Source organism: Mesorhizobium sp. P3_A2, assembly GCF_056403115.1.
On record NZ_JBFUGC010000001.1, the window covers coordinates 566188 to 793570 of the forward strand.

The 227383-nt window shown below is 62.7% G+C and carries 213 protein-coding genes and 2 pseudogenes (2 of these 215 running past the window's edge); 71 read left to right on the forward strand and 144 right to left on the reverse strand.

Annotated elements, in window-relative coordinates; translation table 11 throughout:
* On the forward strand, positions 1 to 6 hold the end of the coding sequence (locus AC1DXM_RS02660; protein WP_477231623.1) for a Gfo/Idh/MocA family protein. Its footprint begins 1101 nt before the window's first position; only the last 6 of its 1107 coding nucleotides appear in the window; the start codon falls outside the window, past its left edge; it ends in the stop codon at positions 4 to 6.
* Between the two features lie 149 nt (positions 7 to 155).
* On the opposite strand, the gene AC1DXM_RS02665 is transcribed toward AC1DXM_RS02660, so the two are convergent.
* A complete protein-coding gene (locus tag AC1DXM_RS02665) occupies positions 156 to 932 on the reverse strand; it encodes a FadR/GntR family transcriptional regulator (protein WP_477231624.1) in 777 nt (258 codons plus the stop codon).
* 119 nt (positions 933 to 1051) lie between these two features.
* On the reverse strand, positions 1052 to 1942 hold the full coding sequence (locus tag AC1DXM_RS02670) for an NAD-dependent epimerase/dehydratase family protein (protein WP_112560284.1): 891 nt from the start codon (positions 1940 to 1942) through the stop codon (positions 1052 to 1054).
* Positions 1943 to 2058: 116 nt separating this feature from the next.
* Here AC1DXM_RS02670 and AC1DXM_RS02675 point away from each other — a divergent pair, with 116 nt between their 5' ends.
* Positions 2059 to 2997, forward strand: a complete 939-nt coding sequence (locus AC1DXM_RS02675) for an NAD(P)-dependent oxidoreductase (RefSeq protein ID WP_477231625.1) — start codon at positions 2059 to 2061, stop codon at positions 2995 to 2997.
* Here AC1DXM_RS02675 and AC1DXM_RS02680 read toward each other — a convergent pair whose 3' ends face one another.
* A complete protein-coding gene (locus AC1DXM_RS02680) occupies positions 2998 to 3819 on the reverse strand; it encodes a FadR/GntR family transcriptional regulator (protein WP_477231957.1) in 822 nt (273 codons plus the stop codon). It abuts the gene before it with no gap.
* A 175-nt stretch (positions 3820 to 3994) separates the two neighbouring features.
* A complete protein-coding gene (locus AC1DXM_RS02685) occupies positions 3995 to 4984 on the reverse strand; it encodes a sugar-binding protein (protein ID WP_477231626.1) in 990 nt (329 codons plus the stop codon).
* Positions 4985 to 5401: 417 nt separating this feature from the next.
* Between AC1DXM_RS02685 and AC1DXM_RS02690 the strand changes: the two genes are divergently transcribed.
* The 12 genes from AC1DXM_RS02690 to AC1DXM_RS02745 all read left to right on the forward strand — a co-directional run bounded on the left by AC1DXM_RS02690 (position 5402) and on the right by AC1DXM_RS02745 (position 16301).
* Positions 5402 to 6142, forward strand: a complete 741-nt coding sequence (locus AC1DXM_RS02690) for an ATP-binding cassette domain-containing protein (RefSeq protein ID WP_112560281.1) — start codon at positions 5402 to 5404, stop codon at positions 6140 to 6142.
* Positions 6143 to 6162: 20 nt separating this feature from the next.
* Positions 6163 to 7161, forward strand: coding sequence for an ABC transporter permease (locus AC1DXM_RS02695; RefSeq protein WP_477231627.1), 999 nt, complete (start codon positions 6163 to 6165; stop codon positions 7159 to 7161).
* A 24-nt stretch (positions 7162 to 7185) separates the two neighbouring features.
* Entirely contained in the window at positions 7186 to 7956 is a 771-nt protein-coding gene (locus AC1DXM_RS02700; RefSeq protein WP_477231628.1) for an SDR family oxidoreductase, read from the forward strand.
* 179 nt (positions 7957 to 8135) lie between these two features.
* On the forward strand, positions 8136 to 8963 hold the full coding sequence (locus tag AC1DXM_RS02705; protein ID WP_477231629.1) for a helix-turn-helix domain-containing protein: 828 nt from the start codon (positions 8136 to 8138) through the stop codon (positions 8961 to 8963).
* Positions 8964 to 9075: 112 nt separating this feature from the next.
* Positions 9076 to 9519: an SRPBCC family protein gene (locus AC1DXM_RS02710; protein WP_477231630.1), complete on the forward strand. Its 444-nt coding sequence runs from the start codon at positions 9076 to 9078 to the stop codon at positions 9517 to 9519.
* Positions 9520 to 9534: 15 nt separating this feature from the next.
* Positions 9535 to 10329 carry an FAD binding domain-containing protein gene (locus AC1DXM_RS02715; RefSeq protein WP_477231631.1) on the forward strand — a complete coding sequence of 265 codons (795 nt, stop codon included), beginning with the start codon at positions 9535 to 9537 and terminating at the stop codon, positions 10327 to 10329.
* Between the two features lie 60 nt (positions 10330 to 10389).
* A complete protein-coding gene (locus AC1DXM_RS02720) occupies positions 10390 to 10872 on the forward strand; it encodes a (2Fe-2S)-binding protein (RefSeq protein ID WP_477231632.1) in 483 nt (160 codons plus the stop codon).
* Positions 10873 to 10885: 13 nt separating this feature from the next.
* Positions 10886 to 12253: a xanthine dehydrogenase family protein molybdopterin-binding subunit gene (locus tag AC1DXM_RS02725; RefSeq protein ID WP_477231633.1), complete on the forward strand. Its 1368-nt coding sequence runs from the start codon at positions 10886 to 10888 to the stop codon at positions 12251 to 12253.
* A 1-nt stretch (position 12254) separates the two neighbouring features.
* A complete protein-coding gene (locus AC1DXM_RS02730) occupies positions 12255 to 13259 on the forward strand; it encodes a xanthine dehydrogenase family protein molybdopterin-binding subunit (RefSeq protein WP_477231634.1) in 1005 nt (334 codons plus the stop codon).
* Between the two features lie 8 nt (positions 13260 to 13267).
* A complete protein-coding gene (locus AC1DXM_RS02735; RefSeq protein WP_477231635.1) occupies positions 13268 to 14149 on the forward strand; it encodes an AAA family ATPase in 882 nt (293 codons plus the stop codon).
* 146 nt (positions 14150 to 14295) lie between these two features.
* Complete coding sequence (locus AC1DXM_RS02740) at positions 14296 to 15414, forward strand: vWA domain-containing protein (protein WP_477231636.1); 1119 nt, start codon at positions 14296 to 14298, stop codon at positions 15412 to 15414.
* On the forward strand, positions 15414 to 16301 hold the full coding sequence (locus AC1DXM_RS02745) for an amidohydrolase family protein (RefSeq protein WP_477231958.1): 888 nt from the start codon (positions 15414 to 15416) through the stop codon (positions 16299 to 16301). Before AC1DXM_RS02740 ends, AC1DXM_RS02745 begins: the two co-directional genes overlap by 1 nt.
* Before the next feature lie 168 nt (positions 16302 to 16469).
* Here AC1DXM_RS02745 and AC1DXM_RS02750 read toward each other — a convergent pair whose 3' ends face one another.
* Both AC1DXM_RS02750 and AC1DXM_RS02755 read right to left on the reverse strand, forming a co-directional pair.
* Positions 16470 to 16877, reverse strand: a complete 408-nt coding sequence (locus AC1DXM_RS02750) for a carboxymuconolactone decarboxylase family protein (RefSeq protein ID WP_477231637.1) — start codon at positions 16875 to 16877, stop codon at positions 16470 to 16472.
* A 101-nt stretch (positions 16878 to 16978) separates the two neighbouring features.
* Positions 16979 to 18412 (reverse strand): DHA2 family efflux MFS transporter permease subunit, encoded by a 1434-nt coding sequence (locus AC1DXM_RS02755; RefSeq protein ID WP_477231638.1) that lies wholly within the window; start codon positions 18410 to 18412, stop codon positions 16979 to 16981.
* A gap of 112 nt (positions 18413 to 18524) precedes the next feature.
* Here AC1DXM_RS02755 and AC1DXM_RS02760 point away from each other — a divergent pair, with 112 nt between their 5' ends.
* Entirely contained in the window at positions 18525 to 19526 is a 1002-nt protein-coding gene (locus AC1DXM_RS02760; RefSeq protein WP_477231639.1) for an ornithine cyclodeaminase family protein, read from the forward strand.
* Positions 19523 to 21004: an HAL/PAL/TAL family ammonia-lyase gene (locus AC1DXM_RS02765; protein WP_477231640.1), complete on the forward strand. Its 1482-nt coding sequence runs from the start codon at positions 19523 to 19525 to the stop codon at positions 21002 to 21004. The genes AC1DXM_RS02760 and AC1DXM_RS02765 overlap by 4 nt, the downstream gene beginning before the upstream one ends.
* Positions 21005 to 21029: 25 nt before the next feature.
* On the opposite strand, the gene AC1DXM_RS02770 is transcribed toward AC1DXM_RS02765, so the two are convergent.
* The 12 genes from AC1DXM_RS02770 to AC1DXM_RS02825 all read right to left on the reverse strand — a co-directional run bounded on the left by AC1DXM_RS02770 (position 21030) and on the right by AC1DXM_RS02825 (position 32870).
* On the reverse strand, positions 21030 to 21833 hold the full coding sequence (locus AC1DXM_RS02770) for a 3-methyl-2-oxobutanoate hydroxymethyltransferase (RefSeq protein ID WP_477231641.1): 804 nt from the start codon (positions 21831 to 21833) through the stop codon (positions 21030 to 21032).
* Between the two features lie 84 nt (positions 21834 to 21917).
* Positions 21918 to 23003 (reverse strand): fatty acid desaturase family protein, encoded by a 1086-nt coding sequence (locus AC1DXM_RS02775; RefSeq protein ID WP_477231642.1) that lies wholly within the window; start codon positions 23001 to 23003, stop codon positions 21918 to 21920.
* Between the two features lie 20 nt (positions 23004 to 23023).
* Positions 23024 to 23938, reverse strand: a complete 915-nt coding sequence (locus AC1DXM_RS02780; protein ID WP_477231643.1) for a sugar phosphate isomerase/epimerase family protein — start codon at positions 23936 to 23938, stop codon at positions 23024 to 23026.
* Positions 23939 to 23996: 58 nt separating this feature from the next.
* Positions 23997 to 25085 (reverse strand): Gfo/Idh/MocA family protein, encoded by a 1089-nt coding sequence (locus tag AC1DXM_RS02785; RefSeq protein WP_477231644.1) that lies wholly within the window; start codon positions 25083 to 25085, stop codon positions 23997 to 23999.
* A gap of 90 nt (positions 25086 to 25175) precedes the next feature.
* Entirely contained in the window at positions 25176 to 26240 is a 1065-nt protein-coding gene (locus AC1DXM_RS02790) for an ABC transporter ATP-binding protein (RefSeq protein WP_477231645.1), read from the reverse strand.
* On the reverse strand, positions 26240 to 27028 hold the full coding sequence (locus AC1DXM_RS02795; RefSeq protein WP_477231646.1) for an ABC transporter permease: 789 nt from the start codon (positions 27026 to 27028) through the stop codon (positions 26240 to 26242). Before AC1DXM_RS02795 ends, AC1DXM_RS02790 begins: the two co-directional genes overlap by 1 nt.
* Positions 27029 to 27898 (reverse strand): ABC transporter permease, encoded by an 870-nt coding sequence (locus AC1DXM_RS02800; RefSeq protein ID WP_477231647.1) that lies wholly within the window; start codon positions 27896 to 27898, stop codon positions 27029 to 27031. It lies immediately after the preceding gene.
* Between the two features lie 64 nt (positions 27899 to 27962).
* Positions 27963 to 29024: an ABC transporter substrate-binding protein gene (locus AC1DXM_RS02805; RefSeq protein WP_477231648.1), complete on the reverse strand. Its 1062-nt coding sequence runs from the start codon at positions 29022 to 29024 to the stop codon at positions 27963 to 27965.
* 36 nt (positions 29025 to 29060) lie between these two features.
* Complete coding sequence (locus AC1DXM_RS02810; RefSeq protein ID WP_477231649.1) at positions 29061 to 30029, reverse strand: PfkB family carbohydrate kinase; 969 nt, start codon at positions 30027 to 30029, stop codon at positions 29061 to 29063.
* Positions 30026 to 31054: an ADP-ribosylglycohydrolase family protein gene (locus AC1DXM_RS02815; RefSeq protein ID WP_477231650.1), complete on the reverse strand. Its 1029-nt coding sequence runs from the start codon at positions 31052 to 31054 to the stop codon at positions 30026 to 30028. Before AC1DXM_RS02815 ends, AC1DXM_RS02810 begins: the two co-directional genes overlap by 4 nt.
* Before the next feature lie 3 nt (positions 31055 to 31057).
* Positions 31058 to 31783, reverse strand: a complete 726-nt coding sequence (locus tag AC1DXM_RS02820; protein WP_477231651.1) for a GntR family transcriptional regulator — start codon at positions 31781 to 31783, stop codon at positions 31058 to 31060.
* Between the two features lie 316 nt (positions 31784 to 32099).
* Positions 32100 to 32870 (reverse strand): IclR family transcriptional regulator domain-containing protein, encoded by a 771-nt coding sequence (locus AC1DXM_RS02825; RefSeq protein ID WP_477231652.1) that lies wholly within the window; start codon positions 32868 to 32870, stop codon positions 32100 to 32102.
* Positions 32871 to 32986: 116 nt separating this feature from the next.
* Between AC1DXM_RS02825 and AC1DXM_RS02830 the strand changes: the two genes are divergently transcribed.
* Genes AC1DXM_RS02830 through pcaF form a run of 3 tightly spaced genes read left to right on the forward strand, consistent with a single transcriptional unit; the run spans position 32987 to position 35836 of the window.
* Complete coding sequence (locus tag AC1DXM_RS02830) at positions 32987 to 33844, forward strand: CoA transferase subunit A (RefSeq protein WP_477231653.1); 858 nt, start codon at positions 32987 to 32989, stop codon at positions 33842 to 33844.
* Positions 33841 to 34629 (forward strand): CoA-transferase subunit beta, encoded by a 789-nt coding sequence (locus tag AC1DXM_RS02835; protein ID WP_477231654.1) that lies wholly within the window; start codon positions 33841 to 33843, stop codon positions 34627 to 34629. Before AC1DXM_RS02830 ends, AC1DXM_RS02835 begins: the two co-directional genes overlap by 4 nt.
* 1 nt (position 34630) lies before the next feature.
* Positions 34631 to 35836, forward strand: a complete 1206-nt coding sequence (gene pcaF, locus AC1DXM_RS02840; protein WP_477231959.1) for a 3-oxoadipyl-CoA thiolase — start codon at positions 34631 to 34633, stop codon at positions 35834 to 35836.
* 13 nt (positions 35837 to 35849) lie between these two features.
* Here the strand turns inward: pcaF and pobA are convergent, their stop codons facing one another.
* Genes pobA through pcaD form a run of 6 tightly spaced genes read right to left on the reverse strand, consistent with a single transcriptional unit; the run spans position 35850 to position 40661 of the window.
* Positions 35850 to 37022, reverse strand: a complete 1173-nt coding sequence (gene pobA / locus AC1DXM_RS02845; protein WP_477231655.1) for a 4-hydroxybenzoate 3-monooxygenase — start codon at positions 37020 to 37022, stop codon at positions 35850 to 35852.
* A complete protein-coding gene (locus AC1DXM_RS02850; RefSeq protein ID WP_477231656.1) occupies positions 37022 to 38074 on the reverse strand; it encodes a 3-carboxy-cis,cis-muconate cycloisomerase in 1053 nt (350 codons plus the stop codon). The genes pobA and AC1DXM_RS02850 overlap by 1 nt, the downstream gene beginning before the upstream one ends.
* A gap of 12 nt (positions 38075 to 38086) precedes the next feature.
* A complete protein-coding gene (pcaG, locus tag AC1DXM_RS02855) occupies positions 38087 to 38701 on the reverse strand; it encodes a protocatechuate 3,4-dioxygenase subunit alpha (RefSeq protein WP_477231657.1) in 615 nt (204 codons plus the stop codon).
* Complete coding sequence (pcaH, locus tag AC1DXM_RS02860) at positions 38701 to 39456, reverse strand: protocatechuate 3,4-dioxygenase subunit beta (RefSeq protein WP_477231658.1); 756 nt, start codon at positions 39454 to 39456, stop codon at positions 38701 to 38703. The genes pcaG and pcaH overlap by 1 nt, the downstream gene beginning before the upstream one ends.
* Positions 39446 to 39859: a 4-carboxymuconolactone decarboxylase gene (pcaC, locus tag AC1DXM_RS02865; RefSeq protein WP_477231659.1), complete on the reverse strand. Its 414-nt coding sequence runs from the start codon at positions 39857 to 39859 to the stop codon at positions 39446 to 39448. The genes pcaH and pcaC overlap by 11 nt, the downstream gene beginning before the upstream one ends.
* Complete coding sequence (pcaD, locus tag AC1DXM_RS02870; protein ID WP_477231660.1) at positions 39852 to 40661, reverse strand: 3-oxoadipate enol-lactonase; 810 nt, start codon at positions 40659 to 40661, stop codon at positions 39852 to 39854. Before pcaD ends, pcaC begins: the two co-directional genes overlap by 8 nt.
* A gap of 93 nt (positions 40662 to 40754) precedes the next feature.
* Here pcaD and pcaQ point away from each other — a divergent pair, with 93 nt between their 5' ends.
* The 8 genes from pcaQ to AC1DXM_RS02910 all read left to right on the forward strand — a co-directional run bounded on the left by pcaQ (position 40755) and on the right by AC1DXM_RS02910 (position 49041).
* Entirely contained in the window at positions 40755 to 41672 is a 918-nt protein-coding gene (gene pcaQ / locus AC1DXM_RS02875) for a pca operon transcription factor PcaQ (RefSeq protein ID WP_192259466.1), read from the forward strand.
* 299 nt (positions 41673 to 41971) lie between these two features.
* Positions 41972 to 43270, forward strand: coding sequence for an ABC transporter substrate-binding protein (locus AC1DXM_RS02880; RefSeq protein WP_477231661.1), 1299 nt, complete (start codon positions 41972 to 41974; stop codon positions 43268 to 43270).
* 86 nt (positions 43271 to 43356) lie between these two features.
* Entirely contained in the window at positions 43357 to 44031 is a 675-nt protein-coding gene (locus AC1DXM_RS02885; protein WP_477231960.1) for an ABC transporter ATP-binding protein, read from the forward strand.
* Positions 44028 to 44756 (forward strand): ABC transporter ATP-binding protein, encoded by a 729-nt coding sequence (locus tag AC1DXM_RS02890; RefSeq protein ID WP_477231662.1) that lies wholly within the window; start codon positions 44028 to 44030, stop codon positions 44754 to 44756. The genes AC1DXM_RS02885 and AC1DXM_RS02890 overlap by 4 nt, the downstream gene beginning before the upstream one ends.
* The gene (locus AC1DXM_RS02895; protein ID WP_477231663.1) at positions 44753 to 45649 is read left to right on the forward strand and encodes a branched-chain amino acid ABC transporter permease; all 897 of its coding nucleotides are present in this window, start codon (positions 44753 to 44755) and stop codon (positions 45647 to 45649) included. The genes AC1DXM_RS02890 and AC1DXM_RS02895 overlap by 4 nt, the downstream gene beginning before the upstream one ends.
* Positions 45646 to 46713 (forward strand): branched-chain amino acid ABC transporter permease, encoded by a 1068-nt coding sequence (locus AC1DXM_RS02900; protein WP_477231664.1) that lies wholly within the window; start codon positions 45646 to 45648, stop codon positions 46711 to 46713. Before AC1DXM_RS02895 ends, AC1DXM_RS02900 begins: the two co-directional genes overlap by 4 nt.
* A gap of 2 nt (positions 46714 to 46715) precedes the next feature.
* Entirely contained in the window at positions 46716 to 47501 is a 786-nt protein-coding gene (locus AC1DXM_RS02905; protein WP_477231665.1) for a coniferyl-alcohol dehydrogenase, read from the forward strand.
* A 94-nt stretch (positions 47502 to 47595) separates the two neighbouring features.
* Entirely contained in the window at positions 47596 to 49041 is a 1446-nt protein-coding gene (locus AC1DXM_RS02910) for an aldehyde dehydrogenase (RefSeq protein WP_477231666.1), read from the forward strand.
* Positions 49042 to 49135: 94 nt separating this feature from the next.
* Here AC1DXM_RS02910 and AC1DXM_RS02915 read toward each other — a convergent pair whose 3' ends face one another.
* The gene (locus AC1DXM_RS02915) at positions 49136 to 50197 is read right to left on the reverse strand and encodes a LacI family DNA-binding transcriptional regulator (protein ID WP_477231667.1); all 1062 of its coding nucleotides are present in this window, start codon (positions 50195 to 50197) and stop codon (positions 49136 to 49138) included.
* Positions 50198 to 50397: 200 nt separating this feature from the next.
* Here AC1DXM_RS02915 and AC1DXM_RS02920 point away from each other — a divergent pair, with 200 nt between their 5' ends.
* The 3 genes from AC1DXM_RS02920 (at position 50398) to AC1DXM_RS02930 (ending at position 52035) form a co-directional block, all read left to right on the forward strand.
* Positions 50398 to 51429, forward strand: a complete 1032-nt coding sequence (locus tag AC1DXM_RS02920; RefSeq protein WP_477231668.1) for a hydroxyacid dehydrogenase — start codon at positions 50398 to 50400, stop codon at positions 51427 to 51429.
* 201 nt (positions 51430 to 51630) lie between these two features.
* On the forward strand, positions 51631 to 51870 hold the full coding sequence (locus AC1DXM_RS02925) for an exopolysaccharide production repressor protein (protein WP_477231669.1): 240 nt from the start codon (positions 51631 to 51633) through the stop codon (positions 51868 to 51870).
* A 42-nt stretch (positions 51871 to 51912) separates the two neighbouring features.
* Positions 51913 to 52035, forward strand: a complete 123-nt coding sequence (locus AC1DXM_RS02930) for a hypothetical protein (protein ID WP_477231670.1) — start codon at positions 51913 to 51915, stop codon at positions 52033 to 52035.
* Here AC1DXM_RS02930 and AC1DXM_RS02935 read toward each other — a convergent pair whose 3' ends face one another.
* A complete protein-coding gene (locus AC1DXM_RS02935) occupies positions 52036 to 52365 on the reverse strand; it encodes a YciI family protein (RefSeq protein ID WP_477231671.1) in 330 nt (109 codons plus the stop codon). It abuts the gene before it with no gap.
* Positions 52366 to 52743: 378 nt separating this feature from the next.
* Entirely contained in the window at positions 52744 to 53304 is a 561-nt protein-coding gene (msuE, locus tag AC1DXM_RS02940; protein ID WP_477231672.1) for an FMN reductase, read from the reverse strand.
* A gap of 274 nt (positions 53305 to 53578) precedes the next feature.
* On the opposite strand from msuE, the gene AC1DXM_RS02945 reads away from it, so the two are divergent.
* Positions 53579 to 55225 (forward strand): acetolactate synthase large subunit, encoded by a 1647-nt coding sequence (locus AC1DXM_RS02945; protein WP_477231673.1) that lies wholly within the window; start codon positions 53579 to 53581, stop codon positions 55223 to 55225.
* Positions 55226 to 55257: 32 nt separating this feature from the next.
* On the opposite strand, the gene melA (AC1DXM_RS02950) is transcribed toward AC1DXM_RS02945, so the two are convergent.
* The 6 genes from melA (AC1DXM_RS02950) to melA (AC1DXM_RS02975) all read right to left on the reverse strand — a co-directional run bounded on the left by melA (AC1DXM_RS02950) (position 55258) and on the right by melA (AC1DXM_RS02975) (position 64243).
* A complete protein-coding gene (gene melA, locus AC1DXM_RS02950; protein ID WP_477231674.1) occupies positions 55258 to 56628 on the reverse strand; it encodes an alpha-galactosidase in 1371 nt (456 codons plus the stop codon).
* Positions 56629 to 56648: 20 nt separating this feature from the next.
* Complete coding sequence (locus AC1DXM_RS02955) at positions 56649 to 58316, reverse strand: ABC transporter ATP-binding protein (RefSeq protein WP_477231675.1); 1668 nt, start codon at positions 58314 to 58316, stop codon at positions 56649 to 56651.
* 10 nt (positions 58317 to 58326) lie between these two features.
* A complete protein-coding gene (locus AC1DXM_RS02960; RefSeq protein WP_477231676.1) occupies positions 58327 to 59460 on the reverse strand; it encodes an ABC transporter permease in 1134 nt (377 codons plus the stop codon).
* The gene (locus tag AC1DXM_RS02965; protein WP_477231677.1) at positions 59461 to 60468 is read right to left on the reverse strand and encodes an ABC transporter permease; all 1008 of its coding nucleotides are present in this window, start codon (positions 60466 to 60468) and stop codon (positions 59461 to 59463) included. It lies immediately after the preceding gene.
* A 102-nt stretch (positions 60469 to 60570) separates the two neighbouring features.
* A complete protein-coding gene (locus tag AC1DXM_RS02970) occupies positions 60571 to 62679 on the reverse strand; it encodes an ABC transporter substrate-binding protein (protein WP_477231678.1) in 2109 nt (702 codons plus the stop codon).
* Positions 62680 to 62776: 97 nt separating this feature from the next.
* The gene (gene melA / locus AC1DXM_RS02975) at positions 62777 to 64243 is read right to left on the reverse strand and encodes an alpha-galactosidase (RefSeq protein WP_477231679.1); all 1467 of its coding nucleotides are present in this window, start codon (positions 64241 to 64243) and stop codon (positions 62777 to 62779) included.
* A 248-nt stretch (positions 64244 to 64491) separates the two neighbouring features.
* On the opposite strand from melA (AC1DXM_RS02975), the gene AC1DXM_RS02980 reads away from it, so the two are divergent.
* Positions 64492 to 65334 (forward strand): AraC family ligand binding domain-containing protein, encoded by an 843-nt coding sequence (locus AC1DXM_RS02980; protein ID WP_477231961.1) that lies wholly within the window; start codon positions 64492 to 64494, stop codon positions 65332 to 65334.
* Positions 65335 to 65359: 25 nt separating this feature from the next.
* Here the strand turns inward: AC1DXM_RS02980 and AC1DXM_RS02985 are convergent, their stop codons facing one another.
* The 7 genes from AC1DXM_RS02985 to AC1DXM_RS03015 form a co-directional block, all read right to left on the reverse strand.
* Positions 65360 to 66427, reverse strand: coding sequence for an ABC transporter ATP-binding protein (locus AC1DXM_RS02985; protein WP_477231680.1), 1068 nt, complete (start codon positions 66425 to 66427; stop codon positions 65360 to 65362).
* A 3-nt stretch (positions 66428 to 66430) separates the two neighbouring features.
* Entirely contained in the window at positions 66431 to 67279 is an 849-nt protein-coding gene (locus tag AC1DXM_RS02990) for a carbohydrate ABC transporter permease (RefSeq protein ID WP_477231681.1), read from the reverse strand.
* The gene (locus AC1DXM_RS02995; protein ID WP_477231682.1) at positions 67279 to 68202 is read right to left on the reverse strand and encodes a carbohydrate ABC transporter permease; all 924 of its coding nucleotides are present in this window, start codon (positions 68200 to 68202) and stop codon (positions 67279 to 67281) included. Before AC1DXM_RS02995 ends, AC1DXM_RS02990 begins: the two co-directional genes overlap by 1 nt.
* 217 nt (positions 68203 to 68419) lie before the next feature.
* A complete protein-coding gene (locus AC1DXM_RS03000) occupies positions 68420 to 69697 on the reverse strand; it encodes an ABC transporter substrate-binding protein (RefSeq protein ID WP_477231683.1) in 1278 nt (425 codons plus the stop codon).
* Between the two features lie 26 nt (positions 69698 to 69723).
* Positions 69724 to 70920, reverse strand: coding sequence for a PLP-dependent transferase (locus tag AC1DXM_RS03005; protein WP_477231684.1), 1197 nt, complete (start codon positions 70918 to 70920; stop codon positions 69724 to 69726).
* Positions 70917 to 71651 (reverse strand): FadR/GntR family transcriptional regulator, encoded by a 735-nt coding sequence (locus tag AC1DXM_RS03010; protein ID WP_477231685.1) that lies wholly within the window; start codon positions 71649 to 71651, stop codon positions 70917 to 70919. The genes AC1DXM_RS03005 and AC1DXM_RS03010 overlap by 4 nt, the downstream gene beginning before the upstream one ends.
* Before the next feature lie 122 nt (positions 71652 to 71773).
* On the reverse strand, positions 71774 to 72481 hold the full coding sequence (locus AC1DXM_RS03015; RefSeq protein WP_477231686.1) for a DJ-1/PfpI family protein: 708 nt from the start codon (positions 72479 to 72481) through the stop codon (positions 71774 to 71776).
* Positions 72482 to 72568: 87 nt separating this feature from the next.
* Between AC1DXM_RS03015 and AC1DXM_RS03020 the strand changes: the two genes are divergently transcribed.
* Entirely contained in the window at positions 72569 to 73516 is a 948-nt protein-coding gene (locus AC1DXM_RS03020) for a GlxA family transcriptional regulator (RefSeq protein WP_477231687.1), read from the forward strand.
* A 50-nt stretch (positions 73517 to 73566) separates the two neighbouring features.
* Here AC1DXM_RS03020 and AC1DXM_RS03025 read toward each other — a convergent pair whose 3' ends face one another.
* From AC1DXM_RS03025 to AC1DXM_RS03040, 4 genes are all read right to left on the reverse strand, one after another.
* Entirely contained in the window at positions 73567 to 74346 is a 780-nt protein-coding gene (locus AC1DXM_RS03025) for an SDR family oxidoreductase (protein WP_477231688.1), read from the reverse strand.
* A 24-nt stretch (positions 74347 to 74370) separates the two neighbouring features.
* The gene (gene araH, locus AC1DXM_RS03030; protein ID WP_477231689.1) at positions 74371 to 75321 is read right to left on the reverse strand and encodes an L-arabinose ABC transporter permease AraH; all 951 of its coding nucleotides are present in this window, start codon (positions 75319 to 75321) and stop codon (positions 74371 to 74373) included.
* Positions 75322 to 75332: 11 nt separating this feature from the next.
* Positions 75333 to 76844, reverse strand: a complete 1512-nt coding sequence (gene araG, locus AC1DXM_RS03035) for an L-arabinose ABC transporter ATP-binding protein AraG (protein ID WP_477231690.1) — start codon at positions 76842 to 76844, stop codon at positions 75333 to 75335.
* A 70-nt stretch (positions 76845 to 76914) separates the two neighbouring features.
* On the reverse strand, positions 76915 to 77904 hold the full coding sequence (locus AC1DXM_RS03040) for an arabinose ABC transporter substrate-binding protein (RefSeq protein WP_477231691.1): 990 nt from the start codon (positions 77902 to 77904) through the stop codon (positions 76915 to 76917).
* Between the two features lie 259 nt (positions 77905 to 78163).
* Here AC1DXM_RS03040 and AC1DXM_RS03045 point away from each other — a divergent pair, with 259 nt between their 5' ends.
* A complete protein-coding gene (locus AC1DXM_RS03045; RefSeq protein WP_477231962.1) occupies positions 78164 to 78853 on the forward strand; it encodes a FadR/GntR family transcriptional regulator in 690 nt (229 codons plus the stop codon).
* An 11-nt stretch (positions 78854 to 78864) separates the two neighbouring features.
* The gene (gene dgoD, locus AC1DXM_RS03050; RefSeq protein ID WP_477231692.1) at positions 78865 to 80013 is read left to right on the forward strand and encodes a galactonate dehydratase; all 1149 of its coding nucleotides are present in this window, start codon (positions 78865 to 78867) and stop codon (positions 80011 to 80013) included.
* A gap of 39 nt (positions 80014 to 80052) precedes the next feature.
* Here the strand turns inward: dgoD and AC1DXM_RS03055 are convergent, their stop codons facing one another.
* Positions 80053 to 80859 carry a family 1 encapsulin nanocompartment shell protein gene (locus AC1DXM_RS03055; protein WP_477231693.1) on the reverse strand — a complete coding sequence of 269 codons (807 nt, stop codon included), beginning with the start codon at positions 80857 to 80859 and terminating at the stop codon, positions 80053 to 80055.
* Complete coding sequence (locus AC1DXM_RS03060) at positions 80856 to 81908, reverse strand: Dyp-type peroxidase (protein ID WP_477231963.1); 1053 nt, start codon at positions 81906 to 81908, stop codon at positions 80856 to 80858. Before AC1DXM_RS03060 ends, AC1DXM_RS03055 begins: the two co-directional genes overlap by 4 nt.
* Positions 81909 to 82545: 637 nt before the next feature.
* On the opposite strand from AC1DXM_RS03060, the gene AC1DXM_RS03065 reads away from it, so the two are divergent.
* Positions 82546 to 83571, forward strand: coding sequence for a WecB/TagA/CpsF family glycosyltransferase (locus tag AC1DXM_RS03065; RefSeq protein WP_477231694.1), 1026 nt, complete (start codon positions 82546 to 82548; stop codon positions 83569 to 83571).
* Positions 83568 to 84794, forward strand: coding sequence for an FAD-dependent oxidoreductase (locus AC1DXM_RS03070; RefSeq protein WP_477231695.1), 1227 nt, complete (start codon positions 83568 to 83570; stop codon positions 84792 to 84794). The genes AC1DXM_RS03065 and AC1DXM_RS03070 overlap by 4 nt, the downstream gene beginning before the upstream one ends.
* Positions 84795 to 84989: 195 nt before the next feature.
* Here the strand turns inward: AC1DXM_RS03070 and AC1DXM_RS03075 are convergent, their stop codons facing one another.
* On the reverse strand, positions 84990 to 86138 hold the full coding sequence (locus AC1DXM_RS03075) for a GNAT family N-acetyltransferase (RefSeq protein WP_477231696.1): 1149 nt from the start codon (positions 86136 to 86138) through the stop codon (positions 84990 to 84992).
* A gap of 259 nt (positions 86139 to 86397) precedes the next feature.
* On the opposite strand from AC1DXM_RS03075, the gene AC1DXM_RS03080 reads away from it, so the two are divergent.
* Positions 86398 to 87900 (forward strand): glucosamine inositolphosphorylceramide transferase family protein, encoded by a 1503-nt coding sequence (locus AC1DXM_RS03080; RefSeq protein WP_477231697.1) that lies wholly within the window; start codon positions 86398 to 86400, stop codon positions 87898 to 87900.
* Positions 87901 to 88012: 112 nt separating this feature from the next.
* On the opposite strand, the gene AC1DXM_RS03085 is transcribed toward AC1DXM_RS03080, so the two are convergent.
* Positions 88013 to 89107, reverse strand: coding sequence for a glycosyltransferase family 4 protein (locus tag AC1DXM_RS03085; RefSeq protein ID WP_477231698.1), 1095 nt, complete (start codon positions 89105 to 89107; stop codon positions 88013 to 88015).
* Positions 89104 to 90516: a lipopolysaccharide biosynthesis protein gene (locus AC1DXM_RS03090; protein WP_477231699.1), complete on the reverse strand. Its 1413-nt coding sequence runs from the start codon at positions 90514 to 90516 to the stop codon at positions 89104 to 89106. The genes AC1DXM_RS03085 and AC1DXM_RS03090 overlap by 4 nt, the downstream gene beginning before the upstream one ends.
* Before the next feature lie 233 nt (positions 90517 to 90749).
* On the opposite strand from AC1DXM_RS03090, the gene AC1DXM_RS03095 reads away from it, so the two are divergent.
* Genes AC1DXM_RS03095 through AC1DXM_RS03105 form a run of 3 tightly spaced genes read left to right on the forward strand, consistent with a single transcriptional unit; the run spans position 90750 to position 95551 of the window.
* Positions 90750 to 92894 carry a GumC family protein gene (locus AC1DXM_RS03095; RefSeq protein ID WP_477231700.1) on the forward strand — a complete coding sequence of 715 codons (2145 nt, stop codon included), beginning with the start codon at positions 90750 to 90752 and terminating at the stop codon, positions 92892 to 92894.
* Between the two features lie 3 nt (positions 92895 to 92897).
* Positions 92898 to 94025, forward strand: a complete 1128-nt coding sequence (locus AC1DXM_RS03100; protein WP_477231701.1) for a glycoside hydrolase family 5 protein — start codon at positions 92898 to 92900, stop codon at positions 94023 to 94025.
* Positions 94022 to 95551 carry a hypothetical protein gene (locus tag AC1DXM_RS03105; protein ID WP_477231702.1) on the forward strand — a complete coding sequence of 510 codons (1530 nt, stop codon included), beginning with the start codon at positions 94022 to 94024 and terminating at the stop codon, positions 95549 to 95551. Before AC1DXM_RS03100 ends, AC1DXM_RS03105 begins: the two co-directional genes overlap by 4 nt.
* 44 nt (positions 95552 to 95595) lie before the next feature.
* Here AC1DXM_RS03105 and AC1DXM_RS03110 read toward each other — a convergent pair whose 3' ends face one another.
* The 6 genes from AC1DXM_RS03110 to AC1DXM_RS03135 form a co-directional block, all read right to left on the reverse strand.
* Complete coding sequence (locus AC1DXM_RS03110) at positions 95596 to 96261, reverse strand: hypothetical protein (RefSeq protein WP_477231703.1); 666 nt, start codon at positions 96259 to 96261, stop codon at positions 95596 to 95598.
* 375 nt (positions 96262 to 96636) lie between these two features.
* A complete protein-coding gene (locus tag AC1DXM_RS03115; protein WP_477231704.1) occupies positions 96637 to 98289 on the reverse strand; it encodes an FAD-binding dehydrogenase in 1653 nt (550 codons plus the stop codon).
* Between the two features lie 61 nt (positions 98290 to 98350).
* On the reverse strand, positions 98351 to 99700 hold the full coding sequence (locus AC1DXM_RS03120; protein WP_477231705.1) for an aldehyde dehydrogenase family protein: 1350 nt from the start codon (positions 99698 to 99700) through the stop codon (positions 98351 to 98353).
* Complete coding sequence (locus AC1DXM_RS03125; RefSeq protein WP_477231706.1) at positions 99697 to 100062, reverse strand: hypothetical protein; 366 nt, start codon at positions 100060 to 100062, stop codon at positions 99697 to 99699. Before AC1DXM_RS03125 ends, AC1DXM_RS03120 begins: the two co-directional genes overlap by 4 nt.
* A gap of 22 nt (positions 100063 to 100084) precedes the next feature.
* Positions 100085 to 101257, reverse strand: coding sequence for an alanine racemase (locus tag AC1DXM_RS03130; RefSeq protein ID WP_477231707.1), 1173 nt, complete (start codon positions 101255 to 101257; stop codon positions 100085 to 100087).
* Positions 101254 to 102543, reverse strand: a complete 1290-nt coding sequence (locus AC1DXM_RS03135; RefSeq protein WP_477231708.1) for a D-arabinono-1,4-lactone oxidase — start codon at positions 102541 to 102543, stop codon at positions 101254 to 101256. The genes AC1DXM_RS03130 and AC1DXM_RS03135 overlap by 4 nt, the downstream gene beginning before the upstream one ends.
* Before the next feature lie 313 nt (positions 102544 to 102856).
* Between AC1DXM_RS03135 and AC1DXM_RS03140 the strand changes: the two genes are divergently transcribed.
* Positions 102857 to 104032 carry an alpha-D-ribose 1-methylphosphonate 5-triphosphate diphosphatase gene (locus AC1DXM_RS03140; protein WP_477231709.1) on the forward strand — a complete coding sequence of 392 codons (1176 nt, stop codon included), beginning with the start codon at positions 102857 to 102859 and terminating at the stop codon, positions 104030 to 104032.
* A gap of 12 nt (positions 104033 to 104044) precedes the next feature.
* Here the strand turns inward: AC1DXM_RS03140 and uxuA are convergent, their stop codons facing one another.
* The gene (gene uxuA, locus AC1DXM_RS03145; protein ID WP_477231710.1) at positions 104045 to 105229 is read right to left on the reverse strand and encodes a mannonate dehydratase; all 1185 of its coding nucleotides are present in this window, start codon (positions 105227 to 105229) and stop codon (positions 104045 to 104047) included.
* An 83-nt stretch (positions 105230 to 105312) separates the two neighbouring features.
* On the opposite strand from uxuA, the gene AC1DXM_RS03150 reads away from it, so the two are divergent.
* Positions 105313 to 106098, forward strand: a complete 786-nt coding sequence (locus tag AC1DXM_RS03150) for an SDR family NAD(P)-dependent oxidoreductase (protein WP_477231711.1) — start codon at positions 105313 to 105315, stop codon at positions 106096 to 106098.
* Between the two features lie 55 nt (positions 106099 to 106153).
* Here AC1DXM_RS03150 and AC1DXM_RS03155 read toward each other — a convergent pair whose 3' ends face one another.
* From AC1DXM_RS03155 to AC1DXM_RS03205, 11 genes are all read right to left on the reverse strand, one after another.
* On the reverse strand, positions 106154 to 106990 hold the full coding sequence (locus AC1DXM_RS03155; RefSeq protein ID WP_477231712.1) for an amidohydrolase family protein: 837 nt from the start codon (positions 106988 to 106990) through the stop codon (positions 106154 to 106156).
* A 51-nt stretch (positions 106991 to 107041) separates the two neighbouring features.
* Positions 107042 to 108571 carry an MDR family MFS transporter gene (locus tag AC1DXM_RS03160; protein ID WP_477231713.1) on the reverse strand — a complete coding sequence of 510 codons (1530 nt, stop codon included), beginning with the start codon at positions 108569 to 108571 and terminating at the stop codon, positions 107042 to 107044.
* 210 nt (positions 108572 to 108781) lie between these two features.
* Positions 108782 to 109627: an ABC transporter ATP-binding protein gene (locus AC1DXM_RS03165; protein ID WP_477231714.1), complete on the reverse strand. Its 846-nt coding sequence runs from the start codon at positions 109625 to 109627 to the stop codon at positions 108782 to 108784.
* A complete protein-coding gene (locus AC1DXM_RS03170; protein WP_477231715.1) occupies positions 109624 to 110547 on the reverse strand; it encodes an ABC transporter permease in 924 nt (307 codons plus the stop codon). The genes AC1DXM_RS03165 and AC1DXM_RS03170 overlap by 4 nt, the downstream gene beginning before the upstream one ends.
* 97 nt (positions 110548 to 110644) lie before the next feature.
* The gene (locus AC1DXM_RS03175; RefSeq protein WP_477231964.1) at positions 110645 to 111580 is read right to left on the reverse strand and encodes an ABC transporter substrate-binding protein; all 936 of its coding nucleotides are present in this window, start codon (positions 111578 to 111580) and stop codon (positions 110645 to 110647) included.
* 349 nt (positions 111581 to 111929) lie between these two features.
* A complete protein-coding gene (locus AC1DXM_RS03180; RefSeq protein ID WP_477231716.1) occupies positions 111930 to 113990 on the reverse strand; it encodes an SPFH domain-containing protein in 2061 nt (686 codons plus the stop codon).
* 398 nt (positions 113991 to 114388) lie between these two features.
* Entirely contained in the window at positions 114389 to 115585 is a 1197-nt protein-coding gene (locus tag AC1DXM_RS03185; RefSeq protein WP_477231717.1) for a mandelate racemase/muconate lactonizing enzyme family protein, read from the reverse strand.
* An 8-nt stretch (positions 115586 to 115593) separates the two neighbouring features.
* The gene (locus tag AC1DXM_RS03190; protein WP_477231718.1) at positions 115594 to 115920 is read right to left on the reverse strand and encodes an NIPSNAP family protein; all 327 of its coding nucleotides are present in this window, start codon (positions 115918 to 115920) and stop codon (positions 115594 to 115596) included.
* Positions 115921 to 116016: 96 nt separating this feature from the next.
* Positions 116017 to 117375 (reverse strand): mandelate racemase/muconate lactonizing enzyme family protein, encoded by a 1359-nt coding sequence (locus tag AC1DXM_RS03195; protein ID WP_477231719.1) that lies wholly within the window; start codon positions 117373 to 117375, stop codon positions 116017 to 116019.
* Positions 117376 to 117440: 65 nt separating this feature from the next.
* Complete coding sequence (locus AC1DXM_RS03200; protein ID WP_477231720.1) at positions 117441 to 118607, reverse strand: mandelate racemase/muconate lactonizing enzyme family protein; 1167 nt, start codon at positions 118605 to 118607, stop codon at positions 117441 to 117443.
* Positions 118608 to 118661: 54 nt separating this feature from the next.
* Positions 118662 to 119372 carry a GntR family transcriptional regulator gene (locus tag AC1DXM_RS03205; RefSeq protein ID WP_477231721.1) on the reverse strand — a complete coding sequence of 237 codons (711 nt, stop codon included), beginning with the start codon at positions 119370 to 119372 and terminating at the stop codon, positions 118662 to 118664.
* A gap of 207 nt (positions 119373 to 119579) precedes the next feature.
* Here AC1DXM_RS03205 and AC1DXM_RS03210 point away from each other — a divergent pair, with 207 nt between their 5' ends.
* The 6 genes from AC1DXM_RS03210 to AC1DXM_RS03235 all read left to right on the forward strand — a co-directional run bounded on the left by AC1DXM_RS03210 (position 119580) and on the right by AC1DXM_RS03235 (position 126051).
* On the forward strand, positions 119580 to 121058 hold the full coding sequence (locus tag AC1DXM_RS03210) for an ABC transporter substrate-binding protein (RefSeq protein ID WP_477231722.1): 1479 nt from the start codon (positions 119580 to 119582) through the stop codon (positions 121056 to 121058).
* 76 nt (positions 121059 to 121134) lie between these two features.
* On the forward strand, positions 121135 to 122094 hold the full coding sequence (locus tag AC1DXM_RS03215) for a carbohydrate ABC transporter permease (RefSeq protein ID WP_477231723.1): 960 nt from the start codon (positions 121135 to 121137) through the stop codon (positions 122092 to 122094).
* Positions 122091 to 122981, forward strand: coding sequence for a carbohydrate ABC transporter permease (locus tag AC1DXM_RS03220; protein WP_477231724.1), 891 nt, complete (start codon positions 122091 to 122093; stop codon positions 122979 to 122981). Before AC1DXM_RS03215 ends, AC1DXM_RS03220 begins: the two co-directional genes overlap by 4 nt.
* Before the next feature lie 10 nt (positions 122982 to 122991).
* Complete coding sequence (locus AC1DXM_RS03225) at positions 122992 to 124089, forward strand: ABC transporter ATP-binding protein (RefSeq protein WP_477231725.1); 1098 nt, start codon at positions 122992 to 122994, stop codon at positions 124087 to 124089.
* 31 nt (positions 124090 to 124120) lie between these two features.
* Positions 124121 to 125284: a mandelate racemase/muconate lactonizing enzyme family protein gene (locus tag AC1DXM_RS03230; RefSeq protein WP_477231726.1), complete on the forward strand. Its 1164-nt coding sequence runs from the start codon at positions 124121 to 124123 to the stop codon at positions 125282 to 125284.
* 23 nt (positions 125285 to 125307) lie between these two features.
* A complete protein-coding gene (locus AC1DXM_RS03235; RefSeq protein WP_477231727.1) occupies positions 125308 to 126051 on the forward strand; it encodes a ribonuclease activity regulator RraA in 744 nt (247 codons plus the stop codon).
* A gap of 132 nt (positions 126052 to 126183) precedes the next feature.
* Here AC1DXM_RS03235 and AC1DXM_RS03240 read toward each other — a convergent pair whose 3' ends face one another.
* Entirely contained in the window at positions 126184 to 127347 is a 1164-nt protein-coding gene (locus AC1DXM_RS03240; RefSeq protein ID WP_477231728.1) for a DUF930 domain-containing protein, read from the reverse strand.
* Positions 127348 to 127771: 424 nt separating this feature from the next.
* On the opposite strand from AC1DXM_RS03240, the gene ftsZ reads away from it, so the two are divergent.
* The 3 genes from ftsZ to AC1DXM_RS03255 all read left to right on the forward strand — a co-directional run bounded on the left by ftsZ (position 127772) and on the right by AC1DXM_RS03255 (position 133328).
* A complete protein-coding gene (ftsZ, locus tag AC1DXM_RS03245; protein WP_477231729.1) occupies positions 127772 to 128752 on the forward strand; it encodes a cell division protein FtsZ in 981 nt (326 codons plus the stop codon).
* 170 nt (positions 128753 to 128922) lie between these two features.
* Complete coding sequence (locus AC1DXM_RS03250) at positions 128923 to 130128, forward strand: efflux RND transporter periplasmic adaptor subunit (protein WP_246501929.1); 1206 nt, start codon at positions 128923 to 128925, stop codon at positions 130126 to 130128.
* A complete protein-coding gene (locus AC1DXM_RS03255) occupies positions 130125 to 133328 on the forward strand; it encodes an efflux RND transporter permease subunit (protein WP_477231730.1) in 3204 nt (1067 codons plus the stop codon). Before AC1DXM_RS03250 ends, AC1DXM_RS03255 begins: the two co-directional genes overlap by 4 nt.
* Before the next feature lie 2 nt (positions 133329 to 133330).
* On the opposite strand, the gene AC1DXM_RS03260 is transcribed toward AC1DXM_RS03255, so the two are convergent.
* Positions 133331 to 133603 (reverse strand): DUF1127 domain-containing protein, encoded by a 273-nt coding sequence (locus tag AC1DXM_RS03260; RefSeq protein WP_477231731.1) that lies wholly within the window; start codon positions 133601 to 133603, stop codon positions 133331 to 133333.
* Between the two features lie 232 nt (positions 133604 to 133835).
* On the opposite strand from AC1DXM_RS03260, the gene AC1DXM_RS03265 reads away from it, so the two are divergent.
* Positions 133836 to 134705 carry a LysR family transcriptional regulator gene (locus AC1DXM_RS03265; protein ID WP_477231732.1) on the forward strand — a complete coding sequence of 290 codons (870 nt, stop codon included), beginning with the start codon at positions 133836 to 133838 and terminating at the stop codon, positions 134703 to 134705.
* Between the two features lie 301 nt (positions 134706 to 135006).
* Here AC1DXM_RS03265 and AC1DXM_RS03270 read toward each other — a convergent pair whose 3' ends face one another.
* The 8 genes from AC1DXM_RS03270 to AC1DXM_RS03305 all read right to left on the reverse strand — a co-directional run bounded on the left by AC1DXM_RS03270 (position 135007) and on the right by AC1DXM_RS03305 (position 145725).
* Positions 135007 to 137688, reverse strand: coding sequence for a nitrate reductase (locus AC1DXM_RS03270; protein ID WP_477231733.1), 2682 nt, complete (start codon positions 137686 to 137688; stop codon positions 135007 to 135009).
* A 3-nt stretch (positions 137689 to 137691) separates the two neighbouring features.
* Positions 137692 to 138021, reverse strand: a complete 330-nt coding sequence (gene nirD, locus AC1DXM_RS03275) for a nitrite reductase small subunit NirD (protein ID WP_112562149.1) — start codon at positions 138019 to 138021, stop codon at positions 137692 to 137694.
* A gap of 5 nt (positions 138022 to 138026) precedes the next feature.
* Positions 138027 to 140477, reverse strand: coding sequence for a nitrite reductase large subunit NirB (gene nirB, locus AC1DXM_RS03280; RefSeq protein ID WP_477231734.1), 2451 nt, complete (start codon positions 140475 to 140477; stop codon positions 138027 to 138029).
* Positions 140478 to 140481: 4 nt separating this feature from the next.
* Positions 140482 to 141279 carry an ABC transporter ATP-binding protein gene (locus AC1DXM_RS03285; RefSeq protein WP_112562110.1) on the reverse strand — a complete coding sequence of 266 codons (798 nt, stop codon included), beginning with the start codon at positions 141277 to 141279 and terminating at the stop codon, positions 140482 to 140484.
* A gap of 10 nt (positions 141280 to 141289) precedes the next feature.
* Positions 141290 to 142180, reverse strand: a complete 891-nt coding sequence (ntrB, locus tag AC1DXM_RS03290) for a nitrate ABC transporter permease (protein WP_477231735.1) — start codon at positions 142178 to 142180, stop codon at positions 141290 to 141292.
* Between the two features lie 37 nt (positions 142181 to 142217).
* Entirely contained in the window at positions 142218 to 143546 is a 1329-nt protein-coding gene (locus AC1DXM_RS03295) for a CmpA/NrtA family ABC transporter substrate-binding protein (RefSeq protein WP_477231736.1), read from the reverse strand.
* Positions 143547 to 143881: 335 nt separating this feature from the next.
* Complete coding sequence (locus AC1DXM_RS03300) at positions 143882 to 145120, reverse strand: CmpA/NrtA family ABC transporter substrate-binding protein (RefSeq protein WP_477231965.1); 1239 nt, start codon at positions 145118 to 145120, stop codon at positions 143882 to 143884.
* Between the two features lie 2 nt (positions 145121 to 145122).
* Positions 145123 to 145725, reverse strand: coding sequence for an ANTAR domain-containing response regulator (locus AC1DXM_RS03305; RefSeq protein ID WP_477231737.1), 603 nt, complete (start codon positions 145723 to 145725; stop codon positions 145123 to 145125).
* 674 nt (positions 145726 to 146399) lie between these two features.
* On the opposite strand from AC1DXM_RS03305, the gene AC1DXM_RS03310 reads away from it, so the two are divergent.
* On the forward strand, positions 146400 to 146690 hold the full coding sequence (locus AC1DXM_RS03310) for a hypothetical protein (RefSeq protein WP_477231966.1): 291 nt from the start codon (positions 146400 to 146402) through the stop codon (positions 146688 to 146690).
* A 65-nt stretch (positions 146691 to 146755) separates the two neighbouring features.
* Here AC1DXM_RS03310 and AC1DXM_RS03315 read toward each other — a convergent pair whose 3' ends face one another.
* The 24 genes from AC1DXM_RS03315 to AC1DXM_RS03430 form a co-directional block, all read right to left on the reverse strand.
* Positions 146756 to 148072 (reverse strand): hypothetical protein, encoded by a 1317-nt coding sequence (locus tag AC1DXM_RS03315; RefSeq protein WP_477231738.1) that lies wholly within the window; start codon positions 148070 to 148072, stop codon positions 146756 to 146758.
* A gap of 263 nt (positions 148073 to 148335) precedes the next feature.
* Positions 148336 to 149346 (reverse strand): Lnb N-terminal periplasmic domain-containing protein, encoded by a 1011-nt coding sequence (locus tag AC1DXM_RS03320; RefSeq protein ID WP_477231967.1) that lies wholly within the window; start codon positions 149344 to 149346, stop codon positions 148336 to 148338.
* Between the two features lie 120 nt (positions 149347 to 149466).
* On the reverse strand, positions 149467 to 150744 hold the full coding sequence (locus AC1DXM_RS03325; RefSeq protein WP_477231739.1) for an alpha/beta hydrolase: 1278 nt from the start codon (positions 150742 to 150744) through the stop codon (positions 149467 to 149469).
* Between the two features lie 282 nt (positions 150745 to 151026).
* The gene (locus AC1DXM_RS03330; RefSeq protein WP_477231968.1) at positions 151027 to 151290 is read right to left on the reverse strand and encodes a hypothetical protein; all 264 of its coding nucleotides are present in this window, start codon (positions 151288 to 151290) and stop codon (positions 151027 to 151029) included.
* 147 nt (positions 151291 to 151437) lie between these two features.
* The gene (locus tag AC1DXM_RS03335) at positions 151438 to 152394 is read right to left on the reverse strand and encodes a DUF2950 domain-containing protein (RefSeq protein WP_477231740.1); all 957 of its coding nucleotides are present in this window, start codon (positions 152392 to 152394) and stop codon (positions 151438 to 151440) included.
* A 24-nt stretch (positions 152395 to 152418) separates the two neighbouring features.
* Entirely contained in the window at positions 152419 to 153756 is a 1338-nt protein-coding gene (locus AC1DXM_RS03340) for a DUF3300 domain-containing protein (protein ID WP_477231741.1), read from the reverse strand.
* A 408-nt stretch (positions 153757 to 154164) separates the two neighbouring features.
* Positions 154165 to 155199, reverse strand: coding sequence for a DUF2955 domain-containing protein (locus AC1DXM_RS03345; RefSeq protein WP_477231742.1), 1035 nt, complete (start codon positions 155197 to 155199; stop codon positions 154165 to 154167).
* Entirely contained in the window at positions 155189 to 156313 is a 1125-nt protein-coding gene (locus AC1DXM_RS03350; RefSeq protein ID WP_477231743.1) for an HlyD family secretion protein, read from the reverse strand. The genes AC1DXM_RS03345 and AC1DXM_RS03350 overlap by 11 nt, the downstream gene beginning before the upstream one ends.
* Before the next feature lie 362 nt (positions 156314 to 156675).
* On the reverse strand, positions 156676 to 157131 hold the full coding sequence (locus tag AC1DXM_RS03355) for a potassium channel family protein (protein ID WP_477231744.1): 456 nt from the start codon (positions 157129 to 157131) through the stop codon (positions 156676 to 156678).
* Positions 157128 to 158234 carry an AI-2E family transporter gene (locus AC1DXM_RS03360; protein ID WP_477231745.1) on the reverse strand — a complete coding sequence of 369 codons (1107 nt, stop codon included), beginning with the start codon at positions 158232 to 158234 and terminating at the stop codon, positions 157128 to 157130. The genes AC1DXM_RS03355 and AC1DXM_RS03360 overlap by 4 nt, the downstream gene beginning before the upstream one ends.
* 84 nt (positions 158235 to 158318) lie before the next feature.
* Entirely contained in the window at positions 158319 to 158537 is a 219-nt protein-coding gene (locus AC1DXM_RS03365; protein WP_477231746.1) for a hypothetical protein, read from the reverse strand.
* A 133-nt stretch (positions 158538 to 158670) separates the two neighbouring features.
* Entirely contained in the window at positions 158671 to 159384 is a 714-nt protein-coding gene (locus AC1DXM_RS03370) for a L,D-transpeptidase (protein ID WP_477231747.1), read from the reverse strand.
* A gap of 14 nt (positions 159385 to 159398) precedes the next feature.
* Positions 159399 to 160367, reverse strand: coding sequence for an ABC transporter substrate-binding protein (locus AC1DXM_RS03375; protein WP_477231748.1), 969 nt, complete (start codon positions 160365 to 160367; stop codon positions 159399 to 159401).
* Between the two features lie 340 nt (positions 160368 to 160707).
* Positions 160708 to 161310 carry a hypothetical protein gene (locus tag AC1DXM_RS03380; protein ID WP_477231749.1) on the reverse strand — a complete coding sequence of 201 codons (603 nt, stop codon included), beginning with the start codon at positions 161308 to 161310 and terminating at the stop codon, positions 160708 to 160710.
* A 30-nt stretch (positions 161311 to 161340) separates the two neighbouring features.
* Positions 161341 to 161817 (reverse strand): hypothetical protein, encoded by a 477-nt coding sequence (locus AC1DXM_RS03385; protein ID WP_477231750.1) that lies wholly within the window; start codon positions 161815 to 161817, stop codon positions 161341 to 161343.
* Positions 161814 to 161951, reverse strand: coding sequence for a hypothetical protein (locus tag AC1DXM_RS03390; RefSeq protein WP_477231751.1), 138 nt, complete (start codon positions 161949 to 161951; stop codon positions 161814 to 161816). The genes AC1DXM_RS03385 and AC1DXM_RS03390 overlap by 4 nt, the downstream gene beginning before the upstream one ends.
* Before the next feature lie 11 nt (positions 161952 to 161962).
* On the reverse strand, positions 161963 to 163897 hold the full coding sequence (locus AC1DXM_RS03395) for a DUF3604 domain-containing protein (protein ID WP_477231752.1): 1935 nt from the start codon (positions 163895 to 163897) through the stop codon (positions 161963 to 161965).
* A complete protein-coding gene (locus AC1DXM_RS03400) occupies positions 163894 to 164679 on the reverse strand; it encodes a hypothetical protein (protein WP_477231753.1) in 786 nt (261 codons plus the stop codon). The genes AC1DXM_RS03395 and AC1DXM_RS03400 overlap by 4 nt, the downstream gene beginning before the upstream one ends.
* Before the next feature lie 9 nt (positions 164680 to 164688).
* Positions 164689 to 165735: a HupE/UreJ family protein gene (locus tag AC1DXM_RS03405; RefSeq protein WP_477231754.1), complete on the reverse strand. Its 1047-nt coding sequence runs from the start codon at positions 165733 to 165735 to the stop codon at positions 164689 to 164691.
* On the reverse strand, positions 165732 to 166583 hold the full coding sequence (locus AC1DXM_RS03410) for a peptidyl-prolyl cis-trans isomerase (RefSeq protein WP_477231755.1): 852 nt from the start codon (positions 166581 to 166583) through the stop codon (positions 165732 to 165734). Before AC1DXM_RS03410 ends, AC1DXM_RS03405 begins: the two co-directional genes overlap by 4 nt.
* Before the next feature lie 219 nt (positions 166584 to 166802).
* The gene (locus AC1DXM_RS03415) at positions 166803 to 167201 is read right to left on the reverse strand and encodes a hypothetical protein (protein WP_477231756.1); all 399 of its coding nucleotides are present in this window, start codon (positions 167199 to 167201) and stop codon (positions 166803 to 166805) included.
* A gap of 143 nt (positions 167202 to 167344) precedes the next feature.
* Positions 167345 to 167671, reverse strand: a complete 327-nt coding sequence (locus AC1DXM_RS03420; protein WP_477231757.1) for a hypothetical protein — start codon at positions 167669 to 167671, stop codon at positions 167345 to 167347.
* Positions 167672 to 167712: 41 nt separating this feature from the next.
* Positions 167713 to 168513, reverse strand: coding sequence for a hypothetical protein (locus AC1DXM_RS03425; RefSeq protein WP_477231758.1), 801 nt, complete (start codon positions 168511 to 168513; stop codon positions 167713 to 167715).
* Between the two features lie 129 nt (positions 168514 to 168642).
* On the reverse strand, positions 168643 to 168948 hold the full coding sequence (locus AC1DXM_RS03430; protein WP_477231759.1) for a hypothetical protein: 306 nt from the start codon (positions 168946 to 168948) through the stop codon (positions 168643 to 168645).
* 123 nt (positions 168949 to 169071) lie between these two features.
* Here AC1DXM_RS03430 and AC1DXM_RS03435 point away from each other — a divergent pair, with 123 nt between their 5' ends.
* Both AC1DXM_RS03435 and AC1DXM_RS03440 read left to right on the forward strand, forming a co-directional pair.
* Positions 169072 to 170784, forward strand: a complete 1713-nt coding sequence (locus AC1DXM_RS03435; protein WP_477231760.1) for a hypothetical protein — start codon at positions 169072 to 169074, stop codon at positions 170782 to 170784.
* Between the two features lie 276 nt (positions 170785 to 171060).
* Positions 171061 to 171522 (forward strand): hypothetical protein, encoded by a 462-nt coding sequence (locus AC1DXM_RS03440; RefSeq protein WP_477231761.1) that lies wholly within the window; start codon positions 171061 to 171063, stop codon positions 171520 to 171522.
* Between the two features lie 151 nt (positions 171523 to 171673).
* Here the strand turns inward: AC1DXM_RS03440 and AC1DXM_RS03445 are convergent, their stop codons facing one another.
* The 9 genes from AC1DXM_RS03445 to AC1DXM_RS03485 all read right to left on the reverse strand — a co-directional run bounded on the left by AC1DXM_RS03445 (position 171674) and on the right by AC1DXM_RS03485 (position 182113).
* Positions 171674 to 173515 carry a mechanosensitive ion channel domain-containing protein gene (locus tag AC1DXM_RS03445; protein ID WP_477231762.1) on the reverse strand — a complete coding sequence of 614 codons (1842 nt, stop codon included), beginning with the start codon at positions 173513 to 173515 and terminating at the stop codon, positions 171674 to 171676.
* A gap of 313 nt (positions 173516 to 173828) precedes the next feature.
* Entirely contained in the window at positions 173829 to 175631 is a 1803-nt protein-coding gene (gene atzF / locus AC1DXM_RS03450) for an allophanate hydrolase (protein WP_477231763.1), read from the reverse strand.
* Positions 175628 to 175978, reverse strand: coding sequence for a cupin domain-containing protein (locus AC1DXM_RS03455; protein WP_477231764.1), 351 nt, complete (start codon positions 175976 to 175978; stop codon positions 175628 to 175630). The genes atzF and AC1DXM_RS03455 overlap by 4 nt, the downstream gene beginning before the upstream one ends.
* Complete coding sequence (locus AC1DXM_RS03460) at positions 175971 to 176639, reverse strand: cysteine hydrolase family protein (RefSeq protein WP_477231765.1); 669 nt, start codon at positions 176637 to 176639, stop codon at positions 175971 to 175973. Before AC1DXM_RS03460 ends, AC1DXM_RS03455 begins: the two co-directional genes overlap by 8 nt.
* Positions 176639 to 178171: an ABC transporter ATP-binding protein gene (locus AC1DXM_RS03465; RefSeq protein WP_477231766.1), complete on the reverse strand. Its 1533-nt coding sequence runs from the start codon at positions 178169 to 178171 to the stop codon at positions 176639 to 176641. Before AC1DXM_RS03465 ends, AC1DXM_RS03460 begins: the two co-directional genes overlap by 1 nt.
* A 10-nt stretch (positions 178172 to 178181) precedes the next feature.
* Complete coding sequence (gene biuH, locus AC1DXM_RS03470) at positions 178182 to 178883, reverse strand: biuret amidohydrolase (protein ID WP_477231767.1); 702 nt, start codon at positions 178881 to 178883, stop codon at positions 178182 to 178184.
* A 28-nt stretch (positions 178884 to 178911) separates the two neighbouring features.
* Complete coding sequence (locus tag AC1DXM_RS03475; RefSeq protein WP_477231768.1) at positions 178912 to 179838, reverse strand: ABC transporter permease; 927 nt, start codon at positions 179836 to 179838, stop codon at positions 178912 to 178914.
* A complete protein-coding gene (locus tag AC1DXM_RS03480) occupies positions 179838 to 180926 on the reverse strand; it encodes an ABC transporter permease (protein ID WP_477231969.1) in 1089 nt (362 codons plus the stop codon). Before AC1DXM_RS03480 ends, AC1DXM_RS03475 begins: the two co-directional genes overlap by 1 nt.
* A 59-nt stretch (positions 180927 to 180985) precedes the next feature.
* A complete protein-coding gene (locus AC1DXM_RS03485; RefSeq protein ID WP_477231769.1) occupies positions 180986 to 182113 on the reverse strand; it encodes a BMP family ABC transporter substrate-binding protein in 1128 nt (375 codons plus the stop codon).
* 292 nt (positions 182114 to 182405) lie between these two features.
* On the opposite strand from AC1DXM_RS03485, the gene AC1DXM_RS03490 reads away from it, so the two are divergent.
* Positions 182406 to 183080: a GntR family transcriptional regulator gene (locus AC1DXM_RS03490; RefSeq protein ID WP_192259606.1), complete on the forward strand. Its 675-nt coding sequence runs from the start codon at positions 182406 to 182408 to the stop codon at positions 183078 to 183080.
* A 119-nt stretch (positions 183081 to 183199) separates the two neighbouring features.
* On the opposite strand, the gene AC1DXM_RS03495 is transcribed toward AC1DXM_RS03490, so the two are convergent.
* Positions 183200 to 183775: a TetR/AcrR family transcriptional regulator gene (locus AC1DXM_RS03495; protein WP_477231770.1), complete on the reverse strand. Its 576-nt coding sequence runs from the start codon at positions 183773 to 183775 to the stop codon at positions 183200 to 183202.
* 104 nt (positions 183776 to 183879) lie between these two features.
* Here AC1DXM_RS03495 and AC1DXM_RS03500 point away from each other — a divergent pair, with 104 nt between their 5' ends.
* Positions 183880 to 184566: a glutathione S-transferase family protein gene (locus tag AC1DXM_RS03500; RefSeq protein ID WP_477231771.1), complete on the forward strand. Its 687-nt coding sequence runs from the start codon at positions 183880 to 183882 to the stop codon at positions 184564 to 184566.
* A gap of 96 nt (positions 184567 to 184662) precedes the next feature.
* A pseudogene (locus tag AC1DXM_RS03505) lies at positions 184663 to 185635 on the forward strand (alpha/beta fold hydrolase).
* Positions 185636 to 185712: 77 nt separating this feature from the next.
* Here AC1DXM_RS03505 and AC1DXM_RS03510 read toward each other — a convergent pair.
* From AC1DXM_RS03510 to AC1DXM_RS03540, 7 genes are all read right to left on the reverse strand, one after another.
* Positions 185713 to 185883: a hypothetical protein gene (locus AC1DXM_RS03510; RefSeq protein ID WP_477231772.1), complete on the reverse strand. Its 171-nt coding sequence runs from the start codon at positions 185881 to 185883 to the stop codon at positions 185713 to 185715.
* Between the two features lie 244 nt (positions 185884 to 186127).
* Positions 186128 to 186427, reverse strand: coding sequence for a DUF982 domain-containing protein (locus AC1DXM_RS03515; protein WP_477231773.1), 300 nt, complete (start codon positions 186425 to 186427; stop codon positions 186128 to 186130).
* Between the two features lie 143 nt (positions 186428 to 186570).
* Positions 186571 to 187080 carry an Hsp20/alpha crystallin family protein gene (locus AC1DXM_RS03520; RefSeq protein ID WP_477231774.1) on the reverse strand — a complete coding sequence of 170 codons (510 nt, stop codon included), beginning with the start codon at positions 187078 to 187080 and terminating at the stop codon, positions 186571 to 186573.
* An 85-nt stretch (positions 187081 to 187165) separates the two neighbouring features.
* Positions 187166 to 187633, reverse strand: a complete 468-nt coding sequence (locus tag AC1DXM_RS03525; protein ID WP_477231775.1) for an Hsp20 family protein — start codon at positions 187631 to 187633, stop codon at positions 187166 to 187168.
* 407 nt (positions 187634 to 188040) lie between these two features.
* Positions 188041 to 188340: a DUF982 domain-containing protein gene (locus AC1DXM_RS03530; RefSeq protein WP_477231776.1), complete on the reverse strand. Its 300-nt coding sequence runs from the start codon at positions 188338 to 188340 to the stop codon at positions 188041 to 188043.
* A gap of 198 nt (positions 188341 to 188538) precedes the next feature.
* The gene (locus tag AC1DXM_RS03535) at positions 188539 to 188808 is read right to left on the reverse strand and encodes an usg protein (RefSeq protein ID WP_352561483.1); all 270 of its coding nucleotides are present in this window, start codon (positions 188806 to 188808) and stop codon (positions 188539 to 188541) included.
* 22 nt (positions 188809 to 188830) lie between these two features.
* Entirely contained in the window at positions 188831 to 189331 is a 501-nt protein-coding gene (locus AC1DXM_RS03540; protein WP_477231777.1) for a hypothetical protein, read from the reverse strand.
* Between the two features lie 184 nt (positions 189332 to 189515).
* Here AC1DXM_RS03540 and groES point away from each other — a divergent pair, with 184 nt between their 5' ends.
* The 5 genes from groES (at position 189516) to AC1DXM_RS03565 (ending at position 192486) form a co-directional block, all read left to right on the forward strand.
* Positions 189516 to 189830 (forward strand): co-chaperone GroES, encoded by a 315-nt coding sequence (gene groES / locus AC1DXM_RS03545; RefSeq protein WP_477226520.1) that lies wholly within the window; start codon positions 189516 to 189518, stop codon positions 189828 to 189830.
* A 59-nt stretch (positions 189831 to 189889) separates the two neighbouring features.
* Complete coding sequence (gene groL / locus AC1DXM_RS03550) at positions 189890 to 191518, forward strand: chaperonin GroEL (protein WP_477231778.1); 1629 nt, start codon at positions 189890 to 189892, stop codon at positions 191516 to 191518.
* A gap of 58 nt (positions 191519 to 191576) precedes the next feature.
* The gene (locus AC1DXM_RS03555; protein ID WP_477231779.1) at positions 191577 to 191807 is read left to right on the forward strand and encodes a hypothetical protein; all 231 of its coding nucleotides are present in this window, start codon (positions 191577 to 191579) and stop codon (positions 191805 to 191807) included.
* Positions 191808 to 191891: 84 nt separating this feature from the next.
* The gene (locus AC1DXM_RS03560; RefSeq protein ID WP_477231780.1) at positions 191892 to 192212 is read left to right on the forward strand and encodes a DUF982 domain-containing protein; all 321 of its coding nucleotides are present in this window, start codon (positions 191892 to 191894) and stop codon (positions 192210 to 192212) included.
* A 25-nt stretch (positions 192213 to 192237) separates the two neighbouring features.
* Positions 192238 to 192486 carry a DUF982 domain-containing protein gene (locus tag AC1DXM_RS03565; RefSeq protein WP_477231781.1) on the forward strand — a complete coding sequence of 83 codons (249 nt, stop codon included), beginning with the start codon at positions 192238 to 192240 and terminating at the stop codon, positions 192484 to 192486.
* A 203-nt stretch (positions 192487 to 192689) separates the two neighbouring features.
* Here AC1DXM_RS03565 and AC1DXM_RS03570 read toward each other — a convergent pair whose 3' ends face one another.
* Positions 192690 to 193130 carry an NAD(P)-binding protein gene (locus AC1DXM_RS03570; RefSeq protein WP_477231782.1) on the reverse strand — a complete coding sequence of 147 codons (441 nt, stop codon included), beginning with the start codon at positions 193128 to 193130 and terminating at the stop codon, positions 192690 to 192692.
* 157 nt (positions 193131 to 193287) lie between these two features.
* Here AC1DXM_RS03570 and AC1DXM_RS03575 point away from each other — a divergent pair, with 157 nt between their 5' ends.
* Both AC1DXM_RS03575 and dhaL read left to right on the forward strand, forming a co-directional pair.
* Positions 193288 to 194295, forward strand: coding sequence for a dihydroxyacetone kinase subunit DhaK (locus AC1DXM_RS03575; RefSeq protein ID WP_477231783.1), 1008 nt, complete (start codon positions 193288 to 193290; stop codon positions 194293 to 194295).
* A gap of 30 nt (positions 194296 to 194325) precedes the next feature.
* Positions 194326 to 194967 carry a dihydroxyacetone kinase subunit DhaL gene (gene dhaL / locus AC1DXM_RS03580; protein ID WP_477231784.1) on the forward strand — a complete coding sequence of 214 codons (642 nt, stop codon included), beginning with the start codon at positions 194326 to 194328 and terminating at the stop codon, positions 194965 to 194967.
* A gap of 72 nt (positions 194968 to 195039) precedes the next feature.
* Here the strand turns inward: dhaL and derI are convergent, their stop codons facing one another.
* The 15 genes from derI to oiaX all read right to left on the reverse strand — a co-directional run bounded on the left by derI (position 195040) and on the right by oiaX (position 213129).
* The gene (gene derI / locus AC1DXM_RS03585; RefSeq protein WP_477231785.1) at positions 195040 to 195477 is read right to left on the reverse strand and encodes a D-erythrulose-4-phosphate isomerase; all 438 of its coding nucleotides are present in this window, start codon (positions 195475 to 195477) and stop codon (positions 195040 to 195042) included.
* A 25-nt stretch (positions 195478 to 195502) separates the two neighbouring features.
* Positions 195503 to 196270: a triose-phosphate isomerase gene (locus tag AC1DXM_RS03590; protein WP_477231786.1), complete on the reverse strand. Its 768-nt coding sequence runs from the start codon at positions 196268 to 196270 to the stop codon at positions 195503 to 195505.
* 83 nt (positions 196271 to 196353) lie between these two features.
* On the reverse strand, positions 196354 to 197292 hold the full coding sequence (locus AC1DXM_RS03595; protein WP_477231787.1) for a sugar phosphate isomerase/epimerase family protein: 939 nt from the start codon (positions 197290 to 197292) through the stop codon (positions 196354 to 196356).
* On the reverse strand, positions 197292 to 198800 hold the full coding sequence (locus AC1DXM_RS03600) for a glycerol-3-phosphate dehydrogenase (protein WP_477231970.1): 1509 nt from the start codon (positions 198798 to 198800) through the stop codon (positions 197292 to 197294). Before AC1DXM_RS03600 ends, AC1DXM_RS03595 begins: the two co-directional genes overlap by 1 nt.
* A gap of 5 nt (positions 198801 to 198805) precedes the next feature.
* Positions 198806 to 200365, reverse strand: a complete 1560-nt coding sequence (locus tag AC1DXM_RS03605) for an FGGY family carbohydrate kinase (protein ID WP_477231788.1) — start codon at positions 200363 to 200365, stop codon at positions 198806 to 198808.
* 107 nt (positions 200366 to 200472) lie between these two features.
* The gene (locus AC1DXM_RS03610; RefSeq protein ID WP_081726801.1) at positions 200473 to 201414 is read right to left on the reverse strand and encodes a D-ribose ABC transporter substrate-binding protein; all 942 of its coding nucleotides are present in this window, start codon (positions 201412 to 201414) and stop codon (positions 200473 to 200475) included.
* Positions 201415 to 201452: 38 nt separating this feature from the next.
* Positions 201453 to 202586 (reverse strand): ABC transporter permease, encoded by a 1134-nt coding sequence (locus tag AC1DXM_RS03615; protein WP_477231789.1) that lies wholly within the window; start codon positions 202584 to 202586, stop codon positions 201453 to 201455.
* Positions 202587 to 202610: 24 nt separating this feature from the next.
* Positions 202611 to 204152: a sugar ABC transporter ATP-binding protein gene (locus AC1DXM_RS03620; RefSeq protein WP_477231790.1), complete on the reverse strand. Its 1542-nt coding sequence runs from the start codon at positions 204150 to 204152 to the stop codon at positions 202611 to 202613.
* Positions 204149 to 204805, reverse strand: coding sequence for a DUF2291 family protein (locus AC1DXM_RS03625; protein ID WP_142866846.1), 657 nt, complete (start codon positions 204803 to 204805; stop codon positions 204149 to 204151). Before AC1DXM_RS03625 ends, AC1DXM_RS03620 begins: the two co-directional genes overlap by 4 nt.
* A 33-nt stretch (positions 204806 to 204838) precedes the next feature.
* Positions 204839 to 205861: a sugar-binding transcriptional regulator gene (locus tag AC1DXM_RS03630; protein ID WP_477231791.1), complete on the reverse strand. Its 1023-nt coding sequence runs from the start codon at positions 205859 to 205861 to the stop codon at positions 204839 to 204841.
* A gap of 379 nt (positions 205862 to 206240) precedes the next feature.
* Positions 206241 to 207953, reverse strand: a complete 1713-nt coding sequence (locus AC1DXM_RS03635) for a glycerol-3-phosphate dehydrogenase/oxidase (RefSeq protein ID WP_142866848.1) — start codon at positions 207951 to 207953, stop codon at positions 206241 to 206243.
* Positions 207950 to 208726, reverse strand: a complete 777-nt coding sequence (locus tag AC1DXM_RS03640; RefSeq protein WP_142866849.1) for a DeoR/GlpR family DNA-binding transcription regulator — start codon at positions 208724 to 208726, stop codon at positions 207950 to 207952. Before AC1DXM_RS03640 ends, AC1DXM_RS03635 begins: the two co-directional genes overlap by 4 nt.
* Complete coding sequence (locus AC1DXM_RS03645; protein ID WP_477231792.1) at positions 208723 to 210252, reverse strand: FGGY-family carbohydrate kinase; 1530 nt, start codon at positions 210250 to 210252, stop codon at positions 208723 to 208725. The genes AC1DXM_RS03640 and AC1DXM_RS03645 overlap by 4 nt, the downstream gene beginning before the upstream one ends.
* A 287-nt stretch (positions 210253 to 210539) precedes the next feature.
* Positions 210540 to 211874: a four-carbon acid sugar kinase family protein gene (locus tag AC1DXM_RS03650; protein ID WP_477231793.1), complete on the reverse strand. Its 1335-nt coding sequence runs from the start codon at positions 211872 to 211874 to the stop codon at positions 210540 to 210542.
* Positions 211875 to 211878: 4 nt separating this feature from the next.
* Entirely contained in the window at positions 211879 to 213129 is a 1251-nt protein-coding gene (gene oiaX / locus AC1DXM_RS03655) for a 3-oxo-isoapionate-4-phosphate decarboxylase OiaX (protein WP_477231794.1), read from the reverse strand.
* A 187-nt stretch (positions 213130 to 213316) separates the two neighbouring features.
* On the opposite strand from oiaX, the gene AC1DXM_RS03660 reads away from it, so the two are divergent.
* A complete protein-coding gene (locus AC1DXM_RS03660) occupies positions 213317 to 214030 on the forward strand; it encodes a transcriptional regulator NanR (protein WP_142866853.1) in 714 nt (237 codons plus the stop codon).
* Here AC1DXM_RS03660 and apnL read toward each other — a convergent pair.
* The 7 genes and pseudogenes from apnL to AC1DXM_RS03695 form a co-directional block, all read right to left on the reverse strand.
* A pseudogene (gene apnL / locus AC1DXM_RS03665) lies at positions 214006 to 215867 on the reverse strand (D-apionate lactonase). The gene AC1DXM_RS03660 and the pseudogene apnL overlap by 25 nt on opposite strands.
* The gene (locus AC1DXM_RS03670; protein WP_477231795.1) at positions 215864 to 216898 is read right to left on the reverse strand and encodes a Gfo/Idh/MocA family protein; all 1035 of its coding nucleotides are present in this window, start codon (positions 216896 to 216898) and stop codon (positions 215864 to 215866) included. The pseudogene apnL and the gene AC1DXM_RS03670 overlap by 4 nt, the downstream one beginning before the upstream one ends.
* Positions 216899 to 216900: 2 nt before the next feature.
* Positions 216901 to 217959, reverse strand: a complete 1059-nt coding sequence (locus AC1DXM_RS03675) for an ABC transporter permease (RefSeq protein WP_112563082.1) — start codon at positions 217957 to 217959, stop codon at positions 216901 to 216903.
* On the reverse strand, positions 217956 to 219503 hold the full coding sequence (locus AC1DXM_RS03680; RefSeq protein ID WP_477231796.1) for a sugar ABC transporter ATP-binding protein: 1548 nt from the start codon (positions 219501 to 219503) through the stop codon (positions 217956 to 217958). The genes AC1DXM_RS03675 and AC1DXM_RS03680 overlap by 4 nt, the downstream gene beginning before the upstream one ends.
* Positions 219500 to 220144, reverse strand: coding sequence for a DUF2291 family protein (locus AC1DXM_RS03685; RefSeq protein WP_477231797.1), 645 nt, complete (start codon positions 220142 to 220144; stop codon positions 219500 to 219502). The genes AC1DXM_RS03680 and AC1DXM_RS03685 overlap by 4 nt, the downstream gene beginning before the upstream one ends.
* Before the next feature lie 95 nt (positions 220145 to 220239).
* Positions 220240 to 221181, reverse strand: coding sequence for a D-ribose ABC transporter substrate-binding protein (locus tag AC1DXM_RS03690; RefSeq protein WP_112563086.1), 942 nt, complete (start codon positions 221179 to 221181; stop codon positions 220240 to 220242).
* 333 nt (positions 221182 to 221514) lie between these two features.
* Positions 221515 to 222342 carry a phosphogluconate dehydrogenase C-terminal domain-containing protein gene (locus tag AC1DXM_RS03695; RefSeq protein WP_352583436.1) on the reverse strand — a complete coding sequence of 276 codons (828 nt, stop codon included), beginning with the start codon at positions 222340 to 222342 and terminating at the stop codon, positions 221515 to 221517.
* Positions 222343 to 222386: 44 nt separating this feature from the next.
* On the opposite strand from AC1DXM_RS03695, the gene AC1DXM_RS03700 reads away from it, so the two are divergent.
* Positions 222387 to 222704 (forward strand): SPW repeat protein, encoded by a 318-nt coding sequence (locus AC1DXM_RS03700; RefSeq protein ID WP_477231798.1) that lies wholly within the window; start codon positions 222387 to 222389, stop codon positions 222702 to 222704.
* Positions 222705 to 222938: 234 nt separating this feature from the next.
* On the opposite strand, the gene AC1DXM_RS03705 is transcribed toward AC1DXM_RS03700, so the two are convergent.
* On the reverse strand, positions 222939 to 223634 hold the full coding sequence (locus tag AC1DXM_RS03705; RefSeq protein ID WP_477231799.1) for a VIT1/CCC1 transporter family protein: 696 nt from the start codon (positions 223632 to 223634) through the stop codon (positions 222939 to 222941).
* A gap of 4 nt (positions 223635 to 223638) precedes the next feature.
* Positions 223639 to 224157 carry a cytochrome b gene (locus AC1DXM_RS03710; protein ID WP_477231800.1) on the reverse strand — a complete coding sequence of 173 codons (519 nt, stop codon included), beginning with the start codon at positions 224155 to 224157 and terminating at the stop codon, positions 223639 to 223641.
* A gap of 211 nt (positions 224158 to 224368) precedes the next feature.
* Here AC1DXM_RS03710 and AC1DXM_RS03715 point away from each other — a divergent pair, with 211 nt between their 5' ends.
* Genes AC1DXM_RS03715 through AC1DXM_RS03725 form a run of 3 tightly spaced genes read left to right on the forward strand, consistent with a single transcriptional unit; the run spans position 224369 to position 227371 of the window.
* Positions 224369 to 225115, forward strand: coding sequence for an FMN-binding protein (locus AC1DXM_RS03715; RefSeq protein ID WP_477231801.1), 747 nt, complete (start codon positions 224369 to 224371; stop codon positions 225113 to 225115).
* Between the two features lie 25 nt (positions 225116 to 225140).
* Positions 225141 to 225863: an FAD:protein FMN transferase gene (locus tag AC1DXM_RS03720; RefSeq protein WP_477231802.1), complete on the forward strand. Its 723-nt coding sequence runs from the start codon at positions 225141 to 225143 to the stop codon at positions 225861 to 225863.
* Complete coding sequence (locus AC1DXM_RS03725; protein WP_477231803.1) at positions 225860 to 227371, forward strand: RnfABCDGE type electron transport complex subunit D; 1512 nt, start codon at positions 225860 to 225862, stop codon at positions 227369 to 227371. The genes AC1DXM_RS03720 and AC1DXM_RS03725 overlap by 4 nt, the downstream gene beginning before the upstream one ends.
* A gap of 7 nt (positions 227372 to 227378) precedes the next feature.
* Here AC1DXM_RS03725 and AC1DXM_RS03730 read toward each other — a convergent pair whose 3' ends face one another.
* Positions 227379 to 227383: the 3' end of an ATP-binding protein gene (locus tag AC1DXM_RS03730; protein ID WP_477231804.1), read on the reverse strand. 1339 nt of this gene lie beyond the right edge of the window; the window shows 5 of its 1344 coding nt (coding positions 1340–1344); its start codon lies off the right edge, out of view — the gene reads right to left on this strand; it ends in the stop codon at positions 227379 to 227381.

Consider the following 227383-nt stretch of genomic DNA (forward strand, 5'->3'; position numbering starts at 1 on the left):
GACTGAGCACTCGAAGGATGTGTTGAGATTCAGGTCAGGCCGAGTCGAAAACGTTGGATTTCGAGAACCGGAGCGGAGCGTACTGAAGTACGTGAGCACCGGAAGCGCAGAAAGCCGGCGTTTGCAGGCCGGCCTCACCTGAATATCAGCACATCCTACCTGGTGTTGATGACGCCGTCGGTATTGGCGAGCAGCTTGCGCACGGCATTGCGGGCCGCCTCCGGCCGCTGCAGCCGGATGGCCTTCTCGATCGCCTCGTGCAGCTGCTGTGCGTGCTGCAGATCATCGAGTTCGCGCGTCGTAAAAGTGAACAGGTTATCGAAAGCGGATTCGATCAGCACGCCGAGCGGCACCAGCAGATCGTTGCCGGAGGCACGCAATATGGCGAGATGGAAGCGCGTGTCGGCGCGCGTGCGCTCCTGCAGGCTGGTCGCTTCGCCCATCTCGCGGCAGGCCTGGCTGATCTCGGCCATCTGCTCCTCGGTGCGCCGCATGGCGGCAAAGGCGGTCGCTTCCGGCTCGATGATGTGGCGGAATTCCTGCACCGTTTTCAGGAACACTTCGCGGTCGGGCGAGGTCGCGTACCAGGCGAGCACATCGCGATCGAGCAGGTTCCAGCGCTCCCTGGGTTCAACCCAGCTGCCGATCTTGGGGCGTGATGCCAAAAGGCTCTTGGCCATCAGCATCTTGATCGCTTCGCGCACAGCCGAGCGGCTGACGTTGAAGGTTTCCGACCACTTGGCTTCGTTGGGCAGGATGGTGCCCGGCGGATAATCGCCGCGCACGATCCGAAGCCCGATTTCGCTGGCCAGCGAGGCATGCACGCTAGAGCCAGGCACTCGGGCTGCGTCGGCCCGACGAAGCACCGCCGGGCGTTCGGCCGCCGCCGTCTTGTTGGGCTTCTTTCCCTTATTCGGCTTTCCGTCCCTCATGCGTCCACAAAGTCCGGATTTTTGAAGCTGTCAAGCAAAGGAAAGGGCGTTGGCGGCAAAGCCTGCGGCTGTGCACAGATCAGCTTACAACCTTGCCCCCAAAGCCCTATTTGCCAGCCCTATTTGACGTACTTGCGCCAGCTGTGCTCGGGACGGAAGCCGAGCATGTCCCTGGCCTTGCGGTTGGAGAGCAGCGTCTCATATTCGCCGAGCTCCGCTTTGACCGGCACATTGGGGTAAAACCGCTTCAACAGCTCGGCCGTCGGCAGGTCGGAAGAGGTGTCGTCATTGGCGGCATTGAACACCTGAAAGCCGAGACCGTCCTTTTCCACCGCACGCAACGTGATTTGGCCGAGGTCGCGGGCATCGACATAGCTCCAGGCGATACGCTTGCGGAAGCCCGGATCGGCAAACCACTTCGGAAACAGCGAATATTCGTGCGGTTCGATGACATTGCCGATGCGCAGCGCATAGATGTCGGTGCCGTTGCGCTGCGCAAAGGCACGCGCCGTGTGTTCGTTGACGACCTTGGACAGCGCATAGCTGTCCATCGGATCGACGTCGTATTCTTCGTCGAGCGGGAAATATTTGGGGTCGCGCGGTTCGTTGGCGAACACCACGCCATAAGTCGTCTCGCTGGATGCGATCACCACCTTCTTGATGCCGAGCTTCACTGCCGCTTCGATGACATTGTAGGTGCCCATCGCATTGATGCGGAACACCTCATTGTCGGGCGTGATCATGATGCGCGGGATGGCGGCGAAATGCACAACGGCATCGACCGGCTGCGAGCGCAGCGACGGGTCGAATTCATGCAGGCCCATATAGCTCGTCAGCGCGTTGAACACCTGGCCGCTGTCGGTAATGTCGGTGATCAGCGTGCGCACCTTTGGATTGTCGAGCGGTTTGGTGTCGATGTTCAGCACCTGGCAGCCCTGTTCGACCAGATATTGCACGACATGGCGCCCGGCCTTGCCGCTGCCGCCGGTGAACATGATCCGCTTCGTCATTTTCGCCTCCAATACCTAGGATTCCTGTGTATTGTCAGACAATATGGCATTCCGCAACCACCCTCGCCGGCAAACGGCGGCGCCAGGTATCAATCATTGCAACAGGACTTCAAGACATGACCACGACCGCCGCGAGCGAAAAGATCGGCTTCATCGGCCTTGGCCTGATGGGGCACGGCATCGCCAAGAACATCGTCGACAAGGGCTACGGCCTGACCTTCCTCGGCCGCAAGAACCGCAAGCCTGCGGAAGACCTGATCGGCCGAGGCGCCAAGGAAGCGGCAACTTCGCGCGAGGTGGCGGCGGCTTCCGATATCGTCTTCATCTGCGTCACCGGTTCGCGCGAGGTCGAAGCCATCATCCGCGGCCCCGGCGGCCTCAAGGAGGGCTTGAAGAAGGGCTCCGTCGTCGTCGACTGCTCGACCTCCGATCCGGTCTCGACCGTGGCGCTGGCGGCGGAACTCAAGGAGATCGGCGTCGACTTTGTCGATGCGCCGCTGAGCCGCACTCCGAAGGAAGCCTGGGAAGGTACGCTCGACGCCATGGTCGGCGCGCCCGACGCGCTCTTTGCGCGCGTGAAGCCCGTCATCGAAACCTGGGCGGGGCGCATCGTCCATATCGGCGATACCGGCGACGGCCACCGTATGAAATTGCTCAACAACTTCATCTCGCTGGGCTATGCCGCGATCTATTCCGAGGCGCTGGCGCTGGCTGAGAAGGTCGGCATCTCGCCGCCGCGCTTCGACAGCGTCATCCGCAACGGCCGCATGGATTGCGGCTTCTACCAGACCTTCATGCGCTGGACGCTGGAGGGTGACCGCGACGCGCATAAATTCACCATTGCCAACGCCTTCAAGGACCTGACCTATCTGGAATCGATGGCGGGTGCGGCCGGCATCGCCAACCCGCTGGGCAACGCCACCAAGAATTCCTTCGCCGGCGCCCATGCCACCGGCCCGGCCGAGCAGTTCGTGCCGATGCTGGCGACGCATATTGCCAAAGTGAACGGCGTCGATCTCATGCCAAGCAAGGACGGCAAGAAGCAGACGATCTGATCAGCCGATCTCCCCCCGTGTGGTGGAGATTGCGCTGGCTCCCCGCCGCGCCTTGCCGATCCCCTCATCCGTATTGGCCAGCAACTTTCGCACCGCATTGCGCGCTGCGTCCGGCCGCTGCAGGCGGATGGCCTTCTCGATCGCTTCGTGCAGCTTCTGGGCGTGCTGCTGGTCGGCAACCTGTATGGTCGTGAAGACGAAGAGATGGTCGAGCGCCGATTCGATCAGCACGCCGAGCGGCACCAAAAGATCGTTGCCGGAGGCGCGTAGGATCGTGAGATGAAAGCGCGTATCGGCGCGGATACGCTGCTGCAGGCTCAGCGCCTCGCCCATTTCCCGGCAGGCCTGGCTGATCTCGGCCATCTGCTCGTCGCTGCGCCGCATCGCGGCAAAGGCGCTGGCCTCCGGTTCGATGATGTGACGGAACTCCTGCACCGTGCGCAGGAACGCCTCCCGGTCCGGGCCGGTCGCATACCAGGCTAGCACATCGCGGTCGAGCAGGTTCCAGCGTTCCCTCGGCTCGACCCAGCTGCCGATCTTGGGCCGTGAAGCCAGCAGGCTTTTGGCCATCAGCATTTTGATGGCTTCGCGCACCGCCGAGCGGCTGACGTTGAACATCTCCGCCCATTTGGCTTCGTTTGGCAGGATGGCGCCCGGCGGATAGTCGCCACGCACGATTCTGAGGCCGATTTCGCTGGCCAGCGATCCATGCACGCTCGATCCGGGGCTCCACGCCATATCCGGCCGTCGAACAGTTGCGGCCACCGGACTGGCCGGCACATCGGTCCTGGCGGATTGCCTTCTTGGTCTGTCGTCCGGCATCTTGGGCATCGGCAATCTGTCGCAGGGAAACCGTCCGGAATTGTCCGTGCCCTTCGCCGAAAGCAAGACGCATGAGCCCGTCAAAGCCGGAGCCTGCCGCCCCGACAATGTTGCCAGTCCTTGTCCCTGAGGGAAGTGACGGGGCGCCCTCGAAAGGACGCCCCGGTATCGCAAATTACTTCTGGATGCAGGTGTCGACCGTATCCTTGGTGCATTCGTCGAGGCCGGTGAACACCGGATCGTCGACCTTCTTGCCTTCGATCAGGTCGATCATCACCGACGGCGCCTTGTAGCCCATTTCGAACGGCCGCTGGCCAACCAGTGCGGTGACGAGGCCGTCCTTGGCGATCGCCACTTCGTCGCCGATCGTGTCGGCGGCGCCGATGACGAAATCATTGCTGGCGATGCGGTCCTTGAGCGGCCCGAACAGGTCGCGATAGGGCTGCGGGGCGCCGAACAGCGGCCAGCCGCCCATGATGCCGAACGCATCGAGCTTCGGGTTGGCGGCGAGGATGTCGGTCATCGCCTGCACGCCCTTGGCACCGTCATCATTGGTGAACACCGGGCAGCCGGCGACTTCAGTCCAGCCGCCTTCGCCGGCCAGTGCCGCCAGGCCTTCCTTGCCCGACAACGCGTCGCGCATGCCTTGCGCGCGGCGCAGGATGTTGTCGGCCGCAGGATTGCCTTCGATGGTGCAGATCGTGCCGCCGTTCGGCTTGCCCTTCTTGATGTACTCACCGATCTTCTTGCCCATCAGGTAGTTGTCGGTGCCGAGATAGGTCTTGCGAAGTGCTGCATCTTCCTTGGCCAGGTCGGCGTCCACGGTCATGATCGGGATCGTCGGATTGGCGGTCTTGATCGTCTGCGCGATCAGCGGCGCGTTGGACGGCGAAATCGCCATCGCCACCGTGTCGGCCTTGCTCAGCATGTCCTGCACGATCTGCGCCTCGCCGGCCTCGTCGGAAGTCGACGCCGGGCCGGTGTAGAAGCATTCATATTCCGAACTGGCGTTTTCCTTGTTCCACTTCTCGCAGCCCTGGTGGATTGCCTCGAAGAACGGATTGTCGAGACCTTTCACCACGATGACGAGCTGCTTCTTGGCCAAAGCCGGCCCGGCGCCCAGCGCCATGGCGGCGACGGCGGCGAGCAAAACTGTTTTCCTCATATCAGTCCTCCCTTGGAAACAGACGGACACGGCGTGCCCGCCACACAAACCAACCCGGATGCGGTGACAGAGGATCGTTATGCGAACGCTCGTGTCGGCAGGCCAGGTCGATAAGCATTTTCATTTCGGTCAGCCGGATTCGAAAAGGCCGGCAAGCACCGATGCGTTCCCTGCTGATCCCATAGGCAAACCGGATGGGGCCGGCAGGTTACTCCTCCGCCATCCAGCTAATATCGGCTTGTGGCCAACGTCAATGGTATTTGTCCTACAAAACGGATTTTTAGATTCCGCCTGCCGATTGACGCCCGTGCAGTCATTTGCGTAAATGGAATTCAACATCGCTGTCCCGGGAGGAGCTGGGCAAGCGTGGGCCGCGGGCGGAACCGATGGCCAAAGCACGGGGAGGCAAGAAGGCTGGTGGCGGTTCTCGAACTCACCAACATCTCGAAACATTTCGGCGCCATCCAGGCGGTCAACGACGTCTCGTTGTCCATCGAGCCGGGACAGGTCGTCGGCCTGATGGGCGACAACGGCGCCGGCAAGTCGACGCTGGTCAAGATGATCGCCGGCAATTTCCGCCCGAGCCACGGCTCGATGCAGATGGATGGCAAGGAGCTGATCCTGCACAAGCCGGTGGAGGCGCGCCAGCACGGCATCGAGATCGTCCACCAGGATCTGGCGCTGTGCAACAATCTGACCGCTGCCGCAAACGTCTATCTCGGCCGCGAATTGCGCCGGGGCGTCGGCCCGTTCCGCATCCTCGATTATGCCGCCATGTACAAGCGCGCCGGGCAGATTTTTGCCGAACTGAAATCGGAGACGCGGCCGCGCGACCTGGTCAAGCAGATGTCGGGCGGCCAGCGCCAGGCGGTGGCCATCGCCCGCACCATGTTGTCGCAGGCCAAGATCGTGCTGATGGATGAGCCGACGGCGGCGATTTCGGTCCGCCAGGTCGCCGAAGTGCTGAACCTGATCCGCCATCTGCGCGACCAGGGCATCGCTGTGGTGCTGATCAGCCACCGCATGCCTGACGTCTTCGACGTCGCCGACCGCGTCATCGTCATGCGGCGCGGCAGGAAAGTCGCCGACAAGAGGATCGCATCCAGCTCGCCCGAGGAAGTCACCGGGCTGATCACCGGCGCCATCGAACAGGTCTGATTAGGGGATAAAGGTCGACAATGGCAGTCACGCTTGACCAGACGATCGCGCAGAAACAGCACAGCTTCTTCTCGCGCATATTCGCCAGCCAGACCTTCTGGGTGGTGATTGCCGTCATCCTCGCCTGCATTTTCCTGTCGTTTGCCACCGACGCCTTCGCCACTCAGAAAAACCTCTATAACATCACCCGCAACATCACTTTCGTCGCCATTATCGCGCTCGGCATGACCTTCGTCATCATCACCGGCGGCATCGACCTGTCAGTCGGCTCGGTGCTGTGCCTGTCGTCGATGGTGCTGGCCGTCACCATGCATGCGGGCTACTCGATCGAGGTCGGCATCCTGGCCTCGATCGCCACCGCGCTGGCCATCGGCGCCTTCAATGGCATATTGATCGCCTACCTCGGCTTTCCACCCTTTGTGGTGACGCTCGGCATGCTGTCGATCGCCCGCAGCCTTGCCATGGTCGCCTCCAACAACACCGTCGTCTTCCAGTTCGGCCCGGATCACGACAAGCTTTTGGCGCTGGGCGGCGGCGCCTGGGTGTTCGGCATCGCCAATCCCGTGCTCTACATGATCCTTCTGGCGCTGATCACCGGATTCACGCTGCGCTGGACCAAGTTCGGCCGGCACATCTTCGCCATTGGCGGCAATGAACATGCGGCGACGCTGACCGGCGTTCCCGTCAAGCAGATCAAGGTCGCCGTCTATATGATCTCGGCGCTGGCGGCCGGCATTGCTGGCATCGTCCAGACCGGATGGCTGGGTGCGGTCACCACCAATCTCGGCACCGGCATGGAGCTGCAGGTGATCGCCGCCACCGTCATCGGCGGCGCCAATCTCGCCGGTGGCGTCGGCACCGCCTTCGGCGCCATCGTCGGTGCCGCGCTCATAGAAGTGATCCGCAACAGCCTCGGTCTGCTCGGCATCAATGCCTTCTGGCAAGGCGTGTTCATCGGCGGCGCCATCCTGCTTGCGGTGTTGTTCGACCGCATCCGCAACTTCAGGCGCAATGACTGAAACCTTCGGCTGGAAACCATTGCTTTGACATCGAAATCGCTGTTCGACCTTAGCGGCCGGCTGGCGCTTATCACCGGCTCCGGCCAAGGCATCGGCCTCGCATTGGGGCGCGGCCTTGCCGAGCATGGTGCCAGTGTAGTGCTCAACGGCCGCGATGCCGGCAAGGTCGCGAACGCAGTAACAGGTTTGCGCGATGCCGGCTTCACGGCGCACGCCTCGACCTTCGACGTGACGGACTTTCGCGCCGTCGATGCGGATGTTGCCCGCATCGAGGCCGAGATCGGTCCGATCGACATCCTGATCAACAATGCCGGCATCCAGTTTCGCGCCCCGCTCGAGGATTTTCCCGAGGAGCAGTGGGAGCGGCTGTTCAAGACCAATGTCTCCGGCGCCTTCCATGCCGGCAAGGCGGTCGCCCGCAACATGATCGGGCGCGGAAAAGGCAAGATCATCAACATCGGCTCGGTGCAGAGCGAACTCGCCCGACCCAACATCGCGCCCTATACGGCAACCAAGGGAGCGATCCGCAACCTGACCCGGGGCATGTGCACAGACTGGGCGAAATACGGCTTGCAGATCAACGCCATCGCCCCCGGCTACTTCCGCACCGAAATGAACCAGGCGCTGGTCGACAACCAGGAATTCTCCGCCTGGCTGGAAAAGCGCACGCCCGCCGGCCGCTGGGGCTATGTCGACGAGCTGATCGGCGCCGCCGTGTTCCTGGCGTCGGACGCATCGTCCTTCGTGAACGGCCACACGCTCTATGTCGACGGCGGCATGACGGCTTCGGTTTGATGGTTCTTCCCTTCTCCCTTGTGGGAGAAGGCAAAACCCTATCGCTCAGTCTGAAAATCCGCTGCCGCGCATGGCAGCACACGGCTGCTTTCGCCCTGCGCCTTGACGGGAGCCCGAACTCAGCCGCACAATCCCAATGCAGGCGAAGGGAGGCAAGTCGTCTGCGGGAGGATATACCCATGACGGACGCGATCAGGCTCTATTGGGGCCGGTTCGGACATGTTTCTGTCCTGAATGTCGCCAGCGACTTCGTCACCCATGCTCATGTCGAGGCCCACATCATCATCTGGCTGGAAGGCACGGCCGGCGAGATGACCATCGGCCGCGAGACGGTGCGGCTGGGTCCAGGCACCGCCGCCGGCATCAACTCCTTTCAGCCGCACAGCCATGTCCTGTCGCAAAACGGCAGGCCGGGCCTGTTCCTGGCCTTCTACATCGACCCGGACTGGGCGCGCCGGCGCCGCGACCTGCCTTCGTCAGCGCCGCTGTTCGCGCAGGCCGCGATCACGCTCGAACCCTGGCTGCACCAGGCCGCCGCCAATCTGCTCGACCATCTGAGCGACAATGAAAGCATCGACGACGTCGCCAATTACGAGATCGAGCGCTTCATCGATTCCGTGCTCGACGCCGCCGATGCCTCGGCGCCGCAGGAGGCACGCATCCGCATCCACACCATGCAGGATTTCCGCGTCCGCAAGGCAATCCAGCTGATGAAGGCCAATGTCTGCGAACGTATTTCGTTCGACGATGTCGCCCGCAGCGTCGGCCTGTCGCGGCCGCATTTCTTCGCTTTGTTCAAGGAACAGACCAATCTGACGCCCAATGTCTACTGGAACACGCTGCGCATGGAGGAAGCCGTGCGGCAATTGCAGTGGTCGCAGGAGCCGCTGATCGCGGTCGCCTGCAATCTCGGCTTCACCACCCAGGGCAATTTCTCGCGCTTCTTCCGCGACCATGTCGGCGTGCCGCCGACGCTTTACCGCGAGGCGGCGCGGGCCATGGCCTGAGCGAAACGGCTGTTTTTCAGACTCCTTGATACGGACGCGAGACGCATTGATAAGCGCCGCGCCAGCTGCCGCCCTACCCTCGCCACATGTTGGATTTGTAGGGGAAGAGCATATGGTTGATGTCACCATCTCCAGCGTCATCGACGCGCCGGTCGAAAAGGTCTGGGCGCGCATACGCGACTTCAACGGCCTGCCGGGCTGGCACCCACGCATGGTCGAAAGCCATATCGAGGACGGCAAGGACGCCGGCACCATCGGCTGCGTGCGCAATTTCGAGCTCGCCAGCGGCGCCCGCATTCGTGAAAAGCTGCTCGATTTCTCCGACGAGAATTTCCTCGTCAGCTATTCCATCCTCGAAACGCCGCAGCCGCTGACCAACCACACGGCGACGCTGCAATTGCGCCGGGTGACCGACGGCGACCGCACCTATGCCGAATGGACAGCGAGCTTCGACGCCGCGCCCGAAGAGGCCGACAAGATTGCCGCCGGCATGGGCGCCAATGTCTTCCAGGGCGGCTTCAATGCGCTGAAAAGCCATTTCGCCGGCCAAAGCTGAACCTGGGAGCCTGCCATGGCACTTGCCCTCCAGACTTTTTCGACCGTTCGGGATGCCAATGCGGCGCTAAAAGCTGCCGGCACCCGTTATCTCGGCGGCGGCACGCTGGTCGTACGCGCCGCCAATGAAGGCGACATTTCGGTCTCCAGTCTTGTTCGCTCGACCGATCCGGCGCTTTCGGCCATCAAGGTCACGGACGGCAAGGCCCGCATCGGTGCGTCGGTGACGATGGCGGCCGTCGCCCGCCATCCCGAGTTAGCCACGCTCACCAAGGCCGCACGCGCCGTCGGCGGCCCGGCGATCCGCAACATGGCGACCGTCGGAGGCAATTTGTTTGCATCCGCGCCCTATGGCGATTTCGCGGTCGCGCTGCTGGCGCTCGATGCGACGGTCGGTACCGATGACGGGGAATTGCCGATTGGGGATTTCTTGGCCATGCGGGACGACAACCACGCCATCGTCACCTCAGTCAGCTTCGCGCTGCCGAAGGCCGAGGGCTTCCGCTTCCTGAAAGTGTCGCGCGTGAAGCCCAAGGGCGTCTCGGTGCTGAGCATCGCCGCCGCGCTCGAACAGGCCGGCGACGGCGCCATATCCTCGGCGCGGATAGCGCTCGGCTGCATGGCAGACCGGCCGATGCGCGCCAGGGCGGCGGAAAAGGCGCTGATCGGCAAGCGGCTTGACCGGGACGGCATCGCAGCAGCGCTGGCTGCGGCAGGCGAAGGCACTTCGCCAATCACCGATCCGATCGCTAGCGCCTGGTATCGCGCCGAGGTTCTGCCGGTCTATCTCGGCCGTCTGCTGCTTACTTAACCACCGCTAGGGGGGCGCGCGTCTGTCCGATCAATCGGGCAGGCGCGCTGGGAGGAAAACATGGCAAAGGTTCCGGTTCAGTTCACGCTCAACGGCAGCGAGAAGGCCGAATTCGTCGAGGGCGGCACGACGCTGCTCCATGCGCTGCGCGACAAGATCGGCGACACCTCGCCAAAAGGCGGCTGCCATCAGGGCACGTGCGGCGCCTGTTCGGTCGTCATCGACGGCGAGCTCCGGCTCTCTTGCCTGACATTGGCCGAAACCTGCAATGGGGCGGCCATCACCACGACATCTGGCCTCGCCGAAGCCGGCGTTTTGCATCCGCTGCAGCGCGCCTTCCTCGACGCCTTCGCCACGCAATGCGGCTTCTGCACGCCGGGCATGATCATGGCGGCCAAGGTGCTGCTCGACCACACGCCCAACCCCAGCCGCGACGACGTCGTCGAGGCGCTGTCCGGCAACATCTGCCGCTGCACCGGCTACGAACCGATCATCCAGGCGGTGCTGACAGCGGCGCGCGCCAATTCGCAGAACGCGGCCTGAGGGGACCAAAAGAATGGAACTGCGCAAGAGCTATTTCGCCGACCAGCGCAAGGACGGCCTGCACGAGATCGGCCAGCCCAGGCCTCGGCTGGATTCGCCGGGGCATGTCACGGGCAAGACCGCCTATTTCGCCGACCGCAATTTCCCCGGCATGCTGCACCTGAAAATGGTGCGCAGCCCACACCATCATGCCCGCATCCGCTCCATCGACACCTCCGAGGCAGAGAAGCATCCGGGCGTGGTGAAAATCCTCACGGCCAAGGACGTGCCGCACAATGTCTACACCATCCTGATCCTGATCCAGATCGGGCCGGAGGACGAGACGGTTCTGGCCGACGGCAAGGTACGCTGGAAGGGCGAGGCCGTGGTGGCGGTGCTGGCCGAGACGGATCGTGCGGCGCAAGAGGCCGCAGCGAAGGTCAAGGTCGACTACGAAGTGCTGCCGGCCGTCTTCGATATGGAGGAGGCGCTGAAGCCCGGCGCGCCTCTCGTCAACGAGTATCACGGTCAGAACTATTATCTCTACGACAGCGGCAAATGCCGCAAGGTGCGCTTCGGCGATGTCGAGGCAGGCTTTGCCGAGGCCGACCATATCCTCGAGCAGAGCTACCAGTCCTCGCCGATCGAGCATGCGCCGACCGAGACCACCGGCTGTATCGTCGCGCCCGAGGGCAATGACCGCTTCACCTGCTACACCAACACGCAGGCGATGTTCTTCACCCTCGACAACGCCTCGATCATCCTGCAGATGCCGGGCTCGAAGCTGCATTTCGTCGGCGGCACGGTCGGCGGCGGCTTTGGCGGCAAGGTCGATGTCATCGTGGAGCCGATTGCCATCCTCGGCGCCAAACTAACCGGGCGACCGGTCTGTTTTATCTACAGCCGCGAGGAGGAAATGCAGATCTCGTCCCCGCGGGCAGCCGAAAAGGTCGTCATCAAGGACGGCGTGATGAAGGATGGCCGCATCGTCGCGCGCAAAGTGACGGGTTACACCGATGCCGGCGCCTATTCGCGCCACTCGCCCTATGGCGCGCAGAAGGGGGCGGCGCACTATCCCGGGCCCTATACGATCCCCAATGTCTGGATCGACACCTACTGCGTCTACACCAACCGCACGCCCTCGTCGGCCATGCGCGGCTTCGGCGTCACCATTGGCGACTTTGCGCTGGAGGTGCAGATGGACAAGTTGGCGCGGCTGATCGGCATGGATCCGCTCGAATTCCGCTTCATCAACGCCTACCGCGACGGTGACATGAAGGCGCATCGCCAGCCGACCGAAGGCGCAGCCCTGATCGAGTGCATGCAGGAGGCCTCGCGCGCCGCCAACTGGCCGGTGGCGGAGAAATTCATGGCGATGTCTTCTTATACGAAGGGAGCTTGAGATGGCGATCCGGCGCGGACGCGGCGTCGCCGCGATCAACTACCCCACCGGCATGAATCTCGGCGGCGACCCGACCCAGGCGCTGGTGCATTCGACACCGACCGGCAATTTCATGGTCACGCTCTCGTCCGTCGATCTCGGCCAGGGCCTGAAGCAGATCATGGCGCAGATCTGCGCCGAGACCATCGGCGTGCCGACCGACCGGGTCATCATCGACACCGCCGACACCGACACCGGTCCGCACTGCATGGGCACCTTCGCCTCGCGCGGCACCCACCGCGCCGGCAATGCCGTCATCCAGGCGGCCAAGGAAGCCCGCCAGGTGATGCTGGAAGTGGCAGCGGAGGAACTGGAGGTCAATGCATCCGACCTCGAGACGGATGGCGAAGGCAACATCCTGGTCAAGGGCGCACCGCAAAAGTCGATTTCGATCTTCGATGTCGCGCTGTCGGCGCATTTCAAGCGCGGCCGTTCCATCTCCGGACGCGGTATGTTCCTGATCCCGCGCTCCTATCCCGAGAAGGAGACCGGCGCGATGAAGCCGTCGACCTGCTACGCCCACGCCTGCACGGTGGCCGAAGTCGAGGTCGACGACGAGACCGGTGAGGTGACGGTGCTGACGGTGAAGAACATTTTCGAGATCGGCCGTGCGCTGAACCCGAAAATGGTCGAGCAGCAACTGGTCGGCGGGTCCTGGATGGGCATCAGCCATGCCCTCTACGAGACCACCGAGCCCTATTATCCCAACCGCGACCATGGCGGCACCGACTTCAACCAGTATCTGATGCCGGGCCCCGGCGATCTCGCCCAGACCGAGATCATCGTGCTGGAGCGGCCGTCGGCGGATGGCCCCTATGGCGCCAAGGGTCCAGGCGAAATGTGCGCCAACCCGCAAATTCCGGCCGTCGCCAATGCCGTTTTCGACGCCGTCGGCGTGCGCATCGACGCGCTGCCGATCACGCCGGAACGGATCTTGCGGGCGCTGAAGGCGCAAGCGGCAAACTGAGGACCGAGATGCCCGAGCAGACAGCCGAGACCATCGCGACCTCGCCGGAGGCGGTGGCGTCGCAGCTCGCTGCCTCGCGCTATCTCGCAGATGACAGCCTCGCGACCGCCATCTTCCTTGCCATCCGGCTGGGCAAACCACTGCTGCTCGAAGGCGCGCCCGGTGTCGGCAAGACCGAAGCGGCGAAGGCGATTGCGCAGATACTCGGACGCGAGTTGGTGCGGCTGCAATGCTATGAAGGCATCGACGCCGCGCATGCGCTCTACGAATGGAACTACCAGCGCCAACTGCTCGCCATCCGCCATGCCGGCGAGCACGAAATCGACATTTATAACGACCGTTTCCTGATCGCGCGGCCGCTGCTGCAGGTGCTGCGGGCGCCCGAGCATCGCGTGCTTCTCGTCGACGAGATCGACCGCTCGGATCATGAATTTGAAGCGCTGCTTCTGGAGTTTCTCTCTGACTTCCAGATCAGCATTCCAGAACGCGGCACCATTCGCGCCGAGGCGCAGCCGATCGTTATCCTGACCTCTAACCGCACCCGCGAGCTGGCGGAAGCGCTCAGGCGGCGCTGCGTCTATCATTGGATCGGCTATCCCGACGCAAAGCGCCAAGCCGAGATCATCATGCTGCGCGCCGGCGATGTCGCCGAAGCAACGGCTCACGCCGTGGCCGCCGCCGTACAGACCATCCGCGCCCGGCCGCTCGCCAAGCCGCCCGGCATCTCAGAAGCGCTCGAATGGGCCAACGCCGCCACCATATTGGAGAAGGGCGGCAGCCCGTGGCCGCAAGCCTTCCGCCGCGCCATTGGCGTGCTGATCAAGGACGAGGAGGATTTGTCCGCGATCGCGCCGGAGCTTGGCCGGATTGTCGAGGAGGCGCTGGCGTGAGCCGGGACTTCGACAACACCTTCTCCCCGTTCACGGGGAGAAGGTGCCCCGAAGGGGCGGATGAGGGGCGGCGCGAACCTCGAACGTCAGCGCTGCCCCTCACCTGCCTGCCGGCATCCTCTCCCCGTAAACGGGGCGAGGAGAGCTTGCCTCGCGCCGCAGCGCCTTTTCTCAGCTTCGCCCGCTTGCTACGCCGCCACGCCTTTGCCATCGCCCCCGAACAGGTCACCAGCTTCATGCAGGCGGTCACCCTGCTCGGCCCGCGCTCGATGGCCGACATCCGCGAGGCGGCGCTCGCGACGCTCGCGCCCTCGCCCGACCGTCGCAGCGAATTCGAAGCGCATTTCCGCAGCCATTTCTATGGCGACGCCAAACCCTCGATCGAAGGCGAAGAGGACGAGGAAACGCGCATCAAGGACGATCACGGCACCCGCGAGGAAGAGAGCCAGACCACGCGCCGGGAGAAAGGCGGCGAGCTGTCGTCGGCGATCGAACAACTGAGCAGCCGCGATTTCCAGCGCGACGACGATGGCCTTGGGTCCTTCCGCCGCAAACTCGCTTCCGCTTTGCCCGCCCGCCGCTCTTTCCGCACAGTACGCACGCGTTCGCACGGCACGCTCGACCTCAGACGTTCGCTCAGCGAAATCGTCAGCGCCGATGGCGACATCCCCTCGCCGCAGCTTCGCCGCCGCCAGACCGTGCCGCGCAAGCTGCTGCTCCTGATCGACGTCTCCGGCTCGATGAAATTGCACACGGCCGACTACCTCAAACTTGCGCACGCCGCCGTGCAAAGCGCCGACCGCGCGGAAATCTTCACCTTCGGAACGAGGCTGACCCGCATCACCTCGGCACTGCGCATCCGTGATCGTGACCAGGCGCTGGCGCGCGCCGCTGCACTGGTCGACGACTGGGATGGCGGCACGCGCATGGGACCGACGCTGCTCGCCTTTCTCTCGGTGCCGCGCTTCTCGGCCTTCGCGCGCGGTGCTGCAGTCGTCATCCTGTCGGATGCGCTGGAACGCGGCGACCATGCCGATCTCGAAACCGCGATACGCCGCCTGAGCGCCCGTGCCTTCCGGCTCTCGCTGGCGACACCGCTCGCCGGCGATCCACGGTTCCACCCGGCAACGGCGGCGCTACGCGCCATCCTGCCTGACCTCGACGATCTCATCGACGGCTCGTCGCTCAGCAGCCTCACCGATTTCATCCTGTCGCTTGCCCGCTCCGCTCCGGCCGCGGCGGCAATCTGGAAGAGGGTCTCGTGATGCAGAAAGCCATCGACGCGCATTTCCACATCTGGCGCCAAAAGGACCAGCCCTGGCTTGTCGGCCCGATGGTGCCGCGCATCTTCGGGCCGTACGAGCCGATCCGCCGCGACTATCCGATCACCGAATTCCTCGAAGACCAGAAAGGCGCCGGGGTCGAGAAAGCCGTCTATGTCCAGACCAACTGGGCCAAGGAGGATTTCGAGAAAGAAGTCGCCTTCCTGCAGAAGACCGCTGATGAAACCGGCTGGCCGCACGCCATCGTCGGCTATACCGACATGACGGTCGACGATGTCAGACCGCAGATCGATCGGTTGAAAAAGTATCCGCTGCTGCGCGGCGTGCGCATGCAGCTGCACTGGCATGAGACGCCGGCCTTCCGCTTCGCCGCCTCGGCCGACCAGGTCATCGACCCCAAGATCCGCGCCAATGTCGCGCGGCTGAAGGATTATGGTCTGTCTTTCGACCTGCAGCTTTTCCCCGCCCAGATGAAGGACGGGCTGACGCTGGTCGGCGAGAACCCGCAGACCAATTTCATCCTCACCCATGCCGGCATGCTGACCGGCATGGAGCCGGAGACGACCGAGGCCTGGAAAGCTGGCCTGCGCACGCTGTCAGCCGCGCCGAATTTTTACGCCAAGCTGTCGGGACTCGGCACCTTCGTGCACCGCAACGACCCGGATCTGATCGCCTACATCGTCGACAATACGATCGACATTCTGGGTAGCGACCACCTGATGTTCGGCTCGAACTTCCCGATCGAGAAACTCTGGACCAGCCACGCCGAGCTGATCCAGGCGCACCGCGCGGCAGTGGCGAAGCACGGGGCGGCGGCTGAGGGGGATATTTTCTGGAACACGGCCGAGAAGGTTTATCGGCCGGTATAGCGCGGCGCTGCCCTTGCCTTCCCCCCTTGTGGGGGAAGGTGGATCGGCGCGCAGCGCCGAGACGGATGAGGGGTGTTCCAGCGGAGTGAAACGTTGGCGTTCCCTGGAGCACCCCTCATCCGTCGCCTTCGGCGACACCTTCTCCCACAGGGGGAGAAGGTGAAGAGCCTACTTCACCTCAAACTCCGGATCGACCGGAATCTGCATCGCCGTCACCAGATGGTTGGTCTGCCCGGCAAGCCCGATGATCGACACCAGCTCCCCGTGCTGCGCATCGGTCATGCCCTTGGCGCGAGCGGCGGCCGTATGCGAATGGACGCAGTAGGAGCAACCATTGGCGGTCGACACGGCGATGTAGATCATCTCCTTGGTCAGCGGATCGATGGCGCTCTCCGTGGCCATCACCACCTTCACCTGTTCCCAGGTCCGTTTCAGCAAGGGTGGATCATTGGCCAGCCCGCGCCAGAAATTGTTGACGAAATCGGACTTGCGGGTGGCGCGGATGTCGTCGAACACTGCCTTCACCGCTGGGATCTTCTCCACCTCGGCATCGCTGAGAAGTCTTGTGGCGGCCATGACGTTTCCTTTCGTTTGGATCATTCTGCAAGCGGGGATGAATCAAGGCGTGAGCAAACACGGCTAATCCCTTTGCCACACTTTGAATTTTTGGGTGAACGTCAACCCTGCGTCGAGTGGCCGGAAACCTCGGCGCCCGCACCAGGCGGCAGCACGAGGAACCGCAACGCCGCCACCAGCCCGATGGTGCCGATCACAACAAAGGCGATGCGAAAATCAACGAGGTCGAGCGCCGGCCGGTCCCTCATGATCTGCGACAGGTTGAGGATCGCCGCCGCCACCGCGACGCCGAACAGCATCGCTATCTGCTGCAGCATCGACGACAGCGTCGCCGCCGAGCTGCGCTGCGTCGCGTCGATGTCGGCGAAGGCCAGCGTGTTCAGCGCGGTGAACTGCATCGAGCGCGACAGGCCGGCGACCAGCATCAGCGCCACGACCAGCGCCTGCGGCGTCTCAGGCGAGATCGCCGCGCAGGCCATGATCGAGGCCGAGGCGATCAGGCCGTTGACGACCATAACTGAGCGGAAACCGAAACGCCTGAGCGTCGGCGTCGTCACCGTCTTCATGCCGAGATTGCCGAGGAAATAGGCCAGGATCATCAACCCGGCATCGACGGGCGAAAGCCCGAAGCCGACCTGGAACAGCAATGGCAGCAGGAACGGCGTGGCGTTGATCGCCACCCGAAAAATGGTGCCGGCGGCGAGCGTCGAGATGGCGAAGGTCAGCACATTGAATGCGCTGAGATCGAGCAGCGGATGCGGTGCGCGCCGGAGATGCCGCGCCGCGAGCCAGCCGATGATGATCCCGGCCGCGATCAACAGCACGGTCGGCAAGGCGCCGTCTTCCGGATGCGCAATGCGTTCGAGGCCATAGAGCAGAAGGGCAAGTCCCAGCGATGTCAGGAAAAATCCCGGCCAATCCAGCGGCTTGGGGTCGGCCTCGCGGTCGCCGGGAATGAAGCGGGCGACCAGCGTCAGTCCGATCAGCCCAAGCGGGATGTTGATGAAGAAATTCCAGTGCCAGGAGAGATAGGTGGTGATGAAGCCGCCAAGCACCGGCCCGACGACAGGCGCGAACAGCGCCGGCCAGGTGATCAGCGCCGTGGCATTGAGCAGCTCCGACTTCGGCGCATTGCGCAAAACGAGAATGCGCCCGACCGGCGTCATCAGCGCACTGCCCAGGCCCTGCACGACGCGGGCGGCGACGAATTGAGGGAGACTTTGCGAGAAGCCGCAGACGAGCGAGGCCAGCGTGAACAGCACGATCGCCAGCAGGAAGATGTTGCGCGCCCCGAAGCGGTCGGCAAGCCAGCCCGACAGCGGTACGAACACCGCCATGGTCAGCATATAGACGGTGATGCCGATGCTCATCGCCACCGCCGGCACGCCGAAGGATTGGCCCATCTGCGGCAGCGAGGTCGAGATGATCGTCGAATCCAGCAACTGCATGAAAAACGCGATGGCGACGATCAGCGCCACGCGCCGCGCATTGCTGGCGGTCTCAGTGGAGGCTTCGGTGTCGGGAACGGCAGTCATGACGAACCGCGTTGAACAGCATATGGCTGGCCCAGTCCAGAGCCTAGCCAACAAACTTCCGTGTCGGCGCGCGGCCTGTTATGGATTAGCGCCTTAGCGGCAAGGAACCTGCATGAAGCCGATCTATATCGACTACCTCAATGCCCTCGATATCGAAGCCCTTGAGATGACCGACGGCGAAATCATCGCCGCCGTCGAGGCCGGACTGGTCGCGCAAGGCAATGGCCAGACGGTGATCGAGCCGCGCGTCCATCTCGAGCCTGATCCCTCCTTCCACGGCCATTTCAACGTGCTGCGTGGCTACGTCGCGCCGCTCGATGCGGCCGGCGTGAAAATCGTCGGCGACTATGTCGACAATTATCTGCACGGCCTGCCCTCGGAATTCGGCATTTTGAACCTGTTCGATCCGCGCACCGGCACGCCGCGCGCCATCCTCGACGCCACCGTCATCACCGACATGCGCACCGGCGCCGTCACCGCCATCGGCGCCAAGCATCTGGCGCGCAAGAACTCGAAGGTGCTTGCCCATATCGGCGCGCGCGGCACCGCCTACTGGAATGTGCGCCTGCTCGATCATCTCTTCGATTTCGACGAGATCCGCGTCCATTCGCGCCGGCCGGAAAGCCGCGACGGCTTTGCGGCCAAACTTTCAGCCGATCTCGGCAAGAAGGTCACCGCGGTCGCTGACTGGGAGAGCTGCGTGAAAGGCGCCGACATCGTCGTCGAGGCCTCGCGGCTTTCGGAGCCGCAGCCGCTGCTCAAGACCGAGTGGATCAAGCCCGGCGCTTTCGTCGTGCCCTATGGTACGATGAGCGCGGTGGAGCTGTCGCTGACCGACATCATGCAGAAAATGGTCGTCGACGATTGGGGCCAGTGCAAGGGCGGCAAGTTCGGTTCGCTGCGCGCCCATGTCGAGACCGGGCGGCTGAGCGAAAAGACGCTGCATGCCGAACTCGGCCAGATCGCTGCCGGCCTGAAAGCCGGGCGCGAAAGCGACGACGAGACGATCCTGTTCTGGCATCGCGGCCTGTCGCTGTCCGACATTGCGCTGGGCAAGGCAATGCTGGCCAAGGCCGCAGACAAGGGCATTGGCCAGAGGCTGCGCTTCGCATGAGCGCGCTCGTCCTCAGCGGCGCCGGCATCAGCGTCGAGGATGTCGCGGCCGTCGCCCGTGGCGGCCGCAAGGTCGAGGTCGGGCCTGCGGTCATCGAGAGGCTCGACAAAGCTCGCAAAGTGCTTGACCAGGCCGCCGCGTCCGGCCAGCAGATTTACGGCCTCAACACCGGGCTCGGCGCCAATCTCGGCACCACGGTCGAAGGCGATGCCAGTGCCTTCCAGCGCCAGCTGCTGGAAGGCCGCAGCGGCGCTGTCGGCGAGCCGCTGCCGCAAGAGGCGGTGCGGGCGACCATGCTGGCGCGTGCCGCGATGTTCTCGGTTGGCGGTTCGGGTATTTCGCCGGCTGTTTTGACCGCCCTTGTCGACGCGCTCAATGCGGGCGTTCATCCTGTGATGCCGTCTCTAGGTTCAATCGGCGCCGGCGACCTGCTGCTGATGACCGCGATAGCCCGCACGCTGATTGCGGAGGGCGAGGCTGACTACCAAGGCCGGCGCATGCCTTCCGCAAAGGCGTTGATGATGGCGCGGCTGGCGCCGGTCAGCCTGGCGCCCAAAGACGGACTGTCGTTGATCAATGCTTCGGCGGTCTCGACGGGCGCCGGCGCGCTGGCGCTCGCTGATGCCCTCTCAGCCTTTGAACAACAGCAGCAAGCCGGCGCACTGACGATGGAGGCACTTGGCGCCAACCGCACCATTCTCGATCCGCGCCTGCATCTGGCGCGTCCGGCGGCCTGCCAGCAGCTTGCGGCAAAGGAGCTACGTGATCTGCTCGCCCGCGACGAGCAACCGCCGCCCACCACCTTGCAGGATCCGCTTTCGGTCCGCTGCATGCCGTCGATACACGGCGCGCTGATCCAGGCGATCGACAATGCAAGGCTTGCGGTAGAAATCGAGCTCAACGCCGCCGCCGACAATCCGCTGGTACTCGGAGAGGACAATCTGGTCTTGTCGACAGGCAATTTCCACACCGCCTCGATGGCACTCGCTTTCGAGACGCTTGGCCTCGCCATCGCGCAGGCCTCAGCCGCAACGGCCGCACGCTTCGTCCAACTCACCGGCTCCGGCCGCAACGGCCTGCCCAAATATTTGTCGCCAATCGGCGGCGCGTCCGCCGGCTTCGTGCCGCTGCAAAAGACAGTCACGGCGATCCTCGCCGCCATCCGCCACAAGGCCAATCCCGTGATGCTCGACTTCCTGCCGGTCTCGGAAGGCGTCGAGGACCATGCAACGCAGACGCTGCTCGCTGTTACGAAATGCGCCGGCATGATCGGCCTGTGGAGACGGTTGATCGCCTTTGAGCTGATGGCGGCAGCACAGGCGGTCGATTTGCGCGAAGGCCTGACGCTGGCGCCGGCGACAGGAGTCATCCATGCGGCGGTGCGCGCGCACGTGGCAAGCCTCAGGGAAGACAGGCCGCTCGGCCCGGACGCCGAGCCGCTTTACGCCTCGCTCGCCAACGGCGGTTGGCGGGCGTAACAGCGACCAGGCCAGATCGGCGAGTTCAGGCCTTTTCATCCACCCTTTTCATGAACTGGCTGAGCTCGGTCGGGTCCATGCGCACCACATGCTTGTCTTCCGGATAAGCGCCGCTGTTGACGTCGGCGACATATTCGGAAAACGCCGCCACCCGCTCCGCTTGCAAGCGGTCATATTCGGCTGCGAAATTGCGATAGACCTTGGAATGGCGCGGCATGTGGCCCCTGTTCTGGCCGAGTATGTCGTCGGCGAACAGGTATTGCGCATCGCAGCCGGTGCCCGCTCCCATCGACAGCATGATCAGCGAGGTGCGCTCCGAGATCGCCTTCGCCACCTCGACCGGCACCACTTCGATCTCGGCGCCGAGCGCGCCGACTGCTTCATATTGTTTCACCGCCTCGAAGATCTGCATGGCAGTGTCGGCGGTCTTGCCGACCGCCTTGAAGCCGCCGGTCCAGGTCGCACGCGACGGAATGAGGCCGACATGGCCGATGACGGGGATGGCATCGTCGGCGAGCCGCTTCACGGTGGCGAAGCCGGCGCTGCAATAGACCGCGTCGGCGCCCGCCTTGTAGAGCCTGAACGCCCAGCGCAGGAAATCGTCCGCCGTGCCGATCTCGTAAAAGTTCTCGCCCGGCATGGTGAACAGGCTGGGCGCGGCATCGCGGTATTGCGGGTTGAGCACCAGCTCCGGCGGCACCGAGACGATGTCTACCCCTGCCCGCTCGGCGGCCTCGGCCTCATCCATGGTCAGCACGCGCAGCATGGTTAGCTGGCGCTTGCCCTTCATGGCGCGTAAATCGGCCACCGTCGGTCTCTTTCGGCTCATCTAATGTCCCTGTTGCTGGAATTGATTTTCCCGATCACCTTACCGGCCACGAGGCAGGCCGGATAGCTGGGTTCATAGGCACGACTACTCCGCCGCCGACATATCGACCTCGTGAAACTCGCCCCGATAGGGCCGCGCCGTCGGCGGCAATTCGCGCTTGAGGAAATAATCCTCGTATCTCAGCTGCTTCAAAAGCACCGGCCAGACTTCGCGATAGGCATGCCACATCGACGGGTTCGCCACCGGCAGATCGTGCTTGATCAGTTCGTGCAGCCTCGGCAGCGCATGATAGGGCACCATCGGGAACATGTGATGTTCGACGTGATAATTCATGTTCCAGTAGATGAAGCGGCTGACCGGGTTCATGTAGACGGTGCGGGTGTTCAGCCGATGGTCGACGACATTGTCGGCCAGCCCGATATGCTGCAGCAGTCCGGTCAGCACCATGTGCCAGCTGCCATAGAGGCGTGGCAGGCCGATCAACACCAACGGCAGCCATGATTTTAGCGCGATCGCGGCGGCAATCGCCGCCGCATAGATGGCCACATGCCAGCGCGCCGCCATGATGGCCTTGCCCTGTTCGCTTTCCGGAATGTAGCTCTTTTCATCGTCAGACAGCTTGCCGAACGCCTGGCGCACCAGGATCGGCAGCGAATAGCGGAAATCGAGAATGCCGGTGAAGGCGAGCGCCGCCTTGATCAGGTTTGGCGGCCGCATGACGGCGATCTCGGCATCGCGCCCGACGATGACGGTATCGGTGTGATGCCGGGCATGGCTCCAGCGCCATTGCACCGGGTTGCGCACCACCATGAAGCTGGCAATCTCGTAAACGACATCGTTCATCCAGCGCGTGCGGAAAGCCGTGCCATGGCCGCATTCATGCCAGCGCGAATCGCTCGACGAACCATAGAGCACGCCATAGACAAGCAGGAATGGCACCACCCACCACGTCCCCCAGAACCAGACGATGCCGGTGGCCGAGCCCAGGATCGCAGCGATCCAGATGATGGTATCGCGGATCGCCGGCCCGTCGGAGCGCTGCATCAGCTCCTTCATCGCCTTGCGCGGCACGTCGGTATGATACCACTCGGCCGAAGCAAGCCCGGTCTCGATGGCCCGGCGGGTGCTCTCGCCGACCAGGCTGTAATCGCGCTTTGTCTTGGCCGCCATCGTCACCTCCCGCCCGGGCCTCAGAGACCGTTGGCGCGGAATTTCCCGTCGAGAAATGTTTTCGCGCGCGGCACGTCGTCCTCGGTCAGATGCTCGATGATAACAGGAATGTTCGGGTGCTTTTCGCTGAGCCGCTTGAGATAAAGATCATAGTTCAGTGAGCCCAAGCCGGGCGCCGGCAATTCGATCTCGCCGACGCCACGGAAGGTCAGCCCCTCATGCGCGTCCGCGTCACCGATATCGGCATGCTTCTCCGTCTTGTCACTGCCGGAGCGCTTCACATCCTTGGCATGCGCGATCCGGATCTTGTCGGTCAGCGTGTCGAACACCTGGTTCAGCACCTGATCCATGCGGTCGATGTTGTGCGCCTCGAAATAGTTGGTCGGATCCATCAAAAGGCCAAGGCCGGGGTGGTCGACCTGCGCGAACATTTTCACCGTCTCCTCGACCGAGCCGACGACATTGTTGACATAGGTTTCGAGCAGGAACACTGCGCCATGGTCATAGGCGGTCTGGGCAAGATCCGAGATCACCTTGCGGCATTCCTCGAACCCCTCCTCGGTCTTGTTCCTGGGGTGATGCACCCAGTCGGATTCTGTGTTGTAGGTGCCGGTCTCGGAGATCACATAGGGCGAGCCGAAGTCGCGCGCGTTGCGGATAATCTCCTTGAGGTAGCCGACGCGCTTCTCGCGCTCGGCTTTATCCGGGTGGATGATGTTGGTGTAGCCCGAGATACAGCAGACCGGCAGATTGTGGTCGCGGAACGTGTCGCGCACCGTCCTTGCTTTGTCTTTCGTGATCTGCCCGGCCGTGAGATCAATATCCCTGAAATGCAAATCGAGCTGCACCGTGTTGAAGCCGAGCGCGCGGATGCGCCGGGCGGACTCCGCGAGCTCATAGGGGAAATAGCCGGTGAAGATCCCTGCCTGCATCATGATGTGAGCTCCTCCCGGTAAGCGATTCAGCCGCCACGCTATTTGGGCGGCAACATGTTCAGTCAATCGAAATCTCGGACAGCTTGACGGTGCGGCCCTCCGCCATCGAGCGGTAGCCCGCCTCGACCAGCGCCATCGTCTTGACGTTGGCGGCGACCGACAGCGCGGGCGGCGTGCCGGTCTTCACCGCATGCTGCAATTGTTCCATCACGCCGATGAAAGCATGCGGGAACCACATCGTCTCCCAGCTCGGGGTAACCCACTTGCCGCCGGTCGTCTCGGTCGAAGCATAGGTCAGTGTCGAGGCCACGCCCTTCGGCCAGCCGATGGTGCCCTTGGCAACGCCCTTGGTGCCATCGACGCGCCAGGTGATGTGCTGGTCGTCCTCGTATCCTTGCTGGCGCGGTCCGGACCAGACATCCTCCAGCGACACCGCGAGCACACCGGAGGGAAAGCGCAGCGTCGAAACCGTGATGCCGTCTGAGTGGTCGAATGTCGTGCGCGGGTCCTTGCGCGTCAGCGTGGTGATCTCCGAGGGATCGCCGAACAGGAAGCGCAGCACATCGAGATGGTGCACGCTCATATTGGCAAGCGTCAGCCGGTCGTAGTCCGCGAGGAAAGTCTGCCAATGCGGGATTGCATGCATGTCGATCTGAGCAAAGACGATCTCGCCCAGCGCGCCGCTGTCGATGATCTGCTTCAAGACGCGCATCGACTGGTCGTAGCGCATGTTCTGGTTAACCGAGAGGATCTTGCCGGACCTGGCCGCCTCGTCGCGAAGCTTCACCGCTTCCTCGACCGACAAAGCCAGTGGCTTCTGCGCCAGGATCGCCTTGATGTGCTTCTGCTTCAGCGCATGGCGGATCAGCGCCGGCTGCTGGTCGGGTGGAAAGGCAAGGTCGACGATCTCGACCCGCTCGTCCTCGATCAGTTGCTCGGGCGTGTCGTGAACGCTCGCAATGTTCCAGCGCGTCGCCACCTTCTCGGCGCTGGCCTTGGTCCGCGAGGCGATTGCCACCACGGGAAATCCGGCCTGCGCATAGGCGGCGAGATGGCATTCGGCCATGATCATGCCGGCGCCGATGCAGCCGATCCGGTACTCGCTGGTGCGAACTTTCACATCCGGCGCGAAACCCTGGCCTGCCATCCGTTCCTCCTCGAGGACAGGATATAACGCCACGGCCGGTCCTTCAGCCAAGGTCCGCTCCATCAATTCCCATCAGAACCGCTGAAGCGGTCAACTGGCGGCGATCACAACCGTGCTTTCCGGCGACCAGCTGAGCATCACATCCTGGCCCTCGGCCAGCCGGTCATTGCCGGTATTCTGAACGATCACCTTCAGCGTCTGGCCGGCGCGTTCGACGAAATAGGTGCTGTTGTTGCCGGCGAAGATGCGCTTGGAGACCTGCCCCTTCAGCGTGTTGGCATTGCCGCTCGAAGCTCCGGCATCGGTGGCGATACGGATGCGCTCGGGCCGCACGGCGCAACTGGCCTTGGCGCCGGCGGCAACCCTGTCGCCGATGCCGGCGGCGATCGTTGTGCCGTCCGGCAGGCGGATACCATTGCCGATCGCATCGCCACGAAAAATGTTGGCGTCGCCGAGGAAGGTGGCGGCGAACTCGCTCTTCGGCTTGTCGTAGATCTCTTCGGGCGGTCCCTCCTGGACCAGCCTGCCGTCGCGCAAAATGCCGATGCGGTCGCTCATCGTCAGCGCCTCTTCCTGGTCGTGGGTGACGAAGATGGTGGTGATGCCGATCTCGCGCTGGATGCGCTTGAGCTCGATCTGCATGTCGACACGCAGCGCCTTGTCGAGAGCGCCGAGCGGCTCGTCGAGCAGCAGCACGCGCGGCTTGGTGACGATGGCGCGCGCCAGAGCCACGCGCTGGCGCTGACCGCCGGAGAGCTGGTGCGGCTTGCGTTCGCCAAGCTTGCCGAGCTGCACGAGGTCGAGCGCGCGCTGCACTTCCGTGGCGATCATGGCCTTGGCCTCGCCGCGCACCGACAGGCCGAAGGCGACGTTGTCGGCGACGCTCATGTTGGGAAACAGCGCATAGTTCTGGAACACCATGCCGATGCGCCGCTTCTCGACCGGCACGCGCTCCACGCTTTCGCCACCGATGGAAATGCGGCCAGAGTCTGGAAAGTCGAAGCCGGCGATTTGCCGAAGCAGCGTGGTCTTGCCGCTGCCCGACGGTCCGAGCAGCGCATAGAAACCGCCATCGGCGAAATCGATGGAGACATCATCCAGCGCCTTGTGTGCGCCGAAATTGCGGGAGACGTTTGATACCTGCACGCCGGCCATTATTTCTCTCCGCCGAATTTGAAGAAGCGCGCCGTGAGCAGCATCAGCGCCATCGACACGACAATGATAATGGTCGAGACCGCGTTGATCTCGGGCGTAAAACCTTTGCGGATCGCGGCGTAGATTTCGACCGGCAGCGTCGTCTGCCCCGGCGTCGCCAGGAAGTAGGAGACGACGAACTGGTCGAACGACACGGCGAAGGCAAACAGCCCGCCGGCGATGACGCCGGGCATGATCCAGGGCAGTGTGACGCGCGCTGTCACCTGCCACTGGTTGGCGCCGAGCGAGCGCGCCGCCTCTTCCAGCTCCGGCGCAAACGTCTGCAGCCGGGCCGAGACGACGACGATGACATAGGGCAGCGCCAGCGCCACATGGCCGAGCAGGATGGCGAACAGGCCGCGGCCGATGCCGACGCCGAAGAAGAAGATCAGCATCGCCGTGCCGGTGATCAGCCACGGAATGGCGATCGGCGGAAACAGCAGCGCCTGCAAAAACTTCTTGCCGCGGAAATCATAGCGGTAGAGCGCCAGCGACGCCGCCGTGCCCAGCACCACGGAGATGAGCGTGGTGATGACTGCAATCTCGAGGCTATTCCATGTCGCCGCGATCAGCTGGTCGTTTTGCCACAGCGATTGATACCATTCCGTCGTCCACTCGAATGGCAATTGGTAGAAGGGCGAGACGTTGAACGACATCAGCGCCATGATTATGATCGGCAGATAGAGGAAGGCGAGCAGCAGGAAGATGTAGAACCGGCCGAGGCCTTCGAGGATGCGGGTGGTCTTCATCTAGGCAGCCCTCCTCAGCACCGGCGACGCCACCGCCAGGATGACCAGCACGACGGCGAGCAAGATGAAGGACAAAGCGGCACCGAGTGGCCAGTTGAACACGGCCACGAATTGGTCCTCGATCACCGTGCCGTAGAAGGTACCGGTGCGCCCGCCGAGAATGCGCGGCTCCATGAACGAACCGACGACGGGCACGAAGATGAGTGCCGCGCCGGCCACAAGGCCGGGCATCGACAGCGGAATGATCACCCGCTTCAGCACCTGCAGCCGCGAGGCGCCGAGCGAGCGCCCGGCCTCGATCAGCGAGTCGTCGATCGCCTGCAAAGTGAGGTAGCAGGTCAGCACCATGTAAGGCACGTAGGAGTGCACTAGGCCGATGATGACGGCCGGATAGGAATACATCAGATCGATGTTGATCTTGAACGGCAGCACGGCATTGAGCGCCGTATCGAGAATGCCGCCTTCGCGCAAAACCATCGCCCAGGAGAAGATGCGCACCAGCCCGTTCGACCAGAACGGCAGAATGACCAGCAGGAAGATTGCCTCGCGGCTGCGCCCCTTCAGCACCTTGGCCAGCACGTAAGCCGCGGGATAGCCGATGACGACGCACCACAGCGTCACTTCGAGGCCGAGCCGCAACGAAGCCAGCAGCAGCGTGAGATAAAGGCTCTGCGAGAAGAAGGCAGCGTAGTTGCCGAGGGTAAAGGCCCATGATTTACCCGACAGTGGAAGGTCGGTCATGAAGGAGAAGAAGACCATGGCCGAGAGCGGCAGGAAGATCGCCACCGTCAGCCAGAGATAGGCTGGCGCCAGCAGCGGCAGGGCCGATCTCAGCCCGCTGCGCGACGCGACCGCACTCTGTACTGCCATGATACCTCCTCCCCAGGATTGAAGGACCAGCCGGCGCGAACCGCCGGCTGGTCCGGACGCGAACTTACTTCACGTCGACCTTGAGCTGCTGCCACAGCGCCAGATAAGCCTCGCGCTGCGCGTCGGTGATCGGCGCCTGGAACTGGATGCGCTTGGCGACATCGAGGCTGCCCATCACCTTGCGGTTGAAGGAGTCTTCAGGCAGCGCGTCCACCGCCTTGGTGTTGGCCGAAACCGGCGCGCCGACCTTGGTGACCCATTCGACGTAGAATTTCGGATCGATCATCCAGTTGATGAAGGCCTGTGCCCCCTCGACGTTCTTCGAACCTACTGGAATAGAGAACGCATCGAGCCAGGCGACGGCGCCTTCCTGCGGCACGACCAGCGAGACCGGCAGCTTGAAATGCGTCTTGGCGCGGTCGGCCGAGCCGCTCCAATAGGTGCCAATGTCGATCTGGTTGGAAGCGACCATCTGGTTCCAGTCGTTCTCCGAACTCCAGAACGTCTTGATCTGCGGCATCAGCGAGGTGAGCTTGGTCTTGACCGCGTCCATATCCTTGATGTCGTTGATGTTCTGGCCTGTGGCGATGGCGCCGAACTGCACCGCTTCGACGGCATCGTCACGAATGACAACGCGGCCCTTATGCGCGGGGTCCCACATCTCGGCGATCGAGGTCGGCGCCTTGTCGAAGGACTTTTCGTTGATGGCGAGCGCCGTCAGGCCCCACACCCACGGCACGCCATAGACCTTGCCGTCATGGGCGAGCATCGGCGAGCTCGCCTTGTCCTTGCTGATGTCGGCATAGTTCGGCAGCTTGGAGGTATCGATCGGCTGGATCAGCTTTTCGGCCATCGCCTGGTCATTGAAGGCGGCGTTGATCATGACCACGTCGTAGAGGCCGGGATTGGTCCGGATCTTGGTCAGCATTTCCTGTTCGGAATTGAAGAAGTCGTTGACGACCTTGTTGCCGGTCGCCTTCTCGAACGCTTCGACGGCCCACGGCTCGTCGGCGCCGTAGCCTTTCCAGTTGAGCACATGCACTTCGGCGGCGCTCGCCGCCAGCGTGAGCGCGGTGGTGAAGACGGCGGTCGCCGTCAAGAGGGCAGTCAGTCTTGGCATGCGCATATCGGTTCCTCTCTTTGTGGTTGCCCGCTTGGCGGGTCAGGCTGTCTGATGGGCCTTGTGGTTCTGGCCAGGCGTGCGCGCCTGGCTCAGGAAAGTCTGGATCTCGCTGTCGGTCGGCGCGGACGACCCGCCATGCCGGGTGACCGAAAGGGCAGCCGCCGCATTCGCGTAGCGCGCCGCCTCGAAGGGATGCACGCCGCGCGCCAACGCACTGACGAAAGCGCCGATATGCGTGTCGCCGGCGCCATTGGTGTCGATGGCATCGACCTTGAAGCCGGCAATGGTCTGGGTCTCGCCGCTGGCCAGCCGCACGAAACAACCCTTGGCGCCGGCGCGGATGACGACGCCTGCGGCTTTCCGACAATGGTCGGCGAGCACCCGCCCGGCCAGTGTCTCGACATCGCCCTGCCCGGCAATCTCGGCCGCTTCCGTCGTGTTGCAGCTCAGCCATGTCGTGCGGGCAAGCACGCGCGCCAGGATGGGGCGCACAATGTCGGCGATGACAGGCGTCGGATCGAAGACAAAGGGAATGTCTACCGGCAGCGATTCGATCCAGTCGGTCAGCGCGTCGCGGCTGCCGGGATAGCTCAGCGTGTAGCCGGAGGTGAACACCCAGTCGCCGGACGCAACGGCCACGGGCGCCATCATATCCAGGCTAACCACGCTCTCGGCGCCCGGCCATGAGACGAAAGTGCGCTCGGCATCCCCAGAGATCATGGCGACGCAATTGCCGGTGTCCATGACCGGCGATGGCGGCGTCAGCGTTTCGATGCCCTCGGTGGCGAAGGCTGCACGCAGAAAATCGCCATTTGGCCCTCTGCCGAGCTGGCCGCCGAACACCACAATCATGCCGGTGCGGCGGGCCGCCACCATCATGTTGAAGCCGCCGCCGGCGACCTGCGCAAAGCTCGACGCCGTCTTCTCGCTGCCCGGCGCCGGCAAGGCGTCGATGCGGTAGACATAGTCGACCACCGCGCTGCCGATATGAACCAGACGCCCGCTCATGCCGCGGCGTCCTTGCTGGCCTTCGCCGACCGCGCCGCGACGAGATCTTCGGCAAGCGCGCGCACCTCGGCGATGTGGATGCCAACGAGCCTGGCGACGTGTTTTGGCGGCAGTTGGGAAAAGCCGACGCAGGCGCCGGCCATCCCCGAAGCAATCGCGCCGATCGTATCGGTGTCGCCGCCGAGATTGGCGCTGATGATCGCGGCCTTCCAGGGATCGCCATTGGCGACTTCCAGCACGGCAAAGGCCGCGGGAACCGATTCCTGGCTGGCGACGCCGGTGCCGACGAGATCGGTGATGAACCCGATCGCATCCCGCATCGCCTTGCCGCGCACTAGGTCCTGTGCCCAGACGATGCGCGCGGCGATGTCGCCGCCGGTCACCCAGTGGCCGTGCTTGGCCCCGCGCCGCGCCGCTGCAACGGCACTGTCGGACGCAGCACGCCAGTCGCCGCCGGCAAGGCCGCGGCTGACGGCGGCGGCAACGGCGGAAGCCGAGGCAATGGCGATCGACGTGTTGTGCGTGGCCCGGCAAGTCTCGGCCACCTTGGCGACAAAAACATCGAGCGGCTCCAGCGGCATCATGATGCCGACCGGCGCGATGCGCATGGCCGCGCCATTTGTGTCGCCGCGGCTTCCCGCCTCTTCCGCCGGCACGCCTTCGTTGATGGCGTCGATGGCCCGCTTGGTCGATGGCCCCAGAAGATCATAGCTACCGCGCGCCTTGACCTCGCGCTCCCAGTCGAGCAGCGCATTGACCCAGCGCGCATGGTCGAAGCGGTCGCCGGACTCGACCAGGATGCGGCCGAGCAGCAGCGCCTGTTCGGTATCGTCGGTGATGGTGCCGGCCACCAGCCCCTTCGACACCGGATGGTCGGCAAAGGGTGCCACGAAATCCTCGACATGGCCGTAGAGTTCGGCAATGCGGGCCGGCGACAGAAGCTGCGTCGGCATGCCAAGCGCATCGCCCAGTGCCCCGCCGACAAGTGCGCCCATGGCGCGATCGAGAATGGCGTTTTCCGGCATCGCTCAAAACCTCATATGCAGCGCGAAATGCGCCGGGTTGAGCAGGCTGGTGACATATTCGATCGGCCGCTCGTCGGCCGCGCGCGTCAGCCGGCGGCCGCGCAGGAAGGGCGTGCCCTGCGGGCAGCCGAGTATTGCGGCATCCTCGGCGTTGAGCATTTCGATATCGACCCATTCCTCGCCATGGTCGGGAATGAGTCCGGCGCCGCGCAGCGTCTGGTGCAGCGAGCCTTCGCGAAGACCGCGCAACGGCACATCCTCGAGTTCCGGCGACAGCGGCAGGCGGCTGCGCTCGATCGAAATCGCATGGCCGTCACTGGCATTGGTGCGCACGCGGTCGACAGCGATGAAGAATGGGCTTTCAATCTCAAGCAGCGCGGCGAGCTCGGTGTCTTCGATCACTTCCAGCCGCAGCGTCCGCGTCTCGGCATTGGCGCCGGCATCGGCCAGCGCCCGTGACCAGCCGATGGCGTCATCGACCGGCTTGCCATCGAAGGTAACGAAGGAGCCGATGCCGACCTTGGTGGTGATCAGCCCACGGCTGGACAGTTCCTCGAGGCCCTTGCGGACGGTGTTGCGGCTGACGGAAAAGCGCTGGACGAGTTCGTTCTCGCTTTGCAGGCGGTCGCCGAAGCCGAGCACGCCGGAGCGGATTTCATGTTCAAGAACAGTGGCGATCTGCTCGGGCTTGCCCGTGCCGGGAGACAGTTGAACCGATCGCCGTGCCATATATGCACCTGTTCAATGAACCTGTATAATCCTGTTCAATATTGGATTTTTTGCTATCGGTCAACGGTATATTTTGCTTTGCGCATATGCACCGCGCTTCACCTATCGTCGGAACAATCGCATAGGGCGTTCCCCACTCCGTCTCGGACTTCGCCGAGCCACCTCTACCCCCACATTCGTGGGGGAGAGGAAATGCTAATCTCGGAGGGCGCGGCTTTGAAAGGCTTGGGTTTCCTCTCCCCCATGGACATGGGGGAGAGGTGGCCGCGAAGCGGCCGGAGTGGGGTTGGCGCTGCCATTGCGATTGCCCGCCACCTCAAACGAAGAAAAATTCCTCGACGCGCTGCTTGGCCTTCCGCAGCACCGGCAGGATATCCCGCTCCATCTCTGCAACCGAAAACCGCGCCGACTGGGTCGACATGTTGATTGCCGCCACCGTCCGCCCGGATCGGTCAGCAATCGGCACGGCGATCGAGCGCAGGCCGAGCTCCAGTTCCTCATCGACGATGGCAAAGCCACCCGCCCTCGCGGCGTCGATCGCCTTGCTGAGGGCTGCGCGGCTGGTGGTCGTCTTCGGCGTCCGCCGCTCGATCCTTGCTTCGGCAAGGAAGGCCTTCAGCTCGTCCGGCGCGAGCCCCGCAAGCAGAACCCGTCCCATCGAGGTGCAATACGCCGGCAGCCTGGTGCCGACATCGAGCGACACGCTGAGGATGCGCCGGCCGGGTATGCGCGCGACATAGACGACATCCTCGCCCGACAGCACCGCCGCATTGCAGGCCTCGTTGAACTTACCTGCCACCTCTCGCAGGATCGGCGCCGCGAAGCTCCACAGCGAAGCGCCGCCGAGCCAGGTTCGCACGACGGTGAGCAGGCGCGGCGAAAGCGAAAACTGTCGGCCGGATTGCGTTGCATAGCCGGTCGCGGTCAGCGTCAGCAGGAAGCGGCGTGCGCCGGCGCGGGTCAGCCCCGCCTCTTCCGCCATTTCGGTCAGCGTCATGCCTGCCGGATGCCGGGCCAGGATCTCCATGACCGCAAGCCCGCGCTCCAGCGCGCCGACATGGTCGCGCGTCGTTGCCTCGTCGTCCATGCGGCCTCCGCGAAAAAATGCGTCGCCTTGACTCATCGCGACGATACAATGTAAAAGTATCTCATACAAAACAATTGTTCGCAATACGAACTTTTTTCGTCCCCGGAGTTCCTGCGATGGTCAAGTTTCTGCCGCTCAAACAGGCCGTGGCCGAAAACCTGCATGATGGCGATGCGGTTGCCTTCGAGGGCTTCACCCATCTCATCCCGACGGCGGCGGCGCATGAGGCGATCCGTCAGGGCTTTCGCGATCTCACGCTGATCCGCATGACCCCCGACCTGATCTACGACCAGATGATCGGCATGGGCATGGCGAAGAAGATCATCTTCTCCTATGTCGGCAATCCCGGCGTCGGCCTGCTGCGGCGCGCCCGCGACGCCATCGAGAACGGCTTTCCCCGGGCGATCGAGATCGAGGAGCACAGCCATGCCGGCATGGCCAACGCCTATGAGGCGGGGGCAGCCGGCCTGCCCTGCGCCGTCTTCCGCGGCTATCGTGGCGCCGGGCTTGTGGCCGTCAATCCAAACATCAAATCGGTCACTTGTCCGTTCACAGGCGAGGTGCTGGCCGCCGTTCCTTCGATCCGCCCCGACGTCACCTTCATCCACGCCCAGAAGGCCGACAGACAAGGCAATGTGCTGGTCGAGGGCATTGTCGGCATCCAGAAGGAAGCGGTGCTCGCGGCCAAACGCGCCGTGGTGACGGTCGAGGAAGTGGTCGACAATTTCGACGATCTGCACCCCAACCTGACGGTGCTGCCGCGGTGGACCATCGCTGCGATATCGGCGGTGCCCGGCGGCTCGCATCCCTCCTACACGCACGGCTATTATGCGCGTGACAACGCCGCCTATCTCGAATGGGACGAGATCGCCGCCGACCGTGACAAATTCCAGGCCTGGATGCAGGCCAATGTCATTGAGAAGAGCGCCGGCGATTTCGCCGGCCGCGTCGAGCATCTGAGGAGCGCGGCATGAGCGGCTTCACCCCCAACGAGATGATGACGATTGCCGCCAGCCGCGCCTTGAAGAACGACGATGTCTGCTTCGTCGGCATCGGCGCGCCGTCGGCCGCCTGCAATGTCGCGCGGCTGACGCATGCGCCCGACATCACGCTGATCTATGAAAGCGGCACCATCGGCACGGCGCCTGATGTTTTGCCGTTGTCGATCGGCGACGGCGAACTTTGCGACACCGCCGTCACCACCGTCTCGGTGCCGGAGATGTTCCGCTACTGGCTGCAGGGCGGGCGCATTTCGATCGGCTTCCTGGGTGCGGCGCAGCTCGACAAGTTCGGCAACATCAACACCACCGTCATCGGCGACTATGCGCGCCCCAAGACCCGCCTGCCCGGCGGCGGCGGCGCGCCGGAGATCGCCACCTCGTCGAAGGAGATCTACATCACCATGGCGCAATCGAAGCGCGGCATGGTCGAAAAGATCGACTTCTTCACCTCCTTCGGCCATGGCGACGGCGGCGATCATCGCCAGCGCCTCGGCATCGATACCGCTGGCCCGACGCTGCTGATCACCGATCTCGCCATCTGGAAGCCGGATCCGGCGACCAAGGAGTTCACCGTCGTCTCGTTGCATCCCGGCGTGACGCGCCAGCAGGTGCAGGAGACCTGTGGCTGGGTGGTGAAATTCGCCGATGCGCTTGAAGAGACGCCGGCGCCGACAACGCTCGAACTGACGACATTGCGCGACCTGCAGGCCCGCACCAAGGCGGCGCATGAGGGAAGCGGAAAACAAAAGGCTGCATGACATGGCCGAGGCCTTCATCTGTGATTACATCCGCACCCCGATTGGCCGTTTCGGCGGTTCGCTGTCCTCGGTGCGCGCCGACGATCTTGGCGCGATCCCGCTGAAGGCGCTGATCGAGCGCAATGCCGGCATCGACTGGCAGGCGGTGGACGACGTTGTCTATGGCTGCGCCAACCAGGCCGGCGAAGACAATCGCAACGTGGCGCGCATGTCGCTGCTGCTCGCCGGACTGCCGAAGGAAGTGTCCGGCTCGACCGTCAACCGGCTCTGTGGTTCCGGCATGGATGCCGTCACCATCGCCGCCCGCGCCATCAAATCAGGCGAAGCCGAACTGATGATCGCCGGCGGCGTCGAATCGATGAGCCGCGCCCCCTTCGTCATGCCCAAGGCCGAGACCGCCTTTTCGCGCCATGCCGAGATTTACGACACCACCATCGGCTGGCGCTTCATCAACCCGCTGATGAAGAAACAGTACGGCGTCGATTCCATGCCCGAGACCGGCGAGAACGTCGCCGAGGATTTTTCGGTGTCGCGCGCCGATCAGGATGCCTTTGCCGTGCGCAGCCAGGACAAGGCCGTCGCAGCGCAAGCCAATGGCCGGCTGGCGAAGGAGATCACCCCGGTGACGATCCCGCAGAAGAAGGGCGATGCGATCGTCGTCTCTAAGGATGAGCATCCCCGTGCAGGCACCACAGTCGAGTCCTTGGCCAAGCTGCCGACACCGTTCCGCCAAGGCGGGACGGTCACCGCCGGCAATGCGTCCGGCGTCAACGATGGCGCCGCGGCGCTGGTCATCGCGTCGGAAGCGGCTGCGAAAAAATACGGACTGACGCCGATCGCCCGGATCCTCGGCGGCGCCGCCGCCGGCGTGGCGCCGCGCATCATGGGCATCGGCCCGGCGCCGGCGACGAAAAAGCTCTGTGCCCGTCTCGGCCTGACGCCGCAACAATTCGATGTCATCGAACTCAACGAAGCTTTCGCCTCGCAAGGTATCGCCGTGCTGCGCCAACTCGGCATCGGCGAGGACGCGGACTACGTCAATCCCAATGGCGGCGCCATCGCGCTTGGCCACCCGCTCGGCATGTCGGGCGCGCGCATCACCGGTACCGCGGCGCTGGAGCTGCGCGAGCGCGGCGGCCGTTATGCGCTGGCCACCATGTGCATCGGCGTCGGCCAGGGCATCGCAGTGGCGCTCGAGCGCGTTTGAGATCTCACCGCCCTCAATACGGTAAACCGACATAGTTCTCGGCCAGCGCGGTCGACGCCGCCTGCGAATGCACGAGATAGTCGAGTTCGGCCTCCTGGATGCGCTGGCCGAACTCGCCGGTGTCGGGAAAGCGGTGCAGCATCGTCGTCATCCACCAGGAGAAGCGCACCGCCTTCCACACCCGCGCCAGCGCCTTGGCCGAATAGGCGTCGAGCCCGCCCAGTGATTTGTCCAGGTAGAATTCGCGAAGTCCGGCAAAGAGATAGCGCACGTCGCTGGCAGCGAGGTTGAGCCCCTTGGCGCCGGTCGGCGGCACGATGTGGGCGGCGTCGCCGACCAGGAACAGCCGGCCGAAGCGCAGCGGCTCGGCAACGAAGGAGCGCAGCGGCGCAATCGACTTTTCGAAAGACGGGCCGGTAACGACCGCGGCTGCGGTCTGTTCCGGCAGGCGGCGGCGCAACTCATCCCAGAAGCGGTCGTCGCTCCACGCCTCGACCCGCTCATTCGCCGGGACCTGCACATAATAGCGGCTGCGATGGGTCGAGCGCATCGAGCACAGCGCAAAGCCGCGCTCGTGATTGGCGTAGACCAGTTCGTGATCGGCCGGCGGCACCTCGGCCAGTACGCCCAGCCAGCCGAACGGATAAGTCCGCTCGAAAGTCTTCAGCGCCCGTTCTGGCGCCGATTTGCGGCTGACACCGTGATAGCCGTCGCAGCCGGCGATGAAGTCGCAGTCGATGCGGTGGCTGACGCCATCCTTTTCATAGGTGACGAAGGGCGCTTCGCCGTCGAAACCGTGCAGCGCGACATTGGACGCCTCGTAGACAGTGGTCAGGCCAGCCGCCTCGCGCTTGTCCATCAGATCGTGCGTCACCTCGGTCTGGCCATAGACGGTAACGTGTTTCCCGCCGGTCAGCGCAGTGAGATCAAGCCTGTGCAGGCCGCCGCCGAAAGCGAGCGAGATGCCGGAATGCGGCAGGCCCTCGGCATGCAGCCTTGCCGCGGCGCCCGCTTCCTCCAGCAACTCGACGGTGCCTTGTTCGAGCACGCCTGCCCGCACGCGGCCAAGCACATGCTCCCGGCTCGAACGCTCGAGGATCACCGTCTCGACGCCGATGCCGCTGAGCAGTTGGCCGAGCAGTAGGCCGGACGGCCCGGAGCCGACAATGACGATCTTTGTACGCATCAGTGTCCCAGGCTTTCGATCTCTCCGGCGAGCTCCGCGGCGAGCCGTAGTGCAGCCGCGGTCGCAACCGCCATTTGCGGCAGAAGCAGCCATTCCAGCGTCCACGCCGCGCCGGAGCGCTCCTGCTCATGCACCAGCGCTTGGTGCATGCCGGAAAGCTGCGTGGCGTTGAAGCGCGCCAGCGCCACCAGCGCTTCGGCCTTCACCGGGTTCTGCTTGTGCGGCATGGCCGACGAGCCGCCGCCGCCGGACAGTGTGATCTCAGAGCCGGCCTGCGCCATCAGCGCAACGTCCTGACCGAACTTGCCGAGGCTGCCGGTGATGAGCGACAGCAAGCTGGCGAATTCGGCCAACGCATCGCGCTGGCTGTGCCATTGCGGCGCATCGCCAAGGCCGAGCTTTGCGGCAAGTGCTGCGCGCACCGCAGGGCCCTTGTCGCCGAGCTTTTCCAGCGTGCCGGCAGCGCCGCCAAATTGCACTACGAGCAAACGTGGCGACTGTTGCGACAATCTCTGCTGATGCCGCTGTAGCGGTGCCCGCCACGCTGCGACGCGGTCCGAGACATTTATTAGGATCGCCGCCTGCATCCGTGTCATCCCGGTCAATGTCCTGCCCCCGAAACGTTCTTCCAACGCCGTAAGCCGCACAATGTTTTCAATCAGCAAGAGATCGAGATGGTCGATCACGCGGCGCAGCCGAAGCACCAGGCCAGTGTCGATGACATCCTGGCTGGTTGCGCCGAAATGCACGCTGGCCTCGTGCGGCGCACCGACCGCTGCCTTCAACTGGCGCACCAGCTCAGGCACGATAACGCCGTCTTTTGCCACACCGACGCGCAGCCGCGCGGTATCCGGCTTGTAGGACAACAGAACAGCGACAATTGCGGCTGCGGCGTCCTTGCCGATGATCGCGCTTTCGGCTTGCGCTTCCGCCAACGCGCGCTCGAAATCGAGCATGGCGGCGATTTCCGCGTCGGCGGAAAAATACCGCGCCGCCTCCTCGTCGCCGAGAAGGCCGGACAGCAGCGGATGGTCGAAGGGCGATACGGTCATGCGAGGGGTCTCCTAGCTGTCGAAGAAGACCGTTTCCTTCTCCCCCTGGAGATGGACGTCGAAACTATAGATATTGCCTTGCCGCTCGGCGATCAGCGTCGGCACGCGCACCCTGTGCTCGATGCGGGCGAGGATCGGGTCTTCGGCATTGGCCTTCTGCTCGTCGGAGAAATAGAGCCGCGTATGAAGGCCTATATTGATACCGCGGGCGACGATCCACAGGCTGATATGCGGCGCCATCAGCCGGCCGTCGCCGAACGGCACGCGTCCCGGCTTGATCGTCTCAAAGCTGCACAGGCCGGTTTCCATGTCGGTCGGCTGACGGCCCCAGCCCTGAAAATCCGGATCGGCATCGCCGCGTAACTCGGCCGGCGAACTGTAGAAACCGTCAGCGTCCGCCTGCCAGATCTCGATCAGCGCGTCCCGGAGCGGCGTGCCGGTGCCGTCGAGCACGCGGATGCGCAAACCAATACGCTCGCCCTTGGTCTTGTCGTTGATCATGGTCGCGCCGAGGTCGCTGGCATAGACGCCACCGATGCCGCCGAAATTCGGCGTCAGCCCGATATGCACATAGGGCCCCGCTGTCTGCGACGGGCTCTCCTTCAGCCGGCTGAGAGCCTGCGCCATCAATTGCCCTCCGGCCGATTTTCGAACAGCGAGGCGCGGCGTCCGCGCAGCACGATGTCGAACTTGTAGGCGCGCGCGTCGAAGGGGATCGTTGCCTGCATGTCGAGTGCCGCGATCAGCGTCTCGACGGCCGCCTTGTCGCGGATGCCGCGCACGATCGGGCACCGCCAGATCAGCGGGTCGCCCTCGAAATACATCTGCGTGATCAGCCGCTGCGCAAAGCCGTGGCCGAACACCGAGAAATGGATGTGCGAGGGACGCCAGTCATTCGGCCCGTTCGGCCAGGGATAGGGACCGGGTTTCACCGAGCGAAAGGCATAGCCGCCATCGGCGTCGGTAATGGTGCGGCCGCAGCCGCCGAAATTCGGATCGAGCGGCGCCAGATAGCCGTCCTTCTTGTGGCGGTAGCGGCCACCGGCATTGGCCTGCCAGAATTCGAGCAGCGCGCCCGAGACGCCAACGCCGCGCTCGTCGAGGACACGGCCATAGACGATGATGCGCTCGCCGATGGCGCTCTCGCCCGGCTTCGCAAAATTGTGGATCAGGTCATCGTCGAGTTCGCCCAGCATAGCGTGGCCGAACACGGGACCAGTGATTTCCGACAGCGTGTTGTCGAAGGCCAGCAGCGCCTTCTGCGGCGAGCGCAGTACCGATGTCTTGTAGTCCGGCGTCAGCGCCGGCGGATGCCAGTTGCGGTCGCGCTGGAAGAAGGCGCCGGTCTCGGGCCTGCGGTTCGAGCCGGGATCAGCTGGCATGGCCATTCCTGCTTCCGTCCATGTCCGAAAACACCTCCTTGGCGATCCTGAAGGCGCGGTTGGCCGCCGGCACGCCGGCGTAGATCGCCACATGCAGGAACGCTTCGCAGATGTCGTCACGCGAGGCGCCGGTGTTGGCGGTGGCGCGCACATGCATGGCGACCTCTTCATCATGGCCGAGTGCGGCGAGCAGGGCCAGCGTCACGATCGAGCGCTCGCGCTTGCTGAAACCCGGCCGCGCCCACACCGTCCCCCAGGCTGCCTCGGTGATCAGCTCCTGGAACGGCCGGTCGAAATCGGTGACGGCATCCTCGCTGCGGTCGACATGCGGGTCGCCGAGCACCGAGCGCCGCACCGTCAGCCCGGCCCGGTATCTGGTCGTGGTCTTGGACACTTCATCCATGGATCTGCTTTCTCTGAGGAAGCGACGCGAGAAATTCTCGGATCAGGGCGGTCAGCGCACCGGGCTGCTCGACGCAAGGAATGTGGCCGGCATCCCGGATGATCTCGAAGCGCGCGCCGGGAATGAGTTCGGCCAGCCAGCGAACCAGGTCCGGCGGCGTCGAGCCGTCCTGGTCGCCGACGACACAAAGCGTGGGCACCGCGATATGCTGAGCGACCTCGGTGAAATCGGCGTCGCGCACGGCGGCGCACGTGCCGACATAACCGGCGACGGCTTGCCGGGTCATCATGTTCCAGTAGCCGTCAAGCTCGGCGATACGGTCCGTGTGGAAGGCCGGGGTAAACCACAGTTTAAGCACTGCGTCGGCGATGGCCTGGATGCCTTTGCTTTCGACGGTTGCTATGCGGGTGTTCCAGCTGTCGGCGGTGCCGATCTTGTGCGCCGTGTCGCACAGGATGAGTCCTTCTACGAGTTCGGGCCGTCGCGCGTAAAACCCTTGCGCGACTAGGCCGCCGACCGAAAGGCCGCAAAGCACGACATTGGTCAGCTCGAAATGATCGATGAGGCCCGAGAGATCATCGACATGATCGTCAATCGAGGAGATGCCGCCAATATCGGAGAGCCCGTGGCCGCGCTTGTCGTAAACCAGCAAGGGCATCTCAGCGTTCAAATCAGACACCACTTCGTCCCAGATGCGGAAGTCGGTACCGAGCGAATTGATAAACACGACTGGCCGCGCGTCCCCATTCGCCTTGAAGTTGCGATGGTGGAGCGTGATGCCGCCAATGTTGACGAATGGCACGATTTCGATCCTCCGTGTTCACATTGCACAAGGCATTTGGTTTGGTAAAATGATATTTTGCGCCGTTTCATTAACTGGGAGGTTACGAGAACCATGTCCGAAAGCCGCATAAGGTTCCGTCACCTGCAGGCATTCCTTGAGGTAGCGCGGCAAGGCAGCGTGGCGAGGGCGGCCGACTTTCTTCACGTCAGTCCGCCGGCGGTGACCAAGACGCTGCGCGAGCTGGAAGAGGCGCTTGGCATCGCAGTCGTCGAACGCGACGGCCGCGGCATAAGGGTGACACGGCTCGGCGAAATCTTCCTCGGTCATGCCGGCACGGCGATCACAGCCTTGAAGCGTGGCGTCGATTCTGTCCGCCAGGACGGCGCCATCAACCGCCATCCGATCCGCATCGGCGCGCTGCCCACAGTGTCGGCCAGGGTCATGCCGCTCGCCATGAGCCTGTTCCTGAGTGAAAATACGGGAGCGGCGATCAAGATCGTCACCGGCGAGAATGCCGTGCTGCTCGAACAGTTGCGCGTCGGCGCGCTCGATCTTGTTGTCGGCCGGCTGGCGGCACCGGAAAACATGACCGGCTTCTTCTTCGAGCATCTCTATTCCGAACAGGTTCTGTTCGTGGTGCGGGCCGGCCACCCCTTGGCGCAGCCGGGCCAGGACATCTTCGCCCGCCTCGATGAGTTTCCGGTGCTGATGCCGACCCGGGAATCGGTCATCCGCCCATTCGTCGACCGCCTGTTCATCACCAACGGCATGACCGCGCCGGCGACCGAAATCGAGACCGTGTCGGATTCCTTCGGCCGCGCCTTCCTGCGGCAAAGCGATGCCGTCTGGATCATCTCGACCGGCGTCGTCGCCAATGAAATCTCCAGCGGCGCCTTCGTCGCACTGCCGGTCAACACCGAAGAGACCAAGGGACCTGTCGGGCTGACGATGCGGACCGACACGGCCCCCTCGCCGGCCTTCGCCATCCTGCTGAAAACCATCCGCGAGGCAGCCAGCCGAGGCGGCTGAGGCAGTCGTCCTTCGCGCCGGCACAGCAAACAGTCAGTTTCGGCGACGCGGTTCCCAGGCGTGCAATTCTCGTAACCCCCGGGTTAACGAAACACCGCAAAATATCATTTTACCAAACCAAACACCTAGGGCACTGTGACGATGGGAGGATCGAAATCGTGCCGTTATCGGCATTGGCGGCGTTCCGCTGCCGCTTTAGAGCCAGCCGGGGCGATATCCGATCTGAATAAGGGCGGCACCGATTTTGAGCAGGCCGGCGGTCGCCTCCAGGCACCGTCAGGAAAGGGAGGAATATCAGCATGACCTCAAGCAAATCCGGCGTCTCGCGGCGCCAGTTCATCGCCACTTCGCTCGCCGGCGGCGCAGCCCTTGCGCTCAGCCGCGGCAAAGCTTTCGCGCAAGCTGCCGACACGCTGAAGATCGGCTTTGTCAGCCCACGCACCGGCCCGCTCGCCGGCTTCGGCCAGACCGACGGCTATGTGCTCGACCTCGCCCGCAAGGCGCTCGCTGGCGGCCTCGATGTCGGCGGCAAGAAGTACAGTGTGGAAATCCTCGATCAGGATACGCAATCGGATCCCTCCCGCGCGGGCCAGCTCGCCAAGGACCTGATCAACAACCAGGCCATTGACCTGATGCTCGCCGTCTCCACGCCCGAGGTGATCAACCCGGTCGCCGACGCCTGCGAAGCCGCCGGTGTGCCTTGCCTCTCCACCGTCATGCCGTGGGAAGCCTGGTATTTCGGCCGTGGCGCCAAGCCCGACGCCCCCTCGCCGTTCAAGTGGACCTATCATTTCGGCTTCGGCGTCGACGAGTTCTTCCGGACCTATGTTTCGCAGTGGAACCTGATCGAGACCAACAAGAAGGTCGGCGTCATGTATCCCAACGATGCCGACGGCAACGCCATCCGCGCCCATCTGGCGCCGCTGCTGGCCAAGCAGGGTTTCACCATCGTCGATCCCGGCGCCTACGAGACCGGCACCACCGACTATTCCTCGCAGATCGCGCTGTTCAAGCAGGAAGGTGTCGAGATTTTCAACTCCTTCCCGATCCCGCCGGACTTCGCCGCCTTCTGGCGTCAGGCCGCACAGCAGGGCCTGATCAAGCAGATCAAGATCTGCCAGGTCGCCAAGACCGGGCTGTTCCCGTCGGACATCGAGGCGCTTGGCGATCTCGGCAACAAGATTTCGAGCGCCGCCTACTGGCACAAGGCCTTCCCCTACAAATCGCCGCTGACCGGTGTTTCGGGAGCCGAACTCGCCGACGGCTATGAAGCCGCCAGCGGCAAGCAGTGGACGCAGCAGCTTGGCGCCTCGATGTCGCTGCTCGACGCCGGCTTCGAGGCGCTGAAGGTGAGCACCGACGCCAAGGACAAGGCAGCGGTCGCCAAGGCGCTGAGCACGCTCAACACCGAGACCATGATCGGCAAGGTCGACTTCACCAGCGGCCCGGTCGCCAATGTCTCGCCCGGCCCGATCATCGGCACACAATGGGTAGCCGCCAAGGAAGGCAGCAAATTCCCGCTCGACTATGTCGTGACCGAGAACGCCACCGACCCGAAGGTTCCGGTCGAGGCCAAGCTCCAGCCTTATAACGGCTGAGCGACGGTTACGGGGATCGCATCGTGAACGGTTCCGCAAACGCGATCCTCAGCGCCGCCGGCATCCACAAACGCTTCGGCGCGCTGGTGGTGCTGGACGATATCGACTTTGCCATGACGGCCGACGAGGCGGTCGGCATTGTCGGCCCGAACGGCGCCGGCAAGACAACGTTGCTCAGCGTGCTGTCAGGCGCCTTTCCGCCGAGTGCCGGCACCGTCGCCTTCAGGGGTGGCGACGTGACGGCACTGCCGGCCGCGGCCCGCTGTCGTCTCGGCCTGGTGCGCACGCACCAGGTGCCGAAGCCGTTCGGCGGCATGACCACCTTCGAGAACGTCTTCGTCGCCGCGTCGCATGGCGCCGGGCTTGCCCGCGACGCAGCCTATGAGGAGGCGCTGGCTTCGCTGAAACTGTGCGGCATGCTGGGCGTCGCCAACCGGCGCGCCGAGACGCTCGGCCTGCTCGACCGCAAGCGGCTGGAACTGGCCCGCGCGCTTGCGGCGAGACCGACGCTTCTTCTGCTCGACGAGATCGGCGGCGGACTGACCGATGGCGAGGCGAGCGAACTTGTCGATACGATCAAGGAATTGCGCCGGCGCAAGATCGGCATCGTCTGGATCGAGCACATCGTCCACATCCTGCTGCAGGTGGCCGAGCGGCTGATCTGCATGGATGCCGGCAAGATCATCGCCGACGGCGAGCCGCAGGCGGTGATGGCCGATCCGGAAGTCGTGCGCGCCTATCTCGGTGGAGGCCCGAAATGAGCCTGCTCGCAGTCGAGAACCTGGTTGTCCGCCACGGCTTGCTGCAGGCAGTGCGTGGCGTGAGCTTTGCGATCGAGCGCGGCGAAACGCTGGCACTGGTCGGCGCAAATGGCGCCGGCAAGACGACGCTGCTGAGAGCGATCGCCGGCGCGCATCAGCCGACAGCCGGCCGTGTGCTGCTGGATGGCGCCGATATCACCGGCGTGCCGTCGCACAAGCGGGTCGGCATGGGCGTCGCGCTGGTGCCGGAAGGGCGAAAGCTGTTCGTGCAGATGACGGTCGAGGAGAACCTCCTGCTCGGCAAGACCGCCGGACGCCCCGGCGACTGGAGCGTGGAACGCGTGCTCGACACCTTTCCCAACCTGAAGCCACGCCGCCATGCCAAGACCGGCCATCTCTCCGGTGGCGAGCAGCAGGCCACGGCCATCGGCCGCGCCCTGATGAGCAATCCGGAACTGCTGCTGCTCGACGAGGTCTCGCTCGGCCTGTCGCCGCTGGTGGTCGACCGCGTCTACGCTTCGCTGCAAGGCCTGATCAATTCCGGCACGACGATCATCCTGGTCGAACAGGATCTTAACCGCGCGCTCTCGGTCTCGGACAAGGTCATCTGCATGCTCGAAGGACGCGTGGCGCTCGAGGGTTCGAGCAAGGGCATCTCGCGCGACGAGGTGACGAAGGCCTATTTCGGCCTGCACCGGAAAAGCGCCGGGAGTGTGCCGGCATGAGCAACCAGATCGTCCAGGGCATCCTGCTTGGCGGCTACTACGCACTGATCGCCTGCGGCCTCTCCTTCATGTTTTCGGTGATGCGCATTATCAACCTCGCGCATGGCAGCTTGGCCGTGTTTTCCGCCTATGCGCTGTGGTGGCTCGCCTCGCAATTCCACATCTCGCCTTTCGTCGGCCTGCTCATCGTCCTGCCGCTGATGGCGGCGATCGGCTGGGTGCTGCAGCGCTTCCTGCTCGAGCGCAGCGCTCGCAGCGGCGCGCTGCTGCCGATCCTCACCACCTTTGGCCTCGCCATCGTCATCGACAATGCGCTGTTCGAGCAGTTCGGCGCCGACACACGGTCGCTGGCGCCCTATATCGGCAGCCTGTCCTACGATTCCTGGGAATGGCCGGGCAGCATTTATGTCGGTAAGCTTGCCGTCATCATGTTCGCCGCCGCCGTCATCCTGCTCGGCGGGCTGCAGCTGTTCCTCACCCGCACCAGGCTCGGCCGCTCGATCCGCGCCACCTCGGAAGATCCCGATACGGCCGGTCTCATCGGCGTCGACGCGCGCCGCGCCAACGCCCTTGCCGCGGCCATCGCCATGGTCACTGTCGGTCTTGCCGGCGCCTTTCTCGGCATGCGCGCCACCTTCGATCCCTATACCGGCGCACCGCAATTGTTGTTCGCTTTCGAAGCGGCCGTCATCGGCGGCGCCGGCTCGCTGTGGGGCACGCTCATCGGCGGCATCGTGCTGGCGCTCGCCCAGACGCTCGGCGCACAGGTGCATCCGCAAGGCTTCCTCATCGGCGGCCATGTCGCCTTCCTGATCGTGTTGTTCATCCGGCTCTCCACGTCCGGCCTCGGCCTGCGCGGCCTGCTGCGCCTGCCCGCGAGGAAGACGACATGAGCGCCGTTTCGACCTCCCCGGTCATCGAGCGCGGCACCCCGGCCTCGCGCATCTCGGCGATCGCGGTCGTCGTGATCATCGTGCTGCTCGCCGTTGCGCCGCATTTCCTGTCAGCCGGGGCCGTCGACCGCATGACGGCCTTGTTCATCTATGTGATCCTGGCGGCGATGTGGAATGCGCTGGCGGGCTTCGGCGGCCTGGTCTCCGTGGGACAACAAGTGTTCTTCGGCCTCGGCGCCTATTTCGCCATTCGCCTGGCCGATGCCGGCCTCAACCCGTTCGCCTCGCTGTTCGTCTCGGCGATCATCGTCGGCGCGATCTCCTGGCCAATGTCGCTGTTCATGCTGCGGCTCAGGAACGGCGAGTTCGCCATCGGCATGTGGGTGATCGCGGCGCTTACCCATCTCCTGGTCAATCTCGACCGGCTGGTGCAAGGCGAAACCGGAACGTCGCTGATTTCGCTCAACGTCTACGACGCAGGCGCCAGGCGGGAGATGATCTACTGGCTGGCACTGGCCTCGATGACGGCGCTGCTTGCCATCCTGTTTGGCCTGCTGCGCGGCAGCGCGGGCGCCGCCATCCGCGCCATCAGGGACAATGAGGATGCGGCCGCTTCCGTAGGGGTGCGCGTCACCGGCACCAAGCGGCTGCTGTTCGTGCTCGCCGCCTTCGGCATCGGCATTGCCGGCGCGCTGTGGCTGGCGACCTCGATCACCTTCCAGCCGAAAACCTATTTCAACGTCCAGTGGACCGCCTACATGATCTTCATGGTGCTGGTCGGCGGCATCGGCACCTTCGAGGGCGCTATTCTCGGCGCGCTGCTGTTCTTCCTCATCGAAACCTGGTTCGGCGGCACCGGGGTCTGGTATCTGATCGGCCTTGGCGCTACCGCCGTGCTGTTCTCGCTGTTCCTGCCGCGCGGTCTATGGGGAACGCTGGAGGAGCGCTTCGGCATACGCCTGCTGCCGGTCGGCTATCGCGTCAGGCTTGCCGCCAACGCAGCGGACACAGTCAGCGAAGACGCGCAACCGCAGCAGGGTGCAACGCACCGGGAGAAAGCCTGATCATGCTGTTCGGCAAAACCATCCTCATCACCGGTGTCGCCTCCGGCATCGGCGCGCGTACGGCGGAGCTCGCCTGCCAACTTGGCGCGGACGTGATCGGCGTCGACGTGCGCGAGCCGGCTGCACCGGTCGGCGGCTTCGTCAAGGCCGACATCTCGTCCAAGGCCGGCGTCGATGATCTCGTCGCATCCGTGCCGCAGCGCATCGACGCGCTCTGCAACGTCGCCGGCCTCTCCGGCAACACCGGCGCGGCGTCGACACTGGCTGTCAACTTCTATGGTCTGCGCGCGCTCTCGGAAGGCCTCGCGCCACGACTTCGCGAAGGCGGCGCCATCGTCAACGTCGCCTCGATCGCCGGCTATGGCTGGCGCGCCAACCTCAACCGTGCCGCGTCGATGGTCGGCATCGAAGGTTTTCCCGATGTCGCCAAAGCGGTCGCCGACCATCAGGTGAAGAACGAGGAAGGCTACCCGGTATCCAAAGAACTGCTGCTGCTGTGGACCCAGCGCGCCGCGCATCAGGAGCTGTTCAGGAGCCGCGGCATCCGCGTCAATGCGGTCAGCCCGGGACCCGTGGAGACGCCGATCCTGAAACAGTTCCGCAATGTGCTCGGCGACGCTCGCGTCGACAGCGATATTGCCCGTGTCGGACGCGCCGGCACCTCGGGCGACATCGCGCCTGTCGTGCTGTTCCTGTGCTCGGACGGCGCGCGCTGGGTCAACGGCGCCAATGTGCCGGTTGACGGCGGCCTCGAAGCATCGATCAACGCCGAAGTGCTCGGCTTCTAGACCATGATCCCGAAAAGTGGGAACCGGTTTTCGGATAAGATCATGGTCAATAACAAGATAGAAAGACGCTCGACGGCGAGCGAGGGAGAAAACAATGGACATCGGACTTCTGATCGACGGTGACAAACGGGACGCGTCGGGTGCTGCCTCTTACGAGCGCATGGACCCGTTCACCGGCAAGTTGGCGACGCGCGCTGCCGCAGCCAGCATCGCCGACGCCAATGCCGCCGTCGAAGCCGCAGCCGCCGCCTTCACCAGCTGGTCAAAGACTGGACCTGGCGAGCGCCGCGCCTTGCTGTCCAAGGCCGCCGATGTGATGGATTCCAAGGTCGGCGAATTCACCAAACTGATGATGGAAGAGACCGGCGCGACCGGCCCCTGGGCCGGCTTCAACGTCATGCTGGCCGCCAAGATGCTGCGCGAGGCGGCCGCCATGACGACGCAGATTTCGGGCGAGGTCATCCCCTCCGACAAGCCCGGCACGCTGGCCATGGCGATCCGCCAGCCGGCCGGCGTGTGTCTCGGCATCGCACCCTGGAATGCCCCGGTCATTCTCGGCACCCGTGCCATAGCCATGCCGATCGCCTGCGGCAACACCGTGGTGCTGAAGGCTTCGGAGATGTGCCCCGGCACCCACAGGCTGATCGGCCAGGTGCTGGTCGAGGCCGGCCTGCCCAAGGGCGTCATCAACGTCGTCACCAATGACCCAAAGGATGCGGCGGCAATCGTAGAGGCGTTGGTCGCGCATCCTGCGGTCAGGCGCGTCAATTTCACCGGCTCGACCAAGGTCGGCAGGATCATCGCAGAACTTGCCGGCAAGCACCTGAAGCCAGCCCTGCTTGAGCTCGGCGGCAAGGCGCCGCTCGTCGTGCTCGACGATGCCGACATCGACGCCGCGGTCAATGCGGCTGCCTTTGGCGCCTACATGCATCAGGGACAGATCTGCATGTCGACCGAGCGCCTGGTCGTCGATGAAAAGATCGCCGACGAATTCGTCGCCAAGCTCGCCGCCCGCGCCGCTGCATTGCCGGCTGGAGACCCGCGCGGCCATGTCGTGCTGGGCTCGCTGATCAGTAGCCAGGCCGCCGACAAGATGGAAGAACTGGTTGCCGATGCCGTCGCCAAGGGCGCGAAGCTGGTGGCCGGCGGCAAGCGCACCGGAACCGTGGTCGAAGCGACGCTGCTCGACCATGTCACGCCGGCGATGCGCGTCTATGCCGAAGAATCCTTCGGGCCGGTCAAGCCGGTGATCCGCGTCAACGGCGAGGACGAAGCCGTGCGCGTCGCCAACGACACCGAATACGGCCTGTCCTCGGCCGTGTTCAGCCGCGACATCCGCCGCGCTTTTGCGGTTGCCGCGCGCATCGAGGCCGGCATCTGCCACATCAACGGCCCGACCGTCGGCGACGAAGCGCAAATGCCGTTCGGCGGCGTCAAGGGCTCGGGCTATGGCCGCTTCGGCGGCAAGGCCTCGATCGCCGAGTTCACCGACCTGCGCTGGCTGACCATCGAGGATCCGAACCAGCACTATCCGTTCTGATTCTTTCTTCCTTCTCCCTTGTGGGAGAAGGCGAAGAACCGGTTGGTGCCGCGAGCCTAGGCCAGGTGCAGCTTCTGGGTGTCGACAATGGGGGCTATTGTCGGTGTCCTCCCCCGGAATGCGGGTCGCTGCCTGGCGAGCCAACGGATTCCCGCATCAAAACCCGGCAAGGCTCGAGCCGCGCGATCGGCGGTCCCTCCCCACCTTCAATCCTGGCGAACAGCGCTTCCATGGCATGGCCGGCGATCTGGCGCACCGGCTGCACAACGGCGGCGATGGCCGGCCATGTCACCTGCATCCATTCGGCATCGTCGAAGCCGACCAGCGAAATGTCGTTCGGACAATGCCAGCCGCGCCGGCGGAACTCGGACAGCGCCACCAGCGTGCCCTTGAGGAACAGCGAATAGACCGCCGTCGGCCGGTCGCCTTTCGCGAAATACTCGCGCAACTGCGCTCGCAGCGGCTCCACGTCGGTTTCGGCCAGTACGACATCGATGCGCACATCCGGCGCCAGTTTGAGTGCAGTAGTGCGAAACCCATCGAGACGGGCGCGCATCGTGGCCGCCTGTTCGCCGAGGCCGACGACCAGTATATGGCGATGACCCTTGGCGATCAGTTCGCGCGCTACTTCGGCGCTGGCTGCGGCGCTATCGGCCGACACCGTGTCGAAGGCGTCGTCGGAGAGCACACGGTCGATCAGCACGCCGGTCATGCCATTGGCCTTCATGAAGTCGGCTGCCGGGCCATGTTCGTTGCGCACCGGCGCCAGCACCACGCCGGCGACGCGCCAGTCATGCATGCGGGCGAGGATCTCTTTTTCGCGCGCTTCCGATTCACGGCTCGACGCCGCCACCAGCGTGTAGCCGCGCTGCTCGGCGAGGCCCTCGAGCTGGGTGACCATCTGGCCAAAGAATTCGCTTTCGAATTCGGGCATGATGGCGCCGATAATGCGGCGCTTGGCCCGGCGCATGTCGGAGGCGAGCGGATCAATGCGGTAGCCCAGCTGCTCGACCGCATCGAAGACGCGCTGCGCATTTTCGGGCTTCACCGTGGTGACGCCGGCCATGACCTTGGAGACGGTGGCGGCGGACACGCCGGCGCGCCTTGCCACGTCGTGGATCGACGCACGCCGCTGCTGGTCCTGCCTGTGCGCCATTGGTCCTCCTCCCGAGGCGCGGACCGAGGCATTCCGTCCGCTGGAGAAATGAGTAAATCGATTTTTCTGAGTTGTAAATCGTTTAATCGTGGGTATTTTACCCGTCGAGCGCATGTCGCCCCAAAGTGTGATGCGGTTTTGGGATAACGACAAGTGCGAAGCAAAAATACGCGATGCGGATCGCGCCGGGAGGAATCGTCATGCCAGACAAGGCCTTGCCGCTGGTCATCAGCGCGCCGGAACCACGCACGCTCGAGCTGATCTTCACCCCGCCACAGCTGGCGCGCCTCAAGGCGCACTACCGCATTGTAGAGACGACGGCCGACGGCGTGGCGAAACTGCCGGCCGATGTGCTGGCCGAAGCCCGCTATATCATCGGCCAGCCACCAATCTCGCCTGAGACGCTGGAAGCTATGAAGGCGCTGCGCTGCGTCTTCAATGTCGAGACCAACCTCGTCAACAACATGCCCTACGAGACGCTGTTTGCGCGCGGCATCCATGTCGTCACCACCGGCCTGGTCTTTGCCGAGCCGGTGGCCGAGCTCGGGCTTGCCATGGCGCTCAATCTCGCCCGCAACATCGTCGATGCCGACCTCGCCTTCCGCAAAGGCGAGGAGCTGTGGGGCGGCGACGGCAACCTCACCGCGCGGCTACTGTCGGGCGCCGATGTCGGCATCATCGGCTTCGGCGATCTCGGCCGGGCGCTGAACCGCCTGCTGTCGGGTTTCCGCACCCGCACCAAGGTGTTCGATCCCTGGCTGCCGCCGTCGATCCTGATCGACAGTGGCGTCGAGCCGGCCTCGCTCGACGATGTCCTGACATCGAGCGACTTTGTCTTCGTCGTCGCTTCGGTGACCTCGGAGAACCAGGGTTTCCTCGGCGCCGATGCTTTTGCCAGCATGCGCAAGGGTGCGGCCTTCATCCTGCTCAGCCGCGCCGGTGTCGTCGACTTCCCTGCTCTGATGGCAGCGGTAAAGAGCGGCCACATCGTCGCCGCCAGCGATGTCTTCCCGGAAGAGCCGCTGGCGCAGGATCACCCGGTCCGCACCATCCCCGGCTTCCTGCGCTCCGCCCACCGCGCCGGCGCCCTCGACATCGCCTTCAAGCGCATGGGCGACATGGTGCTGGAAGACATGGACCTGATCAACCGCGGCCTGCCGCCGCTGCGCTCCAAGCGCGCCGAGCGCGAGACGGTGTCGAGGATGCGCTCGAAGCCGGCGGATCGGAATTGATGGCAGGCGGGGGACCGTTTCGCTGATTTGTCCGTGGTTTGAGAAACACCGCGCGCCGTACACAAGCTCAAACCCGCTATGACCGCGCCATGACCGTGCTCTCCGCAGGCGATTGCAATATTACTAATTTAGTGACAACTTAATTAAGGATGCTGGCAACAGATCCCAGCCCACGGGTTGGAAATGGGGGTGGAAAGAGACATGTACTTTCCGCAATTTCTGGTCGGGATGTCTGCAACGACAATCGGCGTTGCAATCTGGGCCTATCTGGAGACCGGGTCGATCTGGGCGACCCTTGGCTGGTCAGTGCTGACACTGGTAATCCTGCAGGTCGGTTACTTCGGCCTGGTCGTTCACCTGGTGTTTAGGCGATCATCGGAACCATCGGACGCACGCTCGGCGGCGGATCCGACAAGCCCGCTTTTATTCCAGACTTTCTGAACGGGCGAGATCGAAAGCCACGTCGGCGATAGCCCCAGGCGCATGGACGACATGCTGCCAGAGGCCATGGGCCCGATCGACCACGGCCCGCCGCCGTTGCCCTCCAAGCGCACCGAACGCAAGACGGTGTCGCGCATCCGCTCGAAGCCGGCGGACAGGAACTAGTTACCGCTCGTTGAACGGCCAGATCTCGATCACCCCATGGGCCACCGCACAAGGCGATTTCGAGGCTAGCGCGATCGCCTCGTCCATGTCGCTGGCTTCCATGATCGAAAAGCCGGCGATGGGCAGGTCCGACGAGAGATAGGGCCCGGTTTCGGTCAGCACGCCGCTGGCGTCCGGATTTCGCACCTGCACCGGTGTTTCGGCGATGCCCATCACCACGCCGCGCTGCTTGAGCGATGCATCGTGTTCATGGGCTGCCTGCCTGACATCCTGCGGCGTCCGGTCATATCCGGCCCGGTCGCCATAGCCGATGGTGATATACTTGGGCATGATTGGTTCCTCCATGTTCGAGGACAATGGCTGGGCAGCCGTGGTGGTTCCGGCAAAGCCAGCCGGCACGCTCTGCTGAAGCCCGGTCGGCGCGGGAACCTTTGTCCGGTGCTGGCGTTTTCTAGCCGGATCGTTCCCATTCGATCCAGACCCTCCAAACAATGCCCCGCCAGGCCTAGCCGGCGGGGTATTGATTTTGGCTATGACATGAGGACTTGCAGGAATCTCGCGGAACCATCCTTCCGCCGGATAGTTCTCAAGGCAGCCGGGCGGTGGGAAGCCCGGCGTACTCCACGGAGGCCCGTCACGATTCGCGTCGGTGGCGGGCCTTTTTTTCACTCCCGGGCCGTTAGGGCTGGAGGCGGCCCGCTCGCCGCGCTATCCGGCAGCGACGCCGGCAGCCGAGCGATTGGCCAGCACCAGCCCGACCTCGCCGACAACCTGCTCGACGCGCTTCAGGATGGGTTCGGCCTTCAGCACGCCGTCGGAAAAATCCTTGTCCGTGGCGTAGACCCCTGTCGGCAGCGTCAGCGCCTCGAAGAAGCCGAACAGCGGCCGCAACTGGTGCTCGACGATCAGCGCATGGCGATCGTTGCCGCCGGTGGCGAGCAGCACCACCGGCTTGCCGCGCAAGGACGCCGGGTCGAACAGATCGAAGAAGTGCTTGAACAGGCCGGTGTAGCTGCCCTTGTAGGTCGGTGATCCCACCACCAGGACATCGGCATTGACGACGCTGTCGAAAATCGTCCGCGCCTGGCCGTCGAGATCGCGCGCCCATTTGGCGGCGCCCAGCGAGGGGCCGAGGTCTTCAATGTCATAGGTGCTCGCGGACAGGCCATGCTGGCGCGCAATATCCCTGACGACCTGGTCGACGAAGCCACGCGTCTTGGACGGTCGGGTGAAATTGCCGGAAAATCCGACGACGGTTGGATTGGGCATGTTCTCTCACCTCTCGCGCGCGGGCAGGCCCGCTTCATATCGCATATTTACAGGCGTGCGCCTGCCGCAAGAAGCAAGGATAGGCCCTCCAGCGCCACTCCTAGGGAATTTTTTTCCGTTTGCCCGAAACGCTCGCTGGTCCGTAAGAAAACAGAACGGTCTGTAAGCGCAAAACGACGTTGGCGGCGGCCGTGCCTCGCGCTAGGGCTTTTTCAGGACTATGTCTGACCATATCCCGACGCGGTTCGCCGCCACTTCGCCCAGGAGATGCTTCGTGCCCAAAGGTTCAGACCTGCTTGTAGCCGCTCTTGAGAATGAGGGCGTCGATCGCATCTTCGGCATTCCGGGCGAAGAGAATCTCGACGTCGTGGAATCCATCCGCAAATCCTCGATCCAGCTCATCCTGACCCGCCATGAGCAGGCAGCCGCCTTCATGGCCGCCACCCATGGCAGGCTCACCGGCAAGCCTGGTGTGTGCATCACCACGCTCGGGCCCGGTGCCTTGAACCTGACGACCGGCGCTGCCTATGCGTTGCTCGGAGCGATGCCGATGATCATGATCACCGGGCAGAAGGGCATCCGGTCGTCGCGCCAGGCCCGCTTCCAGATTGTCGACATCGTTGCGGCGATGAAGCCGCTGACCAAGCTGTCGCGCCAGATCATCTCGCCGAGGACAATTCCCGCCGTGGTGCGGGAAGCCTTTCGCATTGCCGAGGAGGAACGGCCGGGACCGGTGCATCTGGAACTGCCCGAAGACATCGCGGCCGAGGAATGCGACGACGTCGCGCTGATCCCGCCACATCCGGTCGAGCTGCCGCTGGCGAGCCCGCTCGCGCTCGATCGCGCCGCTGAGATGATCATCAAGGCACAGCGTCCGCTGGCGATGCTCGGTGCCGCCGCATCGCGGCCGCGCTCGACCTCGGATCTCGCCCAGTTCGTGATCAGGACCGGCATTCCCTATTTCACCACGCAGATGGGCAAGGGCACGGTGCCCGGCGGCACCGAGCTTTACATGGGCACGGCCGCACTCTCCGAGCGCGACTATGTGCATGAGGCCATAGAGCAGGCCGACCTCATCATCACCATCGGCCACGACACGATCGAGAAGCCGCCCTTCATCATGGGCGACAAGGGACCGAAAGTGATCCATGTCGGCTACCAGCCAGCCAATGTCGAGCAGGTCTATTTCCCGCAGACCGAAGTCATCGGCGACATCGGCGCCTCGCTCAGGCTGCTTGCCGATCGCATCGAGGGCAAGATCCCCAACGCACAGGCGCTGCTGCCGCTGCGCGAAGGGATATTGAACCGTATTGCCGCGCGCGCCACCGAAGACCGTTTCACGCCGCAGCGCCTCGTCCATGATATCCGCGCGGTGATGCCGGCTGACGGCATCCTGGCGCTCGACAACGGCATGTACAAGATCTGGTTTGCGCGCAACTACCGCACGCGTGTCGCCAACACGCTGCTGCTCGACAATGCTCTGGCCACGATGGGCGCCGGCCTGCCGTCGGCGATGACGGCGGCGATGCTCTACCCCGGCCGCCGCGTCATGGCGATCTGCGGCGATGGCGGCTTCATGATGAACAGCCAGGAGCTGGAAACCGCCGTCAGGCTGAAGCTCAACCTGGTCGTGCTGATCATCGAGGACCATGCGTTCGGCATGATCCGCTGGAAGCAGGCGGTCGACGCCTTTCCCGATTTCGGCATGACCTTCGGCAACCCTGATTTCGTCAAATATGCAGAATCCTACGGCGCCAAGGGCACCAGGGTCAGCGCCATCGGCGACCTCAAGTCGACCCTAGAGACGGCTTTCACCGGCGGTGGCGTCCATCTCGTCGTCGTGCCAATCGACTATTCGGAGAACGAGCGCGTCCTGGTCGAGGAACTGCGCCACCGGCTGCCGGCGCCGCCGGAGGCTTGACGACGCGGTGGGAGCCGCCGCTGCAGCGGCGATCAGGCCGCCCGGACTTTGGCACTTCCACGCGCCCAGGCCGGCAGCCAGTCGCCATGCGTCGCCAGCAGCTCATCGACCAGCGCCCAGATCTGGTCGAGGTCGAGTTCGGCCGCCGTATGCGGGTCCATCATCGCCGCGTGGTAGATGTGCTCGCGGTTCTCGGTCATCAGCGCCTGCACCGTCAGTTCCTGCACGTTGATGTTGGTACGGATCAGCGCTGTGAGCTGCGGCGGCAGCTCGCCTATATAGGTCGGCTGGATGCCTGAGGCGTCGACCAGGCACGGCACCTCGGCGGCGCAATTGTCCGGTAGCGAGGTGATGCAGCCATTGTTGCGGACATTGCCATAGATCACCGACGGCTCGCCGGTCCACACCGAATTCATGATCGAGGAGGCGTATTCCTTCGACTGCTCGACCTCGATGCGGTCGGCCGACCGATAGGCCTCGGCCTGTCCCTTCCAGCGCTCGATCTGCTCGATGCAGCGCTTGGGATATTCGTCGAGCGGAATGCCAAATTTCTCGATCAGGTCGGGGCGCCCTTCCTTGATGAAATAGGGCGTATATTCGGCAAAATGCTCCGAGCTTTCGGTGACGAAATAGCCCAGCCGCGTCAGCATCTCGTAGCGCACCTTGTTGGGGCAGCGTGGGTTCCAGCCGGGCTTCGGCGCCCTGCCCTCGCGATAGGCGCGGACGAGGTCCGGATAGAGGTTGCGGTAGGAGCCGTCCGGCTGGCGATGCTCGAATTTGAGGTAGAAGGCCATGTGGTTGATGCCGGCCGAGCGGTAGCGGATTTCCTCGTAGGGAATGTCGAGATCGTGCGCCAGCTCCATCGCCGTTCCTTGCACCGAATGGCAGAGGCCGACCTGCTTAATGGCTGGGTATTTCTCCGAGATCGCCCAGGTGTTGATCGCCATCGGGTTGACGTATTGCAGCATGATCGCTTCGGGACAGACAGCCAGCATGTCTTCGCAGATCTTCCACAAATGCGGCACGGTCCTGAGGCCCCGCATGATGCCGCCGACGCCGAGCGTATCGGCGATGGTCTGGCGCAGGCCGTACTTCTTCGGCACCTCGAAATCGGTGACGGTGCACGGCTCGTAGCCGCCGATCTGGAAGGCGACGACGACGAAGTCGGCGCCGGCGAGCGCCTTCTTCTGGTCGGAATAGGTCTCCGCCTTCGCCTTCACGCCGAGCGTCGCGATCAGCTTGTTGACGACGATGGCGCTCTCTTCCAGCCGCTGCGGATTGATGTCCATCAGCGCGATCGTAGCATTCGATAGCGACGGCCGCTGCAGCACGTCGCCGACAATGTTCTTCATGAACACGGTCGAGCCGGCGCCGATGAAGGTGATCCTGGGATGTCTTGCCACGTTAAACCTCCGGCACTTTGCTACGCCACATCGAACGCGGCTCTGACAAGCCGTTCGGTGTAGGCGGTCTTGGGATGGGTGAGGACCTCGTCGACGGGTCCCTGCTCGACGATCTTGCCGTTCTGCATGACGATGACGCGATGGCAGAGCGCACGCACCACTTTGAGGTCGTGCGAAATGAAGAGATAGCTCAGGCCGCGTTCGTCCTGCAGCTTGCGCAACAGGTCGATGATCTGCGCCTGCACCGAGAGATCGAGCGCCGATGTCGGCTCGTCGAGCAGGATGAATTCGGGCTCCAGCGCGATGGCCCGCGCGATCGCGATGCGCTGCCGTTGGCCGCCGGAAAATTCGTGCGGAAAGCGCGAAAGAATATCGCCGGGCATGCCGGCGCTGACCAGGGCGTCGCGCACCCGCTCGACCCGCTCGCGCCGTGTCGCGCCCAACCTGTTGACGACCAGCCCTTCCTCGATGATCTGGCCGATCGTCATGCGCGGATTGAGCGAGGAGAACGGATCCTGGAAGACGACCTGCATGCGTGAGCGCAGCGGCCGCATCTCGGCGCGCGACAGGCCTTGGATCGGCTGGCCGTCGAAGCTGATCTCGCCGCGCTTGGCGTCGGTGAGCTTGAGCAGAGCGAGACCGAACGTGGTCTTGCCGGAGCCGGATTCACCAACCAGCCCAAGTGTTTCGTGGCGGCAAAGTTTCAGGCCGAGATCGTCGACGGCGACCAGTTCGCGCCAGTCCGGCTTCAGGAACGAGCCATGGCGCAGCATGAAGCAGACGCGCATGTCGCGTGCCTCGAGGATGGTGCCGCTGTTCTGAGGCAGCGGCTGTGGCTTGCCGTGCGGCTCGGAGGCGAGCAACCGTTTGGTGTAGGGATGCTGCGGGTCGGCGAACAGCCGCTCGGTCACGTTGTGCTCGCACATCTCGCCATACTGCATGACATAGACATAGTCGGAGAATTTCCGCACCACGGTAAGGTCGTGGGTGATCAGGATGACCGCCATCCTGAGCTCTTTTTGCAGATTGCGGATCAGGTTCAGGATCTGCGCCTGGACCGTGACGTCGAGCGCGGTCGTCGGCTCGTCGGCGATCAGCACATCGGGATCGTTGGCGAGCGCCATGGCGATCATCACACGCTGGCGCTGCCCGCCCGACATCTGGTGCGGATACTGCTTGATGCGCGCTTCCGGCTCGGGGATCTGGACATGCCGCAGCAGCTCGAGCGCCCGCGCCCAGGCTTGCTTGCGGCTCACCTTGCGGTGCACCCGGATTGCTTCGACGATCTGGCTGCCGACCGTATAGATCGGGTTGAGCGAGCTCATCGGCTCCTGGAAGATCATCGAGATGCGGTTGCCGCGCAGCTTGCGCCGTGCGCTCTCCGGAAATTTCAGTATGTCCTGCCCGCAATAGTCGACGGTTGATTTCGCAGAGACGGTGGCCCGCTTTGACAGCAACCCCATGACGGTGCGCGCCGTCACCGACTTTCCCGAGCCGGACTCGCCGACGATAGCGATCGTCTCGCCGCGATAAAGCTGGAACGAGACGTCCTTCACCGCCTCGACGACGCCGTGCTCGACCTTGAAGGCGACCTCGACGTTGCGGGCATCGATGATCGGTTGGTCGTGGCGGCCGGCATGGTCGAGCCGGACGGCGGGTGCGAAGGTGGCTGCGAGCGCGACGGTCATCCTGGTCACCTCAATAGGGATCGACGGCATCGCGCAGGCCGTCGCCCAGCGCGTTGAAGGCAAAGACGGTGATCAGCACGAAGCCGACCGGCGACAGGATCCACGGATAGGTGCCGATGACCGAATAGGTCGCGGTGTCCTGCAGCATCAGACCCCACGAGATCAGCGGCGGTTTCACCGCGAAGCCGAGGAAGCCGAGGAAGGCTTCGAGCAGCACCACCGTCGGGATCGCGATGGTCACGGCAACGATGACGTGGCTCATCACATTGGGAAAAATATGCTGCATGATGATGCGCATGTCGGTGGCGCCGACCGCCATGGCGGCGCGCACATAGTCGATCCGCGCCAGCGCCAGCGTCTTGCCGCGCACCTCGCGCGACATCTGCGCCCAGCCCAGCGCCGACATGACGATGATGACGAAGGCGAGGAAGACATTGGTCGGCGCGGTCACCGGGATCAGCGTCGTCAGCGCCAGATAAAGCGGCAGTTGCGGGAAGGCGAGCACCAGTTCGACGAAGCGCTGCACCCAGACGTCGAACCGGCCGCCGAAATAGCCCGAGACCATGCCGACCGTGGTGCCGATGACGGTGATGATGAACACTACCGTCAGCGCGATCATCAGCGAAACGCGCGAACCCTGGATAGCCCGCGACAGCACATCCCGGCCGAATTTGTCGGTGCCGAGGAAATGCACCGGCAGGCCGTCGGTCGAGGCGAAGAGATGGCGGTTGGCGGGGATCAGCCCAAGCAGCCGGTACTCGGCACCCCTAACGAAGAAGCCGAGCAGGCGCGGATGCTCGTAGTCCGGCCCGACGACCGGTTGGAAGGTGACCGGGTCGAGGTCAGCCGAATCCCCCAGCGCATAGACCCGCGGCTGGAGCACGAAATTACCGTCCTTGTCGTGAAAACTCATCACTTGCGGCGGAGCGAAAGCGACATCAGTCGCCTTGGGGTCCATCGGCGCGAAGAAATCGGCAAACAGCGCCATCAGCACAAGAAGCATGACAAGGATCAGCCCGGCCATGCCGGTCCAGGAGCGCCGCAGCCGGCGCCAGACCAGCGCCATGTAGCTTTCATTGCCGCGCGGTGTCGGAATCGCTGTTGCTTCGGCCGGCGGCGGCGGGGATGGGTCGCGTGCCAACATCTAGCTCTCTCCGAACTGGCGCACGCGCGGGTCGAGCAGCGCAAGCAGCATGTCGGCGATGATGTTGCCGACGATCAGCGTCGCCGAAAGCACCATCATGAACGTCGCCGTGACATAGACGTCGCCAACCGCCATCGAACCGACAATCGCCGGCCCGACCGTCGGCAGCGCGAAGATGATCGCCGTCTCGATCTCGCCGGTCAGCATGTAGGGCAGCACCACGCCCTGATACATGATGAGCGGGTGTAACGCGTTGGGTACGGCATGGCGCATGACGACGGCGCCGCCGGTAAGCCCCTTGGCCTTGGCCGTCTCGACATACTGGGCGTTGAGCGTATCGAGCAGATTGCCGCGCATGACGCGCATATTGTAGGCGAGCCCGCCAAAGGTGGCGATCGCCACCACCGGCCAGACATGTTTGACGAGGTCGGCGAACTTCGCCCACGACCACGGCGCGCCGCCATATTGCGGTGAGAAGAAACTGCCGATCTCCGACACATTGAACTGGAAGACCATCAGATAGACGATGATCAGCGCCATCAGGAAGCGCGGCACGGTCATGCCGAGGAAGGAGATGGCCGACAGCGTCGAGTCGATCCAGGTGTATTGCCGGGTGGCCGCCCAGATGCCGAAGGTGATGCCGAGCACCGAAGCCAGCAGATGGCAGACCAGCGCCAGCAGCAGTGTGCGCGGCAGCCGCTCGCCGACCACGGCGGCGACCGGCTTGTTGTAGTAGAGGCTGTAGCCGAAATCGCCGCGGGTGACGATGCCGGCGATCCAGTTGAGGTACTGGACCGGCAGCGGTCTATCGAGGCCGTGCTCGACGCGGTAGGCTTGCGCCTGCGCGTCGGCTTCGGCAAAAGACGCGCCGCCCTGGTTGATGAGCTGCGAGCGGATATAGTCGGCATAGTCGCCCGGCGGCGCCTGGATGATGGCGAAGGTGACCAGGCTCAGGATGACCATAACCGGTAACGCCGATGCTATGCGCATGGCCAGGAATCGCAGCACCGTCTCGCCTCCTCGTTGCAGGTTTCGGGATTCTCTGCCGCTGACCTTACTCCGTCCCGGCCGCGCGTGCAGCGCGGCCGGGCGTCAGCCAGGGGAGGTAACTCAGTTTGTCGGACCCTTGTCGCCAGGTTTGCCAGGAAGCTGCTCGGGAAAGAGTTCGTATTTCTGCTGCTTGTCGGCGGCGACGAACACCCGTTCGCGCACGATCGAATCCTCGGCCCAGTTGAACATGAAGATCGGCGTTCCCTGCGGAATGTTGGAGAAGCGCTTGTTGATGATCAAGGCGCCGGGATATTCGGTCAGCCCGACATTGTAGACGTGCTCGGTCGAGATTTTCTGGAACTCCTTCATCAGGCTGGCGCGCTCGTCATTGTCCTGGCTGGAAACGAACTTGTTGACGATGTCGACAAGGTCCTTTTCGAACGGCATCAGGTCGACCACTCCGCTTTCCGGCGCGCGGTGATCCCAACTGGTCTTGGGGCCGACGGGAGCGAGTTGCACAGTATTCTGCACGACGGAGGTCAGCTCCTGCTCGTTGCGCCGGATCAGCCAGTCGAAGCGGCCGGAATATTGCGTGGCATCGCGCTGGGTGCCATTGAGGCCGTTGAGCACGACCCTCAAGCCCAGCTTCTCCATCTGCGCGACGACACCTTCCGCAAGGCTCTTGTCGGTGGTGTAGTCGTTGTTGACCAGCATCACGATCTCGACATCCTTGCCGCCGGCGGTGCCGGCTGGGAAGTTCACGATACCGTCGCCGTCCGTATCCTTGAGGCCAGCCTTTGCGAGCTCCGCCTTGGCGCCTTCAAGATCGAAGGGGTAGTAGACGGTCGAGTTACGGTCATAGAACGAGGTGCCGGAGGAAAAGCCGCCGGGGTAGATGGCGGTGAACGGACCCTTGACCAGCGAGTCGCCGAGCGCCTTGCGGTCGAGCGCCATGGTGATGCCCTTGCGGAAGTCCTCATTGCGGTTGAGCTCGCGGATCGCCTGGCCGCGTTCGTCCGGATTGCCCCAGCCATTGGCGGAAAAATTCATGCGCAGATTGTAGCCGATCAGGCGCGGGCCGAAGGCGAGCCGGGCCGGTGCGTCCTTGTCCGCCGCGCGCTTCAGCGAAGCGACGAAGTTTTCCGGCTGCTCGAGATTGGAGAAATCGGCGGCTCCGGCAACAGCCTGGACATCGCGGTCGGCCCAGGTCGACAGCTTGTAGTGCAGCTCGTTGAGATAGGGCAGCTGGTTACCCTTCTCGTCGACCTTCCAGTAGTAGGGATTGCGGCGGAGGACGATGATGTCATCGGGCCGATACTCCACCGGCACCCAGGCGCCCATCACCGGCATATTCATATATTCCGGCGGGAAGGCATTCTTGAACCGATCGTAGGTGTTCTTCGAATATTTCGGATGCTGCGGTTTCAATATATGCGCGGGGCCGGGGCAGAACGTGCCATAGGCCATGGCGTAGAGATACTGCTTGGGAAAGGCGTCCTTGAACGTCCATTCGACGGTATAGTCGTCAATCTTCTTCAGCGTCGTGCCGACACCGAAGGTTTCCGCTGTGGCGCCGTTTAGCGGCGAGACATTGGGATCGACCACTTCGTCGTCCCAGTAGAACATGACATCGTCGGCATTGAACGCAACGCCGTCAGACCATTTGGCGCCTTCGACCAGGTGCATCGTCAGCGTGTGGCCGTCCTTCGACCAGTCCCAGCTTTTGGCAAGGTTCGGCAGCGGTTCGGTGTCCTTGGCCTCGACCTGGAACAAGGGCGCGGTGCGCGTCAGGCATTCGGAGAGGCCGATGTCGATGCCGCCCCATCCTTGCGTCTGGCCGGCGCCATAGTTCCAGCCCTCCGGCCGGCCGCCAATGACGTGGCGCATGGTGTCGCCATAGACGCCGATGCCGTCCGGCATGTTGCTGGTCTTGAACACCAGCGGCTCCTTCGGCAGGCGATCCTTGACCGGTGGCAGCTTGCCGGTCTTGACGTATTTTTCGGTGACCCAGTCGGGCTCGTGATATTCGGGCAGCGCCTTGAATTCCAGGATGGAATCGCGGGCGACGTATTTGATCTTTCCCTCGGCGGGAAACTGCGCCGGTACCGGCGGCGTGGTCGGCTCGGATGCGTATGCGCTGAACGCCAATGCCGAGACGCTGAACGTCAGGCCGGCGAGAATGCAAATTCTGCGCCCGGCGAGAATGCCAATTCTGCGAAAGTTCCTCATCGTGTCCTCCCAGATGTTTCGACGTCTGCTGCTGCCTGCATCACTTCACGACGGCTGATTGGCGAACCGGCCTCCCGCGGTCCGCCTGCAAGCATTCTCAGCCGGCCTGTTTCAGTGCCGTTTTCTCGGCGCGCAGCTCCTCGATCGAGCGTACATTGCGCCGCGCCGCTCCCGCCCAGTCGCGGGTCTTCACCTTCGATTTCGAAAGCCGCTCCTTGGCCGCCGGCACGGCATCTGCATATTGCGGCAGCCAGCGCGCCTGGGCGACGACCATCTCGTCGACCATCTGCCACACCTCTTCCGGCGTCGAAACAGCACCGACCAGCGGATCGTGCAGCACGGCGAGCTTCAACAGGTCGATGTCGCCCGATATCGCAGCGTGCACCGACATGCGCTGGACGTTGATCGAGGCCATGCAGGTGGCCGCGCAGGCTTCCGGCAGCGTAATCCCGGAAGCCATGTTGATGCCGAAGCGATCGACGAAGCCAGGCGACTCGATGATGGCGTCCTGCGGCAGATTGGTGATGATGCCAGTGTTCTTGACGTTGAAGTGGCCGCGATAGACGCGGTTGGTCTCCAGCGCTTCGAGGATGCGGCTGGCGTGCTCGTTGGAACGCTTGGCCGGATCGATCGGCTGCGACGCCGCTTCGAGGAATTGCGGATATTCGGTCTCAAACCAGTTGCGCGTTTCGGTGGAATAGCGGAGGTAGCCGCCGGTCTCGCCGTGGATCCAGTCGGACATGTCGATCCAGCGGGTGATTTCGTCCGGCCGCTTGCGATACCAGGGCAGATATTCGGAAAGATGGCCGTTGCTTTCGGTTGAGTAGACACCGAAGCGCTTCAGCACGTCGATACGCAGTTTCTCCTGCTGCGAGTACACCGGATGCGCCTCGAAGGCGGCGATCAGTTCGTCCTTGCCTATTCTGCGGCCGTTGAGGCGCAGATCGATGAACCAGGTCTGGTGGTTGATGCCAGAGCAGACATAGTCGAGCTCGCCGTGCGACTTGGCGCCGAGCACTTCGGCGATCTGTGCAGCGCCGTGCTGGACGCCATGGCAGAGACCGACCGTATCGACCTTGCCATATTCGATCGCCGCCCAGGTGTTCATCGCCATGGGGTTGGCATAGTTGAGGAATTTGGCGCCCGGCTCGGCGACCTCCAATATGTCCTGGCAGAAGTCGAGGATGACAGGAATGTTGCGCTGGCCGTAGAGGATGCCGCCGGCGCAGATCGTGTCGCCGACGCACTGGTCGATGCCGTATTTCAGAGGAATGCGGATGTCGTCGGCATAGGCTTCGAGCCCGCCGACCCGCACACAGCTGATGACATAGCGCGCGCCTTCCAGCGCCTTGCGACGGTCGGTGGTGGCTGTGACTTTTGTCGGCAGTCTGTTGGCCTCGACGATGCGGTCGAGGATCGCCTTGATCATCCCGAGATTGTGCTCGCTGAGATCGGTCAGCGCGAATTCGATGTCGGCGAATTCCGGAACGCACAAAATGTCGGTGAACAGTTTTTTGGTGAAGCCAACACTGCCGGCGCCGATAATAGCGATTTTGAAACTCATCACCTTCACCTCGATCCAATCGAATGCCGGGCAAGGAGCAATGGAGGAGCGCATGGCGGCGCGCCCATGGCGCGCATGCCATTCGAGCCGGAATTCCGGCTCTTTCTCCTCCCCGCCCGCTCCTCGACCGCGGGTCTTTCGCGTTCTCAGGATTTGGATTATGCCTTTATTCCAGGGCGCGGCCAGAGAACGATTATGCTTTCGAGGGTAATTTTGTGCTGCGTGACCTGATCGCCAACGGACAATTGATGCGCACCATATCGCTGCCGCGCGGCCGTCAGCGCCTGCATGCCATGCCGACCAGCACCGGCTATGAGGTGCGCGAGGGTGTCACCTACGACTGGGATGGGCGAAAGCGCGGCCAGACACCATTTACCGTGCTGCAGCACACGATCAGCGGCACTGGCCAGCTGCGCTACGAAAACCGCAACTACCGCCTGCAGGCCAACGATACGCTGCTAGTGCTGGTGCCGCACAATCACCGCTACTGGCTGGAGAAAGGCGACCACTGGGAATATTTCTGGATCTCGATGAATGGCGAAGAGGCGCTGCGCATCCACAAATCCATTCTCAGCGTCTCCGGCCCGGTGTTCCGGCTGCAGCCGGAGACGATCGATCATCTCGCCGATTGCAGCCTGCGCCTGATCAAGGGCGGCGCTTCGCCGGGCGCTGCTTCGGCGATCGCCTACGAGGCGGCGATGGCGCTTTACGACGATGTCTTCGGCTCGCACGCCTTCACCGAGAAACAGAGCGCCATGCAGCCGGTGATCGACCATATCAACGCCAATCTCGACAAGCCCTTGCCGGTGGCCGATCTCGTTCAAATCAGCGGCCTCAGCCGCGCGCATTTCTCGCGCTGCTTCGCCGAAAGCGAAGGCATTCCGCCGGCCGAATTCGTGCTGCAGCAGCGGCTGCAGCGGGCGGCGAAACTTCTGACGAGGGCCGATTTCCTGCCTGTCAAGGAGGTCGCCATATTGTGCGGCTTCGAGGACGCCAACTATTTTTCAAAAGTCTTTCGCCGGCTCTACGGCATCAACCCGACGCAGTTCCGCACCACCGGCATGTATGCCAGCCTGGGCAACCATCGGTAGGAGGGACTGCCGGCTTCAGGCACTCTCACCCAATGCGGGTGCCGCTTTCCGGATCGAACAGATGTAGCGCCGCCGGATCGGCGGACAGCCGCACCGTGTCGCCCGGCCGGATAGTGCTGCGCCCCATGACGAAGACGCAAACCAGCTGCCCCGCGAACCTGACATAGAACTGCGTCGACAGGCCGAGCGGCTCGACCACCTCGACCTCGGCCTTGAGCGCTCCATCGTCCACGAGTTGGATGTGTTCCGGCCGCAACCCGACGGTGAGCTTGTCGCCATCCCTGAGCGGCAGACCATCGGGCAATCTCAGCTTCTGGCCGTCGGCCAGCACCGCATCCACCTTGCCAGCCTTGGCGACGGTCGCCGGCAAAAAGTTCATGCCGGGCGAGCCGATGAAACCGGCAACGAAGGTGTTGACCGGCCGGTCGTAAAGTTCGAGCGGATGGCCGACCTGTTGGACATAGCCGTCATGCATGACGACGATGCGGTCGGCCATGGTCATGGCTTCGATCTGGTCGTGCGTGACATAGACCGAAGTGGTTTTCAGTTGCTGGTGCAGCGCCTTGATCTCGGCGCGCATATGCACCCGCAGCTTGGCGTCGAGATTGCTGAGCGGTTCGTCGAAGAGGAACACTTTGGGATCGCGCACGATGGCGCGGCCCATGGCCACGCGCTGGCGTTGGCCCCCGGACAATTGCCGCGGCAGCCTGCCGAGGAAACTGTCGAGGCCGAGCCGCTTGGCGGCGGCCCCTACCCTGCCGTCGATCGTCGTCTTCTCCGCCTTCTTGAGCAGCAGGCTGAAGCCCATATTCGACGACACATCCATATGCGGGTAGAGCGCGTAGGACTGGAACACCATGGCGATATCGCGGTCCTTCGGCGCGACATCGTTGACCAGCCGCTCGCCGATGCGGATCTCGCCGCCAGACACTTCCTCCAGCCCGGCGATCATGCGCAACAGAGTCGACTTGCCGCAGCCGGACGGGCCAACCAGCACGACGAATTCGCCATCGGCGATTTCGAGATCGACGCCGTGCAGGATGCGCAGCGAACCGTAGTCCTTCTCGACGTTTTGCAGCGTGACGGAAGCCATCGATTATCCTTTGACCGCGCCGGCGGTGAGGCCGGTGACGAGATAGCGTTGCAGGAAGGCGAAGAAGATGCAGACCGGGATCAGCGCCAGGATCGACGCCGCCATCATCTGCCCCCAGTCGACGGCGAACTTGCCGATATAGGTGAGCAGCCCGACAGCAAACGTCTTCTGGTCGTCGCTGGAGATCAGCATCAGCGCGAACAGCAATTCGCTCCAGGCGGCGGTGAAGACGAAGCCGAGCGTTGCGCCCATGCCGGGCAAGGTCAGCGGCACGATCACCTTGCGCATTGCCTGCGCACGGGTGCAGCCGTCGATCATCGCCGCTTCTTCCAAGTCCTTCGGAATGCCGTCGAAGAAGGACTGCATCAGGAAGGTGGCAAAGGCAGTGTTGAAGGCGGTGTAGATGATGATCAGCCCGACCAGGCTGTTGGTCAAGCCAAGCTCGCCCATGACGCGGTAGATCGGCGGGATGACCATCACCAGCGGGAAGGTTTGCGTCAGCAAAAGCATGATCGCCAATGTCGCCTTGCCGCGGAAGGTGAAGCGCGACATGGCGTAGCCGGCGAGCGTGGCGATGACGGTGACGAAGGCTGCCGTCGACACCGAGACGATGACGCTGTTGAGGAAATAGCGCGGGAAATCAGAGGCTTCGAGCACGGTGATGAAGTTGTGGAATGTCGTTTCCGAGGGCCACAAAGTGATGCCTTCGGAATAGAGCAGCCGCTCCGGCGTCACAGAAATCTTCAGCGTCCAGAAAATCGGGAACAGCGCGAAGATCATATAGGCGGCAATCGCGGCGTAGAGGCCGATGCCGCTGAAGATGCGCGAGGAGGTGGAGCGTCCGGCGATCATCAGACGTGCCTCACCAGCAAGCGGCGGATGGCGATCAGCGCGATCGCATAGGCGATGAGCAGGACCAGCAGCAGCACCGCCACCGCCGAGGCATAGCCCTTGTCCAGCGACTTGAAGGCGCTGACATAGATGTAGACCGGCACCGTGCTGGTCGAGCCCGCTGGCCCACCTTCGGTCATGACGAAGATCAAATCGGCGAAGGTGGCGATCCAGATCGTGCGCAGCATGACGGTGATGACGATGGTCGGCGCCAGGAAAGGCAGCGTCACCTTGGTGAAGCGCTGCCAGGGCGAAGCGCCATCGATGGCCGCCGCCTCATGCAATTCCGAAGGGATCGACTTCAGCGCCGCCAGCAGCGTGATGGCGAAGAATGGGATGCCGAACCAGATGTTGGCGATGATCGGCCCCCACATGGCGGTGGCCGGATCGGACAGCACATTGGTCGGCTCGGCCTTCAGCCCAAGCGCGAAGAGCCAGTGCGGCAGCGGTCCGATGATCGGGTTGAACAGCCACGCCCAGGTCAACCCCGACAGGAAGGACGGCACCGCCCAGGGCAGGAACACAACCGCCTGCACGAACTTGCGGCCGATGAACGGCTTGTCGAGCAGCAACGCGAGGCCGAGACCGAGGAAGAACTGGAAGAACAGGCTGGCGACGGTCCACCACAGCGTGTTGACCAGCGCCTGCCCCAGCACCTGGTCGGTCAGCATCGCCTGATACTGCCCGAGACCGACATATTCGGATTTGAACGCGGAGAATTTGCGGAAGGAATAGCTGATGCCGATGATCAACGGCACCAACAGCACCACGACGAGCAGAACGATCGCCGGGCTGAGATAAAGCCAGGGTTCGATGGCGGCATGCGTCAGCCGCTTCTTTCGCGGCCGGCCGGCGGATCGTATTTCGGACACGGCATAGGTCATCGGGTGCTAAATCGTCTCCTGGAGGAGCGCCGGAATTGGCGAACAAGCGTCGTCCCCACTTACGGGGAAAGATGTCGGTCCACCCTCCGAAGCTGCAGCGCAGCTGCGGCGGAGGACGGGCAGGCAGATGAGGGGCAGCGCCAGCCTTGGGGTGCTTGCACAGCCCCTCATCCCGCCTTCTCCCTGTAAACGGGGAGAAGGAAGAAGAAGGCGGCGCCTACTTTTTATTCTTGGCCAGCCAGTCCTGCTGTTCCTTGGTCAGGAACGCAGCCCATTGATCGGCAACGTCCTTGGCCGACTTCTGGCCGAGCAGCACTTCCTGGAAATTCTTGATCGCCACCTGGTCGACGAAGTTGCCGAGGTTCTCCAGATGCGTCGGCGGAGTCACCATTTCATATTTGGAAGTGTCGCTGAGCTCGGTGAACCAGCCCTTGAACTGCTCGGTCTTGAAATGGGCGTCCTGGTCGGCGCCGTTGTGGATCGGCACGACGCCGACTTCCTTGGCCCATTCCAGATTGTCCTTGGGCGACAACAGCGTCGCCATCAGTTTCCAGGCATCGTCCTTGTGCTGCGAATTGGCAAACATCGCCCAGCCGGCATAGCCCAGCGTCGGATAGGACTTGCCGCTCGGTCCGACCGGCAGCGGCGCCACGGCAAAATCGTCGGCGCTCATCTTGTCGGCAATGCCGATCAGCGCATCCGGATCCTGGTTGAGCATGGCGCAGGTGCCGGAATAGAAGCCGGTGACCGTTTCGTTGAAGCCCCAGCTCACCGCATCCTTCGGCGCCAGCCCATCCTTGTACATGTCGGCCAGCATCTGCAGGCCCTTGACCGAGCCTTCCTCATTGATGGTCGAGGTGCCGTCCTCGTTGAAGTAGCCGCCCTTGCCCTGAGCGATGTTCATGAACATGTGCATGCCGTTGAAGGCGCCCGGGCCGCCGCGCAAGCAATAGCCGTACTTGCCCGGAATGGCGGAGATCTTCTTGGAGTCGGCGATGAATTCGTCGAGCGTCGCCGGCGGGCCGTCGAGGCCGGCTTCCTTGAACAGCTTCTTGTTCCAGAACAGCGCGTTCACATAGTAGCCGTAGGGGATCATGAACTGGGTGTTGTTGACGGTCGAGCCGAACTGCTTGGCGCGGTCGCCGAGCGTCTTGGCGTCGTCCCATTTGGCCATGTAGGGGCCGAGGTCCTCGAGCTGGCCGTTGGTGGCGTAGAGGCCCATCCAGCGCTCCGGCATCTCGACGATGTCGGGGGTATCGCCGGCCTGCACCATGGTGAGGAATTTCTCGAACGCCTGGCCCCAGGGCAGCGAGACCACCTCAACCTTGACGCCCGCATTGGCGGCCTCGAACTCGGCGATCTGCTTCTTCAGGAATTCGGTGCGCTGCGGGCTGGTGATGACCTCGACCAGCTTGAGTGTGGTGTCGGCCAGCGCGCCGCTGGCGGAAATTGCCAGCCCGGCAGCTGTGGCAAGCATGACTGTCAGTCTTTTCATGTTCAGAACTCCCATTTTGAACCCAGCTATTTTTTTGCTTTGTCGAAGGCCTGGGCGATGTCGGCCCAGAGGTCCTCGACGCTTTCCAATCCGACATTGAAGCGGATGGTTCGGGGGCTGACGCCGAAGCGCGCCATCGAATTCAGACCCGGCGTCTGCTCGAGCGAGGCCTTTGCCGGCACGACCAGGCTTTCATGGCCGCCCCAGCTGACGCCGATGCGGAAGAATTTCAGCGCATCGACGAAAACCGGAATGTCGACATCCTCCGTCACCTCGAAGGAGAACAGCCCGGCATAGCCTGCAAGCGTCTTCTTGCCGGGATGGTTGGAATAGGCGGGATGATTGACCCGCTCGACCTTGTCATGCGCCTTCAGTCGCTCGGCAATGGTGAGCCCGCCCTTCATGTGATGCGGCAGCCTCAACGGCAGCGTGCGCAGGCCGCGCAGCAGAAGCCAGCCCTCGAAGGGCGACAGCTTGGCGCCGAGTTGGGAATAGGTCTGGTCGTTGATGTGCTTGATGTGGGCGGCCGAGCCCGCCACCACGCCGGCGACGGTGTCGCTGTGGCCGCCGAGATATTTGGAGGCCGAGTGTAGCACCAGGTCGACGCCGTGCAGGATCGGTTTCTGGAACACCGGCGTCGCCCAGGAATTGTCGATGGTGGTGACGATGCCCTGTTCTTTCGCCAGCCGCGCCAGATGCGTGATGTCCTGCAGCTCGAACATCATCGAGGTCGGGCTTTCCAGATAAAGCAGTTTCGCGCCGGGAAGTGCTGCCGCGACCGCATCCGGATCGGAACCGTCGACATAGTCGACCTTGATGTTCAGGCGCGGGAACAGCCGCTCGAACAGCCGGTAGGCGTCGCCATAGCAGTTGCGCACGGCGACGATGCGCTCGCCGGCGCCGACGAAGGCAAGCAGCGTGGAGCTGATTGCCGCCATGCCGCTGGAGAACCCGCGCGCGGCTTCCGCACCTTCAAGGGCTGCAACGCGTGACTCGAACTCCATCACCGTCGGATTGTCGCCGCGGGAATAGATCGGCTGCTTGCGGCGGCCGGCAAAGGTGTCGGCCATCTCGGCATAGCTGCCGAAGGTGAACAGCGAGGTCTGGTAGATCGGCGGCACCACGGCATTGCCGGGAAACGGATCGTCATGCGCCAGGAGCGTCGCCGCCTCGGCGAGATAGTCGCTGCCGGAAATGCCTGGGTCGAAGCTGTGCTCGTTCATTTGCGGTCCGCAAGTTTGAGGTTGGCCGCGCCGCGCTTCAGGTCGTCCTCGACGGTAGCGATCAGCTTCAGCGCCTCGGCCCGGGCGCCTTCCGGATCGTGCGCGGCGATGCAGTTGAACATGGTGCGGTGGTAGGGAAAGCTGGCATGGCCGAAATCGCGCACGCCGAGCGGATGTTCCCAGAAGCGGTGGAACAGCTCGTGCATGGCGGCGATGATCTGCTCGAACAGCGGATTGCCGCAGGCGCGGTAGATCGCCTGATGGAATTCCCAGTCCTCTTCCGACGACATGCCGGCCCGGTTGAGAAACTCCTCCTCCATGATGTCGAGCTTGCGCTCGATCTCGGCGAGATCGTCCTCGTCGGCACGGACGGCGCAAAGCGCGGCGGCTTCCGCTTCGAGCGCGCGGCGGATTTCCAGCGTGCGCATCAGGCCGGTGAAGTCATTGCCGCCGGCGAGTGTCAGCGGCATGTGCAGCATGTCGAGCGAGACGGCGGCCTTGAGATAGGTGCCCGAGCCCTGCCGGCGCTCGACCAGGCCAAGCCCTTCCCAGCGCGTCAGCGCCTCGCGCACGGTGTTGCGGCTGACCTTGAGGCGCTCAGCGAGGATGCGTTCGGTCGGCAGTTTTTCACCGGGTTCCAGCTTTTCGCGCATGACAAAGCCGGCCAACGCCTTCAGCACCGCATCGTCGCGGGCCGTCGTCTGGATCGGCGGAAGGCTGAATTCGGTCACGCCTGTGCAAACTCAAAGTGGTTCAATGGTCCAACCAATTTCTGCACAGACGAAGAGACGTGTCAACCGTTGAAACGCAGTCGGGCCGAAGGCCAGAGATATGCGCCTTCGGCCCTGCCGCTTCAGCCGTGGATGCGCGCCGGCGCAGCGGCCGCGCGAGCCTTGCGCCAACGAGCGAACATTTCCTCGCGAACCCGTCTCGAACCGGAGAGGCGCTCCTTTGCCTGCGCCAGCACTGCAGGTGAAGCCTCGGCAGGTGTGCCCGAGCGGAAAGGAGGCGCCGGCGCATATTCGAGCGAAAGCTGCACGATCTCGGCCTCCTCCTGCCCGAGCAGTCTCGCAACCAGCGCCAGCCCGAAATCGATCCCGGAAGTAACGCCTCCGGCGGTGATGAGCTTGCCGTCCTCCACGATACGCTCGTCAACGGGGATCGCCCCGAACTCCTCAAGGAAATCATGCGCGTACCAGTGCGTGGTCGCCCGCTTGCCCCTGAGCAGCCCGGCCGCGCCGAGCACCAGGGCGCCGCTGCACACCGAGGTGATGTAGCGCACCTGCGCCGCGCGCTCCCACACGAAATCGAGGACTGTCTGGTCCTCCAACAGCGCGTTGACGCCGCCTCCGCCTGGAATGCACAGCACGTCGAGCGGCGGGCAATCGTCGAAGGTCGCCGTTGGCGTAAGGGACAGCCGTGTCGAGGACATCACCGGGTTGCGATCCTTCCAGATCAATTCCACTTCCGCGCCCTTGGCCGTTGCCAGGACTTCGTAGGGACCGGTGAGGTCGAGCTGCTGGACGTTGGGGAATACGAGGATGCCGAAACGCAGGGGCATGGAAATCTCCGTGGGTTGACTTCAGGCAATTTACGGCATCATGCTTTGGCACGATTGCCATTCATCCCTCGTTTCAGGCCAAACCCGATGCGCCGTATCGAAGTGCTTGCTTATCCCGACATCCAGCTCCTCGATGTCAGTGGACCGCTTCAGGTCTTTGCCAGCGCCAACGACTTCAAGAGGCAGGCCGGCGAACCGATGCCCTACGAGGTCGTGGTCGTCGCAGCCTCGCGGCGGATCCGAACATCGGCCGGGCTCGTGCTGGAGACCGCGGCGCTGCCGACACACGGAGGTGAGATCGATACGTTGATCGTGCCCGGTGGATGGGGCGTCAACGCGGCCTGCGACGATCCCGTGCTGGTCCAGTGGATCGCCGGCCGCTCACGCGATGCCATGCGAACCGCCTCGGTCTGCAGCGGCGCCATGCTGCTGGCGCAGGCGGGCCTCCTCGACGGCCGTCGCGCCGTGACCCACTGGGGACGTTGCGCGGAGTTCGCCCGGCGCTTTCCGGCAGTCCGCCTCGAACCCGATCCGATCTTCATCCGCGACGGCAATGTCTGGACATCGGCTGGCGTAACGGCGGGGATCGATCTCGCCCTCTCCCTCGTCGAGGCAGACCTTGGCCGGCATACAGCGCTTGCGGTGGCGCGCGAGTTGGTGGTCTTCCTGAAACGCCCCGGCGGCCAGGCGCAATTCAGCCAGACCCTCAAGCTGCAGCAAGGCGATGGGCGCTTCGACCGGCTGCATGGCTGGATCCTCGAAAACCTGGCCGGCGACCTGTCGCTGGCGCAGTTGGCCGACCACGCCAATATGAGCCCGCGCAGTTTCTCGCGGCGCTATCGCGAGGCCACCGGCCGGACACCCGCCCGCGCGATCGAGGAAATCCGCATCGAGGCGGCGCGACGGATGCTGGAGCGGGGCCAACCCGTCAACCAGACGGCACGCCGCTGCGGTTTCGGCTCGGAAGAAACGATGCGGCGCGGTTTCCTGCGCGTGCTGGGCACCAACCCGCGCGCCTATCGCGAGCGTTTCTGATCGCAATTGCTCGCGCCATCTGCGATCGTCTCTTGGTTATTTCCCAGCGTTCAGGCGGGATGCTGCAGCTGGCTGAGCCCGCCATCGACGACGAGGGTCGCCGCGTTCATGAACGGGCACTCGTCGGAAATCATGAACACAGCGGCCAGCGCGATTTCGCGCGCCGAGGCGATGCGGCCGCCGGGATGCAGCGCCAACGTTCTGGCGCGCGCCGCCGCCGGGTCGGCGAAGCTGTTCCAATAGTCGGTCGCCTTCTGCGTCTCGACATAGCCCGGCGCCAGCGCATTCACGCGCACGCCCTGCGCCGCATATTCGAGCGCCAGCGATTTGGTCAGCCCAAGCAGCGCGTGCTTGGCGACGGGATAGGGAAACGTGTGCGGAATGATGGTGAAGCTGTGCGTCGAGGCGATGTTGAGGATCGCGCCGCCACCGCCTGCGATCATCCCCGGCAGCACCGCCTTGGCGCAGTTCCATGCTCCTTTGACGTTGACGTCGAAATTGCGGTTCCACTCCTCCTCAGTCGCCTCGAGCGGCGTCGAGAACACATTCATCCCGGCATTGTTGATCAGCGCGTTGATCGGCCCGATTGCATCGACTGCTTGTCTAACCGCTGCGGCAATCGCGGCCCCGTCGCTGATGTCAGCTGCAACGTGCCCGACATGCCCCCGGGGCGCGGCAAGACCGGCGACCGTCTTGTTGAGCAGCGCACCGTCGCGGTCGACCAGGAACAGCTTTGCTCCCTCGGCCAGGCAGGCTTGTGCAATGGCAAGCCCGATGCCTTGCGCGGCGCCGGTCAGGAAGATGCGTTTGCCGGACAGGCGCTCAGCCATCGCTGTCACTCCCCTGGAAGATGGTCAGCGCCGGCCCAGTGCCGACGAACGCAGATTGTCGAGCAGCACGGCGAGCAGCAGGATCACGCCTCGCACAATGTACTGGTAGAAGGCCGGGATGTTGAGCAGGTTCATGGCGTTCTCTGCAATGCCCATGATCAGCACGCCGACGATGACGCCCGACATGGTGGCGCGGCCGCCGGCGAGCGAGACGCCGCCGAGCACGCAGGCCGAAATGACCGAAAGCTCGAGCCCGACCGCCGCATTGGGCTGGCCCGAGGTGATGCGCGAGGCCAGAAGGATGCCGGCAATACCGCAGACCACGCCCTGCAGCGCAAAAATCCAGATGCGCGTCCAGTCGACATTGACGCCGGCAAGGCGCGAGGCCTCGGGATTGCCGCCAATGGCCAACGTGTTCTTGCCGAAAACGGTGCGGTTGAGCACGAAGCCGAAGACGCAGAACAGCACGGCCAATACCCAGACCGGAGTCGGAATGCCGAGCAGCTTCGAGAGTGCCAGCTGGTAGAAATCCGGGCTGTTGATGCCGACGGCGCGGCCGTCGGATGCAATCAGCGCGAAGCCGCGCACGATCTGCATGGTGGCAAGCGTCGTGATCAGCGCGTTGATGCGGAATTTGGCGATGACGACGCCATTGATGAAGCCGACAAAGGCACCGCAGGCGATCGCCGCCAGCAAGCCGAGCAGGATCGAGCCGGTATAATTCGACGCCATCACCGCGACCATGCCGGCAAAGGCGACGATGGAGCCGACCGACAGGTCGAAGTCGCGCGCTGCGAGGCAGAACATCATGGTGCAGGCGACGATGCCGACGGTGACCACCGACTGCAGCAGGCCGAGCATGTTGCGGTCGGTGAGAAAGTTGGGCACCAGCAGCGACACCAGCGCGAAAGCGACGATGAAGATGACGACGAGGCCCTGTTCGCCGAGCAGGATTTTCTTCAACTGATCGGTCATGGCAAATGTCCTCAGGACGCGATCGCGTCGGGTGTTTTCTGATCGGGAAGAGCGGCGGCCAGGATCGCCTTTTCGGCGAACTGGTCGCGCGTAAGTTCGGCGCTGATGCGTCCGCCGCACATCACCAGGATGTGGTCGCAAATGCCCATCACCTCGGGCAGTTCGGACGAGACCACGACGATCGCCATGCCGTCCTCGGCAAGCTGGTAGAGCAGCTCATAGATTTCTGCTTTGGCGCCGACATCGATGCCGCGCGTCGGCTCATCGACGATGAGCACCCGCACACCCTGCTCCGATAGCCAGCGACCCAGGATGACCTTCTGTTGGTTGCCGCCGGACAGGTTGATGATGTCCTGCTTGCGCGACGGCGTGCGCACCTTGAGCTTCTTGATAAAAGTCTCGGCGGTGGCGATCTCGCTGGCGCGGTTCAGCACACCGAAACGCGTGTGATGGCGCCGCGACGAGATGTTGATGTTCTCCTCGATCGAGCGGCCCTGGATGATGCCGTCATGCTTGCGGTCTTCCGAGCACAGCACGATGCCGGCGCGGATCGCGTCATGCGGATCGGCGGCATGGACGATTTTGCCGTCGACACTGATGGTGCCGCCCGAGCGCGGGTCGGCGCCAAACACCAGCCGCATCAGCTCAGAGCGCCCCGCCCCGATCAGGCCGAAGAAACCGACGATCTCGCCGGCCCGCGCCTCGAAGCTTGCCGGCGTCTTCAGTTTTGAACCGGAGAGAGCGTCGACCTTCAGCCGAACATTGCCGGATGCGCGCGGACGAAAACCCCAGATATCAGAAATTTCGCGGCCGACCATTTCGGCGACGACCTGGTCGCGCGTGACATCCTTCAGCGATGCGTGATGCGCCGCAAGCTTGCCGTCGCGCAGCACAGTCAGGCTGTCGCAGAGGCGGAACACTTCGTCCAGCCGATGCGAGACATAGATGATGACCTTGCCCTCGCCGCGCAGCCGGTCGATCAGGGCAAACAGGATTTCGCTTTCGCGCGACGACAGCGACGAGGTCGGCTCGTCCAGCGCGATGACACGCGCATCGAGCATGATCGCCTTGGCGATCTCGACCATCTGGCGCTCGCCGATCGACAGCGTCTTGACCTTGCGGCTGATGTCGATGTCGATGCCCGCCGATTTCAGCTTGGCGCCGACATCGTCTCGCATCCTGGCGCGGGCGATGATGCCGGCGCTGGCGGGAAAACGGCCGAGGCTGAGATTTTCGGCAACGGTGAGTTCCGGCACCAGCTGCAATTCCTGGTGGATGACGATGACGCCATTGTCGAAGGCGTCCCTTGTCGATGAATAGGCCTGGACCTTGCCGTCGATGCGGATTTCGCCCTCGTCGGCATGCTGATCGCCGGACAGGATCTTGATCAGCGTGGATTTGCCGGCACCGTTCTCACCCATCAGGCCATGCACGGCGCCCTTGTCGACGCCGAACGAGACGTCCGACAGCGCCTTGACGCCCGGATAGGTCTTGGTGATGTGCAAGAAATCGAGAAAGGACACTGGCGTCGATCCTTCTGCGTGATGCCAAACAGGCGGCGGGATGAGCCGCCGCCTGTTTGTACAGGGAGGATTATTCGATGCCGAGACCCTGGCGGACCTTCTGGTAGTCGTCGCGCTTGGCGAGCGCACCGGCGGTCAGGATCAGCTTCTCCGGTTCCTTGTTGTTGGCGACCCAGTCATACATGTTGAGCGCCGTCTCGTAGCCATGCCGCTTCGGCGAGATGATCACCGTGCCGACAAAGCCGGTGGCGGTCGGCTTCTTGAACTCATTGATCGCCGAATCCGCGCCACCGATGCCGACGCCGATCATGCCGTCAGCCGGAATGCCGACGCTTTCGGAGGCACGCACGGCGCCCAGCACCGCTTCGTCGTTGAGGCCGAAGGAGACCCACTTCTTGATGTCGGCATGGGCATTGAGCACCACCGTTGCAGCATTGAGCGCTGCCTCGGTGTCTGTCTTGGCCTGCGGCGCATCAAAGATATTCTCGGCCTTGAAGCCGTTCGCCTTGAGCACCGAGATGGCGCCTTCGACACGGTCGACGGCGGTCGGCAGCTGGTCATAGGAGACGCGGATGGCGCCGACCTCATCGGCCTTCCAGCCGCGCGCCTTCATTTCGTCGACGATCGCCTGGCCGACGGCCTCGCCGATCTTGGTCGCCGAAATGCCCATATGCGGCACGTCTTCCAGCGCCTTGCCATCGGCGCCGACCAGGCGGTCATCGACGGTCATCAGCTTGAGATTGTTGGCGGCCGCTTTGGCGACGATGCCGGGGCCGAGCTTCACGTCCGGTGTGCAGACGATGAACCCCTGCGCGCCCTGCGCGCCGAGATTGTCGATCGCCGACATCAGCTTCTCACCGTCCTCGGCGCCGATCTTGACCAAGGTAAAACCCTTTTCCTTGGCAGCCTGGTCAGCGAATTTCCATTCGTCCTGGAACCACGGCTCTTCCGGCTGTTTGACGATGAAACCGATCTTGGTGTCCTGAGCATATGCAGCGATTGTCGTGACGGACAGCACGGCAAGGGCGCCCGCGACGAGCGCGGTCTTTAAAAGTCGCATGATTACCTCCCAGCGATAGGCCGGGCGCTCAGGCCCGGGTGCTGGAGTCTCTAATTGTTTTTATCATACTCGTCAATTGATCTGGTATGATAATTAAGCTACATGCTCAGACAAGGGATCGCTGGCGCAAATCATCCGCATCCGGTAAGGCCGGACCGGTTGTGCGAGATCAGCGGTTTCGCCGCCTTGGAGGAGGGCTGAGGTGACCGAGACGTCTAAAAAGCTACAGGGCGACACGCCCACCCGCCGTCCGCGCGTTATGCCCGATGTGACCAAGGCGCTTGCCTCCGACATCTTTTCCGGGCGCTATCCAGCCGGCTCGTCCCTACCGACCGAAAACGAACTCGGCGTCGAATACGGCGTCAGCCGCACCGTCATCCGCGAGGCGCTGAAGGTCCTGGCCGCCAAGGGGCTGGTGCTGTCGCGGCCGCGCATCGGCACAGTTGTATGTGAACAGGACAACTGGAACATCATCGACCCGCAAGTGCTGGCCTGGCACGCGCCGCATGCGCTGGACGACAAGCTGTTCGACGCAATCCTGGAAACCCGCCGCGCAATCGAACCGCTGGTCGCCGAACTCGCCGCCACGCGCGCGACGCTGCAGGAGATCGCAGACCTCGAAGCGGCATGGCGCGGCATGGCCGATGCCGGCGAGGACCCCGCCACCTTCTCGCGCTCCGACGTTGTCTTCCATCAGATCGTCTATGCCGCGAGCCACAACCCGATCTTCCGCCAGATCGGAAATCTGATCGACACCGGCCTGAAATTCTCGCTGGAGGCGTCGGCGACGATTTCGCTCGAACGGCGCATGGAAGCGGTTGCGGCGCATCGCGAAGTCGTCGAGGCGCTGCGCATGCGCGATGCCCCTGCGGCGCGCGCCGCGGCAAGCAAAATCCTCGACCTTGCGGCGCGCGACCTCACCAGCGCCAAGAAACTCAAGAACAACTGAGACGTATCAGCATGAAAATCATCTCGCTCACCACCTACATCGTTCCGCCGCGCTGGCTGTTCCTGAAGATCGAGACCGATGCCGGCGTCACCGGTTGGGGCGAGCCGGTCGTCGAAGGCCGGGCGCTGACCGTCGAGGCAGCGGTCAAGGAGCTTGGCGACTACCTCATCGGCAAGGACCCACGCCTGATCGAGGACCATTGGACGGTGATGCATCGCGGCGGCTTCTACCGTGGCGGGCCGATCCTGATGAGCGCCATTGCCGGCATCGATCAGGCGCTGTGGGACATCAAGGGCAAGGCGCTCGGCGTTCCCGTGCATGAACTGCTCGGCGGCAAATTGCGCGACAGCATCAAGGTCTATTCCTGGATCGGTGGCGACCGGCCGGCGGAAGTGGCTGATGGCGCCAGGGAAGTCGTTTCACGAGGCTTCCTGGCGCTGAAGATGAACGGCACCGAGGAACTGCAGATCGTCGACAGCCACGACAAGATCGATGCAGCCGTCGAACGTGTCGCCATGGTGCGCGAAGCGGTCGGCCCCAACATCGGCATCGCCGTCGATTTCCACGGCCGCGTCCACCGGCCGATGGCGCGCATGCTGGTCAAGGAGTTGGAGCCGTACCGGCTGATGTTCATCGAGGAACCGGTGCTCAGCGAAAACCGCGATGCCCTGAAGGAGATCGCCGCACTCGGCTCGACGCCGATCGCGCTCGGCGAGCGGCTCTACAGCCGCTGGGACTTCAAGTCGGTGTTCGAGCAAGGCGCCGTCGACATCATCCAGCCCGACCTGTCGCATGCCGGCGGCATCACTGAATGCCGCAAGATCGCGGCGATGGCCGAAGCCTATGACATTGCGGTCGCGCCGCACTGTCCACTTGGGCCGATCGCGCTCGCCGCCTGCCTGCAGCTCGATGCCGTCAGCTACAACTGTTTCATCCAGGAGCAGAGCCTCGGCATCCACTATAACGCCGCCAACGACCTGCTCGACTATGCCGCCAACAAGGACGTCTTCCGCTACGAGGACGGCTATGTCGCCATCCCCGATGGGCCCGGCCTCGGGGTCGAAATCGACGAGGAGTATGTCAAGGAGCGGGCCAAGGAAGGCCACCGCTGGCGCAACCCGATCTGGCGCCACAAGGACGGCTCCTTCGCCGAGTGGTAGCCCGGCCGCTCTTGCGGTCAAGCCGTTACGACTTCGCGTTCACTTTCGCGGCGGTGCCAGCGTGACGCAGGCCTCTGAGGTGAGCAGCCGGAAGGTGAATGTCTCCTGCAGATAAAGCTCGACGCTCGTGCTGGAATGCGAGAGGTAGCCGATCGACAAGTCCTGGCCGATATCGAGCTCGAAATCGCCGCCGCGCGTCGAGAGCACGAACCCACCTTCAATGGCTGGCGCCCAGATGATGCCGCCATCGACCATGCGCTCGATATGATGGAAGACCGGGTAACCCTCGTCGCTGCCGCCGCTGACGGCCGTGTAGGCCGCAGCACCCAGCACCAGCGCATAGGGACCGTTGACGCCGGCGAGCCGCAACTGGCTGACCGCCTGGGCAACTGCTTCCGGATAGGCCATCACATTGGCCGGCAGCGCCACCACCGGATTGCTGGTGCCTTCCCGAATGCCCTGGATACCGGCGGCGGCGTAGCCGTCGAACACCGAGCGATCCTCGGCAAAAGCGATCTTGCGCGCCGCTTCCTTCACCGCGGACCAATCTGAATCCGTGGCGCCTCGGTCGACATCGTCGATCGCCTGGCGTGTCAGTTCGAAGGGAACCCGCAACTCGACCAGCGCCTTGACCTCGCGCTGTGTCGATTGAACCCCCTCGCCTGGCGTCGCGATCGGCTTGGTATGGCCGGTGCCAACGGACGAAAGCTCAAAACCCTTCGGGCCGACGACATCGACGACGCGCCGCGCCGCCAGATGTCGCTTGAGGGTGCGCGATGCCTCGTCCTCGATCTGCGCCCAAGCGCCGTCGGAAATGGGAGCGAGTTCCCGATAAAGAGTGTTCATGTCTGCCTCACATCCTTGAGAGATCCGATACCGAGTGAACCATCGCGCGGGCGCGACTGGGTTTGATCCGTCGCCTCGGTTTGGGCCGCGGGCGGAGCGGTAGCCGCATCCGCCGCAACACCGTCAAGAAAAGTCGCCGACGGCACGAAAAACAGTGTGCCCGTCACCGCGCGGCTGAAGTCGAGCAGCCGGTCGTAATTGCCCGGCGGCCGGCCGATGAACATGTTCTCCAGCATCTGTTCGATGCGCCGCGGCGAGCGGGCATAACCGATGAAATAGGTGCCGAACTCGCCCTTGCCGGCATCGCCGAACGGCATGTTGTCGCGCAGGATTTCCAGCTCCTCGCCATCCTCGGTGATCGACGTCAGCGCATTGTGTGCCGATGCCGGCTTCACCGCATCGTCCAGTTCGATGTCGGAAAGCTTGGTTCGGCCGATGATCTTCTCCTGCTCCGCCACCGGCACCTCGTTCCAGCGCACCAGATCGTGCAGGTATTTCTGCACGATGACGTAGCTGCCGCCGGCAAAACCAGGATCCTCGTCGCCGATGATGGTGGCGTCGATCGCGCCCTGATCCACCGGGTTCTCGGTGCCATCTACGAAACCGATCAGATCGCGGTTGTCGAAATAGTTGAAGCCCTGCACCTCGTCCGTCGTGGCGACGGCGCTACCAAGCCGCGCCATGATCTGCGTCGCCAGTTCGAAGCAGAGGTCCATTCGCGCCGCACGGATATGAAACAGCATGTCGCCCGGCGTCGAAACAGCATGATGCTGGCCGCGGATCTCGCGGAACGGATGCAGATCCCTAGGCTTTGGGGTTGCGAACAACCGGTCCCACGCGTCGGAGCCAATTGCCATCACACAGGACAACCCGCCCTCGAGGCCGCGAAAACCGACCGCTCGCTTGAGCGCGGATAGATCGGCACACAGGCCGCGTGCGGTCGCGTCGTGTTCGGGGCCGGGTTTGAGCGTAACGACAAGAAAAATCGCGGCCCGCGTCAAGAGGGCGACGACCGGTTGCGAAACAACGGCTGGCAAACTGAACTCCATGCTTGATCCGTTCGGTATCCTCTGACGCGGTGCCTGAATCAAGCAGCATCTTACCCAGGTTGGTTCACAGGATTTGGCGCTTGCGCCTGCCCTCGACGATACGGTATTCCCGCCGCAATGGGCATCCCTCCAAGCGATAGGTCGGAAGGATTTTTGATCCGACTGCCTCACGATGCGCCTGCCCTTCGATTACCGGTACCGCGGGCAGGTCCGACAGGGCGAAGCGGGTTATGAAAAGCAGCGGCGTCGAATTGTCGACGCATGGCACGAGAACGATGCCTGCAAGTAAATGCAACCAGAACAACCTAGTTTTACTAGAAGCGGTTGCTTGAAAACATCGGATCGGTTGATGCTTTTGACATCCAATCCAAAGCAATCGCTATCAATGGAACATGACGGAAATCCGGTTCTCATCGACCTTTTCTTGGCGCAGGCCGCGTCGACATTTCCATGTCGTCCGGCGGCCGCGCAGGCGTTCGCAACGCCAAACTTCCCGCCACCCTGCAATCGAATTATGCAGGCCGACAAAATGCAAAGATCGCGTTGATCCAATTGGATTTTTTGCTGCAGGTCCAAAAAACAAACTCGACCTGAAATGGTTCGTTCTTCGCGATTTTGACAACGCTTCGCTGCGGCGATGCAACACATTGATTTATCTGTCAATTTTATGAAAAGTTTACCCGTTAACTACCTATTAACGTATCGCTTAACTTTCCCCTCGTTTTACTTAGAATACTTCGAAATGGGTACTTCCACGATGCGCGACGTTTCAAAAAAGTCTCAAGAGGGTAAGAGCGCGATCCGCGAAGCGGATGCGCGGCGCCCCGAGGCGTCCGCAGCAGGTGAGGCTTCCCATCCCCGCTCGCTTGGCGAGACCCCATCCGCAGGCGTGACAACCGGCGCGCAGCTTCCCACCTTGCCGACGGTTGTGCTTGGCGGCTTGCCGATCACCGTGATCGACCGGCAAGACGCCGCCCGGCTGATGATCGCGTCGGCGCGCGGGCATCTGCCCAACACCCGTCCCTATTATTTCACCTCCGCCAATGGCGATGTCATCGCCCAGGTGGGGCAGAACACGGAGGTCGCCGGGCTATTTCGCCAGGCCGACCAGATCTTCGCCGATGGCCAGCCGCTGGTTTTCGCCTCGCGCCTGCTGTGCAGCGTGCAGCTGCCCGAGCGGGTCGCCACCACTGACCTGTTCCATGATGTGGCCAAGCTCGCCGAACAGGAAGGCACGACGTTCTACCTGCTGGGTGCGACGGAGGCGGAGAACAACAAGGCTGTCGCTCGCATCAGCGCCAAATACCCTCGCCTGCGCATCGCCGGCAATTGTCACGGCTTTCTCGCCGGCCAGGCGCTTGAAAGGAAACTCGACGAGATCAACGCGCTTGCGCCCGACATATTGTGGCTGGGCCTCGGCGTGCCGCGCGAGCAGATCTTTATCCGCGATTATGCATCGCGGCTCCACAATGTCGGCCTGATCAAGACGTCGGGCGGGCTTTTCGACCATATCGCCGGCAAGGTCCGGCGCGCCCCGCTATGGGTGCAGAAGGCTGGCTTCGAATGGCTCTGGCGTGTGATGATGGAGCCGCGCCGGCTTTTCTGGCGCTACTTCACCACCAGTCCCCGCGCCGTCTACGCCCTATTGAGGTATTCCAAATGACTGCCGAGCACCGCCACAGTCCGCTGCCCGAAGGGACCGATGCCGAGATCGCCATCGTCGGCGCCGGACTTTCCGGCACCATTGCGGCGAATGTGCTCGCACGGGCCGGTTACAGCGTCATCCTGATCGATCGCCATTCGGTCTTTCCCAGGGAATTCCGTGTCGAGAAAGTCGCCGGCGACCAGATTGAAAAACTGCGCCGGCTTGGCCTTCTGGACAGGCTTTCGACCGCGGCCGTGGCCTTCGACGACATCGTCAACATTCGCAGGGGGCGTGTCCTCGACCGCACGCATGCGCGCCACTACGGCATTTTCTACGATGACCTCGTAGCTGCCATGCGGGCCGAACTGCCCGAAAACGTTCGCTTCATCTCCGGCCGCGTCAACGGGCTGGAGACAGGAGCGGAACGCCAGCGCGTGTCGATCCTCGATCATCACGACGTGACGGCGCGGCTGCTCGTACTGGCCACCGGCATGGGCGACATTCTGAAGCGTGACGTCGGCATCGAGCGCCACTTCGTTCACCAGAAGCAGTCGCTGACCTTCGGCTTCAATCTGCGCCCGGTGGGAATAAGCGCCTTCAAGCACGCGGCCGTCACCTACTACGGCGAGCGGGTCTCCGACGGCATCGACTACCTGACCCTGTTTCCCGCCGCCGACGTCACGCGCGCCAATCTGTTCGTCTTCCGCGATCACCGTGATCCCTGGGTGAAGGCGCTGCGCGAACGTCCACGGGAAACGCTCATCGAAACACTGCCGGGGCTGGTTAAGACATTCGGCGATTTCGAAGTCATCAACCGTGTCGACAGCTGGCTCACCGACATCACCGTGGCGCAGAACTGTGTGCGCGACGGTATCGTTTTGATCGGCGATGCCTACCAGACCTCTTGTCCGGCCGCCGGAACCGGCGTCAGCCGGCTGCTCACCGATGTCGAACGGTTGTGCACGGTGCATGTACCGCAGTGGATGGCTTCGCCCGGCATGACCGCGGCCAAGATCACAACATTCTACGACGATCCGGTAAAGCAGGCGATGGACGAACACGGCCTGCATATGGCTGATTTTCGCCGCAGCCTGACCATCGACACGGACCTGCGCTGGCGCGCACGCCGACAGCTTCATTTCAGCCGCCGCCGCGTCATGCAGAGGATCGACACTCTAAGCCCCGCTTTCGCCGCCAGGCTGCGGAGTTTCAGAAAGCCAGGCATAGAAGCCACGACCTGAAACGGCTCTATCTTTGTTTTTACGCGATTCCGCGGCGAAAGCGCTAACGCGCTTTCCCGCGAAAAACCGCTTCACCCTTTTCCTGTAATTGTTCTAGAGCAATTCCAGGAAAAGTGTGAGCGGGTTTTCCGTCCGGAATTGCGTAAAAACAAAGACATAGAGCGGTTCGCCGTTTCCGTGAAACGGCGAAACGCTCTAGGAGCCGGCCGCCTCGTCGCTGGGCGCCTGCGGCAGCACGGTACGGCCGGACTTGGGCTTCTTGCCATGCGACCCGACCAGCCGCCGCGCCAGCACCTTGGCCGCCGGTAGTTTCTCGACGGTCATGTGCGCGGCATAGCCGAGCGGACTGCCGGCCCTGAAAATCTGCCACATCGGCGATGGCCGGCCACCAAAGGTAATCTTGTAGGGTTCGTCGCCAATCGTGAAGTCGAGCGAATGGTCGCCACGCTCGATGCAGTCGCGGGCGATCTGTTCGAACATCAGGCTGCCGATCGACTGCTTCCTGTAACCCGCCTCGTCAAAGCCGCCGAGAATGACCAGCAGCGAGCCACGATGTGCGAGACCGAGCGCGCCGGCGATCGCCCGATCGTCCATCCAGAACGTGTAGGTACGGGCAAAACCGCCACATCCCTCGGCCGCCACGGCCATATAGAACTCGAAATAGGACGGCGACTGCAACAGGTCGGCCGGGCCGTCGCTGCCGTCGAAACGTTTGCCGCGGTATAATTTGAGCGCATCGAATGTCGTCCGGATGGCGTCGATACTATCCGAACATTCAAAACGCGCCTGGCCCATCCGGCCGAGTTGCCGCGACTTCTTGTCGAGCTCCTTGCGATAGGAATTGTCGAGCTGATGTTCGCGCCACGCCGCGAATGTCGTCTCGAGCTTGCTGGAATAGGCGCTCATGCCCATGCTTTCACGCTTGTCGATGCCAAACAGGCGCTCGATTGGCAGCGAGCGGTCGGCCAACTTGCCGATGCGCAGCAGATCATAGGGCTTCAGATGTTTTTGGATAGCGGCCACAGTTCGGCCGTCTGACACGATACGCGAAAACGTCTCCTCGTCGGCGACCGGCGATATGTAGTCGGAAACACGCATGTCGGCGAATTCCACGACCTTCAGCAGCGTGTAGCGACGCCTGACCAACGGCAGGACCATCGCCAGTCTTCCGCCTGTGCGCACGACAATGATCAGCGGCGTGGCCGCACCATGCCCGACGATCTTCTCGTACAGCAAGGCGAGCCAAATGGGGTGCTGAAAAGCGGTCGCGGCCGAGTTGGCGAAAAGCTCGGCATATTCCTTCGAACGAAAATCGAACGAATCCTCGACTGTGACTTCAAACATGTATGGTCCGAACCGGCTGGGCATGGTCTATCGACGCTGTCTTGCGTTCCACGTCAAGGTCAACCACATGGAATGTTCGAAACTTGGTATATGCGGGGCCTCAAACGCTGATTGCATATCTGCCGTCAATCCAGCATTGCGCGGCTGCCCGGCAGGATTGGTCAAGTTCTTCCCGTAAAGCGAATGGCCAGACTTGCAAGTAACCGCAAGGTAAGTTTTTTCAGTCAGTCATTTGTTTGTACCGGTCATTTCTCTTCAAATGTCCAGGCCGGGTCCCGATACAATCGCGAACTGGTACGACATGCTGGCGATCGACGTCATTGTTCCGCAATCTACCCCGCGCCTGTGGCAGAAGATTGTCATCGAGCAACTGCGATTGGACGGCCACGATGTCGCCGTGCTGCAGCAGCCGGGAACGGCAGGCTGGCCAGGGTCGGCCAAAGCCGCTTTTGCTTTCGAACAGCGCCTGTTTCGGCGCCGCCGTCCCAATCTGGCCACGGCGCTGAACGAGATTCCGGTCCAGCCGGCCGGCCGGCCCGCAGCACTCAGACTGGACCTTGCCGGCAATGCGCCGCGATCCGATGTCCCAACCATTGGCATCCTGTTCGACGGATCTCGGTCCGATCTTGCAGTGGCGACAGTGCTCGCGGCCGGAAAGTTGCCTGTGATCGATGCCGTCCTTGATGGAAAAGTGGTCGGCCGGGCGCGGCCGATGGTGGACAAGCGGGAATCGGTGGCGCTCGGAACGGAAGATGTGCTTGCACGCGCCATTACCCTGATCGTCTCGATCGCCAAGGCTTTTGCCGACGACCGGCCCTTGCAGAACGAACCGTCGTCTGAAGCCCGCAGCGGTCCGGCAATGCAATTCCTGCCCGCCTATCTCGGTTCGGCGCTGCCGCGGCTTGGCCGTGAAATCATCCGGCGCGTCAGCTATCGCCACGCGCATTGGCGGGTCGGCTACCGCTTTGCCGATAGCCCCGGCGTCGTGGAAACCGGCAGGCTGGGCAGCGGCTGGTCGGTGCTGTCCGACCCCGGCGACCATTTCTACGCCGATCCGTTCCCGTTCGAATGGCAGGGCCAGTCGTTCCTGTTCGTCGAGGACTATCCCCATGCCACCGGCAAGGCTGTCATCTCGGTCGTTGCGTTCGGTGCCAACGGCGTTCCGGAGGCGCCGCGGGTGGTTCTGGAGGAACCGCACCACCTCTCCTATCCCCAGGTGTTCGAGCGTGATGGGGCAGTCTGGATGCTTCCCGAAGCCAGCGCCAGCGGCAAGCTCACCCTCTATCGCGCGTCAGCTTTCCCGGATCGCTGGACCGCCGAGACCGTTTTGGTCGAGGGCGAGATTTCCGACGCAACGCTGCTCGAACATGACGGGCAGCTCTGGCTGTTCGCCACCGACCGCGACGGCTACGGCAGCACCTCCGACACGCTGGTGGTGTTTTCGGCTCCTGCCCTCACCGGCCCCTGGACGCCACATGCCGGCAACCCGATCCTGATCGACCATCGCATGGCGCGTCCGGGTGGCGCTTTCGTACACAGCCGCGACGGCCGTATCGTTCTTCCCGTACAGGACGGAACGCTCGGCTATGGCGGTGGCCTCGGCCTGTCCGAACTGTTGCAACTCGACCGGCAGACGGTGCGGCTTTCAGCACCCCGGCCGATCGTCGCCGATGGCGACTGGCCATACCCGAAGATCCACACTTTCAACCGGGCCGGCAGGCTGGAAGTGATTGACGGGATCGCGGCGGTGCGGAGGCGCTAAAGCAATTCCAGGAAAAGTGTGAGCGGTTTTTCCGGGAAAAGCGCGCAGCGCTTTCCCTTGGGAATTGCGCAAAGAAAAGACAAAGAGCGATTCACCGTTTCCGTGAACCGCTCTAGGGAAGCAGTAGCGCCTCGTAGCCGGCACACATCTGGGCCGGCGAGTACTTGTCCTTGAGCCGCCGTCCGGCCGCCGAAAGCCTGGTCATGAGCTCCGGCCTTGCGATCATCTCGGCAAGCCCCGTGGCCATGCCGGCGGCGTCGGCCTCGACGAAGATCGCAGCCGGTTCGCCGTCCTGCGCGGTCAGCACCTCGCGCATCACCGCAAGATTGTTCGCCACCACCGGCAACCCGGAAATCGCCGCTTCGACACAGGCAAGACCGAAGGTCTCGCTCGTCGACGGAAAGGCGTAGACATCGCCTGCCGCCAGGAATTCGAAAATCTGTGCCGGCGGAACTTCGCCGACCAGATGCAACCGGTCCGCCACGCCCCGCTCCCTGGCAAAGGTGACAAGCGTCTCGAGTTCCGGTCCGACGCCGGCCAGCGCCACATGGATGTCGGACAACCGTGCAAGTGCCCCGACCAGCGCGATCTGGTTCTTCGTCCGCGTCAGGCGTCCGGACGAGACGGCAAGCCACGCATTGCCTGGCAAGCCGAAGCGGGCACGCGCAGCAGCCTTGTCGAATTGCTCACGCGGCGCCGATACACCGTGATCGATGCGATGGAGGCGGCGCCGGTAGGCTTGCGGATAGTGATCGAATTGCGCTTCGGTCCAGGCCGAGTTGACGATGTTTGCGTGATAAAAGCCGGTCACGCCCATCAGCTTGTCGATCCGGGAGAGCAGGCCCATGGTGCCCTTGGTATGCGGTGCGCCGCTCTGGTTGGCGACGATCTGCCTGACCCCGGCCAGTCGCGCGCCGATCGTGCCGAAGATATTGCCATAATGCTGATAGGTGATGACGGCATCCGGCCGCGCCTTGCGCAGATAGCTCACCAGTCCGATGGTCGCCCGGATCTGTCCCGGCAAGCCTTTTGGCGGCTCGGTAAGGATGAAATCGGCGCTGGCGTCGTGGTCGAATGCGTCGGTCTTCCGGTACATGAAGACGGTGCGGACATCATGGCCACGCACCCGCAATCCTTCACCCACCATGTCGGAAACGCGTTGCGCACCGGCCGCCTCCGCCTGAGTCTGGACCTGCACGATCTTCACGTGCGGTCTCTAAGCACAGGACGGGAAACGGCTGCCGCCTTGCCCATCGCGAGGCCGAAGATGGACGGGTTTATGCCTATTCGGCGCCGTGCGATCGACACCGCAATGGCAGTCCAGGCAATCACCGTTCCGGCGATAGTAACCGCCGCGCCGACCGGCCCGAAATAGTAGGTCGTCGCGGCCGTCGCGGCGAGCCCCAGCACGTTGACGATGATCAGCACCTTGAACAGTGCATGCTGCAGGCCGGTCAGTTGCAGCAGTATCTCGATAGGGCCGCAAGCGGTGGCGAAAGTCGCGCCGATGCCGAAGATGACGAGCGTCGTACGCATGGTCGGCGTGTCATAGGCCGGATTGAAAATGGACAGGATGAAGCCGCCGAAAAGCCAGAACGCCGCCAGCACGCAGAGCGCAATGGCGAAGCTGCCGAGTGCCGCAAGGCTGGTGATGCGCTGCACATGCGCCCTGTCGCCGCTGTAGAAGGCGCTCGAAATCTGCGGCGCCAGCGCCTGGTTGATGCCGTTGAGCGCCAGTGCCACGAAACGGGTTGTCCGGTCGGCCACGAAGATGGCGCCGGCCGGCACCGGCCCCAGGATCATGGCCACCAGCAAGGTGCTGACCTGGCCGAGCGCCGGCGGCAGCGAGGTGACGCCCCACAGGCCAAGTGTCACCGTCTTGAATTCCTGCTTTTGCGCTGGGCTGAGCGGGCCGCGCTCGGCGCGCGCGGTTTCGCGCAGCAGAAGCACCGTCTGTGGCACGACCGAAAGGATGAGCAGCCCGGCGGTCAGAAAGGTCGCTGCGACCGCACCCATCTCGATATGCAGGAAGCGGCACCCGAGCATGGCGGCAATGGTCGCCGCCCGCCATATGATATCGCGCGGCAACAGGCCGTAAATGAGTGCATGCTTGGCGCGGAAGGCGCCGGAGGTGAATTCCGACCAGCCGAGCGAGAATGACAGCACCGCGGCAGCCAGGCACAGTGATAGCCATTCGGGCGTGCCGCCGCCGACGAACGGCAAAAACCCCGCCACCAGGATGAGCAGGCTGGAGACGACAAGCCCGAGCAGCGCCACCAATATGGCGCGCGCCATCATGCCATGCGCCGAATTGAGGTCGCCGAGGCCGGCATATTGCGGCCAGAACCTGAGCACGGTGCTCTGCTGGCCAACCGATGCAAAGAAAGAAACCAGGCTGGCGCCGGCGTATGTGGCGCTGTAGAGGCCGAACTGCCGCTCGTCCATCACCATCGCCACGGCCACGAACATCAGGAACGACAGGCCGGCACTGGCGAGCTTGATCACACCCGCGACCGCCCCGCTCCTGGCGAGCGCGGGGATGGACATGCGCATGTCGGCTGCCGGATTGCCGCTCCCAGCCATTGCGGCTTTGTTGTCGCTTATGTTGTCATCCAAGATCGGCTCCTGTGACGACCGGCAATGGCCTTGCCCCCGCGGCAGCCGAACCGACCCTGAAACCTGTCCCTGAATAGAACAAAAACTCCCGCAAGCGCCAGCCCGAACGCGACGAATGGTTACTGGCGCGCCTGCATACAAAGGTGAAACGCTTTGGTAACCTTAACGAAGGGCTAACGATAATGGGAAATAGTGCGGGGTGTAGAGTGACGTGACTCTGCAGAGGAAAAATGATGAGTCCTGCCAGCATCGACGATCGCACGCTTCCACCGCTGTTTGATATCGCGGCGCTCTGGGCGATTCTTTGGGGCCGTCGCCTGATGATTTTTGTCATTACAGGTGCCGTACTGCTGCTGACGGTGCTCTATCTCTTGGTGACCAGCCCGAGCTACACGGCAACAGCCTCGATCCTGATCGACCCGCGCGATTCGCGTTCCACCAATTTCAACAATGTTCTTCCCGGCATCGGCTCCGACAGCGCCGCCATTGCCAGCCAGGTCTTCGTCATCGAATCGCAGGATCTGCTGGGAGACGTATTCGACGGTCAGAAGGTGGAGAACGATCCCGAATTCTCGGGCCGTGGCCTGGTATCGCGGCTGTTTTCCATATTCGGATCGGACAAGAAAGCCACGCGCGACGCGACCTTCAAGCGCTTTCAAAAAGCGGTGACTGTGGAGCGCGAAGGGCTCACCTATGTCATCAATGTCAGCTTCACCTCGAAATCGCCGGAGACGGCCGCGCGCATCGCCAACGCCATCGTCGAGCGCTACCGGACCGGTCTTGCCGGAGAGCGCGAAGGCGCCAACAGCGATGTGAACTCCCTCCTCAACGACCGGATCAAGGGCCTGCAGAAGGACGTCAGCGACGCCGAACGCGCGGTCGAGGATTTCAAGACGACGCACAGAATCGTCGATCCGACCGATGGCGGTACGCTGCAATTCCAGCTCGACCAGCTGACGACGCAGCTGATCACCGCCCAGGGCGACGCCGACCAGGCAAGGGACCGCTACAATCAGGCGCTTGCCGTGGGCAGCTCGCCTGCGGGTCTGGCCAGGCTGGCGGAAATCCTGTCCTCCAATTCGGCCATCAAATTGCGCGACGACTATAACCAGCGCGCCGCCGAACTTGCCAATCTCGAAACCATGTATGGGCCGCGCCATCCGGCGATCGCACGGTTGCGGTCCGAGCTCGAACGGATGAACCGGCTCATGGGTGCCGAGGCCGACCGTATCAGGCAGCAGTTGAAGGCCAGCTACGATCTCGCAGCGCAAAATGTCGGAAAGTTGCAGGCCAAGCTCGAAGCCTTGCGCCAGCAGTCTTCCGACTCGAGCCTTGCCCAGGTGCAGCTGCGGCAGCTCGACTCCAAGGCCCAGGCCGCACGCGGCGTCCTCGACGACTATCTGAAGCGCGCCAAGGAAACCTCGCAGATGGAGGGCGTCCAAACCTCCGAGGCGCGCACGATCGCCAAGGCTTCGCCGCCACTGCAGCCGACATGGCCGAAGCCGACCCTGCTCCTGCCGGTGAGCGCGGTTCTCGGACTTCTCGCCGGATGCGGTCTCGCTCTGGCGTTCGGCCCGGTCCGCCGGCCCGAAGACGAACCGCAGGCGCCCGAGGAAGAAGTGGTGCCGGCGGCCCAGCCGAGGCAGGACGCACCGCGTACCGCTACCCAGCCGGCTCCGCAGCCGCTGCCGGCCAGTCTGGGCGAATACCGCGTGCCGGCCAGCGGCACGGCGCTTTCAGGCATCAAGGCAATCAGGGCCTCACTGTTCCAGGACGGCGACGAGGCGCTTTCGCGCGACGTGCTGAAGCTGATGCGGCAGATCATCCTGCGCCTGCACGACCATCCCAAACCCTTTGTGCTGGCCGTGTCCTCGACGCGCGGCAGCCTCGAGGCAAGGCTTGCCGGCGCATTGATCGGGATCAGCCTGCAGCGGGTCGAGCAGAACGTGCTGGTTGTTGAAATCGAAGGCCAGCCATCGGCTTCGGCGGACCACGGCCCCGGCATATTCGTCGACAGCGCCAGCGGCCTGCGAACCGCCATCTGCAGCCCGCAGGGGCAAAAAGGCGGCCGGACCTTGGGCGACGTTCTGACCGAGGCTGGAAACGCCTTCGACTTCATCCTCGTCAGCGCCCCGGCCTTCAGCGAAAAGGCCTGGTCCCCGGAGTTTTTCACGCGGGCTGATCTGACACTTCTGGCGCTGACCCCGTCGGAGCAGGCAGCCGACGCTGCCGCCCTGTTGGCGCGACGGCTGGGCGTCGCCCAGATCGGACGCAGCGCCACACTGGTGATCGCACCGCAGACCGCGCAGCCGGCCGCGCGCACGCCTGTGCCGCCGTCCGGCGCCGATTGGCGCCGCAGTTTGGCTGCGAGGAGCTGATCCGTGCCGGCGGATCTGACATCGCTGCCGGTGATGTCACGGCGGCAAGCGCTCGCGCTGGCCGGCGGGGCTGTGCTTGCCACCTTCCCCTTTCCGGCCTCCGCCACGACGACCGCGCGCAGCGTTCCATCGCGCGGCTTCAACCTTCCGGGATGGCTCGATCGCGAGGCAGGGACTGCTCCCGCCACTGCGACGCTGGAAAAGCTGCGCCAGTTGGGGTTCGAAACCATCCGCTTGCCGGTGAACAGCGATCTTATCTCGACCGGCGACACGGTCGGGCTCCGCCGCATCCGTGACGGCGTCACCGACCTTGCCGGGCTGGACTTTGCTGTTCTCGTCGACATGCACCCGTCCGCCGACCTTCACGCCGCTTTCGAGCGCGATCCGGCAGGCGCAAGCGAACAGGTGGTGCAGGCGTGGACGGCCTTGCGTCCCGTCATCGCCGATCTGCCGGCGGCCTCGGTCTATCCGGAGCTGCTGAACGAGCCGCCGATGGAGCGCGCCGTCTGGCTGGCGCTGCGCGACAGGCTTGCCGAGACGCTGCGCGCAACGTGTCCGCGCCACACACTGGTCTGGGGCCCGGCACGCTTCCAGGGCATATGGGAAATAGCCGATACGCCGCCTCTGGCCGACGACAACCAGATCGCCGCCATCCATTTCTACGCACCTATGGCGTTCACTCATCAATGCGAGAACTGGGATACGTCGCCGCTCGCCCGCATGGCCAACCTGCCTTTTCCCGCGACAAGGGAGACCCCTGCGGTCCGCGACCTCATCGCAAGACTGCGCACTGCCGGCGACGAAGAAGCCGCTTCCCTGCTCGAGAAAGAACTTTCGAACCCATGGACGGCGGCCGCGATTGCTTCGAACTTTGCCGAGGCCGCACGCTGGTCGGCGGCTCATGACTGTCCGCTGATGCTGAACGAATTCGGCGTGCTCAATTTCTGCGTCGATGCGCAAAGCCGCGCCGCCTGGATCCGCGCCGTGCGCGAGGCCGCCGAAGCCAACCATATCGGCTGGACCTATTGGGAGCTCGACCAGGGCTTTGGCTTCATCCCCAGCAGGCAGAGCACGGAAGGCTTCGACGCCTCGATGATGGCTGCCCTCCTGGGCGAGGCGGGCCAGCTATGAGCGTCACCGGAGCCTATCCGCCAGTCGGCCTGCGCGCGCAAAGCCTGGCAGCCCCGCGCGACGCACTGCTGCATGTCTGCGTGTCGCTGATCGTTGTCGTCTTGACGGTTTCGGCCTTTGCGGTCTGGACCCCGTTCGGCATTGCCGCGACCTTCCTCCTGACGCTAATCGTGTCCAACGCCCTGCCCGCGGGCGTTCCCGTCCTGATCATCTGCGCCTTCCTCTACCAGAACCTCGTGGTCACCTGGTACACCCCTTACATCCCAGACAACGATACGTTCGATTCGCTGCGCGGTACCAATTTCGTCATCCTGATGAGCGCCTTCGGCATTTTCCTTGCCGCGTCGTTCCAGCACCGCGTGCGCGCCCTGATCGAATTGCGCTTCTGGCTGCTGCTCAGCCTCGTGCTCTGTGGAACCATCACCTTCTATCTCGCCCTGGGGGTCGTGCACGGCCAGCCCAAGGACGCGGTCGTCTATTTCCGCAACACGATCACGCCGCTTGCCTGCTTCCACATCGCCGTGCTCGCCGCCAGCCTCTATCCGGTCGACCTGCGCAAGAGCATGTTGTGGCTCGGTGCCGGCGCGGTCGTCTACGGATATCTGGAATTGATCTTCACGATGAATTTCCTCAGCCTCTTCCATGGCGACCTCTACATCGAACGCAGCATATCGCGGCAGATCGAGACCGGCGTCTGGGAGAAGGCGCTACAGGAGACCGGCTTCGTTTTCCGTGGGCTTGAGGACGTGATGACCACGACCTTCTTCAACACGCCGTTCTTCAACGACATCCTGCCCAGAGTCTTTCGTGTCGGCGGCCCGAATTTTCATCCGATCAGCTATGCCTATGCCCTCAGCATCATATCGGCCTGGCTGCTGTTCAAGGGACGCTGGCTGCTGCCCATTGCGGCCTTGCCGCTGCTGCTCGTCATCGGCTCCAAGGGCGCGACGTTCCTGCTGCTCATCGCGCTCGCCACGCGCCTGATCTACAGCCCCTCCCGTGCCGGCTTTACGCTCACCGCCGTCATAGTCCTGGCTTTAGCCTGGACGACCGCGGCAATCGGCTATGGCGCAACGCATGGGGACTATCACGTGCTTGGCTTGACGGCCGGCCTGCGCGACTTCCTGGCCAACCCGCTTGGACAGGGACTGGGCTTTGGCGGCAATTTGTCGAGCACCAGCCTCAATCTCAGCTGGGCCAACGCCCAGGCGGAAGGTGTCGCCTCCGTTCCCGTCGAAAGCGCCGTCGGCGTCATGCTCTATCAGATGGGCATAGGCAGCTTTGTCTTCTTCGGCTTCCTGGCGGCGCTCGCCATGGCGGCGCGGCGTCAACTGATCGAAACCCGCGACCCGGATTTCCTGTTCGGTTTCGTCGTCATCGTCACCATCTCGGCCAATGCCGTGCTGCAGGAAGAAGCCTTCTACTCGCCGCTTGCACTCGGCTTCTGCCTGCTGCTCGTCGGCGTGTCGCTGGGCACGCGCTGGCGCGAACTGGCGATGCAAAGAGCAATTCCAGGAAAAGTGTAAAACGGTTTTCCGTCCGGAATTGCGTTAAAACAAAGAGAGTGCGATCACGGGCCGAACACCACAAGCTCGGTGAAGGTCAGGTCGCCAGGCGCCGGCGGCTTCGGACCCTTGAAGTATTTTATCCCCCGGTTGGCGAAGTAACGGCCGAACAGGCCAGGGATGGGCTCCTTGGCGTCGACAAGGCAAAGCAGGATCCCCCTTCGCAAGACAAAGCGCCCCAAGGCGCCGGCACATCGGCTCAGATCCGCCGGGGAGCGGCAATAGACGATCTGGGCGCAGGGGATGAGACCATGCAGTATTCGGCGCGGCATCAACACCAGCGGAGACGCCACCCCGTCACAAATACAGACCAGAGAGATGCAGCCCAGCGCGGCGTGTTCCAGGACGATGTATCTTTCGCCGTCGGAGAGCATCGCCAATTCGGCAAGATCGGGACGAACCTCAAGCACCCGGCACGACCGCACCGAACTCAAGGCGGGTAGGAAGGCAAACTGTCCATTGGAAAAAAGCTGAAAGCCGAGTGCCTTGTTGGCCTTCAATGTCGAGGGCGCCGGCGAAATGTTGGTGAAGGTCACGTCCCTCCGCCTGAGGATCGCCCAAATCAACTTCATGGCCTGGGGACGGTACCCTTCGTCCACCGTCCAACTGGAAATGTTGCAGCGGATTTCATCGCCTTCACGGCCAGGGAAGCGGGCGTAGAGCGTCAGCACAACGCCAACGATCCGGCCGGCATTCTCCAAGGCAAAACCGTATTGGGGAAAATCGGCGACGACGGGACGCTGCGACAAACGGGCAAGCGCCCGCATCCAGTAGTTGCGGCTGCGTTCTGGAAAGCCCCGGAGCAGGCAATCGGCTACGCCGTCCCAATCAGCCTGGTGAATTGGCCGGCAGTTGAGATCGGGAGGGAGGGTACCAAGTACTGCCATAGTCGACCCGCGAACACGATCAAATTACCAGATCCATTCACCCCCAGGTTCCCAATAACGCAGGACGATTAACAATCTCCTCTGCGGTCGGGAAATATCCCCGCTATGGCACCCGATGATGGCCTGTCTCGGCGTCGATGGCAGGGTTGGCCAGGGTTGTCACCTGCCCGCGGCGTGCCGGCCTGCATTCCTGCCGGAAAAGATGCAGCTGCCGAGAAATGTCCCTTCCAGCGCATTGTAGCCGTGATAGCCGCCGCCACCGCCGCCAGCCACTTCGCCCGCCGCATAGAGTCCGGCAATGGGCTCGCCATTGCCGTCGAGAACCTGCGAATTGAGGTTGGTGTGCAGGCCGCCCAGCGTCTTGCGCGTCAGGATGTTGAGGCGCACCGCAATCAGCGGCCCGTGCTTGGGGTCGAGTATCTTGTGCGGTTTGGTCACCCGGAAAATCTTGTCGCCGATGTAGTTGCGGGCGCCGCGGATGGCCGTGACCTGCGCATCCTTGGTGTAGGCATGCTCGACCTCGCGGTCGCGCGCCACGATCTGCGCCTTGAGCCGGTCGTAGTCGAGCAGATTGTCGCCTGACAACGCGTTCATCCCGGCGACCAGGTCGGCCAGATTGTCGCGGACGACGAAGTCCTCGCCCTTTTCCAGAAACGCCGCCACCGATGGCGGCGCCTTGCCGCCGCGCCGGTTCTTCAGCACGGCCCGCCAATCCTTGCCGGTGAAGTCGAGATTCTGCTCCGAGCCCGACAGCACGAACTCCTTCGAGGCGATCGTCTTGGTCAGCACAAACCAGGAATAATCGTGCCCGGTCGACAGGATGCGCTTCAGCGTGCCGAGCGAATCGAAGCTCGGAAAGAACGGCGCCTCCATGCGTTGTCCGAGCGCGTCGAACCATAGCGGCGACGGCGCCGACAGGATGCGGATGCCATGGTTCGGCCAGATCGGATTCCAGTTCTTGAGCCCCTCGACATAGTGCCACATGCGGTCGGCGTTGATCACGGCGCCGCCGGCGTCCTGCGTGATCGCCACCATGCGGCCATCGACATGGTGCGGCACACCGGCGACCATCCGCTTCGGCGCCGGCCCGAGCCGATCGACCGGCCAGACCTTGCGCACCAGCTCATGATTGCCGCCGATGCCGCCAGAGGTAACGATCACGGCGCCGGCCGAGAGTTCGAAGTCACCAACGACCGTGCGGTTCGACTGCTTGCCGCGCTCGACGTTGGACGCCTCCAGGATTTCGCCAGCGACACCGGTGACCGCGCCGTTGGTCTTGATCAGCCGGCTGGCCTGATGGCGGAATTTCAAAGTGATCAGCCCCTTGGCGACGTGATCGCGCACGCGCCTTCCGAACGGCGCGACCACGCCCGGCCCAGTGCCCCAGGTCAGATGGAAGCGCGGCACCGAATTGCCGTGGCCATTGGCCAGCGCGCCACCGCGCTCGGCCCAGCCCACCACCGGCCACCAACGCATGCCCATGCCGTGCAGCCAGGGCCGCATCTCGCCTGCGGCGAAATCGACATAGGCTTCCGCCACTTTCCTTGGCCAGTGATCCTCGGGCCGGTCGAACTGGGCTGAGCCCAACCAGTCCTGCCAGGCGAGGTCGCGGCTGTCCCTGATGCGCAAGCGGCGCTGCTCGGGCGTGTTGACCAGAAACAGGCCGCCGAGCGACCAGAACGCCTGACCGCCGAGAAAACCGCCGCCTTCCTGCTCGACGATGATCACGCGCTTGCCGGCATCGCCGAGTTCCGCGGCGGCGGCCAGGCCGGCCAGCCCGCCGCCAACGATGATTGCATCCGCGTCAGCCATTGTCGTAGCTCCTGTCTCGCCTTTGCGATGCTGCCTTGGGATCGTTGCTTGCCACTCGGCACTATCCCAGCAGCGCGTTCCAGATGATACGCGGCAGTTTCAGGACGCTCGGCCGGTAGTGAAACTCGGTGATCAGCCGGCCGACGATGTGCGCCCTTTTATGTGTCAGAAACCACGCCGGTTTCGGCATGATGCGGAACGGCGCTTCGAGCACGCTGCGCTCGGGCTTGTCGAACAGGTAGGTGTTGTGGACGACGCCGATGCCGCTCTGCACGTCGTCGAGCGTGTGACCGGGGAAAGCGCCCCAGGTCGGCCGCAGCAGCGCAAACAGAACGCCGCTCCAGGAATTGATGCCGATGCCGCCATAGCGCAATTCGGCAACGATCTCCTCGAAGCGCGGCCGGCCGATCTCGGCAATCGTCTTGGGATGGATGAGAATGTTGGCGGCCAGCGTGCCGTGCAGCTTTTCATTGGCGTAGGCGATCGCGCCGCGCAGATAGGATTCGGCGTTGCCTGCCGGCAGTCGCAAGACGCTGAGCGCCGGCGCGAACACTTCGGCGTTTTCGAGATAGGCGTCGGTGCCCGGCCGGAACGGCACCACCACGCAGGCTGGCCCGCCGGGCCGCCCGAATTTCTGCACGCTATCGGCATGCGCCTCGAACGCGGCGAGGCGCTCGGTGGCACCTGGATAATAGGCCGGCCGCGACGGCGCCTTCTGCATCACCTTTTCGAGTGCTGCCAGCAGCGCATCGGATTTGTTCCAGCTCTCCGGCAGCACCAGCATCTGGCAGGCGATGCAGTTGAAGCCGGAATTGTTGAGCTTCTGGGTTGCGATCAATTCGGCGTGGTAGGCGATGTCGGCATCCGACCATGGGCCGGGCACCACGATGGTCGGCGCCACCCCGCCGAGTTCCGAGGTGATGCGCCTTCTGTTCCTTGGCGTGCCCGCCGCCTTGTTCTTGCGGCCCTCCTCGCCCGGTCCCCAGACGATCGCATCATGCGAGGCGGCGGCACCGGTGATGTGGATGTTGTCGACCAGATCGTGGTTGCACAGATAGGCACCGACATCGGCACCGCCGCGCACGATGCGCAGCGCGCCGAACTCGATCAGCGGCCGCAGCGCCGGCCGCAGGAAATCGATGAGATAGTCGTTGACCGGGTTCATCTTGAGCAGAACGACCTGGTGTTCGACCAAGAGCTTGTGCAGGCAGTCGAGCGGTGCGATTGAGGCGACATTGCCGGCACCGAGCACCAGCCCGATCTTGCCCTTGCGGCTCGTCGGCGGCGCGTCATAGGCCGATGCGGTGTTCTCGGCCAGGTTGGCTTTGGTCACACCCGGCTGCATCCAGATCTCGGCCTTCAGCCCGGTGAACAGCACCTTGTCCCAGACCGAGTTCGGAACCACCGTCACTGCCAACTGTCCACTGGGCAGAGTGCGGACCGGCAGCCTGTCGAGAACGCCTTGCCCTCCATCAGGCTCAGCGTGTGGATGAACTGGTTGCAGCCATCCATCAGGGCCGCCGGGCCGGCCAGCCATTCCTCGCCTTCCAGCGGCGAGCCGGTCGGGATGCCCTTCTTGCGGGTGGCGGTCTTGACCCATGCCTCCGCGACCTCGCGTATATGGTCCTTGACCTGCCGCAGCAGCGCAACGCGCTCGCTGTTCGAGGTTCGCGCCCAGTCGTCCTTCCTGGCATTGAGATCGGCCAGAGCCAAATCGAGTTCGGCTGCCCATTCAGGCTGCATGGGCTGGGTTTTGACTGCCTTTGCGACCATCGTGTCCTCCTCCATCTCGATTTTACGAAAACGGCAGCGCGGCCCATTGCGCGGCGATCTTCCCGCCGGAATAAACCTGGATCGAACCGAATTGCTGTAGCACGAATTCGCTCTGCGTCGGACGCAGGAAGGCGTAGTCATCGGGTCCGACATTGGCATCGTCGGGCAGCGCCATGAATTGCTGATTGGTCGAAAAGCCGAACGTCTTGTCGGTCTTCATCCCCACGGGATGGACGGGCTTGGCCATCCATTTGCCGCCATAGAGAAAACAGCCGCGCCGTGGCAGCAGCCCGAGCTTCTGCAGCAGCCAGGAGCGCTGATCGAGGCCCGGCACCTGGACACCGACCACCTTCAGGATCGGCGCCGCGATGAAAGCGGCAGGCTGCAATTGGCTGAGGCTGGGGACATCGAAATCGGTCGGCAGCATGAAGGCCGATCCGATGGACAATTCATTGGCGCCGACCCAGCTGTCGTAAAGCAATGCGGTGCTGCTGCCGCCGAGATTGAGGATCCTGCGCTGGTCGGGGCCAAAGCAGGCAACGTACTGACGAAACAGGCTGACCGCCTTGGCGCGCGCCTTGGCCGGTCCGCCCAGCAGTTTGGGGATGTGGCCGATATGCGCCTCATAGGCCATGACGCCTTCGCATTTCAGCCGCGGATAGTTCGCCAATGTGGCCACCGCCCGCGCCAGTGCGTCGGGATTGCCGATACCGCCGCGGTGCAGCCCGACATCGACCTCGAAGCAGATGCGCAGCTCGCGGTCGAGCTCAGCGGCAAGCGCGCCATAGGCGGCCAGCCGCTCCTCGGTGTCGATCAGCCAGACGATGCGCGACGTCGCTTCGCCAAGACCGGCGAGAACACCCTTGGTCAGCGCGTGCCTGGCGCCGGCGACTGGCATCGGCTTTCCAAGCAGGAGATCGACATCGGGAAAGGCTTTCAGCATTTCGGCGCTGATCGGCAGATGAAACGTCATCAGCCTGTCGGTCGCGAATGCCGCGCGGATGTGCGCGATGAGCGGCAGGCAAGGCAGCGACTTGTCGACGAGGCGCAGGTCTAGGCCCGTGGCGAACTTCGCCTTGATCGCGGCGATGTTGTGATCGAGCCGGTCGAGATCGAGCACCAGGCAAGGCTGAAAGATCCCGGCCGCCTTGAGCGCACCCGACAGTTCGGCGAAATAGGTGTCGGTCAGGCTCATGCCGCAACGCCGAGCAGCCTGGCCATGTAGGGCGTCACGAAACGGTTGTTCGGGTCCATCTCCCGGCGCACTGCCATGGCATCGTTCCAGCGTGGATAGAGCGTGCTCAGCTCTTTGGCGGTGAGGCTGTGCATCTTGCCCCAGTGCGGGCGGCCGCCGCGCTTGCGGAAGATCGGCTCGGCGGCGTTGAAATACGCCATCGGATCGCGCTCGGCGCCGTGATGGATGGCGATGGAACAGGTCGGGCGCTTGTAGAACGGGCTCAGCCAGATGTTGTCGGGCGCGACGACGCGAACTTCGATCGGAAAGTAGACCTCCGGAAACCGCGTCTCGAGCATCGCGATGATTTCGCCGAGCGCCGCCGCCCCCTCCTCGAACGGAAGGTGGTACTCCATCTCGTTGAACTTGACGTTGCGCTCGGAGGTGAAGACCTTCAGCCAGTCCTCGACATAGTCCTCGGCCGGCACCCTGGCGAAGGCCGAGCCGATGAGACGGCGGCGCAGCCACGGGAACCAGCTGAGATAATCGCGCAGTTTCCTCAGCGTGGTGACGGCATCGTCGTCTTCCGTCGGCGGGCGCACCGTCGACGGCGCTTCGGTGATGTCGCTGGCGATCAGCAGCGCCTGGCCGGAAAACGGCACGTAGTAGAACTCGGCCGAGCGATGCGCCGTCATGGTGCTTTCGAATTGCGCAAGCACGTCGGCGATCGGCGCTGTCCAGCGGCGGTGCCGCATGCGATAGCTCGCCATGTTGCGGATCGTCACTTCGGTGACGGCGCCGAAGGCGCCGAGCGAGGCGCCCATGGCTTCGATCATGTCGGCGTTTTGGGCACGGTCGAACTCCTTCACAGCGCCACGCCCGTCGACGATCTGCATCGCCTCGAGCTGGGTATGATAGGCGCCGAGCGTGATGCCCGAACCATGCGTGGCTGTGCCGAGCGCCCCGCCAAACGCCTGCTTGTCGATGTCGCCCATATTCGGCAGCGCCTGGCCGACGCCGTGCAGCAGCTTGGCCATCGTGCCGATCTTGGTGCCGGCGCCGACCCGCGCCGTCAGTCTTTCGGGATCGTGCGCCTTCAGGCCCTCGAAGCGGTCGAGCGACAGGATGGTTCCGTCATTTTTGACCAATGGCGTGAAGGAGTGGCCGGTGCCGACGAAGCGGACTGGACCGGCCGAGTTGCGAAGAGCAACGCTCAACGCATCGAGAGTCCGCGGTTCGGCAAAAGCCTGCGGCGTGGCCGTGACATAGCCCGACCAATTGCTCCACTGGCTGGTAGCCTCTCCCACAATCGCCTCCCTGGGACGGCCGGTTTGACCGGTCTTGATCGCTGCATGGAATAATATGATACATAGTCAGCTTTCTGAATATGATACATTGTCAGCTTTCTGTCAAGCTGGCAATCGAGCGGCAAGCGGTCTGAAGCCGGCTTGGAAAGAAAAGCGGCCGTCGGCTTCATGCCTCACGACTTTTCGCGTCAATCACCAAGCATATCATCGACTGTCATTTTTCGGGGGTAAGCAGCTGTTACGGGACGGCTGTCCCTCGGTCTTGCCGACTGGGAACCCGTCCTGAACCGCCTGTCCCCCGAAGAGAAATTGCATGTGGCTAAGTGAATTCGAAATTGTCCTGCGCGACCGCATCATCCCGAGCGGTGCCATCCGCATCGAAAACGGCCGGATTGCTGAGATCCGGAACGAGCCGGTCGAAAATGCCGACATCTCAGGCGGTGGCCGCCTGCTCCTGCCCGGCTTCATCGACATGCATGGCGACATGGTGGAAAAGGAAGTCGAGCCGCGGCTCGGCGTGCATGTGCCGATGAAGATCGGCATTGCCGAACTCGACAAGAAGCTCGCCTCCTGCGGCATCACCACCGCCTATGCCGCGCTCTCCTTCATCGGCGCCAGCATCACCAGCGGCGTGGCGCGCTCGGAAGAGCATACATCGGCGATCATCGACACCATTGCCGGCATGAAGGACCACCTGCTGGTCGATCACCGCATCCATGCGCGCTTCGAAGTCACCTTCACCCCGGCCATTGCCATGCTGCAGAAGCTGATGGACGCCGGCAGGCTGCATCTGATCTCGCTGATGGATCACACGCCCGGACAGGGCCAGTATCGCGATGTCGAGCTTTACATCGCCCGCATCGCCAAGGAGCGCGGCATGTCGGTTGCCCAGGCGTCCGAGGTCGTCGGCCATCGCATCGCCGGCCGCGAAGGCCAGGGCGATGTGCTCAACGCACTGCAAGACCTGTCGGCGCGTGCGCAGGCCAACGGCGTCGCGCTTGCATCGCACGACGATGACACGCTGGAGAAGGTGGAACTGGTTCACGGTCTTGGCGCCACGCTGAGCGAATTCCCGGTGACCCTGGAAGCGGCGCAGGAAGCCAGGAGGCTGGCAATGCACACAGTGATGGGAGCGCCCAATGCGCTGCGCGGCCAGTCCTATTCCGGCAATCTTTCGGCACGCCAGGCTTATGAGGCCGGGCTGCTCGACATGCTGGCCAGCGACTATCATCCGGCCTCGATCCTGCCCGCCGTGCTCGGCCTGGCGGAACTGCGCGAAGGCAGTCTTGTGGCGGCGGCAGCGCTGACGAGTGCCAATCCGGCCACGGCACTCGGGCTTACCGATCGTGGCGCCATCGAGACGGGACTGCTGGCCGATCTCGTCGTCGCCGATAGCCAGCCGGTGGCGCGGGTGCGAGCGACATTCCGCGCCGGCCGCATGATCTACAGCGACGGAACGCTGGGTCGGAGCCGGGATGACGAGGCATAAAGTCCAGCCCTGTCACGCCAGCCCGAACGTCTCCACGGCGCGCATGATGCCGCGCAGTTCTGCGAGGCCCTTCAGCCGGCCGATCAGCGAGTAGCCGGGATTGATCCTTGTCTTGCCGATATCGTCGGCAAGCAGATGGCCATGGTCCGGCCGCATCGGGATTTGCCAGTCGGCGCGCCCTTCCCTGTGGCGGCGCGCCTCTTCCTGCATTAGCGCCAGGATGACATGCGCCATGTCGGTGCCACCCTCGAGATGCTCGGCCTCGTAGAACGAGCCGTCCTTCTCGATGGTGATGTTGCGCAGATGGGCGAAATGGATGCGGTCGGCAAATTCCCTGACCATGGCGACAATGTCGTTGTCGGCGCGCGTGCCGTAGGAGCCGGTGCAGAACGTCAGCCCATTGGCCTGGCTGTCGACAGTACTCAAGATGAAGCGCGCATCCTCGGCGGTCGAAACAACGCGCGGCAGGCCGTAGAGCGAGAAGGGCGGGTCGTCGGGATGGATGCACATGCGCACCCCCTCCTCTTCCGCCACCGGAATAATCTCGCGCAGGAACCAGGCGAGGTTGTCGCGCAACTCCTTCGGCCCGATCCCCTCATAGTCGGCAAGCGCCTCTCGAAAACTGTCGCGGTCATATTTGCGCTCTGTCGCCGGCAGGCCGGCGATGAGGTTGCGCTCGATCTGATCGATCTTCTCGGGCGGCAATTCCTTGAGCCGCTTCTCCGCCTGCGCAATGCGCGCCGGCGTGTAGCTTGCCGCACCGTTCTTGCGCTTCAGCACGAACAGATCGTAGGCGGCGAAATCGATCGCATCGAAACGCAGGGCGTAGCCCGTCGTCGGCAGCCGGTAGGCGAGATCGGTGCGGGTCCAGTCGACCACAGGCATGAAATTGTAGCAGATCGTGGCGATGCCGGCCTTGGCCAGCGCGCGGATGCTATCGCGATAGTAGCCGGCATAGCGCTCGCGTTCCGGCGCGCCGATCTTGAAGGAATTGTGGACCGGGATGCTCTCGACGACCGACCAGGTCAGTCCGGCTTCCTCGATGATGTGCTTGCGCTCCAGCACGTCGGCTTCAGGCCACGCCCTGCCGTCGTAGATATGGTGAAGCGCCGAGACCACGCCGGTGGCGCCAGCCTGCTTGACATGATCGAGTGTCACCGGATCGTCAGGTCCATACCAGCGCCAACATTGTTCCATTTTCGGCTTTCCTTCTGCGAGAGGTTGGCAACTTATTGTTGGACCGCGACGGGAGTCGATAGAAAAGGAAGGAGTTTTCGAAAATGACGGATTTCGAGGGCAAGGTGGCCCTGGTGACGGGGACGACCGGCATTGGCCTGGCGACCGCTAGGCGCCTTGCGGCCGGCGCCGCCGCAATCATCGCCTGCGGCATCGACCGCGTCGCCAACGCAGCGATGAAAGCCGAGCTGGAAAGCGCTGGAGCAGCAGTGCTGGTCATCGACACCGACGTCTCCGTCTCCGACCATGTGCGCGACGCGGTGGCGGCCGGCGTCGCGAAATTCGGCGGCCTCGACGTCATCGTCAATTCGGCGGCGGTGCACCCCTATGGAACCGCGACGACGACCGACTGGGAAACCTGGAACCGGGCAATGACAGTCAATGTCGGTTCGATCTATCTGACGGCGCATTTCGGCATTCCGGAAATGATCAAGCGCGGCGGCGGCGCCATCGTCAACGTCGCCTCCGTGCAGGGCTTCGCCTGCCAGCAGAACGTCGCCGCCTACGCCACCACCAAGGGCGCCATTCACACGCTGACGCGCTCGCTGGCGCTCGACTATGCGGCGGCTGGCATCCGCGTCAATTCGGTGAGCCCCGGCTCGATCCGCACGCCGATCCTGGAAAAGGCCGCGCGTGGCGAGAGCGGCAGCGATGCCGATGTCGAAGAGGCCTACAAGCGCTTCGGCGCGGCGCATCCGCTCGGCCGCATCGGCGAACCGGAGGAAGTGGCCGAGCTCATCGCCTTCCTGTGCTCGTCAAAAGCCGGTTTCTGCACCGGCGCCGACTACAGGATTGATGGCGGCCTGACGGCAGGCATTGGCGTGAAGTAAGGCTGTGATGGCGTTCTGCACGCTTGCCGGCAATCGCGAACCTTGTCCGATCGCCCTATAGCTTCCACATCCGCCTGGCATTGCCCGACAGCAATTTCATCCTCTCCTCGGGGCTGGCGCCCGCGATCAGCGCGTGCGTCGCCGCCACCCAGGTCGCGAGCCCTCCGCCAAGCGTGCACACCGGCCAGTCGCTGCCCCAGACGACGCGATCCCAGCCGAAAGACCCGATCGTGTGTTCGACATAGGGACGCAAGTTCTCGACACTCCACGAGCTGGGGTCCGCATAGGCCACGACGCCCGAAATCTTGCCAATGACATTGGGGCGCCGCGCGATCTCGGCCATGTGCTCGCGCCATGGGTGCTCGGCGCGGCCTTTGATATCGGGCACGCCGCAATGGTCGAGAACGAACTGGACGTCCGGCGCGAGATCGGCGAGCGCAATCGCGCGTGGAATCTGATGCGGCAGGACCACAAGATCGAAGGTCAGCCCGCTGCCGGAAAGCCGTTTGATGTTGTCGCGAAACAGCGCACTGTCCGAAAGCTCGTCCGGCATGACATGCAGCACGCGGCGGAACCCCTTGATGAAGGGATCGGCATGTTGGCGTTCGAGATAGGCGGCAAAGCCGCCCTCCTCTGGACGACAAGCGGCAATCGCGCCGCGCAAAAGACTGCCCGCCTGCCGCGACAGCGCCTTGACATGGCTGGTCTCGGCCTCGATGTCGGCTTGATCGACATCGACCTCCATATGCAATGCCGCCTCGATGCCGGCGCGGCGGGCCTGGGTCGCATACTCCTCATGCGGGAAATCGCGATTGAGCGCCGGTGCGCCGCCAAGCCAGGGATAGCGCAGCGCCGACAGATCGATCAGGTGCAGATGGGTGTCGATGATCATGCTTTCCCCGCGGCTCGATTTCGTATCGTCGCCAAATGGTCCAGGCCTGGTTCAATGCCGCTTCGGGATCTCTTTATCCTCGAGCAGCAGGGTCAGGCCCATGGCGACGAAGTAGAGCGCCGCCACCCAGATGAACATCACGTTGAACCCGCTGGAGTAATGGTCGAGCACCACTTCGCGGATCGCGTCCGGCAGGCTCGACGCAAGATGCGGGGTCAACCCGTTCAGGCCTTGCGGCAGCAGGGCAGCAGCATCGGCGGGGAGCTCTGACGTCTGCCGGTTCAGCGCCCAGATCATCACCGCGCCGTTCAGCGCCAGTCCCAGTGATGCTCCCAAGGTCCGCGCCTGGGTGATCAGCGACGTCACCGCGCCGATATCCTGCAGGGGTGCCGCCGCCTGGATCGCCACGATCAGCACCTGGAACTGCAGGCCCATGCTGATGCCGAACACAGCCATCATCGTCGCCAGCACCCAGATAGGCGTGTGCTGGTTGGTGACGACAAAGCCCAGCATCAGGAACCCGCCAATAGCCATCGCGACCACCGGCATCCATTTGTAGCGCCCGGTTGCGGCAATCACGCGACCGGCGACGATCGAGATGACCATCGACGTCAGCGACGCCGGCAGGAACAGGAAGCCGACTTCGGCCGGGCTTAGACCCGTCAGCGTCTGCATGTAGAGCGCGAAATAGAAGAACATGCCCAGCGTCACCGTTCCGGCGACCAGCGACACGCCGGAGACGATGCTGACCGTCGAATTGCCGAACAGCCGCAACGGCACGATCGGTTCTTCCGCCCGGCGCTCGACCATGATGAACAGGACGATGGCGACCAGTGCGAGAAGCGGCAGCACGAAGGTGATGAGGTCCGGCCCGGTGGGGTCGAGCACATGATAGCCCCAATAGACGATGGCCGTCGTACCGATGGCGAGCAGCGCGCCGCCGAGATAGTCGATGTGGTGCTTTCTCTCGTTGAACCGGCTGCGCATGGCGAAGGCCAGCACCGCCATCACGATAATGCCGATCGGCAGGTTGACCAGGAACACCCAGCGCCAGCCAAACAGACTGGTGATATAGCCGCCGGCCAGCGGACCGAGCACCGACGACAGCGCAAACACCGCCGAACTGTAGCCCTGGTATTTGGCGCGGTCGCGCGGCCCGAACAACTCGCCGATCATGGCGAAGGCCGAGACCATCAGCCCGCCGCCGCCAATGCCTTGCAGCACGCGCGCGGCGATCAGGCTCTCCATCGACCATGCCATGCCGCAGACCAGCGACCCTACGAGAAACAGGCCGATCGCCGTCAACACGACATTCTTGCGGCCATACATATCGCCGAGCTTGCCGTAGAAAGGCGAGACTGCGGCGGTCGACAGCAGATAGGCGGCACCCACCCAGCCGAACAGATGCAGATTGCCGAGTTCACCGGCAATGGTGGGCAAGGCGGTGACGACGATCTGCATGTCGATGGTCGCCATGAACATGGCGATCAACGCACCGAAATAGACGACCAGTGTCGTCAGATCGGGCCTGGCTTCGGCCTCCACGGGCGCCGCATCTGGCAGCGTCTGGTCGACAGTCATCGGGGTCTCCGTAACTTGGGGCGCGATTTATGTGCCCACAGCCAAGAGGTGTCAAATAGGCGATGACGCCATGCCTGGACGCAGTCCGTCCGGCTAACAGGAAGAGCCCCAGCGCCGGAAGCGCCCTCTCCTCCTCCCGCCCCGGCTCCTGCCGGAGGATGTCGACGTGCGGAAGCCTGACCGGAGGCATTGTTCACAGAGACGTTGAGATCAACTCGACGCCGTCTTGCCCACCCTTATCGCTGCTGCCTGCTTCGCTCCCATTCCGAGCAGCAGATTGTCGTCGGAGAGTTCGTCCCCTCTCGCCTGCCGGAACAGGTTCAGCATATCGGGAACGTCGAGGCTTTTGCGCTGGTCACCGGCAATATCGAAGACGATGGTGCCTTCATGCAGCATGACGGTGCGGGTGCCGTGGTCGAGCGCATCGCGCATCGAATGCGTCACCATCAGCGCCGTCAGTCTCTGCTCCTCGACAATCCTGCGTGTGAGTTCCAGAACGAAGGCCGCCGTACGCGGGTCGAGTGCGGCGGTGTGTTCGTCCAGCAGCAATATCTTCATGCCCGTCAGCGTCGACATCAGCAAACTGACCGCCTGGCGCTGGCCGCCTGACAACAGGCCCATGGAATCGCCGAGCCGATTCTCCAGGCCGAGACCCAGCATCGACAGTTTTTCGCGAAACAGCGCGCGGCGGGAGGCATCGAGCGCGCGGCCGAAGCTCCGCACGCTGCCGCGCGAAAAGGCGAGCGCCATGTTTTCTTCGATCGACAGCCGCTCGCATGTGCCGGCCATCGGATCCTGGAACACGCGTGCGATCAGCTTCGCCCGCTTCGGTGCCGACCAGCGGGTGACGTCCGTGCCATCGACGATGATCGAGCCTCGCTCCGGCCTTGCCGTGCCGCTGAGTACATTGAGCAGCGTCGACTTGCCGGCGCCGTTCGAGCCGATGACGGTGACGAACTCGCCTTCGGGGATGGTGAGGTCGAGGCCACGCAGCGCGCGATGCTCGAGCGGCGTGCCGCGGCCGAAGGTGACGTGAACGTCGCTGAGGCTGATCATGTCGCGCTCCTTTCCAGGAGACTGCGCATCGGATTGGCGACCTTGGGCAGGATCAGCGCCATCGCCACCAGAACCGCGGTGACCAGATTGAGGTCGGAGGACTGCAGGCCGAGCCAGCCGGTGTTCAGCGCCAGCGCAATGGCGATGCGATAGGCGATGGCGCCGAAGACGCAGGAGAAGATCGCAATCACGATCGACTTCGTCCGGAATATCGTTTCGCCCAGGATCACGGCGGCAAGGCCGGCGATCGCCGTGCCGGTGCCGACGGTGACATCGGCAAAGCCGGCGGTCTGCGCAAACAGCGCGCCCGCCAGCGCCACCAGCCCATTGGCCATTGCGACGCCGATATAGGTGTGCATCTCGGTTGGAATGCCTTGCGCCTGCGCCATGCGCGGATTGGCGCCGGTGGCGCGCATCGCCAGGCCGAATTCCGAGGTCAGGAAGCGGGCAAGCAACGCGCCGACAACACTGACGATGATCAGCAGCGCCAGCACCTTGAGCGTCGGCCGTCCTGGCAGTCCGGAAGCCTCGACCAGCGGCCGCAACCACGCAAACAGGTCGATGACCGTCGGCTGGTTCATCAGCGGAATGTTGGGCCTACCCATGATGCGCAGATTGACCGAAAACAGCGCGGTCATGGTGAGAATGCCGGCGAGCAAGTGCAAGATGCCGAAGCGGATGTTCAGCCAGGCGGTGACGATGCCCGCAAGGCAGCCGGCGACGATCGCCGCAAGCGTGCCGGTGATGGGATTGATGCCGCCCGAGATCATCGCCGCGGCGACGGCAGCACCCAGCGGAAACGAGCCGTCGACCGTCAGGTCGGGAAAGTCGAGGACGCGAAACGAAATGTAGACGCCGAGTGCCACGAGCGCGAAGACAAGCCCGATCTCGACAGCGCCGATCAGGGAAATCAGGTTCATGAACCGCTCCGTTGGTCCTAACAGATCAGGCGAGGCGCTTGCGCGCCACGCCTGATCCTTCTGTGCTGCAGGGCGCTTTCGCGCCCGCGCGGTTGTCCTATTCGATGACCTGCTTGGCGCGGTCGCGCACGCTTTTCGGGATCGTCACGCCCATGGCCTCGGCTGCCTTGGCGTTGACCATCAGGTCGGTGCCGGTGGCGTTGCGCACCGCAATGTCGCCCGGCTTCTCGCCCTTCAGCACACGCACCACGATCGCGCCAGTCTCGAGGCCGACCTGGTAGTAGTCGAAGCCGACGGACGCGATCGCCCCGCGCTTGACGGTGTCGTTCTCGGCCGAGAACACCGGCAGTTTGTTCTCGGCGCCGACGGCCAGGATCGTCTCCAGCGCCGAGATGATCGTGTTGTCGGTCGGAAGATAGATGACATCGACCTTGCCGACCAGGTTCTGCGCCGCACCGGCGACATCGGCCGACTTGGACGCCGGCGCCTCGACGATCTCAAAACCCTTGGCCTTGCCCAGTTCCTTCAGCGCCGCAAGCAACGCGATGCTGTTCGATTCCGCCGGATTGAAGGGCACGCCGATCTTGGCGGCGGACGGCAGGAATTCCCGGATCAGGTCGAGCTGCTGCTCAAGCGGCGAGAAGTCGGAAATGCCGGTGACGTTGCCGCCGGGATGATCGCGGTCGGTGACGATCTGCGCCGAGACCGGATCGGTCACCGCGGTGAAGACCACGGGGATGTCCTGCGTCGCCGACACCACAGCCTGCGCCGACGGCGTAGCGATGGCGACGATGACGTTCGGCTTCTCGCCGGCGAATTTCTGCGCGATCTGCGCGGCGGTGGCCGGCTGTCCCTGCGCCGACTCGAACTCGAAGGTCAGATTGTCGCCTTCCTTGTAGCCGGCATCCTCTAGGGCCTTCTTGACGCCGGCGCGCGCAGCGTCCAGCGACGGATGCTCGACGATCGCGGTAACCGCAACGGTGACCTTGTCGGCCGCCAACGCACTCGCGCAGCCCAAAATCGCCAGCGCCATGACGCCTGCGGCGAGACTTGAGATGAAACCCTTCAATTCTTCCTCCCACTGCTTCTGCTGGACGTCGCCTGACGTTCAGTTGCCAATCGCGAATCTATCGCTTTCCCGGCCGCAAAGCGACCGGAAGCCTTTCGAAATCCTGCTGTCGATGCCCGACAGCAGCGCCGCCAGGATCGAACGGCGCCGCCGCCCGTCTGATAGCAGGCAGACCGGCTTGCTTGCTAGTTTGATGCTTTATGCCACCCATTTGGGCAGGCGCCTTGCCCTCGAGCATCCCTTGGAAACCACATCGCGGTATCTTTCGGCAGGGCGCAAAAAAATGGGCCGGTACAAACCGGCCCATTTTCAATCAATCCTGCTCAACGGATTCCTCCTCAACGGGTGCCGGGGTCGTATCCGGCAGGTTCCGCTGTCCAACCCGGTCGGCAACGAGCATCGAAAGCATCATCTCGACAAGGCCATTGGCGGCCCCCCTCTCGCCACCGGTGGCGCCGATCTGGATCTGCGGCACGAGCGGTAACCTGCCATTCTCGATCGCCTCGGCGAAGCGCATGAGAACCTGCGAGTTGAGCTGATAGTCCGGGCCACCGAAGGCCGCGACCTTCTTCTCGGTGGCCTCGGCCTCCGCCAGACCGAGAGCGCGCACCTTCTCGGCTTCCGCAAAACCGGTCGCCTTGATGCGCTCGGCATCGGCAAGCGCGACAGCCTTGATCATGTCGGCCTCGCCCTGGCCGCCGAGGCGCACCTTCTCGGCCTCTGCCTTGGCAGTGACCTGAATGGTTTCCGCCTCCTGGCGGGTGCGGGCGAGTTGCGCCTTGCCCTCGTTCTCACTGATCTCGATGGTAAGTGCCGACGTCGTGATCTTGGCTTGCTGTTCGGCGAGCGCCTCCTTCTCACGCAAGGTGCGTTCCTGAATGGCCGCCTTCTCCTGCAATTTATAGGTCTCGACCTTTTCGACTGCGATCTGGCGCTCGCGCAGCTGGATCAGGATCTGCTCTATGCTGTTCTGGCCATTGGCAGCACGGGGCGTACCAATCAGCACTTCCTGCAGCTCGAGGCTGTAGGTATTGAATTTTTCGCGCATCTCCTCGCCCGATTTGCGCTGGATATCGCTGCGCTCCTGCAAAAGCTGGATCAGCGTCTTTGTCTGGGCGATATTCTTGAAGTAGGCAGAAACCATCGGGTCGAGCGTTTGTTCGACCAGCCGCTTGATGTCACCGAAACGCTGCACCACGAGCGGCGCCTTCATATAGTCGATATGCACGACGACGGAGAGCGGCAGCACAGGCTCGAACGCATCCTTGGTGATCAACGATACTTCAGACAGGTTCTCGTCCAGCCTGTGTTCGCCAAACTGCTCCTTCGTCCATTTGAGCACGAAGTTGGTGGTCGGCACGGTGATGATTTTGCCGGCATAGGTATTGAACGCATACTTGCCTGGCAGCAGCGGCGTTGACCAGACACCGCGTGCACCGATTTCGACCAACTCGCCGTGACGGTATGCCTGCCCGGATATATCCGTGCCGTGGCGGCCGTTATAGGAGACGACGACACCCACCGTGCCAACGTCGATGATCGTCTTCTCGACCAGTTCGACGGTCGCGAAAATGCGATTGAGGAAGTAGCTGCCGTCGGCCAGCACCTGCAACTGCCGGCCACGGTAGCCACCGGCATTGAGAAACTTCTCCGGGTCCTGAAAATTGTTGTGGAAGTTCGGGTCGTTCGGATCGTTGGCGACGGTCGGCGCGATGATCTCGCCGTCCGGCAGGGCCGGACCGTCATGGATGGTGACGACGCCGATCATGTCATCGGCATTGTGGATGACGACCGGCTCAAAACCGCCCCGCTCCGAGATCATGCTGGACATGTTGGAAAAAAGGCTTTGTTCCGACGAACTCAGATTGACGGCATAGATCGACTGGGCGGTCAGCACGATGAATTGTGCGAGATTGATGGCATAGGTGCCTTCACGCAAGATCTTGCGTTGCGGTCCTTTCTGTCCGCCTTTTTCGAGAAAGCCGCGCACATCCTGGAAATCATCGGCGTCGGTGTTGCTAGCAAGTGTTTGCGTCGGAGGCAGCGGTTTGCCATCACGGGCAAAGACATAGCCGATCTGACCCTGCGGGATGGTGACAAGATTGGCGCGATGCATCAAATATTGGAACGGCATGAAGAAATGCAGGCCACCGCGCACGACTTCCGGCTGGTAGCCCGCCTCACGGTTGAGCGCGATGAAGCCATTGCTGATGGAACCGCGAAAACTCCATAGCTTTTCCAGAATGCCGAGCCTGTCGTTTGGAATGTAGCGGACCACGCCGCTCCACCAGAACAGGATTGCCAGCACGACGACTGTTACGGCTACCTCGATTGCCGTCCATTCGATCGGGTCGAGATATTGCAGGGCTTCCATCTCTTCTCTCCTATAGGGCGCACGGGTTCGTTCACCCGAGGGCCACTCAGTTGGTGTTGATTGATGAAGCGGGGAGATTGCGCACCGGCGCGCCCGACGCACCAAGGGCGTGTCGAACGTTTGGGCTGCTCATTGTGTGGAAAAATGACCGCGCGTCCCGAGTCCCCAGTGGGGGCGGCGTGGCCGTGAGTTATCTCACATCGGTGTTGCCTTGATAGACACTACACCAAATGACGTAGGCATAGCGCCAACGGGTTTAAAGATACTTCGCGCGAAAACCGAATAATTATTTCCAATGCTATTTCGAATAGGGTGGCGGTTGGCTTTTATAATTGGCAAGAGCGCGAAACGGCGCTCCCTGACGGGTTAGAACCGTCGGCCGCCCATGGCCGCACACGCTAGTCGAAGAAACCGGCGTCCTCTTCCGCGAGATATTTTTTCGCTCCCGCTGCATCGATGTCGAGGCCCAGCCCCGGTGCTTCGAGCAGGTCGACCATCGAATCCTTCACGATCTGCTTTGGCAGGCCGATGACGATGTCCTCCCACCACGGGTCCGAGGCGCTGGGATATTCGAAGGCGATGTAGTTGGCCGGCAGCGTGGCGCAGACATTGATCAGCGCGCCGAGGCCGAGCAGGCCGTTGGCCGTGCCGTGCGGCGCCATCATGATCGAATGCATATAGGCGTGTTCGGCCACCCATTTGAGCTCGGCGATGCCGCCGATGTCGGCGGGGTCCGGGCCGATGACGCGGACCGCCTGGGTTTCGATCAGTTCCTTGAAGTTGTGCCGCAGATAGATCTGCTCGCCTGTATGGATGGGTGTGGACGTCGATGTCGTGAGTTCGCGGTAGGCCTGCGGATTGACCCATGGCACGTAATCGCCGGTCAGCATGTCCTCCAGCCACATCAGATTGTATTTCTCGACGGCCTGCGCAAAGCGGATAGCGTCGGGCAGGAACCAGCCGGGACCGCAATCAAGGGCCAGCGAAACCTTGTCGCCGAGCACCTCCTTCATGGCGATGACGCAGTCGATCATATGCGCCATGCCGCGCTCGCTGATCTGCCCCTGGTCCATCGCGCCGTGATAGGTCGGCGGCTGGCGTACGCCATAATGGAAGTCGGGCACTGATGTCTTCATGTTGGAGTGAAAGCTGATGCCTTGCTTGACCATGAAGAAGTTTTCCGGCCGCTCCATCATCCATTTGACGTCGGCCGCGTAGTCCTCGGGCTTGTCGCCGGTGCGCTTCTTGCGGATCGAGCCGTTATAGACCCGCACCTGGTCGCGGACCTTGCCGCCGAGCAGCTTGTAGACCGGAACGCCAGCGGCCTTGCCGGCGATGTCCCACAGCGCGTGCTCGATGGCGCTGACGGCGGCGCCATAGGGCTTGAACGAGCCCCGCTGGCGGATCTTCAGCATGCAGCGTTCGACATCCGTCGGGTCCTCGCCGATCAGTGCCTCGCGAAAATGCAGGACCCAGGGTTTCAGATAAGGCTTGGTGTACTCGACCTCGCCGAGGCCATAGAGACCTTCGTCAGTGACGATGCGCACGATGGGGTGCTTGCCGATGACGGCGCACCGGAGATCGGTGATTTTCATGATGTCCTCTATTTCACCGACGAGAAGGCGGTTGGCGCGAGAAACTGGCTGGAAATATTGGCCACGATCGGGCCGTCGCGCTCGGACTCGTCGCGGACCTTGAGCCATGCCGGATCGGTGGTGAAGGCCTTCCATTTCACTTCGCGCTCGGCAAGGGATTCCCAGGCGACGAAATAGGTCAGTCGATTGCTGTTTTCGCCGACCACCGTGGTGAAGAACCCGGCCTGGCGGATGCCGTGCCCCTCCCAGATGGCCAGCGTTTGCTCGGAAAAGCGCTTGAGCAAAGCCGGCAGCCTGCCCGGCAGGCAGTCATAGATACGCAATTCATAGATCATGGTTTCGTCCGTTTCTTTCTTTGCCTCTCCCTAGGGAGAGGTCGACACGAATGGTCGGTCGTTGGCCCTGTGAGGAATGAGCGCAGGGAGTCTGGGCTAACTCCAGGTCCGGTCCCAGCTATATTCATTGTCCCAATGCTCGGTGGATCGCCATATCCCCGTGGCACCGGGCTGCAAATGCTGGCTGATCACTTCGTCGACGACGTCGTCGATGCCCAGGCCCGGCTTGTCGGGGACGGTGATGAAGCCGTCCTTGACCAGGGGCTTGGGCAGACCGGTGACGATGTCGTCCCACCAGTCAACTTCGACGCTGTGATATTCGAGCGCCATGAAGTTTTCCGTGGCCACCGCGACATGCGCGGCGGCCATCGCGGCGATCGGGCTTTCGGCCATGTGAATGGCCATGGCAACCCCATGCTCCTGCGCCGCGTCGCCGATCTTCTTGGTCTCGAGAATGCCTCCGGTGGTGAGCAAATCCGGGTGGATGACCGAGATGCCCGCGTTGAGCAGCGGCTCGAATGCTTGCCTGAGGTAAATGTCCTCGCCTGTGCAGATCGGCACCGACGTAGCCTGCTGCAACTGCCGATACTGTTCGGTGTACTGCCAGGGGATCACATCCTCGAGCCAGGCCGGTGCGTATTTCTCGATCCGCCGGGCGAGACGAATGCCATCCTGCAGCGAGATGTGGCCGACATGGTCGATGGCGAGCGGAACCTCGTAGCCGATCACCTCGCGGACTTCGTGGATATATTGATCGAGCAGGTCGATGCCCTTTTCGGTGAAGTGGAGACCGGTGAAGGGATGCGGCACGTTCTGCGCATCATAGGCGGCATTGCGCGCCCGCCGCTCGTCCAGCGTGCGCGCCGGACCACGGGCGGCATGGCTGCGGAAACCGTCCAGCACGCCGGCCGGCGCCACCACCGCGCCCGGTATGTGCGAGATCTGCGCCAGCCCGAGGTCCATCTTGAGGAAGGTGAAGCCGAGATCCATCCGCGCCTTGAGCCGCTTGCCGGTCTCGGTGCCACTGGGCTTGTCCGCATCGGTGTCGCAATAGACCCGCACCTTGTCGCGGAACCGTCCGCCAAGCATCTGGTAGATCGGCACGCCATAGGCCTTGCCGGCGAGGTCCCACAGCGCGATCTCGATTGCCGAGACACCGCCACCTTGCCGCCCATGGCCGCCAAATTGCTTGACGCGCCGGAACAGCCTGTCGACGTCACAGGGATTCTCGCCCAGCAACCGGCTCTTGAGCATCAGCGCATAGGTCGCGCTGGCGCCGTCGCGCACCTCGCCCAGGCCGACAATGCCCTGGTTGGTGTAGATCTTGACAAGCGCCGAGGTGAACGGCGCGCCGACGATCTCGGCGACGCGCAGGTCGGTGATGCGCAAATCGCTCGGTTTGGAGTTCGTGTTCACGCGATTGAGCGCCTCGCCGGCGCTATCCGTCTTTGGCATGATCTGTCCTCGTTCTGGTTGGCTGCGCTTGGCCGGCCTGCACGCTGCGCCGGGGCAGAGCATTGCTAGCCCAGCTCAATCTCGTGGGCCTGCAGGTACTCGCGGTTCATCTCAACACCCAGACCGGGTTTCGACGTCAGCTTGAGGTTGCCGTTTGACACGTCGAGGGGTCTGTCGATGAGGTGATCGTATTTGCCAAGGTTCCACTCCGACGTCTCGAGCTTGTAGAAGTTGGGAACGGTCATCATCACCTGCGCTCCCGCAACCACGTTGATCGGTCCCGCCGCGTCATGCGGCGACACCGGGATGTAGTAGGCTTCGCAGAGGGCGGAAATCTTCTTGAGCTCGGTGATGCCGCCGGTCCAGGTCACGTCCGGCATGATGTAATCCGCGAGCTTGTTCTCGAGCACCGGCACGAAATCCCACTTCGTGTGACCGCGCTCGCCCCACGAGATAGGGGCGCTGACTTTCTCGCGCACCTGTTTGAGGGCGTTGAGGCTCTCGGGTGGACAAGGCTCCTCGAACCAGTCGATCTGGCCGGCTTCCTCGAGGCTCCGACAGAGGCGAATGGCGGTGGGAACGTCGAAGCGACCATGCGCATCGATGAGAATGTCGACATCGGGCCCCGCCGTTTCGCGGATCAAAGCCGTGAGTTCGGCTGCTTCGCGCTCGTCCTTGCGGGTCATGCTGCCATCGAGGTAGCCGTCCCGCTGCTCGCGCGATTGCCCATCGGCGGTGCGGCCCTGATGCGGGAAAGGATCGAACTTCAGCCCCGTGTGTCCGGACTCGACGATGTCTCGAATTTCGCGAACCACAGCCTCCTTGCTGGTAAACTTGCGTTGATCAGGATGGGTATAGAGCGCGACCTCATCGCGTACCGGTCCGCCCAGCAGCTCGTAGATCGGCTTGCCAAGGACTTTGCCGCGGATGTCCCAGAGAGCTATGTCGATGGCGCTCACGCATTCGACGGCGGCGCCGCGACTGCCCATATAGGTGAAGCTGCGGAATATCTTGTGCCACAGGTACTCGATACGCGCCGGGTCCTCGCCTGTCACGGCGGCACCGATCTGCCGCAGGATCGTGCAGAGCGCGCGGTTGGCGAGCCTTGTGGTGGTGGTGATCTCTCCCCAGCCGCTCACCCCCTCGTCGGTCGTCACTTCGACGAACAGGAACTCTCCCCAATAAGAAGCACCGGACTTGATCAGCCACGGCCGAACGCTCGTGATTTTCATCTCAACTGCCTTATGCGAAGTGGATCGGGATAACGGCGTACCGGACCGGATATTCTATCCTGCCCGAGCGGCGCTGCGTGCGCGCATGTGTTCGAGGACATGCCGGCCAGAGCCTTCGACATGGCGCGCAATCAATTCGGCTGCCTCGTCGGCATTTCCCGCTTTTACATGCGCGATGAGCTCGCGGTGCTCGCGAAGGATCGCGGCACGCCGGGCGAGCGTGAAATTGAAACGCCGGCTCACAGCCCGCAGCACTTCGCGATGCTTCCACCAAAGCTCGGCGGCATGCCGGTTGTAGTGCCTTTGGTACATCACGGTGTGAAAGGCGGTATCCAGCTCGCTGTGCCTGAACGTGTCGGCAAAGTTGTTCTCTTCAATCAGGCCTTGGATACGTTCGAGTTCGGCAATGTCCTCGACGGTAGCCATATTCACAAACCATCGCGTCAGCGCTGGCTCGATCAGGACTCCGATCTCGTAGATATCCCGGACAAAATCCTGGTCTATAGGCCGGACGCGCGCCCCACGGTTGGCAACAAAGGTGACGAAGCCCTCGCCGCGCAGAAGCTGCAGAGCCTCGCGCACGGGGTTGGTCGAGGTACCGTGACGCCGGGCGAGATCGGTGACCACAAGCCGTTCGTTGGCAGCGAGCCGCCCCTCGATGATGTCTTCCCTGATCAGTTGATAAAGCGAGGCGCCCTCGCTGGAGGCTCCGATAGGGTCGATCCCTTCGGGTGGCTCTGCTTTGAAATCGCTTGCTTTGGCCAAGGCTGCCCCCAATCAATACACGCTTTAATCGATATCACGCACGGTTTCCATAAACAATGTACGATTTGGCGCGTTGACAGACAATCCACGATCTGAAAACGTATGAAGCGCTCGAAGGGATACATCGAATGGTACATTCGCCACCGACGAGCAGGACCGCTCGCCTCGACGCAGAGCGGCGTGGGAGAGAAACCTGGAGGATACCCTATGACGAGGATTTCACTCGGCGGTGCCGTCCTGCGCGGCACTGTCTCCACTGCTTTGATGGTATCGTTGATGTCCGCATCGGCGCTGGGTGCGGCGCCGGTGGACTTGAGCAAGTGGTCGCCGGAATATGTGCGCTCCATTGCGGGCACGCAGGATTTCGACACGGCCGCCGATTGCGGCAAGGTCACCCCTCTCGACTACAAGGGGCGACTGACTTTCTGGTATCAGGGCGTGTTCGAGGGCGACCCCGATCTCCTGCGCCAGTATTACAAGGAGTTCTTCGAGACCTTCCGCAAGACCTATCCGAACATCCAGCTCGAGGAACAGGCGCTCACCTACAACGACCTTCTCGACAAGTTCCGCACGGCGCTCCTGGGCAATGCCGCGCCGATGGCGGTGCGCCTGCAAATCCTGGGTGGTACCGAGTTCGCCTCAAAGGGTTATCTGCAGCCGCTGAAGCCCGAGGACGTGGGGTATTCGACCGAGGACTTCTGGCCCGGCGCCTTGAAAGCGGTGACCTGGGACGGGGTGAGCTACGGCATTCCGACCAACAACGAGACGATGGCGTTCATCTGGAATGCCGACATCTTCAAGCGCGCGGGCCTCGACCCGGACAAGGCTCCGGCAACCTGGGACGACGTCGTCAAATATTCCAAGCAGATCCACGACAAGCTCGGCATTGCCGGTTACGGCCTCGTGGCTCGCAAGAATGCCGGCAATACGCCGTACCGTTTCATGCCGCAGCTGTGGGCCTATGGCGGCGGCGTCTTCGACGAAGCCTCGGCAAACCCGACCTACAAGGAGATCGAACTCAACAGCCCGCAAAGCAAGGCGGCGCTGCAGGCATCCTACGACATGTATGTTCGGGACAAGTCGGTTCCGGTTTCGGCACTCACCAACCAGCAGGCCGATAACCAGCCGCTGTTCCTGGCTGGCCAGCTTGGCATGATGATCTCGCACCCGTCCGACTACAACGTCATGCTCGACCTGCAGAAGAAGGCAACGGGCACCGACAAGGACAAGGCGCAGACCGTCATCGACAACATGCGCTACGGGCTGATTCCGACCGGGCCCGACGGCAAACGCGCCGTCGTCTTCGGCGGCTCGAACATTCACATCCTCAAGCCCGAATATGTCGAGGGCGGCAAGGTGGACGAGCCGGCTGCGAAGGCCATCATCTGCATGTGGACGAGCCCTGAATGGTCGCTGAAAATGGCCTACGCCGGCTCGAACCCGGGCAACCTCAACGGCTTCAAGACCAAGTGGATGAAGGAACGTCTGGACAACATCAAGTTCCTTGATGTCACGACCTCGATGCTGCCTTACGGCATCCCGTTCCCAGCGCTGCCGCAGTCTCCCGAGATCATGAACATCATCATCCCGGACATGCTGCAGAATGCCCTGACCGGAGCGATGACCGTCGATCAGGCAGCGGACGACGCGGCCCAGAAGGTAAAAGACCTGATGGGCGGACTCTAGTCCGAACCGGACCACGATCTGACCGGCTGCGCCGATGGTGCGGCCGGTTCGTTCCGAAGAACAAGGGCACGCCACAGTGACGATCGTGACCGGCAAGACCGAGGCTCGCCGAAGACTGCAACCCGGTAGGTCCGGCGTGCTGCGGAATATCTGGGAGCATCGCGCTGACTACGCGTATGTGCTCCCCGCGATCGCCATTATGCTCGTCGTGATCGCCTATCCGATCTACTACACGATCGAGCTGTCGTTCTTCAGTACGCCGCCCGGCCTGCAGCTCCGCGACAAGACCTTCATCGGCTTCGACAACTACACGGCCATCCTCACCAGCGCGGTGTTCTGGAAGGTCACCTGGAACACCCTGATCTGGACGGTGGGATCCACCTTGATCTCCTTTGTCCTGGGGTTTGCCTCCGCGCTGGCGCTCCACCGCGACTTTTTCGGCCGTGGTGTCCTGCGCGCCATCCTGATCATTCCCTGGGTCATCAGTGCGGTCGCCGCCTCCTATATCTGGAAGTGGATCTACCATTCGGATTTCGGCATCATCGGCGCTGTGCTGGTCGGCCTCGGATTGACCGACCGGCCGCCGAATTTCATCGACAGCGTCTCAACGGTGCTGCCCTCCCTGATCGTCGTCAACATCTGGCGCGAATTTCCGTTTGCCATGATCATGATGATGGCGGGACTGCAGACGGTTCCCGACCAGTTGCTGCGCGCCGCCAAAGTCGACGGGGCCAATGCGTGGCAGCGCTTCTGGCACGTCACCTTCCCGCATTTGAGCAATGTCTCGACAGTGACGATCTTGCTGCTGGCAGTCGCCAACTTCAACTCCTTCATCATTCCCTGGATCATGACCGGCGGCGGGCCGTCGAACGCATCGCATATCTGGATCACCCACATCTATGAGCTCGCCTTCGGCCGGCAGCGCTGGGGGGTGGCATCGGCCTATTCGGTGCTGCTGTTCCTCATGCTGATGACGCTGGGCTACTTCTACGTCCGCGCGCTAAGCGGCAACGACCGGAAGGACGGGAGCGCATGAGCACGATTGCCGAGACTCCTCCTCGAGGCCAGACCCGTCGCCGCATGCGCATAGACGGATGGCGGTGGGGCGGGCGCATCTTCCTCGTGTTCATGCTGCTTTACACCGCGTTGCCGATGGCCTGGATGCTGATCACCTCGATCAAGTCCGGCTTCGCCGCGATGCAATTCCCGCCGCAGTGGTGGCCTGACCAGCCGACCCTCGCCAGCTACCAGAAGCTGCTCGATCCGCAGAACAGCGTCGGCCAGGACTTCCTCCGCTTCTTCTGGAACAGCCTTTTCGTGTCGACCGCCACGACAATCCTTTCGGTGATCGTGGCTGTCCCTGCGGCCTACGCGTTTTCGCGCTTCCGTTTCCCCGGCCGGAACTTCCTGTTCTTCACCGTGCTGCTGCGCAACATGTTTCCGGCGGTGATCTTTCTGGTGCCGCTCTTCATCCTGATGCGCATGCTCGGGCTGGTGAACACGCACGGATCGCTCATCCTCACCTACCTCACATTCGGCTTGCCGCTGGCGATCTGGCTGCTCAAGGGCTTCTACGACAACATTCCGGTGCAACTCGAACAGGCGGCGCGCATCGACGGGGCAACGCGGTTCCAGGCCTTTATCCTGATCGTGATGCCGCTCTCGACGCCGGGGATCATCGCAACGGCGATCTATTCCTTTATCGGCGCGTGGAACGAGTACATCTACGCCTACACCTTCCTCTCCAAGAACGAACAGCTGACGCTGCCGGTCGGTATCCAGCGCTTCTTCTCGGAAAACACGACGGACTTTCCAGGCCTGATGGCCGCCAGCTTCATGATGAGCGTGCCCGTCGTGGTGCTGTTCCTCGTCCTGCAACGATACTTCGTACGCGCCCTTACAGAAGGCGCGGTCAAGCACTAGGGAGCTGCCGATGGCCCACGTGGTCCTCAAAGATCTGGTCAAGACCTATGGCGGCTTCAAAGCCGTCAACGAGGTTTCGTTGACTGTCAATGACGGCGAGTTCGTCGCGCTCGTCGGCCCCTCGGGCTGCGGCAAGACGACGACGCTCAATCTCATCGCGGGGCTGATCCCGATAACGTCGGGCGATATCTTCATCGGCGACCGGGTGGTCAACGACCTCGACCCCAAGGACCGGGACATCGCAATGGTGTTCCAGAACTACGCGCTCTATCCGCAAAAGTCGGTCTATATGAACCTCGCCTTCCCGCTGCAAATGCGCAAGCTGCCCAAGGACGAGATCGACAAGAAGGTCAGGGAAGCGGCGAAGGTGCTCGACATGACGCAGTTGCTTGAGCGCAAGCCACGCGAACTCTCGGGCGGGCAACAGCAGCGCGTGGCCCTGGGTCGCGCCCTCGTTCGAGATCCGGCGGTATTCCTGATGGACGAACCGCTCTCCAATCTCGACGCAAAGCTGCGCGTGCAGATGCGGTCCGAAATCAAGCGGTTCCACCAGGACCTCAAGGCAACGATCGTCTATGTGACGCACGACCAGCTCGAGGCCGTGACGATGGCCGACAGGATGGCTGTGATGAACGGCGGCTTCCTGCAGCAATACGATTCGCCGGCGCAAGTTTTCGCCCATCCCGCCAACATGTTCGTCGCGAGCTTCGTCGGCAGCCCGGCGATGAGCCTTATTCCGCTGGAGGCATCGACCGCAAACGGCGGCACCGTTCTGACAAGCGCCGAAGGCTGGAGCCTGCCGCTGTCGCAACTCAACGCGCGCAAGGTTCTGGGAGCAACCACGAGGAAGGTCGTGCTCGGCGCGCGACATTCGACGATCAAGCTGCACAAGAGCGCTGCCCCCGGCACCATTCCGGCCAAGGCCTATACGGTGGAGCCAACCGGAGACGTCACCTTCGTGCAAGCGTTCCTCTCCGGCGCGATCGTCAACATCAGTGTGGCTCCCAACATCGCCGTCACACCCGACGAGCACATCTGGCTCGAGTTCGATCAGGAACGCATCCATCTGTTCGACGGCGAAACGGAGATGGCCCTCCAGGCCGATTGAGACAGGGGAATGCGTGGGGGAATGCGTGTGAATGACCACGAAACTTAAGATCACGGCGATCAAGCCTTATCCGGTGTGGGTGGGAACGCGCAATCAGATGCTCGTCAAGGTCGAGACCGACCAGGGCATATACGGCTGGGGCGAGAGCGGCTTGAGCGGTCGCGAAAAGGCCGTGGCCGGCGCCCTCGAGCACTATCGCGAATTTCTCATCGGCCGCGACCCGATGCAGATCGGGCGGATCTGGCAAGAGGTCTATCGCAGCCAATATTTTGAAGGCGGACGCGTTCTGCAGGCGGCGATTTCCGCCATCGACATTGCCCTTCACGACATCAAGGGCAAGGCGCTGGGGGTGCCGGTCTATCAGTTGCTCGGCGGCAAACAGCGCGACCGCATCCCCACCTTCGCCTCGACCGGAGACGAGGCCGAGGGCGATGTTGCCATCGAGCGAGCCCGGGAACTGTGCGCGCAAGGGTGGCAGGCGATCCGCTTCTTCCCAATCGGGCAAAGCAGCAAGGACATCTTCGAGCCGCGCGAGCCGATTGGCGCTACCGCGAGGATGCTAAACAAGGCACGCGAGGCGCTGGGCGACGAGGTGGTCCTTGGTATCGACTATCATCATCGGCTGTCGGTGGCCGAGGCGGCGAGTTTCTGCAACAAGCTCGGCCGTGGCGTGCTCGATTTCCTCGAGGAGCCGATACGCGACGAGACCCCGGAGGCCTACGAATCCCTGCGCACGATGACCGACATCCCGTTCGCCATCGGTGAGGAATTTGCCAGCAAGTGGCAATTCCTGCCCTACATCGAGCGCGGCATCCATCAGTTCAACCGGATAGATGTTTGCAATGTCGGCGGGCTCACCGAGGCGATGAAGGTCGCTGGCTGGAGCGAGGCCCACTATGTGGACCTGATGCCGCACAATCCCCTTGGCCCAGTCTGCACGGCCGCAACCATCCATCTCGCCGCGGCGGTGCCGAATTTCGCGTGGCTCGAGACCAGGGCGCCGGAAAGGAAGCTGGGCTTCGACAATTCCGAGTTCTTTCCCGTGCAACCACGACTTGACGGCCCCGACTATCCGGTCAGCGATTTGCCGGGACTGGGCGTCGAGATCAACGAGGCGGCGATCCAGGCGCAGAGCTTCCGCTTCTGGGAAGCGCCTCACCTCAAGCGCCGCGATGGTTCAGTTACGAACTGGTAGTTCAATTTCAACCGGAGTCCACAATGACGCATGTTCCCGATATCACGCGGCCGCCAAAAGACCTGATCGACGCGCTAAGGGAGATCGGCGCCGCGACGGTTGCCGGCACGCTCGGCCATATGGGCTTCCGCAATCCGCACATGGTCGGCCCGGTGGCGCAGAACCACGGCAAGTCGATCGTCGGGCCGGCGCTGACGCTGCAATTCCTGCCGCAGCGGCCCGACCTCTTCAACGAGGGAGAATATGCCGATCCGGAGACGCAATTGCACCGCCACGTGCTCTATCACGCGCAGGAAGGCGACGTGGTCGTGGTCGACGCGCGCGGCGACATGAGCTCCGGCGTCTTCGGCGATATGATGTCGACGTATTTCAAGGGCAGAGGTGGCGCGGGCATCGTCATCGACGGGTGCATGCGCGACCGGCCCAATGTCGAGAAGCTCGACCTCCCCCTTTGGCTGCGCGGCTGGACACCAAACTATCATGTGCAGACCAGCATCTACCCCAATGCCGTCAACGTGCCGATCGCCTGCGGCGGTGTCACGGTGATCCCCGGCGACATCATCGTGGCCGACGACGACGGGGTGGTGGTGCTTCCGCTCGCAATGGCAGCAAAAGTGATTGAAGAATCACAGAAGCATCACGAGTGGGAGGAGTTCTCCCGCATGAAGCTGATGCAGGGCGCGCCGCTGCAGCGCTACTATCCGCTGCATGACGATGCCCGCGGCGAATATGAGGAGTGGCGCAAAGCCAATCGCCCGGTGGATTGAAGCAGGCAACTCAGACGATCCATGTGTGCCGTAGTGCCGGCTCTCCGCTCACCGTGGCGAATCGCGTCCGGGATGAGTACGTGGCTGTGCCGGATATCGCTTGCGGGGAGAAATTTGATATGCTTGCTGCAGCTACTGAGCCGCTACAGCCGGACCGCGCCGCCGATGAGCATCCCGCTCCAGAAAGGCGCTTTCTTCGGGCGTGGCGGCGGCTCCGACACGGAAGGCGAAGGATGTAACCCGCGTCGCATTGGTGTCGATTCCGCATCGGAAGCTCAGATGGTACCATGCCGTTGTCGAGCGGAAAGCGGTGTCGGGGGCGTCAAGAACATTGCCGACCTTCAGCGGAATGCTTGGGATCAATTGCGGAGAATAAGAGGCATCGCTCAACTCCTGCTCCAGAACGCTGGCGCAAAGTCTGGCTGCCCGTTGATCGCGAGGCACGTCGGCCATCGAGTTCGTTGCGAACATATCGCCGGTAGCGCCCTGCGAGAAGAGCTTGCGGACGCCCGGAAGGCTCGAATAGGCCTGTGATGTAGCCGCTGCCACGTCTCTGGAACGTGGCTCTCCGGCGATTGCGCCTCCTGGCTTCGCGACTTTCGCAGGGCTGGATTTCGGAACATTTTCGGGCCTGGCGCGCGGCGCCTGAGCCGATGCCGGAAGCTCGATCTCACCGTCGTCACCGGGGGTTGCCAAAGGCATTGCCGCAGCGGATGCCTGTTTGTCAGCGTCTGGGGCCTCCTGTTTATCTGCTTCCGGCTTGCTCGTGTCCTGCGTCGCCTGCTTCTCCTCGGAGGGCTCGGTCTCCTTCGCCGCGGTTACCGGCTTCTCGTCAATCTTGGTTGGCTCTGCCGGCTGCACGGGGTCTATCGTCGGAGCGGGCTTGCTCTCCGCATCCTTTGGCGTGGGCTTTGAATCGTTGCCCTTGGACGGTGCGTTGTCTTGCGCGCTGCCTCCATCCAGGGACTTCCGGGGGCCGGTATCCTTGTCACCGAACTGGAAAACGGGCTTCAGCACGTCGATTGGCGGCAGCTTTTCAGGCACCGGCTTTTCAACCTTCTGTTCAGGAGGCTTTTCCGCCTCGGGTTTCGGTGCAGGCGGTTTGGAAGGAGATTTCGGCTTTGGCGGATCGGGCGGAGGCACGAGCGCGACGTTGACCGGTTGCTCCTCCTGCGGCGGTTCCGGAGGCGTGGGCAGGCCGTAAATCAGGAACGCGGCGATGAGCGCGTGCAGGATCAGCGATGCGGGCAAGGCCCACAGCAAAGTCCGACGCCGCTCAAATGTCTCGTCCTTCATGTCTCACGATGTGGAGCGAAACTGCGGCCGCATCAAGCATTGCCGCCGCATTGGCGCATTTTAGCCGCAGCCCCACCGCGCTCGTGCTGGGGGCGAGGCCGTTCCGCACCTTTGAGCGCCGAGGCGCTTCGGAATCTTATCATGACGCCGCGTGGCAAGTGCGCGCACCTGCTGGGTTGCTGTCAAAAGACACCACGACCACACGACCAGCATTGCTACCATGGCGCCAATCCCAAAAGATTGGGCTGAGACTCGTTCAGGAGTTGCTGGCGCATAGGAACGAGCGCCACATCTTGTCTTGCCGCAAAGTTCACCCTCTGATTCCCTGCGCCAAGGCTGTAGAAGCTGATTCTTGCTCCTGGCGTGTTCAAACGGCGCGTTCCGGGATGAATCTTTTGTCGATCAATTCCAAGGAGACAAGACGATGAGCACAGCGGCAAGGCCCGTCATCTCTGAAATGCGGCCGAAGATAACCGTTGTCGGCGTCGGCGGTGGTGGCGGCAACGCGGTCAACAACATGATTGCGGAAAATCTGCAGGGGGCGGAATTCATTGTCGCCAACACCGATGCCCAGGCTCTCACCATGTCGAAGGCATCGCGGCTGATCCAGTTGGGAGCCCATGTCACGGAAGGCCTGGGCGCCGGATCCCTGCCCGCGGTCGGCCGTGCGGCCGCCGAGGAGTCGATCGACGAGATCAGGGACCACCTTGCGGGAACCCATATGTGCTTCGTGACCGCCGGCATGGGAGGCGGAACTGGAACCGGTGCCGCGCCCGTCATAGCGCACGCTGCGCGGACAGCTGGCATCCTGACCGTGGCGGTCGTCACCAAGCCATTCACCTTCGAAGGAAAACGCCGCATGCAAGCCGCCGAAGAGGGCATCGACCGGCTTCGCGAATGCGCCGATACCGTGATCGTTATTCCGAACCAGAACCTGTTCAGGATCGCCGACGCGAAGACGACTTTCGCGGACGCCTTCGCCATGGCCGATCGCGTCCTTTATTCCGGCGTCGGCTGCATTACGGACCTCATCGTCAAGGAGGGGCTGATCAATCTCGACTTCGCCGATGTGAAGTCGGTGATGCGCGACATGGGCCGCGCGATGATGGGTACCGGGGAAGCCACGGGTGAGGACCGCGCCAAGAAGGCCGCCGAAGCGGCTATCGCGAACCCGCTTCTCGACGAAGCCTCGATGATCGGCGCCAAGGGCGTCCTGGTCTCGATCTCGGGTGGCATGGACATGACGCTGTTCGAAGTCGATGAGGCCGCCTCCCGCATCCGCGAGGAGGTCGACGCCGACGCCGACATCATCGTCGGCGCCATATTCGACCGGGCACTTGCCGGAAAATTCAGGGTCTCAGTCGTCGCGACAGGATTGCGGCCGGGACTTGAGATGCCACAGTAAAATCGCGACTGGCCTAGCCAGGTGGCGGGGCAGCCACAGGGTGGACATTTCAGCTCACATGGAAAATGATTATGTTGCCATGCACAATACCGTAGGGCTCTGATCTCGACGACAAGCCTGAGCGTAGAAGCGGATCAACCGACCTCCGGGTCCAGCGAGCGGGGACGCAAATGGACAATGGGCAATTGCATCGCGACGCGGGCGGGCGGCCCCGTCCATCGGCCGGCTGGCTTGCCCGCGCCGCCGCGTCGGCGGCATTCCTGCTCGGGGTGGCTTTCAGCAGCACTGCGTTTGCGCAGGACCAGCAGCTTCCCGTCGTGACGGCGGCCAAGCCGGTGGTCCGTGAAATCGTCGAAGATGACGAGTTCGTCGGGCGCTTCGAAGCCGTCGACCAGGTCGCCGTCCGTTCGCGGGTCAGCGGCTATCTGGACAAGGTCAGCTTCCAGGACGGCGCACTGGTCAACAAGGGCGACCTGCTCTTCACCATCGACCAGCGTCCGTACCAGGCGGCTTACGATGCCGCCAAATCGCAAGTGGACGTCGCCAAGAGTCTGCTCGAATTCTCCAAGATGCAGCTGGATCGCGCCGACGAACTCGCCAAGACCGGCAATATCCCGGCCGCGACGGTCGACGATCGCCGGCGGGAATACCTTTCGGCACAGGCGCAGATGCAGGGCGCTACGGCTGCGCTGACGTCGGCCAGCCTGAATCTGGAATTCACCGAGATCAAGGCGCCCTTGTCCGGCCGCATCGACCGCCGGCTGGTGTCGGTCGGCAACCTTGTACAGCCGGATTCCACCTTGCTGACGACCATCGTTACGCGCGATCCGATCGACTTCTATTTCGACGTCGATGAGCGCCTGTATTTCAGCTACGCCCGCGACGCGAAGGAGCGCGGCGGCTCGATGCAGGAAGGCGCTGGCGGCCTTGAAGTGGTGGTTCGCGTCGCCGACCGCGCGGAGGCGGTCTTTAAGGGCAAGCTCGATTTTGCCGAGAACCGCATCGACAACGCGACCGGCACCATGCGGGTGCGTGCAACGTTTCCCAACGCCGACGGCGTTCTCCAGCCAGGCATGTTCGGGCGCATCAACGTGCCGGGGTCGCTGCCGCATAGCGGCGTGCTGGTGCCCGACGAGGCGATCGGCGCCGATCAGGATCGCCGCATCGTCTTCCTGGTCGATGAGGCCGGGATGGTGTCGGCGAAGCCCGTGCGCACCGGCCCGCTTCTCGACGGCTACCGGGTGATCCGCTCGGGCCTGACCGGCAACGAGACGATCATCGTCAACGGGCTGATGCATGCCAGGCCCGGCACCAAGGTGAAGGTCGAGATGGTGACGTTGCCACCCAAGGTCGAAACCGCCGGGTTGCAGCAATGAGGTTCGCCCATTTCTTCGTCGACCGTCCGATCTTCGCATCGGTCGTTTCGATCGTTCTGCTGATTCTCGGCGGGATTGCTTATACCCAACTGCCGGTCGCGCAATATCCCGAGATCGCGCCGCCGACCATCGTCGTTCGCGCGCAGTATCCGGGCGCCGACGCCGAGACGGTCGCAGCGACGGTGGCAACGCCGATCGAGCAGGAGATCAACGGCGTGGAGGGCATGCTCTACATGTCGTCCTATTCGTCGGGCGACGGGGCGATGGCGCTGACCATCACCTTCAAGCTGGGCACCGATCTCGACCAGGCGCAGGTGCTGGTGCAGAACCGCGTGTCGGTCGCCGAGCCGCGCCTGCCCGAAGAAGTCCGCCGCCTCGGCATCACCACCACCAAGAGCTCGCCCGACCTGATGATGGTCGTGCACATGCTGTCGCCCGACAATACCTACGACCAGCTCTACGTCTCGAACTACGCCCGCTCGCGGGTGCGCGACATACTGCTCAGGTTGGACGGCGTCGGCGACCTCATCATCTTCGGCGAACGCGAATATTCGCTGCGCATCTGGCTCGATCCGGAAAAACTGTCCGCCCTGGGGATGACCTCGGGCGATGTGGTGCAGGCGCTGCGCGACCAGAACGTCCAGGTGTCCGGCGGCTCGATCGGCGCGCCGCCGACCAACATGGGCACGGCGTTCCAGTACACGGTCACCACGCAGGGCCGTTTCAACGACGCGCGCGACTTCCGATACGTGATCGTCAAATCTGCCGAAGACGGCCGCCTGATCCAGCTGCAGGACGTGGCGCGCATCGAGCTCGGCGCCAAGGATTACGTCACCAACTCCTATCTCAACGGCAAACCGGCGGTGGCGCTCGCCATCTTCCAGCGGCCGGGCACCAATGCGCTCGCCGCAGCCGCGGAGATCCAGGACAAGATGAAGGAGCTGTCCCGCGACTTCCCGAAGGGGTTGAGCTACGACATCGTCTACAATCCGACCGAGTTCGTCGCCGAGTCGATCCAGGAGGTCTACAAAACGATTCTCGAGGCAATGGTGCTGGTCATCATCGTCATCATCGTCTTCCTGCAATCGTGGCGCATGGCGATCGTGCCGATCGTGGCGATCCCAGTGTCGCTGATCGGCACGCTGGCGGTGCTTTACGCTGCCGGCTTCTCGCTCAACATGCTGACGCTGTTCGGCCTCGTTCTAGCGATCGGCATCGTCGTCGACGATGCGATCGTCGTGGTTGAAAACGTCGAGCGCAATATCGCCAGAGGGCTGGCGCCCAATCCGGCGTCGCACCTGACCATGGACGAAGTCGGAACGGCGGTCATCGCGATTTCGCTGGTGCTGATAGCCGTGTTCGTACCGACAGCCTTCATCCCCGGCATTTCCGGGCAGTTCTACCTGCAGTTTGCGATCACCATCGCGGTGTCGACGGCGATCTCGGCTTTCAATTCGCTGACGCTTTCGCCGGCGCTGGCCGCACTGCTGTTCAAGCCGCACCACACTGCTGCGGCGCCGCCGCGCTTTTTCCTGGCGCGGTTCGGACAGGCGCTCGCCGACGGCTTCAATCGCGGCTTCGACAGGCTCGCCCATTGGTATTCGAGCATCGTCCGCGTGCTGGTCGGCTCGCGGATAGCGATCGCCGCCATGCTGGCCGTTTTTGCGGCCCTCATCTACGCCACGGTCTACATGGTGCAGACGGTGCCGCGCGGTTTCATTCCGTCGCTCGACCAGGGCTATGCGATTGTCGTCGTCCAGCTGCCGGATGGCGCCTCGCTGTCGAGGACCGATGCGGTCATCCAGCAGGCGTCGCAGATCATCCAGAAAACGCCAGGCGTCGACTACGCCGTCGCCTTCGCCGGCTTCTCCGGCGCAACCTTCACCAACGCCAGCAACGCGGGCGTGATCTTCGCCAGGTTCAAGCCGTTTGACGAGCGACTGAAAGAAGGCCAGTCGGCGACCAAGGTCATCGGCAATCTGTTCGGCAGCCTGCAAAGCATCAAGGAAGCCTTCATTATCGCACTGCCGCCGCCGCCGATCCGCGGTGTCGGCAATGCCGGCGGCTTCAAGCTGCAGATCCAGGAGCGCAACAGCGCCGACATGCGGCAGATCCTGGCGCTTGCCTACGAAATCGCCGGCAAGGCCAACAAGACGCCGGGGCTGACGGGCGTGTTCACCACGTTCTCCGCGTCGAGCCCGCAATTCTTCCTGGCGATCGATCGCGACAAGGCGCGCATCCTGAACGTGCCGATCCCCAACATCTTCGAGACGCTGTCGATCAATTTGGGCACCGCCTACGTCAACGACTTCAACGCTTTCGGGCGCGTCTACCAGGTGCGGGCGCAGGCCGACCAGGCGTTCCGCCTCGACCGCGCCGACATCTTGAAACTGAAGGTGCGCTCGGCGACCGGCGCGCTGGTTCCGCTCGGCACGTTGATCGAGATCCGCGACGTCACCGGCCCGGCGCTGGTCCAGCGCTACAACATGTACGTTTCGGTGCCGCTGCAGGGCAACGCCGCGCCCGGCGTTTCCACCGGCGATGCGCTTGCCAAGATGGAAGCGATCACGGCAAAGACGCTCCCGGCCGGTACCTCCTATGAATGGACCGAGCTCGCCTATCAGGAGCGCAACACCGGCAATGCCGCTGTCTATATCTTCGGACTGTCGGTGCTGTTCGTGTTCCTGGCGCTGGCGGCGCAATATGAAAGCTGGGTGCTGCCGTTCGCCATTGTGCTGGTGGTGCCGCTGGGCGTGCTCGCGGCGTTGCTCGGCGTGTCGTTCCGAGGGCTGGACAACAACATCCTCGTGCAGATCGGCCTCATCGTGCTGATCGGGCTCGCCGCCAAGAACGCCATCCTGATCGTTGAATTCGCGCGGCAGGCACAGGAACGCGGCCTGTCGGTCGCCGAGGCTGCCGTCGAAGCCTGCCGGCTCAGGCTGCGACCGATCCTGATGACCGCCTTCGCGTTCATCCTCGGCGTCGTGCCGCTGATGATTGCAACGGGCCCGGGCGCAGAAATGCGCCAGTCGCTCGGCACCGCGGTGTTCTCCGGCATGCTCGGCGTCACCTTCGTCGGCCTGTTCCTGACGCCGGTGTTCTACGTCACGCTCAGGTCGCTGTTTTCACGGCGCAAGCCGCGTGCCGAGGCCGAACCTTCGGCGCCGGCAGAGGCGCCATCGGAGACGGCGGCCGAATAGGGTTACGAATTCCCCGCGTCGGGCGCGGCTTGTCGCTCTAGAAAATCGGCGTGACGCGGCAACGGCAACGATCTGAGTGATCTCGGCGTCGAGGTGCGGCGGAGATCCTGCTCGGCGAGACGATGCCGGGCGGCGGCATAACGGGCACGCTCGCGGATGTCTTCGCGAGAAATGCCGGCATCCGCCAGTGTGCGGTCCGGGACTCGCCTCAAGCTCGCAAGCGTCTGGCGATAGGCAAGCCAGCGCGCGAAACGCTGTCGAAGTTCATAGAACATAATCGTCTCCTTTGGCGGGCGGAACGCCCGCGCCTGAATTAATCGAATGCGCAAAGCATCGGTTCAAAGCATACTCGATCGAAGGGATTACACCGGCTTCCTGGCCTGCCGAGGCGCTTGTCGCCGCCCCGCAAGGCGGGATTTGTCCAACATTTCCAAGGCTCGCATACTTGCGCGTGGTGCCCGCTTCGCGCTACAGCCACGGCCGCAACGATTTTTTCATTTCTGCAATATGGATATCGACTGGGACGATCTGAGGTTGTTTCTCGACGTTGCGCGGCTGGGTGGCTTGAGCGCTGCGACGGGAACCACGCGCCTAAGCGCGGCCACCCTTGGGCGACGCGTCACCGCGCTTGAAAAGCAGATCGGCGAACCGCTGTTCGTGCGTCAGCAGACAGGCTACCGGCTGACGCCGGTCGGTGACGAACTGCTGCGGCGTGCCGAAGATGTCGAGGCCGCAATGCAGTCGCTGACCCGCTGGCGCGAGGGCAGCCTGCCCGACCGCATTGTCCGCGTCTCGGCCGGGCCATGGACCTCGGCCTTCGTTTCCGCCCATATCGGCGAAATCTGGACGGTCGATGACGGCATAAGGGTGGAACTGATCACCACTACCGACCGGGTCGACATCGGCCGCCGTGCCGCCGACATCGGCATTCGCGGCGAGCGCCCGACCGAACAGTGGCTGGCCGGCCGTCAGAGCGGCAAGGTTGCACATGCCATTTATTCCGGACGCCACCTGATCAACGGCATCGCCGCCGGGTTGTTCGTCGGTGTCACTGGCGAAGGCGCAAACGTTGCCTCGGCGCGCTGGCTGCAAGCTCATCACGGCGACCGCATCGCGGTGCGGGGCAACAACACCCATTCGGTGCGTGAACTGGTGGCCGCCGGCGCCGGCCTTTCGATCTTCCCATGCTTCGTCGGTGACAGCGACCCGCGGCTGGTTCGCGTCGCTCAGCCCATTCCAGAACTCGAAACCGACCAATGGATCGTCACCCATCACGAGGAACGTCACTCCCCGCCGGTACGAAAAGTCGCCGACCGGATCGCGGCCTTGATGCGGGCGCACCAGCCGCTGTTTCGCGGCGAGACGCCTATCCGGTAAGCCTCAGTCGATCGCCCGCCAGCCGAGCGCATGCTGGCGCTCGTTCCTGGCCGCCACTGAAGCCGGGGACAAAGAGGCGGTTGTCGACACAGTTACGGCCAAGCGCGCGGTGGAGCGTTAGCGTCTGACCGCCGACTCCGACAGAAAAGTTCCTACTCGAAATCCGAAACCGATGCCATTTGACTGCTGTGAGCCGCCAATGTCGCTGCTCCGTTGCGAGCTGTCCATAGCGCCGCGAGCGGTGGCGTCTCTGCCGTGTCGGCTCGGATAGGCGATCTGGAACGAACGCCACCGGCCGCATCTACTCCGCGGCCTGAAACCGATTGACCTGGATAATCGCCCTGATCTCGGCCCGGCAGGAGCCGCAATTGGTGCCGGCCTTCAGGGCGGCGCCGATGGCATCGACGGTCGCGCAGCCGGCCGTCACTGCCGACACGATCTGGTTGACCCCGACGCCGAAACAGGAACAGACGATCGCTCCTGCATCTGGCCGTTCGGCTCCAGCGCGGCCGGCGACGATGCGGAAGCGTTCGCGCTGGCTGGCGTGCACCTCCTCGAGCTGTTGCGCTGCCCAGCCGCGTGATACCGCGACCGGGCCGGACGCAACGAACAAGGCCCCGGCGAGGTGCTTGTCATCGAAGGCGGCGATACGGTGCTGGCCCGCGTCGCGGTCGTGATAGGCGAGCATTTCGGTTTCCGGCGGCGCGCCGAACAGGAACTGGGCAAAGCCTGTCCAGTCGATCTCCGCCTCGGCGAAAGCGAGTTCGATGCGCCAGCCACCCCTGCAGCGGGCTGCTGCCCAGTAGTCGGCGTCGATCGCCTCGGGACGTCGCCGCGTCACGGCGAAGCCAAAAGCTTTTGCTGCGAATTTCTCAAGCCGAACCGCGACGTGTTTCAAGGCGGGCTGACCGGAAACGGGGTCGGTGAGCGACGCGGTCAACGCGTCGAGCCGGCCCTTGGCGGCGAACTGGTCGGTCCAATGCATCGGTGCAAACAGACTGCCACGGCGCTGGCGGGGCGTGATCATTGCGCGCACGAGCACCTCGCCGCGCGGGCTGGAGATACGCACGATGTCGGCATCGCCGATGCCGTAGCGCTGCGCATCCGCCGGGTGAATCTCGACGAAGGGCTCCGCGATGTGCTGGGACAGACGGGGGCTTTTGCCGGTCCGCGTCATGGTGTGCCAGTGGTCGCGGACCCGGCCGGTGTTGAGGATGAGCGGATAGTCCGGATTGGTGCGGCTTTCCGTGGCGGCCCGAATGGCGACGAACCGCGCCTTGCGGTCGGCTGTGTAGAAATTGCCGTCGGCGAAGAAACGGATGATGGAGGGACCAGATGCGGTCTTCTGGGAGCTCGACGCTGGCCACTGGAAAGGCGCCAGCGCGTGATAGTCTTCTTCATCGACACCTGAATAGGCACCGATATCGAAATCGCGCGCGCCGTTATTCTCGAAGCCCGACAGCGCGGCATGTTCGGCGAAGATTTTCGGCAGCGACGAATAGGAAAATGCTTCGCCAAAACCCATCCGCTTGCCAACCTCGGCGACAATCCACCAGTCGGGTCGCGCCTCGCCGGGTGCTGGCAGAAAGGAGCGCTGGCGCGAGATCCGGCGCTCTGAATTGGTGACGGTGCCGTCCTTCTCGCCCCATGCGGCGGCGGGCAACTGGACATGGGCGTGGCGGACCGTGTCGGTCTTGGCCAATACGTCCGACACCACGACGAAGGGACAGGCCTTGATTGCTGCTTCAACGGCGTCGGCATCCGGCATGGAATCGACCGGGTTGGTGGCCATGATCCACAGCGCCTTGATGCGCCCGTCGGCCAGCGCCTGAAACATCTCCACCGCCTTTAGGCCGGGCTTTTGCGCAACGGCCGGCGCGTTCCAGAAGCGCTGCAGGCGGTCGCGATGCTCAGGGTTTTCGATCTCCATATGGGCGGCCAACATATTGGCCATGCCGCCGACCTCGCGGCCACCCATGGCGTTTGGCTGGCCGGTCACCGAAAACGGCCCTGCCCCGGGTTTGCCGATCCGGCCAGTGGCGAGATGGCAGTTGATGATGGCATTGACCTTGTCGGTGCCCGACGAAGACTGATTCACGCCCTGGCTATAGACAGTGACGGTCTTCGCGGTGGCCACGAACAGGCTGTAGAACCGGGTGAGCTCATCCTCGCTGAGGTCGGTTGCGGCTGCGACACCGGCAAGATCGAGTTTCGAGGCGGCAAAAAGGGCCTGGCCGAAACCCGCGGTGTGCGCAGAGATGTAGCCGCGGTCGAGCGCGTTGTGCTGGCCGAGATAAGCGAGCAGCCCCGTGAACAAAGCAACGTCGCCATCCGGCGCGATCGCCAGATGCATGTCGGCGATGTCAGCAGTCATGGTCCGCCGCGGGTCGACCAGCACGACCTTCATGTCGGGCCGCTTTTCGCGGGCCGCGGCGATGCGCTGGTAGAGCACGGGGTGGCACCAGGCGAGGTTGGAGCCGACCAGCACGATCAAGTCGGCGAGCTCGAGATCCTCATAGGTGCCCGGCACGGTGTCGGAGCCGAAGGCGCGTCGGTGGCCGGCCACCGATGAGGCCATGCAGAGGCGGGAATTAGTGTCGATGTTGGCCGAGCCGACAAAACCTTTCATCAGCTTGTTGGCGACATAGTAATCTTCGGTCAGCAACTGTCCGGAAACATAGAAGGCGACCGAGTCCGGACCGTGCTCAGCAATGGTCCGCGAAAAGGTCGTGGCGACGCGGTCGAGCGCCTCGTCCCAGCCGGCTCGGCGCCCGTCGATTTCGGGGTGGAGCAGCCTGCCGTCGAGGTCGATGGTTTCGGCCAGGGCCGAGCCCTTGGAGCAAAGCCGGCCGAAATTGGCAGGATGGTCGGGATCGCCGCGGACCGACACTTGCCCGTCCGCGGCGACCTTCGCCAGCACGCCGCAACCTACCCCGCAATAGGGGCAGGTGGTCCTCACCTCGCGCGCTGCGTCGATTTCCATGATTCAGGCCGCGCGGCTGGCCAGCGCTTCCAGCGCGATGAACAGGTGCTCGCCATCGATGCGCACCGGAATGGTGCGCACCACACCCTCATCGGCGCCGAGCGCCTTGCCCGTCTCCAGCGAGATCACCCAATTGTGCAAGGGACAGGTCACCGCCGTGCCATGGACAATGCCTTGGCTCAGCGGTCCGCCTCTGTGCGGGCAGTGGTCGTCGATTGCATAGACCTGATCGTCCTGGGTGCGGAAAACCGCGACCTTGCCTTCCGGCGTGGCGACGCAGCGCGCGCCACGGCGGGGGATGTCGGACAGGGAGCCGATGGCTATCCAGTTCATCATGGTCACTCCGCCGCCTGCGCAAACCCGACCGAAGCCATCGGCCTGAACTCGTGCTTGTCCTTGCCGGAGACGCGCTCCGACCACGGGTCGACCTGGGCGAATTTCTGGCTGAAGACAAAGCGGTCGTAGTAGGCCTTGCGCTTGTCGCCATCGTCCATGATCTGGCGCTTGATCTCGGCAATGCCGATGCGCTTGGCCCATTTGTAGATGCGTTCGAGATAGCGGCCCTGCTCGCGATACATCTGCGTCAACGCCACGATATGTTCGAGCGCCTCATCCTCGGTCCTAACCAGGCCGAGCACCTCGGTGCCCTTGATGTCGAGGCCGGCGGCACCGGCGAAATGGATCTCATAGCCACTATCGACGCAGATCACGCCAACATCCTTGCAGGTTGCCTCGGCGCAATTCCGGGGGCAGCCCGACACCGCCATCTTGACCTTGGCCGGTGTCCACGAACCCCACATGAATTTCTCGATGCGGATGCCGAGGCCGGTCGAATCCTGCGTGCCGAAACGGCACCAGTCCGAACCGACGCAGGTCTTCACTGTGCGCAGGCCCTTGGCGTAGGCATGCCCTGAAACGAAGCCGGCCTGGCCGAGATCGGCCCACACCGCCGGCAGGTCTTCCTTGCGGATACCGAGCATATCGATGCGCTGGCCGCCGGTGACCTTGACCATCGGTATCTCGAACTTGTCGACGACATCGGCGATGGCGCGGAGTTCCGCGGCATTTGTCACGCCGCCCCACATGCGCGGCACCACCGAATAGGTGCCGTCCTTCTGGATGTTGGCGTGAACGCGCTCGTTGATGAAACGCGACTGATAGTCGTCGGCATAGTCGTTCGGCCAGTCGCAGACGAGATAGTAGTTGAGCGCCGGCCGGCATTTGGCGCAGCCGCAGGAGGTCGTCCATTCCAGTTCCTGCATGACGGCCGGAATGGTCTTCAGGCTCTTGGCGATGATCAGCCGGCGGACCTCGTCATGGCCGAGCGTGGTGCAGCCGCACATCGGCTGTACGGCGGCCGGATTGTACTTGTCGCCAATGGTCAGCACCATCAGCTTCTCGACCAGCCCGGTGCAAGAGCCGCAGGAGGCCGACGCCTTGGTGTGGGCGCGCACGTCGTCGAGCGAGGTCAGGGCCTTGGCCGTGATCGCGCCTGTGATCTTGCCCTTGCAAACGCCGTTGCAGCCGCAGATTTCCGCATCATCCGGCAAGGCTGCAACGGCCGCCATAGGGTCCAGCGGGGCACCCCCCTGGTACGACTGGCCGAAGATCAGTGTGTCGCGCATCTCCGATATGTCGGTCTGCTTCTTCTTGAGATCGTTGAACCAGGCGCCGTCCGCCGTCTCGCCATAGAGCACGGTGCCGATGATGCGGTCGTCCTTCAGCACCAGGCGCTTGTAGACGCCGGCGGCGGCATCGCGCAGCACGATCTCCTGGCGGTCCTCGCCCTCGGCGAAGTCGCCGAGCGAGAACAGGTCGATGCCGGTGACCTTGAGCTTGGTCGGCGTGTCCATATGGACGAAAGCGGCTGCCTCGTCGCCGGCAAGCTGGCGTGCCGCAACGCGCGCCATCTCGTAGAGCGGCGCCACCAGGCCATAGACCTGTCCGTTGACCTCGGCGCATTCACCGAGTGCGTAGATATCGGGATCGTTGCTGCGCATGCCGGCATCAACGACGATGCCGCGGTTGACGGCGATGCCAGCCTCTTTGGCCAACGCCGAGTTCGGCCTGATACCGACGGCCATCACCACCAGCGTCGCCGGAATGACGGTGCCATCGGCAAGTTCGACCTGCCCGACCTTGCCGTTGCCTGTGATCGCCTTTGTGTTGGCCTTGGTGATGACCTTGATGCCGCGCTGTTCGACGGCGCGCTGCAGGAGATAGCCGGCGGCGGGATCGAGCTGGCGCTCCATCAGCGTCGGCATGACATGCAGCACGGTGACGTCCATGCCTTGGGCGTTCAAACCTGCTGCCGCCTCGAGCCCGAGCAGGCCGCCGCCGATGACCACGGCTTTGGCCCGCGACTGGGCGGCAAGCATCATCGCCTGCACGTCGTCGAGGTCGCGATAGGTCAGCACGCCCGGCAGATCATGGCCGGGCACCGGAATGATGAACGGCACCGAGCCGGTGGCGATGACGAGCTTGTCGTAAGGCTCGGTGACGCCATGATCGGACGTGACGGTCTTCGCCGTCCGGTCGATCGCGATGATCTTGTGACCCTTGTAGAGAGTGATGTTGTTGGCGATGTACCAGCCGTCGCCGTGGATGATGATTTCCTCATAGGCCTTTTCGCCCGACAGAACCGGCGACAGCATGATGCGGTCGTAGTTCACGCGCGGCTCGGCGTTGAAGATGGTGACGGTGTAGCGACCAGGAGCTTGCTCAAGCAGATGCTCAAGCATGCGCCCGGGGGCCATGCCATTGCCGATGATGACGAGTTTTTCGCTCATGGCGTTACTCCGCGGCTTCGACAAAGCGGTGGCGTTCGTAGAGGAACTTCAGCACCGCCTCGCGGCAGCGCAGGAAGGTGCGGTCCGAAGAGAGTTCGATGCGCCGGCGCGGACGCGCCAGCGGCACCGCAAGCACCTCGCCGATGGTCGCCGCCGGGCCGTTGGTCATCATGACGATACGATCGGACAACAGCACGGCCTCGTCGACATCGTGGGTGATCATGATCGTCGTCGAGCCGAGCCTGGAATGGATGTCCATCACCGCGTCCTGCAGATGGGCGCGCGTCAGCGCGTCGAGTGCACCGAACGGCTCGTCGAGCAGCAGGATTTTTGGCTCCATGGCCAGTGCCCTGGCGATCCCGACGCGTTGCTTCATGCCGCCTGATATTTCCGCCGGCCGCTTGTCCTTGGCATGCGCCATCTGCACCAGGTCGAGATTGCGCATGATCCAGTCATGCCTCTCGGCCCTGCTCTTCGAACGTCCGAGGACTTTCGATACCGCCAGGTTGATGTTTTCGTAGACGGTGAGCCACGGCAGCAGCGAATGGTTCTGGAACACCACGGCGCGTTCGGGTCCGGGGCTGTCGACTTCCTTGTCTTCGAGCAGCACGGCACCGGCGGAAACCTTGGTCAGTCCGGCGATCAGGTTGAGCAAGGTCGACTTGCCGCAGCCGGAATGACCGATGATCGAGACGAACTCGCCCTTGTCGATGGTCAGCCTGATGTCCTTCAGCACCTCGCTGACCTGATTGCCGCGGGCAAAGGATTTGTCGATATGATCGAGTTTCAGATAGGCTTTCATCACCCTCTCCTCACTTTGCCGTTGTGCCGCGGGTGACGAAGGCGCCGACCGCCGCGACCAGACGGTCGAGGCAGAAGCCGGTGACGCCGATATAGGCGAGCGCGACGATGATGTCGGGCAGCCGCGACGAGTTCCAGGCATCCCAGATGAAGAAGCCGATGCCGACGCCGCCGGTCAGCATTTCGGCGGCGACGATGGCGAGCCAGGACAGGCCGATGCCGATCCTCAAGCCGGTGAAGATGTAGGGGGCCGCGGCCGGCACCATGATCTTGACGAAGAACTCGAACTGGTTGAGCCGCAGGATGCGCGAGACGTTGCGGTAGTCCTCGGGGATGTTGCGCACGCCGACGGCGGTGTTGATGATGATCGGCCAGATCGAGGTGATGAAGATGACGAAGATCGCCGACGGGCTGGAATCGCGGAACGCAGCCAGTGACAGCGGCAGCCAGGCCAGCGGCGGCACGGTGCGCAGGATCTGGAACACCGGATCGAGACCGCGCATTGCCCAGATCGACTGGCCGACCAGCGCGCCGAGCGCGACGCCGACGATCGCCGCCAGGCCAAAGCCGATGGCGACGCGCTGCAGCGAAATCAGCACCCGCCAGGCCAGCCCGATATCTTGCGGACCGTTGTTGAAGAACGGATGGGCGATCAGGTCATAGGCCTCGTTCCAGACCTGGCTCGGCGGCGGCAGGCTGGCGGTCGGCGACGAGCAGGCGATCTGCCAGACGACCAACATCAGGGCGATGACGATCGCTGGCGGCACCAGCGCACTGGCCAGTTTGCCGGCGATCACGATCGGATCGATGCGGCGCCGCGCCTTGGCGGTGAACGCGATGACCTCCGCCGGCTTCGCGGGGAACGCCTTCACCGTTGTGTCCTCGATAGTCTGAATCGACATGTCTGGGAAAAACTCCTTGGGGCACTGGCGCCGGCGACTAGGCGGATGCCTTGATCTTCAGGCTGTCGAGATAAGCCGATGGGTTGGCCGGATCGAAAATCTTGCCGTCGAAGAAGGTCTCGACGCCGCGTGATGGAGACGTCGGAATATCCGCCGCCGCAACGCCGAGATCCTTCGCCGCCTCGCGCCACAGGTCCTCGCGGTTGACCTGATCGACCAGTGCCTTGATGTCGGTGGTCGGCGCGAATTTTCCCCAACGGATGTTTTCTGCGAGGAACCAGCTGTCGTGGCTCTTGAAGGGATAGGAGACGCCGCCGTTCCAGAATTTCATGTAGAGATCGGTACCGGAGGCGACGCGGCCATTGCCGTAGTTGATGTCGCCCTTGAGGCGGCCAATGATGTCGGCGACAGGCACGTTCATCCATTGCCGCTTGCCGATGATGGCGGCCATCTCGTCCTTGTTCTCCTTGGCCTCGCACCATTGCTGCGCTTCCATGACGGCCATCACGATCGCCTTGGTGGCGTTCGGGTGCTTGTCGATGAATTCGGCGCGCAGGCCGAGTGCCTTTTCGGGATGGCCCTTCCACAGTTCGCCGGTGGTGGCGGCAGTGAAACCGACACCCTGATGGACGAGCTGTTCGTTCCACGGCTCGCCGACGCAGAAGACATCCATATTGCCGACCTTCATGTTGGCGACCATCTGCGGCGGCGGCACGACGATGGTCGAAACATCCTTGTCGGGATCGATGCCGCCGGCGGCGAGCCAATAGCGCAGCCAGAGGTCATGGGTGCCGCCCGGGAAAGTCATGGCGGCCTTGATCTCCTTGCCAGCTGCCTTCTTGGCGGCGAAGGCGTCCTTCAGCTTCGAAGCATCGAGGCCGACGCCGGTGGCGGCATATTCCTGCGCCACCGAAATGCCCTGGCAGTCGTAATTGAGCCGCGCCACGATCGCCATCGGCATCGGCTGGTTGTTCTGCGTCACCTTGCCGGTGTGCATCAGGTAAGGCAGCGGCGTCAGGATGTGGGCTCCGTCGATGCCGTTGGCTTCGCCGCCGAGCATCAGATTGTCACGCGTCGCGCCCCAGGAGGCCTGCTTCAGCACCTCGACATCGGGCATGCCGTATTTGGCGAACAGCCCCTTCTCCTTGGCGATCATCAGCGGTGCCGCATCGGTCAGCGCGATGAAGCCGAGCTTGGCGCCGGTGACTTCCGGAGCAGTCGTGGCGGCATAGGCGCCCGAGGGGAAGAGCTTGCGAGCCGCTATGAACAGACCTGCGGTCATGGCACTGCTGACAAGAAAATCGCGACGCGTCACATCCTTGAGCGACGTGCCTGTCCCGATCCATTGCTTCATCGTCTTCTTCATCGTCGTCTCCGGTTGAACGCGAGGGCGTTGGCCCAAAACAAAAAAGCCGCCGTCCAGGCCTCGCGCGTCCGTACATCCGGGATCGCGTCTTGACCTGAGCGGCAGCTTTGCCTGTGGCGCCCGCCATTGGACGCCTGTTCCGTGGCCCGCGAAGGGCCTAATTACTACAAAGCAGGAACCGTGCCAGTTTTGGATTGAAGGAAAAACATCAATGAAATCAGCAATCCGATGCAATTCCCATTGAGCCGGCACATAGGCTGGGAGGCCAAAGATTGTTCATTAGAGCAATTGCACGCACAATTTTTGTGCAATGCACAAGAATGGCGCGGAATTGATCAGGCTCGGAGCAGGCCTGATTTCTGACTGGCGATATAGGCGTCGATCTCGTCGGGATCGAATATCTGGCCGTCGAAGAAGCCGTCCGGACCGAGCACAAGGCTGGCACCCGCCGAACCGACAGGAGTCGCAGCCTTCAGCGCACCTTCGACCTTGGCGTTGGCGCCGGGCAGCGCCACGCCGAGCGGCTTCAGCGCCGCGCGGTAGAGGTCGGGCCGGTAGCAATCCCTGGCGATGGCGAGGTTTTCCGGCGTGTGCGCGACGTCGCCCCAGCGCACCATTTGCGTGTAGAACCACAGCGCATGGCTCTTCCACGGAAAGTTCGCCGCCTTGTCGAACGCGAGGAAGAAATCGTCGACATCCAGCTCGGCGCCGCCGCCCAGTTGGAGATGGCCGGTCAGGATCGGCATCTGGACAGCTGGTGGCAGGCCGAGGAAGCCAGCTTGAGCCATCACATCAGCCAATTCGGCGTGGTTCGCCGGATCCTGGCACCAGCGCGCCGAGTGATGCAGTGCGCGCAAGAGCGCCGCCAGCGCCTCGGGGGACTGCTCTGCCCAGGCCTTGCGCGCGCCGATCACCTTCTCCGGACTGTTGCGCCACAACAACGCCTTGACGGTGACAATATGGCCGGTGCCGGCGGCAACCGCAGCGCTGTTCCAGGGCTCGCCGACGCAGTAGCCGTCGATCCGCCCGGCGGCCAGCGCATCGGCCATGAAGGGCGGTGGCACGATGACGATCTCGATCTCGCGCCCTGGTTCGATGCCGCAGGCAGCGAGCCAGTAGCGCAGTTCGTAGCTGTGCCCTGAGTGTGGGTGCACCACGGCAAAGCGCAGCGGGTCGTGGCCGGCAGCAGCGCGCTCGCGGATAAGCGCGCTAAGTGCGGCACCGGCGCGCGCTGGGTCGAGGTCGGCCTTGGCGCCAAGCGCCGCCATCCCGGCCCACACAGTGTTGGAGATGGTGACGCAATTGCCGCCGAGGCCGAGCGAGAACGGCACGATGGTTTCCGAGGCGAGCGGCGTCAGCCCAAGATTGCAGGCGAGCGGCATCGGTCCCAGCATATGCGCGAGATGGAAGTGGCCGATGGCGATGCGGTCGCGGATGTTGGCCCAGGAGGTCTCGCGGTGCAGCGTGAGATCGATGCCTTCGCGTGTAGCGAACCCAAGCTCGCCGGCCGCAACCAGCACGGCACTGTCGAACAGCGGCATAAAGCCGGCGGTGATCTGGTGCTCGGCGTCCATGCTCATTCGTCCTCCGACGGCCCTAGCAGCCCGGCGGCGGTCACCAGACTCTGGGCGATGTCGCTGATCTTCCGGTTCTGGTTCATCGCCGTCTTGCGCAGCAGCGTGTAGGCGGCCTCTTCCGTCAGGCCGCGCGACTTCATCAATATGCCTTTGGCGCGATCGATCACCTTGCGGTTCTCGAGCTCACCGCGAACCTCTTCCAGTTCGCGCGCCATGCGCGAGAAGGCGTTGAAGCGACTGACTGCCATGTCGAGGATCGGCTTGACGCGCTCCTGCCTGAGACCATCGACGACATAGGCCGAGACGCCGGCATCGACTGCTGCCTCGATAGAGGCCTGGTCCGAGCGGTCGACGAACATGGCGATCGGCCGCTTCACCGCGCGCGACAGCTGGAACATGCTTTCCAGCATGTCGCGATTCGGATTTTCGAGGTCGATGACGATGACGTCCGGCTCGATCTCGGCAATGCGGCGTGCGATGCCGATCACGTCATGAATGATAGTGACCCGCTCATGCCCGGCCTCGCGTAAGCCTGCCTCGATGATCGAGGCACGGATGCGATTTTCGTCGATCACCAGGACGGCGAGTGGGGAGCGGACCATGCCTGCATTGTGACCAAGCGAAAGAATTGTGCAATGCGGGATCACCGACCGGTCACAGGCCGATTCCCTGGTGCGTCGAGCCAAAATCAGAAATCCCGTATCGTTCCATATGGTTCCGCGACAGCCAAACAGTCGAACATGGCGACCTATGCCTCGTTCGCGCCAACGGGTCGGTCGAGTTTCCAAAGTGATCGCCGCTTGCCTGTATGTCCTTCCCGCAGGATAAATATCGGCCCCGGCAAGCTTGTCTTTGTTTGGGTCTGCAGCCCGTTCTCCGGACACGACTATGGGGGAAATCCTGCAGAAGGGAATGCGCAAACCAGCCTTTGATCCTATGTCGACCGGACGTCGTGTTTTTGAGTCCGGGACAGTTACCGATCGGCGGATTGACTGCAAAATTGGCGCTGTCCAGCGGATTGAGCGCGACGACGTCTCGAGTGTCGTAAGCATTGAACCAACTGGAAACAGTCTTTGGGAAGACGATCGGGCTAAGTGGTGTTCGAACCGCCCTTATTCCTAGCGGACAGCCAATCGTTACACGGCCTGGACTTTCAAAGAGCCATTCTGCTTGGCGCGAGTCTTACCCAGCCCGCGATTTTTCGCCGGCTGAAATATCCTTGCTGTTTTCCAGGACCGGTCCATGTTCATCGATCGGGAGTTCCGTTGTGTTGGCCATGAAAAGTCTGTCGATCGCCTTTCTTGCCGGGGTGGCAGTTTGTGTCACGAGCGTCGCCCATGCGCGACCGGACACACGGGCGATGACCTGCGAACAGACGCATGCTCTGATCAAAAGCCATCGCTCGGCGGTTCTGACCACCGGCCGCAACACCTACGATCGATACGTCCGCCAGTTCGGCAACGAATGCGACTGGCCGGACGTTCCGACCGCCGCCTCGGTCCCGACACGCGACGGTCAATGCCGCGTTTATCGGTGTGCGGAACCGAGCTTCAATCGATCTCCTTGAGGATCATTTCACGCCCTCGTGCATGGGAGCGGCGAGTGTTGAGAAGTTTGCATGACTTACCATCGCTAGCTGGCAGGTATGGCAACCAGGAAGCCGCTGGCCAGCAGATATTCATAAAGATGCAGTAGAGGGGGTGCGGGGCGCAACTGATCGGCAGTTATCCATTGCCGGCCATCGTCGACCTCCCATCCGCGTCCCAGCTCAGTCTCCAGCAGGGGACGCAACTCCTCGCGATGGCATGGATAGGCCAGTACACGTACGTTGGAGCCGAAAAGCCGCGCGATACCCTCAAGCAGGCGGCCTTCCAGGTGCTGGTATCTCACATCGTCTAGAACCCGTATCAACGCAGGCAGCGGCACGGCAAAACGCAAAGGCGCCTGTGTGTATCGACGCACGAATGCGGTGGCGCGGTACAACTGGCGGTGCCGCATCATCATCGCCGCGCCCTCGCCAACTGCAGGCAGCGGGGTATCAGAATCGACGACCATCAGGCGCACATCGATGACATCCTTCACCTCAGGATTCCCAGCGACCTCGCGTCGGAGCGTTGCCAGGCACGCCGCAATCGCTTCAGGTGACAGGTCGTCGCGCGGGTCGCTCGCCAACGGTACGATGGCCACAGACTTCTTGTAGAGGAACTCGTTCGCAGCGACGGCCACGCCATCACTGTTCAGCGTCACCGCCTCAGCCCTGCCGTCGCGTGCCAAGGCCTTGTGCAGTTCGCGCATGTCGCAATCCGCGAACGCACGGCCTCGCATCACGATCTGATCAATTTCGAGGCGATCATTTGCAAGGCTGTCGAACATCCTCGCGGGCAAATCGCCGGGGGCTGCCCGCTCATTCAGCAGCGCATGCAGCAGGTTCACACCGAGAATGCCCACCGCCTCCTGCTGAAGCAGGTTGGCATTATCGCGAAGGTTTACGTGCAGCAGAATGTCGCTCGCCTCAGCCTGCGGGTGATCCTGAAAGCGGACGCCGATCCAGCCGTGGCAATCGTTGGTGCCGGCAAAGTTGCGGGCGGCGATAGTATCGGCGAAAGCAAACAAGCGCGTATCTTTGCCGCGCGTGTCACCGATCTGTTGCACAAGCGATTTCCATTCATGATCGAGCATGGTTTCAAGCCGCGGCCTGGACACGTAGCGTGTTCCGGAGCCGTAAAGGTCGTCGCTCACTTCCTTGTCGTAGGCTGAGACAGTCTTGGCCACCGTGCCGGACGCGGCACCAACGCGCAGAAACCATCGCGCCACTTCTTGACCCGCGCCGATCTCGGCAAACGAGCCGAAACTCGTCGGGTCGAGATTGACCTCCAGCGCCTTCCGATGCGTGTCGGCAGAGCCGTTATCCGATCGGCCAGTCGCATCGGTGGTGGCAGTATCATTCATGGCGGGGTCTCTGTGTTGGACTGCGGTTGACTCTCGATACTGCCCCCCGGCGCTAGCTGCAAAGTTGATCCGCTGCGCGAGTTGTTCGCTCTAAACGAGCCGCGCCCAATGCGCATTCACCTGTCGCTATTGAACCGCGCGAAGATCGCCGCTGCTATGAGGTCGACAGAATTTGCAATAAGCATAACGAGTCCGCTTTAGGGCGGCTAGCAGTGTTGCTACGCCAGTTGGCGCTTCGACCCACCAGCGACGCCCCTGCGAGATCAATAGCCTAGGTGGGGAGACGGCACACCAACCCGGATCAATCTCGAAAAATCCGGCGAAAGGCCCGACTTCCGCGCACGGTCGTCTATGTGGGCCAACTCCCTCAAGGTCGACATTGGCAAGCGAGTGTCGAGTGCACCCCGGTCGTACGCATATTCGGGAAGGTAGCCGTTGACGATGAGGCGCCAGTCGAAAGGAATTGGGTCACCGACCGCGCGCATCATCTTGACGATCGTTGTCGTGCAGTTCGTCGTGATGGAATTGTAGAATGCAGGACTCGCGGCAAGCGCATTTGCATCCGAGACGTATTCCAGCAGAAGCGCGCGGGCCGCGTCCGGCGACGCTCTCAGGCGATAGATCTGGACATCCTCTCCCCGAACATTTGACCTGACGCCGACCACGTCTCGCTCGTCGGCCGCGATAATGACCAGGGGATTGCTCTTGAACAGGTCCGCTATGGGCGAAAACTCGCCACCGACGCGACGCCGCACCTCGATGGACCAGGCAAGATGCTCACCCCCGGAAAAACCAAAGCTCATGATGACATGGGCGATTTTCGGCCCAGCCCAATAGGACATGAAGAGGTCGGCGGTCTGAACGGTGGAAAGGTCGTAGGTCCGGCTTGTCCAGCGTTCGGTGAAATCGGTGCCGCTGCGCCATTCGAAGTCGCGCACGTCTTTCAGCGTCAACAGATTTCCGTCGCGGGTGCCGGTTACCTGACGGGCCACATCTGGCGCCCAGTCGGCGACGCCCAAAGGCTTGATGGTGCTCCACCAACCCAGAACTGCAGCAAACGCGGCCACAAACAGGACAAACGTCGGGATACGAAACCGGCTGAAGAGCGCGATGATGGTGCCGAGGCCGAACAAAACGAAAAGGGCGCAGGCCACAGCCCGACTAGGTTCTCCCCCAGGCAGCCGATACCACATGGCAAATCCGGCCCAGGCAGTCAAAATTGCAACAGCCAGTGACAGGATGATGGCGAGCGCTATCCGAGCGGTGCGATGCATCATCCCCCTTCCAGCCATGCAGGACCCGCAGAGGCGCCGCTTCGGGTGCGGCTGGGCCCGCTCGTTGCCATCTGAAATGCCATTCTCACGGAACGTGAGAAGCAATTTCGAGATTGGGCATCAATAAGCTTCGCTGCCGCCCTGGCCCCGTTGAGTCATTACTTTCTTGCAGCCCTTCGTGGAGGTCGCGCAACCCTTGTTGGCCTGGCTGCTTGGAGAACCAGTTAAACTCTCGACCTCATTGCCGTAGTTTTCCCTGGTGTTCTGATCGACCACTGCAACGGGTGCCGAAATCACCAACCCTGCAGCACTGCCAGCCGCCGCCGCCGCACCGGTCGTCGCTTGCACGATCGTATCGCCAAGGCCCACCCTGCTGTCGCTCAGGGTCTGGCCGCCGGCCATGCGCGTCCCGATCAGCTGCACGATCTGCGGCGATGAGGCGAATTTGCCGTGATTCAGACTGTCGCCGGATTTAACTTTCGTCAGGTCGATGACGACCACATTGTTGCTCGCGAGCTCTTCCTTGTACGGAGCTTGCTGCGGATCAATCGAACCGAGCCGCGGGATATTGCCCCACACCCGTCGCGAAACCTTGAGCGCGCGATCGTCCTGCGAGACAAAAAGGGTGAACTGTGGGTGCTGTTTGCCCATATCGGCAATCTGGGTGCGAAACACGTCGACATCGACGTCCGGCGCAGCCAACATTACGTTCTTGAATTTCGCCGGCAGTCCGCCGTTGCGGATGGCCATCTGGCGCAAGGATTCCAAGGCAAGCCAGTTGCCCATCGAATGGGCGAGGATCGAGACCTCCTTTATGTCAGGATCGCGGGCGAGATACTGGAACAGCAGCTCGAGTACATCGCGGGTATAATTGGTGCTTTCGCGATCGTAGCCATAGGCCAGCGTACTGCCTCGGGAAGGCCATGTGACCAGGATCGGAGCGCTGTCCGTACCGGTATCCTTAGCGATTTGCGCAAAGCGATACAGGGAGTCCTCGAAGCGGTTGTTGAAGCCATGGATGAAAACCAGAACGCTGTGGTCCGGGCTCTTCCTGACGGAGGCGTGCAGCCATGCCTTCGCGCCATCCCGTGTTAGTTCTTCGGCTTTCACCACTGCGAAATCGGTTGCAGGGTTTGACGGCAGCTTCTTAGGCCAGGCGACCTCGCCGACCTTGCGCACCGACGCTGGCGGGATAGACACCGTAACGTCCGCAAACGAGGGAGCGCTTCCGCGTTCGCCCGTATACATCTCAGCAGGATTGGTCGAACGGGCGCGCGTCGTAGTCACCAGCATATCCACCTTGCTGGATGACGGGGACGTATCGGCCACCGGCAACAAGACATTCTTCGGGCGGGACGCGCAGCCTAAGAGCAGGCCGACCAATGCAAATGCCAGCAATGCGTTGGTGGCCCGCCGGACTTTCAATCTACTTATAACGCCGGTTCTCAAAACGCCCCCCAAGTGTGCAACCTCGACAAGGTGGCTGATACCGTTGTCGCCAACCGATCAGTCGATGCAGATTGCCACGATAGTGGCCCCCGAGGACTGATAGCATGCCGCTCCACACTGCTAATTGAAGTATCGAAGTCCTCTGTTTTGCGCAACTGCTGGCATGTCCCGTAAAGTTTCGCATCGAAGCGCGGCGAGGAACTGGAAAACGAATACCTCATGCCGCCGACTTTACTTGATACGAGCGACGCCACCCGAAATCTCGATCGTTTCCGACCCGGTCAGGGGCTCGAGGTCACCATTGGGCCAGGTGACGAAACAGCCTTTCGGGCAGAATTCCACGGTCTCGCCGGCATGCAGTACAAGCTTCGTCTTGTCGCCGCCTTCCGTCACTACAAGCGTACGGATCTCGCCATCCTTGTTAACCACGACGGCCGCCAAAGCCGAACCACCCATGGCAAGAACAGCAATGGCGGCGGCGAGCGACTTCAACACGTCGCACTTTATCTGCCGATTTAGCGGCGGGCTGTATTTGAACTGCTTGGTTAGCAGGGTTGTGAGCCACCAGTTCTGATTGATCATGAAGTGGCCTCTGGCAGCAGGGCCGGAATTGGTGGCAAGAGCAACCATTTCAAACTGAAGCTAATCACCGGTCACCTGCCATTTGTCACCGGGATTGAATTGCTTTATCGCGCCAGCCACAGCCTCCGTTTTCGGACCCAGGTCTGCCTCATAGACAATGCCTTGCTGATTGACCGCGAAGGTTTTGACACCCGTTTCCGCATATTTCACAGGCCAGGCCAGAAGCGCGAAACCGGCGATCATGTTGCCGTTGATGACATAGTCGTAAGCGCCCCCGGCGATGTTCTTGCCTTGGCCCGTCAGTATGCGGAACCGATAGCCAAAATAGCCATTGCCTTTCTTCGCCTTGTCGAGAGCAGCCTGGTTGATGAAGTCGCCTGCCGGACTGACGCCATGGGCTTCATCGGACGGCCAATACAGTCCGTCGGCCTGGCCCTCGCTGCTGATCAGCTTCTGGGCGTATTCGAGCACGCCATCGCCATCGCGGTCTTCTGCCGCGTAATCACGTTGGGCGTCCACGTAGGCGCGAACCGTTTCGATTGCCGCGATCTCATTTTCGCCGACGCGCCGGTTGATGATCTCTTCGATGCCAGCCTGGGTGTCGAAAGCCCATTTGCCGTCCTTACCCTTGGTGATCGGGAATGGCAGCGTCCATAGCTTATCGCCAATATTGAGTTCCTTGCGATCGCCAAGATCGTGCACGATCACCGTCTTCGCAGCGCCTTGCCGGATCTGCGCGTAGGTATCCATCACGCCTTCGCTTGTCCGCAGCTTCGTGGCATCCAGCCCAAGCAGTCCGGCCAGTCCATCGAAATCATCCTTCGCCAAGGCCGACTTGAACGCTTCCACCGCCGCTGAGGGATTATCGAAAGGCGGCGGGCCTTTCTTGGCCACGTAATCCGAGAGGCTGTGCACCTCCTGCGCGCCGGCAAAATTTGCGGAACCCGCGCCAATGCTCAAGATCATTCCGGCACCGAGCAGCGAGCGTAGAACAAGACTCCGGACAGACGTTTTCATGTCGGTTTTCCTCTCGCCAAAGTTTTAACGCCTGCGCCCGCCACCGCCGCGCCCGCCACCGCCCTGCCTGCCACCACCCTGCCTGATCATCTTGTGGCCGCCGCTGCTGCGAATGCCGCCTCCCATGCTCCTCGCACCGCGGTTGGAGGCTATCTGCTGACGTTTTCCGGAGCTGACGTTGCCAAGACCCGAAGGATTCCTCGGTCTGTTGTCTGCCCTCATTGCGGGCTTCGGTTTTCCAACCGGTCGAGTGATTTTCCCTGGTTGGTCAATTTTTCCAGCCGAAGCATTCGGGTTGGTTGGCCTCTTGAGATCCGGCCTTGTTTCTGGCCTGGCTTTCAGACCTTGTCTGATTTCGCGTTGGCGGATGTCTTTCACCTTCGCCGAATTCCCAGGCAGCGCGCTGATCTGGCCTCTCCTTAATTCGGATGCCTTGTCGCGCATATTGTTGCGATCGTTCGTTTTGACGCGATTGCCGATGCTCGTGTTATCGATCTTGGCGAATTGGTTTTTGTCGAAATTTATCTTGGAACGGTCGACGTTTTTCCAGTCGACGTCGTTGAAATTGACCTTGCCGTTTATGTTGTTGAAGCAATTGTTGCAGTCGATATCGATATCGTTGCCGTTCCAGGGCCCTCCCCATACACCCCCACCATTCCAATCCACCGCCGCTGCCCAGACGGCACCGGTCACGAAGGCCGCGAAATAGGGCGCGGTGGGATAATAGTAACTTGGGTAGGGGTCTGGATAATAGGAAATCGGAGCAACCGGATAGTCGGTGGCATAGAGCATTTCAGGCTCGTACCGTGGAACATAGACCTTGTCCGCACTGGCGGACCGGATGACGACATTGTCGTTCTCCTCGACAACCTTGATCTTGTCATCGGACTTGATCACGCCTTTGGCGACAGCCTTGTCGCGCAACTGTTGGATGGCGACCAGAACGTCTTTTTGCTGATAGGTCAGCGCGTTGCCAAGCGTCTGGGTCCACTCCAGATCGTCACTCATCATCTTGACGATGTCGGGATAGTTGAGCAGCGAGATGACGCTGCCGTCCCAGCCTTCCTTCGGTTTCAGGCCTGGCTTCTTGGCGACCTGATCTAAAAATCGGCTCGCTTCCACGATCTGCAATGGATAAAGCGACGCTTCGGAAATCACCGCGACAAGTTCATCGGGGTAGAGCGCAATTCGCGCTACCAGGATTTCGAGTTCATCCTCGTCGAGCGGTTCGGGGGTGGCCGCTGCGGCAGCCGTGGCAGCGGCTTGATCCTGAGCAATCGCGAAAGAGGCAGGACCGGAGCACATCAAGAACGCCATTATGGCCACAGCGCCAAAAGGCCAGCGCGGAAACTTGATCCCCATTGTCGTCCCTCCAAGGTATGTGAACCTGGTGGTCAGCGATGTTCTATCGCCGAGTCCGGGCGAAGGTTCTTGCCTTGGGGCTACGTTGGCGCATTGCCTGCCGATGCGGAAGGTAAGTAACTGTATGCTACGTGCAGAACTGAGAGACCCTGCCAGCAGATCAGTCGATGTCGGGGCCATCTTTCGGATCGAATGTACCCGTCAAGCAGCAGTGTTCGAGGGCGTGGCGCAGATGGCCGCCGGATCCGAACCATGAGATGTTCTTGGGCGTCGAAGCAAGCATCCGGCCGGCGATTTCGAGGGCGATCGGCTAGGTCTTTGCTCGGCGGCTTCGGCAAAACGGAATACCGCTGAGACGAGGCCTGGATGAAACGGAAAGGACGCAAAGCCCGAGCGGTCACAAGCGCTTCATGACGGCACCCTGTCTGCAGCGCTGCGCCTCGGTCCTGGCCAAAGCAACGCCGTCATGAAGATCGTATAGGCGATCGCTATCAATATGTAGTTGACCCGCGTGGCAAAGGATTCCGCCGCTGATCCCGGCAAGGGCGAGACGCCCGTTCCAAACAGGATGAGGAAGATTGTCAACGCACCCGCGTAGAGCTTGGCGGCAGGATTGCTCAGCGCGGCGCGGCCGCCAAACACCAGGCCGGCAAGCAGCACCAGGACGAACAGCGTGGGGGTAGTGGGACGAACCTGCAGAAATGCGAACGCAACGGATGCGGCCGCGCCTCCGAGGAGATTGACCAGGACAAGGCCGAAGGCTGCCCTTGCGCTTGCGATGACATCGAGTTGCGACAACAGCGATGCGACGGTGACCGGAATGACGATCGCCGTGGCGAGGCCGTCCCGTGTCAGGCAAGCGAGCACGGCGATCAGCAGAATGATGGCATTGGCGGCGGCATAGCGCGCAGCGCGCGGGTTTGCAGCAGGAGCCGGGGCCTGAAAATCGGCGCTGCCTCGGTCGGGTATGACCGCATGGGCAATCCACATCAGGATCGCTCCACTGACCACGCCCTGCACAAGGATCGACAGGATGGAATCGCCGAGATCGCGGTTGAGGACTGTCAGCAGCGGCACCATCACGGCGACCACCAGGACAAGAAAGATCGCCCCGCCGCCCTTGCCGTTCGCCTGCAGGTAGAAACAAACGAAATAGAGAAGCCCGAGCAGCAGCAGCAGGACCGGCGGCCGATCACCTGTCAGTATCGCGACGGCCTGCAGAAGTACGCCGGCGACAACAATGAGGATCGCCATCCCCAGGGCCTGTTTCAGCTGCAGTGGGCGGGAACTGGCGATCAGGAACTGCGCTGCGAACAATGGTCCCAGAAAGGGGATGATGGCCCCTGACAGAACCGACCACGTGAAGCCGACGGCTACGGCCAGCGCGATGCGCAGACCCTTGCGCCTGGCATTGGCGTGCGCAAGGTCGCCATCAGCTGACATAGGTCAGGACCGACAACACGCGCATCCAGATGCGGCCGATCGCATTGGTCACCGGATTGTCGCCGGTATAGATCACCACGTTCGCCTGCGACCCGTAGCGCACGCCCTTGGGCCTGCCCTCGTCGAGGATCAGGCGGACCGGAAAACTCTGTGGCGTTCTCACCCATCCGCTTTCGGTGGAAATCTTCGGCAGCCCCGTCTTGGGGTCGACACTTCCCTGAGCCACGCCCATCCCGACGCTCTCGACCGTCGCGCCAAAAACCTGGCCGGGCAAGAGATCGAACAACACGTCCGCGCGGTTGCCGGGGGCGACGTTCTCGAGGCTGTTTTCCTTGAATGCCGCGGTGATCCATACCGTGCCGACATCGATGAAGGTCATCGCGCTCTGGCCGGCGCCGACAACGCCTCCGACGGAGAGCTGGAGGTTGGTGACCACGCCCTGCGCCGGCGCCAGGACCGTGGTGCGCAAGAGATCAAGCTGTGCGCGTTCAAGCGCCGCGAGCGACTCCTTCAGCTGCGGATTGTCGGCGCCGGATGGCCCAAGCTCCTCCTGCGCCCGCTTGAGGTCCGCTTCAGCGGCGACGACGGAGGCATTTGCCTGGTCCACCGCCGCCTTCGCCTCGTCATACTTCGCCTTGGAATAGACGCCGCGCTTGACGAGCTCCATGGCCCGGTTGGCCTGTTCCTGGACGTTGTCGCGAACTGCTTTTGCTTCCACAAGACGTGCCTGGACGGCATCGACGGAGGCTGTCGAAGCGCCGATCGACTGGCCGACTCGGGCAAGCTTTGCTTCCGCCTCATTGACGGCCAACTGGTATTGCTGCGGATCGATACGAAACAGCATCTGTCCAGGCTTCACGCCGCTGTTGTCGGTCACACCCACTTCGATGACCCGGCCGGTGACCTCCGGCGCGATGCCGACGACATACGCACTGACCGTCGCCTGCGATGAAGAAGGCGTGCGCCTTTCCATGAAGACCGCAAGCACGAACAAGAGGCAAGCCAGCAGCAGCACGACAAGGGCGACCCGGCGCAGCGGATTCCTCTTCGTCGCTTGTGTATCGGCGCCGTGAGCAGAGGTGTCTTGAGAGGTCCCGGTTGCGTCGGACGCCATGGCATCTTCTCCCTGTCAGATTAGGCGGGCATCACGCCGCGGACGGATGCCTGCTTTCTTGTCAACTTCGGCCCAGGCAAACCGGCATGGATAACCCGGCGCCCAGGCACGAGTAATCACGACCCACACCGCGCATCTGGTTTTCATTGTCGTAAGCGACCCCTGACCGTCTCTACACTATACACCGTCTTTTGACGGTTCCAGCCAACCGGGACTTTATTTACGTGGCAACAACCGCGAATGTCGCACATTGATTTACCTGCTCGCGCCATCGGATGTCCACGCGGATACACTATAGGTTGGCGGCTTGTTCGATCTCTCCAAAGCCTCGGCCGCTGAAGCGCGTCCTCGGCAGGTAGACTTCAACCGGCATCCTTCGCGCGGGCCGGATGCGCCGCGGTCCACTTGGCCGTGGCATGCTGGACAGCGGCGATGAAGAGGGCAGTGGTAACCCCAAACATCATCAGCCCATTGGCGGCCTGAAGTGGCGCAAGTAGCCGCATGCGGCCGCTGAGAACCACGTCGCCATAACCAAGCGAGGTAAAGGTGACGCCCGAAAAATATACCGCCGTTTCAAAGTCCTCAAAAGCACCTAGCGACCTGTAGAGCAGCGCCCAGAACGCGACCTGCACGATGTTGCCGATCATGAGCACGATCATCAGTATCGAGAATTGCAGGAAGATCGACCTCCACGGCTTGGGACCCAGCGGTCGTTTGGTGGCCCAGGCGAAATAGCGCGCGGCCAGCATCGATGCCAGAGCCTGCAGTGCGAGGCATACCGACATAGCCAGCAAGCCAACTACAAGAACCGTGATCATGCCGCTGGATCCTCGATCCGTGCCCCGCCTTCGACCGTAGGCTGGCTAAGCCATTCATTGAGCAGCACATAGCCGACGGCCAGCAGCACCGGGCCCACAAACAGGCCGAGCAGGCCGTCGACAAGCATGCCGCCGATGACACCAATCAGAATTACCGGCATCGGCGCTTCCAGTCCGCGACCGAGCATCAATGGCTTGAGGATATTGTCGCTGAGGCCGGCGAAAAAGGTCCAGACCGCAAAGATGATCGCCGGCGTGGTTGCTTCCGTCGAAAAGACATAAGCCATGACAGGCAGGGTCAGCAGCACCGCCGGCACCTGCACAATGGCCAGCAAAAGTGTTGCGAGAGTTAGAAGTCCGGCTCCCGGAACGCCAATAGCGAAGAATCCGATACCGACGAGCAGCGCCTGGATCACCGCCACGCCGACCACGCCGAGTGCCACGCCGCGGATCGTGGCGGCGGTCAGCGTAACCAGGTGAGCCCCGCGTGCCGTGCTGCCGGTGATACGTTCCAACAGGTGCTTGGCGAATTCGGCGGCACCCTTGCCGTAGGCGACGAGAACCGCCGCGATTGCGAATGAAAGGACAAACGATAATTCACCGGCGGCCAGGCCGCCGGCGAACGACATCAGCGATGTCGCAGGGCCGCTCAACATCTGGCCATATTTGGCAAGCGCCGCTGGCGTGTTGGTGGCGACGAGCGCCCAGGTTTCCGTCAGTTTCTGGCCGACCAGCGGAAGGTCGGCCAGCCATGGCGGCGGTGGCGGCACGGTCAGAGTGTGGTTCTGCAAGGCCGAGACAAGCGAAAATATGGAAGACCCGAGCGACGTCACCACTGCGACTATCGGCACCAGCATCACCACAACGCTGACCAACCCGATCAGCACCGCCGACCACCGATTACCAAGTCGGACGGCCAGGCGAAGGTGCAGCGGATTGAGCATCACCGCCAGGATGACCGACCAGAGCAGGATGCCGGCAAAAGGCAACACGATCCGGCTGCAGGCGTAGACCAGCAAGGCCAAAAGTCCGATTTTAAGTGCGGCATCGATCATGGTCGAGCGCGGAAGCGCGTGATCGGCGTTAGGCGCGTTCGGGTGCATTTATTTATGCCTCGTTGCCCAGTCCATACATTGTCGCCAATTCCCGTCGCTGGAGCGACCACTCGAGACCCCGATCGGAGCGGATCAGACAGGCTCAACCGATTTGACGGCGCCGTCGGTGTCCACGAGGCAGCTTGTCTTCTTGCCGCCGGCATCGAGCTCGACCTGATAAGTTTTGGAATCGATCTTGCTCGACGAGATCGGAAGTATCTTGGCGCTGTCGACGCCGCTCGCCTTGGCGACTGCGTTGGCGCAAAGAAGCTGCAGATCCGCCGGGGCCGTCTCGACCTGCGTCCTCGACATCTGCTCCGGAGCAGGCGGCGGCGTGCTGACGCAAGCGCTCAAACTCTGCGCCATGAATCCAAGAGCTACAACCAGGATCCAACTTTTCACTGCATGTTTTGCCAACATTGCTTGTCCCTCTCCGAATGCCGCTTCAAACGCCCTTGTAAAGGGCCGCCCCCTGCATGAGAACGATGACCTTGGCGCCGACGTTGACGCGGGCAGCGAAGTCGGTGATGTCGTCGTTCCGCATCCGGATACACCCTGATGACACGTCGAGTCCGATCGTCCAGGGCTCCGGTGTGCCGTGTATCCGGTAGATCGTGTCTTGATCGCCCTCGTAGAGATAGAGCGCCCTGGCGCCGAGCGGATTGTCGGGACCTCCCGGCATGCCTGCCGCGTATTTGGCCGCGTTCGGATCACGAGCGACCATTTCGGCCGGGGGCGTCCAGGTCGGCCATTCCGCCATGCGGCCGACGCGCACGATACCGGCCCATCCAAAGCCTTCTCGACCGACGCCGATGCCGTAGCGCATGGCCTGCTGACCTGACTGCACAAGGTAGAGAAAATGCTTGTTGCCATCGATGATGATCGTACCTGGCGCCTCCGCGGTTCGGAACTTGACCATCTGCGGGCGAAATGCCTCGGGCACCTCTTTATGGGCGGCGTAGTATTTTCGCGCTTTCTTCTTGTCGTAATCGACCCATTTATGCGTCTGCGGATCGAATACCTGCGTCTGAGCGGCATACGCCAACGTCGCGCCGATCGCGGTCATGACAAGCGCTGCGCCAAGAACAAGGCAGCGACCAGCCATTCTGCGATTATTGCTTGTCGAAGTGACGGACCGGTTTGCGAGCGAAGAGGTCATGGTCGTCCCTGTCTCTACTTCGACCAGGCGCTAAGCCGGTCTTGATGCTTTGCAACCCAGGCCTGCGCGAACTTGGCGGGATCTTGCCGATCGACCTGCAATGCGTAGCTCATCTCGGTGACCTCCTCCGGTGTGAAGTCGACATGGGAGAGGAAGGCCGCCACTTTCGGCAGGCGCTTCGCCGTCGATGACGCAAACCCGATGTAGAAATGCGATGCGTCCCACGCCACCGGCGCCTCCGATTTCGTAAGCCAGTCTGGGTCGTCGCTCGGCATCACGATGTGCCACTTGGCGGGATCGTGTTTCGGCTCGGTCAATTGGACGACATCATGGAGCTTGAACATGTGGTGCGGACTGTAGCAGTAGAAAGCCATCGGTTGCCCGGTTGCCGCGGCCGCATCGACTGCAGCCATTGCCATGTCTTCCGGCATTTGAAGGAGCGTCATCGTTTTTTCATAACCGTAGCTTTTGGCCCGGATCTTCTCGATGCTCGTCGACGACCAGCCCAGCGCGCCAATCCACATTTCGCCCTTGCCATCGCCGTCGGTATCGAACACGGCCGCTTTTTTGGGATCGGCCAGATCTGAGATGTCCCTGACACCATATTTGTCAGCCGTCTCGCGCGTCACGCAGATGCCCTGCGTCGCCGACACACCCTTGGGACTGAGGTCCACGGTCTTGCGCCCGTCGACGTATTTCTTGACAAGCGACTCGAGATTGGGAAGCCAGACTTCCGGATAGACGTCGACCTCCCCGGTATCCATTCCGGCGAATGCGGTCATGGATCCCATCTCGCGCACGTCGGCGTCGAGATTGAGTTTTTCCTTGATGCCGTACTTGATGATATTGGCGGCCGCCTGGCCAGAGGGCCAGTTCGGCATAGCAATGAGGAGGTCAGCCGCATGGGACCGGCCATGTACCGCCAGCATCGTCAGTGCCGCCAGCGACGCTTTCAGCAGATGCCGCCGAAATCGACTGTCCATTTTCTCCCTCCCTGCGGGACTGAGATGAACCGAGGCGGCAACGAGAGGACCCCCGATCTGCCACGGAACCAGCACACCACCGCCGAGACCGCTTTTGTCTGCCAGCCGGCGTTCTATCCCGTTTATTGGTTCGTTGTCCCGAGACTACCGGACCGAGCCGGCAGCGGAACGTAAGTTACGTGGAGGGAAGGGTAACTTTCTGACTGCGATGTCGTTCGAAGGAAGGTCGACTCTCATCGCGGAAAGCCATTAAAGGCCGGACTCGCATCGGCGGCTTAATATTGAGCTGTGTCTATCACGCAGAAAACGGTCAAAGGCGCCCTGCCCGCTACGACGACAGCTAGTAACAGTTGCCGGAATCCGCTTCCCTGGGCGAGCATGGGCGATAGGACCTGTTTGAGTGATACCCATTGCCGTAATAGCGGTCGGCATAATACCGGTCGCGGTAATACGGATCGACATAATACCGATCGCCGTAGTAGGGATCGCCATAATACGGATCTCCGTAGTAGTCACCGCCTCGGTAATACCCGCCATAGTAGCCGTTGTTGTTGGCGATCACACTACCGAGCAACGCTCCGGCAACAAAAGCGCCGCCAGAGGCCCAGAAGTCATTGTGCCGGTGGTGGTGGCGGTAGCCCCTGTACCAGCCATCCCGAACTTGGATGACATCGGACTGCGCGCCTTGTGCCCTGGGCACGAAGATCGGGGCGGCATCAACTGGAACAGTGCTCATAAGTGCAAACGTTGTGACGAGGGCGGTCGCTATGCCTGATAGGAACCTCATGATCGCGTCCTCGCTGGTGGCAATGTCTACCCGTATGCGAACGTCGTCATTAACCGGACGAAACGTCGCCGATCCAAGATTGTTCCAGACACCTGGAAATTGTCTCAAGCCGCTCCCAAACTTTGACGGGCAGACAAGCCCGCCATCGATCAGCACCTTGTCGCGACTGGATTTGGCCAGCCTGAATTATCTGGTGCGGCCAGGCGCGGCGGAATGGTCTTCCCCTGCCCTGCCCAACCGTTCTATTTCGAGCGAATAGCAAAACAGGCTGAACAGAACCAGCAGGACTTCCAGCAGCTTGACTGCTCCCTGAATGAAAGAAGGGAATTGATCGAGTTCCGGCACGTGGCGGAAAAAGAAGACCGAAAACAAAGCGCCGCCAAAGAAAAAGCTGACCCGGCTGGCAAACAGGAACAGGTGTCTCACCAAGGCATTGCGGAACGGGGCGGGGATCGCAACCCAGCGAAACCTGACCCAGTAGCAGGCCTGCAGAACGAGCGCGCCACAAACCACCGCGGCCTGCTCGTAGGGGTTGATATCCTGTGGTTCTCCCAATTGCGTGATCACTTGCCGGAAGATCGGGAAAATCGTCAAATATAAGAACGTTGCCGCAGCAGTCTCAACGACCATCAACATAATGTAGCAGACGTTATTGTTCTTCACTGCTTGGCGCCCTTGGAGCAGTTGCAGCAGCCAGACACGATCATAGCCAAGCTCGCCACGCCGAGTTCGTTGGCGCGGCCGACAAAGGCTCTGAACCAGCGTCGTTGGCAGGCGGCGCGCGATCCGCCTGCCAATCAGCGTTTCCTTAGCCGGCCGGGGTGTACCAGATCGGCGATGTGTAGGCTCGTTCCTGTGTTGTCATGGTCACATCAGGCGACATCTTGATGCCAAAGTATTTCGCATCATAGGCGGGCCAGCGCGGCGTCGGGATCTCAATGACGCGGCCATAGTAGAAAGCCCGCTGGGACGGATCGAAATCGGGGTCCTTCCACACGGCGCTAAGTTCTGGCGCTCCGATCGTGTTGGTCCATGTGGCATTGGCTACGTCGACCGTGTCGCCAACCGGCGGAAGCTTGCCGTCGGTGCCCGGCTTGCGGTCGCCCGACCAGGCGACGTCATAGACCTGTTCATGCACCTCGCCGGCGGCGTCCAGCCAACCTTTGACGATCTGGTAGCGGTCGAGATTGGCGCCGATCGGATCCTTCAATGCCGCAACCAAAAAGGTCGGCACCTTGCCTGCGGGCGCCTGTTTGAGGTCGCCGCCCATCGGCACGCCCTTGGTGTAACCGGCGATAGCCGGGCTGCGGGTATTGGCGTCGGCTTCGACGAAATCGAAGCCGCCGAAGAACCGAACTGCCATCCGCGGCCCGGTCGTGGCATAGGTCTCGCGCCGCTTCATGGCGTCGAAGATCGATGCGCGTGTGTTCTCCTGCGCCCAGACCGCGGCATAGCCCGATGCAGTCGTCTCCCAGCCCAGGATCTTGAGCCCGAGCTTGGGGTTCGCCATGAAGGGGTGCGACCAGCGTTCCGGGCTCGGTTCGCCGGTCGAGATCTTGCCGAAGAAATTGTCGTCGTCGGCGGTGGAGAGGCCCGTGTGCGAATCCGTGCTTCCGACGAGGCCGAACTTGTAGGGATTGACCCCCAGTTTGGCTTCCAGCTTCAGCCCGTTCTTCAGCGCCGAACGCGTATACTCGAACTCCAGCATGTCCGGCGTCTTCTTCACGCTGAGGTCAAGATTGCCCTTGTCCCATTTCTCGAAATTGGCGAATTCGTCATTGGGAGAGAGAAAGGGGTGGCTCTCACCGTCGCCCTTCATCTGGGTGGTCTCGTAAAGCACTTCCCAGCGGGCGCGCTGCTCGGCGTATTCGCGATCGATCTCCTTGCCGGTGACCGGCTCGATGATCGGGAACATCTCGCCATTGCTCAGATTGCCATTGTGGGCGATGGCAAGCACGTCGCCGTCGGTCTTGTCCTGATAGTTCTTCAGCCATTTCCACAGGTCACGCGGGTTGTTGCTGCCGACGGGCGGTTGCGTCGTGTATGGCTCGATGAGACCGGCCTTTTCGGCACCATCGCGGAAGATGACATTGCGGTGGAGATTGTTGCCCTTGGACAGCGACGTCCATTCGTAGCCGATGAAAGCGGTGAAGTGCCCCGGGTCGTTGGCTTCTTCGGCTGCCGAGATAATGCTCTGCCACACCGACCGATAGGCGGGATTGCCCGGTTGGTAGATGATATCGGGCGGAAATTTGCCTTGCGAAAAGGTCATGACGATGGACCACGCCGCTTCCCCACCGTGCCCCGATTGTATCATGTCATACCATTCACGGGCTTGCGCGTTCTGCAGGATCTCCGGCTTTCCGGCCATAAAGTCGGTGAACCATCCCATATTGTCGGAGTGATCCGCGACGACCAGGAAGTCGAGCGGACGCGACAGCCTGGCCGGCTGTCCTGTCGAGGAAATGACCTCCTCGCCTTTCGCAAATTTGTAGGCCTCGCGCGGCCCCAGCCTGGCTCCGGCCGCCCCGGCGTCGAAGGACAAGGCTGTGTGCAAATGCGTGTCGCCAAACAGCGGCCGCGTCGGGAAATTGCGTCCGGCATAAGGTGAGTAGGGCCGGGCTTTGATGGCTTGCCCTGCTTCCTCCTCGGTATAGGTGCCGGCATCCTGCGCCCGCGCCTCCGCGCCTACACAGACTGTAAGCAATACAAGACTTGTGATCGTCAGCGGTTTCCGGATCATTGTCTCTCTCCCTGATGGAATGAAATCTCAGCGTGGTCGGGTGTGCATGCGAGTTCGGCCGGCGCGATACCAACCGGGTGCGATTGCATCGAGGCGAAATGGGGGGAGCCGGCCGCCGCGCTTGCCAGCGAGAAGGCCGGTCTCTGTGGTGTTCCGACAGCACTGTCGCTTGCCCCGACGTCCGAATAGCTGAGCAGGAATTGGGCGATCTGCGGCGCCGGCCCATAGAGACGCACCACGCCGCGCCCGACAGCCCGGCCGAAGGTCAACCGCCGCGCCGCGATTTCGGCTATCACGGCTTCGCCGGCAACGAGGACGAGATCGCCGGGATGCGCCCCCGAGACATGAACCGTTGTGCGCAAGCCATCAGGGCCCTGATCGAAGCGCGTCCACAGCATCGGCTCAACGACGACCAGGGAAACCGACGGTTGGGAGGGGCCTGGCGATGCTACCCGGAGCATCTCGCCGAATTGCTCCAGCGCCGTCGCCGTCAGCTTAAATCTGTGTCCGAACAGATCTGGTCCGGTTTGATCGAAGTTCGCCTGCGGCAGCCGTCCCGCCGCCACCTCCCTCGAGATCGCGCCGATGACGTAGAGTGAATCCGGATAGAGCCAGTTCAGGAAACCCTGCGAAACCGTTTGCGGACTGTCATAGCCGCAAGCGCGTCCTTCGGACGCCGGGGCGGCGGCCGTCAAAGACGCGGCAAGTGCCACCATGGTAGCGCGTGCAAGTTTCCGGCCCCTCAGGAGGCGCTGGCGCGGCAGTTTCGTGCCTGGTCCCATTTGCTCCTCCTACGAGAACATCGCGTCCAGCCGTTGGATGCTCCAGAATGCCGCGATGACCCCAATGGTGTAGGCCGAGGCGACGATCGCCTGCCGCGGGATCGCGACGATCCGGCTGACCATGTAGACGGCGCTCAGGATGACCGTGATGAAGGCAAGCTGTCCGAGCTCGACGCCAACATTAAAGGCGAGCAGCGCCAGCGGAATGTCGCTATGCGGCAGCCCAAGCTCGACAAGCGCCCCTGCAAACCCGAAGCCGTGCAGGAGGCCGAAGGCGAAGGCCACAATCCACGGCTTGGCGATGGCCAGGCTGAACTGGCCGCGCTCCATCCGCACCACCTCGGCAGCGACCATGACGATGCTTATGGCGATCATCGCTTCCACCGGCCGCGACGGCAGCGTCAACCATCCAAGGGTGGCGCAGCTCAAGGTGATCGAATGAGCCGCTGTGAAGGCGGTGATCGCTTTCACCAGCTTGCGCCAATCGCGCACGATCAGCATCAGCCCGGTGACGAACAGCAGGTGGTCGAAGCCGGAGGCGATGTGCTCAATGCCGTGACGGATATAGGTGATGAACACCGCCCAGGCGCTCTGCGACGCAGGAATGACTGCCGACGGTTCGCTGGGGGTGAGCCGCGCTGTCCAACTGTTGCCGTTCGCGAACACCACGTGGACCAGCGCGTCGGTCATGGTGTTCTGCAACCCGTCGATCACGACATTCTGGCCGGCGAGCGGCTCCATGGTGCGCATGCGCCAGGTCTGCACCATCGCATCGCCGGTCGGATGCGAAACGATCGGCGTCACCTTCTCGATCTTGCCGGAAAACAGAGCCGACAGCGCCAAGCGCGCGTCGCCCTGCATCGGCGTCTTGAGCAACACGCTGAATTCATTCGGCGCATCTTCCTGGACGCTCAGGTAGGCCGGACGCACCTCATGCGCGGAGGCAACGAGCGGGACCAGCATGGCGATACAAGCGGTCAGCACAGCCAGCCGAACGCACTCCATCGCGGCCCGGACAACCAGCACGAGAGCAGACCATTTGGCGAGCGGGTTCATTGTGCGGCCACCTTCGGTGTAGTCTCTTGCCCGAGCAGCGCTTTTGCACTGTCATCCAGCGCGGCGTTATATTTGTTGCGCAGCTCGAGCAGGTAATCTCGGCTGAGTTCGACCTGTTTCGAAGCGCGCCACTCGGAGAGCACGGCAGCCCTTATGGTCTCGAAGGGCTTCAGCGCAGTCGCAGTGCGCTGCGTGACAAGCACCAGGTGAAAGCCATAGCCCGACTTAACCGGACCACGCCATCCGCCCGGTTCGAGTGCAAACACCTCGCGGGCAAAATCGGCGCCGAACATCCCGGACAACGCCTGTTCGTCAGTGTCGGGGAAGCTGTCGCCGAACAGCAGCCGGTCGCCCTCGATCGAGTCGTCCTCGACATCCTCTGCCAGCGCACCCAGTGCGGCGGTCGCGTCCGCCGCGGCATCCTTGCGATGCTCCGGATTAAAGTACAACTGCCGAAACGTGAGTTTTCCGGGCGTCTCGAAGTGTGCAGGGTTAGCGGCATAGAACTGCCGCAGGTCCGCTTCAGTTGGCTCGGCCAACTGGGCCGTATCCTCGACAAGGAATTTCAGCTTTTGCGCCAAGCGGCGGCGGATGATGGTGTCGTCCTTCTCAAGGCCCATCTCCTGCGCTTCGCGCGCCATCACCTTCTCATTCAGCAGATCGTCGACAAGACCCTTGAGCTCATCGGCGGTTGGCTCGCGCAGCCACTGGCTCGACCAGGTCTGCTTGAGCCAGCGCACCTCGCCTTCGCCGAGGCTGATCTGTTCGTTGGCTGTTGCTTCGACATGCCTGTCATTGAGCCAGGAATAGCCGCCAAACAGGATCGAGCCGACGACGGCAAAATGCAACAGAGGCTCCCTGAGCAACGTCATACGCTTTCTTCCGCTCTGGCTGCGGCAGCATCTCGCATCTCGACGAGCACTTCCTGCACTTCTTCATGGATAGTAGACCCCAAAGAGCTGGCGCTGGAATGTAAGTTACGTGGGGTGAGCATGTAATCGCGCTACTGGACCGTCGTCGTTGCCGGCGCGAACGCGTAGATGTACCGGGCGCGGCATCTTGCCGACCTAGCGGAGTTTCGCTCGGAAGCCCCGTAGAAGCAGACCACCCCAGACGGCCAGAAATGCGTGAAATGCAACCGTGGGCCAAAGCATGGCGCCGGTCATCTTTAGGACTGCTGCCGCGTAGACGAGGAGAATCGATACGGCCGTGTTGTAAATCAGAATGCCGATAAGCAATCCGTACAGCGAATGACTTGCCTGATCTTTCCTTGCCATCCAGCTTGCAACACCTATGGCGAGCAGCGCCGCGCCCGCAATGCGGCCGACGAAAATTGCTTCAACGGTGGCGCTTTCCAACCCAAGCAGGAGAGCAAATGGAACGGAAGGCAGCAACAGAAGACCGAGACCTGTCGCCGCTTCGACCGCCGCAACTACGATCAAGAATAGCTTTTGTGTCGCGTTCATCTGTTGACCTCGTCCATAGCAAGACCCGCCGATTGGTCCTGGCAGCATCCGAGCGCACGACCCGCGATCAGTCGTTGCTTGGACGATCGTGTCGCCGCCGACCTGCTGTCGGTCAGGTCAGGCCGGCGGCCATCCGCGCCCGATCAGTTGACGTGGACGACCACGTACTTCGAGCCCGAGTGCTGATAATATTTTCCGCCGCAATGCCAGACGACCGTCCCATTGACGGACGTTTTGGCGCAACCGGCAGGAAGCCTGGCTACGTACACGCTTGTTCTGCGGATGGTTCGCCGGGTCGTGCGCCTGGCGACGCCGGCTGCGCTTGTGGCCGTAAGAGGGCGGCCAACGCGGGCCAACGCTTCAGATGATATCAATCCCTGAGTCATCAGGGAGACCGGATCAATCTGCACGAAGGCAGCTAAAGCCACGGCCACGACGGCGCAGTTGCGGAATGTAAATTTCGTTGTCATCACTTCCTCCCCTGTCGTTCGTTGAATGCAGATCCTGGATGCTAGAAACGCATGACCAGCCCCATGATCGGTCCTTGCTGGACGACATCGAAGACGAAGCCATCATTGCGGTAGTTGACGCCGAGCGCTCGGTAGCCGGCGACCGCCGAAAACCGCTCGTTGAAGCGGTAGCCCAGTGCGGCGGCGACATCCCAGTCGACATTGGCGCCGCCTGCACCAACCATGCCCCAGCCCGTCAGATAGATTTCGGGCGTGAGCGAGTAATTCGCGCGAACGCCAACCAGCCCGTCGACCCAGGTTGCCCCGTCGCTGCGCGACACGCCGTCGAGGATACCGCCGTGGAAGTCGAGATCCGTATTGACCGACCAGACCCTCATCGCGCCGACGAGATCGAGACGTCCGGCGTCGCTCTGGACAATCGAATAGCCCGCTCCGACCAATCCTGAAAACGTTTCGGAACTGACATCGACATTGGTGGCGAAGATGCCCCGCGGAGTACCGCTCCCGGTCGACACCTTTACATACATGAGGTCGCCGAAGATGCTGTACCGGTCGTGGCGCGCCTCCCCGATCGCCATCGCCGCAAAGTCGAGATTCTTCAGAATGTCGCCGAAATTCGCGTCGACGTCGACAGGGGGCAGACCGAACTGCGCCACTTCCCCTGACATTCCAGCCGCCCAGAAATACGGCGCAGCGGAGAACGTCCATCCTTGTTCGGTCACCACCGGCTTCAGGTCTGGTGTCACTGGTGAGACCGCATCCGCGGCTCCAGCGGGATGGGTAAGCCAAAGAACGGAAAGAACGGCACAACCCAGGGCTTGTGTCCGATGGAAAGTCATCATGTCAGGGCCCCCCTTCTGAGTTCGACCACCATATGCGGATTTATTGCTCCGGGAAACGGGAGTGTAATGGCGGTGCGAAACGCGTCCATTGGCTGTTTCGCGCGCTGTCGGCCCGGCACCCATGGCTGTTCACTGCGGCCATGGGTTGATACCCGATTTCCGGGCGGCGTCGGTGTTCAGCACTGCCGCCCCTACCTCTCCTACCAAGCGATCCACCAGTTCCTGCCATTCGGCTCGTCTGGCTTCGCGCAATGCCGGCGGGGCCTCGTCGACCTTCGAAAGCGCAAACTCCGCATCGGCGAGTTCCTCGCAGATGTCGCGAAAGCTCTCGCTCCGGTCCATCAGACGATGGATCGTCAGTTCAAACTGGGGGTATCGGCGTACCGCCGCCGAAACCGCTCGGTGCCTGTGAGACGATCCGTCTTTTGTGCTCATGACGCCAGTTCATCGACCTGATGCAATCGTATTGCAAAGAGACGGCAGTAGAAGGTAAGTTACGTGGATAAGCATGTAACCGCACAACAACAAGAACGCGGTTGCGAGGGATCGAGGGAGGACATGGCGATCCAGGCGGAAACGCCCGCACCGGGGGTGCATGAGCTCCCCGTCAAGGCTTGTCGCGCCCAACTTGCCCTTATCCTCGACAGTATCGATTTCGATGCCACAGGCCGCGAGCGGCGTTTCCTCAGCCATGTGGTGGAAGAAGCATTGTCGGGACGAGGCGACCGCATCAAGGCCTATTCCATCGCAGTCGAAGTGTTTGGTCGCGGCGAGGCGTTCGACCCGCAAACGGATCCGATCGTTCGCATCGAGGCTGGCCACCTCAGGCGTGCGCTCGAGCGCTACTATCTGACGGCCGGACACACAGACCCGATCCTGATCACGATTCCAAAGGGGGGTTACGTTCCTGCCTTCTCGCTTCGTTCGCCTTCTGCACTAGAAGCGCCCCCTTTGTCGGTTATTTCGCAAAAGCCAACCGAATTTCCAGCACGGCGGATGCCGCTGCTGCTGACCGCCTTGGGTGCTGCAGCGTTTCTCGTGGTCGCGGCGTTGGTGCTGGTGTCGTCATGGACATCCGTCAGGCCGGGCGCGCCGGTAATACCCCGTGTGCTTGTGGAGAAGTTTGACGATCTGACCGGGACTCAGAGTGGGTCGGCGATCGCCATCGGATTGAAGCAGGAAATTGTCGTCCAGCTTTCCAAGTTCAAGGACATCGCGGTCATGGAAACGCCCGCAAACGGCGGGGAGGCATCGCTACCGCGATTTGTTCTTTCAGGGAGTGTCAACCTTGCCCCAGACGCATTCTGGCTCCGGATGCGGCTGGTCAACCGGGCCGATGGTTCGATTCTCTGGTCTGAAAGTTACAATGGTGGATTGAGGGTGGCTGACCTCGTCAAGGCCCAGGCCGATATTGCGAGCAAGGTGGCGACCAGCCTGGCCCAGGCTTACGGCGTCATCTTCCAGGCAGATGCCAAGCTCCACGTCAGCAATCCCCCCGACGATTGGGCCGCTTATTCCTGCACGCTTTCCTTCTACGAATACAAGACCACCCTCGATCCAATAACGCGAGCATCGGTACGTACCTGCCTGGAGAAGACAGTGGACCACTTCCCAGACTACGCCACAGCCTGGGGGCTTCTTTCGTTGATTTACATAGATGATTACCGGTTCGAGATTCCAGCCGATCCAGCCTCGTCGGCGGCAGCCCTCGAGTTCGGCTTGGCTGCGGCAAGGAAGGCTGTGGAAGCTGACCCTCTCAATGTCCGCGGACGTCAAGCAGAAATGCTTGGGCTTTATTTCAGTAAGGAAATCGATGCTGCATTGAGCGTTGGCAAACAGGCTTTGGCCATCAACCCGAACGACACCAATTTTATGGGCGAATACGGAGAGCGCCTGGCGCTCTCCGGCAATTGGCATGAGGGTTGCGCGTTGCTTAATGAAGCGCGTGAAAGGAATCCCGGCGCCCTGCGCACCTTTGAGGCGGACCTGGCCCTTTGCTCCTATTTCAGCGGCGACTATCAGCGGGCAGCAATGTGGCTGAAAAGATCCGCGGTTCCTTCAAATCCGCTCTACCATTTGATTGCCGCTGCGGTTTTCGGTGAGGCGGGAAACAAAATCGAGGCCGAACGGGAGCGTGACTGGCTTGTCCAGAATGCACCGAATTTGGTGAAGACCGTGCGCCAGCAAGTCTCGATGCGTTTGGCCCGTTCGCAAGATGTCGAATTCGTCATCCGTTCGCTGAAGAAAGCGGGCTTCGACGTGGCGGACTGAGAGCAATTCTGTGAGGTTGGCGACCGCCCCTCTTTGGCGGCGGGTACTTCGCCCTGCGGCCCGTCTGCATAGAAACGCGATCCGACTACAGTCACGGTCGCATCAGAGCGGGCAGTCAATCCTTCGCTACCCCGGTAAGCTGGCGACCTTTTCGGCGCTGGAGCCGGCGGCCCACTGTATTTACCGTTAGTTACGTGGCGCCTCAAAACGGAAGGTGCGAAGGTAATGCGGAGATTCGCACCACTCGGCAGGGTGTTTTGTTTGGAAGGGGGCGTCATGGCTGACAAAATCCACGGTTTTCTGCCGGCCACGGCCGAAATGCCGACTGACCGCCAGCGGTTGATCCTCCGCTATACCTTCGGAGTCTTGATCGATCTCGTGGTCCTAAACCTGTTCGATGAGTTTTCGGACAGCGTCACGGTCGCTTCCTTCAGCGTGTCGTTGCTTGCGGCCATCCTGTTGCAGGCCCTTCTGAAGGGGACGATTGCCATCGAGCATCAGGTCGCCGTGTTCTTCCAGGCAAGGCAAGGTGCCTTCATGAAGTTCATGCGATACTTCGGCGCATGGGTGGTGCTGTTCCTGTCCAAGTTCGTGATTCTGGAGGCGATTACCTTCGTGTTCGGGGATAGGGTCCGCTTCGAAGGCATGCTGCACGGCGTGGTGCCGCTGATTATCGTGGTCGTCGTCATGCTCATCGCCGAGGAAGCGATCGTCCGGTTCGTCAGGTGGATCCGTTGAAGGCTTACGCAAGTATCAGCCCACGTGGGCTGGTCCAGCTCCGGTCGCGATCGCGCCAGTCCAGACGCCTAGCCACGCAACATTGAAGGTCCAGACACGCGCGACGGGATCAGCATTGATCAGCACGTCGTAGCCGTGATTGTCCGAATGCTCAGGCTCCGGGATTGGATGTCAGTGGCTTTGGGACGGCCTTAATGCCGTTTTCCTGAAATGCCTGGTGCACGGCGAGCAAAACGGCGCGGCGGATCATGAAGTTTCTGCCCGCTTTCGCCTTGAATTTGGCCCGGATGACCAGCGTGCCATCCTCAACCTCGGCAATTCCCTGGCTCTTGAACGGCTCGAGCAGATCTCCGGCAAGTTCCGGGTTGGCCGAAATATCCTGGCCGATCTTCTTGAAAATCTTGCGAACTTTCTCGACATCGGTGTTGAATGCAACGCGAAAGGTCAGTTTCTCGATCATCCAGTCGCGGCTGAAATTCTGGATCTTGCCAATCTCGCCATAGGGAATTGTCGCCAAGGCACCCCGCTGATGGCGCAGGGAAACCGACCGGACCGAGATTTTTTCTACGGTTCCCTTGGCGCCTGACGTTTCGATGTATTCGCCGAAGCGGAATGCATCGTCGATCAGGAAAAACAGCCCGGAGACCAGGTCCTTCACCAGCGTCTGCGAGCCGAAGCCGATGGCCAGCCCGAACACGCTCATGCCGGCGATCAGCGGCCAGACATTGATCCCGATCGACACCAGGATCGAGAGCAGCGCCAAGGCAAGAATGCTCGATTTGCCGACCGCGCTGAGCAGCGGCACCAGCGTGCCCAGCCGTGAACGCGGCGCACCCAGCGCCTCCTCGTCACCACCTAGGGCGGGCAACTCCGCGCGCAAGGCGCGAGCCGTCCCTGTGCCGACCACGTTCCACAGAAACGCCGCCCCCAACGTGATCAGCACCACACCGGATGCACCCTTGGCGACCTCTCGCAGATCTATGCCGAACCCGGCAGCCAGCGGTGTCGCCCATAGCGTTGCCAGCATGGCAACAATGATAGCCACGACGGTGAAGCGGGCGGTCTGTCGCCCTGCCGCTGCCAAGATCGAGATGTCAGGTGACTCCAAACCGCGCTGCGCCCAGTTCCCGATCATTGCGTCGAGATGCGGCGCGGCGAGAAACATCAACGCGGTCAGCATAACGGCCGACCCACGAAGCGATGCTCCCAGGGTCAGCGCGGCCTGAGTGCTGAGAAAGGTGACTATCACGAACACGATCACGATTGCCGGCCACATTTTGGCGAGACGGGTGCGCCAGCGGCCTCTGGGACGCGGACCGGCGACGGCGACTGCCATTGTCCGCCTGTGCCGCCATACCGCCCATGCAAACAGAAAGTAGATCGGAATTCCCAAGCCTGTTCGCAGCAGGTCCCCCAAGGCCGGTCCGACGCTCCAGAACCGCAACGTCCCGAGTAGCGTAACGCCGACGAGCGCCAAACCAATAGCAAGCGAGAGGTCGCGCACGAGCGCCGCCAGATGGACGGAGCGCTCCGCGAACTCGCTTCGCCGCGATGCCATCAACAGTGATCTGACGGCGGCGAGGATGATGAAGCCCAGAACGGTCGCCACTGTCCAAAGGCGAAGGGTTTGCAGAGGCATCCCAGAACCGGCCAGCAGCCACGCAGCAATAAAACCGATCACCAGCGCCACCACAGCAGCCGCCAAGCCCGCGACGAATCTGCGCCATGCACTGCTTGTGGCACTCGCCTGCTTGAACCGCCGAGCGAGCAGGATGAACACGCCCGCGACGAGCGCAACAACCAACACAATCTGGAACAGGAGCACAAGGAGAGACGTTCCCTCGGCCGCGAGCGAGGCCCTCAGGGTATCAAGCTCGACCGGGACGCCGCTTAAAGCGGCAAACCGCGCGAACAGTCCGGAGACGAATCGCTCGGCGAGCTGTTCGAAGCCCGAAATCAAGGTAGTAACGTCTGGTTCCGTCGTCGTGTCCATATTCCCCCCCTTCAGCGCCTCGGAAGCCAGTTCCGGCAATCACTCGTCGGCCGCTGTCTCGCCATCCAGCGCCCGACCGTCGAACAATTCAAGCTTTTTTGCCAGGCAGTTTGCCCTGCGCGGGATCCGAGCGCACTGAACTTGTTAGCCCAGAGCGCAACGACTGCGCCGATGAACCCGTGACAAGCGTGGCTGGTTTTGGGCTGCAAGCGGACTGGCAGCTTTCCGGCTTCGCAACGAAGATAATCAGAAGTTCAACCTACCTCGATCGGGGCCCCACCCCTCTTGCCTTCGCAAAGTGCGTTGATGAAGTTCAAACGGGAACGCGATCTGACAAAAAGCGGCGCCAGCCGCCGAATGACGAGATGTCAGAAGCGCCTAGCAAGCCCACGGATTCCACCAGAAAGCCTTTGGCGGTGCTGCCATCATCAAGCTCTATACTGCCAATGCCCAGCGGCGGCGGGATGGCGGCCACAAAGTGGCCGAAAGCGTCGGCAGGCAGCCGCCAGACCTCCACCTCGATCGCAGTGCCGTCGTTGCCGACACGGACCAGTCCCGGCTTGGGCGTGGCTTGGCCCGCGAGCTCATAAAGCTTGTATGAAGAGGCCGTCCTCATCGCCCGGCAGAACCGGGCACCAGCCTCCCTGAGCTGGCCATTGAGCGGCATTCCCGAGAGGTGAGCGCCGACCACCACCAATTCGATCGTGCCGTCTTCGGCCGATGCGCCGACAGGCTGCGCGCTCGGCTGCCGCCAGCCAGTCGCGCCGAGGGTGAGGCCGCTCGCGGCATGGAGATCGCGCGCGACGGACGCCACAAGGCCGTCCAGTCCGGCGGCCGCAAGCAGCGTCACACTCATCGGCAGGCCGTCATCGCGCGTGCAGGTCGGTACGGCAATGCCGCACATATCGAGCAGGTTGACGAAATTGGTATAGGTGCCGAGCCGGCTGTTGGTCTCGACCGGATCGGCGAGCACGCCGGCAATGGTGTAGTGCGTCGGCGCGGTCGGCACGCAGAGCAGGTCGACCGAGGCGATCACCGGGGCGAGCTTCGCCTTGTAGGCCTGCAAGGCATAGAGGCCGCGAAAGGCGTCCGCCGCCGACAGACTTCTGGCGCCGCCGATGATCTTGCGCGTCACCGGATGCATGGCGGCTTCGTTGGCTTCCATGAAATCGCGGATCGCCGCATAACGTTCGGCCACCCAGGCGCCCTCATAGAGGAGGTTGGCGGTGGCGTAGAAATCGCCGAACGGGATTTCGACCAGCCGGCAGCCGAGCCGCGACAGCATGGCAAGCGAGGCCTCGAAGCCATCCTGCATCGCCGCATCACCGAAGAATTTCAGGTTGGCTTTTGCCGGGATGCCGACGTTCAGCACCGGTGGGCGGGCGGCGAGCGGCTGGACGACGATGTCGCGCGAATAGGCATCGGCCGCATCGCGCGCGACTGCGACCGAGAACACCCGATAGGCGTCGTCGACGGTCAGCGCGAACACCGAGACGCAATCGAGCGTTCGGCAGGCCGGCACCACGCCGGCCGTCGACAGCGCACCGACGGTCGGCTTCAGCCCAACGATGTTGTTGAGGCCGGCCGGGATGCGGCCGGAGCCGGCGGTGTCAGTGCCGAGCGCGAAGGAAACGATGCCGCGCGCCGTCGCCACCGCCGACCCCGAGGAGGAGCCGCCCGGCACCAACTCCGCGTCGATGGCGTTGCGCGGGATCGGCCAGGGCGTGCGGACGCCGACAAGGCCGGTGGCGAACTGGTCGAGATTGGTCTTGCCGACAACCAGCGCGCCGGCTGCCCTCAGCCGCGCCACGACAGTGGCGTCCTTGTCAGGCGTATAGGCATATTCGGCGCAAGCGGCCGTCGTCGGCATGCCGGCGACGTCGATGTTGTCCTTGACGGCGAAGGGAATGCCCCAGAGCGGTTTTCCCAGCGGGTCGAACGGGCCGAGCGCTTCGGCCGCCGCAAGCAGATCCGCCCTCGCGGCGAGATGGATGAAGATGCCCGGATCGTCAGCCGTCTCGATGCGGGCATGGATCGTCGCGATCACATCGCCAACGCTGACGCCGTTCCGATAGGCCGCGTGCAGGCTCGCTATGTCGAAGTGGATGTCGCTCATCTCGTCTCCCCCAGAATGATCACCGGCAGGTCCCACTGGATCAGCACGACGCAGCCGTCCTTCGTCCACACCGAATGCTCGGTCCCGACTGGATTGAGGATCACGCTGCCGGCAGGATAGTCACCGTTCTCGTCGCTCTGGATGCCTTCCAGCACGACGATGGTCTCCAGCCCGGCATGGCGGTGGCGTGGCACGCCGGCGCCAGGCTGGTAGCTGAGGATCGCGACCGAGGGTTCGACCGGTCCGCCCTTGAGCAGCCAGTGCACCCTGATGCCGTCGCGGAAATGCTCGAACGCCAGATCGCGCCAGCCGCCGTCAAGCAGGCCGGCAAAGGCAAGATTAGGCATTGGCAATTCCCTCGAGCACCTGGTCGGTCGTTGCCGTCCAGCCAACGATGGCGCCCTGCGCCCTGATCATGGCGATTGCCGCCGCCTTGAACTCGGGAAAATAACTTTCCGTCGCGTCCTCGGCGAGCAGGCACTCATAGCCGCGATCGTTGGCCTCGCGCATCGTCGTCTGCACGCAAACTTCGGTCGTCACGCCGGCAAAGACGAGTTGGCGGGCGCCGATCCACTTGAGGTCGTTGCCGAGGCTGGTCGCATAGAAGGCGCCCTTGCCGGGCTTCTCGATGACGATCTCGCCGGGCAAGGGCGCAAGCTCGTCGAGGATCGCGGTGCCGGGTTCGCCCGCGATCAGTAGACGTCCCATCGGGCCCATATCGCCGATGCGGATCGACGGATTGCCGCGGTCGCGCTTGGCTGGCGGCAGGTCCGAAAGGTCGGGCCTATGGCACTCCATGGTGTGGATCACCGGCAGGCCGGCGGCGCGAAAGCCTTCGATCAGCCGCTTCACTGTCGGCACGATCGCGGTCACGCGACCGACGTCGTTGCCGAGACTGGCGCCGAAGCCGCCGGGCTCGGCGAAGTCTCGCTGCATGTCGATGACCATCAGCGCCAAGGTCTGCGGCTTGAAGGTGAAGGAAAACGGCAGCGCATCGATTTCCGCCATCAGTGATGACCCGCCATGTGTTCGCCGATGGTCTGCACGCTGGCCTGCGCAATCGGAGTCTCGTAGACCAGGGCGCCGTCCGACATGACGAAGATGCGGTCTGAAAGCTCGAGCAGTTCGTCGAGGTCCTCCGACATCAGGAGCACGGCGGCACCCGCATTGCGCGCCTTCATGATGCGGGCGCGAATTTCGGCCACGGCCGAGAAGTCGAGGCCGAAGCACGGATTGGAGACGATCAGCAGGTCGACTTCGCCGGTCAGTTCCCTCGCGAGCACGGCACGCTGCACATTGCCGCCCGACAGCGAAGCGATGGGCGAGGCAAGCGAGGCGGTCTTGACCTTGAACTGCTCGACCAGCCTGGCGCTGAATGCCTTGATGGCGCCGGCGCTGATCCAGCTTACCGGTTTGCCGTTGCTGTCGATGTCGAAGGTGCGGAAGGAGATGTTCTCGGCCACCGTCATCTTCGGCGCGCAGGCGTTTTTCAGCGGCTCTTCCGGGATGAGCCGGACGTTGAGCGCACGAGCCTCGGCGCGCGTCGCCGCATAGGCGGTACCGCGCACCATGACTTCGCCGGCATCGCGGGGGCGCTGCCCGGCCAGCACTTCGAGGAATTCCTTCTGGCCGTTGCCGGAAATGCCGGCGATGCCGACGATCTCGCCGGAGCGCACGCCGAGATCCTCGATCCGGATCGACTTCAGCCCGGTGCGGTCAGGCGCCTTCAGCGCCTTGACCTTGAGCACGATCTCGGCGTCCGGCTTCGGCTCGGCGCGGCTGTCGAGCGTGGCGATCGGCTGGTCGCCGATCATCATTGCCGCCATGGCTTTGCGGTCGAGGTCGACGACGCGGCCGGTGCCGGTCAGCCTGCCCTTGCGCAGCACGCTGACGTCGTCGGCGAACGCCGTGACCTCGTGGAATTTGTGCGAGATCATCAGCACGGTGAGGTCGCCGGCTTTTGTCATGTCGCGCACAAGGCCCAGCACTTCCTGCGCCTCGCCGGGGGTGAGCACGGAGGTCGGCTCGTCCAGCACCAGGAAGGAGCGGCCAAGATAAAGCTGCTTGATGATCTCCAGCTTCTGCTTCTCGCCGGCCGCGAGTTCAGCCACCTTGACGTCGAGCGACAGCTTGAACGGCATGCGATCCATGAACACGGCAAGGTCGCCGCGCTCCTTGCGCCAGTCGATCACGCCGGGAACCTTCTCACGCGAAATGACCAGGTTTTCGGCGCCGGTCAGCGACGGGACAAGCGTAAAATGCTGGTAGACCATGCCGAGGCCGAGCGCCGATGCGTCCCTGGGGCTGGCGATCGTCACCTCGCGGCCGTCGACCAGAATGTCGCCGGCGGTCGGGTGATAGAAACCCATCATGCATTTGACCAGCGTCGACTTGCCGGCGCCGTTTTCGCCAAGCAGGGCGTGGAACGAACCGGCCGGCACCTTGATGGAGACGTCGCCCAGCGCCGTGAAGGCGCCGAAACGCATGGTCATGCCGATGGTCTCGACGCCGACGGCCTTGTTGCCGGTGATCCCGCTCATCCTGGTTCCCTCACGGCATCTGCGCTACGAAGGATGTGGAGTTCGACACCGCACCGAACACGCCGCCCTGCATCTTGATCATCTTGATCGCGGCGAGATGGTTGCCGTAGTCGGTCGCCCCGCAGCAATCCTCCAGCATCACGCATTCGAAGCCGCGGTCGTTGGCCTCGCGCATTGTGGTGTGGACACACACATCGGTGGTGATGCCGGTGAGCACGATGTTTTCGATGCCGCGCTGGTTGAGGATCAGCTCCAGGTCGGTGGCGCAGAACGAGCCCTTGCCCGGCTTGTCGATGATCGGCTCGCCCTCGATCGGGTAAAGGTCGGGAATGATGTCCCAACCCGGCTCGCCGCGCACCAGGATGCGCCCGCAGGGGCCGGGGTCGCCAATGCCGGCATTGATGCGGCGCGAGCGCCAGCGCTTGTTGGCGGGCAGGTCGGCGAGGTCGGACCGGTGGCCCTCGCGGGTGTGGATGATGGTGTAACCTTTCGCGCGCATGGCCGACAGCACCGACTTGATCGGTTCGATCGGCGCGCGCACCAGCGAGAGGTCGTAGCCCATATGGTCGACATAGCCGCCCGGTCCGCAGAAATCGGTCTGCATGTCGATGATGATCAACGCCGTGTTGTCGGGGCGAAGTTCGCCATTGTAGGGCCACGGATAAGGGTCGGCGTCGATATAGCGCTGAGTGATCTCGGCTCTGGCGTTCATGGCAAAAACTCCAGTTATTTGGTGCCAGTCATTTGGTGATCGACAATTCACCCGGCGCGCCGGCAAGCGAACGGGTCGGCGACGAGGTAGCGATCATGATGATCAAGGTGAGGATGTAGGGGGCGGCGTAGAACAGGTAGTAGCCTTGCGTGACGCCGACCGACTGCAGCGCCGGTCCGAGCGCTCCGGCGCCGCCGAACAGAAGGGCGGCGGCAAAGCAGCCGAGCGGATTCCAGCGTGCGAAAATGACCAGTGCCACCGCCATCAGCCCCTGGCCGGACGAGATACGCTCGGTCCAGCTGCCGGGATAGTAGAGCGACAGATAGGCGCCGCCGATACCGGCCAGCGCGCCACCGACACCGGTGGCGACGAGGCGCACCGTGTTCGGGTTGAGGCCCATGGCGCGCGCGGCGTCGGAACTGTCGCCGACGACGCGCACGATGAGGCCGGCGCGAGTGTTGCGGAAGGCCCACCACAGGATGAGCGAAAGTGCCGCCCCGATCAGGAACAGGACGTTGACGTCGAGCGCCGCCTGCACCTGCGGAATGTCGGACCATGCGCCGAACGGAATGGCCGGAAGGTTGGGCGCCTTCGGCTTGATGAACGGCTTGCCGAAGAAGAAGGCGAGCCCCGAGCCGAACAGCATCAGCGCGATGCCGATTGCGATGTCGTTGACTTTCGGGAATTTGCAGATCCAGCCATGGAACAGGCCGAAGCAAAGGCCGGCGGCCGCGGCGGCCAGCAGGCCGAGCCATGGCGAGTCGGTCATCACCGCGACCGCATAGGCGGTCATGGCGCCGAAGACGAGCGTGCCTTCGAGGCCAAGGTTGATGCGACCGGAGCGCTCGGTGATGGCCTCGCCCAGCGAGACGAAGATGAAGGGCGTCGACACGCGGATGGCACCGCCGAGGATGGCGAGCGGCACGCCCCAGAGACCGATCTCGGTTGCGTCCATCAGGAGGTCCTCTGCCACAGGTCGGGATTGAAGGCCTTGAAGCGGCCGTACAAGGTCTCGCTGAACAGGATGACGATGAACAGCATGCCTTGCAGCACCAGCACGGTGGCGTCGGGCAGGTCCATGCGGCGCTGGATCAGCCCGCCGGACGCGTCGATGCCGCCAAGCAGGATGGCGACCGGGATGATGGCCAGCGGGTTGTGGCGAGCGAGGAAGGCGACGAGGATGCCGGTGTAGCCATAGCCGGCGGCGAGCGAGCCGTTGGCGCTGCCTTGCACGGCCGCGACTTCGAGCATGCCGGCAAGGCCGGCAAAGCCGCCGGCAAGCGCGGTAAAGCCGACAATGAGCGGTCCGACGGCCAGCCCCTGCACCTGCGCTGCCCTGACATTGCCGCCGGCGATGCGGGCCGCGAAGCCCCAGCGGGTCTTTTCGATCAGCACCCAGGAGAGCACGCAGGCGACGACGCCGACGGCAAGCCCCCAATGCACCTCCATGCCCGGAATGTTGCCGATGCGGTAGATGTCGGCGAGCGGCTGGGTCGAGGGCTTGTTGAGCGAGGCCGGGTCGCGCAGCGGCCCTTCCACCAGCTGGTTCATCAGCGCGATGGCGATGTAGGCCATCAGCAGGCTGGAGATGGTTTCGTTGACGGCCCGGTAATGGCGGAGCGCGCCGACGGCACCTATCCAGATGCCGCCGGCGGCCATGCCCGCCACGCCCATGGCAAGAATGACGATTGATGATGGCGCGCCGCCCAGCGCCACACCGATGGCAGCGGCGGCGACGCCGCCGAGAACGATGGCGCCCTCGCCGCCGATGACGACGAGGCCGAGCCGCGCCGGCAGCGCCACGCAGAGCGCTGCGAGCAGCAGGGGCGCCCCCCGCGACAGTGAGTTCTGGATCGAGAACCACGAGCCGAAGCCGCCGCGCCACATGGTTTCATAGAGCTGGACCGGCGACTTGCCGACCAGTGCAATGAACAGGCTGAACAGGACCATGCCGATGACCAGCGCCGCGAGCGGGATGACGAAAGCTTCCGCCCGCCTGGCGACCCATTCGAGCGCCGCCGGATAACCCCTGGCGCCGAGCATCGCCGGCGCCTCCGCACTGCTGGTCGTATCCGTCATGGTGCCCGTCTCCGCGCTCAGCTTCAGGCGGTCGAGCCGACGACGCCCTCGACGAGATAGTCCATGCTTTCGAGCTCGATGGCGGTCTCAACGAAGGCCTGGCCTTCCGTCGCCACGACGGCGCCCTTGTTGCTCTTCAGCGGGCCCTTGATGACGGAGAAGCCGCCCTTCATCATTTCGGCCAGGGTGGCGTCGAATTGCTTGCGGGCCGCCTCGCCGACGGCGGGACCGAGCGGGCTCATCTTGACGAAGCCGTCGGCCAGTCCGCCGCGGGTGAAATTGGGAAGCGGCGTGCCGGCGATGAGGTCGTCGACGAACATCTTGTAGACCTTGGCCCAGTTCCACTCGGCACCGGTGAGGTATTTTTCCGGCGCCAGCGGGCTCTGGTTGGCGTGATAGCCGCAGACGAAGGCGCCGCGGCCGGCGGCCGTCTCGACCACCACTTTCGGGCTGTCGACATGGCAAGTGATGACGTCGGCGCCCTGGTCGACCAGGGCGTTGGTGGCTTCCGCCTCCTTGACCGCCAGCGACCACTCGCCGGTGAAGATGACCTGGCAGGTGATCGTCGGGTCGACCGAGCGTGCGCCGAGCAGGAAGGAGTTGATGTTGAGCAGTACCTGCGGGATCGGCTTGGCGGCGACGAAGCCGAGTTTTTTGCTCTTCGAGGTGTGGCCGGCGACGACGCCGTTGAGATACTGGCCCATGCCGATATAGCCGAAATAGGAACCGGCATTCATCGGGTGCTTGGCCTTGTCCCACATGCCGCCGCAATGGCGGAACTGCACGTCGGGGAATTTCGCGCACATGGCCAGCATGTGCGGATCGAAATAGCCGAAGGAGGTCGGGAAGATCAGCGAGGCACCATCGAGATTGATCATCGATTCCATCGTCTTCTGGACGTCGACCGTCTCGGGAACGTTTTCCTCCTCGACGACGGAGATGCCTTCGATGCCTTTCAGCGACGCCGCCCCCTCGGCATGCGCCTGGTTGTAGCCGTAGTCGTCCTTGGGGCCGACATAGATGAAGCCGACGGCGGCGGCGGCGGCGAAGGCACGGCTGATCGGAAAGGATGCCGAGGCCAGGCCGAGTGCGGCTCCTGCGGCGGAGGTCTTGAGCAATTGGCGGCGGTTAAGCATGAATCTGTCGGTCATAGTGAATGCTCCCCTTTGGGACCCTTTTCCGGGTCGGTTAACATGCCGTCAAGAAAGTGCATGCAATCACCGTGCCAGTTTTCGAATTGAAATTTATCCAATAGAATCAGTTATCATGTCGAAGGGTCGTGCTCACAGCAGAGGCAATTGCATGCACTTTTTGCCTTGAAAATAGCCAGTTTGACAGACAGATTAAAATAGAGGCATAGAGGGCATATCGAGTCGAAGGACCAACGAGTCGGCCGACTCCATGAGAAGACGCGACGGAGGAAACTTGTCGGGGAAGCGCAGCTTGATCAGGTCGGGCACGACCGTGGATCAGATGGTGCGGGCGATCGGCGACCGGATCGTCACCGGCTACCTGCGCCCCGGCGAAAAGCTGGACGAGGCCTCGCTCGCCGCCCGCTTCGACGTATCACGCACCCCGGTCAGGGAGGCGCTCGGCCAGCTCAGCGCCATGGGCCTGGTCGAGAGGCGACCCAACAGGGGCGCTATCGTTGCCGTCGTAACGCAGGAGCATCTCGCCTCTATGTTCGAGAGCATGGCCGAACTGGAGGCGATCTGCGCGCGCTTCTCGGCCGAGCGCATGACCAGCAGCGAGCGCCGCGGGCTCGAGATCGAGCACCAGGCTTCAGCGCGGATGGTTCAGCTGGGCGCCGAGGAGGACTACGAATATTTCAACACCGAGTTCCATAGCCGGCTTTATCGTGGTGCCCACAATACGCATATCCACGATCTCACCGTGATGACCCGCAGCCGGTTGGCACCCTTCCGCCGCGCGCAGTTCATGCTACCCGGACGGCTGGCCAAATCCTGGCAGGAACACGACCTAATTGTCACCGCAATCATGCGCGGAGACAGCGTGGCTGCGGGCAAGGCCGCCAGGGACCATGTCTCTATCGTCAGCGAGGCGAGCGCGGTGTTCGCGACTGACGATCGCAAGCCAATTCGGCGGGACGTGGCCTGAAAATTTCCGGACAGGCCGAATGCCCGCAGACGATGTCGCTCCCAGGCAGTGCAAAGTTTGACTCCAATGACCGTTCAGAAATCTTCCCGTATCGTTCCGCATGGTTGGCGCATCGACCGTTAGGGGACAAGACCTGTCGCTCGGTAGGCTCGGATCGTCCGGTCATAAATGCCGATGTCCCGGCAGCCGCGCGCGACCAACTGGGCCCCCTCGATGGCTGCGAAGATCGCCATCGCGTGCTCCTGCAGGTCTTGGTCGGTTGCGGAAGGCTTGGCCCGCGGGAGCACCTTGGCTAGCCAACCGACGTTCATAGCGGCGAATTTGTCGACCTCGGTCCGAACCTCCGTGGGAAGGTCGTCAAGTTCCGCGCTCATGATCCCGCACAGGCACATGCGATTGTCGTTGGCCAGAGCCGAGCGAAATATCTCGGTATATTTGTCCATGCACCAGGTCACGTTCTCGGACGTTGCCAGGAGCTCAGCGAGATAGGCTGCCCCCTCCTCGGTGTAGCGACGCGCCAACGCCGCACCGAGGTCGCCCTTGGTCGGGAAGTGGTAGTGCACGCTGGCGCTTTTGATCCCCACCTCTTTCGCGAGTTCGCGAAAGCTGAGCGCATTGTAGCCATGCGACTGCACCGTCGCTCTTGCGGCGGTCATGACCGCCTCGCGCATATCCGTTTTGGTTTTAGCCATCATCAATCCGTACCTATCACTCGATAGATAGTTGTTGACGCCGCAAAAGGGAAGAGGTAAGCGGCATCCGCAACCTATCTATCGATAGACAGATAAAAGGAATCCCTATGAAAATCTTCGATCGCCCCGGCTTTCCCAATCCTGCCCGTGTCCGCATCGTGCTCGCCGAGAAGGGTCTCGAACCGCAGGTCGAGTTCGTCTCCGTCGACCTCATCGGCACCGAGCACAAACAGCCGGCTTTCCTCGAAAAGAACCCCTCGGGCGTGCTGCCGGTCCTCCAGCTCGAGGACGGCACCTACATCGCGGAGGCCACCGCCATCACCGAATACCTCGACAATCTCGACGGCGATCCGCGACTCACCGGCAAGACGCCGAAGGAAAAGGCCGTCATCCACATGATGCAGAAGCGGGCCGAGACCGAGTTACTCGATGCGGTTGGCAACTACTTCCATCACGCAACGCCGGGCCTAGGCGCCGAGCTGCAGGTGTTCAAGAGCCCGGAATGGGCTGGCCGTCAGGACTGGGGCAATCGCCAGCGCGATAAGGCGCTCGCCGGCATGAGGTATTTCGACACGGTGCTGCAGGACCGTTCGTTCGTCGCCGGCGATGCCTTCTCGATGGCCGACATTACGGTGTTTGCCGGGTTGATGTTCGCGGACGCTGCCGGCATTGCCATCCCTGACGATCATTCCGCGCTGAAGTCCTGGCGCGCAAAGGTCTCCGAACTGCCGAGCGTCAAGAATCGCAGCGGCCAGATGTTCGTCGCCGAGGATCAGGGCAGGCTCGGTTTCTAATCCTCCACACGAAAGCGGTCCGAACATCGCACCGACACGTCCCACCCCATTCGCCACTCGCGCCGCCCAAGCGGCATAACCTCACGGAGTTTCCTCATGTCCACGATCTCAACACCCGACAGCGCTTCCCGGCGCAACCTGCTGAAAGGGGCCGCCATCGCCGGCGTCGGACTTGCTGCGGTTGGCGCCGGCTCAACCCCCGCCGATGCAAAGACCCTCGCGCCTGCCCGCGCCGGCAAGCCCACAGGCGACCGCCTCGTGACGAAAGACGGCACCAGCCTCTATTTCAAGGACTGGGGCACCGGGCCGGCCGTGGTGTTCAGCCATGGCTATCCGCTCTCGTCCGACGCCTGGGAAGACCAGATGTTCTTCCTGTTGCAGAATGGCTATCGCGTCATCGCCCACGACCGTCGGGGTTTTGGCCGATCGAGCCAGCCCCCCGGTGGTTACGACTACGACACTTTCGCCGATGATCTGGCGCAACTGGTCGAGGCGCTCGATCTGCGCGAGGCGACCTTCGTCGGTCATTCGATGGGGGGTGGCGAGGTCGCACGCTATATCGCGCGCCATGGCCAGAGCCGTGTCGCCAGGGTCGCCTTGGTTTCATCGGTGACGCCCTTCCTGCTCAAGACCGCGACCAATCCGAACGGTGCTCCCAAGGAGCTGTTCGATACGTTCCGCGCCGCCGTGCAGGCAAACCGGTCGCAGTGGAATCTTGACGTCACCATGCCATACTACAGCTTCAACCGTCCGGGCGCGCATGTGTCGGAAGGTCTGCGGGAGAGTTACTGGCGTCAGGGACAGGCAACCGGGTTTCTCGCCGCCTATCATGCGCTTGGCGCCTTCTCGGAAACCGATTTCCGCGACGACCTGAAGAAGATCACCGTTCCCCGCTCTGGTGGTCCACGGCAGTGACGACCAGATCGTGCCGCTGGAAATCTCCGCGAAGTTGACCGCCGGGCTAGTTCCGCATGCCAAGCTCATTGTCTACGAAGGCGGCTCCCATGGGCTGCTGCATGTCGACAAGGATCGCTTGAACGCTGACCTGCTGGCGTTCCTTCGCGGCTGATGGTGCGCGAAAGGCCGGGGGCTGGCCGTAGCCCCGCCCCTGGCGCCTTTGCCTATGATCGTATGCGAGTCTGGCAATCAGGAGGCCGCGATCTTGTTCGCCGACGCGTCGTAAAAGAGATCGTTACCAAACTCCTCCCCGACGATGTCGCCCAGTCCTGCCGACAGTGACAGCGCGGCGTCCAAAGGCGCAAACGTCATCGTCACGCGCCGAACGAGTCCGGTCTCGTCACGCTCGATGACGCCCACCGCGTCCAGATCGAGACCGGCGCGAAGTGTTGCCTTGTATTGCAGGTAATGGCGCTGATCGATCGCCCCATAGAAGGTGGGCGTCTGTGAGGCGTAGAGTGTGCCGACGGCCCCGACCAGGCGCTTGATATCGTCAGAACCCGAAACCGGACGGCGCAGGACCGTCCCTCTCAGTTCGGCGTCATCGGCAAGATCATCGAGGAAAACTGCCTATGCGCATCCAGGAGAAACCCTGAACTGAAAATCAGGGACTGCGCCCAGAAACGGACAGCTTTTGATCAGCCCCGGTCAGTGGCGCAAAATCGGATTTGGCCAGCACCCCAGCTATCCTGGCAAAGCCGACAAATGCCTGCCGCGCCTGATCGGTTGTCATCTGACCAGCAATCGCGGCGTTGCAGCTTCTCACGGCGCAGCTGTATACCGGTCCCCGACGGGCCCTCGGCCATTGATTCAAGAATACCAGCGCCTCCCGCACCGAGTTGATGTCGTGTATCACGTCACTGGTCTTAACCTGCACGGGGGCAAGGAAAGCCAGACTGGTCATTTGTTACCTCCCTGGGATTGCAAGGGTTGATTCAGCATCACATGATGCGGCTCTTTCGTTTGAGGCTGTCGGACGCCATTTGACCATCCTCGCTATCTGCAGAGGCCAGGGGCTCGACGAGCCCCGGCCTTCCTTCGCGAACCTCATTTGCTGCCGTTGATTGCAATGCGTTTGGCGTTTGCCTGCGCCTTTTTGGTCTTCGGCAGTGTCACCGTGAGCACACCGTTCTTGAATGTGGCCGCCACCTTGTCGTCTTCAACCTCACGGCCGAGACTGAAGCGCCGCTCAAAACGCCCATAATAGCGTTCGCTGAACTGACGGTCCTTGTCCTCGGTCTCTGCTTTCTTCTCGCCGCGAAGCGTCAGAACACCATCATCCAGCATGACCTCGACGTCGTTTTCATCGAGGCCCGGGATTTCGGCCGTCACCCGGATTTCCTTATCGGTTTCCGAGAACTCCACGCTTGGCCAAGTGCCATTGAGAGGAGGCACGCGGCCAAGAACCGAAGGCGTGTCAAAACCGCGGAACACCTCGTCGAATAGCCGGTTGACATTTCGGTGCAACGACAGGAACGGATCCATGTCGTCACTGCGATAAATGCTCGGTGCCTGGCTGCCGCCACGGCTCCAGGGAATCAAGTCACGTACGCTCATTTGTCCTTCTCCTTCCGTTTTATGGGTCGCACCCGGACCCCATCCACGACAGGACGGGTGTCTGCTGCAGGCCGACCGCCAAAGATCAGGCCGCCGCGCTTTCAATGCCCTTGGAGGCCGCATTCTTGCCGGTATCGACATGAATCGCGATGCGGCGCGGCTTCATCTCCTCGGGAATTTCCTTCTTGAGGTCGATGATCAGCAGACCGTTTTCGAGCTTTGCCCCGACTATGGTCACATGATCGGCGAGCTCGAAGCGGCGCGCGAACGACCTCAGCGCCAGGCCATGATGGAGGTACTGAACCCCGTCGTTCTCTGTCTTGGCGCCCTCGATCATGAGCATATTTGGCTCATGCGTGATCGTAAGCTCGTCTTCGCCGAAACCGGCGACCGCGAGGACAATGCGGTAGGTGTCTTCGCCGAGCTTGGCGATATCGTATGGCGGCCAGCTATCCGCGTTCTGCGGGGGGCTGGCGTTTTCGAGCAGGTTGAAGATGCGGTCAAAGCCGATGCTCGACCGATAGAAGGGGGAAAAGTCCAGGTTCGTTCTCATAGCTACATCCTCCTTGGAGCAACATAGATAGGAGGGAACGCCAAGAAGCCTGGCGCTCCCTGACACATCGGCCCCTTGCGCGGCGACCGACAAAGATGAGTTGGGAATCGATTTCGGCCGTGTCAAGAGCGAACGCTAAAGCAGTCTCGCGACCGCCTTCGAATGGCAGGGTGGCAAGCTCTCCAGCGAATGCCCCATCTACTTCGCAGGTATTTCGAACGGAGGAAAAGGATGGCTATGACACGCCAAGACGTCGTCTCGGTCCTCGGATTCATAGACGACGTGACGATTGCGGAGATCATCGCGTCCGGTGCCTCGCTCGCTCGGCTTCCCGCTCCCCTTGCCCGGTGACGCACCGCTTTGATGCTGCGGCGGTAGATTGCCGCCGCAGTACTAGCCCTGACTATCTAAAGATGGTCTATTTTGCTGATCTTCGGCCCTGTCATCCACTGCGGCGCCGCGGGCAGATCCTCGATGACGGCGACCCTGCGTGCCCAGGTCATAAAGGCCCTGTTCGCCGCCTCGACAGACTTCCGGCCATCGTACGCGGCGTAGCATGCATCCGACGCCGCAGCGTGGAGGAGGCCGCGCCTTTCAACCGGCCATTCTTCCAGAAACTCTATCGCATCCATGACACAGCCGATCTTTTGGACAACACCGCCCTCATCTCTTACGAAAACCGGTTGTTTGAACGTCGCGCTTTCCATAGTGACCTCCCTTCAAACCTTGGGGCAACTGAACGGCGAGCTTGGCGAACGCCACGGAAAACGGCGGAAACCGGATTTTCAAAGAGCATCGTTTCCATGCGATCCTTCGGCTCCTGCTAACCCGACATCCGGCAAGCCGCGCTGGACACATAAAAAGATTGGAAACGCCACTTTCCAGTTCAAGGGGAGCGGACCCGGCTATTGAATTGTGAAGATGCCGTCTACGGCCTGCCATTCGGAAGGCCGGATAAGGCGGTGATGGGCGACTCGCACGGAATGCAGCGCTCCTTCGAGTTCGCGCTCCCAGTAATCCAGGAACCCCTTGAGGGTCGGGAATTCCGGTGCCAGGTCGTATTCCTGCCAAACGTAGAGCTGCAAAAGGCTCGGATGATCGGGAAGGTGGTAGTGAATTTCCGCAGTTGTGAGACCGTAGCCCTCCATCTGCAGCCGGAATTCCCTGCTGACCATGCGTCTCTCCTATCGCACGCGTTCAGGCATCAAGTCTTTGCGGGCGTTCTCGGGCCCGCCCTTCCTCGAGGTCACAGCCTACCTCAGCGCGACTATCGTCCAGTCGGCGAAGTGCATCCATGACGGCGTCAAACGTCACCGGGCTCGCAGCACCCGGTTGCTTTCGCAGCGCAGGCATGGAGTCGACGGCGCAAGCATCAGAAGCCCATGAGGCAAGAATGGCGCGCTTCTCCTGAGTGTCGAGCGTGCGGTCGCCCACCACCTCATCGGGGTGGCTAAAGTGCCGCGCCGGAAACAGCAGGCGGTCGAGCGAAGGATCAGTGGTTTCAGGGGCGATCGAGGGGATGTTTTTTGGGAAAGTTCGTTCCATCGACAGTCTCCGCTTCCTAACAATCTCCTTGGCATCATTGGTGTTGCAGTGACCCTTTTTGGGGTCTCCAACCACAAAAAATTTCGTGGAGTTCGGGCCGAATTTCAAGACCTGAAAATCGCGCGCCCCGCAAAAATAGCTGCATGAATTCATGTGGCTAGCACTCCCGAATGCCGAGTGCCAAAATTTTTTCAGAGACCTCTTGAAACGCAGAAAATGCAAAACTAGTTCGATATGCGCGCGATGCCTGAAAAGGGTCGCGGCGCCCCGCACCGGCCGATATTGCCGGTCCGGTGTGGAGGAACTCAAAAATCTGTTTGTCCTGAAGGAGAACGATATGACGTTCCGTCCATTGCATGACCGTATCCTGGTCCGCCGCATCGAAGCCGAGGAGAAGACGGCTGGCGGCATCATTATCCCCGACACCGCCAAGGAGAAGCCGCAGGAGGGCGAGGTGATTGCCGTCGGCCCAGGCGCCCGCGACGAGAGTGGCAAGCTCACGCCGCTCGACGTCAAGATCGGCGACCGCATCCTGTTCGGCAAGTGGTCCGGCACGGAGATCAAGCTCAGCGGCGAAGATCTGCTCATCCTGAAGGAAAGCGACGTGATGGGCGTGATCGAGCAGACCGCGACGGTCAAGAAAGCCGCCTGATCGAACTCTGGTTCAATCGCAATCCAGTCAATGAAGCTGCCTACTGAAGGAATGATCCAATGGCTGCCAAGGAAGTGAAATTCCATTCCGACGCCCGCGAGCGCATGCTGCGCGGTGTCAACATCCTCGCCGACGGGGTGAAGGTCACGCTCGGCCCCAAGGGCCGCAATGTGGTCATCGACAAGTCGTTCGGAGCGCCGCGCATCACCAAGGACGGCGTCACCGTCGCCAAGGAAATCGAGCTCGAGGACAAGTTCGAGAACATGGGCGCGCAGATGGTGCGCGAGGTCGCCTCGAAGACCAGCGACCTTGCGGGCGACGGCACCACGACCGCGACCGTGCTTGCACAGGCGATCGTCAAGGAAGGCGCGAAGGCCGTCGCCTCGGGGATGAACCCGATGGACCTGAAGCGCGGCATCGACAAGGCCGTCGATGCGATAGTCCAGGAGTTGAAGACCAACGCCCGCAAGGTGACCAAGAATGACGAGATCGCCCAGGTTGGCACCATCTCGGCCAATGGCGACGCCGAGATCGGCCGCTTCCTTGCGGAAGCGATGCAGAAGGTCGGCAATGAGGGCGTCATCACCGTCGAGGAAGCCAAGACCGCCGAGACCGAGCTGGAAGTCGTCGAGGGCATGCAGTTCGACCGCGGCTACCTCAGCCCCTACTTCATCACCAACCAGGACAAGATGCGCGTCGAGCTCGAAGAGCCCTATGTGCTGATCCACGAGAAGAAGCTGTCCAATCTGCAGGCGCTGCTTCCGGTGCTGGAAGCTGTCGTGCAGTCGTCCAAACCGCTGCTGATCATCGCTGAGGATGTCGAGGGCGAAGCGTTGGCGACGCTGGTCGTCAACAAGCTGCGCGGTGGCCTTAAGGTCGCCGCCGTCAAAGCGCCCGGCTTCGGCGACCGCCGCAAGGCAATGCTGGAGGATATTGCCATCCTCACGGGCGGTACTGCAATCTCGGAAGATCTCGGTATCAAACTCGAAAACGTCACGCTCAACATGCTCGGCCGCGCCAAGAAGGTGGTGATCGAGAAGGAGAACACCACCATCGTCGACGGCGCCGGCTCGAAGAGCGAGATCCAGGGTCGCGTCAGTCAGATCAAGGCGCAGATCGAGGAGACTACCTCCGACTACGACAGGGAAAAGCTGCAGGAGCGGCTGGCCAAGCTCGCAGGCGGTGTCGCTGTCATCCGCGTCGGCGGCTCGACCGAGGTCGAAGTCAAGGAGCGCAAGGACCGTGTCGACGATGCCATGCATGCGACGCGCGCTGCGGTCGAGGAAGGCGTGTTGCCGGGTGGCGGCGTGGCGCTTCTGCGTGCGGCCAAGGCACTGGACAGCGTGCAGGCCGAAAATGAAGACCAGAAGCACGGTATCGATATCGTGCGCCGGGCGATCGAAGCGCCTGTGCGCCAGATCGCCGAGAACGCCGGCGCGGAAGGCTCGATCATCGTCGGCAAGCTACGCGAGAAGCCGGAATTCGGCTGGGGCTGGAACGCACAGACCAACGCGTTCGGCGACCTCTACAACGAGGGCGTCATCGATCCGGTAAAGGTGGTGCGGACCGCGCTCCAGGATGCGGCATCGGTTGCCGGCCTGCTGGTAACGACGGAAGCGATGGTTGCCGAGAAGCCGAAGAAGGAACCCGCCGTTCCGGCAATGCCGGCTGGTGGCATGGACTTCTGATGGTAACGGCTGTGTCCGCGCCCGGTGGGCGCGGACACGCTGACAAATGGGTAGAGCCATGAACGTGATGAACTTGAACGTAATCCCCCCGCCGTCGCGCGCGGCCACCGATCTGAACTACGAAGCAGACCTGAAGGTTGCGCTTGACCCGATACTGGTCGAGTTGCTCGACAGAGCGGAGGCCGCGGGTTGGGATCGGCGCAAAGCAGCATACACGGTGATGTTTCTGGCCGCGCGGAATCTTACCGACGGCAAAGGCTCTCCTGGAAACGGGAATTCGGCAGGCTAAGGCGCGACGCTCGCAACCGATCGCGCACGCGCCCTGGGAAAGGCTTCCGATCGAATGAGCTAACCACGTGAAACGGAGGAAAACATGGAACACAATCAATTTCAGCATCCCGTGAGGGTGTTCGTGGGTCTTGGGTTTCCGACCGACATTCAAAGCGTAAAAGACGCCTTCGTCCTGCTGGATGAATGGCCGCCATCGAAGCGAAACCCTGCTCATGGCGTCGCGCTCAATGCCTGTCGGGCAGCCCTCGCCGGCGAGGTGGATGCCGAAACCGCTCGCAGCACTTTTGTTGCCTTCGCCCGCCGCATGGATTTGCTTGTACAGGCCGCAGGCGACATCGTCGCGGCCAAGGCAGTTGGCGCTTTCGGAGCTGCTTCGAGAGGCCCCTACAACAAGTCGATGTAATCGGTCTGTGGGAGCGGAGAAAGCTATGAGGGATATTCGATTTCCCGAACCAGTGAGACTGCGCGGGAGATCCTCAAGGGAGCGGGTGGTTGCCAGCAGTTGGGAAGCACTTGAGTGCCTTCATGACCAATGGCCAGAATGGGCGAGAGGACCAAGCTATCGAGCTGCCTGCCGCACTTGCCGCGACTCCCTGGACGGATGGCGGGCTCCGCAACAAGCAAGAAGGGCATTTTTGAAAGCGGCCCGTCGTGCAGGTTTGGTCCAGGCCTCATAGTGGCGCTGCAAGGAACCTTTCCCTTGCTCGTAAAGCCTCCTGAAAAGGAGAAGCAACTGGCAGGCTGTCTTAGCCTGCTTGGCGCCCAATACCGTCATTCGTGACGGGGGTCGAACCTGCTCCGGCCACTACGCGATCCGAACGTGGTGGGTAAACGGGGTCGGCTGGTCAGAATGGCAATCGCGCGTTTTCCTTGACCTCTCTCATGACGAAGACGTTCCGGGTGTACGCGCGCCACGCGGCCGCCCCAGCTCGGTGCGGGCTTCAGCGATGGGCACCTGATAACCGCGCAGGCCGAGCGCGCGGGCGGCTTCCAGCCCGGCGAGGCCGGCACCGACGATCAGCACGCTGTCGCCCTTGGCCTGCATGCGTTCGGGATGCCACCCCTTGCGCCACTCCTCCATGAATGTCGGGTTCTGCGGGCAGCGCGAGATCGACATGGTCATGTCGCCGGTGATGCAGATGTTGCAGCCGATGCATTCGCGAATGTCCTCGATCCGCCCCTCCTCCACTTTCTTCGGCAGGAAGGGATCGGCAATCGACGGCCGCGCGCGGCCGATGAAATCCGCCGTACCGGACTTGATCATCTTCACCGTCACGTCTGGCGAGGTAAAATCATCAGCAAGCGGACGTTCCGCTGGCAAGAAGAATTTTGCCTTGGTGGCGGACAAAAAATTAGCGACGGCGTGCAGATCCTGGCCGTGCCAGAGAGAGCCAACATTTGGAAACATCAATTGCCGGGGTGAAAATCTCGATTGCGCCCGGTATCATCTATGAAAATACCAAATCGGAAGGACGCCGGTGCAAACCAAGAAGATCATCAATGACGGCAATCGCACCGTCGACGAGATGCTGGAAGGCATCCTGGCAGCGCATCCCCGCCATCTCAAAAGCGTGGACGGCAGCCCACGTTCGATCATCGCCCGCGACGGACCGCGCCAGGGTAAGATAGGCCTCGTCATTGGTGGCGGCTCGGGCCACGAGCCGAGTTTTCTCGGCTTTGTCGGCAGGGGGCTGGCAGACGCGGCGGCCATCGGCAACGTCTTCGCCTCGCCGCCGCCCGACCCGATCCTTGAATGCGCAAAGGCAGCAGATGGCGGCGCCGGTGTGCTGTTCATGTACGGCAACTATGCCGGCGACGTAATGAATTTCGACATGGCGGCCGAGATGGCTGGTATGGACGATATTGAGGTGCGCACGGTGCTGAGCACCGACGACGTCGCTTCCGCGCCCGTGGGCGACAGGCACAAGAGACGGGGTGTCGCGGGCAATTTCTTCATCTTCAAGGCGGCAGGTGCCGCCTGCGACCGCATGTTGTCCTTCGATGAATGCGAGCGCATCGCTCGGAAAGCCAACGACCAAACATTCACCATGGGTGTGGCGTTGGCGCCTTGTTCGTTGCCGCAAACCCGCCGGCCGAATTTTGAGATCGGACCCGACGAGATGGAGATCGGCATGGGCATCCATGGCGAACCCGGGATCGCGCGCGGAAAGCTTAAAACGGCCGACGAGATCACCGACGAGATGCTGGACAGGATCCTCGCCGAGATGGCGCCGGCACGCGGCGAGAAGGTCGCCGTGCTGGTCAATTCGCTCGGTTCGACACCGCTGATGGAACTCTACATCATGAACCGGCGCGTGAAGCAGAGGCTTGACGATATCGGTGTGTCCATTCACGCAAGCTGGGTCGGCAATTACTGCACTTCGCTCGAAATGGCCGGCGCTTCGATCACGCTGCACCACCTCGACGAGGAGTTGCAGACGATGCTCGACCACCCTTGCGACTGCGCCATGTTTCGCGCCGGCTAAAGCCTGTCAGAGCAGCAAGGGGACAAAGACATGACAACGATCGACACTGGCCACCTTGCCGCAATGTTCGCTGCCATTGCGGACGCCATGTCAGCCGACCGGGACCGGCTGTGCGCGCTTGACGGCGTGATTGGCGACGCCGACCACGGCATTGCGATGGAGCTTGGATTTTCCGCGGCACGCGACGCGGTTGCCGCATTGGACGCCGGGATCACCGAACCGACCACTTTGCTGAACACGGCGGCGAGGTCGTTCCTGAATGCCGTCGGCGCGTCCTCCGGTCCGCTCTATGCCACCGCGTTCATGCGCGGCGCGGCAGCCGTGAAAGGCAAGACGACGCTCGATGAGGCGGACATGGTCGCCATGTTCCAGGCCATGGCCAAAGGCATCCAGGATCGCGGCAAGGCTGAAACAGGCGAAAAGACGATGATGGATGCCTGGGCGCCGGCTGCGACGGCAGCGGGCGAGGCGCTGGCCGCCGGCACGGGCCTGGCCGGCAGCCTTGCAGCTGCCGCCGAGGCGGCAAAGGCGGGCGCGGAGGCGACCAAGGCGATGATCGCCACCAAGGGACGGGCCGCCCGCCTCGGCGAACGCTCGCTTGGCCACATGGATCCGGGAGCGGCGTCTGCCGTAACCGTGATCGAAGCGATGCGGATCGCCTTGACCGGCTAGACCATCTCCATTTCGGAAAAGATCATATTCACGCAATAGGATAGAGGCTTGACTTGACTCTACCCGGCATCTTCAGCGCTTCGCGTCGAGCTTGTCGACGGCCTGCACATTTGCTGCAGACGGGCCGTTCGGATCGAACGCCGAGGCCAGCCACGCGTCGGTGATCGATTTCGCCAGTTCGGGACCGATCACGCGGGCACCCATGGTGATGATCTGGGCGTTGTTCGATTTTGCGGCGCGCTCCGCCGAATAGGTGTCGTGGGTCAAGGCTGCACGAATGCCCGGCACCTTGTTGGCGGAGATGCTGACGCCGATGCCGGTGCCGCAAAACAGGATGGCGCGATCGTAGTTGCCGTCGATAATTTCGTGGCCAACTGCGGCGGCGATATCGGCGTAGAATCCGGCCTGGCTGAGATCGACGACCTGCAGCTCGGGTTTGGTGGCGAGATGCTTGGCGATGACGTCGAGCAGCGGCTTGCCGGCGCTGTCGGCTCCGAGTGCGATCTTCATAACATGAACTCCTTTTGCTTCGCGGTCAGCGCTCGATTGCGGCCGACGCCTTTTTTAGAATGTCGATGTAACCTTCCGCTTGCCACGCCGAGCGGCCGATGAACAGCCCGTCGATATGTGGCTGGCCGATCAGTTCGGCCGCGTTGCCTGGATTGACGCTGCCGCCGTAAAGCACAAGCGGGGCGGCCGGCAAACGGCTTTGGGCGACCTGCTTGATCAGGGCCTGCTGCTTGTCGGCATAGTCCGCGCTTGCTGGAATGCCTTTCTCGCCGATCGCCCAGACCGGCTCATAGGCAAAGAGGATTTCGGCCGACAGTTCGTCGTCCTTCAAGCCCTGCAGTGCACCGAGAACCTGCGCGGTCAGGACATGATCGGCGCGGCCGCCTTCGCGCTCGGCCAACGTCTCGCCAACGCAGATCAGCGGCACCAGGCCATGCCTGACCGCCGCCGCCGTCTTCAATCCCACCGTCGCATCCGTTTCGCCGAAATGCTCGCGACGCTCGCTATGGCCAAGCTCGATCAGGTCCAGCCCGCAATCCCTCAGCATCACCGGCGAAATCTCTCCCGTCCAGGCGCCGGCATCTGCCCAATGCATGTTCTGGGCACCGACCTTCACGCGGGTGTTGGCGAGCGCCGCCTTCACCTGCCGCACCGCGGTGAACGGCGGAATGACGAAAGGCTGTATCGCCGGATCGAAACCGGGCACGAAGGCCGCCAACGCATCGGCGAACTGCAATGCCTCCGCCAGCGTCTTGTTCATCTTCCAGCTCGTGCCGACCCAATATGGGGTCATTCTTTTCTCCTTCGATCCGAAATTCGGACGACGCGTGTTTTCCCGGCCAGCATCGGCGCCGGCTTTCGAGCCGGCGTTTTCCCTCAGGCCCGAGGCTTGAGATCGTCGCGGCCGCTGTCGATGTAAGGCGCCCAGAAATCCACCGACTCGCGGATCATTGCAATCACCTGATGATCGACCGGTTCCCTCTCCCGGAACGAAAGTTCAAGGCAAATCTCGTTGTCGGTTCCGCCGCCCTGTCGCACGGTGTCGAGCAACTTCTGTGGAAGGATGCGACCATCCTTGTTGTAGGCGGCCGTGAACGGCCAGTGGCCACCCTTGTTCATGGACGACTGCTTGATATGGATGATCGGGGATTGCAGCGGAAATGCCTTCGCCCAGGCATAGGGATCGGTGTCGGCGGGGTTGGGTGAAGTGACGTCGCCATGGTCGATGTCGACCATCATCTTCATCGGGATCGGCAGCTTCGCCGCGTCGATGGCGCCCTGCAATTCAACGCAGCTTTCGATCGTATGGCCAAACTCCCGCCCCACCGACATCGGCTCCCAGAACAGGTAGGTCAGGCCGGCTGCCTTGGCGTGCTCGGCCACTTCGCGCCAGCATTCGAGCGCGACGTCGAGAAGCGCTGCCCGCCGCTGCGGATCGTCATAATCCTTATAGGTGAAGATGGCGAACTGTGTGCCCATGCCCGAAGCGCCGAGTTCGGCGGAGATGTCGGCAAAGGTCTTGAACCAGTCGACATAGTAGCGGCGCACATCTGCGTCCGGATGGCCGAAATGGTTGAGCCTGCCATAAGGCCCGGTCATCCCTGAGGTGACGCGCACGCCGGTCCGCGCCAGCGCGCTGTTGAACAGGCGCAGGAATTTGGCAATCGTTGCCGCCGGCCAGCCCGGATTGACGAATTCATGCGTCAGCTGCACGTCGCGGATGCCGATGCCATAGGCAATGGCGTCGATCAAATCGTCGGGATCAGCGAAACGATTGACCAGCGGGTTGGTGTTGAGAGAAAGCGTGAAGGCCATCAGTTTGCCGCCGCCATGAGGTTAGCGCACCAGTCTTCAAATGTTTTCCGCTCGGCCGCATTGATGTGCAACCCGTGCTTGGTGCGGCGTTCGAGAACATCGGCAGCAGTCATCGCCCATTCGGTCTCGAACAAGAAGGCAGCTTCGCGCTCAAAGAAATCCGGGCCGAAACGACGGCCGAGATCAGCTTCGTTTTTCACCCCTTTCAGCAAAGCGCGCGTGCGCGTGCCGTAGCTTCGCGCATAGTGCTTCACCAGCGACGGGCTAAGCGAGGAAAACTCGGCGTGCAGATCGCTCAAAAACTGCTCGAAATCCGCGTTGGGCAGGTCGCCCCCCGGCAAGGGAATTTTGGCGGTCCAGGCTTTCTTCATCGTCGGGAAGAATGGCTGGATTTTTTCCAGCGCATGTTCGGACAACTTGCGGAAGGTGGTGATCTTGCCGCCGAACACCGAAAGCAGCGGCGCGCCGCCATTCGGGGCGTCGAGTTCGAAGATGTAGTCGCGTGTCACCGCGCTTGGGTTGTCGGCATTGTCGTCATAGAGCGGTCGCACACCTGAGAAACTGTAGACCACGTCCTGCGCAGTCAGCTGGCGCTTGAAGTAGCGATTGACCACCTTGATCAGATAATCGACTTCGCTGGCCTCGGCGGCCACTTCCTCGGGCTTGCCTTCATAGGGAATGTCGGTGGTGCCGATCAGCGCCAGATCGTTCTCATACGGGTTGACGAAAATCACCCGCTTGTCGTTGTTCTGGATGAGGTAGGCCTGCCGTCCTTCCCAGAATTTGGGCACGACGATATGGCTGCCTTTCACCAGGCGAACGTTGCGGGTGGAATTCTGCCCGGCGACGCGGCTCACAATGTCGTTGACCCACGGCCCGGCGGCGTTGACCAGCCCCTTTGCGCGGACCTTCGTCACAGCACCGGTGCGGCCGTCCTGCATGTCGATCGACCACAGGCCGCCTTCGCGCCTGGCAGCAATACAGGCCGTGCGAGTAAAGACTTTTGCGCCGCGCTGACTGGCGTCAAGCGCATTGAGCAGCACCAGCCTGGCGTCATCGACCCAGCAGTCGGAATATTCGAAGCCGAGCTTGAATTCGTCCTTGATCGGCGCCCCTTCCGGTGCCGTTCTTAGGTTCAGCGTCCTCGTTCCCGGCAGCCGCTTGCGGCCGCCAAGATGGTCGTAGAGAAACAAACCGAGCCGGACAAGCCATGCCGGCCTGTCCTCGGGGCTATGCGGCAGCACGAAGCGCATCGGCCATATGATGTGCGGCGCCGCCTCAAGCAGCACCTCGCGTTCGATCAGCGCTTCGCGCACCAACCGGAACTCGTAATATTCGAGATAGCGCAGGCCGCCATGCACCAGCTTGCCGGAACGCGAACTGGTGCCTTGCGCCAGATCATCCTTCTCGCACAGGATGACCGACAGCCCTCGACCGGCCGCATCGCGCGCTATCCCGGCGCCGTTGACGCCGCCACCAATGACGAAGAGATCGACAACATCAGACATATCGCTCAAGACTTTGCTCCTGTGCGGTGCGCCATGCCCTTCCATACCGGCCGCAGCGCCTGGCGTGCCGCGACGAAGGATGGAAACAGCGCATCGTAGGTTTGGGAAAGCGCCTCGTCATAGGTGTCGCATTCGCCCAGAAGCGGCGTCACCCATTCAGCGCAACAATCATCCATGGAGCGATAGACGCCGAGCCCGACCGCGGCCATCATCGCTGCACCAGCAGCACCTGCTTCCTGGCGGCTGCTCGTCCTGACTTGCGCGCGGGTCACTGCGGCGATGATGCGGCGCAGCGAAGGGCTGCGCGCCGCGCCGCCCGACAGGCGGATTTCGCCCGGCACCGCGCCCATTGCCTGGTAGCAATCGCGCGCCGCGAAAGCCAATCCCTCAAGAACCGCGCGCGCCAGATCGCCAAAACCGTGCTTGACCGAAAGGCCGATGAAGCCTGCCCGCGCATCCGGATCGACAAACGGTCCGCGTTCCCCGGCGAGGGAGATATAGGGCTGATAGACCAGCGATCCCGGCTCCGATCCTTCGACCCAGGCATCGAGTGCTTTCAGCAATTCGTCGCGCGAAGGCTTGGCGCCGCTGGCAGTCAGCACGTCGCGCGCCAGGCCAAGCAGCCAGTCTATGTTGAGCGTCGCCGCCATGTTGGATTGCAGTTGCGCATAGGCGCCGGGAACCGGCATGGCGATCGTATAGCCGGACGCATTGTCGTTGAGCACGACATCGTCGGCGGTGTGGGCCAGGCGCGTGTGAATGCCGGTGGAGCCGATGACCGTGCAGCCGACATTGCCGCTTGGATCGTAGAGGCCGGCTCCGAGCGCGGTGCTGACCATATCCACGTAACCCAGCACCACCGGCGTGCCTTCGAGCAGACCGGTCTCTCTCGCCGCCGATGGCGACAGCGGGTGATGGTCGGTCGTGCCTTCAAGCATGGGCGGCAACAAGCGCTGATGTGTCGTCAGATCGAGAATGTCGAGCACCGCGTCGGAATAGCTGCGCGAGCGGAAATCGCCGAAAGTGAATGTGCCTTCCGACGGATCGGTGGCGCGCTCGCCGGTCATTTTGAAATAGAGCCAGTCCTTGCAATGAAAGGCGGTGGCGGCCCGCTCCAGGATTTCCGGGCTGTTCCTTTTCAGCCAGCTGAGCTGGGCGCCTTGCTGGCAGGCGTTGAGCCCGGTGCCGGTGATCTCGAACCGCGTGCGATCGCGGGCATCGCAGCGCATCTCGTCCACCAGATGGCCGGCGCGGGCATCGAGCCAGAGCCAGGCGCGCCCGACCGGCATGCCGTCGCCATCGATCAACCAGGTACCGTCGCCCTGCCCGGTGATCGCCACCGCCGCAATTCGCCGCGCGAGATCGGGAAGCTTCGTCGCCAGTTCGCGAACCGTCTCAACCATGTCGCGCCAGGTCTGATCGAGATCCTGCTCGGCGCCGCCGCCCTCCAGCGTGACGAAGCTGTTGGTCACCGACGCCATGGCAAGCTGCCGCCCCGCAAGATCGAAAGCGACCGATTTGATCACGGAGGTTCCCGCGTCGATCCCGATCAGCAGGTCTTTCATGCGGCAAGTTCCGGATGGTTATGAAGGCAATTCAAAGGAGCAGTCTTTGTTGTCTGGAAGCCGTAGAAGAGGCAGGGAGTGTCCGCAAGGACACCCCCTGTGCAGGTTTATTCCGACAGCACGAAGGGTGCGGTGTACTTGTCCACATTGTCCTTGGTGATGAGAAGGCAATCGAACAGCTGCTTCTCGCTGGTGGCGCCGGTGGCGCCCGTCTTGATGAACGAGTCGGCCTGCTGCACGGCCTTCGCCGAGAAGATGGCCACCGGCTGAAGCACGGTGTACTGCAGTTCGCCGGACTTGATGGCCGCAACCGCATCCGGGGAGCCATCAAAGCCGCCGACCTTGATGCCGGCGAGCTTGCCGGCTTCCTTCAGCGCCGCAACCGCACCAAGCGCCATTTCGTCATTGCCGCTGATCACGGCGATGATGTCGGGATTGGCCTGCAGCATGCTCTGCATCTTGTCGTGGCCCTGGGTGCGATCCCAGTTGGCGACCTGCGAAGCAGCCTTTTCGAGATCCGGATACTGGCTCAGCACGGTCGCGTAGCCGTTCGAGCGCGTGGCAGCGTTGTTGTCCGACGGGGCGCCGAGCAGTTCGACATACTTGCCCTTTTCACCGACCGCCTGCACCCACTGCTGGGCACCAAGAGCCGCACCCTGCGCGTTGTTGGAGACGAGCTGTCCCTTGGCGAGGCCTTCCTGGTTGATCTCGGCATTGACGAGGAAAACCGGGATGTTGGCGGCAATCGCCTTCTTCACCGCGCCGACCGAACCATCGGCATTGGCCGGGTCGAGGATGATCGCCACCGACTTGTTGGTGATGGCGGTATCGATCAGATTGCTTTCCGTATTGGTGTCACCCTTGTGGGCAGCGACATTGGCCGTATAGCCGAGCTTTTCGGCCTCGGCTTTGGCGACATTGCCCTCGGTCAGCCAATACGGGTTGGCCGGATCGTTGACGATGATCGAGATCAGGCCCGCGGCCGATGCGGCTGCGCTAAACCCAACCACCATTGCGGCAGCAAGCAAACTTCTAAGCACGATTTTCATGTACATTCCTCCAATGATTTACGCGGTGTTGCTGCCGGTCACCCGGCAGTCTTCCCTTGGGCAGGATTGGCCGGTTCGGCCTTCCCCCGTTTCTGAGAAGTCGGTTGGCCGCCCGTGGAAGCTGGGAGCTTGCTACGGCGGCGATACTGAACGGCATTGAGGAGCACGGCGAGCACGATGACGGCGCCGGTGAACACTGTCTGCCAGTAGGATGAGATGCCGATGATCACCAGACCGTCGGACAGGAAGCCGATGACGAAGGCCCCGAGCAAGGTGCCGCGGATGTTGCCGCGCCCGCCGGTCAGCGCCGCGCCGCCGATGACGACGGCAGCGATGGCCGTCAATTCGTAGGTGGTGCCCGCGGTCGGCCCGGCCGAGGTCAGCTGCGAGGACAGGATCAGGCCGGCAATGGCGGCGCAGATGCCTGAAAGCACATAGACCGAAATCTGCACCGTCTTGACCGGAACGCCGGAGAGTTCAGCGGCGCGCTCATTACCGCCCGAGGCGTAGAGCCAGCGGCCGAAAGCGGTGCGGTTCAAGACGATGCTACCAATCAGCGCGATGACCACCAGCACCACCACGCCGGTCGGCACGCCGAACAGGCGGTTGAAGCCGAGCGCGTCGAAGCCGGTGTTGCCCAGCTCCGGCTTGCCGCCGAGATTGTTGTAGGTCAGGCCGCTGGTCATCAACAGCGCCAGGCCACGTGCCATGTACATGACGCCAAGCGTGGCGACGAAGGCCGGAACCTTGAACCGCGCGATCAGCACGCCGTTGACCAGGCCGACGACAGCGCCAAGCATGCAGGCCAGCACCGCGACCACCCAGACCGGCGGATAGACAACGACGCCCAGCCAGGTCAGCGTCACGCCCTGCATCAGAAATCCGGCAACGACGCCGGCAAGCCCAAGCGTCGAGCCCACCGACAGGTCGATGCCGCCATTGAGGATGACAAGCAGCATGCCGACGGCGAGAATCCCGAAGATGGCGACATGCGAGGCCATGGTCAGGAAATTCGCCACCGAGAGGTAGTAGGGCGACAGGATCGAGAAGACGACGATGATGACGATCAGGGCAAAGAAAGCCCGACCCTCGAGCAGCAGCTTGGCCACGTCGAAGCCCTCGCCACCCGCAATGGGACTGGACTGTTTGCTGGCCTGGCTGACATCGGTCATGATCGGGGCTCCGAAATTCTGGGATCAGGCGACCACGGCTTCGCCGGAGGCGGCCATGATCTGCTCTTTGGTGGCGTTCGCGCCGAACTCGGCTGAAATCTTGCCGCGCCGCATGACGACGATGCGGTGGGCGATGCTGAGGCACTCATTGACCTCCGAGGTCGAGAAGACGACCGCCAGGCCTTGCGCAGCGCGCTCGCTGAGCAGACGGAAGACTTCGGCCTTGGCGCCGACATCGATGCCGCGGCTCGGCTCGTCGAGAAGGATGACCTTGGGGTTGGTCGTCAGCATCTTGCCGATGACGACCTTCTGCTGATTGCCGCCCGACAGCGATCCGATCATGGCGTTGCCGCCGGCGGTCTTGATGGTCACCTTGCGAATCGAGTCGTCGATCAGTGCGCGTTCCCTGGGCCGGGAGAGGAACAAGCCTTTGGCGAACGCCTCGATGCTGGCAAGCGACAGATTGCGGCCGACGGTCATGGTCTGGACCAGGCCGTCGCGCTGGCGGTCCTCGGGCACCAGCACCAGGCCTCTGGCGATGCGCTGGGCAATGGTCAGCCCCGTGACGTCCTCGCCTTCCAGCAGCGCCCGCCCGCCCGCCATCGGCACGCGTCCGGCAACAGCTTCCAGCAATTCCGTGCGCCCGGCACCCATCAGCCCATAGATGCAGACGATCTCGCCTGCCCTGACGTCCAGCGACAGGTGATCGACGACCGAGTAGCCTGAACCCGAAGTGTCGGTGACGCTGACATCCTCGATCGAAAGCGCGACCTCGCCAAACGCATGGCCGGTCGGCGGCGAGCCGAGGTCAAAATTCTCGCCCACCATGTTGCGGACGATCCATTCGAGGTCGATGTCCTTGGCTTCGGCCGTTGCGGTGATCGCTCCGTCGCGCAGCACGACGGCATAGTCGGTGATCTGCAGCGCCTCTTCGAGGTGATGCGATATGTAGACGATCGAGACGCCGCGGCTGGTCAGGTCGCGGATCACCTTGAACAGCACCTCCACCTCTGTCGCACTGAGTGCGGAGGTCGGCTCGTCCATGATCAGGATGCGGGAATCGACCGACAATGCGCGTGCGATCTCGACGATCTGCTGCTGCCCAAGCCGCAGATCCTCGACCAGGGTCATCGGATCGATGTCTTCTTCAAGGTCGGCCATCAGCGCCCGCGCCTGGCGCGACTCCTCGGCGAAGTCGAGGCCGGCTCTGGTGCGCAGTTCGCGGCCCATGAAGATGTTGTCGCGAACGCTCAGATTCGGTGCCAGGCTGAGCTCCTGGTGGATGATCGAAATCCCGCGATCGCGTGCATCGGAGGACGAGGAAAAGCTGACGAGATTGCCGTCGAGCACGATGTCGCCGGATGTCGGCGTCACCACGCCGGACAGGATCTTCATCAGCGTCGACTTGCCGGCGCCATTCTCTCCAAACAGGGTGGTGACCTTGCCGCGATGAATGTCGAAGTTGACGCCTTTGAGCGCGTGAACGCCTCCATACGACATGACGACATTGCGCGCCGAAAGCACGGCGTCGCCAGTCGCGGGTTCTGTGCCGGAAGCCGTTGTCATTTGACGTCCAGCCTCACCGGCGTGACCAGCCAGCTCTTCGGATTGACCAGCTTGAAAGCGCCGACCACCGCTATGGTCTTGCCGGTCAAGGCGCTGGTATCGACTTTCGCCAGCACCTCTTTCTTCATCTCGTTGTTCAGCGCCGAGCCGGCATCCTGATATTCAATCTGGTTGGTGAACTGGCCGAAGGTGATCTTGCCGGTCGCGTCGCGAAGCTCGGTTCCGTTGATCGCCGGCCCTGTCTGCACGCGGACCGTCAGCGTGTCCGGCAAACCGTCGACGGCGACCTTGTAGATGCCCGACTTTCCCTCGCCGACGACGCCGGTGAACTTGACCGAGATGACCGGCCCGACACCCGCGGGCACGCCGTATTCTTTCTCGGCCGTCGCCCTGTCCTTGGCGATTGCCGTCGCCACCGTCACCGCATCGGCGGCACGGGTCTCGACATCGGCCTGCACCTTGGGAAATTCCGACTTGCCGTAGTCGGCTGCGGAGAACACGGCGTTGCGAACATCGCCGGCGGAGCCGATCTTGACGATTTTGGTATCGAGCGCCATAGCGCCGAGCAGAACCAGGACTGCGGCGCCGGCAAGTGCGCGGCGCAGGCCGGGCGAAGTCTGCCGGGGCGATGCGGTGGCAGCCTTGGCGCTCATGATACAACCACCAGCGAAGCGGATTTTCCGTTGTTACGCATTCGACGATCCTCCGTTCACGCGGCGTTTCGTTGCACCGGACGCACTCTCAAGCCGGCTCTGTTCGATCAGTGCCCTGGCGGTGCATTCGTCGGTGATCAGGCCGCTCAGATAACGGCTTTCGAGCACCGCCTTGATGGCCCGTACTTTCACCTTGCCGCCGGCCACCGCGACGATCCTGCGGCCCTTCAGCTGGTCGCGGGGCAGCGCCAGGATTCTTTCCGACAACGCTGTTTCGACCGGGCGGCCCTTGTCGTCGAAGAAATGCGCAAGCAATTCGCCGACGCCGCCGTCACGTTTGACATCGTCGATTTCGGACGGCTCGATCATGCCTGTGGCGACCAGCGACGCTTCCCGCTCGGCCGTGCCTATTCCGACGAACATGAGGTCGGACCGGCCGGCGAGAGCGAAGACATCGCTGATGCCGCGCTGGCCGAGCAGCACCTCGCGGTCCTCGGCGGTGTTGGCGACAAAAGGCACCGGCATGACAAAAGCCTGCGCGCCGGTCCGCTCGGCCAGGCGATGCATGACGTCGTGCGGGTTGGCAGCGAATTTGCGCGTTACCCCGCCAAGCAACGAGACGAAACGGATGTGGGCAGCAGTGGTGCGTGTCAGATATTCGACGCTGGCCGCAAGCGTGCGGCCATGGCCGACGCCGATCAGCATGTCTTCACCGCGATCGATTTCGCGCTTGAGGAACTGGGCGCCGGCAATGCCCAGACCTTTGAGCGGCAGTTCGTCCTGATCGAGATCGGGAACTACCTCGCAATAGTCGAGCCCATAGGCGGCGGTCAGGCGCTGCTCCAGGTCGATGCATTCGGCGACATCTCCGTCGATGAACACTCTGACCAGGCCGTCCTGGTTGGCCTTGGTGATCAGCCGATGCGCCTTGAGGCTGGTCAGGCCAAGCCGCTTGGCCACCTGAGCCTGTGTGAGACCTCCGGCATAGTGGAGCCAGGCCGCGCGCGTGGCGAGGCTGGACTCGTGGTCGCGGTTCGCGGTTCCGCCGGATTTCAAGCCATCCCCTCCCCAGGGTGATAATATTATCTTTGTATGCAAAAATTTTCACACCTTTGCATCGCTGTCAATCCTCCGCAGATGGTTGCCCCAGCCGACGGATCGGGAGCCGAGGCAGCATATTAGGAGGTCAACATATCAGGCGATCATACGGCGGCGTTAAGTTAACGTCAATTTGCGTTATATCGTGTTCAACCACAACATGGACCCTTGAGCGCCGGCAGCCGAAACAACGAATAAGCGTTTGTTTTTGTTTCAATGTTCGGTGACGATGAAAATCCCAATCTGGATGTAAGATAGGAATTTTGGTGCACAAGGCGCAACAAGGGCAAACCGATCGGATTGCCCTAGAATACTACCGGCGTCGGCGACGGCGCGATCAGTCCAGCCGCATCAGGTTCCTGCCCTCGAGCTCGACAACAGCGGCTTCGACTTCCCGCGCGAGGCGCTCAGTGCTCCACGCCAACGCCCGCCCGGCGATCGCGGCAATCTCCTCCAGGTCGCGGCGCGTCAGCGAACCGCCTATCGCCAAAGTGCTGCGGCGCATGACGACATCGGCCAAATGTTCGACGAATTCGTTGCGCGCGATGTAGTCGATTTCAGCCTTGCCATAGCCGACCGAGTCCGGCAGGCGACCCTCATCATTCGACCTGTGCCTGGCGATCTGCGCGGCTCTGGTCCCGTAGCGCGACAGCAATTGATCAAGGCGCTCTTGCTCGACGCCCGTTGCCTGCTGCGCCTCAGCCAGCCAGTCCGCGCGCGCCGCGGCATTGACCGGAAAATCCCTCCCACCCCCGATCGGCATCGACTGAGTGGACACCTTGCGGCTGCGCTGCAAGCGCCCGAGCACGGTGTCAGCGACTTCCTCGGCAAAGCCGCGGAACGTCGTCCATTTGCCGCCGACCAGCGAAATGACTGCAAAGGGCCTGTTGCCGTCCGGCTCGGCGACCGGCGCCGAATGATCGCGGCTGATCAGTCCGGGCGTCGCGGCTTCAGACGTCGGCAGGGGTCGGATGCCGCTATAGGCATAGACGATCTGGTCGCGCTCGAACGCCATGCCCGGCAGCAGCGTTCGCACGCTGTCGAGCAGATACTCGACTTCTTCGGGTTCGCAGCGCACCGCGTCCGGATTGTCGGCCTTGATGTCGGTCGAGCCGACCAGCGCCAGGCCGAGATAGTCGTAGACCAGGCAGATGCGGCCGTCATCGGCCTCGAAATAGAGCATGCGCCCTGCGAGGCTTTTGACCAGTTCGTCATGCTTTAACAGGATATGCGAGCCCTTGGTGCCGCCGATCATCTTCGACGACGCGCCAAGCAACGCATTGACGTCATCGATCCACGGACCGGCGGCGTTCACCACCAGCTTCGGCCGCACCGAAAAAGCGATGCCGTTTTCCGGCTGGAAGGTGAGCACGCCATTGGCTGAGGCCGCCAGTGTCGTGTAGTTGGCACTGGCAGACGCCGCGTGGGCCTGCAAGCCGTCGAGGATCAGTTCCAGCACCAGCCGTTCCGGGTGGCTTACCTTGGCGTCGTAGTAGGTTCCGGTGGCGACGATCGCCGGATTGAGCGCCGGCAGCTCGCGAAGTGTCTGCCGCCGTCCGACCATGCGGTGGCGCGGCATGACCTGGTTTCGCGAACCGTAGAAATCGTAGATCATCAAGCCGATCTTGATCAGTATGGCGCCGCGGCTGCGCGGCGCGCTGGTCGAGCCGAACAGCGTTCGCAACGCCGCCAGCATGCCCTTGCTCCACGAGAAGATCGGGATGACGGTCGGCAGCGGGCTGACATAGTGCGGCGCGTTTTGCAAAAGCAGATTGCGTTCGAGCGTCGACTGCGCCACCAGCCCGAACTCGCCGGTCTCGAGATATTTCAGGCCACCGTGGATGAGCCTCGACGGCGCGGCACTGGTGCCCGAGCCGAAATCCGCCTTGTCGACGATCAGGCAGCTGACACCTTGCGCGCACAGATCGCGAAACAGCCCTGCTCCGTTGACGCCGGCGCCAAGAATGACGACGTCGACCTCGCCGATCCCGGCCATCGCGACGAGGCGTCCGGCGCGATTTTTCGCCCCTGCTCCTTCGGCTGGGCTCATGGCGCTTTCGTCTTGACGATGCGCAGCTTCACCCCGGCCCGTTCGAGGCTCTGCATCTGCGCGTCGCCCAGGCCCTCGGTCACCAGCACGGCGTCGAAACTGGTCAGATCGTCGAAGACATGCAACGCGATCCGGTCGAATTTTGCGTGGTCGACCAAAAGGATGCGCTTGACCGATGCAGCCATCATCGCCTGCTTGACCCGCACGACATTCGGATCCTGGATGAAAGCAGTGGTTCCGGTGACGGCCGAAGCCGAACAGATCAGCACATTGGCGCGCAACTGCGCCACGGCGTTCTCGCAGACGATGCCGATATAGGCATTGTAGGTGCCGTGATACTGGCCGCCGAGACAGATGAAGTCGAGGTCGTCGACATTGATCAGCAGCGCAGCCGTCGACACGCTGTTGGTGACAACCGTCAGCGGCTTGACGTCGAGCAGCAGCGTCGCGACCGCGTTTGCCGTCGATGAATCGTCGAGCATCACCACCTGGCCGGCCTCGACATAATCCAGTGCTGCCCGCGCCAGTGCATCCTTCTCGGCTCGATTGACCGTCACCCGGTAGCGGAAGGCGCTCTCATAGAGACCCGAGGGCTGGACCGTCACCGCGCCATGCAGCTTGCGCAGCACGCCCTGCTGCGCCAGCCGGTCGATATGCCGGTGGATGGTCATGCGCGACACGCCGAAATGCTCGACCAGATCGTCGATGCGCACCTGGCCGAGCTTGATCACATAATCGGCGATCTCTTCGCGTCGTTCGTCAGCCTTGATCATGCATTTCCCCCCGGCCGCGCCAACCTTTCGATTTCCGGCCAATGCGACTTCAGCTGCTCGGCTATGCGGCAGTAGAGCGAAAACCGCTCATTGAACACAGCACTTGAGGCCGGCGCTGGCTGATATTTGCGCTCTGTCATCCCGACTTGCCTGGCGCCCTGTTGCGGCGTCGCGAAGATCCCGACCGCGGCCCCCGCGCAAAGGGCGGCGCCCAGGGCCGCGGCCTCGTCGGTCGAGGTGATGGTGACCGGAGCGTTCAGCACGTCGGCAAACATCTGGACGAAAGCAGGATTGCGCGAACCGCCACCGGTCAGGCGGATCTCGCGAACGGCAAAGCCCTCGCGCAAGGCCTCGACATGGGTGCGGTGATTAAAGACAATGCCTTCCAGAACCGCCTTCAGCATGTCGCCGCGATTGTGCCAGCCATGCAGGCCGATAAAGCTGCCGCTGGCCACGTCGCCATAAGGAGAGCCGAACAGATAGGGATGAAACAGGATGGTCGAGGGCTTCTTCAACGCCGCGTCGATCTCTCCCGCCAGCAATTCGTGGAGGGAGCCGCCATCCGCGTTTGTCCTGTCTTGCTCCAAGCGGCAGAAAGTGTCGAGAAACCAGTCGTAGTTCGCAGTCGAGGCCGGCGAGATCGCCATGTTGTTCCAGCGGCCCGCGTCGATGGCGTTGCGGCAGAACCAACGCTGATCGACGCGCGGTTGCGAAGATACGACTTCGTTGATGGAATAGGTACCGGCGACGATGGCGAGCACGCCGTCCTCATGGCCACCCATGCCAAGCGCCGAGGCGGCCACGTCGTGCAGGCCGCAGGCGACCGGTGTTCCCGTGCGAAGCCCAGTCCTTTCGGCGGCATCGGCGGTGACTTGACCGGCGATGTCAGCCGAATGCGCCACCGGCGGCAGCGCGTCGAGCAGATCGCCCAACCCGAAGATGCGCAGTGCTTCTGGCGAATAGGCTTGCGTGCGAAAATCCGTGAATGAGGTGCTGGCCTCCGTACGGTCGGTCCCTATCGTGCCGGTCAGGCAAAAGCGCAGCCAGTCCTTGCAGGCCAGCACATGGCCGATGCGGCCATAGCGATCAGGATCGTTCTGCTTGAGCCATGCCAGCAGCGCCGACGGTGCCGAAACATGCGGCGTCTGGCCTGTCGTCGCCAGCGCATCGGTGAAAACGGTGCCGGCGGACCACCTGTCGACAATGTCGCCGGCGCGGCTGTCGAGCGATAGGATGCCTGGTCCCAAAGGCTGACGGTCATGATCGAGCAGATACAGACCATCGCCATGCGCAGTCGCCGCTACCGCCTTGATGTCTTCCGCCGGCCTGCCGGAGAGCGCGATCGCCTCCTTGATGGCGTCGGCGGTCGCTTGCCACAGGCCTGCCATGTCGCGTTCCACCGAACGCGCAAGGGGCATAGATTGCGGCACACGGCGACGCGCCACAGACAATTGCGTGCCGTCGGCATCGAAGATGACCGCCTTGGTGACCGTGAGACCGTTATCGATTCCGAGCAGGCTGGGCATGATCACCGCCTCTTTCAGCAACTGGCGATTGCTGCAGCGCGATCCTGCAGTCTGATACGAGGGCGAAACACATAGCGACAACCCCGATAGAGCAAGGCGGACGAACGACAAAAGCACCTTGCCGCGAGAAAGAACCCATATCTTTATGTGAATTTAACGTCAACATGCGCGACAATTTCGACGCTATTCAAGCCATTGCGTTTCAGGTTGTCGACTAGGCTTTCACTAAGGCTTCGGCGCCAGTCGAGGCACGGATGGATCTCACGGTTGCTGGCGCGGACGCGTTGTCAACTGCGAAGGCCGTCGCGGATGGCACTGAAATAGCGATCGGTTCCGACCTGCCCGCCCTTGAGCGCCACCTCCAGCCCATCGATCGCCTTGATGCGCGAGTGAGCGACGCAAAGCGGCGAGCCCGGCGACGCCGGCAGCGGCATCCGCACCGTCAGCGCATCGACACCCATCTGGCCGAGCGCGTGGCTCGACGTGTCGCCGCCGGCAATGACCACGCGTTGCAAATTCTGCTCGATCGTCAGCGCGCGAAGCAGTTCGCCAAGGCCGCGACCAAGCTTGTGGCGGGCACCTTCCTGCCGGTCGATTTCGGCGCCGCGGTCCGCCGCGGGACCAAGGGCGGTGTAGAGAACCACACTGCGGCCGGCTTCCAGACTGGAGCGGCCAGCAGAAACTGCGCGCGCGATTGCATCTCCGGACGCTTCGGAGATCAGTTCGACAGGATCGACCTCGATGCCGTCGAAGCCGTCGGTCAAAGCGTGCCGGATCTGTCGTTCGGTCGTCGGCGAACAACTGCCCGAGACCACCGCGACCCGGTCGACCGCACCCGGCGGCGAAAATTTTGGTTCAGCTCTGACTGTCCCGTTCGACACCCATTCGGCCAGCAGCGCATATTCGATCCCGGACGAGCCGACGACGAACGAACCGCCAGGCTTGCGGACACGCCAAATCTCCTTGCCGGCAAGCGCCTGCGTCTCCAGGCCGTCGACGTCGACAAGCACGATGTCGGTGCCCTCGGCGAACAAGCGATCGAACGCTTCAGACCGGCCCCCCGACTGCAGCGTCGCGAGATCGACCAGCCCCGACGTCAGCTCCGTCTGCCGCGACAGATGGATCAGCAGGTCGGATTCATCCATCGGCGTGGTCGGGTGGCGGCTCATCACCGGATGGCGGTCGATGCGGAAATACTTTTCGCGATAGGCGGCGAACAGATGACCAAAGGCGGTGTAGCGCTTGAGCTGCGGCGACCCGACCAGCAGCGGCACGCTGTCCTGCGCGAAGACCGAGCGGCCGATCTCGATGGCGCGGCCGATGCTGCCGATCGTCGGGCTGGAATCGAAGGTCGAGCAGACCTTGTAGTGGCAGAGCGCGGCGTTCAGCGTCTTCAGCCAGACGAAGGCACTCTCGAGATGGGTGTCCATCCATTGCGGCGTTTCGCTGCGGCTGGTGCCGGCCAGGCCAATGGCTCGGCAATGTGCGAACTGCGCAAGCATGGCCTCGTCCGGCTGGCGCATGAACAGCACGGTCGGCACGCCGCCGAGCTCGAGCGCCTCCATCACATCGGTCGAGCCGGTGAGGTCGTCGCCATAATAGCTGAGCAGAAGATTTTGCATCGCTTCAGGCTGCCTTGCCGTCGCCGAATTTTTCGATCGACCGCGCCAGCTCAGGATGGCTCAAGGCGAACTTCACCAGCGGAATGCCGTCGACCGCAGCTTGCCAGGCCTGCTGCACGGCGCGTACGCCGGCGCCCGGCCCGTCCGGGTGGCTGACGATGCCGCCGCCGCAGAGATAGAGAAGATCGACCGTCCGGCCGGTACGTGCATAGGTCTCGGGCGCCTGCCCACCCCACTGGCCGGAGCCGGCCACCGGCAGCGCGCAGTCCTCCGGCAAAAAGATCGGTGTCGTCACCGCCTTGAAGGATTCGACGAAGGACGCGTCCGGCTCCCAGTATTTCGATTGAATGCCGTTGATCTGGAACTGGTCGACGCCGAGCAGCCGCCAGAATTGCTGCCAGACCTTGAAGTCCATGCCGAGGCCGGGATGGCGGGTGAGGATATCCCAGCCGTTGCGATGGGCGTGCAGCACCAGGCTGGAGCGCTTCCTGAGAAAGGCCATGCCGCCGGAGCCGATGGAATTGATGTTGACCACCGCGCAATTGCCGCCGGCTTCCAGCACCAGATCGTGGTTGCGCATCATCTCGTCCGGATCGGCATGCGAAATGCCGAAGGCATACATCACCTTCTTGCCGGTCTTCTGCTCATGGTCGAGGATCAGCGGCATGATCGCCCTCACCCGTTCCGCCAAGGGCGAATAGGCCGGGCTCATCAGCTTCTCATCATCCTTGATGAAATCGACGCCGGCGGCGATCAACTCGCCCACCATCTCGGCTGTCTCATGCGGTCTGAGGCCGAGCGCCGGCTTGACGATGGTGCCGATGATCGGCCGATCCGTGACGCCGGTCAGCCTGCGGCTGCCGGCGACGCCGAACTGCGGACCTGGATGAGCGCCGCGATATTGCTCCGGCAGTTTCATGTCGACGACGCGAATGCCGGACAGGCCCTTGATCGAATAGGCGCCGCCGATGGCAATGGTCATCAGTGCCGACAGGTCGGTGCCGATGGCATCGAACGGAAAGGCGATGTCGACGTCCGCGCGCTTGAACGGCCCGTCACCGGCCTCGGGAATGGAGGGCCGAAGGGCGTCGGGCAGATGCCGTATCGCTATGACACGCGCCGCCACGCGGGCCTTCAGTTCCTCGGTTTCACCGGGCAGCGCAACGAAGGTTCCGGTCGACTGGTCGCTGGCGATCTTGGCCGCCAGCGCCTCGATGCTGCCTGATGTCTCGATGCGGTAGGTGAGCGTGATCATGGTTCGTCGTCTGAGGCCTAAGGAGGTTCGAAAAGAGTTCCTTGATCGTCGAAATCTGGTATAATGAGTACATAAGCTTTGCAAGCAATATCCTGCTCGCAAGATATGGGCTGATTGGCTGGCAGGCATTCTGGAAATCGTGACGGCAGTGCTAGATAGACACCGGTCAAGGGAGTGATTCGCGACGATGAACCGTTCGGAGCCGATCGTCCGGCGCAAACTTTCCGATGAAGTGTTTTTGCGGCTGAAGCGCCTGATCACCAGCGGCGAACTGACGCCGGGCGACGATATGCCTTCGGAGCGCGAACTGATGGAGCGCTTCGAGGTCGGCCGTCCCGCGATCCGCGAGGCGATGCAGGCGCTGAGCAATATGGGCCTCGTCGCCATCTCGCATGGCGAGCGCGCCAAGGTGCTGCAACTGACCGCCAAGTCGATCATCAAGCAGGTCGATGGCGCGGCCAAGATCATTCTGTCATCGTCGAAGGACACGTTGGAACACCTGAAAACCGCGCGCATCTTCTTCGAGCGCGGCATGGTCAGGGAAGCCGCCGAAAACGCCACCGCCGAGGACGTTGAGCGACTGCGGGCCACAATTGCCGAACAGCGCGGCTTTCGCGGCGATTCCGAAGCCTTCATCTCCGCCGACATGAAGTTTCACACCCAGATCGCGGCGATTTCAGGCAACCCGATCTATGTCGCCGTCAGCGAGGCGATGCTCGGTTGGCTGAAGGAATATCATACGGAAATGCTGATCTGGACCGGCAAGGAAAAGTTCACGCTGACCGAGCACGAAGAGATCATCGACCGCATCGAGAAGAAGGATGCCGACGGCGCCGAGAAGGCGATGATCAAGCATCTCGAGCGCTCGCGCGCGCTCTATGTGATGAATTCCGAAAAATAGCTTAGCTGATCCGCGCGATCGCGTAAGGCGCCATCAAGAATTGCTCCCGACCAAGCACTGAGATGTCGACCGGCACGTCGCCCGCTGTCACGTTCACCAGCCACAAGATGATCTTGCCCGAGGCGGCGCGGCCAGCCAGCACCAGCACCTTGGTCTCATCGCTCGTCGTTGCCGCCACGTGCGCGAGGCCGGCCATTTCGCAAAGCCCCTTGATGGCATCGAAGATCGGCCGGGGTGATCCTTCCGCGACGGGTTCTCCGGACGCCGCCAGCACGCCGAACGGTCCAGTGAAGCCGGAGAGCGTGAGTTGCTCCAGTCCAACCGGCGCGACGCGCGCGGCATAGCCGATCGTCCACGCGGCGGCGAACAGCCCGGCATGGCGCGGGTCGCGGTCGGCCATGGCGATGCGCTGACTGCGCGGATTAACCTTGGTCGCGCCGCCATAGGGGTTCTGGCGCATGGCAATCGTCGACGGGCCGATGCGGTAGGGTTTTTCTCCGAAGATCGCCCGCGCCGATTGCGTGATGAAGGGCAGCGCCTCCAGTGACTGCATGACGCTGAGATCGTCGGCGGCGTGCACGATCGGGCAAGTGCAGTGGGTGACGAAATCCAGCAAGCCGGCCGGCACGCGCTTGCGGTTGAGTTCGGTGAAATAGCTGAACATGCCACCGCCTAACCGTATATCTGGAAAGGCGCGCCGCGCGGCGGCATACACGTCTTCGAGCGGCGGGCAGTCCGGCCACGCGCTGCCCGGTGGCGTCGACTGCCGGTCGACGGAAGGCGAGACGGCAATGGCCGAAAGTTTTAGCCCGGCCTGGCGCACCATGTCGGCGACGGCTGAAAGTTCAGCTTCGAGATCGCCCGCGCAGGCAACGACGCATTCCAGCGTCGTCTGCACTGGATAGGCGGCAAGTTTTGCAAAGGACTGCAACGCACCCAGCCCATGGCCACGTGTCGGGTCGTAGTGGAAGACAAGTTGCTGCGGGCCCAGCGCGGCCAATGTCGGAAGGTTTGCGAGCGCGGCCTCCACGTCATCCGGGTAGATGATCACGCCGATATCCGGCAGTCTCTGCCCGGCCTCGCCGAGTTCGATGTGCACCGGTTCGGTGCTTGCCGCGACAGCCGGTATTTTCCCCTCGTCGATGATGCGCAGGCTGATCGTCTGCCTGACGGGTTGACCGGCAGGCAACACATAGGGCCATGGCAGCGCCAGCGGCCGGACATAGGTCTTGTAGGACGCATCCGACCAGTTGCGCTGGTCTTCCATCTCGAAAGTGTCGCCCTCCATCCGGCATTCGGCAGTAATGCCCGGCTGAACCTCATGGGTGATCGCGCGCAAATCCTTGAAAGGCTGCCAGGGATCGATCAGCAGCGGCAGCTTCGTCGCCACCACGCTGCCATCGGTATGCTCGACCGTGACCGGGCTGCCAGCCAGCCCGGCGATCGGGTGCAAGATGCAGAAGCCGCAGCGATTGGTCTCGAAGTCGCTCTCGGGCAGTGCGCTGACGTCGAAGACCAGATGGCCATCAGAGGAGCCCTTGATGGTGGCGCGAAAGCCGAGCCGGCTAGCGTCCGGCCCCGTGCAGTTTGCCGTGTAGCTCACCGAGAAACTGTCGGCGCCACAATCGATCACAAGGTTGGTCAGCGCTGGCTCGTAAGTGCCCCAATCGCGATCCCTGACGATGTAGGCGATGGCGCGCAGCACTTCGATGCCACCATAACGGATGCTGCGCAGATTGCCGTTGACGAAGTCGGCGCTGAGCGGGCCCGCACTCAGCCTGACTGGCTCGGCCTCGACCACGCGTGTGCCGTAGAGGAGAAAGGCGTCGGCTGTCATTTCAGCAAGGCATCGAGGTGGACAGGTTCGTGGCTCGCGGCGCCCAGATAGGCCGCCTCGACAAGCGCAAAGGTTTGGAGATTGTCCGCGCCCGAGGTCGCCGGCTCAGTCCCCTTTGCCAGGCAGTCGACCCAGTGCTGTTGAATCGCGACGACGCTCTCCTGGATGTTGTGCCAGGGCCGCGACGCCCAGGGCAACAGCGGCGGCGAGACGTCGGTGACCCGTGTGCCGCTCTTGCCGGTGACGGTGAGCCGGTATCCTTGCGCCAGCCGGATCGTGCCGTCGCTGCCGTCGATCTCGATCAGCGTTTCGGGAAACGGCTCGACGGCAAGCTTCGTCGCGTAGCTGCAGTCGACGACCGACGTCGCGCCGTTCTTGTGGTCCATCAACATCGTCGCGACATCTTCGCCGGCGATATCAGGGTTGATGCGCGCGGTTCGTGTCGTGATCGTGGACACATCGCCCAGCAGGAACCGGGCAATGTCAAGGCTGTGGATGCCGAGATCCTCGATAATGAAGCGCTTTCCCTTCGCGAGATAGGGCTGGCCGGAGAACACGTCATAGGCGGAGCGGAAGGAGATGCGTCCGAAAAAGGGCGTGCCGATCTCACCGCTGTCGAGCACGGCGCGCACCGCCTGGATCGGCGACTGCCAGCGGAAATTCTCATGCACCATCAGCGGTACGCCGGGCCCGGCACAGGCCTTCACCATGGCCTTGGCGTCGGCCAACGTCGGCGCGAACGGCTTTTGGCAGATCACCGGTACACGGTAACGCGCCGCCATCTCGACCAGCGGACGATGGCTGGGCGCCGTGGTGGCGATATCGACGAAATCCAGCCTCTCGCTGGCAAAAAGTTCGGCCGCGTCGGTGTAGCGCTTCGCGATGCCGAACTGGTCACCAACGATGCACAGCCGTTCCGGGTCGCGGTCGCAAACGGCGACGATCGAGGCGCCTTCAATGTCACGCCAGGCATGCATCTGGTTGACGGCAAAGAAGCCGCAACCGATCAGCGCTCCCCGCAACTCCGCCATGCTCACCCTGCCTTAGCCATCTGCATCAGTGTCACCCGGCTCTGCAGCCGACGCTGCGCCTGGTCGACGACAACGGCGACGATGATGACCAGGCCCTTGATCACCATCTGCCAGAAGGAACTCACCCCCATCATCACCAACCCGTCCGAAAGAATACCGATGACGAAGGCACCGACGATGGTGCCGCCGATCGTGCCGCGACCGCCCGACATCGACGTGCCGCCGAGAACCGCCGCGGCGATGGCGTTGAGCTCGAAACTTTCGCCCGTCGCCGGATGCGAGGCCATCAGTTCGGACGAGATGATCAGGCCGACGATCGCCGCGCAGAAACCGGAGAACATGTAGACGAACATTTTCACCATGTTGACACGAACGCCCGAAATTCTCGACGCCCGCTCGTTGCCGCCGACGGCGAAGATGTGGCGGCCGAGCGGCGTGTATTTGGCGAGATAGGCCGCCGCCAGCGCAACGACGATCAGGATCCAGATCGCCACCGGCAGGCCGAGCAGCCGACCGGCGCCGAGAAAGCCGAAGCCGGTGGTGCCGAGTTCCGGCTTGCCGACCAGGTTGGGGAAGGTGCGGCCATCCGACGACAGCAGTGCCAGGCCGCGTGCGACATAGAGCACGCCGAGCGTGGCGATGAACGGCGCAACGTTCAGCCTGGTGATCAGCAATCCGTTGACGGCACCGATCAGGATGCCGACGGTAAGCGTGATCAGCGCGATCTCGACCACGTTGAAATAGATCGTGTAGCCGATCTGCAGGTCGATGCCGTTCAGCACGAGATAGCCGGCGACCATGCCGCACAGGCCGACGATCGAGCCCACCGACAGATCGATGCCGCCGGTGATGATGACGAAGGTCATGCCCATGGCCAGGAACGCATTCAGCGCCACATGCTTCGACATCAGGATCAGATTGGCGGTCGACAGGAAATTCGGCGCCGCGATCGAAAAGAAGATGAGCACGGCGATCAGCGCGATGAAAGTCCTCGCCTTCATCAGCGTGAGCAACAGCGAGCCGCTCGGGACAGAGGAGGAGGCCGCCGGGATATCAGTCATGGGTTCTCCGTGTGCGGGGCCGGTCCGTGGCCAAGTGCGGAGGCGGCGACAAGGGCCGCCTCCGTCGCCCCGGCGCGATCGAACATGCCCGTCAGTTTTCCATTGCTCATCACCGCGATCCGGTCGGACAGCGCCATCACCTCGTCGAGATCGGAGGTAGCGAAGAGAATGCCCAGCCCGTCGCGCGACAGTTTGCGCATGGTGCGGAAGACATCCGCCTTGGCGCCGACGTCGATGCCACGGCTGGGCTCATCCATCAGCAGCACCTTGGGGTCGGTGAGCAGCGCCTTGCCGATCACCACCTTCTGCTGGTTGCCGCCGGACAGCGACGAGACGTCCTGCGCCGGGTCGGCAACCTTGATCGCCAGTTCCCGCACCATCTGCGTCACCGCCTGTCTTTCGGGGCCGCCGCGAATATGAAACAGCCGGACAAAGCGCGACAGGCTGGCCAGCGTCAGATTGCTGGCGACCGAGAGGATCGACACCAGTCCTTCGCGCTGGCGGTCTTCGGGGATCAGCGCCAGCCCGCGCCGGATGCGCCGCGTCGTGTCGCGCTCCTTGACCTTCTTGCCGGCAATGAAGATCGTACCGGTGGCCTGGCCATGGCGGCCCATGATGCAGTCGAACAGCTCACTGCGCCCGGCGCCCATCAGGCCGTAGATACCGAGGATTTCGCCGGCGCGCAGCGACAGCGAGACGTGGTCGACTGCAAGCCCGCCGGTCGCGCGCGGCAGGCAGATGTCCTCGGCGCGGAATATCTCTTCGCCGGGAACATGGCCGTCGGCCTTGGCAAAATCCTTGGCGTCGGAGCCGATCATCTGCCGCACGATCCACCGCGTGTCGACGTTTCTCATCTCCTCCTGGCCGGTGATGTGCCCATCGCGCAGCACGGTGATGTAGTCGCCGATGCGGATCAGTTCTTCCAGCCGGTGCGAAATGTAGACGATAGCAACGCCACGCGCCTTGAGGTCGGCGATCACCTTAAACAGGATCTCGACTTCCGCCGCACTCAGCGCCGAGGTCGGCTCGTCCATGATCAGGATGCGCGCATCGAGCGAAACCGCCTTGGCGATCTCGACCAACTGCTGCTGGCCGATGCGCAGATCCTCGACCAGCATATCGGGCCTTATGCCGGCCTGCAGGCGTTCGAGAAATTGCGCGGCACGGCGCTCCTGCTCCTTGCGGTCTATCTTGCGGAACCGGTTGGTGATCTCGCGTGTGGCAAAGATGTTTTCGGCAACGGTCAGATTGCCGAACAGGTTCAGCTCCTGGAACACCATGCCGATGCCGCGGTTCACCGCATCGCCCGACGATGAGAAGGAAACTTCCTCCCCTTCCAGAAGGATCCGGCCGAGCGTCGGCTGTTCGACGCCGGCGATGATCTTCATCAGCGTCGATTTGCCGGCGCCGTTTTCACCGACCAGCACATTGACCGCGCCCTTGCGCACCTCGAAATTCGCCCGCTTGACCGCGACGGTGCCGGAATAGACCTTGGAGACGTCTTCCAGTTTCAGGATGACGTCGTGAGCAACCACAGCGCTCATCGCTTCGGCCCGATTTCTGCCTCGGCCGGCGTCACCAGCGCCAGGTCCTGGCCGCTTTCGAGCGTATAGGCGCCAAGAACCTTGGCGCTGCGGCCCTCGAGCGCGTCGCGCGGCAGCTTGGACAGCACGGCCTTGTCGGCATAGGCGTTGAACGCCTTGCCGAACTGGGCAAAATCGATCTGGTTGGTAAAATCGTTGAACTGGATGAAATCGAGACTGTCGCGCAGCGCTGTTCCCCGCATCGCCGGTCCGATCTGCACCCTCGCATCTGCCTTGCCGTCGCCGTCGACATCGATATCCATCGTCGCCGCGCGCGACGCCGTGTTGGCGGCAATGATCTTGCCCTCAACGCGAACCGCGAAGGTCCAAGGCGAATTTGCCTGCTTGTTTGGATTGCCATATTTGGCGCCGGCAGAAGCGGGATCGGTTTTCGCCAGCGCGTGAACCTCCGCAAACGGCCCGGCTTTCCGCTGGAGATAGGGCACGACCTTCGCCACCCAGATCTCCTCGACCATCTTGTCGGGGTTGAACGCGGTGCTGCTGCCGCTGTCTCCCGACGGAGTCGGAAGAATCTTGCAAGCTGTAAGGCTGATGCCGAGTGTCGCGGCAAGGATCGGCCAGATCGGCTTGTTGTTCAGCATGATGGCCTGTTGTTCAGCATGGCGGTCGGCACCCACGGAAAATGGCGGCGAGGGACGACCCCTGGGTCGTCCCTCGCTATTCATGTCGCGCCGGCTCAGTTGGTCAGCGCAAAAGTTTCCAGCTTGGGAGCATTGTCGCCATTGACCAGGACGCAGTCCATTAACTGCTTTTCCTTGGCCGGCGACTTCTTGTTCTTGATGAAGTCGTTGGCCTGCTCTACCGCCATCTGCGCCTGCGCATAGGCCGGCTGCAGCACGGTTGCCTTGATGCCGCCCGCGGTGATCGAGTCGCGCACGTCGTTCGATCCGTCGAAGCCGACGACGATGACGTCCTTCCGGTTCGCCGCGACCAGCGCCGCATAGGCGCCCATCGCCATCGTGTCGTTGCCGGAGATGACGCCCTTGATGTCGGGGTTGGCCTGCAGGATCGATTCCATCTTGGCGTAGGCTTCGGTCTGGCTCCAGTTGGCCGATTGCTGGGCGACCATCTTCAGGTCCGGATAATCGTCGATGACGTCGTGATAGCCCTTGGAGCGGATGCCGGCATTGGTGTCGGATTCCTTGCCGACCAGCTCGACGAAATTGCCCTTCTCGCCCATCAGCTTGACGAATTCCTGCGCGCCGAGCTGGGCGCCCTGGTAGTTATTGGAGACGATCTGCGCGACGGCGACTCCGGTGGCGTTGATCTCGCGGTCGATCAGAAAAGAAGGCACGCCCGCGTCCTTGGCCTTCTGCACGGCGGCGACGGTGGCGTCGGCGCCGGCATTGTCGAGGATGATCGCCTTGGCGCCGCGACCGATCGCGGTGTCGATCAGTTCGGACTGCTTGTTGGCATCATCGTCATGGACGAGCACCAGCGCTTCGTAGCCGAGTTCCTTGGCCTTGGCTTCGGCGCCGACGGCCTCCGCCTTGAAGAACGGATTATCATGCGAGGGCGTGATGATTGCAATGAGGTCCGCCGCATAGGCGGGTGCCGCAGTGCCAAGCGCCAGCATCCCGGCAAAAGCCGCAAGTGTCATTCTGCGTGTGAGTTTCATGATGTCCTCCCGTTTGAAAAAAGGCCTTGATCAACCAAGGCCACTGTCTGCATTCGAATTCGTTACGCAGCGCGGGCCGCTGATCGGTTCAGGCTCAAAAGCCGTTTGCCGGCTTCCCCTGACGGATCGTTGCTCCCCGGCCGTCCTCCACTCGTCCAGGCTTCGAACTCCCTGCGAAACCTTATCGATCCGAGTCAACAACAGCTAAGCCAACTGGTATGATGAGTCAATCACAAATTCAGATGATATGTACCTGATGCGACCGAGATCGAGTGTCAGCGGCGATGCGCCGAGGCATCGAGACGCTCCGGCGAGCACCTGACTTGGCCTTTCTCAGGTGATGCGCTGAATGCTCGCCGCGATCTCTTCCGGCTCGAACACCCGCTTCCAGTCGTCGCGCATCAGCACCGGCTTGCCGAACTCGATCGCCTTGTTGCAGGCGTCGGAGAACACACCCTTGGTTTCGCCGAAGATGACGGCGCCAAGAACATTCATATGGCCGAGCAGGAAATCGAGCGCAGCTTGCTTGTCGACGCCGCGCGCCACGACCTCGTCGACGGCTTCCTTCATGACGACGAGCAGCGACGCGCATACGGTTTCCGAAAGGCCGGGCTCCAGCAACGCCATCTGATCGACAGTGACACGGTGCGAACGCATCACTGGCGCCCAGATGATCTTGGCGATCGCCTCGCCCTTGGCAAAATCCTCTTCCGGACCCTGCATCAGCGCGCTGACCATATGCTGCTTGGCTTTGACGCCGCCGAAATAGTCTTTTTTTGCCGCCATGTCGGTCTCGTCGTTGAAGATCGGCGGATGGCAAGGATGGGTGACAAAATAGGTCAGGTCCGGCCGCTTCGGCAAATGGCCGGCGAACGGCGCGGCGGCGTCGAGCACGACGACCATCGTGCCCGATGCAAGCTTGCTCTCTATGCTGGCCGCTACCTTGCCGATATGCGTATCGGGAACCGCCAGGATCACCACATCGGCACCTTTGAGCGCTTCATCGGCGCTGACGGCTTCGAAGCCCAGACCCGACTTCAGCCGCTCGCGGCCGGCATCGCTGACCTCGACATGGCGTATCGTATAGGGCGAACCGCGAAAATTGGTCGACAGGCGGTACCCCATCTTCCCGCCGGCACCGAACAGCGCAATTGTCGTCATGTATCCCTACTCCCGATTTTTAAACGACGGCCGCGCCGATCGTCATGTTATTAACTGGTATAATCACTTTACCACGCTTTAGCAAGTTGGACAGGCCGAGAATTTGCCCAAACCAGAGCCCGTTGCCCCCACTTTGCCAGACGTTCGATGCCCACGCTCTTATCGCAATCTTGGGGATAGCAGGGCTCGCGAACCCTCAACGGTGGGCGGAGTGGCTCCAGCTTGGACTTGGACTGTGCTTGATCGGATGCCCATTCCTCTTAGGCTCCGGCGCCATATCGGCGCTGACCTGGACTGCTCTCGGAGGAGGTGCGATTGTCGTCGTCGCTTCGAGTTGGGCTTTGGTGTCGCAAGACGACTAGCACCCGATTTCACACGAGACAGGGCTCGGGCTGATCTCTCGGAAAGATCAGAGGGATGTGGACCTTCTCGTTCACGCTCTTCAGCGAGAAGCCTCGAAAGCTTGTTAATGCGTGCCGCCTCACCGGACCGACGCAGCCGATGCCGCTTTTGACTCATCTCAACGACAAGCCGCGTATCAACTTTCGGGAGGACAAGCGCCCAAGGCACGGGCATCGAAGAAAATCGCAAGACCGTCAGATGGCAGTACCAACTACGGCACCAATACCGGCGGTCAGCGCCATCGCCAGCGCCCCCCAGAAGGTGACGCGAACAGTTGCCCTCAACACATTGGCGCCGCCGGCTTTGGCCCCAATAGCGCCCAGAACCGCCAGGAACAGCAGCGAGGCGACAGACACGGCCGCGGCAAGCCAGGCGACCGGCGAAACAAGCACCATCACCAATGGCATGGCCGCCCCAACCGAAAAGGCCGCCGCAGAGGTCAGCGCCGCCTGGATCGGTCTTGCCGCCGTCACCTCCGAAATACCGAGTTCGTCACGAGCGTGGGCGCCGAGCGCGTCTTTCGCCATCAATTGGTCGGCGACCTGTAAGGCCAGCGTTGGCTCCAACCCACGTTTCACATAGATGTCCGCAAGTTCCTGTCGCTCGAAGTCTGGCAGTGTCGCCAACTCCCCCTTCTCACGCGCAAGGTCCGCTTGTTCGGTGTCGGACTGCGAACTGACTGAGACATATTCGCCGGCCGCCATCGACATCGCGCCAGCGACCAGTCCGGCAACACCAGCCACCAGAACACTGGAGGCCGCAGCATTGGCTGCCGCCACGCCAACGATCAGACTGGCCGTCGAGACGATGCCGTCATTGGCGCCGAGCACGGCGGCACGCAGCCAGCCGACGCGGGATACGAGATGGTTTTCATTGTGCAGCCGGCTCATGGCATCACGGCGTACGCCGTTCAGCAGGTCGCAGCATTCTGACCAGCACATCCGATTTCACATAGAAATGCTGCCATAGCGCCGCAGCGCCATGGAGGCCGACGACAATGATGATTACCGGCTTGGCAAGTTCGTGAATCTCACCCATCGCTCGTAAGCTGAAGTACCATGCCAGCGCCCCGGTAATCGGCATCCCGAAAATGAAAAGATACAGCAGGGAATGGGCCGCCGCGGCAATCCGTTTCTGCAAGAGACTTTCTTCGGGCGCCGCCGCCGGCACACCATACCTTAGACGGACCGCAAGCCGCCAGATCGCCAGCACCAGAACAGCCATACCGACATAGACATGAATGTTCGCATTGAAGATGTCGCCAGCTGCAGGTTCGACGCCGCGCGAGAACGCCCGGTAAGCCGGCTTGATGTCCTCACCGATTACAAGCTGCAGGACGATCAGCACCGCGATTGTCCAATGCAGCAATATCTGGGTTCCGGTGTATCCGACCGGCTCGTTGGCAACAGTCATAGGCAGCCACCTCGTTCGAGAACCTTCCTAGCTTGCTGCTTATGCGACAACCTTGATCTGGGACAAGTCAATTTGCCGTCCCCATGAGCATTCACACGCCCGCAGCACGACCCTGGCTGACAGCCAGTTGTCAGCTAGGTCGTGGGATATTGCATCCCAAGCGGCCCAGATGGGTCACCTCTGCAAGGTTCAATGTGGAAACCCAATTCCGATGAAACAGATTGCCCTCTCACTTTTGGTGATCGCCGCCTCCGGCGCCTATGTCTGGGATCAGGCCGGCAACCGGCCTGCCGACGATGCGCTGGATTCGGCGCTGCCGGCAGACGCGACAGAGGTGCCTGCCGCAGCCGCGCCGGTGCTCCGCACCTCGCCGGCGTCCCTCGATCCCCGGTTCAGAACAAGGTTCCCGATTGTCCGGGAAACGACGGCTGGCATAGCCGTACCCGCCGAACGGCCAAATGATCCAGTCAAGCAGACAGTAGTTCCGGTGACGCCACAACCGTTGCCTCCGCCACCGGCGCAGCCAGTGACGCCGGCTGTCACGGATCCTGCGTCGTCAGCGCCTTCATTCGCCGTGACGCCCGCCATCTACATACCAGTCCCGCAGCCGAGGCCGGCATATCCGGATGCATCAGCACGGGTCGTCCGGGTGGGCATGAAGCTCGCGGCGCATGGTTATACCGATGGCGTCTACACCGGCCCGACGGCCGATGCCTACTACGGCATCATCCAGATTCAGGCCCTCGTACAGGGCGGGCAGCTTACGGCGCTGAAAGTGCTGAAATATCCCTCCGACCGCCGCACCTCCGTCAGTATCAACAGGCAGGCGCTGCCCATGCTGCGCGACGAAGCGATCAGCGCCCAAAGCGCCAATGTCGACATTATTTCGGGCGCGACCCTGACCAGCAGGGCTTTCATCCAGTCGCTGCGCGGCGCGCTGAAGAAAGCGTCGTCGTAGGCCCATGCGCGACACGCGAATTTTGATGGGCATGCCCATCACGGTCGACATCGGTGGAACGTCGGCCGGTGAGCTGATCGACACGGTCTTCGGCTATTTCGAAGATATCGACCAGCGCTTCAGCACATACCGGGCCGACAGCGAGATCGCGGCCATCAACCGCGGCGACGTTCCGGTCATCGACTGGAGCGGCGAGATGGCGGAAGTGTTCGCTCTTGCCCAACAGACGAAAGAGCAGACGAACGGATACTTCGATATTCGCAAGCCCGACGGGTCGCTCGATCCTTCCGGCATCGTCAAGGGCTGGGCCATCCGCAACGCTGCAAGCATCGTTCAAAGGGCCGGCATCAGTGACTTCTTCATCGAGGCGGGCGGCGATATCCAGTCCTGCGGCAAGAATGCATCGGGCTATGACTGGAGCGTCGGCATCCGCAATCCCTTCAATGCGGACGAGATCGTAAAGATCGTCTATCCCCGCGGTCGCGGTGTGGCGACCTCCGGAACCTATGTGCGGGGTCAACACATCTACAACCCGCATGGAATTGGCAGCGCGATCCAGGAGATCGTCAGTCTGACCGTCATCGGCGCCGATGTGCTCGAAGCCGATCGTTTCGCCACTGCTGCCTTCGCCATGGGCCGGGACGGCATTCTCTTCATCGAGCAGACGCCTGGCCTGGAGGGGTATGTCGTCCACGCCAATGGCCGCGCCACGCCGACAACCGGGTTCGGAGCCCTTTGCCTGCCATGATCAAGACCATCGACCGAGTTCTCGATCATCTGACCATGTACCGGCTGGTCCTCTACTATCTGATGGCGCTGGTTGGCGCAGCGTTCGTGCTCGGCTTCGTCAAGCTGGTGCCACATGATCCGATTGCGCTCGCCCTCACGACGGCATTGGCGCTGGCGGCCTGCTGGATCACCAACAAGGTCTTTGCGCGAATCTTTGCAGTCCCAGCCAACAACGAGTCTGTCTACATCACCGCCCTTATCCTGGCGCTCATCCTCGATCCGGTAGCGGTCACAGACATAAGGGGGATCGCGGCGGTGGCATTCGCGTCCGTCTGGGCGATTTCATCCAAGTTCATTCTCGCCATCGGCCGGAAGCACCTTTTCAATCCGGCCGCTCTGGGCGTGGCGCTGTCGGCGCTGCTGCTCAACCAACCGGCCACATGGTGGGTTGGCGGCAATCTGCCGTTGCTTCCACTCGTGCTCATCGGCGGCATGCTCATTGTCCGGAAACTGCGCCGGCTTGAGCTTGTCTCGACCTTCGTGGTCGTGGCGCTGGCGACCATTCTGGCAACCAGCGATCCGTCGCAGTACTGGACCGCACTTACGGAGACACTGGGTTCATCGCCTCTGCTGTTCTTTGCCTTTGTGATGCTGACAGAGCCGCTGACGGCACCGACGATGCGATGGCCGCGCATCGCCTTTGCCGCCATCGTCGGCTTTTTGTTTGCTCCCAACATCCATGTCGGCTCGTTCTATTTCACGCCGGAACTGGCGCTGCTGGCCGGCAACCTGTTTGCCTATGCGGCAGGACCGAAGGGACGCTTCGTGCTGACCCTGGAGCGCATCGAGCAATCGGCCGTCGACAGCTCTGACTTCATCTTCCGGTCGCCGCGCAATCTCGCCTTCGAGGCCGGCCAGTATCTCGAATGGACGCTCGGCATCGATCGTGCCGACAATCGCGGCAACCGCCGTTATTTCACCGTCGCCTCGGCACCGACGGAGGAAACGGTCCGCCTCGGCGTCAAGTTCTATCCGCAATCAAGCGCCTTCAAGCGCGAATTGATGACCATGAAGCCAGGTAGCACGATCCACGCCGCGCAACTGGCCGGCGACTTCACGCTGCCCACCCGGCGCGAAACCAAGATCGCCTTCCTGGCCGGAGGCATCGGCATCACGCCGTTCCGCTCGATGCTGCAATATCTGCTCGACCGCAAGGAGCGGCGACCGATCGTCATCCTCTACGGAACCGAGCGACAGGAGGATATCGCCTATCGCGACGTGCTTGGCGCGGCCAGGCAGGAACTTGGTATCAAGACGGTCCACGCTGTGGCGCAAGGGGGCAAGCGCGGGCAGTATCCCGGCTACATCGACGAGCGCCTGATACGTCTGGCAATACCCGACTACCTTGAGCGCACCTTCTACATTTCCGGCCCGCAGGCGATGGTCAAGGCGCTGCGTCAGAAACTGCTGGCCATGGGCGTTCGCCGCTCGAAGATAAAGGTCGACTATTTCCCAGGCTTTGCCTGAAGCAGGCTCAAC

Coding starts and splice junctions, on each gene's coding strand:
- AC1DXM_RS02665 (WP_477231624.1), bottom strand. CDS start 932: ATGAGGGACGGAAAGCCGAATAAGGGAAAGAAGCCCAACAAGACGGCG.
- AC1DXM_RS02670 (WP_112560284.1), bottom strand. CDS start 1,942: ATGACGAAGCGGATCATGTTCACCGGCGGCAGCGGCAAGGCCGGGCGC.
- AC1DXM_RS02675 (WP_477231625.1), top strand. CDS start 2,059: ATGACCACGACCGCCGCGAGCGAAAAGATCGGCTTCATCGGCCTTGGC.
- AC1DXM_RS02680 (WP_477231957.1), bottom strand. CDS start 3,819: ATGCCGGACGACAGACCAAGAAGGCAATCCGCCAGGACCGATGTGCCG.
- AC1DXM_RS02685 (WP_477231626.1), bottom strand. CDS start 4,984: ATGAGGAAAACAGTTTTGCTCGCCGCCGTCGCCGCCATGGCGCTGGGC.
- AC1DXM_RS02695 (WP_477231627.1), top strand. CDS start 6,163: ATGGCAGTCACGCTTGACCAGACGATCGCGCAGAAACAGCACAGCTTC.
- AC1DXM_RS02705 (WP_477231629.1), top strand. CDS start 8,136: ATGACGGACGCGATCAGGCTCTATTGGGGCCGGTTCGGACATGTTTCT.
- AC1DXM_RS02710 (WP_477231630.1), top strand. CDS start 9,076: ATGGTTGATGTCACCATCTCCAGCGTCATCGACGCGCCGGTCGAAAAG.
- AC1DXM_RS02715 (WP_477231631.1), top strand. CDS start 9,535: ATGGCACTTGCCCTCCAGACTTTTTCGACCGTTCGGGATGCCAATGCG.
- AC1DXM_RS02720 (WP_477231632.1), top strand. CDS start 10,390: ATGGCAAAGGTTCCGGTTCAGTTCACGCTCAACGGCAGCGAGAAGGCC.
- AC1DXM_RS02725 (WP_477231633.1), top strand. CDS start 10,886: ATGGAACTGCGCAAGAGCTATTTCGCCGACCAGCGCAAGGACGGCCTG.
- AC1DXM_RS02730 (WP_477231634.1), top strand. CDS start 12,255: ATGGCGATCCGGCGCGGACGCGGCGTCGCCGCGATCAACTACCCCACC.
- AC1DXM_RS02735 (WP_477231635.1), top strand. CDS start 13,268: ATGCCCGAGCAGACAGCCGAGACCATCGCGACCTCGCCGGAGGCGGTG.
- AC1DXM_RS02745 (WP_477231958.1), top strand. CDS start 15,414: ATGCAGAAAGCCATCGACGCGCATTTCCACATCTGGCGCCAAAAGGAC.
- AC1DXM_RS02750 (WP_477231637.1), bottom strand. CDS start 16,877: ATGGCCGCCACAAGACTTCTCAGCGATGCCGAGGTGGAGAAGATCCCA.
- AC1DXM_RS02755 (WP_477231638.1), bottom strand. CDS start 18,412: ATGACTGCCGTTCCCGACACCGAAGCCTCCACTGAGACCGCCAGCAAT.
- AC1DXM_RS02760 (WP_477231639.1), top strand. CDS start 18,525: ATGAAGCCGATCTATATCGACTACCTCAATGCCCTCGATATCGAAGCC.
- AC1DXM_RS02765 (WP_477231640.1), top strand. CDS start 19,523: ATGAGCGCGCTCGTCCTCAGCGGCGCCGGCATCAGCGTCGAGGATGTC.
- AC1DXM_RS02770 (WP_477231641.1), bottom strand. CDS start 21,833: ATGAGCCGAAAGAGACCGACGGTGGCCGATTTACGCGCCATGAAGGGC.
- AC1DXM_RS02775 (WP_477231642.1), bottom strand. CDS start 23,003: ATGGCGGCCAAGACAAAGCGCGATTACAGCCTGGTCGGCGAGAGCACC.
- AC1DXM_RS02780 (WP_477231643.1), bottom strand. CDS start 23,938: ATGATGCAGGCAGGGATCTTCACCGGCTATTTCCCCTATGAGCTCGCG.
- AC1DXM_RS02785 (WP_477231644.1), bottom strand. CDS start 25,085: ATGGCAGGCCAGGGTTTCGCGCCGGATGTGAAAGTTCGCACCAGCGAG.
- AC1DXM_RS02790 (WP_477231645.1), bottom strand. CDS start 26,240: ATGGCCGGCGTGCAGGTATCAAACGTCTCCCGCAATTTCGGCGCACAC.
- AC1DXM_RS02795 (WP_477231646.1), bottom strand. CDS start 27,028: ATGAAGACCACCCGCATCCTCGAAGGCCTCGGCCGGTTCTACATCTTC.
- AC1DXM_RS02800 (WP_477231647.1), bottom strand. CDS start 27,898: ATGGCAGTACAGAGTGCGGTCGCGTCGCGCAGCGGGCTGAGATCGGCC.
- AC1DXM_RS02805 (WP_477231648.1), bottom strand. CDS start 29,024: ATGCGCATGCCAAGACTGACTGCCCTCTTGACGGCGACCGCCGTCTTC.
- AC1DXM_RS02810 (WP_477231649.1), bottom strand. CDS start 30,029: ATGAGCGGGCGTCTGGTTCATATCGGCAGCGCGGTGGTCGACTATGTC.
- AC1DXM_RS02815 (WP_477231650.1), bottom strand. CDS start 31,054: ATGCCGGAAAACGCCATTCTCGATCGCGCCATGGGCGCACTTGTCGGC.
- AC1DXM_RS02820 (WP_477231651.1), bottom strand. CDS start 31,783: ATGGCACGGCGATCGGTTCAACTGTCTCCCGGCACGGGCAAGCCCGAG.
- AC1DXM_RS02825 (WP_477231652.1), bottom strand. CDS start 32,870: ATGGACGACGAGGCAACGACGCGCGACCATGTCGGCGCGCTGGAGCGC.
- AC1DXM_RS02830 (WP_477231653.1), top strand. CDS start 32,987: ATGGTCAAGTTTCTGCCGCTCAAACAGGCCGTGGCCGAAAACCTGCAT.
- AC1DXM_RS02835 (WP_477231654.1), top strand. CDS start 33,841: ATGAGCGGCTTCACCCCCAACGAGATGATGACGATTGCCGCCAGCCGC.
- pcaF (WP_477231959.1), top strand. CDS start 34,631: ATGGCCGAGGCCTTCATCTGTGATTACATCCGCACCCCGATTGGCCGT.
- pobA (WP_477231655.1), bottom strand. CDS start 37,022: ATGCGTACAAAGATCGTCATTGTCGGCTCCGGGCCGTCCGGCCTACTG.
- AC1DXM_RS02850 (WP_477231656.1), bottom strand. CDS start 38,074: ATGACCGTATCGCCCTTCGACCATCCGCTGCTGTCCGGCCTTCTCGGC.
- pcaG (WP_477231657.1), bottom strand. CDS start 38,701: ATGGCGCAGGCTCTCAGCCGGCTGAAGGAGAGCCCGTCGCAGACAGCG.
- pcaH (WP_477231658.1), bottom strand. CDS start 39,456: ATGCCAGCTGATCCCGGCTCGAACCGCAGGCCCGAGACCGGCGCCTTC.
- pcaC (WP_477231659.1), bottom strand. CDS start 39,859: ATGGATGAAGTGTCCAAGACCACGACCAGATACCGGGCCGGGCTGACG.
- pcaQ (WP_192259466.1), top strand. CDS start 40,755: ATGTCCGAAAGCCGCATAAGGTTCCGTCACCTGCAGGCATTCCTTGAG.
- AC1DXM_RS02880 (WP_477231661.1), top strand. CDS start 41,972: ATGACCTCAAGCAAATCCGGCGTCTCGCGGCGCCAGTTCATCGCCACT.
- AC1DXM_RS02890 (WP_477231662.1), top strand. CDS start 44,028: ATGAGCCTGCTCGCAGTCGAGAACCTGGTTGTCCGCCACGGCTTGCTG.
- AC1DXM_RS02895 (WP_477231663.1), top strand. CDS start 44,753: ATGAGCAACCAGATCGTCCAGGGCATCCTGCTTGGCGGCTACTACGCA.
- AC1DXM_RS02900 (WP_477231664.1), top strand. CDS start 45,646: ATGAGCGCCGTTTCGACCTCCCCGGTCATCGAGCGCGGCACCCCGGCC.
- AC1DXM_RS02905 (WP_477231665.1), top strand. CDS start 46,716: ATGCTGTTCGGCAAAACCATCCTCATCACCGGTGTCGCCTCCGGCATC.
- AC1DXM_RS02910 (WP_477231666.1), top strand. CDS start 47,596: ATGGACATCGGACTTCTGATCGACGGTGACAAACGGGACGCGTCGGGT.
- AC1DXM_RS02915 (WP_477231667.1), bottom strand. CDS start 50,197: ATGGCGCACAGGCAGGACCAGCAGCGGCGTGCGTCGATCCACGACGTG.
- AC1DXM_RS02920 (WP_477231668.1), top strand. CDS start 50,398: ATGCCAGACAAGGCCTTGCCGCTGGTCATCAGCGCGCCGGAACCACGC.
- AC1DXM_RS02925 (WP_477231669.1), top strand. CDS start 51,631: ATGTACTTTCCGCAATTTCTGGTCGGGATGTCTGCAACGACAATCGGC.
- AC1DXM_RS02930 (WP_477231670.1), top strand. CDS start 51,913: ATGGACGACATGCTGCCAGAGGCCATGGGCCCGATCGACCACGGCCCG.
- AC1DXM_RS02935 (WP_477231671.1), bottom strand. CDS start 52,365: ATGCCCAAGTATATCACCATCGGCTATGGCGACCGGGCCGGATATGAC.
- msuE (WP_477231672.1), bottom strand. CDS start 53,304: ATGCCCAATCCAACCGTCGTCGGATTTTCCGGCAATTTCACCCGACCG.
- AC1DXM_RS02955 (WP_477231675.1), bottom strand. CDS start 58,316: ATGACCGTCGCGCTCGCAGCCACCTTCGCACCCGCCGTCCGGCTCGAC.
- AC1DXM_RS02960 (WP_477231676.1), bottom strand. CDS start 59,460: ATGTTGGCACGCGACCCATCCCCGCCGCCGCCGGCCGAAGCAACAGCG.
- AC1DXM_RS02970 (WP_477231678.1), bottom strand. CDS start 62,679: ATGAGGAACTTTCGCAGAATTGGCATTCTCGCCGGGCGCAGAATTTGC.
- melA (WP_477231679.1), bottom strand. CDS start 64,243: ATGAGTTTCAAAATCGCTATTATCGGCGCCGGCAGTGTTGGCTTCACC.
- AC1DXM_RS02980 (WP_477231961.1), top strand. CDS start 64,492: ATGCGCACCATATCGCTGCCGCGCGGCCGTCAGCGCCTGCATGCCATG.
- AC1DXM_RS02985 (WP_477231680.1), bottom strand. CDS start 66,427: ATGGCTTCCGTCACGCTGCAAAACGTCGAGAAGGACTACGGTTCGCTG.
- AC1DXM_RS02990 (WP_477231681.1), bottom strand. CDS start 67,279: ATGATCGCCGGACGCTCCACCTCCTCGCGCATCTTCAGCGGCATCGGC.
- AC1DXM_RS02995 (WP_477231682.1), bottom strand. CDS start 68,202: ATGACCTATGCCGTGTCCGAAATACGATCCGCCGGCCGGCCGCGAAAG.
- AC1DXM_RS03000 (WP_477231683.1), bottom strand. CDS start 69,697: ATGAAAAGACTGACAGTCATGCTTGCCACAGCTGCCGGGCTGGCAATT.
- AC1DXM_RS03005 (WP_477231684.1), bottom strand. CDS start 70,920: ATGAACGAGCACAGCTTCGACCCAGGCATTTCCGGCAGCGACTATCTC.
- AC1DXM_RS03015 (WP_477231686.1), bottom strand. CDS start 72,481: ATGCCCCTGCGTTTCGGCATCCTCGTATTCCCCAACGTCCAGCAGCTC.
- AC1DXM_RS03020 (WP_477231687.1), top strand. CDS start 72,569: ATGCGCCGTATCGAAGTGCTTGCTTATCCCGACATCCAGCTCCTCGAT.
- AC1DXM_RS03025 (WP_477231688.1), bottom strand. CDS start 74,346: ATGGCTGAGCGCCTGTCCGGCAAACGCATCTTCCTGACCGGCGCCGCG.
- araH (WP_477231689.1), bottom strand. CDS start 75,321: ATGACCGATCAGTTGAAGAAAATCCTGCTCGGCGAACAGGGCCTCGTC.
- AC1DXM_RS03040 (WP_477231691.1), bottom strand. CDS start 77,904: ATGCGACTTTTAAAGACCGCGCTCGTCGCGGGCGCCCTTGCCGTGCTG.
- AC1DXM_RS03045 (WP_477231962.1), top strand. CDS start 78,164: ATGCCCGATGTGACCAAGGCGCTTGCCTCCGACATCTTTTCCGGGCGC.
- dgoD (WP_477231692.1), top strand. CDS start 78,865: ATGAAAATCATCTCGCTCACCACCTACATCGTTCCGCCGCGCTGGCTG.
- AC1DXM_RS03055 (WP_477231693.1), bottom strand. CDS start 80,859: ATGAACACTCTTTATCGGGAACTCGCTCCCATTTCCGACGGCGCTTGG.
- AC1DXM_RS03060 (WP_477231963.1), bottom strand. CDS start 81,908: ATGGAGTTCAGTTTGCCAGCCGTTGTTTCGCAACCGGTCGTCGCCCTC.
- AC1DXM_RS03065 (WP_477231694.1), top strand. CDS start 82,546: ATGCAACACATTGATTTATCTGTCAATTTTATGAAAAGTTTACCCGTT.
- AC1DXM_RS03070 (WP_477231695.1), top strand. CDS start 83,568: ATGACTGCCGAGCACCGCCACAGTCCGCTGCCCGAAGGGACCGATGCC.
- AC1DXM_RS03075 (WP_477231696.1), bottom strand. CDS start 86,138: ATGTTTGAAGTCACAGTCGAGGATTCGTTCGATTTTCGTTCGAAGGAA.
- AC1DXM_RS03080 (WP_477231697.1), top strand. CDS start 86,398: ATGTCCAGGCCGGGTCCCGATACAATCGCGAACTGGTACGACATGCTG.
- AC1DXM_RS03095 (WP_477231700.1), top strand. CDS start 90,750: ATGAGTCCTGCCAGCATCGACGATCGCACGCTTCCACCGCTGTTTGAT.
- AC1DXM_RS03105 (WP_477231702.1), top strand. CDS start 94,022: ATGAGCGTCACCGGAGCCTATCCGCCAGTCGGCCTGCGCGCGCAAAGC.
- AC1DXM_RS03115 (WP_477231704.1), bottom strand. CDS start 98,289: ATGGCTGACGCGGATGCAATCATCGTTGGCGGCGGGCTGGCCGGCCTG.
- AC1DXM_RS03125 (WP_477231706.1), bottom strand. CDS start 100,062: ATGGTCGCAAAGGCAGTCAAAACCCAGCCCATGCAGCCTGAATGGGCA.
- AC1DXM_RS03130 (WP_477231707.1), bottom strand. CDS start 101,257: ATGAGCCTGACCGACACCTATTTCGCCGAACTGTCGGGTGCGCTCAAG.
- AC1DXM_RS03140 (WP_477231709.1), top strand. CDS start 102,857: ATGTGGCTAAGTGAATTCGAAATTGTCCTGCGCGACCGCATCATCCCG.
- uxuA (WP_477231710.1), bottom strand. CDS start 105,229: ATGGAACAATGTTGGCGCTGGTATGGACCTGACGATCCGGTGACACTC.
- AC1DXM_RS03150 (WP_477231711.1), top strand. CDS start 105,313: ATGACGGATTTCGAGGGCAAGGTGGCCCTGGTGACGGGGACGACCGGC.
- AC1DXM_RS03155 (WP_477231712.1), bottom strand. CDS start 106,990: ATGATCATCGACACCCATCTGCACCTGATCGATCTGTCGGCGCTGCGC.
- AC1DXM_RS03160 (WP_477231713.1), bottom strand. CDS start 108,571: ATGACTGTCGACCAGACGCTGCCAGATGCGGCGCCCGTGGAGGCCGAA.
- AC1DXM_RS03165 (WP_477231714.1), bottom strand. CDS start 109,627: ATGATCAGCCTCAGCGACGTTCACGTCACCTTCGGCCGCGGCACGCCG.
- AC1DXM_RS03170 (WP_477231715.1), bottom strand. CDS start 110,547: ATGAACCTGATTTCCCTGATCGGCGCTGTCGAGATCGGGCTTGTCTTC.
- AC1DXM_RS03175 (WP_477231964.1), bottom strand. CDS start 111,580: ATGGCGCTGGCGATTTTGGGCTGCGCGAGTGCGTTGGCGGCCGACAAG.
- AC1DXM_RS03180 (WP_477231716.1), bottom strand. CDS start 113,990: ATGGAAGCCCTGCAATATCTCGACCCGATCGAATGGACGGCAATCGAG.
- AC1DXM_RS03185 (WP_477231717.1), bottom strand. CDS start 115,585: ATGAAAATCACCGATCTCCGGTGCGCCGTCATCGGCAAGCACCCCATC.
- AC1DXM_RS03190 (WP_477231718.1), bottom strand. CDS start 115,920: ATGATCTATGAATTGCGTATCTATGACTGCCTGCCGGGCAGGCTGCCG.
- AC1DXM_RS03195 (WP_477231719.1), bottom strand. CDS start 117,375: ATGCCAAAGACGGATAGCGCCGGCGAGGCGCTCAATCGCGTGAACACG.
- AC1DXM_RS03200 (WP_477231720.1), bottom strand. CDS start 118,607: ATGAAAATCACGAGCGTTCGGCCGTGGCTGATCAAGTCCGGTGCTTCT.
- AC1DXM_RS03210 (WP_477231722.1), top strand. CDS start 119,580: ATGACGAGGATTTCACTCGGCGGTGCCGTCCTGCGCGGCACTGTCTCC.
- AC1DXM_RS03220 (WP_477231724.1), top strand. CDS start 122,091: ATGAGCACGATTGCCGAGACTCCTCCTCGAGGCCAGACCCGTCGCCGC.
- AC1DXM_RS03225 (WP_477231725.1), top strand. CDS start 122,992: ATGGCCCACGTGGTCCTCAAAGATCTGGTCAAGACCTATGGCGGCTTC.
- AC1DXM_RS03230 (WP_477231726.1), top strand. CDS start 124,121: ATGACCACGAAACTTAAGATCACGGCGATCAAGCCTTATCCGGTGTGG.
- AC1DXM_RS03235 (WP_477231727.1), top strand. CDS start 125,308: ATGACGCATGTTCCCGATATCACGCGGCCGCCAAAAGACCTGATCGAC.
- AC1DXM_RS03240 (WP_477231728.1), bottom strand. CDS start 127,347: ATGAAGGACGAGACATTTGAGCGGCGTCGGACTTTGCTGTGGGCCTTG.
- ftsZ (WP_477231729.1), top strand. CDS start 127,772: ATGAGCACAGCGGCAAGGCCCGTCATCTCTGAAATGCGGCCGAAGATA.
- AC1DXM_RS03250 (WP_246501929.1), top strand. CDS start 128,923: ATGGACAATGGGCAATTGCATCGCGACGCGGGCGGGCGGCCCCGTCCA.
- AC1DXM_RS03255 (WP_477231730.1), top strand. CDS start 130,125: ATGAGGTTCGCCCATTTCTTCGTCGACCGTCCGATCTTCGCATCGGTC.
- AC1DXM_RS03260 (WP_477231731.1), bottom strand. CDS start 133,603: ATGTTCTATGAACTTCGACAGCGTTTCGCGCGCTGGCTTGCCTATCGC.
- AC1DXM_RS03265 (WP_477231732.1), top strand. CDS start 133,836: ATGGATATCGACTGGGACGATCTGAGGTTGTTTCTCGACGTTGCGCGG.
- AC1DXM_RS03270 (WP_477231733.1), bottom strand. CDS start 137,688: ATGGAAATCGACGCAGCGCGCGAGGTGAGGACCACCTGCCCCTATTGC.
- nirD (WP_112562149.1), bottom strand. CDS start 138,021: ATGAACTGGATAGCCATCGGCTCCCTGTCCGACATCCCCCGCCGTGGC.
- nirB (WP_477231734.1), bottom strand. CDS start 140,477: ATGAGCGAAAAACTCGTCATCATCGGCAATGGCATGGCCCCCGGGCGC.
- AC1DXM_RS03285 (WP_112562110.1), bottom strand. CDS start 141,279: ATGAAAGCCTATCTGAAACTCGATCATATCGACAAATCCTTTGCCCGC.
- ntrB (WP_477231735.1), bottom strand. CDS start 142,180: ATGTCGATTCAGACTATCGAGGACACAACGGTGAAGGCGTTCCCCGCG.
- AC1DXM_RS03295 (WP_477231736.1), bottom strand. CDS start 143,546: ATGAAGAAGACGATGAAGCAATGGATCGGGACAGGCACGTCGCTCAAG.
- AC1DXM_RS03300 (WP_477231965.1), bottom strand. CDS start 145,120: ATGGACGCCGAGCACCAGATCACCGCCGGCTTTATGCCGCTGTTCGAC.
- AC1DXM_RS03305 (WP_477231737.1), bottom strand. CDS start 145,725: ATGGTCCGCTCCCCACTCGCCGTCCTGGTGATCGACGAAAATCGCATC.
- AC1DXM_RS03310 (WP_477231966.1), top strand. CDS start 146,400: ATGAAAAGTCTGTCGATCGCCTTTCTTGCCGGGGTGGCAGTTTGTGTC.
- AC1DXM_RS03315 (WP_477231738.1), bottom strand. CDS start 148,072: ATGAATGATACTGCCACCACCGATGCGACTGGCCGATCGGATAACGGC.
- AC1DXM_RS03320 (WP_477231967.1), bottom strand. CDS start 149,346: ATGCATCGCACCGCTCGGATAGCGCTCGCCATCATCCTGTCACTGGCT.
- AC1DXM_RS03335 (WP_477231740.1), bottom strand. CDS start 152,394: ATGAAAACGTCTGTCCGGAGTCTTGTTCTACGCTCGCTGCTCGGTGCC.
- AC1DXM_RS03340 (WP_477231741.1), bottom strand. CDS start 153,756: ATGGGGATCAAGTTTCCGCGCTGGCCTTTTGGCGCTGTGGCCATAATG.
- AC1DXM_RS03345 (WP_477231742.1), bottom strand. CDS start 155,199: ATGTCAGCTGATGGCGACCTTGCGCACGCCAATGCCAGGCGCAAGGGT.
- AC1DXM_RS03350 (WP_477231743.1), bottom strand. CDS start 156,313: ATGGCGTCCGACGCAACCGGGACCTCTCAAGACACCTCTGCTCACGGC.
- AC1DXM_RS03355 (WP_477231744.1), bottom strand. CDS start 157,131: ATGATCACGGTTCTTGTAGTTGGCTTGCTGGCTATGTCGGTATGCCTC.
- AC1DXM_RS03360 (WP_477231745.1), bottom strand. CDS start 158,234: ATGCACCCGAACGCGCCTAACGCCGATCACGCGCTTCCGCGCTCGACC.
- AC1DXM_RS03365 (WP_477231746.1), bottom strand. CDS start 158,537: ATGTCGAGGACGCAGGTCGAGACGGCCCCGGCGGATCTGCAGCTTCTT.
- AC1DXM_RS03370 (WP_477231747.1), bottom strand. CDS start 159,384: ATGACCTCTTCGCTCGCAAACCGGTCCGTCACTTCGACAAGCAATAAT.
- AC1DXM_RS03375 (WP_477231748.1), bottom strand. CDS start 160,367: ATGGACAGTCGATTTCGGCGGCATCTGCTGAAAGCGTCGCTGGCGGCA.
- AC1DXM_RS03395 (WP_477231752.1), bottom strand. CDS start 163,897: ATGATCCGGAAACCGCTGACGATCACAAGTCTTGTATTGCTTACAGTC.
- AC1DXM_RS03400 (WP_477231753.1), bottom strand. CDS start 164,679: ATGGGACCAGGCACGAAACTGCCGCGCCAGCGCCTCCTGAGGGGCCGG.
- AC1DXM_RS03405 (WP_477231754.1), bottom strand. CDS start 165,735: ATGAACCCGCTCGCCAAATGGTCTGCTCTCGTGCTGGTTGTCCGGGCC.
- AC1DXM_RS03415 (WP_477231756.1), bottom strand. CDS start 167,201: ATGAACGCGACACAAAAGCTATTCTTGATCGTAGTTGCGGCGGTCGAA.
- AC1DXM_RS03420 (WP_477231757.1), bottom strand. CDS start 167,671: ATGACAACGAAATTTACATTCCGCAACTGCGCCGTCGTGGCCGTGGCT.
- AC1DXM_RS03425 (WP_477231758.1), bottom strand. CDS start 168,513: ATGATGACTTTCCATCGGACACAAGCCCTGGGTTGTGCCGTTCTTTCC.
- AC1DXM_RS03430 (WP_477231759.1), bottom strand. CDS start 168,948: ATGAGCACAAAAGACGGATCGTCTCACAGGCACCGAGCGGTTTCGGCG.
- AC1DXM_RS03435 (WP_477231760.1), top strand. CDS start 169,072: ATGGCGATCCAGGCGGAAACGCCCGCACCGGGGGTGCATGAGCTCCCC.
- AC1DXM_RS03440 (WP_477231761.1), top strand. CDS start 171,061: ATGGCTGACAAAATCCACGGTTTTCTGCCGGCCACGGCCGAAATGCCG.
- AC1DXM_RS03445 (WP_477231762.1), bottom strand. CDS start 173,515: ATGGACACGACGACGGAACCAGACGTTACTACCTTGATTTCGGGCTTC.
- atzF (WP_477231763.1), bottom strand. CDS start 175,631: ATGAGCGACATCCACTTCGACATAGCGAGCCTGCACGCGGCCTATCGG.
- AC1DXM_RS03455 (WP_477231764.1), bottom strand. CDS start 175,978: ATGCCTAATCTTGCCTTTGCCGGCCTGCTTGACGGCGGCTGGCGCGAT.
- AC1DXM_RS03460 (WP_477231765.1), bottom strand. CDS start 176,639: ATGGCGGAAATCGATGCGCTGCCGTTTTCCTTCACCTTCAAGCCGCAG.
- AC1DXM_RS03465 (WP_477231766.1), bottom strand. CDS start 178,171: ATGAGCGGGATCACCGGCAACAAGGCCGTCGGCGTCGAGACCATCGGC.
- biuH (WP_477231767.1), bottom strand. CDS start 178,883: ATGAACGCCAGAGCCGAGATCACTCAGCGCTATATCGACGCCGACCCT.
- AC1DXM_RS03475 (WP_477231768.1), bottom strand. CDS start 179,838: ATGGACGCAACCGAGATCGGTCTCTGGGGCGTGCCGCTCGCCATCCTC.
- AC1DXM_RS03480 (WP_477231969.1), bottom strand. CDS start 180,926: ATGCTCGGCGCCAGGGGTTATCCGGCGGCGCTCGAATGGGTCGCCAGG.
- AC1DXM_RS03485 (WP_477231769.1), bottom strand. CDS start 182,113: ATGACCGACAGATTCATGCTTAACCGCCGCCAATTGCTCAAGACCTCC.
- AC1DXM_RS03495 (WP_477231770.1), bottom strand. CDS start 183,775: ATGATGGCTAAAACCAAAACGGATATGCGCGAGGCGGTCATGACCGCC.
- AC1DXM_RS03500 (WP_477231771.1), top strand. CDS start 183,880: ATGAAAATCTTCGATCGCCCCGGCTTTCCCAATCCTGCCCGTGTCCGC.
- AC1DXM_RS03515 (WP_477231773.1), bottom strand. CDS start 186,427: ATGACCAGTCTGGCTTTCCTTGCCCCCGTGCAGGTTAAGACCAGTGAC.
- AC1DXM_RS03520 (WP_477231774.1), bottom strand. CDS start 187,080: ATGAGCGTACGTGACTTGATTCCCTGGAGCCGTGGCGGCAGCCAGGCA.
- AC1DXM_RS03525 (WP_477231775.1), bottom strand. CDS start 187,633: ATGAGAACGAACCTGGACTTTTCCCCCTTCTATCGGTCGAGCATCGGC.
- AC1DXM_RS03530 (WP_477231776.1), bottom strand. CDS start 188,340: ATGGAAAGCGCGACGTTCAAACAACCGGTTTTCGTAAGAGATGAGGGC.
- AC1DXM_RS03535 (WP_352561483.1), bottom strand. CDS start 188,808: ATGGTCAGCAGGGAATTCCGGCTGCAGATGGAGGGCTACGGTCTCACA.
- AC1DXM_RS03540 (WP_477231777.1), bottom strand. CDS start 189,331: ATGAATTCATGCAGCTATTTTTGCGGGGCGCGCGATTTTCAGGTCTTG.
- groES (WP_477226520.1), top strand. CDS start 189,516: ATGACGTTCCGTCCATTGCATGACCGTATCCTGGTCCGCCGCATCGAA.
- groL (WP_477231778.1), top strand. CDS start 189,890: ATGGCTGCCAAGGAAGTGAAATTCCATTCCGACGCCCGCGAGCGCATG.
- AC1DXM_RS03555 (WP_477231779.1), top strand. CDS start 191,577: ATGAACGTGATGAACTTGAACGTAATCCCCCCGCCGTCGCGCGCGGCC.
- AC1DXM_RS03560 (WP_477231780.1), top strand. CDS start 191,892: ATGGAACACAATCAATTTCAGCATCCCGTGAGGGTGTTCGTGGGTCTT.
- AC1DXM_RS03565 (WP_477231781.1), top strand. CDS start 192,238: ATGAGGGATATTCGATTTCCCGAACCAGTGAGACTGCGCGGGAGATCC.
- dhaL (WP_477231784.1), top strand. CDS start 194,326: ATGACAACGATCGACACTGGCCACCTTGCCGCAATGTTCGCTGCCATT.
- derI (WP_477231785.1), bottom strand. CDS start 195,477: ATGAAGATCGCACTCGGAGCCGACAGCGCCGGCAAGCCGCTGCTCGAC.
- AC1DXM_RS03590 (WP_477231786.1), bottom strand. CDS start 196,270: ATGACCCCATATTGGGTCGGCACGAGCTGGAAGATGAACAAGACGCTG.
- AC1DXM_RS03595 (WP_477231787.1), bottom strand. CDS start 197,292: ATGGCCTTCACGCTTTCTCTCAACACCAACCCGCTGGTCAATCGTTTC.
- AC1DXM_RS03600 (WP_477231970.1), bottom strand. CDS start 198,800: ATGTCTGATGTTGTCGATCTCTTCGTCATTGGTGGCGGCGTCAACGGC.
- AC1DXM_RS03605 (WP_477231788.1), bottom strand. CDS start 200,365: ATGAAAGACCTGCTGATCGGGATCGACGCGGGAACCTCCGTGATCAAA.
- AC1DXM_RS03610 (WP_081726801.1), bottom strand. CDS start 201,414: ATGAAAATCGTGCTTAGAAGTTTGCTTGCTGCCGCAATGGTGGTTGGG.
- AC1DXM_RS03615 (WP_477231789.1), bottom strand. CDS start 202,586: ATGACCGATGTCAGCCAGGCCAGCAAACAGTCCAGTCCCATTGCGGGT.
- AC1DXM_RS03620 (WP_477231790.1), bottom strand. CDS start 204,152: ATGACAACGGCTTCCGGCACAGAACCCGCGACTGGCGACGCCGTGCTT.
- AC1DXM_RS03625 (WP_142866846.1), bottom strand. CDS start 204,805: ATGAGCGCCAAGGCTGCCACCGCATCGCCCCGGCAGACTTCGCCCGGC.
- AC1DXM_RS03635 (WP_142866848.1), bottom strand. CDS start 207,953: ATGAGCCCAGCCGAAGGAGCAGGGGCGAAAAATCGCGCCGGACGCCTC.
- AC1DXM_RS03640 (WP_142866849.1), bottom strand. CDS start 208,726: ATGATCAAGGCTGACGAACGACGCGAAGAGATCGCCGATTATGTGATC.
- AC1DXM_RS03645 (WP_477231792.1), bottom strand. CDS start 210,252: ATGCCCAGCCTGCTCGGAATCGATAACGGTCTCACGGTCACCAAGGCG.
- AC1DXM_RS03650 (WP_477231793.1), bottom strand. CDS start 211,874: ATGCAAAATCTTCTGCTCAGCTATTATGGCGACGACCTCACCGGCTCG.
- oiaX (WP_477231794.1), bottom strand. CDS start 213,129: ATGATCACGCTCACCTACCGCATCGAGACATCAGGCAGCATCGAGGCG.
- AC1DXM_RS03660 (WP_142866853.1), top strand. CDS start 213,317: ATGAACCGTTCGGAGCCGATCGTCCGGCGCAAACTTTCCGATGAAGTG.
- AC1DXM_RS03670 (WP_477231795.1), bottom strand. CDS start 216,898: ATGGCGGAGTTGCGGGGAGCGCTGATCGGTTGCGGCTTCTTTGCCGTC.
- AC1DXM_RS03675 (WP_112563082.1), bottom strand. CDS start 217,959: ATGACTGATATCCCGGCGGCCTCCTCCTCTGTCCCGAGCGGCTCGCTG.
- AC1DXM_RS03680 (WP_477231796.1), bottom strand. CDS start 219,503: ATGAGCGCTGTGGTTGCTCACGACGTCATCCTGAAACTGGAAGACGTC.
- AC1DXM_RS03685 (WP_477231797.1), bottom strand. CDS start 220,144: ATGCTGAACAACAAGCCGATCTGGCCGATCCTTGCCGCGACACTCGGC.
- AC1DXM_RS03690 (WP_112563086.1), bottom strand. CDS start 221,181: ATGAAACTCACACGCAGAATGACACTTGCGGCTTTTGCCGGGATGCTG.
- AC1DXM_RS03695 (WP_352583436.1), bottom strand. CDS start 222,342: ATGACGACAATTGCGCTGTTCGGTGCCGGCGGGAAGATGGGGTACCGC.
- AC1DXM_RS03700 (WP_477231798.1), top strand. CDS start 222,387: ATGTTATTAACTGGTATAATCACTTTACCACGCTTTAGCAAGTTGGAC.
- AC1DXM_RS03705 (WP_477231799.1), bottom strand. CDS start 223,634: ATGAGCCGGCTGCACAATGAAAACCATCTCGTATCCCGCGTCGGCTGG.
- AC1DXM_RS03710 (WP_477231800.1), bottom strand. CDS start 224,157: ATGACTGTTGCCAACGAGCCGGTCGGATACACCGGAACCCAGATATTG.
- AC1DXM_RS03715 (WP_477231801.1), top strand. CDS start 224,369: ATGAAACAGATTGCCCTCTCACTTTTGGTGATCGCCGCCTCCGGCGCC.
- AC1DXM_RS03720 (WP_477231802.1), top strand. CDS start 225,141: ATGGGCATGCCCATCACGGTCGACATCGGTGGAACGTCGGCCGGTGAG.
- AC1DXM_RS03725 (WP_477231803.1), top strand. CDS start 225,860: ATGATCAAGACCATCGACCGAGTTCTCGATCATCTGACCATGTACCGG.